General features: G+C 60.3%; 215 protein-coding genes, 1 pseudogene and 1 riboswitch (2 of these 217 only partly in view). Of the genes and pseudogenes, 74 read left to right on the top strand and 142 right to left on the bottom strand.

The window, feature by feature from the left end:
- The 4 genes from accC to B9Z47_RS03670 form a co-directional block, all read right to left on the bottom strand.
- On the bottom strand, positions 1 to 566 hold the 5' end (the start) of the coding sequence (gene accC / locus B9Z47_RS03685) for an acetyl-CoA carboxylase biotin carboxylase subunit (RefSeq protein ID WP_108329841.1). It extends 784 nt beyond the left edge of the window; only the first 566 of its 1350 coding nucleotides appear in the window; its start codon is at positions 564 to 566; its stop codon lies off the left edge, out of view.
- 16 nt (positions 567 to 582) lie between these two features.
- Positions 583 to 1038, bottom strand: a complete 456-nt coding sequence (accB, locus tag B9Z47_RS03680; protein WP_108329840.1) for an acetyl-CoA carboxylase biotin carboxyl carrier protein — start codon at positions 1036 to 1038, stop codon at positions 583 to 585.
- A 139-nt stretch (positions 1039 to 1177) separates the two neighbouring features.
- A complete protein-coding gene (locus tag B9Z47_RS03675) occupies positions 1178 to 1720 on the bottom strand; it encodes a TlpA disulfide reductase family protein (protein WP_233253631.1) in 543 nt (180 codons plus the stop codon).
- Positions 1721 to 1734: 14 nt separating this feature from the next.
- Positions 1735 to 2319 (bottom strand): hypothetical protein, encoded by a 585-nt coding sequence (locus B9Z47_RS03670; RefSeq protein ID WP_369911707.1) that lies wholly within the window; start codon positions 2317 to 2319, stop codon positions 1735 to 1737.
- A gap of 50 nt (positions 2320 to 2369) precedes the next feature.
- Between B9Z47_RS03670 and mpl the strand changes: the two genes are divergently transcribed.
- Positions 2370 to 3740 carry a UDP-N-acetylmuramate:L-alanyl-gamma-D-glutamyl-meso-diaminopimelate ligase gene (gene mpl / locus B9Z47_RS03665; RefSeq protein ID WP_108329837.1) on the top strand — a complete coding sequence of 457 codons (1371 nt, stop codon included), beginning with the start codon at positions 2370 to 2372 and terminating at the stop codon, positions 3738 to 3740.
- Positions 3741 to 3744: 4 nt separating this feature from the next.
- A complete protein-coding gene (locus tag B9Z47_RS03660; protein ID WP_108329836.1) occupies positions 3745 to 4659 on the top strand; it encodes a DMT family transporter in 915 nt (304 codons plus the stop codon).
- A gap of 10 nt (positions 4660 to 4669) precedes the next feature.
- Here B9Z47_RS03660 and B9Z47_RS03655 read toward each other — a convergent pair whose 3' ends face one another.
- The 7 genes from B9Z47_RS03655 to B9Z47_RS03625 all read right to left on the bottom strand — a co-directional run bounded on the left by B9Z47_RS03655 (position 4670) and on the right by B9Z47_RS03625 (position 11075).
- Positions 4670 to 5791 carry a 3-deoxy-7-phosphoheptulonate synthase gene (locus B9Z47_RS03655; protein WP_108329835.1) on the bottom strand — a complete coding sequence of 374 codons (1122 nt, stop codon included), beginning with the start codon at positions 5789 to 5791 and terminating at the stop codon, positions 4670 to 4672.
- Between the two features lie 241 nt (positions 5792 to 6032).
- Complete coding sequence (tldD, locus tag B9Z47_RS03650; protein WP_108330077.1) at positions 6033 to 7493, bottom strand: metalloprotease TldD; 1461 nt, start codon at positions 7491 to 7493, stop codon at positions 6033 to 6035.
- A 71-nt stretch (positions 7494 to 7564) separates the two neighbouring features.
- The gene (gene rodA / locus B9Z47_RS03645; protein WP_108329834.1) at positions 7565 to 8719 is read right to left on the bottom strand and encodes a rod shape-determining protein RodA; all 1155 of its coding nucleotides are present in this window, start codon (positions 8717 to 8719) and stop codon (positions 7565 to 7567) included.
- A 32-nt stretch (positions 8720 to 8751) separates the two neighbouring features.
- The gene (locus B9Z47_RS03640; RefSeq protein WP_108329833.1) at positions 8752 to 9753 is read right to left on the bottom strand and encodes an NAD(P)H-dependent glycerol-3-phosphate dehydrogenase; all 1002 of its coding nucleotides are present in this window, start codon (positions 9751 to 9753) and stop codon (positions 8752 to 8754) included.
- 34 nt (positions 9754 to 9787) lie between these two features.
- Positions 9788 to 10258 (bottom strand): protein-export chaperone SecB, encoded by a 471-nt coding sequence (gene secB / locus B9Z47_RS03635; protein WP_108329832.1) that lies wholly within the window; start codon positions 10256 to 10258, stop codon positions 9788 to 9790.
- Positions 10259 to 10380: 122 nt separating this feature from the next.
- On the bottom strand, positions 10381 to 10641 hold the full coding sequence (gene grxC / locus B9Z47_RS03630) for a glutaredoxin 3 (RefSeq protein ID WP_108329831.1): 261 nt from the start codon (positions 10639 to 10641) through the stop codon (positions 10381 to 10383).
- 32 nt (positions 10642 to 10673) lie between these two features.
- Complete coding sequence (locus B9Z47_RS03625) at positions 10674 to 11075, bottom strand: rhodanese-like domain-containing protein (protein WP_108329830.1); 402 nt, start codon at positions 11073 to 11075, stop codon at positions 10674 to 10676.
- Between the two features lie 114 nt (positions 11076 to 11189).
- On the opposite strand from B9Z47_RS03625, the gene gpmA reads away from it, so the two are divergent.
- The 3 genes from gpmA to B9Z47_RS03610 all read left to right on the top strand — a co-directional run bounded on the left by gpmA (position 11190) and on the right by B9Z47_RS03610 (position 14255).
- Positions 11190 to 11927: a 2,3-diphosphoglycerate-dependent phosphoglycerate mutase gene (gene gpmA / locus B9Z47_RS03620; RefSeq protein ID WP_108329829.1), complete on the top strand. Its 738-nt coding sequence runs from the start codon at positions 11190 to 11192 to the stop codon at positions 11925 to 11927.
- A gap of 99 nt (positions 11928 to 12026) precedes the next feature.
- Entirely contained in the window at positions 12027 to 13475 is a 1449-nt protein-coding gene (locus B9Z47_RS03615) for a S41 family peptidase (protein WP_108329828.1), read from the top strand.
- 24 nt (positions 13476 to 13499) lie between these two features.
- Complete coding sequence (locus B9Z47_RS03610; RefSeq protein ID WP_108329827.1) at positions 13500 to 14255, top strand: molybdopterin-synthase adenylyltransferase MoeB; 756 nt, start codon at positions 13500 to 13502, stop codon at positions 14253 to 14255.
- Between the two features lie 153 nt (positions 14256 to 14408).
- Here the strand turns inward: B9Z47_RS03610 and B9Z47_RS03605 are convergent, their stop codons facing one another.
- Both B9Z47_RS03605 and B9Z47_RS03600 read right to left on the bottom strand, forming a co-directional pair.
- A complete protein-coding gene (locus B9Z47_RS03605; RefSeq protein WP_233253630.1) occupies positions 14409 to 14867 on the bottom strand; it encodes a thermonuclease family protein in 459 nt (152 codons plus the stop codon).
- Positions 14868 to 14911: 44 nt separating this feature from the next.
- Positions 14912 to 15436: a MarR family winged helix-turn-helix transcriptional regulator gene (locus B9Z47_RS03600; RefSeq protein WP_108329826.1), complete on the bottom strand. Its 525-nt coding sequence runs from the start codon at positions 15434 to 15436 to the stop codon at positions 14912 to 14914.
- A gap of 114 nt (positions 15437 to 15550) precedes the next feature.
- Here B9Z47_RS03600 and B9Z47_RS03595 point away from each other — a divergent pair, with 114 nt between their 5' ends.
- From B9Z47_RS03595 to B9Z47_RS03580, 4 genes are all read left to right on the top strand, one after another.
- The gene (locus tag B9Z47_RS03595) at positions 15551 to 16549 is read left to right on the top strand and encodes a tripartite tricarboxylate transporter substrate binding protein (RefSeq protein ID WP_233253629.1); all 999 of its coding nucleotides are present in this window, start codon (positions 15551 to 15553) and stop codon (positions 16547 to 16549) included.
- Between the two features lie 97 nt (positions 16550 to 16646).
- Positions 16647 to 17621: a tripartite tricarboxylate transporter substrate binding protein gene (locus B9Z47_RS03590; protein ID WP_108330074.1), complete on the top strand. Its 975-nt coding sequence runs from the start codon at positions 16647 to 16649 to the stop codon at positions 17619 to 17621.
- Between the two features lie 4 nt (positions 17622 to 17625).
- On the top strand, positions 17626 to 18960 hold the full coding sequence (locus tag B9Z47_RS03585; protein ID WP_108329825.1) for a sulfatase: 1335 nt from the start codon (positions 17626 to 17628) through the stop codon (positions 18958 to 18960).
- 23 nt (positions 18961 to 18983) lie between these two features.
- Complete coding sequence (locus B9Z47_RS03580; protein WP_108329824.1) at positions 18984 to 20669, top strand: SulP family inorganic anion transporter; 1686 nt, start codon at positions 18984 to 18986, stop codon at positions 20667 to 20669.
- Between the two features lie 46 nt (positions 20670 to 20715).
- Here the strand turns inward: B9Z47_RS03580 and B9Z47_RS03575 are convergent, their stop codons facing one another.
- From B9Z47_RS03575 to B9Z47_RS03550, 6 genes are all read right to left on the bottom strand, one after another.
- Positions 20716 to 21468, bottom strand: a complete 753-nt coding sequence (locus B9Z47_RS03575) for a hypothetical protein (RefSeq protein WP_146185749.1) — start codon at positions 21466 to 21468, stop codon at positions 20716 to 20718.
- A gap of 228 nt (positions 21469 to 21696) precedes the next feature.
- On the bottom strand, positions 21697 to 22140 hold the full coding sequence (locus tag B9Z47_RS03570; RefSeq protein WP_108329822.1) for an SRPBCC family protein: 444 nt from the start codon (positions 22138 to 22140) through the stop codon (positions 21697 to 21699).
- A 31-nt stretch (positions 22141 to 22171) separates the two neighbouring features.
- Positions 22172 to 23128, bottom strand: a complete 957-nt coding sequence (locus tag B9Z47_RS03565; RefSeq protein WP_108329821.1) for a putative transporter — start codon at positions 23126 to 23128, stop codon at positions 22172 to 22174.
- Between the two features lie 4 nt (positions 23129 to 23132).
- Complete coding sequence (locus B9Z47_RS03560) at positions 23133 to 23531, bottom strand: cupin domain-containing protein (protein WP_108329820.1); 399 nt, start codon at positions 23529 to 23531, stop codon at positions 23133 to 23135.
- 111 nt (positions 23532 to 23642) lie between these two features.
- Positions 23643 to 24086, bottom strand: a complete 444-nt coding sequence (gene yidD / locus B9Z47_RS19170; RefSeq protein ID WP_108329819.1) for a membrane protein insertion efficiency factor YidD — start codon at positions 24084 to 24086, stop codon at positions 23643 to 23645.
- A gap of 90 nt (positions 24087 to 24176) precedes the next feature.
- Positions 24177 to 24725, bottom strand: a complete 549-nt coding sequence (locus tag B9Z47_RS03550; RefSeq protein ID WP_108329818.1) for a cysteine hydrolase family protein — start codon at positions 24723 to 24725, stop codon at positions 24177 to 24179.
- A 158-nt stretch (positions 24726 to 24883) separates the two neighbouring features.
- Between B9Z47_RS03550 and B9Z47_RS03545 the strand changes: the two genes are divergently transcribed.
- Positions 24884 to 26164, top strand: a complete 1281-nt coding sequence (locus B9Z47_RS03545; protein WP_108329817.1) for a DUF4113 domain-containing protein — start codon at positions 24884 to 24886, stop codon at positions 26162 to 26164.
- A 119-nt stretch (positions 26165 to 26283) separates the two neighbouring features.
- Entirely contained in the window at positions 26284 to 27144 is an 861-nt protein-coding gene (locus B9Z47_RS03540) for a VOC family protein (protein ID WP_108329816.1), read from the top strand.
- A gap of 67 nt (positions 27145 to 27211) precedes the next feature.
- On the opposite strand, the gene B9Z47_RS03535 is transcribed toward B9Z47_RS03540, so the two are convergent.
- The 19 genes and pseudogenes from B9Z47_RS03535 to B9Z47_RS03450 all read right to left on the bottom strand — a co-directional run bounded on the left by B9Z47_RS03535 (position 27212) and on the right by B9Z47_RS03450 (position 45035).
- Positions 27212 to 28201 (bottom strand): tripartite tricarboxylate transporter substrate binding protein, encoded by a 990-nt coding sequence (locus B9Z47_RS03535; RefSeq protein ID WP_108329815.1) that lies wholly within the window; start codon positions 28199 to 28201, stop codon positions 27212 to 27214.
- Between the two features lie 46 nt (positions 28202 to 28247).
- On the bottom strand, positions 28248 to 29162 hold the full coding sequence (locus B9Z47_RS03530) for a LysR family transcriptional regulator (RefSeq protein ID WP_108329814.1): 915 nt from the start codon (positions 29160 to 29162) through the stop codon (positions 28248 to 28250).
- A gap of 67 nt (positions 29163 to 29229) precedes the next feature.
- Entirely contained in the window at positions 29230 to 30210 is a 981-nt protein-coding gene (locus B9Z47_RS03525; protein WP_108329813.1) for a tripartite tricarboxylate transporter substrate binding protein, read from the bottom strand.
- Between the two features lie 11 nt (positions 30211 to 30221).
- On the bottom strand, positions 30222 to 31046 hold the full coding sequence (locus B9Z47_RS03520) for an aspartate dehydrogenase (RefSeq protein ID WP_108329812.1): 825 nt from the start codon (positions 31044 to 31046) through the stop codon (positions 30222 to 30224).
- Positions 31046 to 31648: a 3-hydroxyanthranilate 3,4-dioxygenase gene (locus B9Z47_RS03515; protein WP_108329811.1), complete on the bottom strand. Its 603-nt coding sequence runs from the start codon at positions 31646 to 31648 to the stop codon at positions 31046 to 31048. Before B9Z47_RS03515 ends, B9Z47_RS03520 begins: the two co-directional genes overlap by 1 nt.
- 7 nt (positions 31649 to 31655) lie before the next feature.
- Positions 31656 to 32348 carry a CoxG family protein gene (locus B9Z47_RS19165; RefSeq protein WP_369911706.1) on the bottom strand — a complete coding sequence of 231 codons (693 nt, stop codon included), beginning with the start codon at positions 32346 to 32348 and terminating at the stop codon, positions 31656 to 31658.
- Positions 32340 to 33179, bottom strand: a pseudogene (locus B9Z47_RS19160) (xanthine dehydrogenase family protein subunit M); the annotation flags it as partial. The pseudogene B9Z47_RS19160 and the gene B9Z47_RS19165, both read right to left, overlap by 9 nt.
- Complete coding sequence (locus B9Z47_RS03505; RefSeq protein WP_108330073.1) at positions 33176 to 33673, bottom strand: (2Fe-2S)-binding protein; 498 nt, start codon at positions 33671 to 33673, stop codon at positions 33176 to 33178. The gene B9Z47_RS03505 and the pseudogene B9Z47_RS19160, both read right to left, overlap by 4 nt.
- A gap of 72 nt (positions 33674 to 33745) precedes the next feature.
- Positions 33746 to 34726 carry a dihydrodipicolinate synthase family protein gene (locus B9Z47_RS03500; protein WP_108329810.1) on the bottom strand — a complete coding sequence of 327 codons (981 nt, stop codon included), beginning with the start codon at positions 34724 to 34726 and terminating at the stop codon, positions 33746 to 33748.
- A 40-nt stretch (positions 34727 to 34766) separates the two neighbouring features.
- The gene (locus B9Z47_RS03495) at positions 34767 to 36896 is read right to left on the bottom strand and encodes a xanthine dehydrogenase family protein molybdopterin-binding subunit (RefSeq protein ID WP_108329809.1); all 2130 of its coding nucleotides are present in this window, start codon (positions 36894 to 36896) and stop codon (positions 34767 to 34769) included.
- 128 nt (positions 36897 to 37024) lie between these two features.
- Positions 37025 to 37861 carry a DUF429 domain-containing protein gene (locus B9Z47_RS03490; RefSeq protein WP_108329808.1) on the bottom strand — a complete coding sequence of 279 codons (837 nt, stop codon included), beginning with the start codon at positions 37859 to 37861 and terminating at the stop codon, positions 37025 to 37027.
- A gap of 6 nt (positions 37862 to 37867) precedes the next feature.
- Positions 37868 to 38749, bottom strand: coding sequence for an EamA family transporter (locus B9Z47_RS03485; protein ID WP_108329807.1), 882 nt, complete (start codon positions 38747 to 38749; stop codon positions 37868 to 37870).
- Between the two features lie 45 nt (positions 38750 to 38794).
- Positions 38795 to 39217, bottom strand: a complete 423-nt coding sequence (locus tag B9Z47_RS03480; protein ID WP_108329806.1) for a BLUF domain-containing protein — start codon at positions 39215 to 39217, stop codon at positions 38795 to 38797.
- A 2-nt stretch (positions 39218 to 39219) separates the two neighbouring features.
- Complete coding sequence (gene folE, locus B9Z47_RS03475; protein ID WP_108329805.1) at positions 39220 to 39948, bottom strand: GTP cyclohydrolase I; 729 nt, start codon at positions 39946 to 39948, stop codon at positions 39220 to 39222.
- A 68-nt stretch (positions 39949 to 40016) separates the two neighbouring features.
- Positions 40017 to 41243, bottom strand: a complete 1227-nt coding sequence (gene clsB / locus B9Z47_RS03470) for a cardiolipin synthase ClsB (protein WP_108329804.1) — start codon at positions 41241 to 41243, stop codon at positions 40017 to 40019.
- A 2-nt stretch (positions 41244 to 41245) separates the two neighbouring features.
- A complete protein-coding gene (locus B9Z47_RS03465) occupies positions 41246 to 42001 on the bottom strand; it encodes an endonuclease/exonuclease/phosphatase family protein (RefSeq protein ID WP_108329803.1) in 756 nt (251 codons plus the stop codon).
- Complete coding sequence (gene nudB, locus B9Z47_RS03460) at positions 41998 to 42468, bottom strand: dihydroneopterin triphosphate diphosphatase (protein WP_108329802.1); 471 nt, start codon at positions 42466 to 42468, stop codon at positions 41998 to 42000. Before nudB ends, B9Z47_RS03465 begins: the two co-directional genes overlap by 4 nt.
- 117 nt (positions 42469 to 42585) lie before the next feature.
- Positions 42586 to 44478, bottom strand: coding sequence for a response regulator (locus tag B9Z47_RS03455; protein ID WP_108329801.1), 1893 nt, complete (start codon positions 44476 to 44478; stop codon positions 42586 to 42588).
- Between the two features lie 5 nt (positions 44479 to 44483).
- The gene (locus B9Z47_RS03450) at positions 44484 to 45035 is read right to left on the bottom strand and encodes a molybdopterin-dependent oxidoreductase (RefSeq protein ID WP_233253628.1); all 552 of its coding nucleotides are present in this window, start codon (positions 45033 to 45035) and stop codon (positions 44484 to 44486) included.
- Between the two features lie 159 nt (positions 45036 to 45194).
- On the opposite strand from B9Z47_RS03450, the gene B9Z47_RS03445 reads away from it, so the two are divergent.
- Positions 45195 to 45842, top strand: coding sequence for an ATP-binding cassette domain-containing protein (locus tag B9Z47_RS03445; RefSeq protein ID WP_108330071.1), 648 nt, complete (start codon positions 45195 to 45197; stop codon positions 45840 to 45842).
- Between the two features lie 130 nt (positions 45843 to 45972).
- On the opposite strand, the gene katG is transcribed toward B9Z47_RS03445, so the two are convergent.
- From katG to B9Z47_RS03415, 5 genes are all read right to left on the bottom strand, one after another.
- Complete coding sequence (gene katG, locus B9Z47_RS03440) at positions 45973 to 48147, bottom strand: catalase/peroxidase HPI (RefSeq protein ID WP_108329800.1); 2175 nt, start codon at positions 48145 to 48147, stop codon at positions 45973 to 45975.
- A gap of 233 nt (positions 48148 to 48380) precedes the next feature.
- A complete protein-coding gene (ltrA, locus tag B9Z47_RS03435) occupies positions 48381 to 49766 on the bottom strand; it encodes a group II intron reverse transcriptase/maturase (protein ID WP_199226240.1) in 1386 nt (461 codons plus the stop codon).
- A gap of 464 nt (positions 49767 to 50230) precedes the next feature.
- A complete protein-coding gene (locus tag B9Z47_RS03425) occupies positions 50231 to 51232 on the bottom strand; it encodes an MBL fold metallo-hydrolase (protein ID WP_108329799.1) in 1002 nt (333 codons plus the stop codon).
- A 79-nt stretch (positions 51233 to 51311) separates the two neighbouring features.
- A complete protein-coding gene (locus B9Z47_RS03420; protein WP_108330069.1) occupies positions 51312 to 51950 on the bottom strand; it encodes a TetR/AcrR family transcriptional regulator in 639 nt (212 codons plus the stop codon).
- A gap of 95 nt (positions 51951 to 52045) precedes the next feature.
- Entirely contained in the window at positions 52046 to 52516 is a 471-nt protein-coding gene (locus tag B9Z47_RS03415) for a DUF2917 domain-containing protein (RefSeq protein ID WP_158271611.1), read from the bottom strand.
- A 152-nt stretch (positions 52517 to 52668) separates the two neighbouring features.
- Here B9Z47_RS03415 and B9Z47_RS03410 point away from each other — a divergent pair, with 152 nt between their 5' ends.
- Positions 52669 to 53670, top strand: coding sequence for a LysR substrate-binding domain-containing protein (locus B9Z47_RS03410; protein WP_108329797.1), 1002 nt, complete (start codon positions 52669 to 52671; stop codon positions 53668 to 53670).
- A gap of 27 nt (positions 53671 to 53697) precedes the next feature.
- Here the strand turns inward: B9Z47_RS03410 and B9Z47_RS03405 are convergent, their stop codons facing one another.
- Positions 53698 to 54282, bottom strand: coding sequence for a 5-formyltetrahydrofolate cyclo-ligase (locus B9Z47_RS03405; protein ID WP_108329796.1), 585 nt, complete (start codon positions 54280 to 54282; stop codon positions 53698 to 53700).
- 9 nt (positions 54283 to 54291) lie between these two features.
- Between B9Z47_RS03405 and B9Z47_RS03400 the strand changes: the two genes are divergently transcribed.
- Positions 54292 to 56268, top strand: a complete 1977-nt coding sequence (locus tag B9Z47_RS03400) for a lytic transglycosylase domain-containing protein (protein ID WP_108329795.1) — start codon at positions 54292 to 54294, stop codon at positions 56266 to 56268.
- Between the two features lie 157 nt (positions 56269 to 56425).
- On the opposite strand, the gene B9Z47_RS03395 is transcribed toward B9Z47_RS03400, so the two are convergent.
- Positions 56426 to 56728, bottom strand: coding sequence for a polyhydroxyalkanoic acid system family protein (locus B9Z47_RS03395; RefSeq protein ID WP_108329794.1), 303 nt, complete (start codon positions 56726 to 56728; stop codon positions 56426 to 56428).
- Positions 56721 to 58820, bottom strand: coding sequence for a molybdopterin-dependent oxidoreductase (locus B9Z47_RS03390; RefSeq protein ID WP_233253627.1), 2100 nt, complete (start codon positions 58818 to 58820; stop codon positions 56721 to 56723). The genes B9Z47_RS03395 and B9Z47_RS03390 overlap by 8 nt, the downstream gene beginning before the upstream one ends.
- 192 nt (positions 58821 to 59012) lie before the next feature.
- On the opposite strand from B9Z47_RS03390, the gene B9Z47_RS03385 reads away from it, so the two are divergent.
- The 5 genes from B9Z47_RS03385 (at position 59013) to B9Z47_RS03365 (ending at position 64442) form a co-directional block, all read left to right on the top strand.
- Positions 59013 to 60224, top strand: a complete 1212-nt coding sequence (locus tag B9Z47_RS03385) for a M20 aminoacylase family protein (protein ID WP_108329792.1) — start codon at positions 59013 to 59015, stop codon at positions 60222 to 60224.
- 18 nt (positions 60225 to 60242) lie between these two features.
- Positions 60243 to 61331 (top strand): M14 family metallopeptidase, encoded by a 1089-nt coding sequence (locus B9Z47_RS03380; RefSeq protein WP_108330068.1) that lies wholly within the window; start codon positions 60243 to 60245, stop codon positions 61329 to 61331.
- Complete coding sequence (locus tag B9Z47_RS03375) at positions 61328 to 62287, top strand: complex I NDUFA9 subunit family protein (RefSeq protein WP_108329791.1); 960 nt, start codon at positions 61328 to 61330, stop codon at positions 62285 to 62287. Before B9Z47_RS03380 ends, B9Z47_RS03375 begins: the two co-directional genes overlap by 4 nt.
- A 198-nt stretch (positions 62288 to 62485) precedes the next feature.
- A complete protein-coding gene (locus tag B9Z47_RS03370) occupies positions 62486 to 63169 on the top strand; it encodes a glutathione S-transferase family protein (RefSeq protein WP_108330067.1) in 684 nt (227 codons plus the stop codon).
- A 13-nt stretch (positions 63170 to 63182) separates the two neighbouring features.
- Positions 63183 to 64442 (top strand): multifunctional CCA addition/repair protein, encoded by a 1260-nt coding sequence (locus B9Z47_RS03365; protein ID WP_108329790.1) that lies wholly within the window; start codon positions 63183 to 63185, stop codon positions 64440 to 64442.
- Positions 64443 to 64771: 329 nt separating this feature from the next.
- On the opposite strand, the gene trxC is transcribed toward B9Z47_RS03365, so the two are convergent.
- From trxC to B9Z47_RS03335, 5 genes are all read right to left on the bottom strand, one after another.
- Positions 64772 to 65218, bottom strand: coding sequence for a thioredoxin TrxC (gene trxC / locus B9Z47_RS03355; RefSeq protein WP_108329788.1), 447 nt, complete (start codon positions 65216 to 65218; stop codon positions 64772 to 64774).
- Positions 65219 to 65312: 94 nt separating this feature from the next.
- Complete coding sequence (gene infA, locus B9Z47_RS03350; RefSeq protein ID WP_019426546.1) at positions 65313 to 65573, bottom strand: translation initiation factor IF-1; 261 nt, start codon at positions 65571 to 65573, stop codon at positions 65313 to 65315.
- A gap of 14 nt (positions 65574 to 65587) precedes the next feature.
- A complete protein-coding gene (locus B9Z47_RS03345; protein WP_233253626.1) occupies positions 65588 to 65803 on the bottom strand; it encodes a hypothetical protein in 216 nt (71 codons plus the stop codon).
- A 381-nt stretch (positions 65804 to 66184) separates the two neighbouring features.
- Complete coding sequence (locus tag B9Z47_RS03340; protein ID WP_108329786.1) at positions 66185 to 66379, bottom strand: DUF2905 domain-containing protein; 195 nt, start codon at positions 66377 to 66379, stop codon at positions 66185 to 66187.
- Positions 66380 to 66397: 18 nt separating this feature from the next.
- Complete coding sequence (locus B9Z47_RS03335) at positions 66398 to 67498, bottom strand: class I SAM-dependent methyltransferase (RefSeq protein WP_108329785.1); 1101 nt, start codon at positions 67496 to 67498, stop codon at positions 66398 to 66400.
- Between the two features lie 143 nt (positions 67499 to 67641).
- Here B9Z47_RS03335 and B9Z47_RS03330 point away from each other — a divergent pair, with 143 nt between their 5' ends.
- From B9Z47_RS03330 to B9Z47_RS03305, 6 genes are read left to right on the top strand one after another with little or no spacing between them, the layout of a single operon-like run.
- Complete coding sequence (locus tag B9Z47_RS03330; protein WP_108329784.1) at positions 67642 to 68415, top strand: SDR family oxidoreductase; 774 nt, start codon at positions 67642 to 67644, stop codon at positions 68413 to 68415.
- A complete protein-coding gene (locus B9Z47_RS03325) occupies positions 68412 to 68807 on the top strand; it encodes a dihydroneopterin aldolase (protein WP_108329783.1) in 396 nt (131 codons plus the stop codon). The genes B9Z47_RS03330 and B9Z47_RS03325 overlap by 4 nt, the downstream gene beginning before the upstream one ends.
- Positions 68804 to 69175, top strand: a complete 372-nt coding sequence (locus B9Z47_RS03320; RefSeq protein WP_019426540.1) for a dihydroneopterin aldolase — start codon at positions 68804 to 68806, stop codon at positions 69173 to 69175. The genes B9Z47_RS03325 and B9Z47_RS03320 overlap by 4 nt, the downstream gene beginning before the upstream one ends.
- A gap of 5 nt (positions 69176 to 69180) precedes the next feature.
- The gene (ttcA, locus tag B9Z47_RS03315) at positions 69181 to 70119 is read left to right on the top strand and encodes a tRNA 2-thiocytidine(32) synthetase TtcA (protein ID WP_108329782.1); all 939 of its coding nucleotides are present in this window, start codon (positions 69181 to 69183) and stop codon (positions 70117 to 70119) included.
- Positions 70120 to 70137: 18 nt separating this feature from the next.
- Positions 70138 to 70767, top strand: coding sequence for a DUF4136 domain-containing protein (locus B9Z47_RS03310; protein WP_108329781.1), 630 nt, complete (start codon positions 70138 to 70140; stop codon positions 70765 to 70767).
- Positions 70768 to 70779: 12 nt separating this feature from the next.
- Entirely contained in the window at positions 70780 to 71424 is a 645-nt protein-coding gene (locus tag B9Z47_RS03305) for a histidine phosphatase family protein (protein WP_108329780.1), read from the top strand.
- 111 nt (positions 71425 to 71535) lie between these two features.
- Here the strand turns inward: B9Z47_RS03305 and ruvB are convergent, their stop codons facing one another.
- From ruvB to ruvA, 4 genes are read right to left on the bottom strand one after another with little or no spacing between them, the layout of a single operon-like run.
- Positions 71536 to 72588, bottom strand: a complete 1053-nt coding sequence (gene ruvB / locus B9Z47_RS03300; RefSeq protein WP_108329779.1) for a Holliday junction branch migration DNA helicase RuvB — start codon at positions 72586 to 72588, stop codon at positions 71536 to 71538.
- Positions 72585 to 72950 (bottom strand): type II toxin-antitoxin system PemK/MazF family toxin, encoded by a 366-nt coding sequence (locus B9Z47_RS03295; RefSeq protein ID WP_108329778.1) that lies wholly within the window; start codon positions 72948 to 72950, stop codon positions 72585 to 72587. Before B9Z47_RS03295 ends, ruvB begins: the two co-directional genes overlap by 4 nt.
- Positions 72947 to 73219: a PbsX family transcriptional regulator gene (locus B9Z47_RS03290; protein WP_108329777.1), complete on the bottom strand. Its 273-nt coding sequence runs from the start codon at positions 73217 to 73219 to the stop codon at positions 72947 to 72949. Before B9Z47_RS03290 ends, B9Z47_RS03295 begins: the two co-directional genes overlap by 4 nt.
- 47 nt (positions 73220 to 73266) lie before the next feature.
- On the bottom strand, positions 73267 to 73842 hold the full coding sequence (ruvA, locus tag B9Z47_RS03285; protein ID WP_108329776.1) for a Holliday junction branch migration protein RuvA: 576 nt from the start codon (positions 73840 to 73842) through the stop codon (positions 73267 to 73269).
- 95 nt (positions 73843 to 73937) lie between these two features.
- Between ruvA and B9Z47_RS03280 the strand changes: the two genes are divergently transcribed.
- Together B9Z47_RS03280 and ybeY are read left to right on the top strand one after the other, a co-directional pair.
- Positions 73938 to 74918 (top strand): PhoH family protein, encoded by a 981-nt coding sequence (locus tag B9Z47_RS03280; RefSeq protein ID WP_108330066.1) that lies wholly within the window; start codon positions 73938 to 73940, stop codon positions 74916 to 74918.
- Between the two features lie 94 nt (positions 74919 to 75012).
- On the top strand, positions 75013 to 75468 hold the full coding sequence (gene ybeY, locus B9Z47_RS03275; RefSeq protein ID WP_108329775.1) for an rRNA maturation RNase YbeY: 456 nt from the start codon (positions 75013 to 75015) through the stop codon (positions 75466 to 75468).
- Between the two features lie 400 nt (positions 75469 to 75868).
- Here the strand turns inward: ybeY and dbpA are convergent, their stop codons facing one another.
- From dbpA to tyrS, 4 genes are all read right to left on the bottom strand, one after another.
- Entirely contained in the window at positions 75869 to 77278 is a 1410-nt protein-coding gene (dbpA, locus tag B9Z47_RS03270; protein WP_108329774.1) for an ATP-dependent RNA helicase DbpA, read from the bottom strand.
- Between the two features lie 179 nt (positions 77279 to 77457).
- Entirely contained in the window at positions 77458 to 77907 is a 450-nt protein-coding gene (gene dtd, locus B9Z47_RS03265) for a D-aminoacyl-tRNA deacylase (protein ID WP_108329773.1), read from the bottom strand.
- On the bottom strand, positions 77904 to 78830 hold the full coding sequence (locus tag B9Z47_RS03260) for a cation diffusion facilitator family transporter (protein ID WP_108330065.1): 927 nt from the start codon (positions 78828 to 78830) through the stop codon (positions 77904 to 77906). The genes dtd and B9Z47_RS03260 overlap by 4 nt, the downstream gene beginning before the upstream one ends.
- Positions 78831 to 78879: 49 nt before the next feature.
- On the bottom strand, positions 78880 to 80112 hold the full coding sequence (gene tyrS / locus B9Z47_RS03255; RefSeq protein WP_108329772.1) for a tyrosine--tRNA ligase: 1233 nt from the start codon (positions 80110 to 80112) through the stop codon (positions 78880 to 78882).
- A gap of 141 nt (positions 80113 to 80253) precedes the next feature.
- Between tyrS and B9Z47_RS03250 the strand changes: the two genes are divergently transcribed.
- Positions 80254 to 81720 carry a M23 family metallopeptidase gene (locus B9Z47_RS03250; protein ID WP_108329771.1) on the top strand — a complete coding sequence of 489 codons (1467 nt, stop codon included), beginning with the start codon at positions 80254 to 80256 and terminating at the stop codon, positions 81718 to 81720.
- An 82-nt stretch (positions 81721 to 81802) separates the two neighbouring features.
- Positions 81803 to 82942, top strand: a complete 1140-nt coding sequence (locus B9Z47_RS03245) for an anhydro-N-acetylmuramic acid kinase (protein ID WP_108329770.1) — start codon at positions 81803 to 81805, stop codon at positions 82940 to 82942.
- Positions 82943 to 82975: 33 nt separating this feature from the next.
- Here B9Z47_RS03245 and erpA read toward each other — a convergent pair whose 3' ends face one another.
- From erpA to rplM, 3 genes are all read right to left on the bottom strand, one after another.
- Positions 82976 to 83341 carry an iron-sulfur cluster insertion protein ErpA gene (erpA, locus tag B9Z47_RS03240; protein WP_053172302.1) on the bottom strand — a complete coding sequence of 122 codons (366 nt, stop codon included), beginning with the start codon at positions 83339 to 83341 and terminating at the stop codon, positions 82976 to 82978.
- A 177-nt stretch (positions 83342 to 83518) separates the two neighbouring features.
- Positions 83519 to 83911, bottom strand: coding sequence for a 30S ribosomal protein S9 (gene rpsI, locus B9Z47_RS03235; protein WP_019426472.1), 393 nt, complete (start codon positions 83909 to 83911; stop codon positions 83519 to 83521).
- A gap of 11 nt (positions 83912 to 83922) precedes the next feature.
- A complete protein-coding gene (gene rplM / locus B9Z47_RS03230; RefSeq protein WP_108329769.1) occupies positions 83923 to 84354 on the bottom strand; it encodes a 50S ribosomal protein L13 in 432 nt (143 codons plus the stop codon).
- A 197-nt stretch (positions 84355 to 84551) separates the two neighbouring features.
- Between rplM and B9Z47_RS03225 the strand changes: the two genes are divergently transcribed.
- The 6 genes from B9Z47_RS03225 to B9Z47_RS03200 all read left to right on the top strand — a co-directional run bounded on the left by B9Z47_RS03225 (position 84552) and on the right by B9Z47_RS03200 (position 89381).
- Positions 84552 to 85439 (top strand): 23S rRNA (adenine(2030)-N(6))-methyltransferase RlmJ, encoded by an 888-nt coding sequence (locus tag B9Z47_RS03225; protein ID WP_108329768.1) that lies wholly within the window; start codon positions 84552 to 84554, stop codon positions 85437 to 85439.
- Positions 85440 to 85579: 140 nt separating this feature from the next.
- The gene (gene paaA, locus B9Z47_RS03220; protein WP_108329767.1) at positions 85580 to 86611 is read left to right on the top strand and encodes a 1,2-phenylacetyl-CoA epoxidase subunit PaaA; all 1032 of its coding nucleotides are present in this window, start codon (positions 85580 to 85582) and stop codon (positions 86609 to 86611) included.
- Positions 86608 to 86904: a 1,2-phenylacetyl-CoA epoxidase subunit PaaB gene (paaB, locus tag B9Z47_RS03215; RefSeq protein WP_108329766.1), complete on the top strand. Its 297-nt coding sequence runs from the start codon at positions 86608 to 86610 to the stop codon at positions 86902 to 86904. Before paaA ends, paaB begins: the two co-directional genes overlap by 4 nt.
- 8 nt (positions 86905 to 86912) lie before the next feature.
- Complete coding sequence (gene paaC / locus B9Z47_RS03210; RefSeq protein WP_108330064.1) at positions 86913 to 87695, top strand: 1,2-phenylacetyl-CoA epoxidase subunit PaaC; 783 nt, start codon at positions 86913 to 86915, stop codon at positions 87693 to 87695.
- 9 nt (positions 87696 to 87704) lie between these two features.
- A complete protein-coding gene (paaD, locus tag B9Z47_RS03205) occupies positions 87705 to 88256 on the top strand; it encodes a 1,2-phenylacetyl-CoA epoxidase subunit PaaD (RefSeq protein ID WP_369911705.1) in 552 nt (183 codons plus the stop codon).
- 24 nt (positions 88257 to 88280) lie between these two features.
- The gene (locus B9Z47_RS03200; RefSeq protein ID WP_108329765.1) at positions 88281 to 89381 is read left to right on the top strand and encodes a 2Fe-2S iron-sulfur cluster-binding protein; all 1101 of its coding nucleotides are present in this window, start codon (positions 88281 to 88283) and stop codon (positions 89379 to 89381) included.
- Between the two features lie 178 nt (positions 89382 to 89559).
- Here the strand turns inward: B9Z47_RS03200 and B9Z47_RS03195 are convergent, their stop codons facing one another.
- Entirely contained in the window at positions 89560 to 91398 is a 1839-nt protein-coding gene (locus B9Z47_RS03195; RefSeq protein ID WP_108329764.1) for an ABC transporter ATP-binding protein/permease, read from the bottom strand.
- A 41-nt stretch (positions 91399 to 91439) separates the two neighbouring features.
- On the opposite strand from B9Z47_RS03195, the gene B9Z47_RS03190 reads away from it, so the two are divergent.
- A complete protein-coding gene (locus B9Z47_RS03190) occupies positions 91440 to 91850 on the top strand; it encodes an acyl-CoA thioesterase (RefSeq protein WP_108329763.1) in 411 nt (136 codons plus the stop codon).
- A gap of 30 nt (positions 91851 to 91880) precedes the next feature.
- Here the strand turns inward: B9Z47_RS03190 and B9Z47_RS03185 are convergent, their stop codons facing one another.
- The 10 genes from B9Z47_RS03185 to B9Z47_RS03140 form a co-directional block, all read right to left on the bottom strand.
- Positions 91881 to 92363, bottom strand: coding sequence for a thioesterase family protein (locus B9Z47_RS03185; protein WP_108329762.1), 483 nt, complete (start codon positions 92361 to 92363; stop codon positions 91881 to 91883).
- 117 nt (positions 92364 to 92480) lie between these two features.
- Positions 92481 to 93245 carry an enoyl-CoA hydratase gene (locus tag B9Z47_RS03180; protein WP_108329761.1) on the bottom strand — a complete coding sequence of 255 codons (765 nt, stop codon included), beginning with the start codon at positions 93243 to 93245 and terminating at the stop codon, positions 92481 to 92483.
- Positions 93246 to 93310: 65 nt separating this feature from the next.
- On the bottom strand, positions 93311 to 93751 hold the full coding sequence (locus B9Z47_RS03175; RefSeq protein ID WP_108329760.1) for a DUF2147 domain-containing protein: 441 nt from the start codon (positions 93749 to 93751) through the stop codon (positions 93311 to 93313).
- A gap of 23 nt (positions 93752 to 93774) precedes the next feature.
- Positions 93775 to 95586, bottom strand: coding sequence for an acyl-CoA dehydrogenase C-terminal domain-containing protein (locus B9Z47_RS03170; protein WP_108329759.1), 1812 nt, complete (start codon positions 95584 to 95586; stop codon positions 93775 to 93777).
- A 34-nt stretch (positions 95587 to 95620) separates the two neighbouring features.
- Positions 95621 to 96361, bottom strand: coding sequence for a TetR/AcrR family transcriptional regulator (locus tag B9Z47_RS03165; RefSeq protein ID WP_108329758.1), 741 nt, complete (start codon positions 96359 to 96361; stop codon positions 95621 to 95623).
- A gap of 141 nt (positions 96362 to 96502) precedes the next feature.
- Positions 96503 to 97069 carry a shikimate kinase gene (locus tag B9Z47_RS03160; protein ID WP_108329757.1) on the bottom strand — a complete coding sequence of 189 codons (567 nt, stop codon included), beginning with the start codon at positions 97067 to 97069 and terminating at the stop codon, positions 96503 to 96505.
- A 141-nt stretch (positions 97070 to 97210) separates the two neighbouring features.
- The gene (locus B9Z47_RS03155; protein WP_108329756.1) at positions 97211 to 98653 is read right to left on the bottom strand and encodes a type IV pilus secretin PilQ; all 1443 of its coding nucleotides are present in this window, start codon (positions 98651 to 98653) and stop codon (positions 97211 to 97213) included.
- Positions 98650 to 99678, bottom strand: a complete 1029-nt coding sequence (locus tag B9Z47_RS03150; protein ID WP_146185748.1) for a hypothetical protein — start codon at positions 99676 to 99678, stop codon at positions 98650 to 98652. Before B9Z47_RS03150 ends, B9Z47_RS03155 begins: the two co-directional genes overlap by 4 nt.
- On the bottom strand, positions 99675 to 100352 hold the full coding sequence (locus B9Z47_RS03145) for a hypothetical protein (protein WP_108329754.1): 678 nt from the start codon (positions 100350 to 100352) through the stop codon (positions 99675 to 99677). Before B9Z47_RS03145 ends, B9Z47_RS03150 begins: the two co-directional genes overlap by 4 nt.
- Entirely contained in the window at positions 100352 to 101065 is a 714-nt protein-coding gene (locus tag B9Z47_RS03140; RefSeq protein WP_108329753.1) for a hypothetical protein, read from the bottom strand. The genes B9Z47_RS03145 and B9Z47_RS03140 overlap by 1 nt, the downstream gene beginning before the upstream one ends.
- Before the next feature lie 219 nt (positions 101066 to 101284).
- On the opposite strand from B9Z47_RS03140, the gene B9Z47_RS03135 reads away from it, so the two are divergent.
- On the top strand, positions 101285 to 103672 hold the full coding sequence (locus B9Z47_RS03135) for a penicillin-binding protein 1A (protein ID WP_108329752.1): 2388 nt from the start codon (positions 101285 to 101287) through the stop codon (positions 103670 to 103672).
- A 57-nt stretch (positions 103673 to 103729) separates the two neighbouring features.
- Here B9Z47_RS03135 and cyaY read toward each other — a convergent pair whose 3' ends face one another.
- Complete coding sequence (gene cyaY, locus B9Z47_RS03130) at positions 103730 to 104059, bottom strand: iron donor protein CyaY (protein ID WP_108329751.1); 330 nt, start codon at positions 104057 to 104059, stop codon at positions 103730 to 103732.
- A gap of 12 nt (positions 104060 to 104071) precedes the next feature.
- Between cyaY and B9Z47_RS19155 the strand changes: the two genes are divergently transcribed.
- Positions 104072 to 104290, top strand: coding sequence for a lipoprotein (locus B9Z47_RS19155; RefSeq protein WP_108329750.1), 219 nt, complete (start codon positions 104072 to 104074; stop codon positions 104288 to 104290).
- A 51-nt stretch (positions 104291 to 104341) separates the two neighbouring features.
- Entirely contained in the window at positions 104342 to 105631 is a 1290-nt protein-coding gene (gene lysA / locus B9Z47_RS03120) for a diaminopimelate decarboxylase (protein WP_108329749.1), read from the top strand.
- Positions 105632 to 105641: 10 nt separating this feature from the next.
- Here the strand turns inward: lysA and B9Z47_RS03115 are convergent, their stop codons facing one another.
- The 3 genes from B9Z47_RS03115 to msrP all read right to left on the bottom strand — a co-directional run bounded on the left by B9Z47_RS03115 (position 105642) and on the right by msrP (position 108712).
- A complete protein-coding gene (locus B9Z47_RS03115; protein ID WP_108329748.1) occupies positions 105642 to 106985 on the bottom strand; it encodes a HipA domain-containing protein in 1344 nt (447 codons plus the stop codon).
- A gap of 76 nt (positions 106986 to 107061) precedes the next feature.
- On the bottom strand, positions 107062 to 107670 hold the full coding sequence (locus B9Z47_RS03110) for a sulfite oxidase heme-binding subunit YedZ (protein WP_108329747.1): 609 nt from the start codon (positions 107668 to 107670) through the stop codon (positions 107062 to 107064).
- Positions 107671 to 107716: 46 nt separating this feature from the next.
- Positions 107717 to 108712: a protein-methionine-sulfoxide reductase catalytic subunit MsrP gene (msrP, locus tag B9Z47_RS03105; protein ID WP_108330062.1), complete on the bottom strand. Its 996-nt coding sequence runs from the start codon at positions 108710 to 108712 to the stop codon at positions 107717 to 107719.
- A gap of 207 nt (positions 108713 to 108919) precedes the next feature.
- Between msrP and B9Z47_RS03100 the strand changes: the two genes are divergently transcribed.
- Entirely contained in the window at positions 108920 to 109321 is a 402-nt protein-coding gene (locus B9Z47_RS03100; protein ID WP_108329746.1) for a response regulator transcription factor, read from the top strand.
- Positions 109322 to 109397: 76 nt separating this feature from the next.
- Here B9Z47_RS03100 and ccsB read toward each other — a convergent pair whose 3' ends face one another.
- From ccsB to B9Z47_RS03085, 3 genes are all read right to left on the bottom strand, one after another.
- Positions 109398 to 110708, bottom strand: coding sequence for a c-type cytochrome biogenesis protein CcsB (gene ccsB, locus B9Z47_RS03095; protein ID WP_108329745.1), 1311 nt, complete (start codon positions 110706 to 110708; stop codon positions 109398 to 109400).
- A complete protein-coding gene (locus B9Z47_RS03090) occupies positions 110705 to 112831 on the bottom strand; it encodes a cytochrome c biogenesis protein ResB (RefSeq protein WP_108329744.1) in 2127 nt (708 codons plus the stop codon). Before B9Z47_RS03090 ends, ccsB begins: the two co-directional genes overlap by 4 nt.
- Positions 112832 to 113016: 185 nt before the next feature.
- Positions 113017 to 113649: a cytochrome c gene (locus B9Z47_RS03085; RefSeq protein ID WP_108329743.1), complete on the bottom strand. Its 633-nt coding sequence runs from the start codon at positions 113647 to 113649 to the stop codon at positions 113017 to 113019.
- Positions 113650 to 113736: 87 nt separating this feature from the next.
- On the opposite strand from B9Z47_RS03085, the gene yihA reads away from it, so the two are divergent.
- A complete protein-coding gene (yihA, locus tag B9Z47_RS03080) occupies positions 113737 to 114486 on the top strand; it encodes a ribosome biogenesis GTP-binding protein YihA/YsxC (protein WP_369911655.1) in 750 nt (249 codons plus the stop codon).
- Positions 114487 to 114632: 146 nt separating this feature from the next.
- Positions 114633 to 115586 carry an alpha/beta fold hydrolase gene (locus B9Z47_RS03075; RefSeq protein ID WP_108329741.1) on the top strand — a complete coding sequence of 318 codons (954 nt, stop codon included), beginning with the start codon at positions 114633 to 114635 and terminating at the stop codon, positions 115584 to 115586.
- Here the strand turns inward: B9Z47_RS03075 and B9Z47_RS03070 are convergent.
- Complete coding sequence (locus B9Z47_RS03070) at positions 115580 to 116440, bottom strand: lipid A biosynthesis acyltransferase (RefSeq protein ID WP_233253624.1); 861 nt, start codon at positions 116438 to 116440, stop codon at positions 115580 to 115582. The two genes, B9Z47_RS03075 and B9Z47_RS03070, sit on opposite strands and share 7 nt — an antisense overlap.
- Positions 116440 to 117270, bottom strand: a complete 831-nt coding sequence (locus B9Z47_RS03065; RefSeq protein WP_108329740.1) for a lysophospholipid acyltransferase family protein — start codon at positions 117268 to 117270, stop codon at positions 116440 to 116442. The genes B9Z47_RS03070 and B9Z47_RS03065 overlap by 1 nt, the downstream gene beginning before the upstream one ends.
- A 184-nt stretch (positions 117271 to 117454) precedes the next feature.
- On the opposite strand from B9Z47_RS03065, the gene B9Z47_RS03060 reads away from it, so the two are divergent.
- From B9Z47_RS03060 to groL, 3 genes are all read left to right on the top strand, one after another.
- Positions 117455 to 118030, top strand: a complete 576-nt coding sequence (locus B9Z47_RS03060) for a helix-turn-helix domain-containing protein (protein ID WP_233253623.1) — start codon at positions 117455 to 117457, stop codon at positions 118028 to 118030.
- 153 nt (positions 118031 to 118183) lie between these two features.
- Entirely contained in the window at positions 118184 to 118471 is a 288-nt protein-coding gene (gene groES / locus B9Z47_RS03055; protein ID WP_108285148.1) for a co-chaperone GroES, read from the top strand.
- Between the two features lie 137 nt (positions 118472 to 118608).
- Entirely contained in the window at positions 118609 to 120258 is a 1650-nt protein-coding gene (groL, locus tag B9Z47_RS03050; RefSeq protein ID WP_108329738.1) for a chaperonin GroEL, read from the top strand.
- 134 nt (positions 120259 to 120392) lie between these two features.
- Here the strand turns inward: groL and pgi are convergent, their stop codons facing one another.
- Both pgi and tal read right to left on the bottom strand, forming a co-directional pair.
- A complete protein-coding gene (gene pgi, locus B9Z47_RS03045; protein WP_108329737.1) occupies positions 120393 to 121925 on the bottom strand; it encodes a glucose-6-phosphate isomerase in 1533 nt (510 codons plus the stop codon).
- 2 nt (positions 121926 to 121927) lie between these two features.
- Complete coding sequence (gene tal / locus B9Z47_RS03040) at positions 121928 to 122875, bottom strand: transaldolase (RefSeq protein ID WP_108330060.1); 948 nt, start codon at positions 122873 to 122875, stop codon at positions 121928 to 121930.
- A gap of 194 nt (positions 122876 to 123069) precedes the next feature.
- Between tal and zwf the strand changes: the two genes are divergently transcribed.
- Both zwf and B9Z47_RS03030 read left to right on the top strand, forming a co-directional pair.
- Positions 123070 to 124533, top strand: coding sequence for a glucose-6-phosphate dehydrogenase (gene zwf / locus B9Z47_RS03035; RefSeq protein ID WP_108329736.1), 1464 nt, complete (start codon positions 123070 to 123072; stop codon positions 124531 to 124533).
- A gap of 14 nt (positions 124534 to 124547) precedes the next feature.
- A complete protein-coding gene (locus B9Z47_RS03030) occupies positions 124548 to 125393 on the top strand; it encodes a MurR/RpiR family transcriptional regulator (protein ID WP_108329735.1) in 846 nt (281 codons plus the stop codon).
- A 53-nt stretch (positions 125394 to 125446) separates the two neighbouring features.
- On the opposite strand, the gene B9Z47_RS03025 is transcribed toward B9Z47_RS03030, so the two are convergent.
- Positions 125447 to 126853, bottom strand: a complete 1407-nt coding sequence (locus B9Z47_RS03025) for a sensor histidine kinase (RefSeq protein ID WP_108329734.1) — start codon at positions 126851 to 126853, stop codon at positions 125447 to 125449.
- Between the two features lies 1 nt (position 126854).
- Positions 126855 to 127571 (bottom strand): response regulator transcription factor, encoded by a 717-nt coding sequence (locus B9Z47_RS03020; RefSeq protein WP_233253622.1) that lies wholly within the window; start codon positions 127569 to 127571, stop codon positions 126855 to 126857.
- 110 nt (positions 127572 to 127681) lie between these two features.
- On the opposite strand from B9Z47_RS03020, the gene B9Z47_RS03015 reads away from it, so the two are divergent.
- The 4 genes from B9Z47_RS03015 to B9Z47_RS03000 all read left to right on the top strand — a co-directional run bounded on the left by B9Z47_RS03015 (position 127682) and on the right by B9Z47_RS03000 (position 131916).
- The gene (locus tag B9Z47_RS03015; protein ID WP_108329733.1) at positions 127682 to 128656 is read left to right on the top strand and encodes a tripartite tricarboxylate transporter substrate binding protein; all 975 of its coding nucleotides are present in this window, start codon (positions 127682 to 127684) and stop codon (positions 128654 to 128656) included.
- The gene (locus B9Z47_RS03010; RefSeq protein ID WP_108329732.1) at positions 128653 to 129117 is read left to right on the top strand and encodes a tripartite tricarboxylate transporter TctB family protein; all 465 of its coding nucleotides are present in this window, start codon (positions 128653 to 128655) and stop codon (positions 129115 to 129117) included. The genes B9Z47_RS03015 and B9Z47_RS03010 overlap by 4 nt, the downstream gene beginning before the upstream one ends.
- 224 nt (positions 129118 to 129341) lie before the next feature.
- Positions 129342 to 130838 carry a tripartite tricarboxylate transporter permease gene (locus tag B9Z47_RS03005; protein ID WP_108329731.1) on the top strand — a complete coding sequence of 499 codons (1497 nt, stop codon included), beginning with the start codon at positions 129342 to 129344 and terminating at the stop codon, positions 130836 to 130838.
- A 76-nt stretch (positions 130839 to 130914) separates the two neighbouring features.
- A complete protein-coding gene (locus B9Z47_RS03000) occupies positions 130915 to 131916 on the top strand; it encodes a tripartite tricarboxylate transporter substrate binding protein (protein WP_108329730.1) in 1002 nt (333 codons plus the stop codon).
- A 57-nt stretch (positions 131917 to 131973) separates the two neighbouring features.
- Here the strand turns inward: B9Z47_RS03000 and B9Z47_RS02995 are convergent, their stop codons facing one another.
- From B9Z47_RS02995 to B9Z47_RS02960, 8 genes are all read right to left on the bottom strand, one after another.
- Positions 131974 to 132981 (bottom strand): ABC transporter ATP-binding protein, encoded by a 1008-nt coding sequence (locus B9Z47_RS02995; protein ID WP_108329729.1) that lies wholly within the window; start codon positions 132979 to 132981, stop codon positions 131974 to 131976.
- Positions 132978 to 133946, bottom strand: coding sequence for an ABC transporter ATP-binding protein (locus B9Z47_RS02990; protein WP_108329728.1), 969 nt, complete (start codon positions 133944 to 133946; stop codon positions 132978 to 132980). The genes B9Z47_RS02995 and B9Z47_RS02990 overlap by 4 nt, the downstream gene beginning before the upstream one ends.
- Positions 133943 to 134851 carry an ABC transporter permease gene (locus tag B9Z47_RS02985; protein ID WP_108329727.1) on the bottom strand — a complete coding sequence of 303 codons (909 nt, stop codon included), beginning with the start codon at positions 134849 to 134851 and terminating at the stop codon, positions 133943 to 133945. Before B9Z47_RS02985 ends, B9Z47_RS02990 begins: the two co-directional genes overlap by 4 nt.
- A gap of 3 nt (positions 134852 to 134854) precedes the next feature.
- Positions 134855 to 136435, bottom strand: a complete 1581-nt coding sequence (locus B9Z47_RS02980) for an ABC transporter substrate-binding protein (RefSeq protein WP_108330058.1) — start codon at positions 136433 to 136435, stop codon at positions 134855 to 134857.
- A 44-nt stretch (positions 136436 to 136479) separates the two neighbouring features.
- Positions 136480 to 137715: a M20 aminoacylase family protein gene (locus B9Z47_RS02975; RefSeq protein ID WP_108329726.1), complete on the bottom strand. Its 1236-nt coding sequence runs from the start codon at positions 137713 to 137715 to the stop codon at positions 136480 to 136482.
- A 2-nt stretch (positions 137716 to 137717) separates the two neighbouring features.
- On the bottom strand, positions 137718 to 138698 hold the full coding sequence (locus B9Z47_RS02970) for an ABC transporter permease (protein WP_108329725.1): 981 nt from the start codon (positions 138696 to 138698) through the stop codon (positions 137718 to 137720).
- The gene (locus tag B9Z47_RS02965) at positions 138698 to 140296 is read right to left on the bottom strand and encodes an ABC transporter substrate-binding protein (RefSeq protein WP_108330057.1); all 1599 of its coding nucleotides are present in this window, start codon (positions 140294 to 140296) and stop codon (positions 138698 to 138700) included. Before B9Z47_RS02965 ends, B9Z47_RS02970 begins: the two co-directional genes overlap by 1 nt.
- Positions 140297 to 140419: 123 nt before the next feature.
- Complete coding sequence (locus tag B9Z47_RS02960; protein ID WP_108329724.1) at positions 140420 to 141175, bottom strand: DUF3047 domain-containing protein; 756 nt, start codon at positions 141173 to 141175, stop codon at positions 140420 to 140422.
- A gap of 93 nt (positions 141176 to 141268) precedes the next feature.
- On the opposite strand from B9Z47_RS02960, the gene B9Z47_RS02955 reads away from it, so the two are divergent.
- A complete protein-coding gene (locus tag B9Z47_RS02955) occupies positions 141269 to 142243 on the top strand; it encodes a tripartite tricarboxylate transporter substrate binding protein (RefSeq protein ID WP_108329723.1) in 975 nt (324 codons plus the stop codon).
- A 173-nt stretch (positions 142244 to 142416) separates the two neighbouring features.
- Here the strand turns inward: B9Z47_RS02955 and B9Z47_RS02950 are convergent, their stop codons facing one another.
- Positions 142417 to 143502: a porin gene (locus B9Z47_RS02950; RefSeq protein ID WP_108329722.1), complete on the bottom strand. Its 1086-nt coding sequence runs from the start codon at positions 143500 to 143502 to the stop codon at positions 142417 to 142419.
- 372 nt (positions 143503 to 143874) lie between these two features.
- Between B9Z47_RS02950 and coq7 the strand changes: the two genes are divergently transcribed.
- Positions 143875 to 144498, top strand: a complete 624-nt coding sequence (gene coq7 / locus B9Z47_RS02945; RefSeq protein WP_108329721.1) for a 2-polyprenyl-3-methyl-6-methoxy-1,4-benzoquinone monooxygenase — start codon at positions 143875 to 143877, stop codon at positions 144496 to 144498.
- Between the two features lie 158 nt (positions 144499 to 144656).
- Here coq7 and B9Z47_RS02940 read toward each other — a convergent pair whose 3' ends face one another.
- On the bottom strand, positions 144657 to 145109 hold the full coding sequence (locus tag B9Z47_RS02940; protein WP_108329720.1) for an OsmC family protein: 453 nt from the start codon (positions 145107 to 145109) through the stop codon (positions 144657 to 144659).
- Between the two features lie 578 nt (positions 145110 to 145687).
- Here B9Z47_RS02940 and ilvA point away from each other — a divergent pair.
- Positions 145688 to 147235: a threonine ammonia-lyase, biosynthetic gene (ilvA, locus tag B9Z47_RS02935; RefSeq protein ID WP_108329719.1), complete on the top strand. Its 1548-nt coding sequence runs from the start codon at positions 145688 to 145690 to the stop codon at positions 147233 to 147235.
- Positions 147236 to 147392: 157 nt separating this feature from the next.
- Here ilvA and B9Z47_RS02930 read toward each other — a convergent pair whose 3' ends face one another.
- Complete coding sequence (locus B9Z47_RS02930; protein WP_146185747.1) at positions 147393 to 147842, bottom strand: general secretion pathway protein C; 450 nt, start codon at positions 147840 to 147842, stop codon at positions 147393 to 147395.
- A gap of 21 nt (positions 147843 to 147863) precedes the next feature.
- On the opposite strand from B9Z47_RS02930, the gene gspG reads away from it, so the two are divergent.
- The 13 genes from gspG (at position 147864) to B9Z47_RS02865 (ending at position 160565) form a co-directional block, all read left to right on the top strand.
- Positions 147864 to 148301 carry a type II secretion system major pseudopilin GspG gene (gene gspG / locus B9Z47_RS02925; RefSeq protein ID WP_108330056.1) on the top strand — a complete coding sequence of 146 codons (438 nt, stop codon included), beginning with the start codon at positions 147864 to 147866 and terminating at the stop codon, positions 148299 to 148301.
- The gene (locus B9Z47_RS02920) at positions 148276 to 148773 is read left to right on the top strand and encodes a prepilin-type N-terminal cleavage/methylation domain-containing protein (protein WP_108329717.1); all 498 of its coding nucleotides are present in this window, start codon (positions 148276 to 148278) and stop codon (positions 148771 to 148773) included. Before gspG ends, B9Z47_RS02920 begins: the two co-directional genes overlap by 26 nt.
- The gene (gspI, locus tag B9Z47_RS02915) at positions 148770 to 149204 is read left to right on the top strand and encodes a type II secretion system minor pseudopilin GspI (protein ID WP_233253621.1); all 435 of its coding nucleotides are present in this window, start codon (positions 148770 to 148772) and stop codon (positions 149202 to 149204) included. The genes B9Z47_RS02920 and gspI overlap by 4 nt, the downstream gene beginning before the upstream one ends.
- Positions 149204 to 149980 (top strand): type II secretion system protein J, encoded by a 777-nt coding sequence (locus tag B9Z47_RS02910; RefSeq protein WP_108329716.1) that lies wholly within the window; start codon positions 149204 to 149206, stop codon positions 149978 to 149980. Before gspI ends, B9Z47_RS02910 begins: the two co-directional genes overlap by 1 nt.
- The gene (gspK, locus tag B9Z47_RS02905; RefSeq protein WP_108329715.1) at positions 149977 to 151023 is read left to right on the top strand and encodes a type II secretion system minor pseudopilin GspK; all 1047 of its coding nucleotides are present in this window, start codon (positions 149977 to 149979) and stop codon (positions 151021 to 151023) included. The genes B9Z47_RS02910 and gspK overlap by 4 nt, the downstream gene beginning before the upstream one ends.
- A gap of 7 nt (positions 151024 to 151030) precedes the next feature.
- Entirely contained in the window at positions 151031 to 152293 is a 1263-nt protein-coding gene (gene gspL, locus B9Z47_RS02900; RefSeq protein WP_108329714.1) for a type II secretion system protein GspL, read from the top strand.
- Positions 152290 to 152880 (top strand): type II secretion system protein GspM, encoded by a 591-nt coding sequence (gene gspM, locus B9Z47_RS02895; protein WP_158271609.1) that lies wholly within the window; start codon positions 152290 to 152292, stop codon positions 152878 to 152880. The genes gspL and gspM overlap by 4 nt, the downstream gene beginning before the upstream one ends.
- On the top strand, positions 152877 to 153725 hold the full coding sequence (gene gspN / locus B9Z47_RS02890) for a type II secretion system protein N (RefSeq protein ID WP_108329712.1): 849 nt from the start codon (positions 152877 to 152879) through the stop codon (positions 153723 to 153725). Before gspM ends, gspN begins: the two co-directional genes overlap by 4 nt.
- Positions 153726 to 153799: 74 nt before the next feature.
- Entirely contained in the window at positions 153800 to 155947 is a 2148-nt protein-coding gene (gene gspD / locus B9Z47_RS02885) for a type II secretion system secretin GspD (RefSeq protein WP_108330054.1), read from the top strand.
- A 17-nt stretch (positions 155948 to 155964) separates the two neighbouring features.
- Positions 155965 to 157371, top strand: a complete 1407-nt coding sequence (locus B9Z47_RS02880) for a GspE/PulE family protein (protein ID WP_108330053.1) — start codon at positions 155965 to 155967, stop codon at positions 157369 to 157371.
- Positions 157372 to 157379: 8 nt separating this feature from the next.
- The gene (locus tag B9Z47_RS02875) at positions 157380 to 158363 is read left to right on the top strand and encodes a MipA/OmpV family protein (RefSeq protein WP_108329711.1); all 984 of its coding nucleotides are present in this window, start codon (positions 157380 to 157382) and stop codon (positions 158361 to 158363) included.
- A gap of 9 nt (positions 158364 to 158372) precedes the next feature.
- Positions 158373 to 159611, top strand: coding sequence for a type II secretion system inner membrane protein GspF (gene gspF / locus B9Z47_RS02870; RefSeq protein ID WP_108329710.1), 1239 nt, complete (start codon positions 158373 to 158375; stop codon positions 159609 to 159611).
- Between the two features lie 54 nt (positions 159612 to 159665).
- The gene (locus B9Z47_RS02865) at positions 159666 to 160565 is read left to right on the top strand and encodes a 5'-nucleotidase (protein WP_108329709.1); all 900 of its coding nucleotides are present in this window, start codon (positions 159666 to 159668) and stop codon (positions 160563 to 160565) included.
- A gap of 37 nt (positions 160566 to 160602) precedes the next feature.
- Here B9Z47_RS02865 and B9Z47_RS02860 read toward each other — a convergent pair whose 3' ends face one another.
- From B9Z47_RS02860 to ahcY, 16 genes are all read right to left on the bottom strand, one after another.
- Entirely contained in the window at positions 160603 to 161226 is a 624-nt protein-coding gene (locus B9Z47_RS02860; RefSeq protein WP_233253620.1) for a DUF3299 domain-containing protein, read from the bottom strand.
- 60 nt (positions 161227 to 161286) lie between these two features.
- The gene (locus tag B9Z47_RS02855) at positions 161287 to 162591 is read right to left on the bottom strand and encodes an ABC transporter permease (RefSeq protein ID WP_108329708.1); all 1305 of its coding nucleotides are present in this window, start codon (positions 162589 to 162591) and stop codon (positions 161287 to 161289) included.
- Positions 162588 to 163277 carry an ABC transporter ATP-binding protein gene (locus B9Z47_RS02850; protein WP_108329707.1) on the bottom strand — a complete coding sequence of 230 codons (690 nt, stop codon included), beginning with the start codon at positions 163275 to 163277 and terminating at the stop codon, positions 162588 to 162590. The genes B9Z47_RS02855 and B9Z47_RS02850 overlap by 4 nt, the downstream gene beginning before the upstream one ends.
- A 36-nt stretch (positions 163278 to 163313) precedes the next feature.
- Complete coding sequence (locus tag B9Z47_RS02845) at positions 163314 to 164261, bottom strand: DMT family transporter (RefSeq protein WP_108329706.1); 948 nt, start codon at positions 164259 to 164261, stop codon at positions 163314 to 163316.
- Between the two features lie 291 nt (positions 164262 to 164552).
- Complete coding sequence (htpX, locus tag B9Z47_RS02840) at positions 164553 to 165428, bottom strand: protease HtpX (protein ID WP_108330051.1); 876 nt, start codon at positions 165426 to 165428, stop codon at positions 164553 to 164555.
- A gap of 69 nt (positions 165429 to 165497) precedes the next feature.
- Positions 165498 to 166385 (bottom strand): DUF3025 domain-containing protein, encoded by an 888-nt coding sequence (locus tag B9Z47_RS02835; RefSeq protein WP_369911644.1) that lies wholly within the window; start codon positions 166383 to 166385, stop codon positions 165498 to 165500.
- Positions 166364 to 167401, bottom strand: coding sequence for a dihydroorotase (gene pyrC, locus B9Z47_RS02830; protein WP_108329705.1), 1038 nt, complete (start codon positions 167399 to 167401; stop codon positions 166364 to 166366). Before pyrC ends, B9Z47_RS02835 begins: the two co-directional genes overlap by 22 nt.
- 531 nt (positions 167402 to 167932) lie before the next feature.
- A complete protein-coding gene (locus B9Z47_RS02825; RefSeq protein WP_108329704.1) occupies positions 167933 to 168688 on the bottom strand; it encodes an amino acid ABC transporter ATP-binding protein in 756 nt (251 codons plus the stop codon).
- Positions 168689 to 168701: 13 nt separating this feature from the next.
- A complete protein-coding gene (locus B9Z47_RS02820) occupies positions 168702 to 169805 on the bottom strand; it encodes an amino acid ABC transporter permease (protein WP_233253619.1) in 1104 nt (367 codons plus the stop codon).
- Between the two features lies 1 nt (position 169806).
- Positions 169807 to 171006, bottom strand: coding sequence for an amino acid ABC transporter permease (locus B9Z47_RS02815; protein WP_233253618.1), 1200 nt, complete (start codon positions 171004 to 171006; stop codon positions 169807 to 169809).
- 84 nt (positions 171007 to 171090) lie between these two features.
- On the bottom strand, positions 171091 to 172119 hold the full coding sequence (locus tag B9Z47_RS02810; RefSeq protein ID WP_108329703.1) for an amino acid ABC transporter substrate-binding protein: 1029 nt from the start codon (positions 172117 to 172119) through the stop codon (positions 171091 to 171093).
- A 220-nt stretch (positions 172120 to 172339) separates the two neighbouring features.
- The gene (locus tag B9Z47_RS02805) at positions 172340 to 173275 is read right to left on the bottom strand and encodes a LysR family transcriptional regulator (protein WP_108330047.1); all 936 of its coding nucleotides are present in this window, start codon (positions 173273 to 173275) and stop codon (positions 172340 to 172342) included.
- A 201-nt stretch (positions 173276 to 173476) separates the two neighbouring features.
- Entirely contained in the window at positions 173477 to 174073 is a 597-nt protein-coding gene (locus tag B9Z47_RS02800; protein ID WP_108329702.1) for an OmpW family protein, read from the bottom strand.
- 224 nt (positions 174074 to 174297) lie between these two features.
- Positions 174298 to 175128 carry a methylenetetrahydrofolate reductase [NAD(P)H] gene (gene metF / locus B9Z47_RS02795; RefSeq protein ID WP_108329701.1) on the bottom strand — a complete coding sequence of 277 codons (831 nt, stop codon included), beginning with the start codon at positions 175126 to 175128 and terminating at the stop codon, positions 174298 to 174300.
- Positions 175129 to 175146: 18 nt separating this feature from the next.
- Entirely contained in the window at positions 175147 to 175995 is an 849-nt protein-coding gene (locus tag B9Z47_RS02790; protein ID WP_108329700.1) for a TlyA family RNA methyltransferase, read from the bottom strand.
- A gap of 10 nt (positions 175996 to 176005) precedes the next feature.
- The gene (ahcY, locus tag B9Z47_RS02785; protein WP_108329699.1) at positions 176006 to 177439 is read right to left on the bottom strand and encodes an adenosylhomocysteinase; all 1434 of its coding nucleotides are present in this window, start codon (positions 177437 to 177439) and stop codon (positions 176006 to 176008) included.
- Positions 177440 to 177521: 82 nt separating this feature from the next.
- Positions 177522 to 177618, bottom strand: a riboswitch (S-adenosyl-L-homocysteine riboswitch).
- Between the two features lie 124 nt (positions 177619 to 177742).
- Between ahcY and B9Z47_RS02780 the strand changes: the two genes are divergently transcribed.
- Both B9Z47_RS02780 and B9Z47_RS02775 read left to right on the top strand, forming a co-directional pair.
- The gene (locus tag B9Z47_RS02780; protein ID WP_108329698.1) at positions 177743 to 179371 is read left to right on the top strand and encodes a peptide chain release factor 3; all 1629 of its coding nucleotides are present in this window, start codon (positions 177743 to 177745) and stop codon (positions 179369 to 179371) included.
- Between the two features lie 53 nt (positions 179372 to 179424).
- The gene (locus B9Z47_RS02775; protein ID WP_108329697.1) at positions 179425 to 180213 is read left to right on the top strand and encodes an HAD-IIB family hydrolase; all 789 of its coding nucleotides are present in this window, start codon (positions 179425 to 179427) and stop codon (positions 180211 to 180213) included.
- A 26-nt stretch (positions 180214 to 180239) separates the two neighbouring features.
- On the opposite strand, the gene B9Z47_RS02770 is transcribed toward B9Z47_RS02775, so the two are convergent.
- The 6 genes from B9Z47_RS02770 to B9Z47_RS02745 all read right to left on the bottom strand — a co-directional run bounded on the left by B9Z47_RS02770 (position 180240) and on the right by B9Z47_RS02745 (position 188349).
- A complete protein-coding gene (locus tag B9Z47_RS02770; RefSeq protein ID WP_233253617.1) occupies positions 180240 to 181553 on the bottom strand; it encodes a TolC family outer membrane protein in 1314 nt (437 codons plus the stop codon).
- Positions 181554 to 181558: 5 nt separating this feature from the next.
- Positions 181559 to 182935, bottom strand: a complete 1377-nt coding sequence (locus B9Z47_RS02765) for an HlyD family type I secretion periplasmic adaptor subunit (RefSeq protein WP_108329696.1) — start codon at positions 182933 to 182935, stop codon at positions 181559 to 181561.
- A 22-nt stretch (positions 182936 to 182957) separates the two neighbouring features.
- On the bottom strand, positions 182958 to 184700 hold the full coding sequence (locus tag B9Z47_RS02760) for a type I secretion system permease/ATPase (protein WP_108329695.1): 1743 nt from the start codon (positions 184698 to 184700) through the stop codon (positions 182958 to 182960).
- Positions 184701 to 184708: 8 nt separating this feature from the next.
- Positions 184709 to 186457 carry a type I secretion system permease/ATPase gene (locus tag B9Z47_RS02755; RefSeq protein ID WP_108329694.1) on the bottom strand — a complete coding sequence of 583 codons (1749 nt, stop codon included), beginning with the start codon at positions 186455 to 186457 and terminating at the stop codon, positions 184709 to 184711.
- Positions 186457 to 187077 carry a hypothetical protein gene (locus B9Z47_RS02750; protein WP_199226239.1) on the bottom strand — a complete coding sequence of 207 codons (621 nt, stop codon included), beginning with the start codon at positions 187075 to 187077 and terminating at the stop codon, positions 186457 to 186459. Before B9Z47_RS02750 ends, B9Z47_RS02755 begins: the two co-directional genes overlap by 1 nt.
- 147 nt (positions 187078 to 187224) lie before the next feature.
- Entirely contained in the window at positions 187225 to 188349 is a 1125-nt protein-coding gene (locus B9Z47_RS02745; protein WP_158271608.1) for a site-specific integrase, read from the bottom strand.
- A 219-nt stretch (positions 188350 to 188568) separates the two neighbouring features.
- Between B9Z47_RS02745 and B9Z47_RS02740 the strand changes: the two genes are divergently transcribed.
- The 4 genes from B9Z47_RS02740 (at position 188569) to B9Z47_RS02725 (ending at position 194694) form a co-directional block, all read left to right on the top strand.
- Positions 188569 to 191406, top strand: a complete 2838-nt coding sequence (locus tag B9Z47_RS02740; protein WP_108329692.1) for a hemolysin-type calcium-binding region — start codon at positions 188569 to 188571, stop codon at positions 191404 to 191406.
- Positions 191407 to 191521: 115 nt separating this feature from the next.
- On the top strand, positions 191522 to 191890 hold the full coding sequence (locus B9Z47_RS02735) for a hypothetical protein (protein WP_369911642.1): 369 nt from the start codon (positions 191522 to 191524) through the stop codon (positions 191888 to 191890).
- Between the two features lie 88 nt (positions 191891 to 191978).
- Positions 191979 to 193466, top strand: coding sequence for an IS5 family transposase (locus B9Z47_RS02730; RefSeq protein WP_233253616.1), 1488 nt, complete (start codon positions 191979 to 191981; stop codon positions 193464 to 193466).
- A 31-nt stretch (positions 193467 to 193497) separates the two neighbouring features.
- Positions 193498 to 194694, top strand: a complete 1197-nt coding sequence (locus tag B9Z47_RS02725; RefSeq protein ID WP_233253615.1) for a methyltransferase regulatory domain-containing protein — start codon at positions 193498 to 193500, stop codon at positions 194692 to 194694.
- A gap of 15 nt (positions 194695 to 194709) precedes the next feature.
- Here B9Z47_RS02725 and B9Z47_RS02720 read toward each other — a convergent pair whose 3' ends face one another.
- The 13 genes from B9Z47_RS02720 to B9Z47_RS02660 form a co-directional block, all read right to left on the bottom strand.
- On the bottom strand, positions 194710 to 194949 hold the full coding sequence (locus B9Z47_RS02720) for a hypothetical protein (RefSeq protein WP_108329690.1): 240 nt from the start codon (positions 194947 to 194949) through the stop codon (positions 194710 to 194712).
- Positions 194950 to 195001: 52 nt separating this feature from the next.
- Positions 195002 to 196342: a murein L,D-transpeptidase family protein gene (locus B9Z47_RS02715; protein WP_108329689.1), complete on the bottom strand. Its 1341-nt coding sequence runs from the start codon at positions 196340 to 196342 to the stop codon at positions 195002 to 195004.
- A 4-nt stretch (positions 196343 to 196346) separates the two neighbouring features.
- On the bottom strand, positions 196347 to 197009 hold the full coding sequence (locus tag B9Z47_RS02710) for a nuclear transport factor 2 family protein (RefSeq protein WP_146185746.1): 663 nt from the start codon (positions 197007 to 197009) through the stop codon (positions 196347 to 196349).
- On the bottom strand, positions 197006 to 198127 hold the full coding sequence (locus B9Z47_RS02705; RefSeq protein ID WP_108329687.1) for a tetratricopeptide repeat protein: 1122 nt from the start codon (positions 198125 to 198127) through the stop codon (positions 197006 to 197008). Before B9Z47_RS02705 ends, B9Z47_RS02710 begins: the two co-directional genes overlap by 4 nt.
- Positions 198128 to 198137: 10 nt before the next feature.
- Positions 198138 to 199172 (bottom strand): rod shape-determining protein, encoded by a 1035-nt coding sequence (locus B9Z47_RS02700; RefSeq protein WP_108329686.1) that lies wholly within the window; start codon positions 199170 to 199172, stop codon positions 198138 to 198140.
- A gap of 172 nt (positions 199173 to 199344) precedes the next feature.
- Positions 199345 to 200211 carry a class I SAM-dependent methyltransferase gene (locus B9Z47_RS02695; RefSeq protein ID WP_108329685.1) on the bottom strand — a complete coding sequence of 289 codons (867 nt, stop codon included), beginning with the start codon at positions 200209 to 200211 and terminating at the stop codon, positions 199345 to 199347.
- On the bottom strand, positions 200195 to 202075 hold the full coding sequence (locus tag B9Z47_RS02690; RefSeq protein WP_108329684.1) for a hypothetical protein: 1881 nt from the start codon (positions 202073 to 202075) through the stop codon (positions 200195 to 200197). Before B9Z47_RS02690 ends, B9Z47_RS02695 begins: the two co-directional genes overlap by 17 nt.
- The gene (locus B9Z47_RS02685; RefSeq protein WP_108329683.1) at positions 202076 to 204820 is read right to left on the bottom strand and encodes a S8 family serine peptidase; all 2745 of its coding nucleotides are present in this window, start codon (positions 204818 to 204820) and stop codon (positions 202076 to 202078) included.
- A 226-nt stretch (positions 204821 to 205046) separates the two neighbouring features.
- Entirely contained in the window at positions 205047 to 205661 is a 615-nt protein-coding gene (locus B9Z47_RS02680; RefSeq protein ID WP_108329682.1) for a 2OG-Fe(II) oxygenase family protein, read from the bottom strand.
- Positions 205662 to 205665: 4 nt separating this feature from the next.
- Positions 205666 to 206187 (bottom strand): hypothetical protein, encoded by a 522-nt coding sequence (locus B9Z47_RS18335; RefSeq protein WP_146185745.1) that lies wholly within the window; start codon positions 206185 to 206187, stop codon positions 205666 to 205668.
- A gap of 21 nt (positions 206188 to 206208) precedes the next feature.
- Positions 206209 to 207720 (bottom strand): class I adenylate-forming enzyme family protein, encoded by a 1512-nt coding sequence (locus B9Z47_RS02670; protein ID WP_158271607.1) that lies wholly within the window; start codon positions 207718 to 207720, stop codon positions 206209 to 206211.
- A gap of 24 nt (positions 207721 to 207744) precedes the next feature.
- Entirely contained in the window at positions 207745 to 209223 is a 1479-nt protein-coding gene (locus B9Z47_RS02665; RefSeq protein WP_108329679.1) for a class I adenylate-forming enzyme family protein, read from the bottom strand.
- Positions 209224 to 209294: 71 nt separating this feature from the next.
- Positions 209295 to 212411, bottom strand: a complete 3117-nt coding sequence (locus tag B9Z47_RS02660; protein WP_108329678.1) for a DUF4214 domain-containing protein — start codon at positions 212409 to 212411, stop codon at positions 209295 to 209297.
- 202 nt (positions 212412 to 212613) lie between these two features.
- Here B9Z47_RS02660 and B9Z47_RS02655 point away from each other — a divergent pair, with 202 nt between their 5' ends.
- Positions 212614 to 213330: a Crp/Fnr family transcriptional regulator gene (locus tag B9Z47_RS02655; RefSeq protein ID WP_108329677.1), complete on the top strand. Its 717-nt coding sequence runs from the start codon at positions 212614 to 212616 to the stop codon at positions 213328 to 213330.
- Here B9Z47_RS02655 and B9Z47_RS02650 read toward each other — a convergent pair.
- From B9Z47_RS02650 to B9Z47_RS02605, 10 genes are all read right to left on the bottom strand, one after another.
- Positions 213289 to 214428: a hypothetical protein gene (locus B9Z47_RS02650; RefSeq protein WP_108329676.1), complete on the bottom strand. Its 1140-nt coding sequence runs from the start codon at positions 214426 to 214428 to the stop codon at positions 213289 to 213291. The genes B9Z47_RS02655 and B9Z47_RS02650 overlap by 42 nt on opposite strands.
- Positions 214425 to 216293 (bottom strand): CHASE2 domain-containing protein, encoded by a 1869-nt coding sequence (locus tag B9Z47_RS02645; protein ID WP_108329675.1) that lies wholly within the window; start codon positions 216291 to 216293, stop codon positions 214425 to 214427. The genes B9Z47_RS02650 and B9Z47_RS02645 overlap by 4 nt, the downstream gene beginning before the upstream one ends.
- Positions 216294 to 216391: 98 nt before the next feature.
- A complete protein-coding gene (locus tag B9Z47_RS02640) occupies positions 216392 to 217831 on the bottom strand; it encodes a FecR domain-containing protein (protein ID WP_108329674.1) in 1440 nt (479 codons plus the stop codon).
- Entirely contained in the window at positions 217818 to 218156 is a 339-nt protein-coding gene (locus B9Z47_RS02635) for a hypothetical protein (RefSeq protein ID WP_108329673.1), read from the bottom strand. The genes B9Z47_RS02640 and B9Z47_RS02635 overlap by 14 nt, the downstream gene beginning before the upstream one ends.
- 31 nt (positions 218157 to 218187) lie before the next feature.
- Positions 218188 to 219357: a glycosyltransferase family 4 protein gene (locus B9Z47_RS02630; RefSeq protein WP_108329672.1), complete on the bottom strand. Its 1170-nt coding sequence runs from the start codon at positions 219355 to 219357 to the stop codon at positions 218188 to 218190.
- Positions 219354 to 220493: a glycosyltransferase family 1 protein gene (locus B9Z47_RS02625; protein ID WP_108329671.1), complete on the bottom strand. Its 1140-nt coding sequence runs from the start codon at positions 220491 to 220493 to the stop codon at positions 219354 to 219356. Before B9Z47_RS02625 ends, B9Z47_RS02630 begins: the two co-directional genes overlap by 4 nt.
- Positions 220494 to 221372: a GDP-mannose 4,6-dehydratase gene (locus B9Z47_RS02620; RefSeq protein WP_108329670.1), complete on the bottom strand. Its 879-nt coding sequence runs from the start codon at positions 221370 to 221372 to the stop codon at positions 220494 to 220496.
- Entirely contained in the window at positions 221372 to 222412 is a 1041-nt protein-coding gene (gene gmd / locus B9Z47_RS02615; RefSeq protein WP_108329669.1) for a GDP-mannose 4,6-dehydratase, read from the bottom strand. Before gmd ends, B9Z47_RS02620 begins: the two co-directional genes overlap by 1 nt.
- A gap of 11 nt (positions 222413 to 222423) precedes the next feature.
- On the bottom strand, positions 222424 to 224904 hold the full coding sequence (locus B9Z47_RS02610) for a glycosyltransferase family 1 protein (protein WP_108329668.1): 2481 nt from the start codon (positions 224902 to 224904) through the stop codon (positions 222424 to 222426).
- A gap of 1 nt (position 224905) precedes the next feature.
- Positions 224906 to 226227, bottom strand: partial view of a class I SAM-dependent methyltransferase gene (locus B9Z47_RS02605; protein ID WP_108329667.1) — the 3' portion only. The gene runs 10 nt beyond the window's last position; only the last 1322 of its 1332 coding nucleotides appear in the window; its start codon lies beyond the right edge, outside the window; the stop codon is at positions 224906 to 224908.

Below are 226227 nucleotides of genomic sequence, written 5' to 3'. Positions count from 1 at the left end.
GCTTCGGCCTTGGTCATCTGCACCGCATTGATCAGCGCTGCTTCGGTGTGCACCACGCGCATACCGCGCCCGCCACCACCACCTGCGGCCTTGATGATCACCGGGTAGCCCACGCTCTTGGCAATCCGGCGGATCTGCACCGGGTCATCGGGCAATTCGCCTTCGGAGCCGGGCACGCAAGGCACGCCGGCACGGATCATGGCCTGTTTGGCCGAGACCTTGTCGCCCATGATGCGGATCGACTCGGGCGTGGGGCCAATGAACTGGAAACCGCTTTTCTCGACACGCTCGGCAAAGTCGGCGTTTTCACTCAAAAAGCCGTAACCGGGGTGGATCGCCTCGGCATCGGTCACCTCGGCCGCCGAGATGATGGCGGGCATGTTGAGGTAGCTCAGTGGCGAGGCCGCCGGGCCGATACAGACGGCTTCTTCGGCCAACTTCACGTATTTGGCTTCTTTGTCAGCCTCGGAATACACCATCACGGCCTTCACGCCGAGTTCGCGGCAAGCGCGCTGGATGCGCAAGGCAATCTCACCGCGGTTGGCCACCAGGATTTTCTTGAACATGAAATCCCCGTTCGGTTTATTCGACGATGAACAAAGGCTGGCCGTATTCGGTCGCCTGACCGTTCTCGCACAGGATCTGGGTCACCGTACCGGACTTGTCCGATTCGATCTCGTTGAGGATCTTCATCGCTTCAATGATGCACAGCGTGTCGCCTTCCTTGACAACCGAGCCGATCTGCACAAAAGGCGCAGCACCGGGGCTGGACGAACGGTAGAAAGTGCCCACCATGGGCGACTTGACAGCGTGCCCTGCAGCCGCAGCCGGCGCGGCCGGAACTTCAGCAGCAGGTGCTGCAGCCACAGGCGCTGCCACCATGGGTGCGGCCACAGCAGCTTGCTGCACCATCACCGGCGCAGCCACGCCCATGCTCTTGACAATGCGAACCTTGCCTTCGGCTTCGGTGATCTCCAGTTCAGAGACGTTTGAGTCCGACACCAAGTCGATCAGGGTTTTGAGTTTGCGCAAATCCATAGGTCCTCCATTGCTTGAGCCAACGTAATCGGACGAATTTACACCAATTTTCAGTAAAAACCCTCGAAAAAGGCCTCTTCAAGCCGCAAAGAGTGCAGATTTCAGGCTTGACAAATGTGTTAAAGCAAAACCTTGCGCATCAGGCCCGGGTCGCCCGCCACTGCGCCAGATCGTCTTTGGACAACTGCCCCAGCTTTTGCCGCCAAATGCTGCCATCTGCATTGAAAAACACACTGAAGGGCAACCCACCCGCTGCGTTGCCCAGTGTTTTGGCCAGCTCCGTGCCCCCCAGACCCGCCAGACCGACCGGAAACCCCAGGGGTTGCTTGGCCAGAAAGCGCCTGACCGCGCTCGGCTGGTCAATCGCCAAAGCCACCACCTGGAAGCCATGGGCCTGATGTTCACGCCAAAAGGCGTCAATCAGGGGCAACTCCTCCACACAAGGCGGGCACCAGGTGGCCCAGAAGTTCACCAGCAAAGGCTTGCCCCGGAAATCCGCCATGTTCAAACTGTCGGCTGAAACGGTCTCAAAGCGCTGCGTCCACAAGGCATGGTCAGCACCGGGCAAAGCCGCATGCGGCTCCAGCCGCCACCAGGCCAGACCGGCACCGGTCAAAGCCGCTGCCGCGCCCGCTGCCGTCAGCCACAGTCGCCGGGCTTGTGTTGGAGATTCAGAAGTCATGCGGCGATTGTCTTTCATGCCGCCAGCAGACGCTCCAAGGCGGTCAAATCCCCCCGGGGCGAGCGGCCTTGCGCATCGGGCAACAAGGCCCCGCGCAAATCGTCCAGATCGTAAATGCGCAGGTGCACACCCACATCTTCGTTCAACGGTTTGCAAAAGCTGTGCAAACTGAGCACATCCACCTCGTCGCCGTGCAGACCCTGCACCGTTTGCACCTCGTAGCGCTGGTTCTGGTTGATCAGCGCGATCTCGGCCGACTTGGGGTCGTCGCAAAACAAGGCCAAATCGATGTCGCACAAACGGGTGGCCCAGCCCTGCCAAACCGCACCCCCAAGGTGCGGGCGAAATTCGGCCAGCCGCTGCATCCATACCCGTGCCAATTCACGCAAAGCGAGCAACTCGCCGGGCTGGGTGTCGCTGCAAAACAGCGCAATGTAGTCGCGCACCTCGGCCTCGACCACGTCGTTGGGAGGCAAAGCCGTGCGGCCAGGCAAACCCAACTCTTTCAGGGCCCGGTGCTTGGCCGGACCAAAGGCCAGGCCTTCTTCCACCACCAGACGGGCGGCGGTAGCAGCAATTTCAAGCGCAACATCGTTCATGGGCATGGATTGTGCCCGCGTGCACCGATCTGCCCACCTAAAATCCCCCCATGCATATTCATATTCTGGGCATTTGTGGCACCTTCATGGGTGGTTTGGCAGCACTGGCGCGAGAAGCCGGGCATCGGGTCACAGGCTGTGACGCAGGTGTTTACCCGCCCATGAGTGACCAGCTGCGGGCCCTGGGCATCGACCTGATCGAAGGCTTTGGTGCCGACCAGATGGCACTCCAACCCGATATGTATGTGATCGGCAACGTCGTCAGTCGTTCCCGACTGGCCGACGGCAGTCCGAGATTTCCGCTGATGGAAGCCATTTTGGAAGCCGGTGCGCCCTACACCAGCGGCCCGCAGTGGCTGGCCGAACATGTGCTGCAAGGCCAACATGTGCTGGCGGTGGCGGGCACCCACGGCAAAACCACCACCACCTCGATGCTCACCTGGGTGCTGGAACAGGCCGGGCTGCAACCGGGCTTTCTGGTCGGTGGTGTGCCGCTCAACTTTGGTGTGTCGGCCCGGCTGGGTGGCGGGAAGTATTTCGTGATCGAAGCCGACGAATACGACACCGCCTTCTTCGACAAGCGCAGCAAGTTCGTGCACTACCGCCCGCGCACCGCGATCCTCAACAACCTGGAATTCGACCACGCCGACATCTTTGACGACCTGGCGGCCATCGAGCGCCAGTTCCACCACCTGGTGCGCACCGTGCCCGGCTCGGGCCGCTTGGTGGTCAATGGCCTGGAAGAAAGCCTGACCCGTGTGCTGGGTCAAGGCTGCTGGAGTGAGGTCCGGACTTTCGGCTCGGCCGTGAGCGATTTCGTGGCCGAGGGCGAGCCGTCCAGCTTCAAGGTGCTGCAAGCCGGCAAACCGATGGCCGAGGTGCAATGGTCCATTGGCGGCGTGCACAACCAGCTCAACGCATTGGCCACCATCGCCGCCGCCGAACATGTGGGCGTGGCTCCCGCCGTGGCGGCACAAGCCTTGGCTACTTTTGAAAACGTCAAACGCCGCATGGAAGTGCGCGGCACGGTGAACAAAATTACCGTTTACGACGACTTTGCCCACCACCCCACGGCCATCCGGACCACCGTCAATGGCCTGCGCCGTCAGGTGGGTGATGCCCGCATCCTGGCGATCTTTGAGCCTCGCAGCAACACCATGAAGCTGGGCACCATGAAAGCCCAGCTGCCCTGGAGCCTCGAAGAAGCCGATCTGGCCTTTTGCCATACGGGCGGGTTGGGCTGGGACGCTTCAGCCGTACTCGAGCCCATGGGAAATCGAGCGCAAGTGGGCCGCAACATAGACGAGGTGATTGCACAGGTTCTGGCGAGAGTGCAGCCCGGCGACCACCTGCTGTGCATGAGCAACGGTGGCTTTGGCGGAATTCACGCCAGGCTGCTGGAAGCCTTGACGCTGGCCTGATCTCATGCTTCAAAGCAGCGCCCGCCATCGGCGCATCGGCATCGGTTTGGTCACACTGACCACACTGTGTTTTGCGATGCTGGACACTGCCGCCAAGTGGCTGGTGCTGGCGTTGCCCGTGTTGCAGGTGGTCTGGCTGCGTTTTCTGACGCACTCGCTGTTTTCATTGCTCATCTTCGGCCCGAGCATGGGGCTGAAACTGGTGCGCTGGCACTATCCCAGGCTGCAATTGTTGCGCGGCATGATGTTGGCCACCATGACAGGTCTGAACTTCTGGGCCCTGCAATACCTGCAGTTGGCCGAGACCGGTGCCATGCAGTTTTCGGTGCCGATCCTGATCGCCATACTTTCTGGCTGGCTGCTGGGGGAGAGGCTGGACACCCGCCGCTGGCTGGCCATCGCCACGGGCTTCGTGGGCGTACTCATCATCATCCGGCCAGGCACACAGGCTTTTCATCCGGCCATTTTGCTGTCGGCTGGCAATGCCATTCTGTACGCCTTTTTCAACATGCTCACGCGCCGCCTGGCCGAGCACGAACACCCGGCCACCATGCAACTGGCCTCGGCCATGGTGGCCACGCTGGTGCTCACGCCTTTTGCAATGTGGACTTGGCAAACGCCAAGCAACGGTTGGCAATGGCTGATACTCGCCATCACGGGTCTGAGCGGCGGAGCAGGCCACTATTTTGCGGCGCAAGCGCACCGATTTGCTTCAGCCTCCGTACTGGGACCGTTTCTCTACCAGCAAATCCTCTACATGACGCTGGGCGGTTGGTTGGTCTTTGGCCAAGTGCCCGACCAAGCCGTGCTGCTCGGCGCCTCCGTGGTGGTGAGCAGTGGGCTTTACCTGCTGTGGCGCGAATTCAGCGCCAGCCCGGCAGTGGCTGCGGCTTCGTCAGCCGCACCCCCGCCCGGCTGAACCAGAACCTTCAGCGGTTACGACGCGCCTTGACGGCCTCGGACAATACCTGCAACACATCCAAGCTGTCATCCCAGCCGATGCAGGCGTCCGTGATGCTTTGACCGTAAGTCAATTTCGTCACGTCGTCTTGACCAGGAGAGAACTTCTGGGCACCGTCGACCAAGTGGCTCTCCACCATGATGCCGAACACCTGGCGCGAGCCACCGCTGATCTGCGCGGCAATATCCTTGGCCACATCAATCTGACGCTCGTGCTTTTTGCTGCTGTTGGCATGGCTGCAGTCCACCATCAAGGTGGCGGGCAGCTTGGCGGCTTCCAGTTCCTTGCAGGCTGCGGCCACGCTGTCGGCGTCGTAGTTGGGCGCTTTGCCGCCGCGCAAGATCACATGGCAGTCCTTGTTGCCCTGGGTCTGCACGATGGCGACCTGGCCATTCTTGTGCACCGACAAAAAGTGGTGGCCACGCGCTGCGGCCTGGATCGCATCGGTGGCGATCTTGATATTGCCGTCCGTCCCGTTCTTGAAGCCGATGGGCGCCGACAGGCCCGAAGCCAGCTCGCGGTGCACTTGGCTCTCGGTGGTGCGGGCGCCGATGGCGCCCCAGCTGATCAGGTCGCCGATGTACTGGGGCGAAATCACGTCGAGGAATTCGCTGCCCGCAGGCAGGCCTTGGCGGTTGATTTCGATCAGCAGCTGGCGTGCGATGCGCAGGCCTTCGTCGATGCGGTAGCTTTCATCGAGGTAGGGATCGTTGATCAAGCCCTTCCAGCCCACCGTGGTGCGCGGTTTTTCGAAATACACGCGCATCACGATTTCTAGGCTGTCGGCGTACTTCTCGCGCAGGGGCTTCAAGCGGCGGGCGTAATCAAGCGCCGCAGCCGGGTCGTGGATCGAACAAGGGCCGATGATGACCAACAGTCGGTCATCCTTGCCGTGCACGATGTTGGCGATCGATTGGCGGGTTTGGGAAATCAGGGTTTCGGTGGCCGTGCCGGCGATCGGGAAGAAGCGGATCAAATGTTCTGGAGGCGGGAGCACGGTGATGTCCTTGATGCGTTCGTCGTCGGTCTGGCCTGTGCGATCGGCGGCATTCGGATACCAGCTTTCAGGGGCTGCGGTTTTGGCGTTCATCGTGGACTCCTCAATTGAAAAAAGACAGGTGAAAAAAAACCGCCGGGCTTTGGGGCTCCGGCGGTGTGTATCGAGATGTTCGGGTGCTTATGCGCTCGCCTCTCGTCCGCCGGGGACTGAGAACCAAAAATAAAAAAAGTAAAAAGCGATGCGCGAAGACATGGGATTCAATGTAGCACAGTTGGATGACAGTTCCTGACGGGCCGGTCCGGGGACAAACCCGCAGGCCCGTTTTTCAAGTTCAGGCTGTGCCGCCGACCGTCAAGCCGTCGATGCGCAAGGTCGGCTGACCCACGCCCACCGGCACGCTTTGGCCTTCCTTGCCGCAGGTGCCCACGCCCGAGTCGAGCTTCATGTCGTTGCCGATCATGCTGATTTTCTTGAGTGACTCGGGGCCGCTGCCGATCAGGGTCGCGCCCTTCACGGGGTACTGGATCTTGCCGTTTTCCACCCAGTAAGCCTGGCTGGCCGAGAACACGAACTTGCCGCTGGTGATGTCCACCTGGCCACCCGCAAAGTTGGTGGCGTACAGGCCTTTTTTGATGCTGGCCACGATTTCTTCGGGGCTCTTGTCGCCGCCCAGCATGTAGGTGTTGGTCATGCGCGGCATGGGCACATGGGCGTAGCTTTCGCGGCGGCCATTGCCCGTGGGCTTGACGCCCATGAGGCGGGCGTTCATCGAATCCTGGATGTAGCCGCGCAAAATGCCGTCTTCGATCAGCACGTTCTTTTGGCTGGCGTGGCCTTCGTCGTCCACGTTCAGCGAGCCACGGCGGTCGGCGATGGTGCCGTCGTCGAGCACCGTCACGCCCTTGGCGGCTACGCGCTGGCCGATGCGGCCGCTGAAGGCGCTCGAGCCCTTGCGGTTGAAGTCGCCTTCCAGGCCGTGGCCCACGGCCTCGTGTAGCAGCACGCCGGGCCAGCCATTGCCCAGCACCACCGTCATCTCGCCCGCAGGCGCGGGGCGGGCGTCGAGATTGATGAGCGCGGCCGACACGGCTTCTTGCACGTAGCTCTCAACCATGGCGTCGTCAAAGTAGGCCAAGCCAAAACGGCCACCACCGCCAGCGCTGCCGACTTCGCGGCGGCCGTTTTGTTCGGCGATCACCGTGACCGACAGACGGATCAAAGGGCGCACATCAGCAGCCAATGTGCCGTCAGCGCGGGCCACCATGACCACGTCGTATTCGGTGGCCAAACCCGCCATGACCTGCACCACACGCGGGTCCTTGGCACGGGCCATTTTTTCGACGCGGCCAAGCAAGTTCACCTTGGCCGTGCTGTCCAGAGTGGACATCGGGTCCAGCGAGGGGTAGAGCGAGCGGCTGGCCGACACCTTGCGCGCTGGCACCTTGATGCGCTTGTTTTGCGCAACCGAAGCAATGGAGCGCACCGTCATGGCCGCGTCCATCAAAGAGGCTTCGGAGATGTCGTCTGAATAAGCGAAGGCGGTTTTCTCGCCCGACACCGCCCGCACACCCACGCCCTGGTCGATGCTGAAGCTGCCGGTCTTGACGATGCCCTCTTCCAGGCTCCAGCCTTCGGAGCGGGTGTACTGAAAGTACAAATCGGCGTCATCGACCGCATGGGCCTTGATGGCGTTCAGGGCTTGCGTCAGGTGGGTTTCATCCAGGCCAAAAGGCTCAAGCAAGAGGGCGCGGGCCGTGGCCAGGCGTTCGATGGTGGGTTCGCGTGAAATCATGGAAGGCATTGTAGAGACTGATCAAGTCCCTTGCCGGTGTACTCATTAGCAGGCGGCCAAGGCGATTGGGCTCAGGTTTGCACCAATTGCTTGGACTTGGCGATCGACATGAGGATGCCCAAGGCCAGTCCCAGGGTCACCATGGCCGTGCCGCCGTAGCTGATGAATGGCAAAGGCACACCCACCACAGGCAGGATGCCGCTGACCATGCCCATGTTCACAAAAGCATAAGTGAAGAAGATCATGGCCATGCTGCCGGCCAACAAACGGCTGAAGACGGTAGGGGCCTGCATCGCAATGACCAAGGCTCGGTAAATGAGAAAAAAGAAACAACCCAACAAAACCAGTCCACCTGCCAAGCCAAACTCTTCACCCAAAGCAGCAAAGATGAAATCGGTGGTGCGCTCCGGAATGAACTCCAGATGGGTTTGCGTGCCCTGCATGAAGCCCTTGCCCCAAAACCCGCCCGAGCCAATGGCGATCATGCCCTGGATGATGTGAAAGCCCTTGCCCAAGGGATCACGCGCCGGATCGAGCAAGGTACAGATGCGCTGTCGCTGGTACTCGTGCAAGACATGCCAGTCCACGTCGGGCGCACACAAAGTAGGCTCCATGATGACCAGCACCAAAATGCCCGCCAAGCCCAATGCGAAAGGCGGCAAAATCCAGCGCCATTTGAGTCCTGCAAAAAAAATCACCGCCAAACCGGCTGCCAGCACCAACAAAGCCGTTCCCAGATCGGGTTGCTTCATGATCAAACCGACAGGAATACCCAGAATCAACAATGCCACCGCAAAGTCAAACGGCCTGAGCTGCCCCTCACGCTTTTGGAACCAAGCAGCCAACATCAAGGGCAAGGCAATTTTCAAAATCTCGCTGGGCTGAATCACCACGCCCAGATTGACCCAGCGCCGAGCCCCCTTTTTGGTGATTCCAAAAATGGCCACAGCCACCAGCAGTAAAACGCCCACGGTATAAACCGGGACCGCCCACGCCATCAGTTTGGGCGGTGGGATTTGGGCCACCACGAACATGACGAATCCGGCAATCAACATGTTGCGGCCATGATCAACGAAACGCGTGCCATGGTCAAAACCGGAGGAGTACATGATCAACAAGCCGGCACAAGCCAACATGAACACCGCAAAGGCCAATGGGCCATCAAAGCCCTCAACCAGAAGCCAAAGCCGCTGCAAGACAGTGGGTTTTTGAATCACTGAAGTCATGCCGGCTCGCTGAAGTTTGTCATGGACCGCCATCAAAGCGCCTCACCCCGAGGGCCTCGCCCCATCAGCATCTGCACGGCATCACGGGCACTCAGGCGACCATCGAGCAAGGCCACCACGGCTTGCGTGATCGGCATGTCGATGCCCAGACTTTCGGCACGCAGTAACACGGTTCTGGCGCTGTACACACCTTCTGCCACATGCCCCAAGGAAGCCACCGCCTGATCCAGACTGAGGCCTTGGGCCAGCAGCAGCCCCACCTTGCGGTTGCGACTCAAATCGCCCGTGGCCGTCAACACCAAATCACCCAGACCGGACAAGCCCATGAAGGTGTCACTTTTGGCACCCAAAGCCAAACCCAGGCGTGTCATTTCGGCCAACCCCCGAGTGATCAGGGCTGCCCGGGCATTCAGCCCCAAATCAAGACCATCGCACAAGCCCGTGGCTATGGCCAGCACGTTCTTGACGGCACCGCCCACTTCCACCCCCACGATGTCTTCATTGGCGTAAACACGCAAATGTGGACCATGAAAGGCCGCCACCAAAGCCTCGCGCACAGACGCATGAACACTGGCAGCAACCAAAGCTGTCGGCTGTCTGCGCGCTACTTCCAAGGCAAAACTGGGACCACTCAAAGCGCCCGCTTTCAGGGAAGGGGCCACTTCAGCCTGCACCTCATGGGGCATGCAACCGGTCGCTGACTCAAAACCTTTGCACAACCAGGCCACTGGCGCATGCAAGCCTTGCATGGCCTGCAGCACTGGCCGCAAACCAGCCATGGGGGTGGCAATGATGAAAAGGGATTGGGCCGGGGCGCGGTCCAGAAAGTCGGTCAGTGGACCGCTTGAAATCCGCAAGTGATCAGGCAAGGCAATGCCGGGCAAATAGCGGGTATTTTGCCTTTGCTCGCGCATGGCGGACGCCTGTGCCTCGTCCCGGACATGTAAAACCACATCGTGCTGCGCCGGGTGCTGGCAAGCTGCCAGCGCCATGGCGGTTCCCCAAGCCCCGGCACCAATCAGGTTGATCTGCATCAAAGCATGTCCGATGTCCGACCAAGGCCCGTGTTTATTGAGGCGTGGCCGCCGCTTGCTGGGCTTGCTGCTGTTCGTACATGGCCTGGAAGTTGATCTCGGCCAAATGCACAGGCGGGAAACCGGCGCGGGTGATCACATCGGCCACATTGCCACGCAGATAGGGGTAGACGATTTGCGGGCAAGCGATGCCCATGATGGGACCCATCTGGTCTTCGGGCAAGTTGCGGATTTCGAAAATGCCGCCTTGCTTGCATTCGGCCAGAAAAACGGTTTTCTCGCCGATTTTGGTGTGCACGGTCGCCGTGACACACACCTCAAAAACACCATCGGCCACGGGAGTGGCCTCTACACCCAACTGGATGTCGACGCTGGGTTGCTGCGGGTCGAGCAAGATCGCAGGCGAATTGGGTTGTTCCAGAGAAGCCTCTTTGAGGTACACGCGCTGAATCTGGAAAACCGGCGTTTGAACTTCGTTGTTGGGGGTGACAGCTGTATCGGGCATGAAAAACTCTTATTGAAGTAAAAACCCAGTGGTATTGACCGGGCCAATGGGATGAGACAAAAGGATTATCAATGAAGAACGCCCGCCATCTGTCCAGGCGGGCGGCGTGAAAACCCTGATTTTCAGACCGCTTGCAGCAAAGGCACCAGACCGCCACGGGCATCCAGCGCCACCAAATCATCACAGCCCCCCACATGGGTAGCACCGATGTAGATTTGCGGCACTGTGCGTCGACCGGTGATCTGCATCATGTGGTCACGTTGCGCGGGGTCGGTGTCGATGCGGATTTCCTCAATGTGCTCCACGCCCTTGGCTTTGAGGATTTGCTTGGCACGGATGCAATAGGGACACACGGCGGTGGTGTACATCTTGACGGATTGCATGGAAATTCCTAAAAAAATGAAGGCAAAGCTGATCAGGCTTTTTCGATCGGCATGCTGGCTGCCTGCCAGGCCTTAAGGCCACCCGAGAGCGACTGCACGTTCTCGTATCCCAGTTTGCGTGCGGTGGTTGCGGCACGGGCAGAGCGCGCGCCAACCTGGCACACCATGACCAGCTGCGCCGACTTGTTTTTGACCACTTGGGCCAATTTGTCCTCGAGTTGCCCCAACGGCACGTTTTTGGAGCCAATGACATGGCCATTGGCAAACTCGTCGGGCTCGCACACGTCAATGACGACCGCTTTGTCGCGGTTCATCAACTGCACCATGGTTTGAGGATCGAGACCGCCTCCCTTGGTCAGCACCGGCAAGAGCAAAGCAAAACCCGAAGCCAGCGCAACGGCCAGCAACATCCAGTTGTCGAGGAAAAATTTCACGAATCAGACCCTTGTGAACCCAAAAATACAGCCCTGTGAGCAAGGCGCGAAGCTCCGATTCTAAAATGACGGGCTTATCCCTTGTTTTCAACCCCTTCTGTGGCCACTTTGCCTATGTACAAACTTGTCCTCATTCGCCATGGCGAATCCACCTGGAATTTGGAAAACCGCTTCACCGGCTGGACCGATGTCGACTTGACCCCGACTGGCGTGAGCCAGGCCATGTCGGCAGGCAAATTGCTCAAGGCAGAAGGCTGGGACTTTGACCTGTGCTACACCTCGGTGCTCAAGCGGGCCATCCACACGCTCTGGTACACCCTGGACGAGATGGACCGCACCTGGCTGCCCGTGACCAAGGACTACCGCCTGAACGAACGCCACTATGGCGCACTGCAAGGCCTGAACAAGGCCGACATGGCCAAACAATTCGGTGATGAGCAGGTACTGGTCTGGCGTCGCAGCTACGACACCCCCCCGCCAGCCTTGGAAGCATCCGACACCCGCTGCGAGCGCAGTGACCGCCGTTATCCCCACCCCGACGTCGTGCCGCTGACGGAATGCCTGAAAGACACGGTAGCGCGTGTCATGCCTTGCTGGAACGATGTGATCGCCCCCAGCATCCAAAGTGGCAAACGTGTCCTGATCGCAGCGCATGGCAACTCGATTCGCGCGCTGATCAAGTACCTGGATGGCATTTCCGACGAGGACATCGTGAGCCTGAACATCCCGAATGGCATTCCTCTGGTGTACGAACTCGACGCCCATCTCAAGCCCATCCGCCACTATTACCTGGGCGATGCAGAGGCAGCAGCCAAGGCCGCCGCCGCCGTTGCCAACCAAAGCAAGGCCTGAAACAAGCGAGGCCTTTTCATGAATTTACACGCCAAGCCCCACGCCACGGGGCTTGCGGGTGTATATTGATCTGAATTTCACTGCATACGCACTCGCACAATGGGACACAAACTCAAGATCGTCGGCTGGCTCAGCGTGGGCGCCCTGGCTGGCGCACTGACCACCGTGTCGCTGCAAACCGTGGCCCGCGGCAACATGGCGCCCTTGCCGCTTGAAGAGCTGCAGCAACTGGCGGCCGTTTTTGGCATGGTCAAGAGCGATTATGTAGAGCCCGTGGACGAGAAAAAGCTGATCACCGAAGCCATCTCCGGCATGGTGGCCAGCCTGGACCCACACTCGCAGTATTTCGACAAGAAAAGTTTCAAGGAATTTTCCGAGGGCACCTCGGGCAAATTTGTCGGCGTGGGCATCGAGATCAGCCAGGAAGACGGCCTGGTGAAGGTGGTATCACCCATCGAAGGTTCGCCTGCGGACCGGGCCGGGCTCAAACCGAATGACCTGATCACCAAAATTGACGGCACCGCCGTCAAGGGCCTGACCCTGAACGACGCCGTCAAGCGCATGCGCGGAGAGCCCAAAACCAAGGTCCTGCTCACCATCTTCCGCAAGGACGAAAACCGCACCTTCCCGGTCACCATCATCCGCGAAGAAATCAAGACACAGTCGGTCAAGTCCAAGTTGATCGAGCCCGGTTATGGCTGGATACGCGTGTCCCAGTTCCAGGAACGCACGGTGGAAGACTTTGCCCGCAAGATCGAGGACATGTACAAACAGGAGCCACAACTCAAAGGCTTGGTGCTTGATCTGCGCAACGATCCAGGTGGCCTGCTGGACGCCGCTGTGGCCCTTTCCGCAGCATTCCTGCCAGAAAACGTCACAGTGGTGACCACCAACGGCCAGCTCGAAGAAAGCAAGTTCACTTACAAGGCCTCCCCCCAATTCTGGCGTCGCAACAGCGGCAATGACCCCATCACCCGCATGACGCAGGCAACCGGAGGTGCCCTGAAAAAGGTGCCCTTGGTGGTGCTGGTCAACGAAGGATCGGCTTCGGCCAGCGAAATCGTGGCCGGTGCACTGCAGGACTACAAACGCGCCACCCTCATGGGCAGTCAGACCTTTGGCAAAGGCTCGGTGCAAACCGTGCGCCAACTGGGCCCTGACACCGCCTTGAAAATCACCACCGCACGCTACTACACCCCCAACGGCCGTGCCATACAGGCCAAAGGCATCGTCCCCGAGGTGATGCTCGACGAGACCGAAAATGGCAACGTGTTTGCTGCCCTGCGCACCCGCGAAGCCGACCTGCAAAAACACCTGTCCAATGGCAAGGAAGCCGAAGAGAAAACAGACCCTGCCCGCGAGCAGGCACGAGAAGAGGCCATGAAAAAGCTCGAGGAAGAAGCCAAAAAACCGGCTGCAGAGCGACGCCTGCCCGAATTCGGCTCGGACAAGGACTTCCAGCTGGCCCAAGCCCTCAAACAGCTCAAGGGCCAGCCCGTCAAAGCCAGCACCACCCTGGCAGAACGCAAAGTCGAGAAAAAAGACTGAGGCCACCACGGACCGACTCACTTCATGGATGACGCTCAGCTGCTGCGCTACTCGCGGCACATTTTGCTCAACGAACTGGGCATTGACGGCCAGGAAAGACTGCTCGCCTCCCACGCCCTGATCATTGGCGCAGGTGGCTTGGGTTCGCCGGTCAGCCTGTACTTGGGCAGCGCAGGCGTAGGTCACATCACCGTGGTCGACCACGACCAGGTCGATGCCACCAATTTGCAGCGTCAGATTGCGCACACATTGGACCGGGTAGGCCAGTACAAAGCCGAATCGGTGCGCACCGCCATTGCACACATCAACCCCGACGCGAAAGTGACAGCGGTGACCCAGCGGGCCGACGCCGCCCTGCTGGACACCTTGGTTGCGCAAGCCGACGTGGTGATCGACTGTTGCGACAACTTTGAAACACGCCAAGCCGTGAACTTGGCCTGCGTGATCCACCGCAAACCGCTGGTCTCGGGCGCGGCCATTCGCATGGACGGCCAAGTGTCGGTGTTCGACAGCACGCAAGCCGACGCGCCTTGTTACGCGTGCATCTTCCCGCCCGCGCAACTGCCCGAAGAAACACGCTGCGCCACCATGGGCGTGTTTGCCCCGCTGGTGGGCATCATCGGCACCGTGCAGGCGGCCGAAGCCCTGAAAATTTTGAGTGGCATGGGCAGCCACATGGCCGGGCGTCTGCTCATGCTGGATGGCCGCGAACTGTCCTGGACCGACATCCGCATGCAACGCCATCCAGGCTGTCCCGTTTGCGCGGCGCATCGTCCCTGATGCCGTCACCCAAAAGGATGGCCTCGGACCTGTTCTTTTTGTCGAGGTGGGCTCCGCTCAAAAACCACCTCGGCTGCAAAAGCCTTGCCTGACCGCCGTCAAAGCGCGCACCCACAAAGACAGGGCTAACTGGAGATGCCGCCGCGCTGCGGGTCAGCTTCCGTGGCAACTGCCATGGAATTTTCTGAACACAGCCGGTGACATGGCCGCATCTCGTGCGGCAAACAGTCCCCTGTTTTGTTTTTGGGCCTGCCGCTGCAACCCCGCGTAAGGACCTTTGCCCGTGCGAAAACTGTAGGCCCAGGCCATGCCCGAACGCACCATCTCGGCCCCCAGATCCACCCCGTCCACCGACAAACGTCCAATCTGTCTGCCGTACGAATCCTGGCCGTGATCGACCACCTGAACCGGTTTGCGCAGCGCCAAACGAATCAAGGCTTCACGGGCCTCCTGACCGCCAGGCTGACAGGTCTCGGGCGCGTCCATGCCCTCAATGCGCAACCTGACCGGCTCTTGCTGTCCCTGGCGAACCAGCACCACCGTGTCGCCATCCATGACCCAGCTCACCCAGCCAAACCAGACCTCTGAAGCCTGCGCGGGCCAGGGCCACACGCAAGCGCAAAACCCAAACCACCCCAACCATCGCCATGAAACCATCACGCCCCGTCCTTGCCACGCTGACCCTGACGCCGATTCGCCTTGGGCAAATCAGGGCCCTTCTCGGCCCACAAGGCCTGGGCACAGGCTTGTAAGCGCGCCAAAGCCTCGTCAAAAAGCACCACCTCACCGGGCAACAATGCGCTCAAGATCTGGCTGTTGATGACTTGGACCTGAGGCATCAAAGCTTCGTAGAGTTGTTGGCCCGCGGGCGTGAGCGAGACCAGCGCACTGCGCCGATCATTGGCGGGGATGGTGCGCAGCACCAGCTGCTTTTGCACCAAGGCGCTCAAAGTCCGCGATGTGCGCGCACGGTCACGGTGCATCCGTTCGGCCAGGGCAGACGGCGGCAAACTGCCGTTTTCATAAAGTTGCGCCACCACCGCCCATTCGCGCCGGGTGATGCCGTACCCCCCCTCACACAAACGCACCACCATGGCTCCAGCCACACTGGACAAACGACCCAGCCGGTACAAAAGCAGGTCGTCAATCGATGCCAGACGTTGGGAGGGGGACAGCGTCATCAGGGTTTTCCGGGGGGTTGATTGATTAGATCAATTGTCGGTCAAGGCACTACATTCTGACCCGATTGGTATTTTTTCTACACAGAATCCCCTGAACCCCTTTCGGACATGTTCATGCACCTCACTCACCGCCTCCGCTACAGCCGCCCCCATCGCATCGCACGCCTCGCGCTCGGCTTGGCCGCCCTGACATTGGCCCTGATGCCCCCCACTCTTCAGGCACAAGACAAACCGCCACTGAAAATCATGGTGGGATTCCCGCCCGGCGGCTCGGCCGATGTGCTGGCCCGTTTGGTGGCTGACGCCTTGCGCGAGGACTTTGGTCCCATCATCGTGGACAACAAACCCGGCGCAGGCGGGCGCATCGCGCTGAACGCCGTCAAAGCCGCCAAGCCCGATGGCCAAACCGTGATCGTACTGCCCAGTGGCCCGATGGTGCTCTTTCCTCACGTCTACAAAAAGCTCGACTACGACGCCGTGAAAGATTTCACACCCGTCTCGCAAATCGCACGTTTTCAGTTTGGCGTGGTGTCCGGCCCTGCCAGCAATGTGAAAAACGTGACCGACATGGTGGCCAAAGCCAAAAGCGATCCGGGCAACGCCAGTTATGGCACGCCCGGAGCGGGTACCTTGCCGCACTTCATGGGCGTGTTGATGGAGCAGTCCGCCGGCATCAGCCTCAACCATGTGCCCTTCCAGGGCGGCTCGCCCGCCAACAACGCCCTGCTGGGCGGCCACATCGGCTACAAATTTGACGTGGTTTCCGAAACCGCCGAAATGCACCGTGCAGGCAAGGTCCGCATCATCGCTGTGACCGGCAGCAAACGTGACCCGCAGGTGCCTGAAGTACCCACGCTCAAAGAATCGGGTGTGAACATGGACGCCACGGCCTGGTTTGCCATGTACGGTCCGGCCGGCCTGAAAGCCGATGCGCTCACACGCCTTGAAAAAGCGATGATGAAGATCGCTCGCGACCCGGCCATGAAAGACAAAATGCTCAAGCTCGGTTACGAGCCCATTGGCTCCAGTTCAGCCGATCTGGCAGCAGCCCAAAAAGCCGACCTGACCCGCTGGGAAAAACCCATCAAAGCCACGGGCGTGCAACTGGACTGAACGGGCTACGGTTTGCGCCACCCCATTCATGGCCCAACGCTGCTTTCAGCCCGTTGGCTGCGCTGCAGCGCATCACAAACTGACAAACAAAATCTTCATGAAAATTTCTCGCACACCTTGGCACGCAGCGCTGTGCCTGGGCATTACCGCCTGCACCCTCTCAGTCCCTGCATGGGCCCAAAGCTATCCTGCAAAACCGGTGAAGTTCATCACCAACTTTCCGGCGGGTGGCCCGGCTGACTACCTGGCCCGCACGGTGGGTGAAGCCATCACCACCCAATACAAACAACCCGTGGTGGTGGAAAACAAACCCGGCGCAGGTGGCAACATCGGGGCCGACTTTGTGGCCAAAAGCCCGGCCGATGGTTACACCGTGCTGTTTGGCATCGACACCACCTTCACGGTCAACCCCTACATCTACAAAAACATGGCCTTCAAGCCCACAGACCTGCGGCCCATCATGGTCATGGTCTCTTCGGGCTTGCTGGTGGGGGCGCACCCCAGCACCGGCTTCAAAACACTCAAAGACCTGATCGCCCAAGGCAAGGGCAAGGGCCTGAACTTCAGCAGCGCGGGCAGCGGCAGCCCGGGCCATCTGGCTTCTGAAATTTTCATGGACGCTTCGAACATCAAGATCCAGCATGTGCCCTACAAAGGCAACACCCCAGCCGTGACCGCCGTGCTGGCGGGCGAAGTGGATGCAGGCGTGCTGGCCACACCGGGCATGCTGCCCCATGTGAAGACGGGCAAGATCACCGCACTGGCCGTGACCAGCCGCCAGCGTTCACGCTCGGCACCCGAAATCCCCACCGTGGCCGAACTGGGCCTGAAGGACTTGGAACTCGAAGTGCTCTACGTGGCCATGGTGCCTGCCGCGACGCCCGAGCCGGTGGTGCAGCTGTTGCAAAAATCTTTCACCAACGCCTTGAAGCGCACCGACACGCAGGCCCAGCTGACCGGCATGGATTTGTTTTACGAAGGCCTGACGGGCGCAGACGCCGTCAAACGCCTGGCTGACCAGTCTCAACGCTACGGCCGGGTGGTCAAATCCACCGGCATGAAAGTCGAATAAACCCATGACCAACAACCTACGCCCCAACATCATCTTCATCGTGGCCGACGACCTCGGTTTTGCCGACCTCGGCTGCTACGGTGGCCGCGACGCAAAGTTCGGCAAGGTCTCGCCCGTGCTCGACCAACTGGCCGCAGCCGGCCTCAAGTTCACGCAGGGCTATTCCAACTCGCCCGTGTGCTCGCCCACCCGCTTTGCGCTGATGACCGCCCGCTACCAGTACCGCCTGCGCGGCGGCGCCGACGAACCGATCAACAGCAAAAGCAAAGGCAGCGCTGTTCTGGGCCTGCCGCCCGAGCACCCCACGCTGCCGTCCCTGCTCAAAGCCAGCGGCTACCGCACTGCCCTGATCGGCAAATGGCACCTGGGCTACCCGCCCCACTTCAGCCCCATCAAGTCGGGCTACGAAGAGTTCTTTGGTCCCATGTCGGGCGGCGTGGACTACTTCACCCACGCCAGCAACAACGGCACGCACGACCTCTACACCAACGAAGAAGAAAAGCACGAAGACGGCTACCTGACCGACCTGCTTTCCAACAAGGCGGTGGACTTTGTGAACCGCATGGCGCCTGGCGCCGCGCAAGGCACGCCATTCTTTTTGAGCCTGCACTACACCGCACCGCACTGGCCCTGGGAAACCCGCGAAGACCATGCGCTGGCCCAAGAGGTCAAGGACAACCTGTTCCACCTGCACGGCGGCAACATCCACACCTACCACCGCATGATCCACCACATGGACGAGGGCATTGGCTGGGTGGTGGATGCGCTCAAAAAAACCGGCCAGCTCGACAACACCCTGATCGTCTTCACCAGCGACAACGGCGGCGAGCGTTTCAGCGACAACTGGCCGCTGGTGGGCGGCAAGATGGACCTGACCGAAGGCGGCATCCGCGTGCCGTGGATCGCGCACTGGCCTGCTGTCGTCGCACCGGGCGGCACATCCGCCCAGCACTGCATGACCATGGACTGGTCGGCCACGATGGTGGAGCTGGCCGGTGCAGAGGCTCATGCCGACCACCCGTTTGACGGCGTGTCGCTCGCCCCCCTGCTGCGCAACGCCCAACACCAATTTGAGCGGCCCCTTTACTGGCGCATGAACCACCGGGGCCAGCGCGCCCTGCGCATGGGCGACTACAAATACCTGCGGGTGGACGGCAACGACTATTTGTTCAACATCCCGGCCGACGAGCGCGAGCGCGCCAACATCGCCAAGCGCGAGCCTGAGCGCTTGGACGCGATGCGCGCTGCATGGGAGGCCTGGGACGCCACCGTCCCTGCCATCCCTGAAGATGCGACCGTCAGCCTGGGCTACTCTGTCAAAGACATGCCACAACGCTGAAGCCATCGCAGCTAAGATCGGGCATGGCTTATATAAAAAAATTCCTCACCTTCCGAGACTGGCCCCGCCTGACCGCATCGCTGGCCCGCACCGAGGTGCTGGCCGGCTTGACGGTGGCCTTGGTGATGGTGCCGCAAGCCGTGGCCTATGCCGGCCTGGCCGGCATGCCCCTGGTCACTGGGCTTTATGCCTGCCTGATCCCGGCCCTGCTGGCCGTGCTGTTTGGCAGCGCCAACCGCTTGTCGGTGGGTCCCGCAGCGCTCACCTGTGTGTTGATCGGTGCCTCTCTCACGGGCATGGCCGAGCCGGGCTCTGCCGAATGGGTTTCGCTGGCTGTGTGGCTGTCGCTGCTGTCGGGAGGCATCCAGCTGCTGCTGGGTCTGGGCCATTACGGCTGGCTCATCAACCTGGTCAGCGCCCCGGTGATGATGGGCTTCACACAAGCCGCATCCTTGTTGATCATGGCCTCGCAAGTGCCTGCCTTGCTGGGCGTCAAAGCCTGGAGTTGGGACGTGAGCACCTGGTCCGACTGGCTCACAGGCTGGCCTGCCCTGTTTGGGCTGGGCAGCCTGACCGTGCTGCTCTTGCTGCGCAAATACAAGCCCCGCTGGCCGGGCATCATGCTGGTGATGGGGGTAGCCTCGGCGCTGGGTTATGTCACGGGTTATGCCGAGCACGGCGCCATTGTGGGTCTGTTGCCCTCGGGATTGCCTGGCTTTTACTGGCCGCACTGGCCGGGCCTGGAGATGCTCAACCAGCTGTGGGTGCCCGCCATGGTGATTGCGTTGGTGAGCTTTCTGGAGACCGCCTCCAGCGCCCGCATTGAGTGCCAGCGCGACGGCAAACGCTGGGACGACAGCACCGAACTCTTCAGCCAAGGCCTGGCCAAACTGGCCTCGGCGTTCTCCGGCAGCTTCCCAACCAGCACCTCGTTTTCGCGCTCGGCGCTCATGCTGTACGCAGGGGCGCGCTCAGGCTGGGCGGTGGTAGCGTCCGTCGGCTTTGTGCTGCTGGCCTTGCTGATCCTCATGCCTGCGCTGCAGTTCGTGCCGCGCTCGGTCATGGCGGCCGCCGTCATCGTGGCCGTGCTCAACTTGTTCCAGCCCCGGCAATTTCTGAAACTCTGGCGCATTGACCGTGTGGAAACATTCACGGCCGGTGTGACCTTTGCCATCACATTGGCCACCGCCCCGCGCATTTATTGGGGCGTGATGACCGGCGTGCTGGTGGGCCTGAGCCACTTTTTGCATACGCGGTTGCACCCGCGCATCATCGAAGTGGGCCTGCACCCCGACGGCAGCCTGCGCGATCGGCACCTTTGGAAACTGCCCCCGCTAGCACCCCAGCTCTATGCGCTGCGCATGGACGCCGAGTTGGATTTTGCCGCTGCCAGCGACTTTGACCGCGCCATCGCCGAACACTTGGCCGGACATCCCGAGGTACGTCATGTCTGCCTGTTTGCACAACCCATCAACCGGGTGGACGCCACTGGCGTGGAGACCTTCGGTCAGCTGCACCGCCAACTGGCCAGCCGGGGCATCACCTTGCACATCAGCGGCATCAAGCTGCCGGTGGAAACCGCCTTGCGGCGTGCAGGTGAGCTGACGGATGGGCCGTACCTCAAGATGTACCGCACCGATGCAGAAACCCTCCAGGCACTGCCGCAACTGGTGCCACCGCCCAACGACATTGCAGCCGCCGCCATCTGAGGCGTGTACAAACCTGGCCCGAACAGCGCTGAGGCCCCACACGCGTTCAATTTTTGACCCAAATGGGCAAGGCATGGTTGTTTTGAATTCTGGCCTGCCGAGACTCCAAGGCCTCACGCTCTGAATCCGCCGCCGCTTGGCCCAAAACAGGCACATTGAAGACCTTGAGGTAAGTGGTTCTTTGGGGCCATTCACGTCCCAGAAAAATCTCCATCTGGTCAGGCAAACGCCAGATCACATGGTAGGGACCACTTTCTTCGCGCCCCGTGACACGCAGTGGGCGTCCAAAACGGCCCTCAATGCGTATCTTCACATCCTCCACATGGGCGTTGTCTGAAAAAGTCATGAACGCATAGTCCACCCTGGCCAGCTTTTGCCCTTCCCGGGTGTAGCTGAACTTCAACTGCTGCAAGCCAGGCATCAAATTGAAGGCATCGTAAACATCCTCGCTGATCCCGTCGTCCTCACGCAGGACCGGCAAACCTTGCTTGCGAATGGCCTGCCGCATCTCATCCCGCGTGGCCGTGCTCAGGCGCACCCCGAACATTTGCAACCAGCCCTCAGCCACGGCCTGCGGCTTGGGCTGTGGCGCAGCGGGTTCAGAGGCCGCAGTGACATCGGGTGGCTGGATGGATGTCTCCGAGGGCGCGGTGATCGGCCTCGCCACCTGAACCGGACGCCAATCGGTTTGTGCCACCACTGGCCCGGTGAATGCCAGACCCAGGACACCGCCGAGCACGGCATGCTGCAAACCATGAACAATGGGCGTGCACAGAAGAATGCGTAAAGCAGATTGCATGAGGGAATTGCCATGAAGGTTGAAACGGACTTCAAGTGTACCCATGCAGGTCAAAAATGAAAACCAAAGACATCAAATCAGCCCCATCACGTTCACGCAGCCAACGTCCTTGTCAAACACCGCCCCGCACTTGCCGATCGACCGCCAGCTGTGATGTAGGTTCGGTCGGGCCCTCAGAAAATACCGCCCAATGTCCCTGGGCGGACACCTTGACCGGCTGAGCCAGCTTCAAGTTGGAATGTCGGCCTCCACCAACAAGGTCAGCAATTGCAGCGACTCCTGCCACCCCAGGCAGCAAGCCTCTGGCGGAATCGGATCGGGAATACCCGTTTGCTCGATGTTCACTTCGGTGCCCACCGACACGGTCTTGAAGGTGATGGTGGTCACCATCTCTCCTGGCAAGTTGGCATCGTCAAAACTGTCGGTGTGGCTCAGACGTTCACCCGGCACCCATTCCAGAAACGTGCCGCCAAAACTGTGTGACTGCCCGTTGCCAAGGTGGGTGAACGACATGCGGTAACGCCCACCGACCCGGGCGTCCATCTCATGCACGCGACCGGTAAAGCCGTGCGGTGGCAACCACTTGCACATGGCGTCCGGGTCGATGAAGGCCCGAAAAACACGCTCGGCAGGTGCACGGAAAACGCGCTGGAATTTGACTGTATGTGGCATGAATGGCTCCTTTAAAAATTCATGGTGGCCCTCAGGCCAGCGATTTTTCAAACTCGGTCAGGCGCTTGTGAATCGAGCGCAGTTCGGTGATGTCGGTCCAGCGCTCGATCAGGTAAGAAAAAGCCTCGTTGACTTTGCCAAACGCATTGCTGACCTGCTGGATCACGCCCAGCGTGATCAGCCCGGTGAAGAGCGACGGCCCCATCAGCAGGTAGGGAAAAATCACCATCGACTGGCTGTAGAAATTGCTCCACAGGTGAAAGTAGGCGTAGTGGTTGAACAAGCGAAAGTTGTTCAACCGCACGCCGGTAAACAGGCCCATCACCGTGGGTAAATCCATGCGGCTGCGGTCGTCTTCGGCGTACACAAGATCCTTGCGCAGGGCAGCCTCGGTCTTCTGGTTGTTGTACTCCAGCCCCGGCAGGCGAATGCCCACAAACCACGACAGCACCGTGCCGCCCACCGCCGTGACCAACGCCACCCAAAACAGCGAACCCTCGAACTGCAACCACGCAATCGCCATGCCTTTGGACAGCGCCCACAAAATCGGAATGAACGAAGCCAGTGTGAGCAGCGCACGCACCAGACCCAGCCCCAGGTTTTCGGTCTGGCGGGCAAAGCGCATGCAGTCTTCCTGAATGCGCTGCGAAGCGCCCTCGACCGTCGCGTCGGTGCGCTGCCAGCGCGGCAGGTACACCTCGGTCATGGCCTGACGCCAGCGAAAGGCGTAGTGCGAGGCCAGATACGTCTCCAGGCTGCGCAGCAGCATGTAGGGGAAAGCGATCCACGCAAACTGCAGCATGAAACCCCAGAACTTGTCCAACCCGCCCGCCTGCTCGGGCTTTTGCAGCAGGTCGTAAAACTCGCCATACCAAGTGTTGAGCTTCACGGTCTGCTGCACCGTGATGAACACCAGCGCCACCAACACCAGCAAACCGCCCCAGGCCCACAAGGCCCAACGGCGTGAGAGAAAGAAACTGCGAAACATCGGCTCAAGCCTCTTTCGGGTTCACGTCGTCCACCGTCACGGTCTCGAAGTCAGCTGGCAGCACCACCTCCAGCAACTCCAGATCGTGGCTGTGCCCCAGTTCGCGGTGGCGGATTTCAGGCGGCTGGTGCACGCACGAACCTGCCTCCAGCCGCACCAAGCCTTGGCCTTCGTACTCGAACTCGATCCAGCCCTTGAGCACATAAACCAGCTGAAACTGCGTCTTGTGAAAATGCGGCTGGCTTGAAAAAGCACCCCCCTCGGCAGCACGGATCACGCTGGCCGTGACGCGCCCGCCCGTCGCCGCGTTCATGCCCAAATCGCGGTATTCAAAAAACGAGCGCAGCCCTTTTTCGAACTGCGCGTTCTTGGCGTGGGTGACTGCGAAACCTTGTGTCGTCATCTGCAACTCCTGAGCGGCCAGCGGTGCTGGCTTGAATGGGTTCAGGCTATCGTAACGGCTTGCTTGTGACGATGCAGTCAAGCGTGCCAGCTGGCCTTCTCAGACTAGGCCTCATGATTTGGCGGAGGATGGCTGGCTGTTCTTGGGGTCAGGCTTTTTGTCCTTGTGATGGAAGCCATCGCAACTGAATAAATCAAAAATGCTGCAGGGACAGTTTTTCACAGAGGGCATGGAACACGGGAATCGGTCATGGGCATCCGGCCAAAGACAAGCCCCCTCCATCGGAATATCGCAACCGACGTCACAGACACCCACTTGGGTGTGCAAACGGGGGTGCACTCGCTGCGCATGGTGGCGATGCACCACACCACAAAGATGAGTGCGCTGTCGGATCAAGCCCAGGCCCCGCCACACACCAAACCGACGCACCACGCGGTAACCCAAGGCCGAACAACTCGCTTTGCCCGTGCACACGCGGTAAGCGCACACAAACCCCTTGTGTGGCGAAATGAAGCGCTGGTAACCACGAATGAGCGCCAAAAGTATGTTGCGCATGACTTTTATCCCCGCTTCCCTCTCAGGCCATGGGCCGCACCGATTTGGGCACAACGCTGGCTGACCTCATCTCTTCGGGTCTTCCCGTTTTCATCGTCGGTCACCCCAAAAGCGAACCTGGTTGTGCTCAACGGCTGTGACCTTGGGGCCAAAGCTGGAGATGTTGGTCAGCGTGACGTTGTGGTGCGCAATGACTTGCTGCGGGCCGATGGCTGCATTGCCTGCCGAAGTGTGTGCATCAGACACCAGCACCACCGGGTAACCCAGCGCCAGGGCCTTGCGTATGGTGGTGTCCACGCAAAACTCGGAATGCATGCCGCAAACCACCAAGTCCTGAACGCCCAGGGTTTGCAAAGCCTCATGCAAGTCTGTGCGCAAGAAAGCGTCAGGCGTTGTCTTGCGAATACGCCGATCACCGGCCTGCACCTTCAAGCCTGTCGCCAATTGCCACTCACGGCTGTCATGCGCCAGATAGCCCGCGCTCGACTCGTGCTGAATGAAGAACACCGGCACGCCCGCAGCGCGTGCCCGATGCGTGACCACGTTGATGCGCGCGATCGTGCCGGGGCAGTCATGCGCGGCATCGGGGCCTTCGCACAGGCCTTGTTGTACGTCGATGACCAGAACTGCGGTGTGCATGAACGACCTTTCTTTTGAGCTAAATGGTACTCCTCCTCGTTGATTGAAACCATTGAGGGTCTCCGAGATTGGGGCATTTTTAATGCGTGCTGGATGCTGAACGCCAAGCATCAGACATGCTTAAGAATATACTGTATAAAAATACAGTTATTTAAACCATGCTCCGCTCTCTCTTCATCGACTTCAACAGCTACTTCGCCTCGGTGGAGCAACAGCTCGATCCGGCCCTGCGTGGTCGGCCCGTGGGGGTGGTGCCGGTCATGGCTGATTCGTCGTGCTGCATTGCAGCCAGTTACGAGGCCAAGGCTTTTGGGGTGAAGACGGGGACGCGGGTGTCTGACGCCAAACGCATGTGCCCGGGCATTGCGCTGGTGCTGGCAGACCACGCCAAATATGTGGAGGTGCACCAGCAGGCCGTGGCCGTGGTGGACCGGCTGGCGCAGGTGCGGCAGGTGGTCAGCATTGACGAGATGGAATGCGAGTTGACGGGCCGCTGGCGCGAGCGCGAACGCGCCGTGGCGCTGGCCCAGCAGATCAAGGCCGCGCTGCTGGCCGAGGTGGGCGAGTGCATGCGCACCTCCATTGGCATTGCGCCCAACACACTCTTGGGCAAGCTGGCGTCTGACATGCACAAGCCCGATGGCCTGACGGTGATCGAGCTGCATGAGTTGCCCGTGCGACTGTTTCCCCTCAAGCTCTCGGCCCTGCAAGGCATTGGGCCGCGCATGCGCGAGCGCCTGTCGCGCTGCGGCATCGAGACCATGGCGCAGCTGTATGCCGCGCCGCGTGATTTGCTGCACACGGCCTGGGGCGGTCTGGCAGGCGACGACATGTACGACAGGCTGCGCGGGGTTTGGTACGGGCCACGCGCCACGGTGGCACGGTCGCTGGGGCATTCGCATGTGCTGCCGCCCGATTTGCGCCACCCCGCAGGTGCCCGCGAGGTGCTGCACCGCTTGACGCAAAAGGCGGCCATGCGGCTGCGCAAGCAGGGCTTTTATGCCACGGCCATGCAGGTGTTTGTGCGCTGCGATCACCGCTGGCAACGCGAGTCGGGGGGCGAGCGCTATGTCCATGTGGGCGAGACACAGGACACGGGCTTTTTGCTGCACACGCTGGACCAGTTGTGGTTCAGCGGCTTGCACCAATTGCAAGGCCCCAAGGCGGTGGGCGTGCAGCTGTGCGGCCTGGTGCTGGCGAGTCAGCACACGCCCGATTTGTTTGACGCGCTGGAAGAAGCCCCCTCCGCCCGTGCTGGGCAAACCAGACAAAACCACGAGGTCCACCGCGACCGAGCCCGCCTGATGTCGGCCATGGACGCGCTCAACCGCAAACAGGGCAAGAACGCGGTGTACTTTGCCAGTGCGCACCACGCGCTGGATGCCGCGCCCATGCGCATCGCGTTCAACCGCATCCCTGATCTGGACACGGAGCGCTGACCCGTACGCAAGGCTTGTCGCCGCCCACTGTGCAGGAATATTGAAAAAGCCTGCAGTGTTTTGCGCTTGTTCACCAACATGCCCGCCGATATGCTGGTTTGCACACACTTGGAGACCGCATGATCGAACTTCGTGACATCCATTACGCCCGCATCGGCACCCGGGATCTCGACACGGCAGAACACTTTGCCACCCAGGTCATGGGGCTTGAAAAGGTCGAACGCACAGCAGACCGCCTGTACCTGCGCAGCGATCACAGACACCACACCTTGTGCTACTTCTTGGGTGATCCTTCCGAGCAGATCATCGCCTTTAACTTCACCTCCTGGCAGGCCCTGGATGCTGCTTACGAATACCTGCAAGCGCAGAGCGTGCCTTGCGGCCGGGGCAATGCCGAAGAGGCGGCCGATCGGCATGTGCAGGGCTTCATCTGGTTGCTGGGCCCCACGGGCAACCGCATCGAGCTGCTGGCGCGACCCCACGATTCAGCGCGGCGTTACTTCCCGGCCAGAGACGCGGGCGTGACCGGCTTCGGGCATGTGGGCCTGTGCACCACCGACCCCGTGCGCGACCAGGCTTTTTGGCTGCAGCACTTCAATGCCATGGTCAGTGACTGGATCGGCCCTTGTCCTCTCATGCGCGTGAACCCCTGGCACCACCAGATGGCGTTGTTTCCGTCCACACGCAAAGGTATCCAGCACATCAACTACCAGGTGCAGGATTTCGACGATGTGATGCGCTCGTATTATTTTTTAAAGGACAAAGGCATCAAGATTGTTTTTGGCCCTGGCCGACACGCCACCTCGGGCGGCATCTTTGTTTATTTCGAAGGCCCGGACGGCATGGTCTACGAGTACTCCAACAGCGATCGCAAGATCATCGAAGACCCGGCCAGCTACCGGCCACGCCAGTTTCCCATGCACCCTTCCTCGTTTTGTGTCTGGGGTGCCAAGCCGGACATTGCCGAGTTCAAGGAATAAAGGCTCCCCCCTCAAAAACACAAAGGCCCCTTGGGGCCTTTGTTGTGTGTGCACAGCACAGCGATGGTCAATCAAGCTTGAGTTTCGCCTCGTTGATGATCTTGCCCCAGATCTGGGTTTCTTTCTGGATGTACTGGGCAAACTCGTCGGGCTTCATGTCGAAGCGGTTGTAGCCCAGGGTCTTGTAGCGTTCGGCCACTTCGGGCGCTGCCATGGCCTGGGTGACATCGGCGGCAATTTTGTCGCGCAAGGCTTTGGAACTGCCCTTGGGTGCAAACAGACCAAACCAGGCATTGGCCACAAAGTCCTTGGCCGTGGCAGAGCCCGCCATGCCGGGGGCAGAAGGGTAGTAAGGCGAGGCCTGTGCAGCGCCCACACCGATGAATCGGACACGGCCCGATTTTTCCATCGGGCCAGCGCTGGCCATGCTGCCCAGAGCCCACTGCACCTCGCCAGTGGCCACGGCTGCAAACAGCTGTGGCATTTCCTTGTAAGCCACATGCTGCATCTTGGCGCCCGTGGTGGACTGCAGGCGTAAGGCGCCCAGGTGGCCGGGGCTGCCCTGCCCCCACGAGCCGTAGTTCAGGCTGTCAGGCTTGGCGCGGGCATCCACCAAAACGTCGTCAATGGTCTTGTAGGCACTGTCTTTGCCCACCACCACAAAGAAATCTGTTTGCAGCGTGGGACGGATAGGCTCGAAATCTTTTTGTGGGTCGTAAGGCAGTTTGCTGTACAGATGCACATTGCTGGTCAGCATGCTGCTGTCCAGGTGAACCAGGTCATGCCCGTCAGCCGCTGATCCCCGGAAGGCGTTGATGGCCACAACCCCGTTGCCGCCGGGGCGGTTGTCCACCACCACGGACTGGCCCCACTTTTTGGTCAGTTGCTCGGCAATCATGCGCAGGGACACATCCGGGCCGCTGCCTGCCGATGCCGCCGTGATGATGCGCACCGGCTTGGTCGGCCATGACTGCGCTTGTGCGTGAGCACCGAATACCAAAGCCATGGAAGCCAACAAACCCGTCAGGTGTCGGCGCGAGATGGATTGAGCCTTCATACGTATCTCCAATCAAAAGGGATACAGGTAATCTAGCTTTTTGCTTTCAAGTGCGCATAGGGGTTTGCGCGGCAAATTTTTTGAATCTGTTCAAGAAGGCTTCAGCAGAACTTGGCAATGGTTTGGAAGGTGCATACAAAGTGACCACTTCGCGGATGACCTGGGGGTTGGTCAAGGGTCTGGCCGCGATGCCCTGAACGTCTGCTCTGGCCAGGCTGTAGGCGGGCAACACCGACACGCCCAGCCCCGCACCGATGAGGCCCAAGGCTGTGTGGATGTTGGCCACTTCGTATTCCAGTCGCAATTGGCCTGCCCAGCGCTGCATGGGTTTTTCCAGCAAATTGCGCAGGCCTGTGCCCGGCTTGAGCAAGATCAGCGGAAACTCCACCAGATCGGACCACTCCACACTGTCCATGGCCGCCAGCGCATGGCCTTCGGGACAAGCCACGCACAGCGCATCCTGAAAAATGACTTCGGATTTCAAGTCACGGTTTTCCTGACCGGATGTGCACACGCCGATATCGGCTTGCCCTGAGCGGACCGCTTCGGCCACGTCGGCCACCGGCACGTCCAGCAACTCGACGCGCACCCCGGGAAATTCCAGGCGGAATTGCGAAATGACGGTCGGCATGAGGCTGGCCGCCAGCAAGGGCGAGGTGGCAATTTTGAGCACCTCGCCTTGCTTGAGGTGAGTGGCCTGCAGCAATCTGACCGTGCTGTCGAGCTGGTCCAGCGTGCGCAATGCGGTGGGGAGCAATTCAGAGCCTGCGTCGGTCAGCATCACACGGCGTGTGGTGCGCTCAAAAAGCCGAAGGCCCAGTTCTTCCTCCAGGCTGCGGATCAGCATGGACAGGGCCGAGGTGGTGAGGAACAGTTTTTCGGCCGCCCGCGTCATGCTTTGCTCTTGTGCGACAAAACAAAACGCGCGCAGTTGGCGCAAGGTCAGGTGGGTGTGCAGCATCCGGTTGATTGTCAGGCCATCCGCAGAGCCTGATCAAGTGCATTCACAGGCCGGGTCTCCGGCTGTTTTATTCAGGCTGCATGCCGGTCGCTTTGGCAATGCGGGCGTAACGGCTGGACAAATCGCCAATGCGTTGCTGAGCCGCTGAGCCCGTCAGGCCTTCGTAAAACAGGTCCAAGTTGGCCAGTCGCGCCTGGATGTCAGGCCGCTGGAAGGCTTCGGCCATGGCTTTTTGCAAGGTGTTAACGACCGCATCGGGCGTGGCGGCGGGCACCATGGCCACATACAGCACCTCCAGCTCCAGCCCCTTGAGGCCCAGTTCCGCCACGGTGGGCACGTCGGGTGTCAGTCGGGAGCGTTGACGGCTGGTGACGGCCAGGGCGTTGATCTTGCCTGCCTTGACGTGCGGCAGCATGCCGGGGGTGGCCAGCACACCGGCATCCACTTCACCCGAGAGGATGGCGGTCACGGCCGGGTTGTTGCCTTTGTAGGGCACATGCTGGATTTTGATGTTGGCAGCATCCGTGAAAATTTCAACCGCCAGATGGCCCGGGCTGCCGTTGCCACCGCTGCTGAAGTTGAGCGTCTTGGCTTTGCCTGCGGCCACCAGCTCTTTCAGGGTTTTGATCTGGGTGCCCGGAAAGCTGCCCACCAGCAGGCCGGACGAAGCCATGACCATGACCGGTTTCAGATCGGTGGGCTTGAACGGCAGGCTCTTGTAAATGTGGGGGTTGACAGTGAACGCCGTGTCAATGCCAAACAAGACGGTGTAGCCGTCAGCGGGGCTTTTGGCCACCATGTCCACACCCACATTGCCACCCGCACCGGCCTTGTTGTCCACGATGAAGGTTTGCTTGAGTGCGCTTTGCAGCGCTTCGGCCATCGTGCGGGCCAGGATGTCAGATGGACCGCCCGCAGGAAAGTTGTTGACGATCTTGACCATGCGGGCTGGATAGGCGGGCGTTTGTGCCGCAGCAGGCACCGTGATCCAGAGAGCGGACAAGGCACACAGGCTGCATGACAACCATCGAAACAAGGGGGATTTCATGGATGACTCCTTTAAAAAACGATGCGGTCTGCCGCGTTGCGCACGGCGCGTTCCAGGCTGTAGACGGTGAGTGCCGAGGTTTTCGGGTTGTCGGCCAGCGGCAAGTTTTCCAGCGTCAATTCCATCCGGCCAAAGGCCCCGCGTGCCACCACAGTGTGCACATTGCGCGCCACGCCGGGGTCGGCGATCAGCTCGACCTGCGTGCGGTCCAGGCCCAGGCCCGCCAGCGAAACGGTGGCGGCCACATTGGCGTTCTTGGGAAAGTCTTGCGCCGCCTGGCGTGCAGAGCCCCTGAAAATCACTTGCGGGCTGCTCAGATTTGCCAGATCACACACTTTTTCGGCGGGCGTGCCCGTCCAGCTCATGGGGGGTTTGCGGCCCACATAAGTCACCTCGTCCAGCCCACCCAGGCGGGCTGCGGTCAAGGCGTCAATGCCGCCGATGGCCCCCGACACCAATTGCACCCGTGAGTTCCCTTGGCTGGCGGCCGACTCCAACCTGCTGAGCAAAGCCGGGTCGTGCAAGGCACCGACCGAAGCCATCACGCAGGGAACGCCCGCTTGCAGTGCAGGCACCAAGTGCGCATCGACGGCCGAGTGCCCGGCGCACTCCACCACCAGATCGGGGCGCTGTCCGGGGCTCAAGTCCAGGGCCGCCAACACGCGGGCCTGGGGGGCCAGTTGGGCGGCAGCGCTTTGCAAGGCTTCAGACGGCGATGGCGGCACGACCACCTGGGTCAGCACCAGACGGCTGTCGGTGCCCAGCTGCTTGGCCAGCGCCTGGCCGATCGCGCCGAAGCCGACCATGGCGATGTGGCGTGTGGTGGGCTGCTGCATCAGCGCACCGTCTGCGGAAACTGCGTGGCACAACGCGCATGCCAGCTGCGCCAGTCGCGGCCGGGGTGCACTTCACCGCAATGTGGACAGGTGCGCGTTGCGGCGTCGGAGTCGTAAAAAGCGGCGTAGGCCTTGGGCAAGTCTTCCACGATGCTTTGCAACTGCAATTCACGGCGCACCACCAGACCGCCGCAACCCGCGCAATACCACTCGAAGGCGTCCAGCGCGCCCACCGGGCGGCTGCGCTCCACCACAGTGCACAGGCTGCCGGGCTCGGGGCGCTGGGGCGAGTGGCGGACATGGGCTGGCAACAAGAACACATCGCCTTCGCGCAGCACCACGCGCTCGAACTTGCCGCGATCAGCGATCAGCAGCGAGGCATTGCCCTTGAACTGGTGAAAGTACTCTTCATAAGGGTCGTCGTGGAAATCGGTGCGCTCGTTCGGGCCGCCGACCACGGTGCAGATCAGGTCGGCGTTTTTCCAGATCTGCTGGTTGCCCACGGGCGGCTGCAGGCGCGCCTGGTTGGCGTCGAGCCATTGCTGAAAATTCAGGGGCTGGCTGTGGTGGTCATAAGACACGGGATGCGATGAAGACGACATGACAGGCTCACTTTCTGAGAAAGGAAAAAAAACGTTGAATCCAACTTTGCAGACGGGCCAGTAGGGTCCGCACTGCATGGCCAGCACCGGGTGCTGCAGACGGCGTCTGGCCATCCGGTGCCTGCAGCAAGGCGCTGAAGCGCCGGAAAAACTCTTCGCTGAGCTGGCGCGCACTGGCCTCCACCAGCCGGTTGCCAAACTGAGCCAAACGACCACCCAGCTGCACCTGCACCCACCAATGCAACACGGTGCCGCCATCGGCTGCGGGCTCAAAACGCACTTGGGCCGTGCCCTGGCCGCTGCCCAAGGCACCGGCCTGACCGACAAAGCCCAAGGTCAGCGATTCGGGGGCGCGCAGCTTGCTCAAAGTGACCTCGCTCTTGAAGCGGACCGACAGCGGGCCCAAGCCCACTTTGACGGTGGCTTCGTAGGCCTCGGCGCTGCGCTGCACCAGCGCCTCACAGCCAGGAATGCTGTGCTGAAGAAAAACGGGGTCGAGAATGGCTTGCCAGACCCGTGCAGCAGAGGCCGCCAAATGCTGGCGACCGCCAAAGCCATCGCGTGCCGCAGGCGCTGAAACAGCTTCGGCGGATTGGCCTGTCGAGGGCTCAGTTCCAGACGTGGCTGACAGGGCTTGGGGCTGTGCGCGGCGCATCAGCGGTGCCTTGGGCGGCAAGCGGCTGCCCGAAAGTTCAGCCACACAGCGGCGCAACAACACATGCGCCAGATGGCAACGGTAGGCGGCTGTGGCGTGCATGTCGCCCAGCGCCTCCAAGCCCTCGGCCTGGGCAGATGCCGAAGTCAAGGTCTCCAAAGCCGCCAGATCAAACTGTGCCGACAAAGCCTGCTCGGCCTGGGGCCAACGCACCACACCAAAACCCAAGCCCGTCACCGCCACACGCACGCGCTGGCCCAGCTTGGCCACCGCCACCCCGGTCAGCGCAAAGCGCGACGCAGGCTGCTCGAACTTGATGTATTGAATGCCCGTGGTGGGCGGAAAGCGCACGCCCAAAATCAACTCACCCGCCGTGAGCGCGGTGGTGTACAGGCCCTGAAAATAAGCATCGGCTTCGATCTCGCGCACCGAGGTCACCACCGTGGCACCGGCCGCCAACACGCCCGCAGGCCAGCACGCGGCAGGGTCGTTGTGCGCGAGCGAACCACCGATCGTGCCCATGTTGCGCACCTGCGCATCGGCGATGTGGCCGGCCAGTGCGGCCAGACCGGGCGCAAAGCTGCGAACCACTTCGCTGGCGGCCACACTGGCATGCGTGGCCATGGCGCCGATCCACAAGGTGGTCTGGCCATCGGGGCCGGGTTCAAGGCGAATGTCCCGCAGGCCGGGCACGTCCTGCAAGTCCACCAGAGCGGTCGGGCTGGCCATGCCCAGCTTCATGGCCGCCAGCAAGGATTGCCCTCCGGCCAGCCAGACAGTGCCGCCATCGTCGTCCGGATTTTGTGGCGCAGACGGCTGGATCAGTGCCAGTGCGCTGTCCAGTGTGGCGGGGCGGAAAAAATCAAAGCGGTTCATGACGTGCCTGCCTGGCGCATTGCCACCAAGCCTTCGCAGACGGCCTTCACGATGCCTTCATAACCTGTGCAACGGCACAAATTGCCACCGATGGCCTGGCGCACCCACTGTGGATCGATGGGGTCTTGCGCTGCTTGGGGTTCATCGGCCAAGGCCACAGCCCGCATCAAAAAACCCGGCGTGCAAAAGCCGCACTGCAAGGCGTGGTGCTGGCTGAAGGCCTGCTGCATGGGGTGCAGCTGGTCAGGCGCTTCGGCCAGCCCTTCAACAGTGCGCACCGCACGGCCTTGCACCTGCAAGGCCAGCACATTGCACGACTTGACCGCCCGGCCGTCGACCTGCACCGTGCAGGCACCGCATTGGGCCGTGTCGCAGCCTTGGTGCGTGCCACGCAAGCCCAGCGCATCGCGCAGGCCATCGATCAGCAAGGTTTGCGGTTCAAGCTGCAGCGCATGCAACTGGCCATTGACCTGCAACTGGATGGGACGGCTCATGGGCGCACCCTCGCCACGCACAGCGCGGTGCCGGGTCGTTTGTTCAGACGGGCGGACTGCATGCGCTGTTCCTCAGGCCAGGCGCAAACCGGAACGCTCGAAGGCCTGGCGGGTGGCTTCCAGTTCGGCTTCGGTCATGTTCAGCAAAGGCCGACGCACCTTGCCGCCGTGCTGACCCAGCAAGTCTTGCCAGGCCTTGCCGTGGGCTTGCGGCTTGCCTTTGGGCTTGCTCTCGCGCAGGGCCTGGCGCACAGGCTCCAGGCTGTCACGCACTTGGCGCGCCTCGGCGTGTTGGCCGGCAAAGGCCAGGCGGGTGTATTCGTTCATGCGCTGGTCAACCTTGGTCTGCAGCAAGAACGGCGGGGTGGAGCACAGGTACAGTTTCCAGCCCAGCTCGATGATGTTGTCCAGCCAGTCGTGTTCATCGGGGTTGCTGACGTGGATCTTGTCACCGACCATCTCGGTCAGGCGCTTGTAATTGGCGCGGTCGGTGCTGTACTTGATGGCCACCACGTTGGGCAACTCGGCAATGCGGGCGCACAGCTCGGGGCTCATGGTGTAGCCGCAATCGGGGTGGTTCCACATGGCCAGGCCGATGTCGAGTTTGTCCGACAGGTGGCGGTAGTACTCGTAAATGGTCTCGTCGGTGTCCGCGCCAAAGTGCAGCACCGGGCTGTGCACGATCACGTAGTCGGCACCGATGTTTTGCGAGTGCTGGGCCAGGTCCAGCACCACATCGAGGTTGGTGTCCGAGCACGAGGTGATGATGCCGCAGCGGCCAATGCCACCCCGGTCGCCTGCCGCCTGAGCGGCCTCAACCGACAATTCCATCAAGCGCTTGCGCTCGGGAATCGACATGGAAAAGAACTCGGCCTGCTTGCCCGCAATGAACAAACCGCCCAGCTGAAGGTCCTTGATCCAGTGGTCCAGGTTTGCGCGGTAGGCTTTTTCGTCGATGCGCAGGTCGTCGTCAAACGGGGTCAGGTTGGCGGCCCAAACGCCGACCAGGTGTTCGCGGGCGTATTCCTTGGCTTCTGATTTTTTGTAATCCATGGGGTTCTTTCAAGGTGATGAAGTGAAAAAGTGAGTTGGGTCAAACTTGGCCGTTCATGGCGCGCCAGAACTGCTCTGCCGTCAATGGAAATTGAAGTGGGCATTCGCCCAGGGGCGACAAGGCGTCACGCGCGGCATTCATCAAAGCCGCTGGCACGCCAATGCAGCCCGCCTCGCCCACGCCTTTGGCGCCCAGCAGGTTGTTCGGGCTGGGAATGGCAAAGCTGTGGATGTCGATGGCGGGCATGTCATCGGCACGCGGCACGGCGTAGTCCATCAGCGAGCCGGTGATCAGCTGCCCGGCCTCGTCGTACACCAGCTTTTCAAACATCGCCTGGCCCAGGCCCTGGGCCAGGCCACCGATCAGCTGGCCTTTGGCCAGTTCGGGGTGAACGATGTGGCCCGCGTCGTCGGCCCAGACGATCTGTTCAATGGTCGGGCGGCCCGTGTCGCGGTCCACCGACATGCGGGCGATCACGCAGCCATAGCTCCAGCTTTCTGCAGCCGTGAAGCGGCCCCCGGCCGACAGCGGCAGGGCCTCGCCAGCTGCACGCCGGGCTTTGAGTTCGTTGCAGGCCTGCACGATGGCGCTGCCCGCAATGGCGGTGCTGCGGCTGGCCAACGCGCCCACACCGGGCGGGCACAGCGCCGTATCGCCATAAATCACCGTGACCGCTTCCGGGCTCAGGCCCAGCGCCTGCGCCGCTATGCGCGCATAGGTGGTGCTGTGGCCTTGGCCCTGTGCGGGTGAACCCGTGGCCACGGTGACCGTGCCGTCCTCGTGCCAGTCGACATGGGCCGATTCCCAGCCGGTACCGCAAGGTTCGACATACAGCGCCAGGCCAATCCCCACCACCTCGCCTTGCGCACGCCGCTGTGCCTGCAGCTGGCGCTGGCGTTCGTAGTCAAAGCGTTCGCAGGCCTGCGTCAGGGCGCGCAGGTAGTCGCCGCTGTCAAACACTTCGCCGGTCGGTGTGGTGTAGGGCATGGCCGAAGCTGGCACCAGATTGCGGCGGCGCAATTCAACCGGGTCCATGCCTGCAGCGCGGGCGGTTTGTTCGACCAGCGTTTCCATGAGCAGGGCGGCTTCGGGGCGGCCTGCGCCCCGGTAAATCGTGACCGGCGCGCTGTGGGACAAACCGGCGCTGCCCTGCACGTCCAGCTTGGCCACGCGGTAGGGGCCAGGCAGGATGCGGGCCGCGTTGCGCAAAGGGGCCACCGCCGAAAACGGCAGCCAGGCCCCCACGGTGAAACGCAAATCGGCGCTCAGCGTGTCAAAGCGGCCATCGGCCGACAGGCTCAGGCTTCCCTTGAGCCGAGCGCCCCGGCCGTGCATGCCGGAGGTGAATTCTTCAGAACGGGTGGACTGCCAACGCACGCTGGCCCGTAGCAGCCGGGCGGCCAGCACGATGGCCAGATCTTCCGGACACACCGAGGACTTGGCACCAAAGGCCCCGCCCACATGACCCGAGATGACGCGCACACGCGCCTCTGGCCAAGCCAGGGCCGCCGCGATGTCGGCTTGCGCACGCGAGGGCGATTGCGTGCCCAGCCAGACCGTCAGACTCTCGGGCGAATCGTCGCTGGCATGCACCCACTGGGCCAGCATGCCCCGGGGCTCCATCGACAAGGCCAGCACACGCGGCACATCCAGCTCAACTTCGCAGGTGATGGATGTTGTGGCTGCGGGCTGGAAACGGGCCGCGTCTTCAAACGGGTGCGAGACTTGGGTGACCGACTCGGTGCCTGCAAAGGCGAGCACGGGGGCCAGTGGCTCGATGTCCAGTTGCACCTTCTGCGCTGCGTGTTGGGCCTCGGCCAGCGAACGGGCCACCACCAAGGCCACGGGTTGCCCCACGTAAAAGACCACATCGCGCGCCAGCACGTCCATCTGCGGCGCGTGCGTGATGGGCAGCAAGGGGTTGGGCGGTGGCAAATACACCGCCTGCCCCGATGGGCTGAGCGTGGCAGCGGTCAGGACGGCCACGACGCCCGGTGCACCTTCGGCCCCCTGCGTGTCGATGGCACGCACTCGCCCGTGGGGCATGGGCGAACGCACGAACACGGCGTGCAGGCAGCCCGGTGTCATCACGTCGCCTGTGAAGACGCCGCGCCCGGTGAGCAGCGTGGGATCTTCGCGTCGTAAGGGAGTGAATGTTGTGCTGGGCATGGCGTGGATTGAACCAGCGCCTCAGTCAACAGGCAATCGAATTGTTTTGAAGGATTTTCAAGTTAATTGACACAATCCCCGGCGGCCATCGATCAAACAAACGATCAGACAGACGATCACGTCATCCATCAAGCCGTGATGATCCAGCCTTCGAGCGGGTCACACGGCGGCAAGCCGTATTGCGGGTGCCCGGCTTCGTGCTGGTGTTGCGCCCAGGCCGCTTGCATCAGGCACAAGGTGGCGTCGAGCGCGTCGCCGCTGGCGTCATCGGCCAGGCGGCCCAGCAGCGCGTTGCTGGCCACCAGGCGCAGGCCCAAGCGGGTTTGGCCGCGCTCCAGCGCACCCAGCAATTCGCGCCGGGCCAGCAATCGCTCGGACGTTTGCTTGGCTTTGTCGTCGCTTTTGTAGCTGCGGTTACCCAGCACCTCGCGCGCCAGCAGGCCGGGGTAGGCCTCCAGCGCCACGCGACGGGCATCGCCCGCGTGCAGGCCAGGCAAGTGCACGCCCGCCTGGCGCAACAGAGGGACACCCGCGTGCAGCATGTAGGCCACAGGCGGGTTGACCCATTTCATGGAGGGGCTGGAGCCTGCGGGCTTGTCGGCAACGCGGTGCGCAAACTTGCCACCCACAGGGCGGGCGTTGCAAAACGCTGCAAACTGTTCACGAATGTGGGCGCGCTCCAAGGCGCAGTAATGGTCCATGCAGGCGGCCCAGTCGGTGGGCCAGCCCAGGGTCTCAACCAACTCGCGTGGCAGGCCAAAGGGCAAATCAAAACCGCCCACCCAGTCGGCAGACTGCGCCAGCCATTGGCCAAACGCGTTCAGGGTGTCAAAGGTGTGCAGGGCTTGCAGCTGCACCCTGCCCTGCCGGGCTTGGCCCAGCGCCAGCACGATAGGTTTGCGTTTGGACGGGCTGCTGGAGAAATCGCAGCCGATCAAAGAGGGGGAAGGTTCGAGGTGCTTCATGACCACTCAACCCACGCCCAATGCCATGACGCCTGCGGCGATGAGCACTGCACCTGCGATGCGTGGACCACGGTCTTTCTCGCCCAACAGGTGGCCACCCAACAAGGCGGCAAACAGCATGGACACTTCACGCGCCGGGGCCACATGCGACAGCGGTGCCACCTGCAGGGCATACAGCACCAACACATACGACACGGGACTGAAGATGCCCACGATCAAGGCATAAGGGCGCTGCTGACGCCACAAGCGCGTCACCTCGGCACGGTCGCGCAGCAAGGTGGGCGTCAAAAACACCAAGCGCACCAAATTGCCAAAGTAGTCCACCAAAATGGGCGACATCAGCGCCACCTTGACGGCATAGCCATCGACCACGGTGTAACTGGCAATGAACAGGCCGGTGATGCCGCCATAAAAAATGCCGGTGCGCACACGCGCTTGCTTGTTCGGGTCGTGCGCCGCCTTCCACAGCTCGGGGCCACCCGCAATCAGGAACACGCCCCCGACCACGCCCAGAATGCCCACCAGGCCCAACGCCGAAATTTGTTCACCCAGCAAGGCAATGGCCACCATGGACGACAGCAGCGGCCCCGAGCCTCGCGCCAGCGGATAGACCACCGTGAGGTCGGCCTTGCGGTAGCCGCGCAGCAACACGATGAAATAGGCGATGTGCAGCAAGGCACTGGCCAGCACCAGGCCCCACTCCAGCAGGCCCCAGGCGGGCACCTGCTGCCAGCCCACCCACAGACCCACGGGGGCCCAGAACACCATCAACACCACCGAAGTGAAGGCGACAAAGCGCACATCGCCCCCGGCCTTTTTGGCGGCGATGTTCCAGCTGGCATGGATGAAGCCGGCCAGAATGACCAGGGCAAGCGCACTCAGGGGCATGGGCGTGAAAAAGCCCCTTGCGGGGCTTGGGGGTGAGTGGGCGTTTTAAGCCCGGCCGATGATGGAGGCGGTGGCCATGAGCTCTTCGAGCAGAGCCAGTGAAACTTTGCCCGAGACGCTGTAAGGGTCCAGCTCGGCGCGCTCGGAGTATTTGAGCAAGATATTGGTGTTGACACGGGACGCATCGACCTGGCCCATGGTCCAGCCGCCAAAGCGGCGTTCGGAAATTTCTTCGTAATGCAGCAAGACCACGTCTTTGTGGCGCACGTCTTTCTGAATGTGACCATACAGGTCACTCACGGCATTGCGCCCGCCTTCGATGGCTTGCAAGAAGATGCCACCGCCGTAGCACAGGATGCCGGTGATACCGCTGCTCGGGTTGAATTGACGCGATTGGGCCAAGATCGAATTGATGGTCTCGGGGGTCGAGTCCACCACACGGCTGGCGTAAAGCAGGCGTACCAACATGGTCAGTTCTTTCCAGGAATCAAGGACAAAAATTCACGGCGCAGGTTCGGGTCTTTGAGGAAGGCACCCCGCATGACCGAGTTGATCATCTTGCTGTCCATGTCCTTGACGCCGCGCCAGCCCATGCAGTAATGGCTGGCTTCCATGACGATGGCCAAGCCGTCGGGTTGGGTTTTGCGCTGGATCAGGTCGGCCAATTGCACCACGGCTTCCTCCTGAATCTGGGGGCGACCCATGATCCATTCGGCCAGACGGGCATATTTGGACAAGCCAATCACGTTGGTGTGTTCGTTGGGCAGCACGCCGATCCAGATCTTGCCGATCACGGGGCAAAAGTGGTGGCTGCAGGCGCTGCGCACGGTGATGGGGCCCACGATCATCAGCTCGTTGAGGTGCTCGGCATTGGGGAACTCGGTGATTTCGGGGCCTTCGACGTAGCGGCCCTTGAACACTTCCTTCAAGTACATCTTGGCCACACGGCGAGCGGTGTCGCCGGTGTTGTGGTCGTTCACCGTGTCGATCACCAGGCTGTCGAGTACGCCTTCCATTTTGGCGGAGACTTCGTCCAGCAACTTGTCCAACTCACCGGGCTGAATGAACTCGGCGATGTTGTCGTTGGCGTGGAAGCGTTTGCGGGCGGCCAACACGCGCTCGCGGATTTTCACGGACACAGGTACGCCTTCGTCTTCGGGCGTGGCGGCAGAAGCAGTCATGGCGTCTGGGGCTTTCATTAACATGGGGAAGATACTACCAGCGATTGATCGGCGCACGCCGATCAGGGACATCGGCCTGGGCAGCATCAATACCGGTAACCCGTCAGGAACAGCGCCAGCCGCATCAGACCAAAAGCGATGCGGTCGCGCAGGCGCTGGTGCCAACGCCGCTGACTGTGGACATCCATCACCACCGGGGTGCTTTGCGTCTGAATGACTTGGCTCAGGCGCTGGTGCAGGCGCTGCACGAAAGCCCGGTCGGCCACCACCACATTGGCTTCACGTGCCAGCAGCAAGCTCAAAGGGTCCAGGTTGGACGAGCCCACCGTGGCCCAGGGCCGTTCGTTGTCGGGATCGACCACCGCCACTTTGGCGTGCAAAAAGCTCGCGTCGTACTCAAAAATCTCAACCCCTGCATCGAGCAAGCTGCCATACACCGGACGTGCCGCGTGGTACTGCATAAAGTATTCATAGCGCCCTTGCAGCAGCAGGCGCACCCGCACGCCACGCTGCGCGGCATGCACCAGCGCCTGTCGCAAACGGCGTCCGGGCAGGAAATAGGCGTTCGCTATCACCACCTCGTGGCGGGCAGAGCCAATCGCCTTGAGGTAAGCGCGCTCAATGCGTGCACGGTGCAACAAGTTGTCCCTGAGCAGCAAACCGGCACGGCTGGGGCCAGACAAGCCCTCAGACTCCAAAGTGGCGCGCTGCCAGGGCAAGGACATGCCTGCCGTCCTGAAAAAATGGATGGCTTGGGGAATCTGGCGCATGCGGACTTTTTCGCCCACCTGCAAACGCCACCACAGTTGGGTCATGGCCTCCTGGATGTGCTGCACCAAATCGCCCTGAACACTCACGGCGAAATCCAGACGCGGACGGGTCAGGCGACCATGGTGTGGGTCGTACCAGTCGTCCAGAATGTTGATGCCGCCACAAAATGCGGTGCGTCCATCCACCACACACAGTTTGCGATGCAAGCGACGCCAACGACTGGGAATGAGCAAACCCAAAGCCCCCAAGGGCGAATAAACGCGCCATTCCAGCCCGGCACGGTCAAAACGATCTTGCCACTCGACAGGCAGCTGGCCTGTACCCACCCCATCCACCACCAGCCAGACCCGCACACCACGCAAAGCCGCCCGCTCCAGCGCCTCGGCCACGATGAGGGCGGCACCATGGAAGTCAAAAATATAGGTTTCCAGCAGCACCTGCGAATGCGCCTGTTCCAGTGCCATGACCAGGGACTCGAAATAGGCTTGCCCGCCTTCGATCAGGCGAATCCGATGGCCATCGCGCAGGGCGTTGTGGCGCATGCTCAGCTTTCCCAGGCGAATTCGGCCACCAGCGGCAAATGGTCCGACATGCGTTGCCAGATGCGCCCTGAAGGCACCATCGCATGGATCGGGGTCAGTCCACGGGCATACACATGGTCGAGCTGGTTCAAGGGCAGGCGTGAGGGGTAGGTGGGTGTGGGCTGTTCACGCCACTCCCGAAAACCAGCGTCGGCCATGCGTCGGCCCAAGCCCGTTCCCCAATCGTTGAAGTCGCCGGCCACCAGCACCGGTTCCTGGTCCGGAATGTTTTGTGCCATGTAAGCCAGCAGCCACTGAACCTGTCGCACGCGGCTGGCAGGCACCAGCCCCAGATGGACCACCAGCACGTGCACCACACGGTCCACCACCTGAACCTGCGTGTGCAGCATTCCGCGTTGCTCGAACCGGTGGTCCGAGATGTCGCGGTGCTGGTGCGACAGCACAGGCCAGCGCGAGAGCAAGGCGTTGCCATGCTCGCCATGCCGGGTCACGGCATTGGTGCGGTAGATGGCCTCGTAGCCCTCGGGCGCGAGGTACTCGGCTTGCGGCATCTCGGGCCAATGGCTGAAATAAGCCGCTTCACGGCGGTGCATGCGTCGCACCTCCTGCAGACACACCATGTCGGCATCCAGCTGCTCAACCGCATGGCCCAGGTTATGGATTTCAAGGCGCCTGGCGGGACCAAAGCCCTGCACACCTTTGTGGATGTTGTAAGTGGCCACCCGCAGCACCGGGTGCTCATGACGCTCGGGGGTCATCGTGGCACCGGCCCCATGAAGCGGGGCAGCATCAGGATCGCCTCGGCGTTGGATGGAGAAAAACACTGGTCAGCCGCGGCATGCCATGGCAGCCAGACCGATTCCGTGTGCTCTTGCGGACTCAACACAATCGGCAGGCGCTTGGGCACTTGCAAGCCAAATACCCGTTCCGTGTTGCGACTCACCTCGGGGGCATAGCGCCAGCGCCAAGCCGGATAGATGTCGTACCGGTTTTCCAGTTGCCAATCCTGCAAATGGCAATGCGGGTTTCGGGCATCCAGACCGGTTTCCTCTTGCACCTCACGGGCGGCCGTCTCGGCCCAGCTTTCATCCAGGTGGTCTTTGCTGCCCGTCACCGACTGCCAAGTACCCGAATCAACGCGCCGGATCAACAAAACATCCTGCGCGGGCGTGTAGATCACCACCAGCACCGATTGCGGAATTTTGTAAACAGCGGAGGCGGGCATGGGCAAGGGATGCTCCGGGTAGGGACTCAAGACCGATTCATTGTAGTCAGCCCCTTTGTGGGTGCTTTATGCCAGATCAAACCCGTCAATGACCCACGTCCTCAGGGTCTCAGCACCTCAACCCCGATGCCGACGGGGCAACACTGCCTGAAGCTGATTTTTTTGCAACGGCTTGGACAGGAACGCATTCATGCCCGCGGCCATGGTCTGCTGCACGGCATCGTTCATGACATCGGCCGTCAAGGCCACGATGGGCACCTTGCCGCGCGCGCAAGGCAAGGCCCGAATCTGACGCGCACTGGTCAGACCGTCCATCACCGGCATGTGGATGTCCATCAACACCAGGTCAAAATCGGTTTGACTGGCCAACTCCAGTGCCTGCTGCCCGTTTTCGGCGAAGCTCACTTGGTGGCCCATGCTCTGCAACAGCAGTCCCACCACTTTGCGGTTGACCGGATGGTCCTCGGCCACCAGCACATGCAACGCCTCGTCAGGCCCTGTTGCACCGACTGCATGGGATGCTGCCGTTGACTCGGTCGGCACCGGCACCGCGGGCACCGGCGTCGCCTGCGACACGGCAGCCTCCGAGGGCAGTGATGCCAGCGGCGTGATCAGGTTCAGACTGAACACAGAGCCCTGCCCCTGTGTGCTGCGCGCCGTCAGATCGCCCCCCATGAGGCGCGCCAGCGATCTTGAAATTTCCAGCCCCAAGCCCGAACCCGATTGCTTGCGGGTCAACGAAGCATCGCCCCAATGAAATCGTCCAAACAAACCTTTCTGGGTCGCCTCGGACATGCCCACACCGGTATCGGTCATGTCCATTTGCCAATGCACCGCCTCGCCCTGAACCGCACATCTGACGCACAGCTCGATCTGCCCCTGCTCGGTGTATTTGACCGCGTTGTCCAGTACATTGAACAGGATTTGCCGCAACCGCAGCGGGTCCACCCTCACCCGGCCGGGCGGCCACACATCCCCCGTCAAATGCATTTGCAGGCCTTTTTGGGTGGCCTTCACCGCCATGAAACTGAGCACTTCGCGCAAAAAAACCTGCATGTCGACCGGTTCGGATCGGATCTGGATTTTTCCTGCCTCCAGTGCGGCCACTTCCAGCACATCGTTGAGCACATGCAGCAAATGCGCTGCGCTGCCCTTGGCGGTCTGAACCAGGTCCGACTGCTGCGCGTTGAGGGTGGATTTTTCGAGCAACCCCAGCATGCCCAAGATGCCATTGAAGGGCGTGCGCAATTCGTGGCTCATGTTGGCCAGAAACCGGCTTTTACCCAGGTTGGCGCTTTCTGCCTGTTCCTTGGCCTCTCGCAGCTCGGCGTGCAGCAATGCCTGCGCCCTTTGGGCTTGCGCCTGCCTGCGATCATGCACATACAAACCCGCGGCCCCCACCATCAACCCCACAATCTGGGCCAGCGTCAGCCAAAAAATCCACTGGCTTTGGGTGCGCACCGTCAGCACCTGGTTCTGCACCCATTGGCCCATGACCATGTCAGACGCCGAATTCAAGGCCTGCACATCGGGTGCCATCTGCTGCAACTCCTTCAGCAAGAGCGGCCAAGCGGTGGATGCCCAGTCGCCCTGATCGACCAAAGGCGTTGATCTGGACACCCAGCTGAGCAGGTGCGGTGCCAAAGACGTGTACTCCTCACGGTGGTGCACCCTCACCAAACTCGGGCTGTTCAGCAGCAAATCAACCCGGCTTAGCAAAATGTCGAAACGCAATGCACGCTCTTGTGCCAGATCCGCAGGATGGCCGTCCACACGGGACATGACCGCATCAAAACGCCAAAGCTCGCGCTCCAGATGCGTCGTCATGGCCGTCAGGGAGTCTTCCTGCAAACGGGCTGCAGCCTCCAAGGCCTGGGCTTGTCGCCATTGGACGGTGGTGGCAACCACCAGAGCGAGGATCACCAGGCCCGCGATCAGCGCCAGACCCCAAAAAAATCGGGACGGCGCCCAACCGGCGCGCGCTTGGGGATCTGACTCAGTGGCGGGCATCGGAATCACTCCACCTCAATGGCCTTGAGTTGCCAGACAGAGCGTTCGTAATAAGTCTTGTGCTGCAACTCTTTTTTGCCGTCAAAGTTGTAAATGATGAACAACGGGCCTTTGGTGCGAACCGGAATGGACTGACCATCCATCGTCAAGGCCACGATCAATTCGTGCTGTTCCGCATCCGAGACGGGCAGCTTGACCCGGTAATCATTCAATGCCACGGCCTTGATCTGCTGTCCTCGGGCCTTGACCAACTTCAGCACATCCCTGAGCAACGGCCCTGAAAACGCGACCGGCTTTTGATCCCAAGGGGTTCGTGTGGTGAAACTTTGTTGAGGCAGCGCCTTCAAGGTTGCCATGTCCAGTGCAGCCACCGTGCCCTGGTTGCGCACATCCATCAAGCCGGACACTTGCAACACCACCGAACCTTGAGGCGCCTGCAGCGCCAACGCCGGTCCCCACCCCAGCAGCGCACTCAAAGCAAGCGCCGCCGCCCAGCACCTGTTGCTCGGACTTGTTTTGGCCATGTCAAAGTCGCCAAACCCTTTGAATGTGCGCATGATTGAGTTTCCCGTTATTCATTGATTGAGTTAAAAAGAATTATATTTTTTAATTTAAATCAATAAAAATAATTTGTTTCAATCTGTAAAAGATATTGCCAAATGCACAAGCCAGCCATGTCCCCTGGCAAACCACGGGCAGCTGCTAGCATGCCGGACATGTTGCAACAGACCATCCTCCCCACAAACCAAGACCACCCGCCCGTTCTGGAAGCTTGGGCGCTGAGTGGCGGGCCCGGGGGCCAGGACTTGTTGCGCGACATCACCCTGCAACTGCCCGCAGGCGTGTCCGCATTGACCGGCGACGAAGGCACTGGCAAAACCAGCCTGCTGCGCCTGCTGGCTGGTGACTTGCCTGCCACAGCGGGGCACATGCGTTTGCGGGGTCAACCTTGGCCCATGGGACAGCCGCATCAGGCATCGGTATTCTGGGCCGATTTGCGCCTGCCCTTGCACGACGAAGACACCCCGCTCCAATGCTGGTCCACCTGGCAGCAAACCCTGCCATTGTGGTGCGAAGACATTCAACAGGCCCTGGTGGAAGCCTTGCACATGGCCCCCCACCTGCACAAACGTCTGAACATGCTGTCCACCGGCAGCCGCCGCAAAGTTGGTCTGGTCACCGCCCTGGCCTCGGGCGCGACCGTTACCCTGCTCGATCAGCCGTTTGTTTCGCTGGACCACGCCTCCATCTGCGTGATCAAAGACGTGCTGACCGATGCCGCCGAGCAAACCGAGCGGGCCTGGTTGGTGGCCGACTACGAAGCCCCTACAGACATCCCGCTGGCCTCGTTACTGCAGCTTTGACCCCCCACTGCTCACCCGGCGTGCACGCACACCGCTGCAACGCCGGGCCAAGACGGTCGCGAAATACGCCTGCCCATTCACCCAAAGCGTGTCAAAACAGGCGGCCCTGGCTCCTGCGCGGATTCGTCATTTAAAACCTGTCCGCGTTCATGACCTGGGTCCAGGCGGCCACAAAGTCTCGTGCGAATTTCTCGCGGTTGTCGTCTTGTGCATAGACCTCGGCATACGCCCGCAGCACCGAGTTGGAGCCGAACACGAGATCTACCCGGCTGGCGGTCCACTTGGCCTGGCCTGTCTTGCGGTCGCAAATGTCGTACGAGTTGCGGCCCGTGGGCTTCCACTGGTAGGCCATGTCGGTCAGGGCCACGAAGAAGTCGTTGCTCAAGACCCCCACGCGGTCGGTGAACACGCCGTGCTGGCTGCCACCGTGGTTGGTGCCCAGCACGCGCATGCCGCCGATCAGGGCCGTCATCTTGTGCGCGGTCAGCCCCATGAGTTGGGCCCGGTCGAGCAGCAACTCTTCGGGGCTGACGGCGTAATGTTGCTTGACCCAGTTGCGGAAACCGTCGTGGATCGGTTCGAGCACCGCGAACGATTCGGCATCGGTCATGGCCTCGCTGGCGTCGCCACGCCCGGGCTGGAAGGGCACGGGGATGTCAAAGCCCGCCGCTTGGATGGCTTGCTCCACACCCACATTGCCGGCCAACACAATCACATCGGCCACGCTGGCACCGCTGTCCTTGGCGATGCCTTCGAGGATGCCCAACACTTTGGCCAGACGGGCAGGCTCGTTGCCTTCCCAGTCTTTTTGCGGGGCCAGGCGGATGCGTGCGCCATTGGCACCGCCGCGCTTGTCCGAGCGGCGGAAGGTGCGGGCGCTGTCCCAGGCGGTGGTCACCATCTCGCTCACGCTCAGGCCGCTGGCAGCGATCTTGGCTTTGACCGCAGCCACGTCGTAGTCGGCTTGGCCCAGAGGTACGGGGTCCTGCCAGATCAGGTCTTCTTGCGGCACTTCGGGGCCGATGTAACGCGCTTTGGGTCCCAGGTCGCGGTGGGTCAGCTTGAACCAGGCACGGGCGAACACTCGGGTGAAATATTCGGGATCTTTGTGGAAGCGCTCTGAAATCACGCGGTAGGCCGGGTCCATCTTCATGGCCATGTCGGCGTCGGTCATCATGGGTTGCAGTCGAATCGACGGGTCTTCCACATCGACCGGCATGTCTTCCGGCTTGATGTTGATCGGCTTCCACTGGTGGGCACCTGCAGGGCTCTTGGTCAGCTCCCACTCGTAGTTGAGCAGCAAGTGGAAATAGCCGTTGTCCCACTGCGTGGGGTGCGTGGTCCAAGCGCCTTCGATGCCGCTGGTCACGGTGTCACGGCCCACACTGCGTGTGCTGTGGTTCATCCAGCCCAGGCCTTGCTCATTCACTTCGGCGCCTTCAGGGGCGGGGCCCAGGTTTTGCGCCTGGCCGTTGCCATGGGCTTTGCCCACGGTGTGACCACCGGCCGTCAAGGCCACGGTTTCTTCGTCGTCCATGGCCATGCGGGCAAACGTCAGGCGCACATCGTGTGCGGTTTTGAGCGGATCGGGCTGGCCGTTGACGCCTTCGGGGTTCACATAGATCAAGCCCATTTGCACGGCGGCCAAGGGGTTTTCCAGCGTCTCGCGCTTGTCGCCGTCGTAACGGGTTGAGGCCAACCATTCTTTTTCGGAGCCCCAATAAATGTCTTGCTCGGGGTGCCAGATGTCTTCGCGCCCAAAGGCAAAACCATAGGTCTTCAGACCCATCGATTCATAAGCCACGTTGCCGGCCAGCACGATCAGATCGGCCCAGCTGATGCGGTTGCCATATTTCTTTTTGATGGGCCACAGCAAGCGACGCGCCTTGTCGAGGTTGGCGTTGTCGGGCCAAGAGTTGAGTGGGGCAAAGCGCTGGTTGCCGGTGCCCGCACCGCCACGGCCATCGGCAATGCGGTAAGTGCCTGCCGCATGCCAGGCCATGCGGATCATCAGACCGCCGTAATGCCCCCAGTCGGCGGGCCACCAGTCCTGGCTGTCGGTCATGAGTGCGGTCAGGTCTTTTTTGAGCGCGGGCACATCCAGCTTTTTGACTTCTTCGCGGTAATTGAAGTCTGCCCCCATGGGGTTGGTTTTGGTGTCGTGCTGGTGCAGGATGTCCAGGTTCAACGCCTTGGGCCACCAGGCCATGGTGGCGTTGGCGGAAGTGGTGTTGGTGTTGGTGTTGGTGTTGGCACCGTGCATGACGGGGCATTGGCCTGGGGAGGCGGTGTTCAGGGAGTCCATACAGTGTTCCTTGGCGATGGGTTGAACAAGGCATCAGTGTAGGGAGTTCGGGGTTGTTCCGGGTTGAGTTTTATCTATGAAGCTGATAGCGATCAAGGGCTTGGGCAAAGACGGTGCGCTGACGCACGCTGTGATGCGCCAGACCATCGGCATAGGGGGCCTCCCTGATGGGAGGCACCCCTGCCACACCACCCGGCATGCGGGTCCGCACCGGGCGGTTCGAGCGCTTGAGGTCAGGACAGCCTTGGCACCCCCAGCCGATCAAAGTACGCAATGGTCAGCACTCGCTTGATGGCCCCGTCACTGTTGCGCCACCACCTGTGGCAGTTACCCGCCACTTGGTTCGCTACATCTTCCGAGGCCCCCAGCGCCTTCAACTCCCTATAGATCGCCTTCGGCCTCTTCCAGTGCCTGAGCTGGATCGCTCTCAGCCGATGACGCAACCACTCGTCCAGCCCTCGCCAGACCTTGGGCGTTTGCGCCATCCCGAAGTAGGCCTTCCAGCCCAGCAGGTAGGGCCTCAGCTTTTCCACCACTTGCGCCATGCTGCGCCCACCCGAGCGGCGTGTGAGTTGCCGGATGCGAGCCTTGAAGTTGTCCAGCGGCTTTTCGGCCACCTTGCATTTGACTTCCCGGCCCTTGGCCACCCACAGCGCGTAGCCCAGGAACTTGCGCCCGAAGGCACTTGCCACCGCACTCTTGGCTTCGTTGATCTGAAGCTTCAAGCCCGTGTACAGCTTCCTGAGGTAGGCCATCACCCGCTCGCCAGCTCGTCTGCTGCCCACGTAGACGTTGCAGTCGTCAGCGTAGCGCGCGAAGCTGTAGCCCCTCGCCTCCAACGCCTTGTCCACTTCGTCCAGCAGCACGTTGGCCAGCAGCGGACTGAGTGGCCCGCCTTGCGGCGTGCCCAGATGGCGATCGACCACCACCCCACCATCCATGATCCCGGCGTTCAGATACGCCCGAATCAGCCGGATCACGCCAGCGTCATCGATGCGCCTTTTGAGCCTGTCGATCAGGATGTCGTGGTTGACCCGGTCAAAGAACTTGGCCAGGTCCACGTCCACCACCACGCGCTTGCCCGATTGGACGTATGCCCGTGCGGCCTTGACCGCATCGTGCGCACGCCTGCCCGGTCGAAACCCGTGGCTGTGCTCGCTGAAGGTGGGGTCGATCAGCGGTTGCAGCACTTGCAAGAGGGCTTGCTGAATCAATCGATCTATCACCGTCGGGATGCCCAGCTCGCGCTGGCTGCCGTCCGGTTTGGGAATCAATACCTTGCGTACCGGACTGGGCCGGTAGCTTCCTGCCAGCAGCGCTTGGCGAATGTCTGGCCAGCTTTGGCGCAGCAGTTGGGCAGTTTGCTCGATATCGAGCCCATCCACCCCGGCTGCGCCTTTGTTGGCCTTGACCCGCTTCCACGCTGTTTGCAGGTTCTGTCTCGTCAGCGCCGCCTCCAACAGGCCACCTGTGCCTGCCATCTGCTTTGCTGACCCCGTGCACGGGTGTTCAAGAGGCGGGTCGCAGGCTTCGTCGCTGGCAAGATCGCTCACGGCTTCACCGCTTGCTACGCTTGCCCGCCCGGGTTGCCCCAACATCTGACGCATGGCCTTTGACATCCCCTTGTCCTCGCTCACTCACTCTCGTTCGGTCCTTCGCTCTTGCCTTGTGGCCTCAGCGGCCCCGGCTCCAACTACTACGACCTTTGCTGACTTCTCGCTCCGGCAATGCCGTCTTCCTTTCAGAAACAAGGCGAGATCTCCCCAGGTAAGGGTCGCACACCTTCATCGCACAACCGCCGCATTTACGCCACCTCGCCTTGGTCACAAGAGCTTTGCAGTAATGGGCCTGCTCGCCCTGCTTGGCAACGCCTTCTATGCGGTTCTTGTTCATCGGCTCACGATTTACGCTCCACGCTTCCTTCCCACGCTCGGTCGCCCTCACGCAGTTGCGCTTCACTTTGCTCACTGTGACCAGCTCGCAGCGGGACTTGCACCCGCAGGTGTGCGCCCATGCTGGGCGCACCCAACAAAAAACCCCGCCAGTTGGGTAGCGGGGTTTTGGGTGTGAAAAAGGAAGCGCTTCAGCTTTGCAGCGCCTTCCACATCTCCATGTCGCGCTCGGCAGTCCAGATGCGGGGGTTCTTGATGCCGCTGGCTTCGTCGTAGGCACGGGTCACGTCAAACGGCAGGCAGTGTTCATAAATGAACACATGGCCAAACACCGGGTCCATGCTCTTGCGGGTGTGGGCCATGGCGGCCTTCAGGTCCATCTGGGCGGCCACGGCTTCTTTACCGGCCTGGAACAAGGTGGTCACCCAGCGCTGTGTGTAATCGAGGGCCTTGTTCACGTTGTCGTTGCCCTTCATGGCCTCACCGCGACCGGGCACGATGAACTCTGCCTTCAGATCACGCAGCGCTTCCAGCGTGGCGGGCCACTCTTCGAGTTGGGCGTCGCCCGTGTAAACACCGGCCTCGTACTCGACCAAGTCGCCCGAGAACAGCACTTTTTCTTCTTCCACCCAGGCAATCGTGTCGCCACGGGTGTGGCCGGGGCCTGGATGCCAGATCTGCACCACCACGCCACCCAGGTTGATGCTGAGCTTGCCGGGCACTTCACCCTTCGTGGGATTGCCGCCACCCACCACCATGGTGGGCCAGGTCAGGCCGGGCACGCTGTCAGCACCACGGAACAGGCGCGGGAAACGCTCCATCTCGCTTTTCATGTCCTGTGCGCCGCGCTCTTTGATCAGGTCGAGCGTGCCTTCGCTGGCAATGATCTCGGTCGCGCCTTCGGCGGCGTAGGCGTAAGCGCCCAGCACGCGCACCGCGTGGTAATGGGTCAGCAGCACATATTTGATGGGCAAGTCGCTGACGGTGCGGATTTTCTGGATCAGGTCTTGCGCCATGGCAGGCGTGGCCGTGGCGTCACTGACCATGATGAAACGGTCACCGATGATCACGCCGGAATTGGGATCACCCTCGGCGGTGTAGGCCCAGCAGTGCTGGCTCAATTGCTCGAAGGTGATCTTTTTTTCATCCAGATCGGCCTGGCTGGCGAAGGCTTTGGTGGGGGCTTTGGACATGGAAATCTCTCTGGTCAATGAAGGCTTGAATTTTACCTAAACGAAATGCGTTACGGATTGTTGAATTGCAAAGTCCAGCTCAGGCGGGGCTGCCCAGGCCTTTTTCAAGCATGCCGATCACTTCTTCGGCAAAGGCGGCGTAGCTGATCGGCCCGCCCGGGCGCAGCCAGGTGAAGGTCCAATTGATCATGCCCAACAACATCATGGTCAGCGCCGTCTGGTTGGTCGGGGTCAAGCGTTCGGGGTAGGCGCGCTTCATGAAACGCGTCATGGCGGCCACGATGTCACGCTGGCGATTCAGGATCAGCTCACGCGGCGAAACCAGCGTGGCACCCAGCGCCGGATCGGGTGCATCGCCCAAAAACTGCGTGTCATTGAGCAAGGCCGCGTGCCGGGTGGCCGAGGTTTCGTACTCCTGCAAAAATGCCCGCACCAGTTCGTGCAGCGTGGCACGCTCGTCCAGATTCTTGCGCTGCGCAATCGCCTCGGTCTGCGCAATCAGCGCCAGCAGGCGCTGGGTGTGGCGGTCGAGCAGGTCAAACAGAATCGCTTCTTTGCTCTCGTAATAGTGGTACAGCCGCGCCTTGGACGTACCGCAGGCGGTGGCAATCTCGTTCATGCTGGCCGCGGGGTAGCTGCGCTGCGCAAAGCATTGCGCGGCAATGTCGAGGATCGCGTCGCGCTTGATGTCGTGGGTTGCTGATTTGGGTCGGGCCATGGCGGCATTCTGCCAGCCATGGCCCAAGGCCCCACTCAGTCAGGCACTCAGTCCAGCACTCAGTCGGACACCCGTTCAAGCCACCGGTCAAGCCATTAGACGGGCAAGTCACCTGCAGTCAGCCCGCCCAGCCGGGGGCGAACCACCCCCCGCACCAGCCTGACGCTGGCCGCGCCCACCTGCCCCCAGGCTTGCAGCCATTGCCTGAGCAGTTCCCGCAAGGTGGTATGGGGCATGCGGTGCAGCGCCAGGTCCGGCGGCATTTCGCGCCAGTCAAAGTGCACAGTCTCACCGCTGTGGCGCGCCTCCATGACCAAGCGGGCCCCAGCGGGCACGTCGATGATCTGCCCGGCTTCCAGAAAATGGTCGCCATCGCTTCGGGCCCAGTGGCCCATGGGTTTTTCCCAAGTGATCCATGCCGTGCCTTGCACAATCAGCAACTGGCTGTCTTGACGGGGCAGCAGGCTCATGGCGCGCCGAGGGGACAAGCGCCAGGTGCCTGTCCAGCGGACAGTTTTCAGTTTTTGACAGTCTTGCAAAAAAGTGCACAGTGCGGATTCAGACATCGCCATCTCCAGGGTGATCGCCACGCCGACAAAAGCGTCGGTGCATTCATGATGCAAGCCAAAGCATTCAACGTCCAATGAAAATCCTCGCCGCCATTGATGCGGCAAATGCATGAATCAAAAAGCACTGCACCCGTATCATTGACGCCACCATGCCCCCCTCATCCGCCCCAGCAGCCCGCACCCGTCCGATCTCGATGAGCTACCTGCGGGCGTTCGACGCGGTGGCCAGACACCTGAACTTCCGGGTCGCGGCCGAAGAGCTGGCCCTGACCCAAAGCGCGGTCAGCCGGCAAATCCAGGCGCTGGAGCACGAGGTCGGCACATTGCTGTTTTTGCGGCACACGCGTTCGGTGGAGCTGACCAGCGCAGGCAGCCTGTTGCACCGGTCCGCAAGTGCTTCGCTGGAACGCATCGATTCGGCGGTGCGGCGAATCCGCCAGAGCACCGGCCGCCAAAGCGTGTCCATCACCACTTGGGCCTCTTTTGCCAGCATGTGGCTGATCCCCCGACTGGAAATGTTTCAACGCGAGCACCCGGACATCGACATCCGGATCGACGCCACTGACGCGGCTGTGGACATGAACAACACCGATGTGGATCTGGCTTTGCGCTACGCCACCAGCCAAATCAGCGGCGCTGCCGAGCGCCTGTTTGGCGAACAGCTGACCGTGGTCGCCAGCCCATGGCTGTTGAAATCACAGCCCATCCACAACGTGGCTGATTTGATGCGCTGCACACTGATCGAGGCGGGCGACGCCTACCGCACCCAACACATGCAATGGCTGAGCTGGCAGCGCTGGCTGGACACCTTCAGCCCCCATGCACCGGGCAAAACAGCCGCCCTGTCCCCTGCGCGTTGGCTGTATTTCAACTATGCCCACCAGATCGTGCAGGCCGCACTCACCGGCCAGGGCGTGGCGTTGGCACGCCAGCCCCTGGTGGCAGAGAGCTTGGCCAACGGCGACCTGGTGGAAGTGCTGCCAGAGATGCGCTTGAGCTCACCGCTGGCTTATTGGTTGCTGGTGGCACCCCGCAGCAAGCTGCGTCCCGAAGTGCGCGCCTTTTGCGACTGGCTGCGCCAGCAGGCCGACAACACCCGCTTGGCTACTGGCGATGTGGCTGACCCGGAGACTCTGGCCTCACCCGATTGAAGTGGCCCGACTGAACCCAAGCCGACATCAAACCGGCCAAACCACCCCGTTGTCGTTCAGGATCGCGTCCAGCGGCTCGTCGTGGTCTTCGGGCTCCAGATCGTCCACAAAGCCATGTGTGTAACCCAGTCCCACCGTGAAGGGTTTGGGCTGCAGCGTGGCCAGTGTGCGGTCGTAAAAACCACCGCCATAGCCCAATCGGTAGCCCCCGATGCCGTAACCCACGCAGGGTACAAACAACAAGGTCGGCACGATGACTTCGGTGTCCTTGGGTTTGGGAATGCCGTAGGCGTCTTCCTCCATCGCACAGCCGGGATACCAGGTGTGAAACGTGAGGGTTTTGTGGAGCTTGTTGACCACCGGCAGGCCGATGCGGCGGCGCTGGGGCTCGCCGTTCAACTCACCGTCTTCCTTCCAGCGGTGCAACACCGGCAGCGGGTCAAATTCACCCTTGATGGGCCAATAGGCCCCGATCACGGTATCGGGTCGGTCAAACAGCCAGATGCGCATGACGCGCTGCAAGGCTTCTGCACGTGCCAAGCGGTCGGGCAGGTTCAGCCTTTCTTCAATCAGGGCTTTCCGGAGGGCCTTTTTAGCGTCAGCTTTGTCCATAATCAACCTATGCAATTGACACAGATTCTGACACTGCTTGGGGCCTTGGTCCTGAGTGGCCTCTGCGCGCCCAAGCTTTATGCGCAAAACAAGGGCGACGAGGTGATCCTGGAGATGCACCAGGCCTTCCGCAAAAACGACAAAAACCGCCTGGCGAACTTGCTGCCCCAAGCCCGGGGCCATGTGCTGGAACCCCTGGTCGCCTATTGGGACATGCGCGCGCGCCTGGACATCGCGCCCGAGTCGGAAATTCGAGGTTTCCTGAACAGTTACGCCGGCAGCTACTACGAAGACCGGCTGCGCAACGACTGGTTGCTGCAATTGGGCAAACGCCGCGACTGGGCCACCTTCACCGCCGAATACCCGCGTTACCGCATGCGCGATGACCGCGAATTGCGCTGCTACGCCCTGGCCACCGAGGCCATGAACAGCAAGGCAGACGTGGCCGACGAGGCCAAGCGCCTGTGGTACGCCCTGCGCGAAGCCGATGACGGCTGCACCTACGTGGCCGAGCATTTGCACTCAGGCAAACAGATCAACGGCCTGGATCTGTGGCGCAAGGCCCGCATCGCCATGGACGCGAACCGCCCACGCGCCGCGCAAGCGGCCGTCGACATCGAAGCACCCCGCCTGTCCGAACAAGTGGCGCTGATCCACGCCGACCCGGCCAAATACCTGGACAAGCGCATCATCGCCATCACCAAGAGCCGCAAGGAACTGGCGGTGCTGGCCCTGATCCGGCTGGCCGCCAAAGACCCGGACGAAGCGGCCGATTTGCTGAGCCGGCGCTGGTCCATCCAGCTGAGCGCCGAAGAACGCAACTGGACTTGGGGCGTGATCGGCAAACAGGCCGCGCAAAAACTGCAGGACGAAGCCGCCGGTTACTTTGCCAAAGTGCAAAAAGACAGCGACCTGAACGATGACCTCCTGGCCTGGAAAGTGCGTGCTGCCTTGCGCCAAGGCCAATGGCGTCAGGTCTTGACGGCCACGCAGGCCATGAGCCCCGAATCTCAAAAAGACCCCACCTGGGTCTACTGGCGAGCCCGCGCCTTGATGGCTTCGGTGCCAGACACAACCCAGCGTCAAGAGGCACAAAGCCTGCTGCGCAGCATCGCCAGCGTGCGGGGTTTTTATGAGCAACTGGCACTCGAAGAGCTGGGCCAGCCGATCACCGCCCCTGAGCGCCCCAGCGGCCTGACCCCGCAAGAAAAAGCCGCCGCCCTCATCAACCCCGGCCTGCAGCGCGCCTTGTACGCCATACAGCTGGGCCTGCGCTCCGAAGGCAACCGGGAGTGGAACTACAGCACCAACCTGCACACGCCCGGTGGCATGAACGACCGTGAACTGCTGGCAGCCGCCGATCTGGCTTGCCAAAGGCAGGTGTGGGACCGCTGCATCAACACCAGCGACCGCACCAAAGACGCCATTGACTTTGAGCAACGCTATCCCATGCCTTTGCGCGAGATCGTGGTGCGCCGGGCCAACGAGATCCGGCTGGACCCGGCCTATGTCTATGGCCTGATTCGCCAGGAAAGCCGTTTCGTCATGGACGCCCGCTCGCACGTCGGAGCTTCGGGCTTGATGCAGGTCATGCCTGCCACGGCCAAATGGACGGCCAAGAAAATCGGTTTGACCCACTTCACGCCCGAGCAGATCACCGACCGCGAAGTGAATGTGGCCATTGGCACCGGCTACCTGAAACTGGTGCTGGACGACTTTGAGGGCTCCATGCCCATGGCCACTGCCGCCTACAACGCCGGCCCCGGTCGCCCGCGCAGCTGGCGCAACGGCCCCGTGCTTGAAGCCGCCATCTGGGCCGAGAACATCCCGTTCCAGGAAACGCGTGACTACGTGAAGAAAGTGCTGTCCAACACCACCAACTACGCCGCCATCCTGACGCGCCAGCCGCAATCGCTCAAGGCCCGACTGGGCAACGTGGGGCCACGCAACACCCCGATGGCCGAGGTGAACAAGGATTTGCCTTGAAACTTGCAAGCCAGGGATAACCGGCATTCGCGAGCAGGGGCTGGCTTTCACATCTCAAAACCACCTCGGCCAGCCCTCTTTGGACAGCCGCCCCTGCGGCTGACGGCAAAAGCCACCCCCTCCCCTGCGGGAGGTCGCTCCGGCGGCCGATACGGGTTCAAGCCGAGGGCGCAGGCCCCAGCAAAGCGTCCAGATTGGCCTGGATTTTTTCTTCGATCTTGCCGCTGTAGGCCCCCAGCAAGAAACCCAGTTTCAGCTGCAAGTCGAAACGCGTGTCGGTCACCACCAACTCGCCGCTCACGCCACTGCGGGCAAAGCGCATCCGGTCTTCGGCATCGCCGGACTCGGCCGTGCAGCTCATGCCCCATTCCTGCTCAGCCTGTTCTCGCCAGCGTTCGGCCACAGCGCGCGCGCCGGACAGGCCCAAGGTGTGTTGGCGTTCAATCTTCAGTTCAGGCATGGTGGGCTTTCTGGGCTTGAGGGGCCGTGCGTTGGGCGGCAAATTCGGTGTCCAAAGCCACCTCCACCAGACAGTCATAAAACACGGGCGCTCGGCCCAAATCGGTCAGGTGCTGGCTGGTCAGTTCGTTCACGTTGGTGCCATTCAGGCCCAGCTTGCGCCACCAAATGCCCAGGCCGTTGACCACCCCGGGCCGCGCACGCTGGTTCAATCTTGCTTTGCAGTGGTAGGTGCCCCGGTCGTTGAACACGCGCACCACCGCGCCGTCGGCAATGCCCCGCTGAGCCGCGTCCTCGGGGTGCATTTCCAGCACGGGCTCGGCTTCGATGTCGCGCAGGCTTTGCACGTTGACAAAAGTGGAATTGAGGAAATTGCGCGCAGGCGGCGAAATCATGGCCAGCGGGTAGCGGCCACCGGGCGTGGCCAACTCGTAGTTGGGCAGGTGGTCCGGCAGGCCATCCAGGCCTTGGTCGACCAAGCGTTGGCTGAAAAATTCGCAGCGGCCAGAGGGCGTGGGAAAGCCGCCTTGGGCAAACGGCGCATCGGGCACGGGCAAAGAGGCAAAGCCGTGTGCCAGCAGCTGCTCAAAGTCTTGCGCATCGCCAATGGCACTGCGACACAGGCTTTCATCGCTCTCGGCAAAACACGGGTCGTCAAAACCCATGCGCGCGGCCAAGGCCCGGAAGATGTCGGTGTTGGTGCGTGAACCGCCCACGGGCGCAATCGCCGGACGGTTCAGCAGCACGTCGGTGTGGCCGTAGCTGGTGTGGATGTCCCAGTGCTCCAGCTGCGTGGTGGCGGGCAAGATGAAGTCGGCATAGTCGGCAGTGTCGGTCTGAAAATGCTCCAGCACCACGGTGAACAGGTCTTCGCGGCCAAAGCCCTGCACCACCTTGCCCGACTCGGGGGCCACGGCGACCGGGTTGCTGTTGTAGACGATCAAGGCTTCAATTTTGGGGCCAAATGCGGGCGATGCCGGGCGCAGCAAATCGTCGCCAATGGTGGCCATGTTAATGGTGCGCGGACGCCGCTCGCCCAGCAAGTCGGGCCGCTGCAAAGCCGCCCGCCGCACCGGGAAATGCCCCGAACTGCTGAGCAGCAAGCCGCCCGCCCGGTGTCGCCAGGCCCCAGTGAGGGCAGGCAAACACGCGATCGCCCGCACCGCGTTGCCACCACCGCGCACACGCTGCATGCCGTAATTCAAGCGAATGGCCGCAGGCTGGGTGGTGCCCCAGTCGCGAGCCAGTTGCCGGATTTGCTCAACCGGCACACCGCACACCTCGGCAGCCCGCTCGGGCGACCATTGCAAGGCGCGGGCCTTCAAAGCGTCCCAGCCCAGCGTGTGGCGGTCGATGTAGTCTTGGTCGAGCCAGCCGTGCACGATCAACTCGTGCATGACAGCCAGCGCCAGCGCGGCATCGGTGCCGGGGCGCAGGGCGATGTGTTCGTGGCATTTTTCGGCCGTTTCGCTGCGCCGGGGGTCGATGCACACCAACTTGGCCCCGTTGCGCTTGGCCGCCTGGGCGATGCGCCAAAAGTGCAGGTTGCTGCCAATCGAGTTGCTGCCCCAAATCACGATGAGCTTGGATTCGGCAAAAAACTCGACCTTCATGCCCACCTTGTTGCCCAAGGTCTGCGTCAGGGCTTCGGCCCCGGCCGAGGCGCAAATCGTGCGGTCCAAGAGCGACGCGCCCAGCTGGTGAAAAAACCGCGCTGCGATCGACTCGCTTTGCACCAGGCCCATGGTGCCCGCATAGCTGTAGGGCAAGATGGCCTCGGGGTTGCGAGCCGCGATGGTTTTCAAGCGCGTGGCGATCTCGTCCAGCGCCTGATCCCAACCCACAGGCTCAAACCGCCCCGAACCCTTGGGGCCGATGCGCTTCATGGGTTGCAACACGCGATCCGGATGGTAGGTGCGCTCGGTGTAGCGTGAAACTTTGGTGCACAAGACACCATCGGTCGGCGCATGCGCGGGGTTGCCCTGCACTTTGATGGCGCGGCCGTTTTCCACGGTGGTCACCAAGGCACAGGTGTCAGGGCAATCGTGCGGGCAGGCACCGCGCACGGCGTTGGAGGCATCAATAGAGGTCATGAAGGGCAAAACCAGCTTGGAATGTCCCATTGTCAGGCATCTCCCGGCCATGGCCGCCGGGAAATTTCCAACCATTTGGCCTTGAAACCGTGCCATGCCCGTGAACTCATCAGGGCGAACCCTGATGGCGCATGTCCCCCAAGCGCTCAGGGGGGATGGCACGCCCAAAGAAGTCCCGCTAGACTGTATTGCATGAAACTCATCGACTCCATCCTCACCGACGCGGCCAGCATCGCGGCCATTCGCAAAGACATCCACGCTCACCCCGAGCTGTGCTTTCAGGAAGTGCGCACCGCCGATGTGGTGGCGCAGCAACTGACCGACTGGGGTATCCCCATCCACCGGGGCATGGGCACCACGGGCGTGGTGGGCATCGTGCACGGGCGTGACGGTGGCGCGTGCGGTCGCGGCATTGGTCTGCGCGCCGACATCGACGCACTGCCCATGCAGGAATTCAACACCTTCGCCCACGCCAGCAAGCACCAAGGCAAGATGCACGCCTGCGGCCACGACGGTCACACCGCCATGCTGCTGGCAGCGGCCAAGCACTTTGCCAAACACCGCGACTTTGACGGCACGGTGTATTTGATTTTCCAACCCGCCGAAGAAGGCGGCGGTGGTGCCCGCGAGATGATCAAGGACGGCCTGTTCGACAAGTTCCCGATGCAGGCCGTGTTCGGCATGCACAACTGGCCCGGCGCCCCGGTGGGCACTTTTGCTGTGAGCGCAGGCCCAGTCATGGCGTCCAGCAACGAATTCAAAATCGTCATTCGTGGCAAAGGCAGCCACGCCGCCCTGCCGCACAACGGCATCGACCCGGTGCCCATCGCCTGCCAGATGGTGCAGGGCTTTCAGACCATCATCACCCGCAACAAGAAGCCGGTGGATGCGGGTGTGATCTCGGTCACCATGATCCACGCCGGTGAAGCCACCAACGTGGTGCCAGACGCGTGCGAGCTGCAAGGCACGGTGCGCACGTTCAGCATCGAGGTGCTCGACCTGATCGAGACCCGCATGAAGCAGGTGGCCGAATCGATTTGCACCGCCTTTGACGCACAGTGCGAATTCGAGTTCCACCGCAACTACCCACCCACCATCAACAGCGCCACAGAAGCGGACTTTGCCCGCCAGGTCATGACCGGCATCGTGGGCGCTGACCATGTGGTCAACCAGGAACCCACCATGGGCGCGGAAGATTTCTCGTACATGCTGCAGGCCAAGCCCGGCGCGTATGTGTTCATCAGCAACGGCGATGGCGCGCACCGTGAAATGGGCCACGGCGGCGGCCCTTGCACCTTGCACAACCCGAGCTACGACTTCAACGACGACCTGATTCCACTGGGCGGCACGTATTGGGTGGAGCTGGCCACACAGTGGCTGGCCAACCCGACACAAGCCCAATAATCCTTTTCAGGAATGCACATGTCCGATATCCAGAGCGGTTTTTCAAAAAGCTACGTTGAAGCTCGCCAAAAATTCCTGAACGCCGCACAAGCTGCAGGGCTTTCGGTGGATTCGAACATCCACCCCCTCAAGGGCCGTGATGGCGAAGAAATGGCCATGGATGTGGTGCTGGACGGCGCTGTCGATGCGAAGCGCTTGCTGGTCATCAGCAGCGCTTGCCACGGGGTCGAAGGCTACTGCGGCTCGGGTGTTCAGATCCACGCTTTGCACAACACCACCTGGCGTGACGCCGCCAAAGCCCAAGGCGTGGCCGTGCTCTACATCCACGCGCTCAATCCGCACGGCTTTTCGCATGTGCGGCGCGTGACCCATGAAAACGTGGACATCAACCGCAACTTTCAGGACTTTTCCACCCCCTTGCCAGACAACTCGGCTTACCGCGAAATCCAGCCACTGCTTTTGCCCGAGGTCTGGCCACCCGATGCCACCAATGCTGCCGCCACAGGCCAATACATTGCAGAGCGCGGCATGATGGCTTACCAGTCCGCGATCTCCAAGGGTCAACACGAATTCCCCGAGGGCCTGTTCTTTGGTGGTCAAGCACCCACCTGGAGCAATCTGACGCTGCGCCGGGTCCTGCAAAAGTACGGCCAAAACTGCCAAAAACTGGCTTGGATCGACCTGCACACGGGTCTGGGCCCCAGCGGGGTGGGCGAGCGCATATTCGCCTGCGCCGACGATGCAGCGGCTTATCAGCGCGCCAAAGCCTGGTGGGGCCAGGGCATCACTTCGATTTACGACGGCTCGTCCAGCTCCCCCATGCTCACAGGCCTGATGTGGTTGTCGGCCTATCAGGAATGCCCACAAGCCGAATACACCGGGATCGCCATGGAATATGGCACGCAGCCACCGGACAAGGTCATGTACGCCTTGCGCGGCGACCACTGGTTGCAAGGGCACCCTGAAGCACCCGATGCGCTGCGCCAGCAGATCAAACAAGACCTGATGGATGCGTTTTATGTCGACACCGACGCCTGGCGCACCCAGATCGTGGATCAGGCCATGGATGCGATGCACCAGGCCGTCACGGGTTTGAACACGCCATGAGCACCCCACGCGTTCTGGTGCTGGGCGGCAGCGGCTTTGTCGGCCGCCAAGTCTGCGAACAACTGGCCCGCCTGGGCTGGCACATCACCGTGCCCACCCGCCGCGCTGTCAATGCGGCCGGCGTGCAAAGCCTGCCGGGCCTTGCCGTCATCGAAGCCTCGGTGCACAACGAAGCCGACCTGGTTCGACTGATGACCGGTCACGATGCGGTGGTCAATCTGGTGGCCGTGCTGCACGGCGACGCAGCGCGCTTTGAGCAGGTGCACGTCGACTTGCCCGCCAAGATCGCCCGGGCCATGAAAACAGCCGGCCTGCAACGGTTGGTGCATGTGAGCGCGCTGGGTACCGATGCGCAAGGCCCCTCGATGTACCAGCGCAGCAAAGCACGGGGCGAAGCGGTGCTGAGCAGCGCAAGCCTGGCGCTCACGGTCTTGCGCCCCAGCGTCATCTTTGGTGCCGAAGACAAATTCCTGAACCTGTTTGCCGATCTGCAAGCCGTGGCGCCCTTTGTCCCCCTGGCGGGCAGCGGCACGCGCTTTCAGCCCGTGTGGGTGGGCGATGTGGCACGTGCCGTGGTGGCTTGCCTGCAACAGCCGGACACCATTGGCCAGACCTACGAGCTGTGCGGCCCTGACGTGCTGACGCTGGGCGAGCTGGTCAAGCTCGCAGGCCAGTGGGCCGGCGTGAACCACGGCCATGGCCGCCCGGTGATCGGCTTGCCGATGTGGATGGGCTGGCTGCAGGCCCTGGCGATGGAAATGGCCCCGGGCGAGCCGCTGATGAGCCGGGACAACCTGGCCTCCATGAAGGTGGACAACATCGCCACTGGCCAGTGGCCTGGTTTGCAGGCGCTGGGCATTGCACCCGCTTCAGCTTCGGGCCTGGCCCCCACCTACCTGGGGCACCGCGGACCCCGCAGTCGCCTCAACGGCTGGCGCACCCAAGCAGGCCGCTGATCTACCCTGCCCAACCGTCTCTTGGCGACGCAGCCGATCCAACGCGCCGTTGACACCCGCCATGTCGGGCCATCAAAAGCGCGACATGCGGCAGATCCTCGCAACGAAGACAACGCTTTTGACAGGTTGCAGCGGTTCAGTAGCCAGCCCAATCAAGCGAGGGTCGTTACCATGGAGGGCTGATCCATGGGAGAAAAAATGATCCAGCTCTACATCGCCAACAAAAATTACTCGTCCTGGTCCATGCGCCCCTGGGTGCTGCTGCGCCAGGCGGGCATCGACTTTGAAGAGGTCTACGTCCGCTTTGACAGCTTTGCGCCCGACTCGCAGTTCAAGGCCATGCTCAAAGACGTCAACCCGGTCGGCAAAGTGCCTGTGCTGGTGCACGGCGGTCTGGCGGTGTGGGACACCCTGGCCATCGCCGAATACGTGGCCGAGCAGTTCCCCGACAAACAGCTCTGGCCACAAGACCGCTCCGCCCGTGCGCGTGCCCGCAGCATCTGCGCAGAAATGCACAGCGGCTTCACGGGCCTGCGCAGTGCCTGCCCGATGAACATCGAGGCGCACCTGCCCGACGTCGGCGCACTGGCCCTGCGCGACAAACCTGCCGTGCGCGCCGATTTGGAACGCATCTGCAGCCTTTGGAGCGGCCTGCTCAAAGAACACGGCGGCCCCATGCTGTTTGGCCACTTCACCGTGGCCGACGCCTACTTTGCTCCGGTCGTCATGCGCCTGAAAACCTATGCCCTGCCTGTGCCAGCCGATGTGGCGGCCTACATGGACCGTGTCTGCGCCCTGCCCGGCGTGAAGGCCTGGATCGACGACGCTTTGGCCGAAAAAGACTTCATCGACTTTGAAGAGCCTTTCCGGGTGGCTCGCTGAATAAAGCGCTGAAATGAACGTATTTGTCGTCGGCGGTGCGGTGCGCGATGCCTTGATGGGGCTGCCCGTCAATGACCGCGACTGGGTGGTGGTGGGCAGCACGCCCGAAGCCATGACCGCGCAAGGCTATGTGCCCGTGGGCAAGGACTTTCCGGTCTTTCTGCACCCGCAGACTCGCGAGGAATACGCCCTGGCCCGCACCGAGCGCAAGACGGCGCGAGGCTACAAAGGCTTTGCGGTGCAAGCCGCGCCCGATGTCACGCTCGAAGAAGACCTGGCCCGGCGTGACCTCACGGTGAACGCCATGGCCGTGCCCGAAGCGCTGGCGCACCAGCCACCCAGCGCCTGGGCGGGCCACATCGTCGACCCCTATGACGGCCAACGCGACCTGCAAACCAAGGTGCTGCGCCACGTGACCGAGGCCTTTGCCGAAGACCCCGTGCGCATCCTGCGGCTGGCCCGTTTTGCGGCGCGCTTTGCCGACTTTTCTGTGGCCGATGAAACGATGGCCTTGATGCGCCAGATGGTGGAGGACGGCGAGGTGGACCACTTGGTGCCCGAGCGCGTCTGGCAAGAACTGGCCCGCGGACTGATGAGCTCCAAACCCTCGCGCATGTTCGAGGTGCAGCGCGCATGCGGCGCGCTCAAAGTGCTGCTGCCCGAGCTGGACCGCCTCTGGGGCGTGCCCCAGCGGGCCGAATACCACCCCGAGGTGGACACGGGCGTGCACATGATGCTGGTGATGGACATGGCCGCCCGCCTGAACACGCCGCTTTCGGTGCGTGTGGCCTGCCTGATGCACGACCTAGGCAAAGGCACGACCCCCGCCGACGTGTTGCCCCGGCACATCGGCCACGAAGGCCGCAGCGTCAAACTTTTGCAAAAGGTGTGCGAACGCCTGCGCGTACCCACCGATGGCAAGGAACTGGCCGAAGTCGTGGCGCGTGAGCACGGCAACATCCACCGCAGCGCCGAACTGGGACCTGAGGCCTTGATGCGTTTGCTCGACCGTTGTGACGCCATTCGGCAACCCGAGCGCTTTGCTCGGGTGCTGCAAGCCTGTGAATGCGATGCGCGGGGACGGCTGGGGTTTGAAGGGGCTGCTTACCCACAGGCCGAACGTTTGTTGGAAGCCCAACGCCTTGTTTTGGGCGTCAAAACAGCCGAAATTGCCGCGCTGGCTCAGCAAGAAGGTTTGAAAGGGCCAGACATAGGCCAACGAATATTTAAAGCTAGAGCCCGCGCCTTGGCAGACATAGATTCGAACCCCTGATGAAATGGCTTGTGCGTATCTGGCTCAGCGTCAACGTCTTGGTGCTGGCTCAAGCCATACTGGCTCAACAAACGCCGTCCAGTGGCGGTGAGTTGTCCGTGATGATGTATTTGCTGAATATGCCCTCGTCCATCTTGACAGGCATAGGCCTGAATACTTTGGGTCCGATCAACAACCCATCTCACGCTATCCACATGTTGTTGATTTGGATGCCATTTTTCACTCTGGGCACCATTCAATGGCTATTGCTGGGATGGCTGATCCGAAAAATCTCAAGGTCGTAGTAACGCCCTCAGATCTGAGACCTCACCGTCGGTCCCGAACACACCTCAAAGGTGCGAACGCGTCCAGTCGGCGATGTCCTGCGCCGTGCGGAAAGCGCCAGCCTGACGGGCAACTTCCTTGCCGCCCACAAACAGGGCGAGTGTGGGGATGCTGCGGATGTTGAAACGGGCGGCGATGGCCTGCGCGTCTTCGGTGTTGAGTTTGGCCACCCGCACTTGGGGCTCCAAAAGGCCGGCGGCCTGCTCATAAGCCGGGGCCATCATGCGGCACGGGCCGCACCAGGGTGCCCAGAAATCCACGAGCACAGGCACTTGGCTGCGGCCAATGTGCTTGTCAAAGCTGGCCTGATCGAGCGCCAGCGGATGACCAACAAAAAGTGTTTTGTGGCATTGCCCGCAATCGGGAGCGTTGTGCATATCGGCCACACGCACCCGGTTGGTGGTGTGGCAATGTGGACAAACAATGTGCAAGGCGTCGGCTGAAGCGCTCATGAGTTCCCCTGTGTTGAAAACCACTTGGGGATCATGCTCGGCGATTCAAGAGCCTTGCGTGTTGACTCAGGTCAACGCAAAGGACCGGACAGAATCAACGAGCGGGTGGACGGCGCGGTGCCATCGGGGCACGGCCAGCCAGGTGACGGAAACTGATGCGACCTTTGCTCAGGTCATAAGGCGACAACTCCAGCGTCACGCGGTCACCCGCCAAAATGCGGATGTGGTTTTTGCGCATCTTGCCCGCAGAGTAGGCGATCAATTGGTGGCCGTTGTCCAGCGTCACGCGAAAACGCGTGTCGGGCAACACTTCGTTGACCACGCCCATCAGTTCAATCAGTTCTTCTTTAGCCATTTAAAACGTCTTTCTCAAAGCAGGATCGGTTTGGAGGTCTGGCGCTCGACCCACAGCATGCCTTCATCGAGGGCATATTGGCTGGCGGCGGCAGGTGTTGCAAATTCGGGCACAAAGCGCATCACGCGATCAGTGCTGGCGCTGCCGCGGCCACTGGCCACGGACACTTGAGCGCCAAATGCGCCATTGGGCAAAGCCCTGGAGCACGGCTGAATTCGGAATTTTCCCATGGAGATGGGTTGGTGTGAACAATATGAAAGAGTCATGTATTTTAACGAAGGGGGTCGAACCGCTTTTTTCGGCCCTCTTGGGGGCTGTGCAGCGGCACGGGTCTTGGCATGTCCTGCTGCCAAAAAAGCGCCCCCATACGCAGACCGCAAGGCCTGCCCAACAACAGCACCGTGCAGAGGTGCGTCAAAAAGGAAGCAAAAAATCGTCTGGGCCCAGCTCTTAAAAAGCATGGCGGGCGATGAGCACAGTGGAGGACAAGACTGGCATCCCTCTGCCGGGATGCGCTATCGGCTCAGAAAGAGCGAGATGGGCATAAGTCGCCAATGGCGTGACGCACTGTAACACGTTCACGGTTTTGGTGCTTTTGCAAGCTTTCCAACTCACAACCACCGGGCCACCGCTGCCGCCACCATGCTCAACAGCAAGGTGCTGGTGATGGGGATGAAAAACTCGCGCCCAAACAAGCGGAAGCGAAAGTCACCCGGCAAGCGCCCGAACCCCAGCTTTTGCAGCCAGGGCTGCAGACCACTGAAAATGATCAGGGCCAGAAACACCACGATGAGCCAACGCAACATAGCCTGCCTTGATGCCGTTTACAGGCGGTGCGAGCGGTCGCCCCGGGCAAAGCCCTGGGCCGACCAGTCGGTGGAAGTGGAAAAACCGATCACCTTGAACAGCTCGCCCATTTCATGCTCGTTGATGAGGCGTTGGGCCTGGCTGCGTTCGGCCAAAGAGGCCTCAGCCATGCGCTCAGCCAGTCCCAGGTTCAACAAAAACCAGGCCTGGCTGGTGTAACCCAGCACATTCAGCCCGGCGTTTTGCGCCGCCAGCGCCATGCCGGTGAAGTTCACATGCGCAGTGATGTCTTTTTGGCCCACCGCCACCAGCGGGTCGGCATCGGCCTGGTGCAGCTGGTGGCACATGACGGTGCCCATGTGGCGCTGGGGGTGAAAGTATTCGCCTTCGGGAAAGCCATAATCCAGAAAAAACGCTGCCCCGCCCCGGCCCGCTTGCAAGCGCTCGGCCAGGCTGGCGATGAACGCTTCGGCCTGCGGGTGATTCTCGGTCAGGTAATCGTGCTCGCCTTCAATGTCCACGGGCGGGCGCAGTTCGGTGGGGTGGTCTTGCCAAGCAAAACCCTCACCCGCACTGACCACCCCGCGCTCGTGCCAGACGCCCAGGGTGCGCTGCAACAGCTGCACCGGCATGGCGTCCAGCACCTCGTTGCCCACCACCACGCCCTCGATGGCGTCGGGCCAGGCGTCCAGCCAGCGGACTTTGTCGGCATGCTTAAGCAAGGTGTCGGCCTGACGGGTCCGCAAAGTGCCCGACAAATCGATGATGGTGTAACGGCGCACGGCATCGCCCAGGCTGTCCAGCAGCTGCAAGGCCAAAGCGCCCGTGCCTGCGCCAAACTCCCACACCTCGTCGGTGCCCGTGGCCTTGAGCGCCTGAAGCACCTGCACCGCCACGGTGTGGCCAAACAAAGGGGACAAGCCCGGTGCGGTCACGAAATCGCTGCCCGAAGACGGCATGGCCCCGAACTTTTGCAAGGCGTTGGTGTAGTAACCCAGCCCCGGCTCGTACAGCGCCATGGCCATGAAACGGTCAAAACCCAGCCAGCCACCGGCCTGGGCGATGGCCTGGTGGATGCGCTGGGTCAGCTCGGAGGGGATGAAATGCTCGGTTGTCACCCTGCGATTGTCACCCAAGGGGTGCCAGGGTCTTGCGCAACCGCATAAGCCCCACGCCGGGCATCCCCGATAATTGCGCCTTTGTGTCGCTGCGAATCCTGCCCGGACCCGCGCAACGGCGCGTTACCTGCTCATCCCCCTACATGAAACAAGTTCTGGTCACCGGAGGCGCTCACCGCCTGGGCGCAGAGATCGTTCGCCAATTTGCGGCGGCGGGCTGGCGCGTGTGGTGCCATTACCAACGCTCAGCGGCTGCGGCGCAGGCCTTGCAGGCCGAGCTGCAGTCGCTGGGCGCCAACGTTGAACTGGTGCAAGCCGACCTGGCGCAAAGTGCCGAGGTCGAGCGCATGGTGGCTCACATCACGCAGGCCAACGGGCCGCTCGATTGCCTGGTGAACAACGCCTCGCTCTTCGAGCCGGACGAGGGCACTGACATGGACCTGCCCGGCGCGCGTCTGCAACTCGAAGTGAATTTGATCGCACCCATGCTGCTGGCCTCGCTGATGGCACGGCAAGCTGCGCCCGAAGCCCTGCCCGGCCAGCGAAGCGTGGTCCACATCCTGGACCAGAAGGTGTTCAACCTGAATCCGGACTATTTTTCGTACACCGTGTCAAAACTGGCGCTGGAGCGCGCCGTGGCCTTGCAGGCCCAAGCCCTGGCCCCCTTGCGCGTGTGCGGCGTGGCTCCGGGCCTGATGTTTTTGAGCGGCCCGCAAACCCAAGACAACTTTGACCGTGCCAGCCGGGTAAACCTGTTGCGCCAGCCGATCGACCCGGCGCAGGTGGCCGCCACCTGCCTGTTTCTGGCGCAAAACCTCTGCATCACAGGCACCACGGTGTGTGTAGACAACGGCCAGCATCTGGTGCCGCTTGAGCGCGATGTGATGTTTCTGGCCGACCCCAAGGACGCACCATGAGCGATATTCTCAGTCAACTGGCACTGAATTGCCGCCGCCTGTTTTTGCGCAACCACACAGTAGACGTGCGCATCGGCGCGCACGACTTTGAAAAGCTTGGCCCCCAGCGCATCGTCTTCAATGTGGAGCTGTTCGTGCCCTACAGCGCGTCCACCCCCACGCAGGACGACCTGACCGAGGTGGTGGACTACGACTTCATCCGCGAGGTAATTGCCCGCCGTGTAGCCCAGGGCCACATCGTGCTGCAAGAGACTTTGTGCGACGACCTGATGCGCGAGCTGATCGCGCACCCGCAGGTGCAGGCGGTGCGCCTGTCCACCTGCAAACCCGACGTGTACCCGGACTGCGAAGCGGTTGGGGTTGAAATTTTCCAAATCAAACCCGCGCCATGAAAACACCCGCAGGACACCAAACCCTGGAGCTGACCGGTTTGCGCTTTGACGCGAATCTGGGCATTCTGGAACACGAAAAAACAGACCCGCAGCCGATCCAGGTGGACGCAGAGCTGAACCTGGGCACGCAGCCCCTGCTGCCCAGCGACGACGACATCCATTCGGTACTGGATTACCGCAAAGTGCGCAAAATCATCATCGATGAATGCACGGCCGAGCACATCAACCTGTTGGAGACTTTGATCGGCAAAGTCTCGAACCGCCTGATGCAGTTGCCCGGCGTGCTGGGCGTGCGCGTCAAGATTGCCAAACTTGAAATTTTTGAAGACTGCGAAGTGGCCATTCGCATGGAAACCGGACAGTGGTAAACCTCATGAACACAGACACAGCAGCAGACAACGCCTGGGTACAAGCACAAGCCGAATCAGAGGCTGCCAAAGCCATCAAAATCGAGCGCGAAACCCACAAACTCGAAAAACGCCTGTGCCGCCAAATGGGCCAAGCGATCAGCGACTTCAACCTGATCGAAGCGGGCGACCGCATCATGGTTTGCATGTCGGGCGGCAAAGACAGCTACGGCATGCTGGACATCCTGCTCAAGATGAAGGCCCGCGCCCCGGTGGACTTCGAGCTGGTGGCGGTCAACCTGGACCAAAAGCAGCCCGGCTTCCCGGACCACATCCTGCCCGCTTACCTGAAAGAGCTGGGGGTGGAGTTCCACATCGAGACGCAAGACACCTATTCGATCGTGAAGGACAAGATCCCCGAAGGCAAGACCATGTGCAGCCTGTGCTCGCGCCTGCGCCGGGGCATTTTGTACCGCGTGGCGCGCGAGTTGAAGTGCAACAAGCTGGCGCTCGGCCACCACCGCGACGACATGCTGCAAACCTTCTTCTTGAACATGTTCTTTGGCGGCAAGCTCAAAGGCATGCCCCCGAAACTGGTCAGCGACAACGGCGAGTTCATGGTGATCCGCCCGCTGGCCTATGTGGCCGAAACCGACCTGATCCGTTGGGCAGAGCACCGACAGTTCCCCATCATCCCGTGCACCCTGTGTGGCAGCCAGGAAAACCTGCAACGCCTGCAAGTGGGCAACATGCTGCGCGAGTGGCAAAAGAAGCACCCCGGCCGCATTGAAAACATGTTTGCCGCCTTGCAAAACGTGGTGCCCTCGCATTTGATGGACGCCAAGCTGCACGGCTTCAAGGACCTGAAGATCACAGGCATCGAATCGGATGACGGCGACAAGGCGTTTGACGAGGAAGAGTTCAAGGAGCCCTCTTTGCCAGGGATTCAGGTCATCTCGATGTAATTCTCAAGGAGACAGGTCATGCGCACAGCAACTCGGCAGCTCACGCGGTGGTTTTCGATGGCCTTGGCCGCACTGGCCTTGACCGTTTTGACGGGCTGCGCCTCCATGCGCTTGATCGACAGCGATGTCGTGTCCGTGGCGGCAGTGCCGCCGGGCATGAGCTTGCAAGGCGCCAAATACCGTTTTGAACGCCTGCCGTCACAGGTCAACAACCCCGAAGCCGGGCTGGCCGAGCAGCAAGCGCAAGCCGCCATGACGGCGGTGGGCTTGGTACGCGACGACGCCGCAGCCAGCCTGAGCGTGATGGTGGGCTTCAGCGGCACGCAGTACCTGGCAGACCCTTGGGGCCGCCCCATCGGGCCAGGCTGGACGCCTTATGGCAGTGTGGCCATCGGATCAGGCTTTGGCTCGCACATCGGCCTGGGTGTCGGTATGCGCTTTCCGCCGCCCACGCATTACCGTCGCGAAGTCAGCGTCGTCATGCGCGACCTGAAATCAGGCCAAGTGGTCTACGAAACCCGCGCCAGCCACACCGGCCCTTGGAACGACAGCGTGCCAATTTTTGCCACCCTGTTCCAGGCCGCGCTGGCCAACTTCCCCAACCCGCCCGAAGGCCTGCGCCGGGTCAACATCGAACTGCCGCGCTGAAACAAGGACTTCATGGAACCGACCCGCATTCTGGCGATTCGCCACGGAGAAACCGCCTGGAACGTGGACACACGCCTGCAAGGCCATCTGGACATACCGCTCAACGAGGTGGGCCTGCGCCAAGCCCAGCATTTGGCCAAGGCTTTGGTCCAAGGGGATGCCATCGATGCGATTTACGCCAGCGACCTGTCTCGCGCCCACACCACGGCCCAGGCGGTTGCGCAGCTTGTCGGTCAAAGCGTGACCACACATGTCGGTCTGCGCGAGCGTCACTTTGGTGCGTTCCAGGGGCGCACCTTTGCCGAGATCGAAGTCGAGTTGCCCGAGCACGCCTGGCACTGGCGCAAACGCACGCCAGACTGGACGCCGCCTGACGGCGGTGAATCTCTGATCGCGTTGCGTGAACGGATTGTGGCCACCGTGGACGAGCTGGCAGCCCGGCACCCTGGCCAGCAAATCGTGATGGTGGCCCATGGCGGCGTGCTGGACATCCTGTACCGCGCTGCCACCCGTCTGGATTTGCAGGCCCCGCGCACCTGGCAACTGACCAACACCGCCGTCAACCGCCTGCTGTGGACGCCGCAAGGGCTGTCGCTGGTGGGCTGGGGGGACACCTCGCACCTGGAGGCGCTGGGCCAAGACGAGACGACGACCTGAACAAGCTGAATTTGCAGACGCTCGCAGCTTGTGAGCGAATCGGTCGTTGAGGTTACCCAAGCATTCGCGAGCAGGGGCTCGCTCCCACAAAAAACAAAACAGCTTCCGTCTTTACATCCGTTCGCCAAACGACTTGGGCGGCGTGACGCCCAAATGCTTGAACGCGGCCAAGGTGGCCATGCGCCCCCGTGGTGTGCGCTGCAAATAACCTTGCTGAATCAAATACGGCTCGATCACGTCTTCGATGGTGTCGCGCTCCTCACCGATGCTGGCCGCAATGTTGTCCAGACCGACCGGGCCACCATCAAAGCGGTGGATCACGGCTTCGAGCAGTTTGCGGTCCATCAGGTCGAAGCCTTCGGGGTCCACATCGAGCATGACCAGGGCTTTTTGGGCGATCCCCTTGTGGATGGTGCCGTCGCCTTTGACATCGGCGTAGTCGCGCACCCGGCGCAGCAGGCGGTTGGCGATGCGTGGCGTGCCGCGTGAGCGGCGGGCGATCTCGAACGAGCCTTCCGGGTCAATCGGCGCTTTGAGCAAACCGGCGCTGCGGGTCACGATGCGGGTCAACTCTTCGGGGGTGTAGAACTCTAGGCGCGACACGATGCCAAAACGGTCGCGCAGCGGGTTGGTGAGCATGCCCGCACGGGTGGTCGCCCCCACCAGGGTGAAGGGTTGCAAGTCAAGTTTGATGCTGCGCGCCGCCGGGCCCTCGCCGATCATGATGTCGATCTGGTAGTCCTCGAGCGCGGGGTACAAAATCTCTTCGACCACGGGCGACAGGCGGTGGATTTCGTCAATGAAGAGCACATCGTTGCGCTCCAGATTGGTCAAAAGCGCTGCCAGGTCCTTGGGCTTTTCAAGCACCGGGCCACTGGTCTGGCGCAGGTTCACACCTAATTCGGCCGCAATGATGTGACTGAGCGTGGTCTTGCCCAAACCAGGCGGGCCGAAGAGCAGCACATGGTCCAAGGGCTCCTCGCGCATCTTGGCCGCGCTGATGAAAATCTCCAGCTGCTCGCGCACCTTGACCTGCCCCACGTATTCATCAAGCAGCTTGGGGCGCAAGGCGCGTTCAATGGCTTCTTCTTGATGGGACACGGGGGCCGCTGAAATGACCCGGGGTTCGGGCTGCGGGGCAAAGTCGTCGGTGCGAATGCTCATGGGGTCACCAATTCAAGAATGTCATTGAGCTCAAGGCGCGCTGCCTGAAAGATCGTATCGCTGACCCGCTTCCAAGGGTGCGGCGTGGCACCACGCTGTCGCCAGTCAAAGCTCTTGGGCTGGTTGCAGATGATGTAGCTCGGTTGTTTGGCCGTTTTGCTGTTGTCGATCGCAAACGGATTGGTGGCGTTGTAAGCGGCCGTGGACATGGGAAAGCAGATCACGATCGAGGTTTTGTCGTTGAAGGCCTTCGGTGACAACACCAACATGGGGTGCATGTCGCGCATTTCGCGGCCCACCTGCGGGTTGAAGTTGATCCAGATGATGTCTTGCCGCTCGGGCACCCAAACAGTCCGGCTCACTTGGCGCGGCCCGCATCAGCCCCGAACTCAGCCCCCTGGGGCGCATCCTGCATGACTTCGCCGCCATGCACCAAAGGATCAAATGCGGCCAGCTTGTCTTGCAAACTGGGCCGTTGGGGCACCGCACGCAGCTCCAGACAGCCTTTGGCCACCACCGTGGCCTGCAAAGGCGTGCCGGGGGTGATGCCCAGCGACTGCATCAACTCACGGCTGAGCCGGATGCCGTGGCTGTTGCCCCAGGTGGAAATGGTCAAGGCAGTGGTTTTCATAACGCCAAGTATATCCAGCGTATAGCCAGAACGCCAGCCCGATGGTCTTATTTGGTCAGCGCCTTGAGCGCCAGCTTGATGCCGTCGCTCACGCCCACATCGGCGGGCAGCAGTTTCAGGGCGGCGGCGGCTTCTTTGTCGTTGTAGCCCAGCGCCAGCAGGGCTTGCTGGATGTCGCCGTGGGCGTCACCCGCGTGCTGGCTGAACAGGCCGCCGATGTCGCCGCCCAGCTTGCCTTTGAGCTCCAGCAGCAAACGCTCGGCGGTCTTTTTGCCGATGCCCGGCACCTTGACCAGCCGCCCGACTGCTTGCGTGGTGATGGCCTGCGCCAGATCGGACACGCTCATGCCCGACAGCACGCTGAGCGCAGTACGGGGGCCGACGCCGGAAATCTTGATGAGCTGGCGAAAGGCTTCGCGCTCGCTCAAGGTGGCAAAACCGTAGAGGATTTGCGCGTCTTCGCGCACCACAAAGTGCGTGACCAGACTGACTTTTTCGCCGGTGGCAGGCAAGTTGTAAAACGTGCTCATGGGCACATTGACTTCGTAGCCCACGCCATGGCAGTCCACGATCACCTCAGGTGGGTTTTTGTCGCTCAGGATGCCGGTGAGTTTGCCAATCATGGAAGGAAGCCCTTGGGTTGCGCGGTATAGAGGAAAATCAGGGCTCCACGGCCTGCAACAAACCGGTCGAAACCACAACGAACAGGATTATCCACTTGATCGTCAGACACACCTTCACGCCGCACAACAACACCCGCTTGTCGCACCTGTGCGGCCCCATGGACGCCCATCTGCGCACCATCGAGGCGGGCTTGCAAGTGAGCATTGCGCACCGCCATGAGCAGTTCAAGGTGGATGGCCCCAAGGCCGTGGCCGTGCGGGCCATGGAAATTTTGCAGGCGATTTATGAACGCGCTGACCGCCCGATTGCGCCCGACATGGTGCAGCTCATGCTGGTGGGCGACAGCGCGGGCGAAGAAGCAGACCTGCCCAGTTTGCAAACCCGCCGCACCGACCTGAAGGCCCGCACGCCGGTGCAGGCCGCGTATTTGGAGAACATCGCCAGCCACGACATCACCTTCGGCATCGGGCCTGCAGGCACCGGCAAGACCTATCTGGCCGTGGCCTGCGCGGTGGATGCGCTGGAGCGCTCCAGCGTGCAGCGCATCGTGCTGACGCGCCCGGCGGTCGAAGCCGGTGAGCGGCTGGGTTTTTTGCCGGGCGACCTGTCGCAAAAGGTCGACCCGTATTTGCGCCCGCTGTACGACGCGCTGTACGACCTGATGGGCTACGACAAGGTGCAGAAAGCTTTTGAGCGCAACGCCATCGAGATCGCGCCGCTGGCCTTCATGCGCGGGCGCACGCTGAACAACGCGTTTGTGATCCTGGACGAGGCACAAAACACCAGCACCGAGCAAATGAAGATGTTCTTGACCCGCATCGGCTTTGGGGCCAAGGCAGTGGTCACGGGTGACGTGAGCCAAATCGACTTGCCCAAAGGGCAACTGAGTGGACTGATCGATGCAGAGCGGGTGCTCAAACGTGTCAAGGGCATCGCCTTCACGCGGTTCAGCAGCGCCGACGTGGTGCGACACCCGCTGGTGGCCCGCATCGTGGACGCTTACGATGCGCAAGGCAGCGCCGCGCTGCGCGCGGGCGTGACGACCCGCCGCAAGCCTTTGCCCACCGACGATTGAAGCGCGGCATTCTCTTCAGTTTGCACACCGCCTTCACCCGATTGACGAACCAGGCCGCACGCCACCCCTTTCTCGCTTGACACCGAATCCACACATGGCTCTCAAACAACTCCAACTGTCGCTGCAATTCGGTGACATTCCCTACGCAGCCCGCCACCGCGCCGCCCTGCCCCGCCACGCGGTCGCCCGAGCCATCCGCCACGCGCTGGTCGATGATGCCGAAATCACGGTGCGGATCGTGGGCGAAGAAGAAGGCCGGGAACTGAATAAGAGTTACCGCAAAAAGGACTACGCCACCAACGTACTGACCTTCGACTATGCGCAAGAACCCGTGGTGATGGCGGACCTGGTGCTGTGCGCACCGGTGGTCGCGCGCGAAGCCAAGGAGCAAGGCAAGACGCTGGCCGCGCACTACGCGCATTTGCTGGTGCACGGTGCTTTGCACGCCCAGGGCTGGGACCACGAGACCAGCGAAGCCGACGCCGAGGAGATGGAGGCCTATGAGGTGGCCATTTTGGCGGGGTTGGGGTTGAAGAACCCTTACCTCTAATTTTTGCTGGCGAGGTTCGCTTGGGCTTGTGAGGCCTCGGATGGTTTGAGGTGCGGGGGCCTCGAATGGTTTGAGCGGGGGAGGCCTCGAATGGGGTGGGGCCGGGTTCCTCATGACGGGGTACCGTAAATCGTCACCCGGCCCCACCCCATTCGAGGCCGTGGTTTTTTTATGACCTGCCGAGTATCAAAACACCGTCGGACCTGAAGGTGCCGACCTACAGATTGGCCAAGCCAGGTCACAAACAACGCTCACAAAATACGCCAAAACCACCACTCAGGTGAGTGAGGGGATGCGGCGGGTGACGATTTTCGGTACCCCGTCATGAGGAACCCGCCGCATCCCCTCACTCACCGGCCAAGCGAAAGGCACAAGCATCGCAAACGAAAAACCTCCAGCGTTAGAGCAACCGCACCTTCACACTCTTGCCCTTGATCTTGCCGTGTGACAACTGCGCCTCGACCTTTTTGGCCAGCGCTGCCTGCACCGCCACATAGGTCGAAAACTCGTTCACATTGATCTTGCCGACCTGCTCCCGAGTCAAGCCGCATTCTCCGGCCAGCGCGCCCATCACGTCACCGGCACGGATTTTTTCCTTGCGCCCGCCCACGATTTGCAACGTGCGCATGGGGGGCTGCAGCGGCCCGCCAGCGGCAGGTGTCAGACCGGAAATCGGCTCCCACTTCGATTCGCGGCCCTGCATCACCTCGATCTTGCCGACCGCGCCCATCTCGTCCATGCTGGCCAGCGTTAGCGCCAGACCTTCGGCATCGCCCCGGCCCGTGCGGCCAATGCGGTGGATGTGGATTTCCGGGTCTGGCGTCACGTCCACGTTGATCACGGCTTCCAGGCCTTCCACGTCCAGCCCGCGCGAAGCCACATCGGTGGCCACCAACACCGAGCAACTGCGGTTGGAAAATTGCACCAACACCTGGTCGCGCTCGCGCTGCTCCAGCTCGCCAAACAGCGCCAATGCACTGTAGCCCTGCGCCTGCAGCACCGCCACCAAGTCGCGGCACTGCTGCTTGGTGTTGCAAAACGCGAGCGTGCGCTCGGGCCGGAAATGCGCCAGCAGTTTGGACACCACATCCAGGCGCTGGCTTTCGCTCACTTCGTAATAAATTTGCCGGATTTTGTGCGCGCTGTGCTGCGCCTCCACTTTCACGGTTTGCGGTGCGCGCATGAACTGCGCCGCCAACTTGGCGATGCCTTCGGGGTAAGTGGCCGAAAACAGCAGGGTCTGGCGGTCTTTGGCGCACTGGCGCACCACCTTGGCGATGTCGTCGAAAAAGCCCATGTCCAGCATGCGGTCGGCCTCGTCCAGCACCAGCGTGTTCACGCCCGCCAAGCTGAGCGAGCCACGCTCCAGGTGGTCCAGAATGCGGCCGGGCGTGCCCACCACCACATCGGCACCGTGCTCCAGGCTCACCGTCTGGCCGCGCAGGGCCACGCCACCACACAGGGTAACGACTTTCACGTTCTGGCGGGCGCGGGCCAGGCGCCTGATTTCTTGCGTGACCTGGTCGGCCAACTCGCGGGTGGGGCACAAGATGACCGCCTGAATGGCGGCACTGGGTGAACCAGCGCTTTGCAAGCGTTCGATCAGGGGCAGGCCAAAAGCGGCGGTCTTGCCACTGCCGGTGCTGGCCTGGGCAATCAGGTCTTGCCCGGCCAGGGTCAGCGGCAAGCTGGCCGCCTGGATCGGCGTCATCTGGGTGTAGCCCAGTTGTTCGAGGTTTTGGAGGGTGGCGGGTGCCAGCTGAAGCTGGTCAAAGCGAGCCGATGTCGCGTCTTGGGGTTTTGCAATCATGCAGCGATTATCGGCGGCGAAGATGTTGGTTGCTCGCCAACATGCGTGTCCCCTTCCTGGCCGGCGGCTTCAGCCAGGCCGTAGATCTGTACCGAAGCGGTCATTGTCGGAGCTGAAGCTCCGACCTACACGACGCGTTTGACGGCACCAAGAGCAAACCGTCTGTCGGTCGCTTCAGCTCAAATGACCAAGCTCATGCGCATTGGTATGGTGATCGGCCCGTCATTGACCAGCGACACCTTCATGTCGGCCGCAAACTGGCCCGTCTGCACCACCGGGTGCGCCGCTCGGGCCTGGGCCACAAAGTGCTCATACAAACGTCGACCGTCTTCGGGAGCAGCCGCCTGGGTGAAGCTCGGGCGGTTACCGCCGGCCACATCGGCGGCCAAGGTGAACTGACTGACCACGAGCAAGCCACCGCCCACATCCTGCACGCTCAGGTTCATCTTCCCTGCGGCATCGCTGAAGATGCGCAGTTTCAGAATTTTCGCCAACATCTTGTCTGCCAGCGCATCGGTGTCGCCTTTTTCGGCGCACAGCAGCACCAGCAAGCCCGCGCCGATTTGCCCGATCACATCGCCCTCGACCCGCACGCTGGCCTCGCTGACCCGCTGCAACACGGCCATCATTTCAAATCCCTGGGGTCGTCAAAATGCGCTTCCACATCGCTGGGCAAGAGCTGGATGGTGGCGCGCAAACCGGGCACCTCGCTCATCAGCGCCTGCTCCACGCTCGCACGCAAGGCGGCCGCCCGCCCCAAGGTCCAACTGGCGGGCATGTGCATGTGCACATCCACAAAGCGGCGTTGGCCAGCCTTGCGGGTGTTCAGATGGTCAAAACGGATGATCTCTGTGTCGCCACGCTGGTGCGCAAAACCATCCAGAACTTTTTGCACATCGGCCAAAACCTCGGGCTCCAGCGCCTCGTCCATCAGGCCCTGCGAAGAGCGCCAGACAAGGCTCCAGCCTTCTTTCAGAATATTCAAAGCCACGCCGATGGCCACCACGGCATCCAGCCACAACCAGCCCGTGGCGCTGACCAACGCAATGCCCACCACCACGCCAGCAGATGTCCAGACGTCGGTCACCAGGTGCCGGGCATCGGCTTCCAGCGCCAGCGAGCGGTGCTGCCGCGCAGCGCGAAACATCAGCCAGGCCAGCAAACCGTTCAGCGCCGAACTGCCCACCGACAAGACCAGACCCCAGCCGACCTGCTCGATCGGTTGAGGATCGAACAAGCGCCCCAGCGCCACCCAGATGATGCCCAAGGCGGCCACCAAAATGAGGATGCCTTCAAAGCCAGAAGAGAAATACTCGGCCTTGTGGTGGCCGTAGGGGTGATCGTCGTCGGCCGGGCGTGCCGCAATGGTGACCATCATCAAGCCGAACACCGCACTGGCCAGGTTGACCAGCGACTCCATCGCGTCCGACAGCAAGCCCACCGAATCGGTCAGCCACCAGGCCCCGGTTTTGAGCGCAATGGTGACCAAGGCCACCGCCACCGAAGCCCACAGCATGCGCGTGGGTGTCATCCAGGAATCAAGATTTTTCATGGGTTCAGGATACTCCCGGCGCATGACGAGTCCGTATGACAGCCCCCGTTCAAGCCAATGTCACCTTGGCAAACTTGCGCTTGCCTACTTGCACCACGTAGGTGCCCGCTTCGAGTTTCAGGCCCTTGTCGCTGACCACGCTGGAGTCCACGCGCACACCACCGCCGTCGATCAGGCGACCGGCTTCAGTTGTTGAGGGGGCCAAGCCGGCCGATTTGAGCAAGGCACCAATGCCCATGGGCGCACCCGCCAGGTTGACCTCGGGGATGTCATCGGGCACGCCACCCTTGCTGCGGTTGATGAAATCCTGCTCGGCCGCATCGGCCGCGGCTGCGCTGTGAAAGCGCGCCGTGATCTCTTTGGCCAGCATGACTTTGGCGTCTTTGGGGTTGCGGCCGCCCTCGACTTCTTTTTTCAGGGCCTCGATCTCAGCCATCGACTTGAACGACAACAAGGTGTACCAGCGCCACATCAACGTGTCCGAAATGCTCAACACTTTGGCGAACATGGTGTTGGGCTCTTCGCTGATGCCGATGTAATTGTTTTTCGACTTCGACATCTTGTCCACACCATCCAAGCCTTCGAGCAGCGGCATGGTCAGGATGCATTGCGGCTCCTGGCCGTATTCGGCCTGCAGGTGACGCCCCATCAGCAGGTTGAACTTTTGGTCGGTCCCCCCCAACTCCAGGTCGCTCTTGAGCGCCACCGAATCGTAGCCTTGCATGAGCGGGTAGAGAAACTCGTGCACGGAAATCGGTGTGCCGGCCTTGAAGCGGTCATGGAAATCGTTGCGCTCCATCATGCGCGCCACCGTGTACTTGGCCGCCAGTTGAATCATGCCCATCGAGCCCAATGGCAGCGACCACTCGCTGTTGTAGCGGATCTCGGTCTTGGACGGGTCCAGAACCAGACTGGCTTGCTTGTAATAAGTCTCGGCGTTGAGCTTGATCTGTTCAGGCGTCAGTGGCGGACGGGTGTTGTTGCGGCCCGAGGGGTCGCCGATCAAGCTGGTGAAATCGCCAATCAGGAAAATCACTTGGTGACCCAGGTCCTGCAACTGACGCATCTTGTTGAGCACCACGGTGTGACCGATGTGGATGTCGGGCGCTGTAGGGTCCAGACCCAGCTTGATGCGCAAGGGCACACCCGTGGCTTCGGACTTGGCGATTTTTTGCAGCCAGTCTTCTTTGGGGATCAACTCTTCACATCCGCGCAATGTGATTTCTAAAGTATTCATTACCGTATCGGTGATCGGGAATTTTGTAACAAGCGCTTGATTCATAAGGGTTTTTTCCAAGTTCAAAGAGGTATAGACCGATACAATTGGTAACTATTGCCAGCTGTTCATTTTAGGACGGCTTGATTGTTCTTCTCGCAGCCTTTGCCTCCAAATGGCAGAGGTTCCGCGAAACACCCCAAATTAATGTCCATCATTTCTTTCATTCAGTCCAAGCTGATGTCTTTGCTCATGGGCTTCATGTTCCTGTGCACGGCTGTCCTCGGGACCCTCTTGCTGATCACGCAACGCGCCCTTGACTGGCTAGATGGTCAACACCCACAGGTCAATCACTGGGTTCAAGCGTCTTCGTCTTGGCTCATGCGTCACCCGAAAACCATCAGCGCCACACTGGCATCTCTGCTGTTGGCGGGTGCGGGCGGGGCTTTCGCCATTGCCAACCTGGGTCCGGACATCGCCGATCAACCCGTTGTCAGCATTGCCACGCCCGTCGAAATTAACCACCTCGAGTCGCAAGCCAAAGCACTGGATCTGATCGAGATGCAATTGACGCGCACCGACAGTACACGCTCTGCGGATACACCCGAAAGCCTGTTGCGTCGCCTGGGTCTTGTAGACCCCGAATCTGCGGCCTTTCTGCGCAAGCACCCCTTGGCCAAGTTGGCCTTGCAGCAAGCCGGACGTGCGGTATCTGCCGAAGCCGATAACCAATTGCAGTTGCGCACCCTCACTGTTCGCTGGCTGAAAAGCGAGAACGACGCGTTCTTCCAACGTTTGGTGATCAAGCGCACGGACAAGGGGCTGCAGGCAGCACTCGAAACCTCCCCCATGAACACCAGCATCCGGGTGACCGGGGGCACGGTATCACGCTCTTTGTACGATGCTGCCGATGAAGCGCGCTTGCCCGATGCGGTCATCAATCAGCTGGCCCAAATTTTTTCCAACCAAATCGACTTTCACCGCACCTTGCGCAAAGGTGCACGTTTTTCTGTGGTTTACGAAGTCCTTGAAGCCGACGGTGAGCCTCTGCGCACAGGTCGTGTTCTGAGTGCCGAATTCAACAACGACAACCAACAATATGAGGCTGTCTGGTTTCAGGAACCAGGCCAAAAGGGCAACTACTACGACATGGAAGGCAAGAGCCTCAGCCGAGCCTATTTGGCTGCACCCGTGGCGTTCTCGCGCAAAACCAGCGGTTTCAGCATGCGCCTGCACCCTATTTTCCAGACCATGCGGGCACACCAAGGCGTTGACTATGCAGCCCCCACTGGAACACCCGCCCAAACAGTAGGTGACGGTGTCATCGAGTTTGCAGGTGTGCAGGGGGGATTTGGCAACATGGTGATCGTGAACCATGGCGGCAATCACAGCACCGTGTATGCCCACCTCAGCCGCATCCAGGTGCGCAAAGGACAAACCGTTCAAAAAGGACAAGTGGTGGGGGCGGTCGGTTCAACCGGTTGGTCGACAGGACCGCACCTGCACTTTGAATTCCGCGTGAACGGCGCTCACGTCGACCCCCAAAAAATCATCCAGCAGGCACAAAGCGATCCCATCAGCCCTGCAGCCAAAGCCCGCTTCAACTCCATGGTGGCACAAGCCAGAACCAAACTGCAAGCTGCTGCGCAGATGCGCGAGAGCAGCATCCAATAAAACGGGCCGCAAGGCCCTTTTTTGATGCGATCATTCAGCCATCGCGGTGCCGGCCCATTCTGGCACCTGGAGCACTCACCCAATGACCACGCAAAAATACATCGGCCTGATGTCTGGCACATCTCTTGATGGTGTGGACGGCGTGTTGGCTGGTATCGACCCCCATGGCTCATTGAAAGTCATGGCTCACGCCTTCGTCCCATTTACAGCATCTTTTCAAGCACAGTTGCTGGAACTGAACCAAAGCGGGCCAGATGAACTTCACCGCGGCGCATTGGCAAGCAACGCCATTGCACGACATTACGCCCAAGTGGTTCATGATTTGCTCGCGCAGACCCACACCAACGCACAACAAATCACCGCCATTGGCGCGCATGGACAGACGGTGCGCCACCGACCACTGGAATTTGATGGCGATGTCCTGCTTGAACAGGCCCCCGTGGGCTACACAGTCCAGTTGATCAATCCGTCTTTGCTCGCCGAACTGACCGGCATTGATGTGGTGGCGGACTTCCGCAACCGCGACCTCGCCGCCGGTGGTCAGGGTGCCCCCCTGGTGCCAGCCTTTCACCAAGGCGTTTTTGCGAGAGCTGGCGCGTGCGTGGGGGTACTGAACATCGGCGGTATTTCCAACCTCAGCGTCCTTGGTGCTAATGGCGCGGTTATGGGCTGGGACTGTGGCCCCGGGAATGCCTTGATGGATTTTTGGTGCAGCAGCCACATCGGCACCCCCTTTGATCGAGATGGTGCATGGGCCGCCCAAGGCCTGGTCGATCTGAATTTACTGAACAATCTGCTGACTGAAGATTTTTTACATCGGTCTCCACCGAAGAGCACTGGGCGCGATCTGTTCAACATCACCTGGCTGCGTCAGCACCTCAACGCACATGCGCACCTTGCGCCACAAGATGTGCAAGCCACACTGACCGAGTTCACCGCTTTAGCATGTGCGCACGACGTCAAATCACACGCCTGCGACGCCGAGGAGCTGATTGTTTGCGGCGGTGGCGCACTGAACAGCCACCTCATGCGCCGCTTGGCAGTCCATTTGCCAGACTTGAAAGTAACCACTAGCGATCACAGGGGTCTGCCCCCCCTTCACGTGGAGGCGGCTGCTTTCGCCTGGCTGGCTTTCAAAACCATACGGCGTGAAACGGCAAGCCTGCCAAGCGTCACGGGCGCCAGAGGCGCCCGTGTACTGGGGGCCATCTACCCCCGCTGAGGTGAGCTGAGGTCAGCTCACCTGCCTGAGTCATCAGGCAGAAAAAGAGGAGCCGCAGCCGCAAGTCGATGTGGCATTCGGGTTCTTAATCACGAACTGCGCACCTTGCAGGTCTTCCTTGTAATCGATCTCGGCCCCAATCAGGTACTGGTAGCTCATCGCATCGATCAACAGAGACACGCCGTTTTTGCTCATGGTCGTGTCGTCTTCGTTGGTGATTTCGTCAAACGTGAAACCGTACTGGAATCCCGAGCAACCGCCACCTTGCACAAATACGCGCAGTTTCAGATCAGGGTTGCCTTCTTCGGCAATCAGGTCAGCCACTTTGGCGGCCGCGCTGTCAGTGAAGACAATCGGGGCAGGCATTTCGGTCTGGATATTTTCAGCAACAGCGCTCATGGTGTTTCTCCGGGTTCAATGCCAAATAGTATAGCGCGCTGGTCGGGAATTACGACCTCTGCCGGGCAGTAACGCTACTGGGCTTGTGGGCATTTCACAGCCAAACACCCCAGCACCAAAGCAAAAAAGCCGCCACGGCGAACCGGTGCGGCTTTTTGACGAAGCAGAAAAAGCGGATTAACGCTTGGAGAACTGCTTGCGGCGGCGAGCGGAGTGCAAGCCGACCTTTTTACGTTCCACTTCACGGGCGTCACGGGTGACAAAACCAGCTTGGCTCAGCACGGGCTTGAGCGATGCGTCGTAGTCAATCAGGGCGCGGGTGATGCCGTGGCGCGAAGCGCCGGCTTGACCGGATTCGCCACCGCCGTGCACGTTGATCATGATGTCGAAAGTTTCGGCATGGTTGGTCAACATGAGGGGTTGCTTGGCGATCATGATCGAAGTCTCGCGGCCGAAGTAGGCTTGGATGTCCTTGCCGTTGACCGTGATCTTGCCAGTGCCTTTTTTCAGAAACACGCGGGCGACGCTGGATTTGCGACGGCCTGTGCCATTGTTCCATTCACCAATCATCTCAAGGCTCCTTAGATGTCCAGCACTTTAGGCTGTTGGGCGGTGTGTGGGTGCTCAGCGCCACCATACACCTTGAGTTTCTTGATCATGGCGTAACCGAGTGGGCCCTTGGGCAACATGCCCTTGACGGCCTTCTCGAGTGCGCGGCCAGGGTGCTTGGCTTGCATGTCGCGGAAGTTGGTTGCAGTGATACCGCCGGGGTAGCCCGAGTGACGGTAATACACTTTGTCGATGGTCTTGGTGCCCGTCACTTTGAGCTGGGCAGCATTGATGATGACGATGAAGTCACCGGTGTCGACGTGAGGCGTGTAAATGGCCTTGTGTTTGCCGCGCAAACGGAGAGCAACTTCGCTGGCTACTCGTCCGAGGACCTTGTTGGTCGCGTCAATCACAAACCACTCGTGCACGACCTCAGCGGGTTTTGCGCTGAAAGTTGTTGTCATGAGTTTTCTCTTTGAAAGAAAGGTTTGGCGGGTCCTTTTCCACGGTCGGTGCGCCTCTGTTGGGAGCCTCTTAGGTGGGAATTTGCCTGTACCTTGCGGCAGTCAGCGTCTTCGCCGCGGGACCACTGAATCGCTGCGAAGCCTTCTATTATACGAAAAATCAAGGACTTGCGGGCGTTATTGGTTACCATCAAGGGATGTTCAGTTACCGACACGCTTTTCACGCTGGCAACCATGCGGATGTGCTCAAACACATCACTTTGCTCGCCACCATGCGCCACCTCATGCAAAAAGAGGCCGGCATCACCCTCATTGACACCCATGCCGGGGCCGGTTTGTACCGCCTGGACGGCGATTACTCCCAAAAAGGGGCAGAAGCCGAAGACGGCCTGTTCAAGCTCTTGGGCGCTGCAGAAAAGCTCGATGCCCTGCCCGAGCCGGTGCAGGACTACCTGGAACAAATTGCCAGCTTCAACCCCAATGGGCAGGCCAAGATCTACCCCGGATCGCCCTTTTTGATGCACAAACTCATGCGCCACGAGTCGCGAGACCGCTTGCGCCTGTTTGAGTTGCACCCGACCGACAGCAAATCCCTGATGTCCAACATCGCCCAGCTGGATGCCGGTCGCACCATCACCGTGAGCCGCGAAGACGGTTTTGAAGCCCTCAAAAAACTGCTGCCCCCACCAGCATCGGCCACAGGCTCCAAGCGGGCGATGGTGCTGATTGACCCCAGCTACGAAATCAAATCCGATTACGCCAAGGTCGCCAATGTCATTCAGGAATACCTGAAACGCTTTTCCACCGGCACGTACCTGGTCTGGTACCCGATCATTCCGCGCCCCGAAGCACATGATTTGCCAAAACGCCTGCGCACCTTGGCCAACCAATCTCAAAAGCCTTGGCTCAATGCGACCTTGGCCATTGGCCGAGGCCCTGATGACGTAGGCGGTCTGGTGGCCAGCGGCATGTTTGTCATCAACCCGCCCTTCACCCTCAAAGACCAGATCCGCAAGGCGCTGGATGTGGTGGGCCCCGCCCTGGCTCGCGGCACAGGCAAAAGCTGGCAAGTCGAGTCGTCCTGAAGCGGCATGAACCGAAGGCAGACAGCTCAGGGAAAGTCCCATGGCTGACACCTTCAAATTAACCGACCGATCGGTCGGTTAATTGATATACTGGCACCCGCGCCGCGATCATCCCATCCTGACTGGCGCAGGAGAAGCCCATGTACACGCAATCTTTCAGCGTCCCGGACGGTTCCGAAGACGCCAAGTCGGCCGGTCTGAAGGCCGTTCCCAAAGCCCTGAGCGTGCAAGACGCCGCCTTGCAGGCCCAATTTGACGCTCGCATCGATGCCGATGGCCGCATCGAGCCCCGCGAGTGGATGCCAGAGGCCTACCGCAAGACCCTGGTACGCCAGATCAGCCAACACGCCCACAGCGAAATCGTCGGCATGCTGCCCGAAGGCAACTGGATCAGCCGCGCCCCCAGCTTGAAGCGCAAAGCCATCCTCATCGCCAAAGTGCAAGACGAAGGCGGCCACGGCCTGTACCTGTACAGCGCCGCCGAAACCCTGGGCACCAGCCGCGACCAGATGCTCCATGCTCTGCACACCGGCAAGGCCAAATACAGCTCCATCTTCAACTACCCCACCCTCAACTGGGCCGATGTGGGCGTGGTCGGCTGGCTGGTCGATGGCGCGGCCATCATGAACCAGGTGCCCCTGTGCCGCTGCTCGTATGGCCCCTATGCCCGCGCCATGGTGCGTGTGTGCAAAGAAGAGAGCTTCCACCAGCGCCAAGGCTACGAAGCCCTGCTGGTCATGATGCAAGGCACCGCCGAACAAAAAGCCATGGTGCAGGACGCTGTGAACCGCTGGTGGTGGAAGTGCTTGGCCATGTTCGGGCCGCCTGACGCCGACAGCCCCAACAGCGCGCAAGGCATGCGCTGGGGGATCAAGCGCATCAGCAACGATGACCTGCGTCAAAAATTTGTGGACGCCACCGTGCCACAAGCCAAGGTACTGGGCGTGACCTTGCCCGACCCCGACCTGAAATGGAACGAAGCCCGTCAAGCGCACGACTACGGTCAGATCGACTGGGACGAGTTCTGGTCCACCGTCAACGGCAACGGCCCTTGCAACAAGGAGCGCCTGGGTGCCCGTGTCAAGGCCTGGAACGATGGCGCCTGGGTGCGCGAAGCGGCGCTGGCCCACGCCCAAAAACAACAGCAACGTCAAATGAAGGAAGCAGCATGAGCACCGCCGCATTGAAAGAATGGCCTCTGTGGGAGGTTTTTGTCCGCAGCAAGCAAGGCCTGGAACACAAGCATTGCGGCAGCCTGCACGCATCGGATTCCGAGCACGCCCTTCAAATGGCGCGCGATGTGTACACGCGTCGCCAGGAAGGCGTGAGCATCTGGGTGGTGCCCTCGGCCAGCATCTCGGCCAGTGAGCCTAACGACAAACCCGAATTTTTCGACCCGGCCAGCGACAAGGTGTACCGTCACCCAACGTTTTACGTGATCCCCGAAGAAGTGGGTCACATGTGAGCGCGACCATGAATGCACCCATTGACTATTTGCTGCACCTCGCCGACAACGCGCTGATCCTCGGCCAGCGCAACGCCGAATGGTGTGGCCACGGCCCCATCCTCGAAGAGGACATCGCGCTGTCCAACAACAGCCTCGACCTGATCGGTCAAGCCCGCATGCTCTACCAGCACGCAGCCGAACTGCACGGTGGCGGCGCCACCGAAGACACGTTGGCGTATTTCCGCGACGTGCCTGACTTCAAAAACTACACCCTGTGCGAACTGCCGCACTTGCCACTGATGGCTGCGACCTCAGCAGGCGACCGAGACTTTGCCACCACGATCGTGCGCAACTTTTTGTACAGCAGCCTGATGGTGCTGGTTTGGGACCAGTTGCAAAACTCCAAGGACGCGCAATTGGCCGCGATTGCCGCCAAGTCGCTCAAGGAAGTGCGCTACCACCTGCGCCACTCGCGTGACTGGCTGGTGCGCATGGGCGATGGCACCGCCGAGTCGCACACCAAGGCGCAGGCCGCGCTCGACCAATTCATGTCCTACACGCAAGAGTTCTGGACCACCAGCCCCGCAGAAGCTGCGGCGCTGGCCAACGGCACCGGCATCGACATGGCGGCCCTGCAAAACGACTGGAACCAGATCGTGGACGAAGCCTTGAAGGAAGCCACACTCCAGCGCCCCGCCGCAGGCGGCTTTGTGCCCACGGGCAAGCAAGGCATCCACTCGGAGCATCTGGGTTTTGTCCTGGCAGAAATGCAAAGCCTGGCCCGGGCTCACCCCGAAGCGACCTGGTAATTCATGCCAATGACCCCGGCCTCCTCTTTGTCCTCTGCTGCTTCCACCCGGACAGCCGATGTGGCCCGCGCTTGGGACCTGCTCGACGCACTGACCGATCCGGAAATTCCGGTCGTCACACTGCGCGAGCTGGGCATTCTGCGCGATGTGCGTGAAGGCACCGCAGGACTGGAAGTGGTCATCACCCCGACCTACAGCGGATGCCCGGCCATGGGCCAGATCGAGGACGACGTGAAAGCCCTGCTTGAAGCCAACGGCCTGCAAGGCCGTGTGGTCACGCAACTGGCCCCGGCCTGGACCACCGACTGGATGACCGAAGCCGCCAAGGACAAATTGCGCGCCTACGGCATCGCCCCACCTCACGCCTGCGCCAGAGAAAAACCGGGCGCGTCCAGCGTGGTGCAGTTTGCGGCGCGCAGCGCCAAACCCGAGGTGGTGAACTGCCCGCAATGCGGCTCGGCCAACACCACCGAGACCTCCCATTTCGGCTCGACCGCCTGCAAGGCCCTTTACCGGTGCCTGGCCTGCATGGAGCCTTTCGATTACTTCAAACCTTACTGAGCTGCCTTGCCGCAGTGAAGCACCATGTCAACCCGATTTCATGACCTCCCGATAACACGCATGAGCCCCGAAGCGGCAGGCGCTGTGGCGATCACCTTGAACGTGCCTGCCGATCTGCGCAGCAGCTTTGACTTTCAGCCGGGCCAGTTCCTGACCTTGCGCGCCGACATCAACGGCGCTGACGTGCGCCGCAGCTACTCCATCAGCTCGGCCCGGAGCCAACTGCAAAAGCAAGGCGTGCTCGAAGTGGGCATCCGCCCTGTCGAGGGTGGCGTGTTCTCCAACTGGGCCGCCACCCAACTCAAGGCCGGCGACACCTTGCGCGTGATGCCGCCCGATGGCCGCTTTGTGGTGCAGCGCCCCCGCGCCATCCACCGGGTGGGCTTTGCCGCAGGCTCGGGCATCACGCCCATCCTGTCCATCCTGTCCAGCACCCTCGAAGAACAGCCCGAGAGCAAATTCACCTTGGTCTACGGCAACCGCCGCATGGACAGCGTCATGTTCAACGAAGCGCTGCAAGACCTGAAAGACCGCTACCCCGACCGCCTGACGCTGATCCACATCCTGTCACGCCAAGCGCAAGAAGTGCCCTTGCTGGAAGGTCGCATCGACGCCGCCAAAGTTCAGGCCATCATCGACGCATTTTTGCCTGTGGGCAGCATGGACGAAGTGTTCATTTGCGGGCCAGAGGCCATGATCGAAGCCACCGAGCAGGCGCTGCTGAGCGCTGGCGTGAAAGGCGAACGCATCCGCACCGAGCGCTTCAGCTCACCCACACTGGATGCGCTGCCGCCCGAAGCGCGTGCCCAGGCCGTACTGGGTCACCCGGCCGTACGCGAGCAAGGTGAAGTGCAACTCACCGTGGTGCTGGACGGCAAACCTTACGACATGCCGATGAACCGGAACGAAAAAATCCTCGACATCGCCTTGTCACTGGGCCTGGACCTGCCCTACTCGTGCAAAGCCGGGGTCTGCTGCACCTGCCGCTGCAAAGTGGTGGAAGGCACGACCGAGATGGAGAAAAACTTCACCCTCGAAAAGCCCGAAGTCGAGCAAGGCTTCATCCTGTCTTGCCAGGCACGCCCCACCAGCAATCGGGTGGTGGTGAGCTTCGACGAACGCTGACCCCCCCCCGCAGCGGGCCCGCCATGGTCGCTGCGCGAAAAGATGTTTATCGGACTGAAGGTCGACCTGCGAGAGGGCATTTGTCGGAGGCTTCAACCCCGACATGCAGCCCGAGTCGAAGCCGCCAACGTCGGACCTGAAGGTCCGACCTACAACACCGGGCACAAGCCCACCTTGTTCACTCGCCCGACTGCTGCAGCGCCCACATGCTGGCGTAACGCCCTTGCATGGCCAGCAAGGCGGCATGGTTGCCGCGCTCGATGATTTGCCCGGCGTCCATCACCAGAATTTCGTGCGCATCGACCACCGTGGACAAGCGGTGCGCAATCACCAGGGTCGTCTTGTTTTGCGCCACGCTGGCCAGCTCGGCCTGGATGGCGCGTTCGTTGGCCGAGTCCAGCGCCGAGGTGGCTTCGTCAAACACCAGAATCGGCGGGTCTTTGAGCAAGGTGCGGGCGATGGCCACACGCTGCTTTTCACCGCCCGACAACTTCAAGCCCCGCTCACCCACCGAGGTTTGGTAGCCCTTGGGCGTGGACGCGATGAAGTCGTGGATGCGGGCCGCCCGCGCCGCGCCTTCGATCTCGGCCTGACTGGCCCCGGGTCGGCCATAAGCGATGTTGTAGGCCACGCTGTCGTTGAACAGCACCGTGTCTTGCGGCACGATGCCCAAGGCTTGGCGCACACTGGTTTGCGTGACTTGGCGGATGTCTTGCCCTGCAATGCGGATAAAGCCATGCTGCACGTCGTAAAAGCGGAACATCAAACGCGCGAGCGTGGACTTGCCCGAACCCGAAGGGCCGACCACCGCCACGGTTTTACCCGCAGGAATCGTGAAGCTGATGTCTTTGAGGATCGGGCGGTCGCTCTCGTAGGCGAACGACACGCGGTCAAACACCACATCGGGGGCACCCTGCAAGGCCAGCGCGGGTGCGCCGGGCGCATCGGCCACTTCGCGCTCGCGGTCCATCAGCACAAACATCTTGTCCAGATCGGTCAGGCTTTGCTTGATCTCGCGGTAAAGCACACCCAAAAAATTGAGCGGAATGTAGAGCTGGATCATGAAGGCGTTGATCATGACCAGGTCACCCAAGGTCATGCGCCCGGCCACCACCCCCTCGGTGGCACGCCAGAGCATGGCCACCAGGGCCGCAGCGATGATGAGCTGCTGCCCGGTGTTGAGCACCGACAAGGTGGTCTGCGCCTTGAGCCGGGCCACGCGCAGGCGCTCCAGGCTCTCGTCGTAACGGCCCGCTTCAAAGACCTCGTTGCCAAAGTATTTGACGGTCTCGTAATTCAACAGCGAATCGATGGCACGGGTGTGCGCGGCCGAGTCAAACTCGTTGGCCTGTTTGCGAAACTGCGTACGCCACTCGGTGATGCGCACCGTGAAAAAGATGTACAGCGCCAGCGCCAGCAGCGTGATGCCTGCGAACCAGACATCGAACTTGACGGCCAAAATCGTCAGCACCAGGCCCACCTCGATCAGGGTCGGGATGATGCTGTAGAGCGAATAGGAAATCAGCGACTCGATGCCGCGCACGCCGCGCTCGATGTCGCGGGTCATGCCACCCGTCTGCCTGGCCAAATGAAAGCGCAGGCTCAGGGCATGCAGGTGCTCGAAGGTCTGCAGGGCAATGCTGCGCGATGCGCCCTGCGTGGCTTTGGCAAACACCAGTTCGCGCAATTCGGTGAAAGCCGAGGTCAGCAAGCGCAAAGCGCCATAGCCCACCAGCAGCGCCACCGGCACCACCAGCACCGCTTGCGGGTCGCCGGGCTTGAGGCTCATGGCGTCCACCAGCTCCTTGAGCAGCAAAGGCACGCTCACGTTGGCCAGCTTGGCACCCACCATCAGGGTGAGGGCAATGACCACACGCCACTTGTATTGCCACAAATAGGGCAAGAGGCGCGACAGGGTTTTCCAGTCGCCACCCGCAGGCGGGGCGGCCGCAACGCCGGGCGCAGTGCCTGGGGCGTGGGGAGAAACAGGGGCAGCAGGTTCGCCGTGGTGGCGCATAAGGGACAATCCGGTTTTGATGTTAACCACCGATTGTGCCCATGTCTGACGCCCCCCACCCGAACACCGTGGCTTTGCCCACCGACCAGGAGCTGGTGCTCAAGGTCATTCCCATGCCCGCCGATTGCAATGCCAGCGGCGACATCTTTGGCGGCTGGGTCATGGCCCAAGTGGACTTGGCTGGAGCCGTCTTGCCCGCGCGGCGCGTGCGCGGCCGCATGGCGACGGTGGCGGTGAACGAGTTCATCTTCAAACAGGCCGTGAAGGTGGGCGACATCCTGTCGTTTTTCTCACGCATCGTGCGCGTAGGCCGCACCTCGGTCACCGTCAAGGTCGAGGTGTTCGCCGAGCGCTTTCAGTTGCAAGGCCAATACATCAAGGTCACCGAGGCGCACCTGACCTATGTGGCCGTGGATGACCAAGGCAAACCGAGGTTGGTGCCCGCCGAATGATGGGCGGGCTCTGACCGCAAGCTCAGGCGGTCAGGACACGATGTAAGCCGCAGCGCCGGTGGACATCAGGGTGCCGTCCGGGCCGCAAAACTCCATGCGGGACGATCCCACCCGCGAGCCCACGCGCAGGGCGTTGGCGGTGATGGTGAAGTGCTCGCCAATGCCCGGACGCAAATAGTCCACCCGCAAATCGATGGTGCCCAGCTTGGCAAAGCGCTCCAGGCGCTTGGCCGGCGTTTCGTCCATGTGCTTGGCAGCCAAGGCCGCCATCACGGCCGCGCTGCCGATGGCATCGAGCACCGCGCTGATGACGCCGCCATGAATGCGGTTGTAGGCAAAGTGCCCCACCAACTCCGGCCGCATGTCGATGCGGGCCTCCACGCCCTCGGGTGTGACCTTGACCAGTTTCAGGCCGAGCGTCTTGTTGAAGACGATTTTTTCTTCGTAGATCTGGCGAAAACCCTCGATGTATTCGGGTTCAAGAACGACGGGGGCGGTTGGGCGATGGGGCATCTGGTAATTTTATCGATGGCCGGACAACGCCAGACTCAGCGAGTGCCGACGCAGAGAGGTGTGTCGATGCTTGAAGACCCCAACACATGCACGCAAGCCGCCCATTGAAATCAAGGCTTACAGCTTTGAAAAATCCGGCTTGCGTTTTTCCATGAAGGCACCAAAGGCTTCCTTGGCGGCAGGCTCTTGCAGCATGCGGCCAAAGCTGGCGCCTTCTTCGGCCATTTTTTGCAGCACGGCTTGGGTGTCGCTGCCCTTCATCAAACGCTTGGTTTCAATGAGTGACGACAGCGGCTTGGCGGCCAGTTTTCGGGCTTGCGCCTGGGCATAACCGTTGACTTCGGTCGGCGGCACCACGCGGTTGACCAAACCCACTTCCTGCGCAGCTTCGGCAAAGAAAGGCTCGCCCATGAGCAAGGCTTCTGCGGCACGGTGGTAACCAAACATGCGCGGCACCAGCAAGCTGGACGCCGCTTCTGGGCACAGGCCCAGGTTCACAAAAGGCATGGAAAACGCCGCGTTGTCACCCGCGTACACCAAGTCGCAATGGAACAGCATGGTGGTGCCGATGCCCACCGCAGGCCCGGCCACCGCGGCGAGCAGCGGTTTTTCAAAGGCTGCGATGTTGCGCAAAAAGCGGAACACGGGCGAGTCTTGCGTGCTGGGCGGCTTGTTCAGAAAGTCGCCAATGTCATTGCCCGCGCTGAAGATGCTCTCGTGCCCCTGGAACACCACCACCTTGACGGCGGCGTCGGTGGCCGCTTGCGCCACCGCATCGGCCATGGCCGCGTACATGGATGAGGTGATGGAGTTTTTCTTGTCCAGGCGGTTGAAGGTGATGGTCATCACCCCCGCGTCGATGTGGGTCAGGATGTCAGACATGGTGGCCTCGTCTCAAAAATAAAAAAGGCCGCCCCAAAGGGCGGCGGCTGTGAATGGGAACAGGTTCAGGGGGCCTTGACCCACAACTGGTTACGCCAGAAAGGACCGAGAAAACCGCGCACTTGCAGTTTCGTGCCCCCCTCAATGGGTGTCAGTCGCACGCGATACAGCTTGCCCTCTTCAGGATCAAGGATCTCGCCACCTTCCCAGTACTCGTTGCCCGAAGACTTTTTGACACCCCGGATGATTTCCATCCCCAGAATGGCCTGATCCTTGCGGTCATCGGTACATTTTTCACATGTGGCTGCAGGGGGAGCCCCCTTGCGCAAAATTTGGCTGACTTTGCCGCGCAATACGCCGCCCGCGTCTTCAATGGTGACCACACTTCTGGTTTCACCGGTTTTGTCATCAATGGTGTGCCAGCGGCCCACGGGGCTGTTGGCTTGGGCAGCCATCGCCAGTAAGCTGGCCATGAGCATCGTGCTCATTCGAAGGGTGTTTTTCATGGTGGAACTCCTTGAGTGGCAAATCATGCCAGAGCGGCGTCGGTGTCCATCAGCACATCGCTGCCCGCACGGATGCGGCGCATCAGGCTCGAAGTCTCGGGCATCAAGCGGGTGAAGTAAAAACGCGCCGTCTGCAGCTTGGCCTGGTAGAACGGATCGGGGCGCTGCGCCTCTTCTTCGGCCTCGGCCAGTTTTTTGAGCGCGATCTGCGCCGAGCGGGCCCAGAAGTAACCCAACACCAGATGGCCCACCACACGCAGGTAGTCCACCGCGGCTGCGCCCACCTCGTCGGCGTTGCTCATGGCCTTCATGCCGACTTCGCCTGTCAGTTGCGTGAGTTTTTGACCCAAATCGGCCAGAGGCTTGATGAACTCGCCCATGGCTTCGTTGGCCATTTCAGCCTTGACCAGTTTTTCGATCTGTTTGCCGAACTTTTGCAGCGATGCGCCCTGGTTGCCCAGCACCTTGCGGCCCAGCAGGTCCAGCGACTGGATGGTGTTGGTGCCTTCATAGATCATGTTGATGCGGGCATCGCGCACGAACTGCTCCATGCCCCACTCCTTGATGTAGCCGTGACCACCAAAGACTTGCTGGCAAGCCGAGGTGGCCTCCCAGGCGTTGTCGGTGGTGAAGGCCTTGACGATGGGCGTGAGCAAAGCCACCAGCTCGGCCGCTTCGGCGCGCACCGCTTCGTCGGGGTGGTTCACTTCCTTGTCGAGCAACAAAGCGCAGTAGCAAGCCAGTGCGCGGCCTCCTTCGGCATAGGCCTTGGCGGTCATCAGCATGCGGCGCACATCGGGGTGAACGATGATCGGATCGGCCGGTTTTCCGGGGGCCTTGACCCCGGTGAGCGAGCGCATCTGCACACGGTCTTTGGCATAGGCCAATGCATTTTGGTAGGCCACCTCGGTCAAACCGAGCGACTGGTTGCCCACGCCCAAGCGAGCAGCGTTCATCATCACGAACATCGCGGCCAGCCCTTTGTTGGGTTGGCCCACCAGGGTCCCCACGGCTTCGTCCAAAACCATCTGGCAGGTGGCATTGCCGTGGATGCCCATCTTGTGCTCGATGCCGCCGCAGTAAATGCCGTTGCGCTCGCCCATGCTGCCGTCAGCCGCCACCTTGAACTTGGGCACCAGGAACAGGCTGATGCCTTTGCTGCCGGGCGGCGCATCGGGCAAACGGGCCAGCACCAGGTGCACGATGTTGGCGGCCAGGTCGTGCTCGCCCGCGCTGATGAAAATCTTTTGCCCCGTGATGCGGTAAGTGCCATCGGCCTGCGGTTCGGCCTTGGTGCGCAGCAGGCCCAGGTCGGTGCCGCAGTGCGGCTCAGTCAGGCACATGGTGCCAGTCCATTCGCCACTGGTCAGCTTGGGCAGATACAAGGCTTTTTGTTCGGGCGTGCCGTGTGCATGCAAGGCTTCATAAGCGCCGTGCGACAGGCCGGGGTACATGGTCCAGGCCTGGTTGGACGAGTTGAGCATTTCGTAAAAGCACTGGTTGACCACAAAAGGCAGGCCCTGGCCGCCAAACTCGGGGTCGCAGCTCAGCGATGGCCAGCCCCCGGCCACGTACTGCTGATAGGCGGCCTTGAAGCCATCAGGGGCTTTGACCTCGTGTGTGTCGCGGTTGAGCGTGCAGCCCTGGGTGTCGCCCGAGATGTTGAGGGGAAAGACCACCTCGGACGCGAACTTGCCACCTTCTTCGAGCACCGCATTGATGGTGTCGGCATCGGTCTCGGCGTGCTTGGGCAAGGCCTTGAATTCATCGCTCACGCTGAGCAGCTCATGCAAAACAAACTGCATGTCGCGAAGGGGTGGGTTGTAGATGGGCATGTCGGCTCCTGAATCAAAAAAGTAAAATTGAAAATCACTTAGACGCCGTTGGACGTCGGGTCTTGGACGCCTGTCGAGCAGGCGCAGTCAAAGAGACCGGGCTTGCTGATGGTGCGCAGGGTAGCGCCGCGTAACGGGCCAGAATGTGTGCAAAGCCACGACGGGCACGCTGAGCCGCATCGGGGTTGCGCAAAAAACGTGCTTCGTAATGCAAGGCCAAAATGAGCCCGTGGATTTCAAAGGCAATCTGGTGCGCATCGGCCTCGCGGCTGAGTTGACCTTCGGCCTGGGCCAGCTCCACAGCCCGTCGCAAAGCGGTTTGCCAGGTGGCCACCGACGAAGCCAATGCGTCGCGCACAGGGCCGCTGCGGTCATCAAACTCCACCGCCCCACTGATGTAAATGCAACCCGAATCGATTTCGGCCGAAGTCTGCACCATCCAGTTGTCAAACAAGGCCTGCAGGCGCGGGACACCACGGGGTTTTTGCATGGCCGCGTAAAACACTTCGGCTTCAAATCGGTCATGGTATTCACGGATGACCGAAATTTGCAGCTCTTCACGTGAGCCAAAGTGCGCGAAAACACCCGACTTGCTCATGCCCGTGACCTCGGCCACAGCCCCGATCGACAAACCTTCCAGACCGATCTGGGACGCAAGCCCCAGCGCAGCATCGATGATGATCGCCTTGGTTTGCTGGCCCTTGATCAGCACACGGCGGCCCGCCTCAGAAGGAGGCGTGCCTTCGTTTTTACGGGGCAATTTGGAATCGGTCATGGCGCAACAAAAAAGAACGGTCGTTCTATTTTGCACCAAATTGCTGGCAAAGACGCTCTGCCCCGCTCGAATCAGGGTAAATCAGGGGGGCAGCCAGCGCGGCACACCAAGGCGACGGATCGAACCAGGTCAACGGCCTGTTCAGGGCTGCGCTTGAGGCCCCGACAACGCCGCGGCAGGTAGCACTGTGGTGGGCAAGTGGCCTGCCAGTTCCAGTTGCATGAGGATCATGTTGACCAAGGTGGCCACGGAGGGACGCCCCGTCTCGATGACAAAATGGGCCGCCTCGCGGTAAAGCGGATCGCGTGCCTCGAATAAGGCACGCAGACGACTCAAGGGGTCGTCCACCTGCAACAAAGGACGTGCCGTGTCGTGCCGCACCCGGCGAAACACGTCTTCCGGGCTGGAACGCAGATAAATCACATGCCCGCGTTCACGCAAATGACGGCGATTGGCTTCGCGCAAGACCGAGCCACCGCCTGTGGCGATCACGCCTTGATGGTTCCGGGTCAGATCGTCCAACACCTCTTGTTCGACATCACGAAAACTGTCCTCGCCCTCGCGCGCGAAAAACTCCCTGATCGAACAACCCAGACGGTGCTCGATCACATGGTCAGAATCGACAAAAGGCACCCCCAACCGGCGCGCCAATTGCCTGCCAATGGTGGTTTTGCCTGAGCCCGGAAGGCCCACAAAAATGATGCTCAAGGAAATCTCGCACTGAAAAAATCGGCGACGGCCTGGGATTCGGGCCTGCCGTTCGAAGTTTGCAAGTGTATTCGACCCCACACGGTTGCCGCCCCTGTGTGGTGAAACCCTCGTGGCTCGGGCCAAACCAGCTGCAGCGGCTCAAGGCGGCATGGCCGCCGGACCATCGGCCATCACCCGGGGGGTGAGGAAAATCAACAATTCGCTCTTGCGCTGCGCTTGGTCACGGTTCTTGAACAACCAGCCCAGGCCGGGCACATCCCCCAGGCCGGGCACCTTGGCCTCGTTGTTGCGGTCGGTTTCTTCGTAAATACCGCCCAGCACCACCGTACCGCCGTCCTCCACCCGCACCTGGGTTTTGACATGCTTGGTATTGATCGCGTAACCAGCAGGCGTGATCTGCCCCACACTGTCACGGTTGACGTCCACCTCCAGCACCACCGACCCATCGGGGGTAATTTGCGGCGTGACCTCCAATTTCAGGTTGGCCTTGCGGAACGTGATGGACGTCGCGCCACTGGCCGACGCGGTCTGATAAGGCAACTCGGTGCCTTGCTCGATCAGGGCTTTGGTCTGATCGGCGGTGACCACTCTGGGCCGCGAAACCACCGTGCCCCGACCATCGGCCTCCAGCGCTGATATCTCCACATTGATGAAACGGTCGGCAGCCGCATTGAACAAGGACACCGCAAAGCTGGCGGGTGTGTTGAGCGTCTGCCCTGCCGAACCCGCTGGAAAATTAACTTGGTTCCCTGTCACAACCCCGGCTGCAGTGACGGCGTTGCTCGCCCCCAAGGCCAGGGTATTGGCCCGGTTGTTCATGCGCAACGGCACCTGCATGCCCGTTCCCAGCCGCACCCCGAGCGACTGCCCAAACTGGTCATCGGCCTCCACGATGCGCGCCTCGATCAAGACCTGCCTGACCGGCACATCCAGTTGCGCCAGCAGTTTTTGAACATCGGCCAAACGGGCGGGCAGATCGGAAATGAAAAGCTGGTTGGTGCGTGGCTCAGCCATCACACTGCCCCTGCTGCTGAGCCAGCGACCAGCCCCTGAACTGCCAGCCACACCGCCTTGCAATCGCTGCGCCACCTCGCCAGCTCGCGCGTATTGCAAGCGCATGGTCAGCATCTGCAAAGGGCTGACCGCCTCCAGCGCCGCCTGTGCGTCCAGTTGCTTTTTCTCACGCAATGCCCACTCCTCTTGTGGTGCCACCCACAACACGCGTCCGTCCTGCCGCGAAGCCAAACCCTTGGACTGCAAGACAATCTGCAAGGCCTGCGGCCAGGGCACATCGGTCAGGCGCACCGTCACGGCCCCGCTGACACTGTCGGTGGCCACCAGGTTCAACCCTGTGAAATCGGCAAACACCTGCAGCAAGGTTCTGATGTCGATGTTCTGGAAATTCAGGCTGATGGGTTTGAACCCATGGGACACACTGGCCTCCAGGACAGGCGCGACCGTCTGAGGTTGAGGTTGAGGTTGAGGTTGAGTCTGCGCCCATGACGGTAGCCCGCAACCCATGAGGGCCATGACGCCCATGCAAGTGCGCCAAATCACCACAGATGAGGTCATGGACTTCATGGCTGCACCTTTGCAAAAGTCAAAATTTCCAAGGCCCCTTGCCCAGCACGCAAACTGATCCTGTCGGCCTCGATGCGCTCAACCGTGTGCCCCTCACGGGTGACCCTTTGGCCCTGTCGTGCGCGCACCCAATGCGGCCCCGCCAACAAAATGGCTTGTCGATCTTGTGCGTCCTGCCAAATGCCTGCCAAACGAACATGGGCCATAGGCCAATCATGGGGATCGGCCCGGAACACTTCTTCGCTTTCCACCAATGCAGCCTGTGGCGGCGGCGGCCTCCAGCGTGACGACATGACACCCGCGGGGGATGCAAACGCGGATGCAGACGCGAAAACGCGGTCAGCATCAGAGCCGCCTTGCGCCGAGCGCACTCTTTGGCGCACAGGCCACGGCGTCATTTCGTGCGCCCCCCACCCGCTAGAGGCACTGTCGGCCGATGCATCGCGCAACCACACCCGCAGCACCACCTCCAGGTCCACGCCCGTGTCTCGCGGTGTGATGCGCAAACGTTCAATGGACCACACCGGGCCACTGGCACTCATGGCAGCCCAAGCGTCCACCCAATCGTCGAAGCGGGCTTGCAGATGGACCGCAATGGCCTGACTGGCCAAAGGTGCCGCCAAGGAATCAGGCACAGGTCGCAAGGACAAAAGCCGGACATCGTGTCGAGCCAAAATCTGTTGCAAACGGGGCCAGATCAGCGGCTGCTGATCGTGAGTGGGCAACAACGCCAATGACACAGGCGAGGCCTTTGCCAAGTGTGCGCCCTCTTTCATGGCCACCTGGGCTTGCAAAGGTGGCAATTTGGCGCGCAAATCCTCCACGGTATCTTCTGTTTGCCAAAAAGCCTGCACCACATCGTCATGAGCCCACCCCATCCAGACCACGCCCAGAGCAAAGCCGGCCATGGCAAAACCCCAACGCTGCACAAGCGACCGTATTTTGTCCCGGCTGAACGCCGACCACTTGTCCACACCAGGGGCACTGGGTGGCCTGTGAAAAAACGAGTGCATATCGAAGGTCATGGTGATCCCTTGCGGCCTGGCGCGGGCTGATCCGCTTGAGCTGCTGGCGCGCGCCATGGGCCGATTAAAGGCCAGGCACCTTGCCAGACAAACTCCAAACCAGCCGTTTGAGGCAGGTGATCGGCGGCGTCGCCGGGTCTCACCTCAGACAAGACCAGACTGCGCAAAGTCAAAACAGGTGCCCCGAGCTGAGCCGGGCTCACATCACCACGACTGGATGCCTCCATCAAAGCGCGAGACACTCGCTGACGCGCCCCGTCCATGCGCTCAAGGTCAGGTGCCACGCCCTGCAACTCGAACTTGTCGGGGTCCATTTGCAAACTCAAAAAGCGCGCCGAACTGAGATTCGGCTCTTGCAACAAAGCCCGGTGTAAAACCTGCCAGATCGCTTGCTGCTGACTGACCTGGCTCAAATGCAGCGCTTGCTGATCCCATTTTTTCTGCAGCGCTTGTTGTTTGTGGTGGGTCTGCTGCTGCAGCGTGATGTCGTCCAACCGCTTTTGCAAGCGAGCTCGGTCTTGCTGCATGTCTGCCAAGGCCTGTTGTCCCCATTGCAAAAGCCCCCACGCACTGGCCAACCCCACCACCAAGCCAGCCAAAGAGGTCTGCCACCGGTGACGGCTTTTGCGTTGCCTAGCCAATGCCGGGTATTGCAGAAAATTGAAAGGACGCATCAAAGCCACGCTTTCAAAGCCAAGCCTGAAGCCACCAAACGTGGGCCAGCAGAGGACTTCATAGCTTGCTCGAGGGCGAAATCAGGACCAAAGCGGCCCAGCAAGGCGTCGTCCGAATCGTCGGGCACCGATCCAGCCGGCAACTGAAATTGCCAATCTTGCGTGGGCTGGGTCAGCAAACTGACCAGTCCTCCCTGCAGATGCTGCGCCGCCCTTTGCGCGGCATGCCATGCGGGCTCTACACTGGCGATTTGCCAATGGGCGGCCTTGGCAGATGCTGTCAACTGGTCGATCTGACTCTGGGCGCAGCCGACCCAATGCTGACGCCTCACACCCTCTTTGGAAAAGGCTTCCGGTTGAAAATCAAAATGAACCTCTTGGGGGCCAAGCCCCAACATTTGAGCGACCTCCAACTGCACCTCGCTGGCCAAGGCGTCTTGTGACCATTGCGCCGGCAACTCCAGTGCGCCAAAAACCATTTGATCTGCCGACAATGACACATGAAGCCGTCGCGACGAACGACCTGCACGGGCGTCCACTTGGCTCAAGCCTGCACTGAAGCCCGGCTCGGCCGAGTGCTCTTCGGCGTGGTCAATTTTCAGATTGGTGTGAACCTTCACGCCTTGGGCTTTGTGCATCACCAGGCCAACCAAAGCCCAAGCCGCGCCATCATGGGCCAACCCCCAAGAATGGCGCAGGGGACGGCTTGTCATTCGTTGCCAAAACCGAGACCAGCCTTGCATGTATTGCCCCCTGTTCAACGTCCTCAACGGCTTGCCGTGTCAGGTTTTGTAACATGAATTTCGCGTTTCAACAAACTTTTAATACCACTTAAGTTATTGATTCCTGTTTTTTAAACACGGCCAGCCAGAGCAAGATTTTTATAATGTCTGGCGTCCGGCAATCCGCTGGTCGCCTTCAAGACCCGCCTTATGCCCTCCAAAGACAACGCCTCGGACGCCTCTCATTCAACCCGCCAAAGCCCCAGGTCTTCGCTCCTTGGCAGGCGGTTGACTCAGTTGTTGTTGTGGGCTTTGGGCCTTGTTGCCGCGGGCCTGGTGGTGCTGCTGATGGTGGTGGCTGTCGCGATGGTGATGGCTTACCCCAACCTGCCCGACATCTCTGACCTGGCCGACTACAAACCCAAGCTGCCTTTGCGGGTGTACACCGCAGATGGACAATTGATGGGGGAATTCGGCGAAGAACGCCGCAACCTCACCCCCATCAAGGACATCCCTCAAGTTTTGAAAGACGCCATTCTGGCCATCGAAGACAACCGCTTTTATCAGCACGGTGGCGTGGATTACGTGGGCATTTTGCGCGCGGGCGTGGCGAATATCGGGCGAATGAAAAGTCAAGGTGCGTCCACCATCACGATGCAGGTGGCACGCAATGTCTACCTGTCCTCAGAAAAAACCTACACCCGAAAAATCTATGAGATCTTGCTGACCTACAAACTCGAGCACATGCTGAGCAAAGACCAGATTCTGGAGATCTACATGAACCAGATCTTTCTGGGCAACCGGGCTTACGGTTTTGCCTCGGCAGCAGAAACCTACTTTGGCAAACCCCTGAAAGAAATCACCATCGCTGAAGCGGCCATGCTGGCAGGTTTGCCCAAAGCGCCATCCTCCTACAACCCCATCAGCAACCCCAAACGCGCACGCTCTCGGCAACTGCACATCATTGAGCGCATGGAAGAAAACGGCTACATCACAGCCCAGCAAGCTGCCCAAGCCAAAGCGGAGCCCCTTCGTCTGCGCTCCTCTGCCGACCGGAAAACCCTGCATGCCGAATACGTGGCCGAAACTGTACGGCAAATGGTCTTTGCCCAATACGGCCAAGAAACCTACACCCGTGGCTTGAATGTTTACACCACCATCCAGTCCCAGGAGCAAGCTGCAGCCTACCGTGCACTGCGGCAAGGCCTGATGGACTTTGAACGACGCCAAATTTACCGCGGCCCTGAACAGTTCATCGATTTGCCCTCTGACCCCAAGAAAATCGATGAAGCCATTGACGATGCACTGGACGACCATCCCGACAACGGGGATGTCATGGCTGCCGTGGTGCTGGAAGCCTCCCTCAAGAAAGTGGTCGCCATCCGTCAAAACGGCGAGCAACTGACCATCACCGGAGAAGGCCTGAAGCCTGTCCAATCGGGCTTGGCAGACAAAGCCCCTTCGGCCAAACAGATCCGAAGAGGCGCGGTGATCCGCGTGGTTCAAATGCCCAAAGGTGGCTGGGAAATCACACAACTGCCCGAGGTCGAAGGGGCCTTGGTCGCCATCACCCCTCAATCAGGTGCCATCCGGGCTTTGGTCGGGGGTTTTGACTTTGCCAAGAACAAGTTCAACCATGTGACCCAGGCTTGGCGTCAGCCCGGCTCCAGCTTCAAACCGTTCATTTACTCTGCGGCTCTGGAAAAAGGCTTCACCCCATCGACCATCGTGAACGATGCGCCCTTGTTTTTTGACGGTGGTGTCACAGGCGGCCAACCCTGGGAACCTAAAAACTATGACGGCAGCTTTGATGGCCCAATGAGTCTGCGCAAAGGCTTGGCCAAATCCAAAAACATGGTGTCCATTCGGGTGTTGCAATCTGTGGGGGCCCGCAATGCACAGGAATGGATCACGCGGTTTGGTTTCGATGCAGACAAACACCCGCCCTATCTGACCATGGCACTCGGCGCAGGTTCGGTGACCGTGATGCAAATGGCCACGGGCTACTCGGTCTTTGCCAATGGTGGCTATCGGGTTCAACCGCATTTGATCAACCGCATCGCTGACTACAAAGACCGGATTCTGGTCGACACCCCCGCGCCGTCACACCCAGAGGAAGCGCAGCGCACCATCCCCGCACGCAATGCTTATTTGATGACCAGTTTATTGCAGGAGGTGACACGCTCGGGCACGGCAGCACGCGCCCAAGCGACGCTTCAACGCCCCGACGTCTATGGCAAAACGGGCACCACCAACGATGCCATGGACGCTTGGTTTGCCGGTTACCAACCCAACCTGGCGGCTGTGGTGTGGATCGGTTACGACACGCCACGCAAACTTGGTGATCGCGAAACCGGCGGAGGCTTGAGCCTGCCGGTCTGGATCAAATTCATGGAAACCGCCTTGCGGGGGCTGCCCGTATCGGAGCCTGCCGTTGCAGAAGGCTTGGTGAACATCGGCGGTGAATGGATTTACGATGAATTCGCACGAGGGGGCGGCATCCACTCGCTGGGCACCCCCTCAGAAAGCAACAAGGCACCAGAAAACCTGCCACCCGCTGAAGAGCGCAGCCGCATTCTTGATTTGTTCAAAAATTAAAGCCCTGCACGCCACATGCAGGGCTTTAAGCCTTTGACTAGCCCTGCGCTGCGTCCGTCAAGAATTGAACAACAACGCTTGCCCTGACTGTTCAGATGCATAGCGAGACAGACTCTCCCAAAACTCACCCTGCCCCTTGGTGTCAACCCAGCGCTGGCCATCAAACTTGTAATGAAAGCCACCACAGCGTGCGGCCAGCCACACTTCGTGCAGGGGTTTTTGCAAGTTGATCACGATCTGGCTTCGGTTGGGAAAAGTCAAGGTCACCATGCCCCCAACCCGCTGGTTGTCGATATCGGCATCGGTGTGATCATTCAAGTGATCGCAGCGCGTCTCGACGCCCGCCAACAGGCGCTCGGCTTGGTCCATGAATTCAAGGTCGGTCATTACAATCACTGCATGTTGAAGTTAACAAGGATTCTAGTCACCGCACATGCCCTTGTGGCGGGTGCGGCCGTATTGACCGCTTGCGGGCAGCGGGGGCCTCTCGTCCTACCCAACACGCCCGCATCAGCGGGGCGAGCCACCTTGCCTGAAGCACTGAACCCCTTTCACCCCTCACCGATAGAACCGCAGCCCGCCACGAAAACAAGGCCCGACCCCACCAGGGTGCCGTGATTCCTGTTTCTGAACTGCCACCCCTTTGCCTGCTTTAAACCTCCCCCGCCCATGACCGCATCGCTCAACGCCACCCTGCCCGGCCAACCCCACATCGCTTATGCAGGCGATCAACTCATGGTGGAGGGCGTGCGCCTGTCTGACCTGGCGCGTGAACACGGCACGCCCCTGTTCGTGTATTCCAAAGCCGCCATGTTGTCGGCACTGGCCGCCTACCAACGCGGCTTTGCCGGGCGCAAGGCCCAAATTTGCTACGCCATGAAAGCCAACTCCACCCTGGCCGTGCTGCAGGTCTTTGCCGATGCCGGTTGTGGTTTTGACACCGTCTCAGGTGGCGAACTGGCCCGCGTGCTGGCGGCAGGCGCTGACCCGGCCAAAGTTATTTTTTCAGGTGTGGGTAAAACACGCGCCGAGATGAAGCAGGCGCTGCAAGTGGGCATTGGCTGCTTCAACGTGGAAAGCGAAGCCGAACTCGATGTGCTCAGCGAAGTGGCGGTCAGCTTGAATCTGAAAGCACCGGTCAGCTTGCGCGTTAACCCCAATGTGGACGCGAAGACCCACCCCTACATCTCGACGGGCCTCAAAGGCAACAAATTCGGCATTGCCCACGAAGATGCCTTGCGCGCCTACCGCCATGCGGCCAGCCTAAAGGGCCTGAAGGTCGTGGGTATCGACTGCCACATTGGCTCGCAAATCACAGAAACCACGCCCTATCTGGACGCCATGGACCGCGTGCTGGATTTGGTAGGTGAGATTGAGGCAGCAGGCATCCCGATTCAACACATCGACTTTGGCGGCGGCTTGGGCATCAACTACAACGGCGACACACCGCCCGAAGCCGATGCGCTGTGGGCACAGTTGCTGGCCAAGCTGGATGCACGCGGCTACGGCCAGCGCCAGATCATGATTGAGCCAGGCCGCTCACTGGTGGGCAATGCCGGCGTGTGCCTGACCGAGGTGCTGTATCTGAAGCCCGGTGAGCAAAAGAACTTTTGCATCGTCGACGCCGCCATGAACGACCTGCCCCGCCCGGCCATGTACCAGGCGTTTCACCAAATCGTGCCGGTCACCCCCCGCACGAGTGAAGGTACTGGCGAGGTGTACGACATCGTGGGCCCCGTGTGCGAGAGCGGCGACTGGATCGGCCGCGACCGCCAGTTGCTGGTGCAAGCCGGTGACGTGCTCGCCGTCCTGTCAGCAGGTGCCTACTGCATGAGCATGGCCAGCAACTACAACACCCGAGGCCGCGCCGCCGAAATTTTGGTAGACGGCACAAACGCCCACCTGATCCGTCAGCGCGAATCGGCGTTTGACACCTTTGCGCTGGAACAGCTGGTCTGATCTGGCTGCATCACAGCCCGGCAAACCGGGTTTTCAAACGCTGTGCATTGACTTCGCATACCGACTGCAACGCCGGACCCAGTGTGCGCATGGCCGCAGCACGCTGCCAGTAATCCACGGCCCAGTCACGCACTGCATCGGCCTGAGCGGCGAAACCCGCCAAAACCGGGGGCTGGCGCAAGGGGTCAGCGTCCAGACTGCCGCTGTGGATGCTGGGGCGCCACATCATGGGCAGCATGTCGTAGATCGGGGTCACTTCAAAATGGGGGCGGGCCACGTTGTCCACGAAAAATGACAGGTTGCCAAAGTGCATGTCGGTGTTGCCGATGAACTGCCCAAACAGAAAAGCCTGCGCCGCAGTGTCCACGCCTTGCGGACTCAGCAAGGCTTGCCCCAGTAGCGCACGGCAGGTGCCCACCCAGTGCTGGCGCGGCGCACGGACAAAGTGGTCGTGCACGGCCGCAGCGGCCACCAGATGGCGGTAGCCAAACAGCGCACTGCGGTCAAACCGCCTCGACAGCAAAAAAGTGCGTGTGGCCGTTTCCACCATCCGGGTGTCGGCACAGGCCACACCATGACCCTGCAACACATCCAAAGCCAATTTTTCAAGGTGCAACAAGGCGTGCCAGCGCTCACCAAAGGGCGTACCGCGGGGCGGGCTGAACTTGACGATCCAGCGTGTACCGTCGGGTTCCCGCAGCAAAAACTTCGGCTGTTCACCCGCCGCCGATGATCCTGCGGGCAAGCTGATGCCTGCCTGCGCCGCCAACTGATCACACGCATCGGCCAGAGATGGCGCCTCGCTGCGCACAGCGTCGGGCACCGACAGGGCGGGGCCGTCCACCCCGAATGCACCGCTCGGGTCGCGCACATGGTTAACCACAAAGTAGAGCAGCTGCGCCAATGACCAGCGCTCGGGATCGGCCGGAAAGTCCGGCCGCAAACGGGCCAGTTCACGGCCCAAAAAGCCCTGAGGCTGCAGCGGCGTCAGAAACCAGGGCAAGCCGCCTTGCGTCAACCACTCGTGCGGGCCACTGCGCACATGCACCCTGTCACCGCTCAGGTAAGTCAACTCACCAAAGTGCTGCGGCACCCCGTCAGGCCCGTCGCACAGCAGCGCGTGACGGGCCGGCAAGCCTTGAATGCTTTGTGTCAGTGCATAGCGCGAGCTGCGTGCAGCCCCCAGGCGGTGCACCGCCCCGTTCGGCTGCCCCAGCCCCAAAGCCTTGAGTGCCAGCGAAATGCTGGGCTGGCTCTTGCCTGTGGCCACCTGCAATTGGGCAGCGGTCAGCTCCGGCGTCCTCGCCAGCAACTGGTGCAAAGCCGTTTGAAGGGGTAAAGAAGCATCATTCATTAATAGATACTTTAACCCAAACCCTTGTCAAAAAACAATATTTTCAAATATAAAGGGGTTATCGTTGATAGATAAATCAACGTTTTGACCAACGCCTGAGCGTTCGCCAGACCCGCCAACCGAGCAAGCCCGCCAGCACGCCCGCATAGACCAGCACCTCGGCAAAGTTCTGTTTGCCCGAGCGCATCCACCAAAAGTGCAGCACGGCGAGCCCGGCCACCGCATAAACACCCCGGTGCAGCATTTGCCAGCGCCGCCCACCCAGCCAGCGCATGGCGCGGTTGAAGGATGTGGCCGCCAGCGCCAGCAAGATCACGAAGGCGGTGAAGCCCACCAGAATGAACGGGCGTTTGGCGATGTCTTGGGCCATGTCGGCCCACTCCAGCCCCATGTCAAAGACCGCGTAACACAGCAGGTGCAGCCCCGCGTAGCCAAACACCAGCAAACCCAGCATGCGCCGAAAACGTGCCAGCTCAGGCCAGCCGAGCGCGGTGCGCAGCGGCGTCACGGCCAGCACCACGCACAGGGCGCGCAGCGTCCAGTCGCCGGTGGCGCGGATCAGGGTTTCGGCGGGGTTGGCCCCCAACTGGTCTTGCAGCGTTTGCAGGACCAGCCAGGCCAGGGGCGTGAGGCCCAGCACCAGCAGCGCCCACCAGGCGGCGGGGTGCCGCAGCCACGCCCTCATGCGGGCAAGGCTGCGGCGAGCGAAGCCCAAACAAAGCCAGGTCGCATCAGAAAAACTTCTTCAAATCCATGCCCGCATACAGCTGACCGACTTGCGGCTCGTAGCCGTTGAACATCAGCGTTTTGCGCTTTTTGGCCAGCAGGCCGTCTTCGCCTATGCGCCGCTCGGTGGCCTGGCTCCAGCGGGGGTGGTCCACCAGCGGGTTGACGTTGGAATAAAAGCCGTATTCCTGCGGCGCGGCTTTTTCCCAAGACGACACGGGTTGCTTGTCGGTGAAGCGAATTTTCACCAGCGTCTTGGCGCTCTTGAAGCCGTATTTCCACGGCACCACCAAGCGCAGCGGTGCGCCGTTTTGTTTGGGCATGACTTCGCCGTACATGCCAAAGGCCAGCAAAGTGAGCGGGTGCATGGCTTCGTCCAGGCGCAGGCCCTCGACATAGGGCCAATCCAGCGCGCCGCCGCGCACGCCGGGCATGGTCTTGCGGTCGGCCTGCGTGACAAATTCAACATACTTTGCCCCGGGCAGCGGCTCCACCTTGCGGATCAGCTCGGCCAGCGAATAGCCGACCCACGGGATCACCATCGACCAGCCTTCCACACAGCGCAAGCGGTAAATGCGCTCTTCCATGGCGCTGAGCTTCATCAGGTCTTCCAGGCCGTAGTTGCCGGGCTTTTTCACCAGGCCTTCAATGGCCACCGACCAGGGCTGGGTTTGCAGGGTGTGGGCGTAGCGCGCGGGGTCGGACTTGTCGGTGCCGAACTCGTAGAAGTTGTTGTAGGTGGTGGCGTCTTTGTAGGCAGTCGGTTTTTCCATCGTTGTGGCACCGACCACGCTGGATTTGCCGCCCGCCAACACGGGCAATTGCCCGGGCCGCGCCATTTGTGCACGGGCATCGCGCATGCCCCAGGCCGTCAACGCAAGACCCGCAGAACCTGCGGCCATGCCACGAATGATGTCGCGTCGCGATTGGTAAACGGACTGCGAAGTGATGTCGCTGGCCACCGGCTGCCCAATGCCGGAATTTGAAGTGGTGATGATCATGAACCGTTCCGTGCAGAATTTCTGTCGGATCATTGTCAACTTTTCAGATCTTTTGTGCCCAAACACACCACAACAGCCCCAGCAAGCCCTTGCAAATTGATCTGGCACAAGGAAAATATACCCCCATAACCAAGAGGGTTAATGATTTTCGCGTTTAAATCTTGATCTCGTTAAAATCGACTTTTGATCTCATTTTTATAGCTTTATATGGATGCCCAAGACTTTATCGAGGTCGTTGATGACGATGAAGACGTGCGTCGCATGCTGGTGATGGTTTTGGAGTCCTATGGTTTCAAGGTGCGCACCCACGACGGCGCTCAGGCTTATCTTGCTTGCGAAAAGTCCAAGGAAAGGCGGGTGATGCTGCTGGACGTCCGCATGCCCAAGATGACCGGGGTCGAATTGCAGTCGCATCTGGTCAAGACAGGGGACGACATACCGGTGATTTTCATGAGCGGAGAAAGCCTGCCGCACGAAACCTTGGCGGCCCAACAATCAAACGCCATCACTTTTTTGTGGAAACCTTTCAGAACCACTGAATTGCTCGATGCGATCGCCAGCGGATTCCGCCAATACGATGCACGCGCAGGTTCACCGCCGGCGCTTTGATCAAGCCCCATTTCACGCAGGCCCCGAAATTTCCTGAGCGCGTACGGCCAGGCGCCAGTGTCTGACGCCTGCCCCATTACAACGTGCCGTAGCTGTGCAAGCCGCTCAAAAACATGTTGACCCCCAGGAAGGCAAAGGTCGTCACCGCCAACCCCATCAAGGCCCACCAAGCGGCCACCGTGCCACGCAAACCCTTCATCAAGCGCATGTGCAGCCATGATGCGTAGTTGAGCCACACAATCAGGGCCCAGGTTTCTTTCGGGTCCCAGCTCCAGTAGCCCCCCCAGGCCTCGGCTGCCCACAGGGCACCCAGCACCGTGGCGATGGTGAAGAAAGCAAAGCCCACGGCGATGGATTTGTACATCACATCGTCCAGGATTTCAAAAGAGGGCAAGCGCTCTGCAATGCGACGGCGAGCACCCAAAATGCCCGCCACAATCAGCGCCGAAATCCCGAAATACACCATCCAGTAGCTGCCGCCACCCTCGGTCGGCGACTTGCGGAACACGACAGGCTCGAAACAGAGGACGATGCCCAGCAACCACAAAGGCGCCAGCTTGTACCAGCGTGTCTCCGTGGCCTGCTGCTTGATCAGGTAAGCAAACGCCACCATGGCCGCCAGCGCAAAGGTGCCGTAGCCGATGAAGTTGGCCGGCACGTGAAGCTTCATCCACCAGCTTTTCAACGCAGGCACCAGTGGCTGGATTTCATGCGCCTCGCGCACCAAGGTGTACCAGAGCAAAAAGCCCACGGCCGCACTGACCACCAGCATCACAAAAGCGCCCAGGGCCCGGGTCTTGTACTGCGCTTCGTAGTACAGGTAAAACACAGCGGTCATCCAGCAGAACATGACGAAAACTTCGTACAGATTGCTGACCGGGATGTGCCCGATGTCCGGGCCGATCTGGTGGCTCTCGTACCAGCGCACCAATGTGCCGATCAAGGCCAGGCCCACGCCCACCCAAGCCATGCGCGACCCCAGAGACTCCAGGGCATCGCCCTGTCCACGCACAAACATGCCCAACCAGTAAAAGGTGGTGCTGATGAAAAACACCATGCTCATCCACAAGATGGCGGACTGGCTGGACAGGAAATACTTGAGGAAGAACACCTGCTCGGCTCGTGCCAGATCACCCTGGTACGAAAAAATGGCGAACAGGGACAAGCCCGTCACCACCAACATCAAGGTTCGCAAAGGTTGCCAAAACCAGGCCAGCCAGACCACGGCGGGCAAGCTGCCCACCAATATGGCTTGCTCGTACACGTCCATCGCGTGCTGATAGCGGGTGAACGCAAACACCGTACCCAGCAGTGCCAGCAAGGCAAAGCCCCAGTCCAGCGCCGTGCGGCTTGAAAAATAACCCGGATTCAAAGTCACTGTCGTCATTTGGCGTTCTCGGAGCGGCCCAGCAAACGGGCAGTCAGTTGATTAAATTCACGGTCCACATCCATCGTCTTGCGGTTGGACGACATGGCCATGGTGGCGTGGCTGCCGTCTGCCTGGGGCGAGAGCCACACCCACAGACGACGCTCGCGCACATAGAGCATCGCAAAAACACCCAGGATCAGGAAAAAGCAGCCCAGATAAACCACATTCTGGCCCGGGGCTCTGGCCACCTGGAACACGCTGGCCTGCACCTGCTTGAAATCCTTGAGCAGGAAGGTCATGGGCGCGGGGTAAAAAGGCGCATCGCTCAAAGCCAGCAAGGCTTGCGACATGAAGCCCGACTGCTTGTCCTGAGGCAAGGGTTTGACCCCCGCCTGCTCACGCGCCACCGCGTCCAGCTCCAGCAAGGCCCCATTCAGGATGCGCACAAACATCTCACCCGCACGAGGGCGCTCCGCCTCGGGCACATTGGCTTCCAGAAAATCGGCCAACGCCTGCAAACCCGCCACTTTTTTGTCCTTGACCGACTCCAGTCCGGCAAAGAGCCCCAGTGCGCGAGCGGCTGAATCGGCCAATTGCTGGGTCAGCTCGGGGCGTTTGGGGTCAACCGCCTGTCGCGCATAACGCTGCACGGCACGCTCACGCAAAGCGGGGGTGTCCAGCGCGGCACGCAGACGGACAAAGCCCGCCAGCTCGCCGTTTTCATCGGCAGGTGGGCGCAGGTAGCGGTAAGGCTCGCTGGGGGTCTCGCGCATGCCCAGCAAAAACACCGGCACGCCATCGCCCGCATCGACAGGCAACATGTAGTTGTTGTATTCACGGGCCTGACCTGCTGCGTCGCGCAGCTTGTAGCTCACGCTGGGGCCCACGTTGCGCAGCACTTTGGTTTTGCTGGTCTTGTGGCCCGAGCCCAGGCGCTGGTCGATGGCACTGCCCAAATCCACCTTGCGCACATCCACGCCCTGGCCATTGGGACCTTCGCTGCCCGACATGTTCTCGACGTTGATGACGCGCAAGCCGGTGAACTCCAGGGTCATCTTGTCGGCCCCGTTGGTCAGCTCGGTGCTGCCACCCACCGTGCCATCCACCACAAAAGCCTGGGTTGCCGCCGTCATGGGCATGGCCTGCAGCTGCACACTGGAGCCACCATCGTCAAAACTGGACTGGTAAATCTCGATGCCCTTGAAACTGGCCGGGTGGTTCACCTCCACACGGGCTTCTTTTTTCTCGCCTGTGGCCTTGTCGTGGATGATGATGTCGCTGGCAAACAGCTTGGGCATGCCGGTCGAGTAGTACTCGACGATGAATTTTTTCAGCTCGATGACAAAGGGCAGTTCCTGCAACAAGATGCCGTTGGACTGGTTCAGGATGGCCGTGCCCGACGCCGTGCCTTCAGCCACCATCAGGTTGCCGCGAAAGGCCGGGTTGCGCTCGGACAAACGGTGCTGTTCGGGCACATCGGCGATCATGCCGCCGCCGTTGTAGATCGCCTTGCCCCCAAACCACATCTGGGCACGCACCATCAAGTCACCATCGAGCAAACCACCCACACAGACCAGCACAATGGCCGAGTGCGCGGCGATGTAACCCAGCTTGTTGGCCGCGCCCGTCTTGGCCGCCAGCATCCAGCCTTGGCCAGCGGCGGTGTCGCGCGACTGCAAACGCACCTTCCAGCCCCCTGTGGCCAGCAACTGACCCAAGCGCTGTGCGGCCGCTTCAGGGGTCTCGGTCAGATGACCTTCGGCCTTGTTGTGAAAAGCCTTCAAGCTTTGCTCGCGGATGTTTTCCTTGTAGGTTTTCAGGTCCGACAGAATCTTGGGCGTGTTGCGCGCAATGCACAAACTGGTGCTGACCACCAAAAACGCCAGGATCAGCAGGAACCACCAGGCGCTGTACACGGCGTTGAGCTTCAAGGTCGAGAACACCTCTGCCCAAAACGGCCCGAACTGGTTGATGTAGTTGTTGACGGGCTCGTTTTGCTTGAGCACCGTGCCGATCACCGACGCGATGCAAATGATGGTCAGCAGGGAAATCGCAAACCGCATCGACGACAACAACTCCATCACCGCCTGTCCGCGGGGCGCGCCGCGCTCGGATTCTGGGCTGGAAGCAACAGTCGTCATGGGGTAGTCAAAAAGAGGCGGACAAACAAAAAGCGGGGCAGTGCCCGCCAGAAACAAACAAGGCCGGAAAACCGGCCTGGGGTGTCATGTGCTGGCCGGGCCTTCAATTGTGCCGGAGCCAACGGGCCTGTTGCTTAAAACCCCCTGAAGCCAGAGGGCAAACGCAAGGCAGGCCAGTCTCAAATTCAACGAAGACCAGCGATGTAGTCCGCCACCGCCTTGATTTCACGGTCATTCATCTTGGCCGCAACTTGCGTCATTTGCAGGTTGTTCTTGCGTACGCCTTCACGGAACGACACCAACTGAGCAGCGGTGTATTCAGCGTGCTGACCCGACAAACGGGGGTATTGCGAAGGCATGCCTGCACCATTGGGAGAGTGGCAGCTGGCGCAAGCGGCAATCTGGCGATCTGGAATGCCACCACGGTAAATGCGCTCACCCATGGCCACGGTGTCTTTTTCCTTGGCAAAGCCAGGCTTAGCTTGCTTGGACGCCAGCCAGTAGCTGATGTTGCGCATGTCGTCGTCACTCAAGGCGGCCACCATGCCGCTCATCACAGCGTTGGCACGTTTGCCGGACTTGAATTCAGCCAATTGCTTCATCAGGTATTCGGGGTGCTGCTGGGCCAGCTTGGGGTTGACCGGCGTGCCGGAATTGCCGTCTGCAGCGTGGCAGGCCACACAAGCTTGTGTGTAAATGGCCTCGCCTTTGGCCAGGTCGGGCTTGGCCGGTTGGGCCGCAGGGCCTGCAGCCAGGGCAGAGCCTGCCAGCAAAGCGGCCGACAGGGCGGAGATCAGGAAAGAATTAATCGACTTCATGGCGTGATCCAGGAGTTGGCGCAAAACCCAGTGATTCTACAATGCGTACTGCGTCAGTTTCCTGACGCCCCAAGGCCCCCCTGATTTATGACCGTCCATTCGCCCGCATCCCCTCCGGCCCCCAAGCCTCAAGCCCCTGCTCAGGCTGCTCCCGCCGTGACCCCCATGGGCTGGATGCACACCGCCCGCTTCTTGACCACCGCCGCGCAACTGCACCACTTGCCCGCGATGGACACCCCCGAAATCGCCTTTGTGGGCCGCTCCAATGCGGGAAAGTCCACTTGCATCAACACCCTGACGCAAAAAAAGCAACTGGCCTTTGCCTCCAAAAAACCTGGCCGCACCCAGCACATCAACCTGTTCGCTTTAGGCAAGCAAGGCATCACCGACGCCGTGTTGGCCGACTTGCCCGGCTACGGCTACGCGGCAGTGGCCAAGATGGACAAGCTGCGCTGGCAGCAGGTCATGGCCAACTACCTGGTCAGCCGCGAGAACCTGACCGGCATCGTCATGATGTGCGACCCGCGCCACGGCCTGACGGAACTCGACGACATCCTGCTGGAAGTGATCCGCCCCCGGGTCGAAGAAGGCCTGAAGTTTTTGATCATCCTGACCAAGGCCGACAAACTCACCCGTGCCGAGCAGGCCAAAGCCCTGTCGATTGCGCGACTGCAAGCCGGCGGCGGCGAAGTGAAACTCTTCTCAGCCCTGAAAAAACAAGGCGTGGACGAGGTGGCCAAGCTGCTCTGGGACTGGACGCACCCGGCCGAAGGCGCAGCCCCTGCTCCGGTGCCTGCCGAGCCACCTGAAGCAGAACCCGAAGCCCTGGACGAGTGAGTCCAAGCTGCTGGCCATGCGAGCGCTTGGGGTCTGGTGGCCCGGTTTTTGAGCAGGTCGGCGGCTTCAGCCCCGACATGGGCCTGTGCCAAAGCTGACGTTTGTCGGAGCCTAAGCTCCGACAAGGAACCTGAGGGAGTCCCCACATGATCGAGACCTGGCAACAAGACCTGCCCCATGGCATCACCTTAAGCTGCCGCGCTTGTGGCGAGCCGGGCCGCCCCGTACTGATGTTCCTGCACGGCTTCCCCGAAGCCGCCTGGGTATGGGACCCTTTGCTGGTCCACTTTTCAAAACCCGAAAACGGCGGCTACCGCTGCGTGGCCCCCCATTTGCGTGGCTATGAACGGTCCAGCGCCCCAGAAGACGTCAAGGCCTACCGGGCCAAGTACCTGGTGCAGGACATCGTGGCCCTGATCGCGTTGGAGTCAGGCCAAGCACCACTGGCCGCTTTGGTGGCCCATGACTGGGGCGGCGCAGTGGCCTGGAGCCTGGCCAACCAACACCCCGAACGGCTGCGCCAGTTGGTCATCGTCAACTCCCCCCACCCTGGCCCCTTCCTCAAGGCATTGCAAAGCCACCCGGAGCAACAAGCTGCCAGCGCCTACATGAACTTTCTGGTTCAGCCCGATGCCGCAGCGCAACTGGCCGCCAACGACTTTGAGCGGCTGTTGGGTTTTCTGGACGGGCACGACAGCGCACTGCCCTCGCTCACGCAGCCACAAGCTGCGCACGCGCATGAACCCGCCCGCTGGCTCACCCCCGAACTCAAAGAACGCTACCGCCAGGTCTGGCGGCACGGCCTGCAAGGCGGGCTCAACTATTACCGAGCCTCGCCCCTGCGCCCCGCCACAGCGCAAGACCCGGGGGCATCGGTGGTTCAAATTCCGCCAGAAGCCTTGCACATCAGTGTGCCCACGCTGGTGCTCTGGGCGCAAGACGACATCGCTTTGTTGCCCTGCCTGACCGAAGGCCTGGCGCAGCATGTGCCTGATTTGAAACTCGTGCCCATTGCCAAAGCCAGCCACTGGGTGGTGCATGAAAAACCCGGGCGCGTGATCCGCGAAATCACCCGTTTTCTGACGCCCCCAGGTCAGTAAACGCCCGGCTCACCCTCGGGTCGAGTCTTGAAGCGCTTGTGTACCCAGTAATACTGCTCGGGCATGGTGGCGATCAGGGCTTGCAGCTCACGGTTCATGCGCTCGGTATCGGCCTGCACATCTTCCGAAGGAAAGTGGGTCCACACCGGTCCGATCTCCACGCTGTAGCCCGACGGCGTCATGCGGGTGGCCACGGTGACCACCTGGGCGCGCCCCAGGCGTGAAAAGCGTGACAACGAAGGCACCGTGGCAGCCTGCACCCCGAAAAAAGGCACAAACAAGGACTCCTGCGGCCCAAAATCCATGTCGGGCAGCAAATACAACTTATCGCCCTTGCGCAAGCCCGAGACGATGGGTTTGACCCCCCCGTGCCGGTAATACAGCGCCACGGCCCCGGAGCGGTTGCGCCCGTCACGCACCCAATCGTCCAGCGACGGGCTGCTTTGCGGCACATAAATGCTGGCCATCTGCACCCCGCCCAGCATGGTGAGTGCCGTGCCGCCAGCGTCCAGGCCCACAAAATGCGGTGCCAGCATGACGACCGCCGAATCACCTTGCAAAGGCGTGACATCGCCCACCAGCTGCAAGCGGCGGCGCAGCTGTGCAGGCGAGCCATGCCAGAGCCACGACCGGTCCAGCAGGGATTGCATCACCCCCACCATGTGCCGACGCGTCATGCGCTGGCGCTCGGACTCGGACAAATCAGGAAAGCACAGGCTCAAGTTGACCTGCACGATGTGCCTGCGGCTGTGCGCCAGCGCGTACAACACATGGCCCAACACCCAGCCCAGCCCCCTCACCCAAGCCAGCGGCCAAGGTGCCAGCAAACGCATGAAAACAATCAGCGGATGCATCAGGACTCCCGGCGCGGCTGTTTATAGCGGGCATAACCCCACAAATACTGCTGCGGGCACTGGCGGATGGTCTGCTCCATCGCCTGGTTGATCTGGACCACGGCGGTGTCCAGATCACCCGACAGTGCATGGCACAGCGCCCGGGTGTGCAGTCGATAACCCCGACCCCTGGGCAGACGCTCGCCCCAGATCAGCACCACACGCGCACCGGTCTGCAAGGCCAGTCGGGCCGCCAAGGTCATGGTGTAAGCCGGTTTGCCGAAAAACGGGGCCCATTGGCCCATGCCTTCGGGCGGCACTTGATCCGGCAGCAAGCCCACCGCGTGTCCGGCACGCAAGGCCTTGATCATCTGGCGCACCCCGGCCAACGTGGTGGGTACTGCCTCCAGACCTGGGCGGTTGCGCGCCAATGTCATCACCTCAGCCAGCGCGCTCTGACGCGCTGGACGGTACAGCACGGTCAGCGGGCCATGCACGGCCCCAAAGCGCAAGGCCAGCGCCTGCGCGGTGATCTCAAAGCACCCCATGTGCGGCGTCAAAAACAACACGCCCTGACCTGCGGCATAAGCCTCGGCGGCTGCGCTGTCATGGGCCCATTCAATGGGCGGTGGGGTGCCCAGCCACAGGCGTGGCAGCTCGGCCGACATGCAACCGGCTTGCCCGATGGCGCCGGCGACATCGCCCCAGCCCAGGCCCGCCTGGCGGACGTTGTCCAGAAAACGGCGGCGGTAAGTGCCCGACAGCAGCCAGGCCAGCCAGCCGCCAAGCCAGCCAATGGCGTGCAAAGCCCACAAGGGCCAATGGGAGAAGAAACGAAACCAACTGAGCATAGGGCGTGATTTTGCCTTGAACGGCCACCGCCCCGCCGCCTCTTGATCACGCTGGACAGCTACCGGTTTTCAACGGGACCGCTACCCATTCAGACAGAGTCACCCAGCGCAGACTGCCGCCTAACATCCAAAGACCCCCAAACATTCCAATCCATCCAGCATGTCCATTCCCGCCGCAACCCCCATGAAAAACAACCAGATTTCACAAACCTATGTCAGCACCAGCCAAGCCGCCAAAATGCTGGGGCTGTCGGTGGGCACGGTACAACGGATGGTTCAAAACGGCGTCTTCAAAGCCTTTGTCACCCACGGCGGGCACCGCCGGATTTTGTCCGAGTCACTCCAGGACTATTGCAAAGGACAGGGCTTCCTGCCCCACCCGGCGCAAGCTCCTGCAGAGCTGCTCTGCATCTTGCATGACAGTGCGCACCTGTCGCAGGCGCTGAGCACACTGGCCCAATGGGCACACGTCACGGTGATGACCCATCCGCTGGACTTGATGGAAATTGCCCAGGACGTCCGTGTTTTTTTCATCGACGCACGCATTCCGTGGCTGCACACCTCAACGGTGCATTTGCAAAATGCCCGCATGCAACACGCGCACATCGTGCTGTACAACAGTGCCAGTCTGCCGACCAATAGCCCGCTGAATCAGGCCGAACACCTCAGTATGTTTGAAGGGGACATCAGCACCGATCTGGTTTACGGCTATTGGCTTTGCACGCAGCACGCCCAGGAGACTCAGGCCCGGCATCATTGACCCGGGTAAACCCTAGGACCTTGAAACGTTCACAAATGCCCTTATCATTAGCACTCGATGGAGTTGAGTGCTAACAACACCCTTCCTCAGATTTCAGCGGCACCCTTGCCGCGCTTTTGTTTTTCAACCCTTGTTTCAAATCCAGGAGATTCCATGAAACTGCGTCCTTTGGGCGATCGCGTGATCGTCAAGCGTATCGAAAGCGAAACCAAAACAGCTTCCGGCATCGTCATCCCCGATTCCGCTGCTGAAAAGCCCGATCAAGGCGAAGTCCTGGCCGTCGGCCCAGGCAAGACAAACGACAAAGGCGAGACCAAAGCCCTGAGCGTCAAAGTCGGCGACCGCGTGTTGTTCGGCAAGTACAGCGGCCAGACCGTCAAGGTCGAAGGCGACGAGCTGTTGGTCATGAAAGAAGAAGACCTGTTCGCAGTGGTCGAATGATGCTGGGGTTGCGCGTTCAGCATTGAGCGTTGAGCGCACCCTGGTTTTTCCCGTATTACCCCTTAACAAGTTCCCGTTGGTCTGATCTTCTTTGTACACACAACGCTGATCGCTCAACGCATAACCGGAGAATTCAAATGGCAGCAAAAGACGTAATTTTCGGCGGCGAAGCCCGCGCACGCATGGTTGAAGGCGTGAACATTTTGGCCAACGCGGTCAAAGTGACTCTGGGCCCTAAGGGCCGCAACGTGGTTCTGGAGCGCTCTTTCGGCGCCCCCACCGTGACCAAGGACGGTGTGTCCGTGGCCAAGGAAATCGAACTCAAAGACAAACTGCAAAACATGGGCGCGCAGATGGTCAAGGAAGTGGCTTCCAAGACTTCTGACAACGCGGGTGATGGCACCACAACTGCCACCGTGTTGGCTCAAGCCATCGTGCGCGAAGGCATGAAGTACGTGGCCGCTGGCATGAACCCCATGGACCTGAAGCGCGGCATCGACAAAGCAGTGACTGCTTTGATCGAAGAGCTGAAGAAGGCCACCAAGGCCACCACCACCAGCAAAGAAATCGCCCAAGTCGGCTCGATCTCTGCTAACTCTGACACCAGCATCGGCGAAATCATCGCCAACGCCATGGACAAAGTGGGCAAAGAAGGCGTGATCACTGTGGAAGACGGCAAGAGCCTGAACAACGAACTCGACGTCGTTGAAGGCATGCAGTTCGACCGCGGCTACCTGTCGCCTTACTTCATCAACAACCCAGAAAAGCAAGCCGCTCTGTTGGACAACCCCTTCGTGTTGTTGTTTGACAAGAAGATCAGCAACATCCGCGATCTGCTGCCCACACTGGAAGCCGTTGCCAAAGCTGGCCGTCCTTTGTTGATCATTGCCGAAGAAGTCGAAGGCGAAGCCTTGGCGACTTTGGTGGTGAACACCATCCGTGGCATCTTGAAGGTTGTCGCAGTCAAGGCTCCAGGCTTTGGTGACCGTCGCAAAGCCATGTTGGAAGACATCGCCATCTTGACCGGCGGCAAAGTGATCGCCGAAGAAGTCGGCTTGACACTCGAAAAAGTGACATTGGCTGACCTCGGCCAAGCCAAGCGCATCGAAGTGGGCAAAGAAAACACCATCATCATCGACGGCGCTGGTGCAGCGATCGACATCGAAGCCCGCGTCAAGCAAGTGCGTGTGCAAATCGAAGAAGCCACTTCTGACTACGATCGCGAAAAGCTGCAAGAGCGCGTGGCCAAGTTGGCTGGCGGTGTGGCCGTGATCAAGGTCGGCGCTGCCACCGAAGTCGAAATGAAAGAGAAAAAAGCCCGCGTTGAAGACGCCCTGCACGCCACCCGCGCTGCTGTGGAAGAAGGCATCGTGGCTGGCGGCGGCGTGGCTTTGCTGCGTGCTCGTCAGATGGCTGGTGTTATCAAAGGCGACAACGCTGACCAAGACGCCGGCATCAAACTGGTGCTCAAGGCCATCGAAGCGCCTCTGCGCGAGATCGTGTACAACGCCGGCGGCGAGCCATCGGTGGTGGTGAACGCGGTGTTGGCCGGCACAGGCAACTACGGCTTCAACGCCGCCAACGACACCTACGGCGACATGATCGAAATGGGTATCCTGGACCCCACCAAAGTGACACGCACTGCTTTGCAAAACGCAGCGTCCGTGGCCTCTTTGATGCTGACCACAGAGTGCATGGTTTCGGAAGCTCCGAAAGACGACGCCCCCATGGGCGGCGGCATGCCTGACATGGGCGGCATGGGTGGTATGGGCGGCATGGGCATGTAATTGCCCGGCTGTCTGGACTGAGGGTTTGCGCCCTCACCCGGCTCAAAACAAAGCCCCGCAAGGTTCACGCCTTGCGGGGCTTTTTTCATGCGACAGGCATGATCTCAGCGCGGTCGGTCGCGTGGCATCACGAATCAGCGTATGCGCGCAAGCAAGGCAGCGGTCGAGCCGTCCAGCCCGGCCACATCGCCCGAGACGATGCGCGCATGGATGTCCTTGGCCAGCACCTTGCCCAACTCCACACCCCATTGGTCAAAGCTGTTGATGCCCCACACCGAGCCGCTGACAAACACGCGGTGTTCCTGCAAGGCGATCAGCGCCCCCAGGCTGGCGGGCGTCAGTTCATCGAGCAGCAGGAAGGTGCTGGGCCGGTTGCCGGTGAAGTGCTTGTGACCGCCTTGGTCGGCCTTACCCAGCATGAGCGCCTGCGCCTGCGCGATCACGTTGGCCAGCAGCAGCTCGTGGTGGTCTTTCAGGCTGTGCGTGGGCTTTTTGACGGCGATGAACTCCAGCGGCACCACGTCCGTGCCCTGGTGCAGCATCTGAAAGTACGCATGCTGGCCGTTGGTGCCAGGCTCGCCCCACAGCACCGGCGAGGTGCCGTACGGCAGGGCCTGGCCATTGCGGTCCACCCGCTTGCCGTTGCTCTCCATCTCCAGTTGCTGCAAATACGCGGGCACCCGGCGCAAGGCGCTGTGGTACGGCGCAATCGAGCGGCTGGTGTAGTTCAAAAAGTTGCGGTACCAGACATCGAGCAAGCCCAGACGCACCGGCAGGTTGGCTTCGAGCGGCGCGATCTGAAAGTACTGGTCCATCGCGTGCGCCCCCGCCAGCAGGTCATTGAAGCCCTGCGCCCCGATGGCGATCGCCACCGGCAGGCCAATGGCCGACCACATCGAATAACGCCCGCCCACCCAGTCCCAAAAACCGAAGGTGGTGGTGATGCCGAACTCGGCGGCTGCGGCCACGTTGGTGGTCAGCGCCGCAAAGTGACGCGCCACATCGGTGCCGCCTTGCGCCTGAAACCACTGCAAAGCCGAACGGGCGTTGGTCATGGTCTCGATGGTGGTGAAGGTTTTGGAGGCGATCAAAAACAGGGTGTTCTCGGCTTTCAGACCCTTGAGCACCGACGCCAGCTCGTGGCCATCCACATTCGACACGAAATGGAAACGCTTGCCCGGGATCACAAAATCCTGCAAAGCCAGCACCGCCATTTGCGGCCCCAAATCGGAGCCACCGATGCCGATGTTGACCACGTCGGTGATCTGCGCATCGGCCCGGATGGTTTCGGCATAAGCCAGCATGGGTTTGAGCGTGCCATGCACCAGGGCCAGCGGCTCGGCCAGATCGCCACCCAGTGAGCCCTCGGGTTGGCGCAGCAGCCAGTGCATCACGGCGCGGCCCTCGGTGTGGTTGATGGCCTCGCCCCGGAACATCGCGTCGCGGTGCGATGCCAGTCCGGTCTGACGCGCCAGCTCCTGCAACAAGGCTTCGGTGGCGGCGTCCACATGGTTCTTCGACAAGTCGGCAAACACATGCGGCGCTTGCAGGCTCAGCGTATCGGCACGCTGCACATCGGCGGCAAAGGCCGTGCGCAAATCAAAACCGGCAAAACTTTGCGCATGGTGTTGCAGGTTTTTCCAAGCGGGGGTCAGGTCGCAACGCATGCTCAGGCTTTCTGCATCAGGTCTTCGAGCTTGACCGCGTCAGCGCAGAAAGCGCGGATGCCTTCGGCCAGCTTTTCGGTGGCCATGGCATCTTCGTTGAGCGCCAGGCGGAACGCCGCTTCGTCATAGGCGACGGCAGGCAGGTCCATTTTTTGGGCTGCAGCCGCGTCCAGCGCCAAACCCAAAGGCGCGTCGGTGGCGGCCAGCTGCGCCAGCAACTCGGGGCTGATGGTCAGCAAATCGCAGCCCGCCAGCGCGGTGATCTGGCCGATGTTGCGAAACGACGCGCCCATGACTTCGGTGGCAATGCCGTGCTTTTTGTAGTGGTTGAAGATGGCACGCACCGACTGCACACCCGGGTCATTGGCCCCGGCCTTGGCGGCTTCGTCCCAGGCGCTGCCTGCGGTTTTTTTGTACCAGTCGTAAATGCGACCCACAAAGGGCGAGATGAGTTGCACCTTGGCTTGGCCGCAGGCCACCGCCTGGCAAAACGCAAACAGCAGCGTCAGGTTGCAGCGGATGCCCTCGCGCTCCAGCTCGGCCGCGGCCTGGATGCCTTCCCAGGTCGAGGCAATCTTGATCAACACGCGCTCACGCTGGATGCCCTGCGCTTCATACAGCGCCATGATGCGGCGCGCCCGCGCCACGGTGGCGGCGGTGTCAAAGCTCAGGCGGGCGTCCACTTCGGTGGACACGCGGCCAGGAATCGTCTGGAGGATTTCGCAGCCAAAACGCACCAGCAGGTGGTCCATCACCACGTCCAGCGGTTGCCCCCGGTGGGCGGCCACGGTCTCGGCCAGCAGGGGGGCGTATTCGGGCTTTTGCACCGCTTTGAGGATCAGCGAGGGGTTGGTGGTCGCGTCTTGCGGCTGGAATTGGGCCAGCTGTTTGAAGTCACCGGTGTCTGCGACCACGGTGGTGAATTGCTTGAGGGCGTCGAGTTGGTTCATGGTGTTGGAAGTCTTGTGTACGGATCGGTCTTGGATGGCCTGATTCTTGGAGCAATCGCCACGACCACCCATACCAAAGAATCTGTTTTTCACCCGGATTGAACCTGCGTGAGAAAAAAATTGGCCCTTCAGTTGAATTATCCATGAAACAAAGTTACATTACAAAGCAATTTTTTACGTAACTCAAGAACATCATGGCTTTTGATCTTGTTTTCTTTGGCGGCACAGGCGATCTGGTCTGGCGCAAACTCATGCCCGCGCTGTTTCAGGCCTTTCGCCACGACACCCTGCCTGAAGGCGGCCGCATCATCGGCGTGGGCCGTGATGATCTGAGCGACGAACAGTATCGGCAGCAAATTCAGGCCCGCTTTGAGCAAGTCGAAGGTGACAAACGGCCCAAGCCCGAGGAATTTGCCCGCTTTGCCGCCATGCTCTGCTATGTACGCATGGACCTGTCCCAGGCGCCAGCGTATGCCGCCCTGTCCGCCCGGCTGGCCGAGCGCGAAACCGACACCGTGGTGATGTACCTGTCCACCGCACCCAGTCTGTTCACCACCGTCTGCGAGCAACTGGCCGCTCATGGCATGAACACACCCAAGACCCGCATCGTGCTGGAAAAACCGCTGGGCCACGACCTGGCCTCCAACCGCGCCATCAACCAGGCGGTGGGCCAAGTGTTCAAAGAGCAGCAGATCTTCCGCATCGACCACTACCTGGGCAAACCGTCGGTGCAAAACCTGTTTGCGATGCGCTTTGGCAACGCCCTGTTCGAGCCCCTGTGGCGGCGCGAGCACATCGCCAACATCCAGATCACCATGTCCGAAGAGCTGGGTGTGGAAAAGCGCGGCGGGTTCTACGAAACCACCGGGGCCCTGCGCGACATGGTGCAAAACCACGCCCTGCAGCTGCTGTGCGCCATCGCCATGGAGCCACCCATCAATGCCCACGCCGACGCCATCCGCGACGAAAAGCTCAAGGTGCTGCGCGCCTTGAAGCGCTGGACGCCCGAGACCCTGAGCCAGCACGTCATCCGTGGGCAGTACAACGCGGGCAACGTTGAAGGCCGGGCCGTGCCCGCCTACCGGGAGGAGCCCGGCGTCAGGCCCGACAGCAGCACCGAGACCTTTGTGGCGCTGCGCACCGAAATCGCCAACTGGCGTTGGGCCGGGGTGCCGTTTTACATCCGCACCGGCAAGCGCATGGCTTCGCGTGAGGCGCACATCCAGATCAATTTCCGCCCGACACCCCACGAAATTTTCAAAAGCCCGGTGGGCCAGGTCAACAAACTGGTGATCCACCTGCAGCCCAAGGACGGACTGGAACTGCACCTGTTCGCCCAAGGCCAAAGCAAGCGCGGCCAGGGCAGCACCGGCGCCACCCTGAGCCCGGTGCACCTGGACCTGGACTTTGACAAACGCTTTGGCAGCGAGCGCGTGGGCGCGTACGAGCGATTGCTGCTCGATGTGCTCGATGGCCGGCTGAACCTGTTCGTGCGCAGCGACGAGCAAGAAGAAGCCTGGCGTTGGGTCGAGCCGATCCTGCAACACTGGACCAGCGACACCACCGGCCCGCGCCCCTATGCCGCAGGCACTTGGGGCCCCAGCGCGTCCAGTGCCATGATTGCGCGTGACGGCTTTTGCTGGTCCGAAGAAATTTAAACCGGAGACTCTCCATGCTCGATCGAATCAAAGCCTCCCTGCCCTCCCTGGCCCCGGCCGAGCAACGCGTGGGCAAGCTCGTGCTGGCCGACCCCCGGGCTTTTGCCAACTTGCCGGTCACCGAACTGGCCGACCGTTCGCATGTGAGCAAGCCCACCGTGGTGCGCTTTTGCCGCAGCATGGGCTACGACGGCTTGTCGGACTTCAAACTCAAACTGGCCGGCAGCGTGAGCGAGGGTGTGCCCTTCATCCACCGCAGCGTGGACGTGGACGACAAGACCAACGACATCGCGGTGAAAGTCATCGACAACACCGTGGCCGCGTTTTTGAAGTACCGCAACGACGCCAGCTCGTTTGCGCTGGAGCATGCCGCGCAAGCGCTGGCGGCCACCCAAAAAACCAACCGCCGCATCGAGTTTTATGGCGTGGGCAACTCCGGCATCGTGGCGCAAGACGCGCAGCACAAATTCTTTCGCCTGGGCGTGAACGCCATCGCCTACAGCGACGGCCACATGCAGGTCATGAGCGCCTCCATGCTCAAGCCAGGCGACTGCGCGGTGATCATCTCCAACTCGGGGCGCACCCGCGACCTGATGGACGCCTGCGACATCGCCAAAAAGCAAGGTGCCACAACAATCGTCATCACCGCCAGTGGCTCGCCGCTGGCCAGCGCCGGGCACATCCACCTGACGGCCGACCACCCCGAGGGCTACGACAAATACAGCCCCATGGTCTCGCGATTGCTGCACCTCTTGATCATCGACATCTTGGCCACCACGGTGGCGCTGCGCATCGGCGAGGAACTGCAACCGACCCTGCGTGACATGAAAAACAACCTGCGCAGCAAGCGTTACACCTGAAGGCGGATGGCATCTTCACCGCCAGACAACCGGCTTGTGCAGCCGACGGCAGGTCATGTCCAGCACAGGCGGATGGTGGTCCCGCAGCCATCGCGCAGGGGACTGCGCACACTCACCACGGCACCATGCTGGCTGGCAATTTCTTGCACGATGGCCAGACCCAGACCACTGCCGCTCACGCCTGAGGGCGCGGCGCGGTAAAAACGCTCGAACACATGGGCCTGGTGCTCGGCTGCGATGCCTGGGCCATCGTCTTGCACCTCCACCCAAGTCGGCCCCACGCGCACCGTGATGTGCGCACCCGGTGCGCTGTGGTGAATCGCGTTGTCAATCAGGTTGCTCAGCGCTTCGTGCAGCAACACGTCCACGCCCTGCACTGCGCAATGCGTGACTTGCGCCTCCAACCCCAGGTCTTGGCCACACTGGTGGGCACGCATCAAATGCTCCTGCGTGACTTGTCTGGCCAAGGCCACCAGATCGACCGTTTGTGGGCTGTGCATTTCGCGGGCATGCTCCACCCGCGTCATGGCCAAGAGTTGCTCGGTCAGGCGCACGGCGTCATCGGTGGTTTGCCGGGCCGCTTGCAGCAAGGCCTGCGCTTGCGCCGGTTCGGCGTTGCGCTGTGCCAGCGTGAGCTGGGTCTTGAGCACGGTCAAAGGCGTGCGCAACTGGTGTGCGGCGTTGTCCAGAAAGCGTTTGCGGATGTCAACCAAGTGCCCCAGGCGGTCCAGGTAACTGTTGAGCGTCTCGATCAGGGGCCTCAATTCGCGTGGCAAATCCGGCGGCTGGATGGGTGAAAAGTCATCGTCCGCCTTGTGGGCCAGTTGCTGGCGAAACGCCTCCAGAGGGCGAATGCCGCGCTGCACCCCCCAGACCACCAAAACGGCAGCGGCCAGCAGCAACAGACCCTGACTGCCCAAGGTGTCCCACAAAATGTGCTGGATCAGTTGCTGGCGCGCCTCCATGGTTTCGGCAACGGTGATCTGGATCAGGGAATCGTCCAGGCCGCTCTCGTCCATGACGTGGGTCAGCTGCGCCAGGCGCACCGGCTGATTCAGGTACACCCCGTCGTCAAACTGCACCAATGCGAAATACTTCACCGTGGGCTGGGGATGTGCAGGCACATCGGGCAACGCCGCCACCCCGGCCAACCACAGGCCAGCGGGGGTGGTGACCTTGTAGAACAGGCGTGAGCCGGTGTGGTTTTCAAACAGGTAACCCGCCGCCTTCATCACATCCAGCTGAACCCGGCCATCGCGCCACGCCAGCTCTTCGGCCAGGGTGCGGGCAGCCAGATACAGGGAACGGTCGTACGCCTCATTGGCCGCTTGCACCGCGTTGCCATAGCCCACCCAGGCGTTGATGCCGATCAGCGCGGCCAGCGGCAACAAAATCCAGCTGAGCAGGCGCCTGCGCAAAGACGCGACAGCCCGGTGCTCGCGCAGTGGCGGCGGGGCCATGTCAGGGCCGCCCCGACGGCCGGGTCAGCATGTAGCCCATGCCGCGAAACGTGGTGATCACCACTTGTGCCGGTGAACCCGCTGCGGCCTCGGCCGATTCGAGTTTTTTGCGCAAGCGGTAAATCAGGACCTCCACCGCATCCAGCCCGGTGGCCTCGTCGGCAAACACATCGGCATGCAACTGCTCTTTGCTGACGGTACGCTCAGGCGACTCCAAAAGTACCCGCAATGCAGCCGCTTCGCGTTTGGTCAGCGCCAGCCATTGGCCATGCAGCTGAACCGACCCGTTTTCAGCAGACATCTCCAAAGGCCCCCAACGCAATGCCGTGGATTTCACGCGGCCCTGGCGGCGCAGCAAAACCTGCAAGCGGGCTTCGAGTTCACTCAGGTCAAAGGGTTTGGGCAAATAATCGTCCGCCCCCATGTTGAGCCCCAGCACCCGGTCGGGCACGCTCGCACGGGCCGTCAGGATCAGCACCGGCACCGCGTCCCCCCTTGCACGCAAGGCCTGCAAGACGCTCAGGCCATCTTGCCCGGGCAACTGCAAATCGAGCAACACCGCATCAAAACCGTGCCCGGGCTGCAAGCATCGGTCGGCCTCCAGGCCGTCGGCGGCAAAACTGACCGCCATGCCGCCTTGGCGCAAGGCCTTGCCCAGCCACAGCGCAATGTCTGGCGTGTCCTCGACCAGCAGGATCCGGGGCTTTAGGGTATTCACTGAACAGAATTGACAGGTGATTGACAGCTTGGGGCTGCGCCCAACATCAGAATGCGGTCATGGCCCGATAAACGGGCAACCGTGTTTTTATTTTCACACAGGAGACCTGCATGTCCATTTCCAAACGCGACTTCCTGGCCCTCGGCGCTGCCGCTGGTGCTTCGTTCACCCTGCCCGCCTGGGCCCAGGCCAAACCCCTGGTCGCCAGCATCAACATGTTCGTACCCGCAGCCCCCGGTGGCGGCTGGGACGGCACAGCCCGCGCCATCGAGCGCGCCGCCAAGGCCGCAGGCCTGGTGGGCAATATGCAGTTTGAAAACGTCGGCGGCGCAGGCGGCATGGTGGGTCTGCCCCGCTTCGTGAACCAACGCAAGGGCCAGGGCAACACGCTCATGGTGGGCGGCTCGGTCATGATCGGTGCGGGCATTGCCAACAAGAGCCCCGTGACCATCAAGGACGTGACCCCGATTGCCCGCCTGACCGAAGAAGCTGGTGTGATCGTGGTGCCCGCCAACGGCAAGATCAAGACCTGGAAAGAACTCGAAGCCGCCATCAAGGCCAACCCCAAGGCCGTGTCGGTCGCAGGCGGCAGCGCAGGCGGCACCGACCACCTGATTTTGGGCATGCTGATCAAAGCCTTGGGCAAGAACCCCCGCGAAGCCGCTTACGTGGCCTTTGCTGGCGGCGGCCCTGCCAACGCGGCCATTTTGGGTGGCCAGGTCAGCGCAGGCATTTCGGGCTACTCCGAATTCGAAGAACAAATCAAAGCTGGCCGCATGATCCCGCTGGCCGTGTCCGGCAAGCGCCGCATTCCCGGCGTGAACGTGCCCACCCTGACCGAGTTGGGTGTGAACGTGACCGAGTCCAACTGGCGCGGCGTGTTCGCGCCCCCCGGGATTTCGGCCGCGCAGCGCGAAGCCATGATCGACTTCATGACCAAGCTCAACACTTCGGCCCCATGGCGTCAGGAGTTGGAAACACGCAAGTGGACCGACGCCTTCATGACCGAGCGTCCCTTTGAGCGCGACCTGGCCAAGGACATCGAAGAAAAAGTCGTCCTCATGAAAGAGCTGGGCCTGGCATGACGCCGTTTCGCGTTGCCCTCTTGCTGGCCACCCTGTGCGGGGTGGCCGCTTGGCAGGTCACGGTCATTCCTGAATCCATGATGCAGATGACCGTGGGCCCCGTGCTGGCCCCGGGCGTGATCGTGGCTGCGCTCAGCGTTTTTGCCGTCTTGTACGGTGTGAGCGCCTGGCGCGGTCGCCAAACCGACGAAAGCCACGCACCGGACCAGTCGCCTCTGCCCGGTGCCAATGCCCGCGTGCTCAGCTTGCTGGGCGGCGGCGCGGCCTTCATCGCACTGGTCATTCCACTGGGATTTGTCATTCCCGGCACTTTGTGCGGCATGGGCGTGGCCCGTGCTTTTGATGCCCCACTGGGCATCAAGTCGGCACTGGTTTGCGCTGCGATTGCCAGCACCTTCTGGTTCGTGTTTGCCCAACTGCTGGGCGTAGGTTTGGGCCCTGCACTGCCTTGGTGGATTTGACGCCGGTCAGAACTGCTGCACCGCCGATGGGCCGCGAGCCACCTTTGCTTGTCGAAGCGCCCCTCTGGGCGATGGTTTTCAAAGCGTGCGCCAAGTCCAACGCGCTTGGGGTGAGGCCCCACAGGAAGGACTAGCGCTTTTGTGCGCTCAACTTCACGCCCACGCTCAACGCTCAACGCTCAACGCCCAACGCCCAACGCAAAACGTTTTAAATCGGATTCACCATGCAATCTTTCAACGCCCTGATGGAGGGCTTCGGCAACGCCCTGCAACCCGTCACCCTGATGTGGGGCTTCGTCGGCTGCTTCATCGGCACCTTGGTGGGCGTCTTGCCCGGTATTGGCCCGGCGCTGACCATCGCCTTGCTGCTGCCCCTGACTTACCACGTCCCCGCCACGAGCATGTTCGTCATGTTCGCGGGCATCTATTACGGCGCGGCCTATGGCGGCTCGACCACATCCATCTTGCTCAACACCCCGGGTGAATCATCGGCGGTGGTCACGGCGCTGGAGGGCAACAAAATGGCCCGGCGCGGTCGCGCGGGTCAGGCCCTGGCCACAGCGGCCATTGGCAGTTTTGTGGCGGGCACCATCGGCACCCTGGCGCTGACCTTTGTCGCCCCCTTGGTGGTCGATGCCGCACTGGCTTTTGGTCCCGCCGAATATTTCAGCCTGATGGTGCTGTCGGTGGTGGCGGTGTCAGCGGTACTGGGCAACTCCATGCTGCGCGGCCTGATCGCCCTGAGCCTGGGGCTGTTGCTGGGCATGGTCGGTGTCGATTTGCAAACCGGACAGGCCCGGTTCACCTTTGGCCGCCCCGAACTGCTCGATGGCATTGAAGTCACCGTAGCGGCCGTAGGCCTGTTTGCGGTGGGCGAAGCGCTTTACCTGGCCTGGCAAGGCCGTGAGGCCAAAGCGGGCGAGGTCATGAACATGTCCGGCAGCCTGTGGTTAAGCAAGCAAGACTGGGCGCGCTCGTGGAAAGCCTGGTTCCGGGGGGCCTTCTTCGGCTTCCCGATCGGGGCCATGCCTGCAGGCGGGGCCGAACTGCCCACTTTGCTGTCTTATTACACCGAGAAAAAACTCTCCAAACACCCTGAAGAATTCGGCCACGGTGCCATCGAAGGCGTGGCAGGCCCCGAAGCCGCCAACAACGCTGCAGCGGCGGGCGTGCTGATGCCGCTGCTGACGCTGGGCATCCCCACATCCGCCACCGCAGCCATCATGCTGTCGGCGTTTGAAGGCTACGGCATCCAGACCGGCCCGCAACTCTTCAGCCAGCAAGGCAGCCTGGTGTGGACGCTGATCGCCAGTCTCTACATCGGCAACGTGATCTTGTTGGTCCTCAATTTGCCGCTGGTGAGCCTCTGGGTCAAGCTGCTCAAGATCCCGCCACCCTGGCTGTATGCCGGCATCATCGTCATCTCCACGGCAGGTGTTTATGGCGCAGGCAACTCGGTGTTCAACGTCGGCCTGCTTTTCGTATTCGGCCTGCTGGGCTACACCATGCGGCGCTTTGACTTTCCGGCTGCCCCCCTGATCGTGGGCCTGATCCTGGCCCCTTTGGGTGAACAGTCCATGCGCCAGGCCCTCACCATCAGCCAAGGCGAATGGTCCACCTTCTTCACACGACCCCTGTCGGGCAGCTTGATGGCGGTGGCGGCGCTGTTGCTGGTGGCTCCGACGCTCTGGCGACTATTTCGCTCACCTGGCCGCCGCTGATCCGGAAAAACCCTCTGGGTTGTCGCCCCGGTTTCTGTTGTGATCAGGCTTTCCAATTTTTGTGCATTGTTTTGTCATGAACGAATCCGATTTCCCAACGATCCAAAGACGTGACTACCTCAAATGGATGGGTGCCGCCGGTCTTGCGGCCAGCGGCCTGTCCAGCCACGCGCAATCGGCCTGGCCCAACAAGCCCATCCGCTGGATCGTCCCCTTCGCACCCGGCGGCACCTCCAGCATCGTGGCGCGCACCATCGCCACCGAGCTGACCAAACAAATGGGCGTGTCCTTCATCATCGACAACAAAGGCGGCGGTGGCGGCGTGCCGGCCATGCAAGAGGCCATGCGCTTGCCTGCCGATGGTTACACCATCGTCATGAGTCACATTGGCCTGATGGCGGTCAACCCCCTGATCTACCCCGACAGCGGTTACGACGTGAACAAGGACTTCATGCCCGTGACTTTGCTGTCGCGCGTGCCCAGCTTGTTTGTGGTGCACAAGGATGTGCCTGCCACCGATCTGAAATCGCTGATCGCCTACGTCAAGTCACGCCCCGGTCAACTGAACTACGCCTCTGCAGGCAACGCCAGTGCAGGCCACCTGGCCATGGAGGCCCTGAAACTGGCCTCCGGCATGTTTGTCACCCACATTCCCTACCGGGGCACGGGCCCTGCATTGAACGACGTGCTGGCCGGACGCATTCAACTGTTCTCAGCGGGCACCCCCGCCTTGCTGCCCCACATCAAAAGTGGTGCGCTGCGCTGTCTCGCGGTGGGCACGCCAGAGCGGATTTCCGTCTTGCCCGATGTGCCGACCGTGGCGGAATTGGGCTTCAAGGATTTTGAAACCGTGCAGTGGTACGGCATCACGGCCCGGGCAGGCACGCCGCAGGACATCGTCATCAAGCTGCAGCAGGAATGTGCCAAGGCCATGAAGTCACCCGAAGTCATCGCCAAGTACGCGGCCGAAAGCGCCATCGCAGGCGGCGGCCCACCCAGCGAATACGGCGCATTCATCGCCCGCGAACAAGCCCGCTGGAAGGACGTGGTCATCAAAGGCCAGATCAAACCGGGTTGAGCAGCGGCCGGGCAAGGCCTGACGCTGATGCAGGTCGTGCCCGATGGGATCTGCCCCTCACACCACCGCGTGACAAGCGATCTTGATGCCTTTGAAGTCACGCAGGGCTGGTCGCTCGGCCTTGCAGATGTCCGTGGCTTGTGGGCAACGCGGATGAAAAGTGCAGCCTGTGGGCGGATTCAGCGGGTTGGGTACTTCGCCTTGCACCGGCGTGCGAGCACGGCCGGTGTCGTGCATCTTCGGAATCGCGTCCAGCAGCATCTTGGTGTAGGGGTGCTGTGGGTTCGAAAACAGCGTGTGCTTGTCGGCCAATTCCACCAGACGGCCCAAGTACATCACGCCCACCTGGTCACTCACATGTCGCACCACGGCCAGGTTGTGGCTGATGAACAAATACGTCAGGCCCCGCTCGCGCTGCAGGTCTTTCATGATGTTGAGCACCTGCGCCTGCACGCTCACGTCCAGCGCCGAAGTCGGCTCGTCACACACCAAAAACTCCGGCGCGGTGGCCAAGGCACGGGCAATCGAGATGCGCTGGCGCTGCCCGCCTGAGAACTGGTGCGGGTACTTGACCATGTCGAGCGGCGACAAGCCGACCGACTTGAGCAACTCGGCCACGCGGGCTTTGAGCTCTTCGGCATCGCTGATCAAGCCGTGCTCTTTGAGCGGCTCGCCAATGATGTTGTCCACCGTCCAGCGCGGGTTCAGGCTGGCATAGGGGTCCTGAAAAATCATCTGGATGCGCTGGCGCATGGCCTTGGCTTCGTTCGATTTGAAGGCGGCGTGCGCGTCTTGGCCGTCGAAGGTCAGGCCCCCGCGTGTGGGCTCGTACAGGCCCACCAGCAGGCGGGCCACAGTGCTTTTGCCGCAACCGGACTCGCCCACCAAGGCCAGGGTTTTGCCGCGCTCGATTTCAAAGCTCACGCCATCGACGGCGTTGAGCATCTGGCGCGGCTTGCGCTCGATCACGCGGTTCAGCCAGGGAGCCGAGACATCAAAGGTTTTGGCCAGGTCGTGCGCGACGACCAACGACTGCGTCTTGGCGTTCGTGATGTTGTCGCTCATGCCGCGCTCCCGTCGTGCAGCCAACAGGCGGCCTGGTTGGCCCCGGCCTGGACCAATTCAGGGCGCTCTTGCCTGCAGCGGTCAAAGGCTTTGGGGCATCGCGGGTTGAAGGCGCAGCCTTGCGGAATGGCGTTCAGGCGCGGCATGGCGCCGTCAATTTGGTTCAGGCGTTCGCGGTCACTGTCCATGTCGGGGATCGAGGCCATCAGGCCTGCGGTGTAAGGGTGGGCCGGGTGGTTGATGACCTGGTGCACCGGGCCGATTTCGGCCACGCGCCCGGCGTACAACACGGCCACGCGGTCACAGGTCTCGGCGATCACGCCCATGTCGTGCGTGATGAGCATGACGGCAGCGCCCCGGTCTTTGCAGACCTTTTTGAGCAAGCTGATGATCTGCGCCTGAATGGATACATCGAGCGCGGTGGTCGGCTCGTCGGCCACAATCAGTTGCGGCTCGGCGGCCAGGGCCAAGGCGATCACCACACGCTGGCGCATGCCGCCCGAGAACTGGTGCGGGTAGTGGTCGATGCGCTCTTCGGCGGCCGAAATACCAGTGTCCTTGAGCAACTGGATCGCGCGTTGTCGCGCCTCCTGCGGCGTCACGGGCAGGTGGGCCAGAATGGTTTCGGTCAGTTGCCGCCCGATGGAGTACAGCGGGTTGAGCGAAGTCAGCGGGTCCTGAAAAATTGCGCCAATTTTGCGGCCCCGGATGTGACGCATCTCGTCGTTGTTCAGGTGGTCAATGCGCTGGCCTTCCAACAAGATTTGCCCACTGGCCACTCGGCCTGGCGGCTCCAGCAGGCCAATGATGGCCGCGCCCGTGAGCGACTTGCCTGCGCCCGACTCACCCACCACGCCCAGAATTTCACCGGGGGCGATGTCGAAAGAAATATCGTCCAGCGCACGCAGCGTGCCGTGGCGGCTGGGGAATTCCACCACCAGGTTATTGACTTGTAAAAGACTCATCGCAATCTCGGATTCAGCGCGTCGCGCAACCAATCACCCAGCAAGTTGACCGACAAGGCGATCAGCACCAGCATCAAGCCCGGAAAGATCGTGATCCACCACTCGCCCGAGAACAAATAATCGTTGCCCACGCGAATGAGCGTGCCCAGCGATGGCGAAGTAGGCGGTGCGCCCACACCCAGAAACGACAACGTCGCCTCGGTGATGATGGCCGTGGCCACCTGGATGGTGGCCAGCACCATGACCGGGCCCATGACGTTGGGCAGCACATGCTTGAACATGATGCGCAAAGGAGCAACACCCGTCACGCGGGCAGCTTGCACGTATTCTTTGTTGCGCTCGACCAGCGTGGTGCCGCGCACCGTGCGTGCGTATTGCACCCAGCCGGTGAGGGAGATCGACAAGATCAACACGCCAAAAGCCAGCGACTCGTGCGCGTTGGGGAACAGGGCACGCCCCACGCCCGCGATCAACAGCGCCACCAAAATGGCAGGAAAAGACAGCATCACATCGCACAGGCGCATGAGCAAGGCGTCAATCCAGCCGCCTTTGAAACCCGCCAGCAAACCCAGGCCCACGCCCACGACCACCGACAAGACCACCGAGGCCAGACCCACCACCAAAGAGATGCGCGAGCCGTAGATCAGGGCCGACAAAATGTCACGCCCCTGATCGTCGGTGCCCAGCAGGAACTTGGTCGTGCCGCCCTCCATCCAGGCCGGAGGCAAGCGGGCGTCACTCAGCTCCAGCGTGGCCAGATCAAACGGGTTGGTGGGCGAGACCCAGCCGGCAAAGACCGAACAAAAAAGACAAACGAAGGCGATGGCAGCTGCCGCCATCGCCGTGGGCGATTGGCGGAAGCTGTAACCGACATCGCTGTTCAGCCAGCGTTTCAATGCGTTCATGGATTACTTCACTGTGATGAATTTCCAAGCCATGCCGTTGTCCGGAAACTGCACCAACTCGATGTTTTTCTTGGCCGCCCAGTTCAACGCTTGCTGGTGCAACGGCAGATGGCCCACGTCGTCCTGGTGGATCTTCATGGCTTCACGGATCATTTCGTTGCGTTTTTTCTGGTCGGTCTCGGAAGCCACCTTGTCGGTCAACTCGTCGACCTTGGGGTTGCTGTAAGCGCCCAGGTTGAACTGACCACGACCGCCTTCACCGGGGGTGGACAAGATGGGGTACATCACGTTGTGGGCATCCACCGTGCTGGCTGTCCAGCCCAGCATGTAAAAGCTGGTGTTGCGGCTCAGGATCTTGGGGAAGTAAGTGCCCTTGGTCTCGGCTTCGAGGTTGATCTTCACGCCCACTTTGGCCAAGTTGGCGGCCACGGCCTGGCAAATCTCGGCATCGTTGACATAACGGTCGTTCGGGCAGTTCATCTTGACTTCGAAGCCGTTGGGGTAACCCGCTTCGGCCAGCAGTTTCTTGGAGGCTTCAACGTCATAGGGCAAACGCTTGGCCAGATCTGCCGGGAAGCCATTGACTTGCGGGGGGTACATCAATGCCAGGGGGGTGGCGGCACCGCGCATCACGCGGCTCTTGATGGTCTCGATGTCAATCGCCTGGTAAAACGCCTTACGAACACGGATGTCTTTGAAGGGGTTCTTGCCCTTCACGTTCGAGAACAGCAACTCGTCACGTTTTTGGTCCATGCCCAAAAAGATGGCACGCAGCTCAGGGCCTTGCAAAACCTTGAGCTTGTCGTTGGCCTTCAGGCGGTCCACGTCTTGGACTGGCACGGGCTCCATCACATCGAGTTCACCCGACATCATGGCCGCCACGCGGGTGGCGTCATTGCCAATCACGCTGTAGATGACTTCTTCCACGTTGCCGGGGATCTTGCCCCAGTAATTGCCATTGCGCGTGAACGTGGTCCGTACGCTGGGCTGACGCTCACGCACACGGAAAGGGCCGGTGCCGTTGGCGCGGAAAGACGCTGCGTTTTCAATGCCTTTGCGGCGATCCACCGGCTTGGTGGCCTGGTTGTCTTCGCACCACTTCTTGCTCATGATGGCCCAGTGCGTGATCAGCTCGGGGACGATGGGGAACGGGGCAGTGGTGATGATGTCAATGGTGTGGTCGTTGATCTTTTTGATCTCTTTGAACTGGCCCACATAGCTCTTCATGTCCGAGCCGTCGCCTTTGGCACGCTCGTAGCTGAAGATCACATCGTCCGCGGTGAAGGGCGTGCCGTCATGGAACTTGACGCCTTTGCGCAGCTCAAAGCGCCACACGGTGGGCGAAGTTTGCTTCCAACTGGTGGCCAGCAAAGGTGTGAGTTTGTAGTTGGCGTCGCGTGAGACCAAGGTCTCGTACACGTTTTCGACCACCGAAATTTGCAAGGACTCGTTGAGCGAGTGCGGGTCCATGGACAGAGCATCGCCTTGGTTGCCCACGCGCAAGGTCACGGCTGAGGCCGAGACCATTGACAAGGCCAACGCAGCAGCCAAAGTGGCCACGAGAGGATTGAGTTTGAAAGCCATGGAGTTCTCCTTGTTGAATGAATGAACGAAACCGAAAGCGCGCCTCATACCGCGAAGGGTAGCGCCTGCTCCACCAAACTGGCGTGCAAAGCCGCGCCCAGCGGCAAGATCTCGTCGTTGAAATCGTAGCGACTGTTGTGCAGCGGGTGCGGGCCGGGGCCGTGCGGCAGGCCTTGTCCAATGCGGATGTACGCGCCAGGCACCGCCTGCAACATGAAAGAAAAGTCTTCCCCGCCCATGCTGGGCAGCATGTTGCGCCAAACCTTGTCTTCCCCCACCAAAGCCGCTGCCACGTCGCAGGCAAACTGCGCCTCGGCCACGGTGTTCACGGTGGCGGGGTAAGTGCGTTCGTACTTCAGCTCGGCCGACGCGCCAAAGCCTTGCGCAATGCCCGTACACAAGGACCGCAGACGCTCTTCGATCTGGTCTTGCACGCTCTCGCTGTAGGTGCGCACGGTGCCCACCAAGGTGACTTCACCGGGGATCACGCTCATGGCCCCCGGGTTACCGCCTTGCATCGAGCAAATGCTGACCACCGCTTGGTCAAATGCCGACAGGTTGCGGGCCACCACGCTTTGCGCGGCGGTGATGATGTGGCCAGCCACCAGCACCGGGTCAATCGCCTGGTGGGGGCGAGCACCGTGACCGCCTTTGCCGCGAATGTGGATCTCGATCCGGTCCACCGCCGCCTGCATGGGGCCGGGGGTGATGCCGATCACGCCCAGTGGTGTCTCGGGTGAGTTGTGCTGGGCGTAAACCTGCTCGCACGGGAAGCGCTCAAACAAGCCGTCTTGCATCATGGCGCGAGCACCCGCATAACCCTCTTCGCCGGGCTGAAAAATCAGCACGGCTGTGCCGTCAAAGCGGCGGGTTTCGGCCAAGTATCGGGCCGCGCCCATCAACATGGCGGTGTGGCCGTCGTGGCCGCAGCCGTGCATCAGGCCGGGCGTGCCAGATTTCCAGGTGCACTCGTTGAACTCGGTCAGCGGCAGCGCATCCATGTCGGCGCGCAGACCGATCATGCGGCCCGGGTTGCTGGCCGAACGACCTTGGCCGTGCACCAAGGCCACCACGCCGGTTTTGCCGATGCCGGTGTGGATGCTGTCGACACCGCAGACCTTGAGCATCTCGGCCACACGCGCCGAGGTGTAAACCTCTTCAAAGCCCAGCTCGGGGTTGGCGTGCAGATCACGCCTGAAGGCCGTCAACTCCGGGTGGAACTGGGCGATGCGTGCAAACGCCGCGCCCCGCCCCAACACTGATTGCAAAGAAGCGCCCATGCTCAGTGCCCCCCGGGCTTGCCCACGCGCAGGCGCGGATCGACCACAAAGTACAACAAGTCCACGATCAGGTTGATGACCACAAAAATCAGCGCGATCAGGCACAAATAAGCCGCCATGACCGGGATGTCTGCGAACGTGACGGCCTGAATGAACAGCAAGCCCATGCCGGGCCACTGGAACACCGTCTCGGTGATGATGGCAAACGCGATCAAGCCGCCCAGCTGCAACCCGGTGATGGTGAGCACCGGCACCAGCGTGTTCTTGAGCGCATGACCAAAGTGGATGGCGCGGTTGGACAGACCGCGGGCACGGGCGAACTTGATGTAGTCGGTGCGCAGCACCTCCAGCATCTCGGCCCGCACCAGGCGCATGATCAGCGTGAGCTGAAAAATCGCCAGCGTGACGGCCGGCAGCACGATGTGATGCCACCCCTTGGCCGTCATCAAACCACTGGACCACCAGCCCATTTGCACCACGTCACCCCGGCCAAAGCTGGGGAACCAGCCGAGCATCACGGCAAACACCAAGATCAACAAAATGCCGATCAGGAAGGTGGGCAGCGACACGCCCAGCAGCGACACCGTCATGATGAGTTGGCTGGCCCAAGTGCCCCGACGCAAAGCGGCGTAGACCCCCATCGGGATGCCAATGACCAGCGCCAAGGTGGCCGCCACCAGCGCCAGCTCCAAGGTGGCGGGCAGTCGCTCGGCGATCAAGCGCGAGACCTTGGCCCCCTGACGCAGGCTCAGGCCAAACTCGCCTTGCACCGCATTAGACAGAAAGTGCCAGAACTGCACAAAAAACGGCTGGTCTAGACCCAGATCGGCACGCAGCATGTCGATCTGTTCTTTGGTGGCGTCTTGCCCCAGCAAAAACACCACCGGATCGCCCACATACTGGAACAGCAAAAACGCGATGAAAGCGACCGTGACCATGACGACCACGGCCTGGATCAGCCGCTGCAAGATGAAAGCGAGCATCAGTTGACCTTGATCAGCGACCAGTCGAGGCGGTTGTCAGGGCGATGCACCACGTCCACATTCTTCTTCATGGCCCAAGGAATCACCTGGTTGTGCAGCGGGATGTGCGCCACGGTGTCGTTTTGCAACTGCAAGCCTTCGGTCAGCAAGCGGTTGCGCACGGGCAAATCGGTCTCGGTTTTCACACGGTCCACGATGTAGTCCATGCGGGTGTTGCTGTAGCGGCCCACGTTGTAATTGCCGTCACCGCCCGTGCCCACTGAGCGCGTCAGGGACTGCAAACTGTAAAGCGCATCAAAAGTCGGCACACCCCAGCCCAGCATGTAGATGCTGGCTTCATAACGCTGGATCATCGGGAAATAGGTCACCAGTGGCAGGGTGCGCAGCTTGGCTTTCACACCCACCTTGGCCCACATGGCGGTGATGGCCTGGCAGATTTCTTCGTCGTTGATGTAGCGGTTGTTGGGGCAAGCAAAGTCCACCTCAAAGCCGTTGAGGTAGCCCGCCTCGGCCAGCAGCTTTTTGGAGGCGTCTTGCGAATAAGGGAAGCGCGTGTCCACAGCCTTGGTCCAGCCATTGACCTGCGGCGCCACCAAGGCACCTGTGTTTTGCGACAAGCCGCGCATGGTGACGCGCTGGATGGTATCCATGTCGATCGCCTGGTACAAGGCCTTGCGCACCTTCACGTCCTTGAGCGGGTTCTTGCCCTTGACACTGGAGCCCGGCAACTCTTCGCGATGCTGGTCCATACCCAGGAAAATGGTGCGGTTTTCAATCCCGTCGATCACTTTCAGATTGGGGTTGTTGCGCATGCGGCCCAGGTCTTGGGGACTCGGATCGAGCACAAAGTCGATCTCGCCCGACAGCAAGGCGGCGGCACGCGTGGCCTCGTTCTTGATGGGGGTGTAGATGATTTCGGTCACATTGCTGGGCACTTCAGACCAGCCCCACCAGTTGGGATTTTTCACCAACACCAGCTTTTGGTCAGGCTGCCACTCTTTGACCATGTAGGCGCCGCTGCCCATGGCGTTGCGGTGGGCAAAGTTTTCATCTTTGGTTTTGCCATCCTTGGGCTCAACCGACTTGTTCTTTTCAGCCCAGGCCTTGCTCATGATGCGCAGCTCGGTCAGCTGGTTCAGCAGCACCGGGTTGGGGCCGCTCAAAACGATGTCCACCGTGTTGGCATCGACCTTCACGATGCGGCTGAAACCCTGGGTGTAGACGTTGAAGTTGGAGGTCTTGGCACGGGCACGCTCCAGAGAAAACACCACGTCATCGGCCGTCAGGGCCGTGCCATCGCTGAACTTGACGCCTTTGCGCAAATTGAAACGGTATTGCGTGGCCGACATTTCTCTCCAGGACGTGGCCAGCTTGGGCTCGACCTTGAAGGTTTTGCTGTTGTAGTACACCAGCGAGTCAAAAATAGAGGCATGCACCCCATTGCCCAAGGCGTTGTTTTGCGAATGGATGTCGAGCGTGGGAATGTCGCTGGCGCTGGACCATTTGAACGGCTTGGCCTGCGCTGCGGCCGAAGTCAACCAGCCAGCCAAAGCCAAGGACACGGCCAAAGCCGTGGGCAACACAGTTTGCATACTCATTTTTTTCATCAAAACACCTCGGTGACAACAGTGGAGCAAACTGTGACTATGCAACATTTGGGCCCGTCACAGACAGAGGGAATTCCCCCAAACCGGTTGTCGCGCACAGGACTGGTGCACACCTCAATCCAGGCGGATGTCGCCATACCAGGCCCGCACCTGGCTGCGGGTGTTGTCAGAGTCGGTCATGATCGCAATGCCCAGCAAGGCACCAGGCGCTTCGCCAAATGCTTTTTCAAAATCTGCCCGGACATCGCGCTGGTACGACAGCCACTGCTTGAGCCGTTGCGCCCCCGACTCCACCACCAGTTTGCGCACACGGTCGGTGCGCGGATTGACGATGACCGCCCCCACCGGGCGGTGGTTGGCCCAGACGTACATCAAGGTGGCATAAGGCAGCGGCTCCCCGGTCAGGGCTTCGGTCAGGTCGCTGAGCATGGCATTTTTGGCGGAAAAACGGCTGCGGTCTCCCTCAAAAGCCAAAATCAAACGCACGGGAGAATCCTCTCGGTCTGCTTCGGTCATGTCCGCTTGCGCCATCAGATTGTCCACTTGCCAGTCAAATTGCAGTCGCCCCAGCTGATCGGGCGGAATGTGCACGCGCTGGCGCAAGTAGCTGGCCGACGATTGCGCATGGGCACTCAGGGCCTCGCGCTGGCCGTGCTTTTCCAGACTGAAGGCGGTGCGAACCTTGCCGGGCAAGGTCACCGCCTCCCATTTCACTTTGTCCTTGGGACTGAAATGCAGGGGGCCCTTCTCCAAAGTCAACACTGCCGCAGCAGGCGGCTTGTCTGGAACGCCGAGGCTTGCGCAGCCAGACAACACGATCAGCCAACAAAAGCACCCGGCAACACGCGTCCACGCGCAAGAAAAAATCATGAATGACCTTTCAACTCCGATGCAAGACAATGGGGCCTCTACAACCCTGTGAATTTTCACCCTTTTCCGATTCGTTCTTCAGGAAATCTTCTCATGTTCAACCGTCGCCATTTGCTCCAGACCCTGGCCCTGAGCGCCGCCCCCGCAAGCTGGGCACAAGCCCCATCGGGTTTCCCGTCAAAACCTCTGAAAATTGTCGTGCCCTTTGGGCCTGGTGGTGTCGCCGACCTGACGGCGCGCGCGGTGGCACAAAAACTTTCCGTCTCTTTGGGTCAACCGGTGGTGATTGACAACCGCCCTGGCGCAGGCGGCATCGTGGCCGCCGAGATGGTGGCCAAGGCCGAACCGGATGGCCACAGTTTGCTGCTCATGTCCAACGGCACCGCCGTCAGCGCCGGGCTGTTCAAGGCCCTGCCTTTCAACCCGCGTACCGACTTCGCCCCCATCTCCTTGCTGGGCCTTTTTGACATCGCCATCGTAGTGCCCGAGTCATCGCCCTACAAAAGCCTGACCGAACTGGTCAGCTTTGGCCGTGCCAACCCGGGCAAGTTGAACATCGGCACCATCAACATCGGCAGCACCCAGCATCTGGCCGGCGAACTGTTTCGCACGCAGGCCAACCTGATCGCCCAAATCATCCCTTACAACGGCACCCCTGCGGTGATCAACGCCTTGCGCGGCGGGCAGGTCGATGCGGTGGTAGAGATTCTCGGGCCGCTCAAACCCCAGATCAACGCCAAGGCGGTTCGGCTGCTCGGCGTCATGGGGGCCAACCGCCCCAAAGACATGCCCCAAATTCCGGTGGTGCGCGAACTGTCTGGTCTGAGCAACTTCAATGTCTCATCCTGGAACGCCCTGGCCGCCCCCGCCAAGACACCCAAGAACGTTGTCGATCGCCTGCAAACCGAACTTGCCAAAATTCTGGCAGAACCCGAAATGGTTCAACGCCTGGCCGGCTTCAACGTGCAGGCCCAATCGAGCACCCCCGGGCAATTGGCCCAATTGCTGGACAGCGACATCAAGCGCTGGACAGAGGTGATCCAGAAAGCGGGCATTCCGCAGCAATAAGCCTTTGTTTCGTTGACCCGAGCGCCCCGTACAAGCCCATCACGTCACATCGACCGGGCCCGGGGCTGATGCCCCTGGCACCCTGTCGGTTTTGGGCGTACAACAAAAAACCCACCGTGTTGCCACGGTGGGTTTTTGACTTTTAACTCAAGCTTGCTTGCGCAAGCCGGAAATTAGAAGGAGTGAGCAATACCCACGTCGAATGAACGCAGTGTGGTGTTGTCTTTGCCGTCAGCAGCAGTGCCGGTGTTGTTCTTGCGTGTTTGCGAAGCGATGTCGCTGTACAAGAAAGTGCGCTTGCTCAGGTCGTACTTGACGCCGATACCGAACTTGGTGTCGTCTTGTTGACCAGCAGCACCGTTGCCGTTCCAGCCGCTGTAGCCCACGCGCAGGGTAGCAGCGCCGAATGGCACAGTAGCGCCGACAGTCCAGTTCTTGATTTCGCCGTCAGCAGCGACAGGGCCTGTGGCGCCGTTGCCGGAGTTCACAGCAGAAGCTGGAGCAGCGAAGGTACCAGCAGCAGCGCGCTCAGCGGCTGAACCACCTTCGACCAATGCGTAGCTGGCGAACAACTTGGCCATGCCCAGGTTGTAGTTACCATAGACTTGAGTGATGGTGTCGTTGGCGCGGTTGCGCTCGTTGCCCAGACCCACAACCAGAGGACCGTTGGCGTAAGTGGCGTTGATCGACTGGTGAGTCTTGGAAGCCACACCGGCAGTCACGACTTTTTTAGGCGACATGCTGGCCGACAGTGTCAGGCCACCGAAGCTGGGGGATGTGTACCACACGCCCTGGTCGATACGGCCTTCGCCACCAGCGGCGTAGTCGGTTGCGAAACCAGCAGCGTACACGCTACCGGCCACGGTGGTCACGCCCCATGGGTCAGAGTTGCCGCCGTTAGGCAATTGCAATGCGGTCAGGCCACGGCCCAACATGACGGTACCGAAACCACCGGTCAAACCGACGCGTGTCTCACCTTGGAACAAAGGACGTGTATTGCCGCCTTCAGTGGTGCCCGATGTAGGGTCGAAACGCATTTGTGCATTGGCCAGAGCCTTCAGGCCACCGCCCAGGTCTTCGGTCACGCCGAAAGCCACGCGGTTGTTGTTGCCTGCAGTCACGGAATTCTTGGCGGCACCAACAGCGGCCTTGTTCACGTTCTTGAAGCCGACGTCCAAAACGCCAGACAAAGTCACGGTAGATTGAGCGAAAGCACCAGTGGCGGCCAAAGCAGCCAGAGCAATCAGAGATTTTTTCATTGCAAGTTTCTCCAAGGTTAAAAGGGCCCGAATCAGTTGGATGAACACCACCCTTGTGACCCCAAGCCAACCTCCCAATCAGGAAGTTGATGCTATTCCACCAGACGCACCAGACTTCGCCAAGACATTCGGGAAAGAAAAGGGCTTTTCGTTGCAACGATGCAACACACCCCGGGACTTACCCTTGAAGCGCGTCACCTGCGCTTTGTGAAGACTCATTTTCCCCATGAATTCAAACACTTTTTGGTGTGTTTTAAATTGCCACTTCCTCATAAGTTGCACTGCTGAACAGCCACGCCGGACATTCCCCCCACAAAAGGGTGAATCCAGCCTCCTCCGTGTCCGACGCGTCATCTTGATTAAACTGCCTGCATGATGAATGCCCTGATATTGGCTGCCGACAGCGCCTTGCGCACGCTGTGGGCCGAGCCTCGCGCCAGCCGCCCCAACCCAGCCGCATCGGTGGCGGAGTTGGCGCTTGACGACGCGGGCCGTCGCCAGTCTGCAGCGCTGATGCGCATCAACCATGTGGGTGAAGTCTGTGCGCAGGCGCTGTACACCGGACAGGCTTTGGCGTGCCGTGACCCGGCTTTGCGCGCCCAACTGGCTGCGGCCAGCCGTGAAGAAACTGACCATCTGGCCTGGACGCGGCAGCGGCTGCATGAACTCAATGACCGGCCGTCGCTGCTCAATCCTGTTTGGTATGCCGGTGCGTTTGCCATCGGTTTGGCGGCGGGCAAACTGGGTGGGGATCAAGTCAGCTTGGGTTTCGTGGTCGAGACCGAACGCCAGGTCGAGGCGCACCTTCAAAGCCACATGGACTTGCTGCCTGCAGCCGACACGGCTTCCCGTGCGATCGTGGCGCAAATGAAGGCCGACGAAATGGCCCACGCCCAAATGGCGCAAAAAGCCGGTGCGGTGGAATTACCTGCCCCAGTCAAAACCTTGATGACATGGGCCGCCAAGGTGATGACGACCGTGGCGCACCGGATTTGAAATGCGGTACAGCACTGGCCACGGACAGAGACGAGGTTACTGAATGGCACGGCTCGGGCTGCGGCCAGCACGCCACCCGGCCACCCAAGGCCTAGATCCGGGCAGCGCTCTTGCGACCATTCCGATCAGGCAAGAACCTCCATCCGAAGGTCTTGAATTCAGTTCACATCTACCAACTCAAAACTGGTGGTGATCTCGGCAGATTTGCCCAACATGATGCTCGCTGAGCAGTATTTGTCGTGGCTCATGGCAATCGCCCGTTCGACCGCACTGGCAGACACGCCTTTGCCGGTGACCGTGAAGTGCATGTTGATCTTGGTGAAGACTTTGGGGTCCACCTCGGCGCGCTCGCTGCTGAGCTGGACACTGCAGCCACGCACGTCATGGCGACCTCGCTTGAGGATGAGCACCACGTCATAGGCCGTGCAGCCGCCTGTGCCCGCCAAAAGCATTTCCATGGGGCGGGGTGCCAGATTTTGGCCACCGTTTTCAGGTTTAGCGGCATCGGGCGCGCCATCCATGGCGACCATGTGGCCCGAACCGGTTTCCGCCAAAAAACCCATGCCGGAGCGGGTACCGGCCGCGCCTGTCCAGGTGACTTTGCATTCCATGGCTGTTGTCCTTCCAATTAAAGAGATGCCTGTTGATCAATCGTTGACATGCTGTCGATGTTACCCAAGCGCTCCTCACTTTGCGGCAAAGCTTCAGGCGCGAACCGTTGAGCGTTGAGCGTTGAGCGTTGAGCGTTGAGCGTTGGGCGTTGGGCGTTGGGCGTTGGGCGTTGGGCGTTGGGCGTTGGGCGTTGGGCGTTGGGCGTTGGGCGTTGGGCGTTGGGCGTTGAGCGTTGAGCGTTGAGCGTTGAGCGTGGGACGTGGGGCGAGGGGTTTGGGCGTGTCCTGAAAGCGTCCGCATTTGCAGGGGCAACCGGGGTGACGCCAGAACCTGCGGCCAAAAGTCTCGCACGGCTTTTGCGGTTTTTTTCATTTTGAAACACATCGCGTGCTGCAACGCAACAAAAACACCTTTACAATTGCGAACAAGCGTGCTTTTTTGGTGCGCACCGTTTGTCTCCTCCACCCTCTGAAAAGGTGGATTTGCCCCAAGCCGCAAGGTTTGGGGCATTTTTTTTGCCCGTTATCATCCAAGTCACCCTTTTTAGGCGATGCGGCTTGCACGCGTCGCGCCGGACATGACCACCCCACACCTCAAACCCGCCGACTACCTGATCAAGATCCTGAACGCCAAGGTCTATGACGTGGCCACCGAATCCGCCCTGGAGACGGCCCAGAACCTGTCGCGCCGCTTGGGCAACCAGGTGCTGCTCAAGCGCGAAGACCAACAACCCGTGCACAGCTTCAAGCTGCGCGGGGCTTACAACAAGATGGCACACCTGACGCCCGAGCAGCTGAAAAAAGGCGTGATCTGCGCCTCGGCAGGCAACCATGCGCAAGGCGTGGCCCTGAGCGCCAGCCGCCTGGGCACCCGCGCCGTGATCGTCATGCCCACCACCACGCCACAGGTCAAGATCGATGCGGTCAAAGGTCTGGGCGGTGAGGTGGCACTGTTTGGCGACAGCTATTCCGACGCCTACAACCACGCCCTGAGCCTGCAGAAAAAACAGGGCCTGACTTTTGTCCACCCGTTCGACGATCCGGAGGTGATCGCAGGCCAAGGCACGATCGCCATGGAAATGCTACGCCAGCACCAAGGGCCGCTGGATGCGGTGTTTGTGGCCATTGGCGGCGGCGGCCTCATCAGCGGCGTGGCCAATTACATCAAGGCGGTGCGCCCCGGCGTCAAAGTCATCGGTGTGCAGATGAACGACTCGGACGCCATGATCCAGTCGGTCAACGCCAAAAAGCGCGTGACGCTGCCCGACGTGGGCCTGTTTTCGGATGGCACGGCCGTCAAACTGGTGGGCGAAGAGACCTTCCGGGTGTCGCGCCAGCTGGTGGACGAATTCATGACGGTGGACACCGATGCGGTGTGCGCGGCCATCAAGGACGTTTTTGTGGACACCCGCTCCATCGTGGAACCTGCGGGGGCCTTGGCTGTGGCGGCCATCAAGCAGTATGTGGCGGCACACAAATGCAAGGGCCAGACCTTTGCGGCCATTTTGTGCGGTGCCAACATGAACTTTGACCGGCTGCGCTTTGTGGCTGAACGCGCCGATGTGGGCGAGGAAAAGGAAGCCCTGTTTGCCGTGACCATTCCGGAAGAGCGCGGCAGCTTCAAGCGCTTTCTGGAGCTGATCGGCAGCCTGCCCGGGGGGCCGCGCAATGTGACCGAGTTCAACTACCGCATGAGCGACTCGGATCAGGCCCATGTGTTCCTGGGTCTGAGCACCCACGGCAAAGGCGAAAGCAGCAAGATCACGGCCAAATTCAACAAACACCAGTTCAAGGCGATTGATCTGACGCACGACGAACTGGCCAAGGAGCACATCCGCCACATGGTGGGCGGGCACTCGGCGCTGTCGCAGGACGAACGCCTGCTGCGCTTCGAGTTCCCCGAGCGCCCCGGTGCCTTGCTCAAATTCTTGAGCCTGATGCGCCCGGGCTGGAACATCAGCCTGTTCCATTACCGCAACCAGGGTGCCGACTACGGCCGCATTCTGGTGGGCCTGCAGGTGCCGCCCAAAGACGACAAGGCCTTTGACAAGTTTTTGCAGGCGCTGGGATACCCCTATGCGGAAGAAACAGACAACCCGGTTTACCGCCTGTTTTTGCGTGGCTGAACCGGCGGCTGCGTGGGCATGGGATCCGCGCAGCGCTTGCACATTCAGGCCTTAGAAAGGACTGCCATCCTGTTTTCTGGGCTGGCACCCACGCTGTAAAAAAACGGGTAAAAATATTTTTACCCGTCATGACCTCGGAATCAACCGGCAAAAACGATCAGCGAGGTTCCGTTTCGGGCAAATCCAGAACCAATTGCGCACCGGACGACTTCAACTTCGCCTGTCTGCGGGTCAAGGACAGAAGTGTCCAGCCTTCATGCACCGTTTGGCCCACACGGTAGGGCCGAGGGGGGAGGCCATCCACGGCAATCAGTGCGCTGCCTTGTCCGGAGGACGAGGCCAAAACGCCCAGCAATTTGAACTGGTTGTTGACTGGGGAAACCCGAATCACTGCCGCATGACCCAAGGCAAGCGCCACAAAGGAGGTCGAGGGCCCCCGAGACTCGGCGGCAGCCACCGACACCGCTTGTACCGGGCGTGTCTGCGACGCTGTCAATTGAACGCCCCAATAAAAAACACTGGCAGCAACACCGGCCCACACCGCTGCCGTGAGTGCGCCAGGCCACCAGGTTTTGTACATTTGCGAAGACAAGGGACTCAAGGACATCCTCAGATTATGATCGAAGCCATGCAAACCCAAGCCTTATCCCAAGCCCGCCGCCAACGCGGCTTTACCTTGATCGAACTCATGGTGGTGCTGGCCATCATTGGCGTGCTGGCCGCGCTCATCGTGCCCAATGTGCTCGGTCGTGCCGACGACGCCCGCATCACCGCCGCCCGCACGGATGTGGGCAATCTGATGCAGGCGCTCAAGCTGTACAAACTGGACAACCAGCGCTTTCCGAGCAGTGCACAAGGCCTGAACGCCCTCATCCTCAAACCCACCACCGAACCCGTGCCCGGCAACTGGAAGCCGTATTTGGACAAATTGCCCAACGACCCTTGGGGACGCCCTTATCAGTACATGAACCCCGGCATCAAGGGCGAAGTGGACGTGCTGTCCTTTGGCGCTGACGGTCAAGCCGGCGGTGAGGGCAACAATGCGGACATCGGCAGCTGGCAATAAACGTTGCAGCGGCCAAGCCCGGGGCTTCACCTTGCTGGAGCTGCTGGTGGTGGTGGCCCTGATCGCGGTGGCCACGGCTGGCGTGGGCTTTTCTTTGAGGGACAGCGCCGACAGCGCCCTGGAACGTGATGCCGAACGGTTGGCCGCGCTGCTGGAAACAGGTCGCGCCCAAGCCCGTGCCAACGGTCTGCCCGTGGTCTGGCGACCCGTCGAAAGCGCAGGAAACGCTGGGGCGCAAAGCTTTGTTTTTGATGGCCTGCCACCGCCGGGCCTGCCCAGCGCCTGGCTGGCCGAGACCACGCGAGCCACGCCCGGCTTGGCCATCACGCTGGGGCCCGAGCCCCTGATCGAGCCCCAATCGGTGGCCCTGTCCAGCCTGCAGTCGCCTGACAAAACCTTGTGGGTGGTGAGTGATGGCCTGCGGCCTTTTCGGGTGCAAAACCAGCGCGCACCAGCGGAGCGGGCACCATGACAAATTGCAGACACACCGTCAGGTCATGCCTGAACACGCGCCAGCGGCCATGGCTTTCGCCCAGGGTCGGCCGCCACGCACAGGCAGCGGGCTTCACCCTGATCGAAGTGCTGGTGGCCTTGGGCATCACGGCGGTCGCGCTCATGGCGGGGCTGCAGGCCACCGGCTCGCTCAGCCGCAATGCCGAACGCCAGACCGTGAGCATGCTGGGTCAGATCTGCGCCGACAACGAACTCATCGCCCTGCGCCTGCGCAGACAGTTGCCGGACACCGGCAACAACACCGTGGAATGCACCCAGGCCGGGCGTTTGCTGCAAGTGGAGTTGTCGGTGCGCCCCACGCCCAACCCCAACTTCAGGCGTGTCGATGCGCGGGTGCTGGACCAAGGCGAGTACGTGCTGCAAGTGTCCACCGTGATGGGGCGCAACTGATGGCTCGCCTCATTGTGACCCCCGGTCCATCGCCTGCACGCCTGGCAACCGGCGGCCCCCCACCACCACGCGGCTTCACCCTGATCGAGGTGCTGGTGGCCATCAGCGTGATGGCCTTGATGAGCCTGATGGCCTGGCGCGGACTCGATGGCATGTTGCGCACGCAAAGCAGTCTGCAAAGTCGATCCGACGAAATCCGCACCCTGCAAGCAGGCTTGGCGCAATGGCAGACCGACCTGGACCAATTGGCCGAATTGCCCGGCACACCCAGCTGGGGCTGGGATGGCCGGGTGCTGCGCCTGACACGCCGCACCGCCGAGGCACCGGCCACTGCGCCGCAAACCATGGCCTTGCCCAGTGTGCGCGTGGTCGCCTGGACTTGGCGCAGCGATCCGGGACGGCCTGGCGGTGGCGACTGGCAGCGCTGGCAATCGGCCCCCTTGACGCAACGGCAGGACTGGCAAACTGCCTGGGCTCTGGCACAGCAATGGGGCCAGACGCCCGATGACAACACCCGCGCCGGACACATCCAGATTCACCCCTTGTCTGGCTGGCAATTGTTTGTGCACCGGGGCGGCAGCTGGACCCACCCCTTGTCCAGCGACGCGGTGACCAGCGGCCCACCCGCGCCCGGCAACGAGGCCCCTTCCCAGACGCAAAGCGGCACCACACCCGATGGCGTGCGCCTGATGCTGACGCTGCCCCCCGGCCCCGCAGGCTCAGGCACACTGAGCCTGGACTGGGTCCGACCCACCTTGTCTGGCACACCCTCATGAAGCCGGTCGCCCACACCAGGCCCCTTGGGCTTCGCGCGTTGCGCGAGCGCTCAGCCTGGCCACAACGGGGGGCCGCATTGCTCACCGCCATGCTCACCGTGGCCCTGGTCGCCACACTGGCCAGTGCCGCGCTGTGGCAGCAATGGCGGCAAGTGGAGATCGAGATGGCCGAGCGCGGACGCAGCCAGACCGCCTGGATGATGACGGGCGCGCTCGACTGGACGCGGCTGATCCTGCGCGAAGACGCGATTTCTGCGCAAGGCGCGGGTGCCGACCACTTGGGCGAGCCCTGGGCCTTGCCCGTGCAAGAGTCCAAACTGTCCACCTTTTTGTCCCAGGACCAGCAATGGCGCGAGGGCGATGCCGAAGTCTTCTTGTCGGGCCAGATCACCGACGCACAGTCACGCATGAACGTGATGAACCTGATCGAAGATGGGCAGGTGTCAGCGGCCGCACTGGCCCGCTTTGCGGCCTTGTTTGAGCGACTCAACCTGCCCCTGGGCGAGCTGCAAAACATGGCGCGGCAACTGCAATCCGTACGCCAAACCGCCACGCAAGCCACGGCAGCCGACAACGCGACCACCGCTTCAGGCCCAACCAGCGCAGACCTGCCCTTGATGCCCCAGCAAACCACCCAACTGGTCTGGCTCGGTCTGAGCCCCCGCACACTGGCGGCCTTGCGGGCGCACATCACCGTGCTGCCCGAGGCCACGCCTGTGAACCTGAACACCGCATCGGCCGAAGTGCTGTCGGCCAGCGTGCCGGGCCTGAGCCTGGCCTCGGCTCGTCAAGCCATTGAGCAGCGCCAGCGCGGCCACTGGGCCAGCCTGAACGCCGCCCAGCAAGCGCTGGGCCCGGCCGGACGCCTGCTCGATGAAAAACAGCACAGCGTACAAAGCCGCTACTTTGAAGTGCTGGGGCGCATGCGCATCGACAACGTGGTCCAGCAAGAAACAGCCCTGGTGCGGCGCGAAGGCAACCAAGTGCGCATGTTGTGGCGGGTCAAAAGCCCCCAGCACAGTCACACTGCCCCTCTACAATGATCCGCACATGCGCACCCTGATCATCCAACTGCCACCGGGCTTGCCCAGCCCCACAGGGGCTTACCCCCATGCGCTGGTCCCGGCCGATGGCGCCGACCGTCCTTTGGCCCTGCAATGGGCTGCCGCCAGCTTGCTGCCCGCAGCCGACCGACAAACCGAAACCGTGGCCCTGGTGCCTGCCGTCGCGCTGTCCTGGCACCGGGTGGACCTGCCCCCCGGTCTGCACAAACAACCGGCCCGCTTGCAGGCAGCCTTGCAAGGTCTGCTGGAAGACCGGCTGCTCGACGAGCCCGGCCAATTGCACCTGGCACTTCAGCCTGGGTGGAAAGACACACCGCGCCCCTGGGTGGCCGTGTGCGACCGAGCCTGGCTGACCGCCCACCTGCAAGCCCTGGAGCAAGCGGGCCTGACGGTGCACCGCATCGTGCCCGAACTGTCGCCGCCCACCGCCAACGACAGCCCCTTGCAAGTGACCGCACTGGGCGATGCCGACACCGGCTGGCTGTGGGTATGCCACCCCGAGCGCGGGGTCTGGGGCCAGCCCCTGCAAGCCTTGCGCGCCACGGACGCACAAGCGGCCACGGGCCTGTCTGCACAGGAACGCCAAAACGCCCTCATCCAGTCCGAACCCGGTGCGGTGGCCCTGACCACCGAATGGATGGGGACCGCTGCGCGGCTGATGCCCCCCGCACGGCACTGGCTGGCGGCCATCGCCACCGACTGGGATCTGGGGCAATTTGAACTGCGCGCCAACGCCCGCATGCGCCAATTCAAAAACTGGCAACGCGGTGCCAGCCACTTATGGCACAGCCCCGCCTGGCGTCCGGTACGCTGGGGTTTGTGGTGCCTGCTGGCCAGCCAATTGATCGGGCTGAACGCCTGGGCCTGGAAAACCCGCGCCGACTGGCAAACCCAGCAAAACAGCTGGGCCCTGATGCTGCGCGAAACCTTTCCGCAAACCCAGGTCGTGGTCGATGCCCCCTTGCAAATGGCCCAACAGGTCGAACGGCTGCGCCAGACCTCGGGCCAACTCGGTGCGGGCGACCTGGAACCGATGCTGGCCGCCTTGGGCCAAGCCATGCCACCCGGGCTGACTGCCCCGCGCCAATGGACCTACCAACCGGGCCAATTGCGGCTGCAAAATTTCAACCCTGACGCCACCGCACAAGAGACTCTGCAACAAAGCCTGACGGCCAGTGGTTACCAATGGCGCGCCGAAGGCGATGCCTGGTTGATCCGCTTGCCGCCCGCCGCCGAGGTCAAACCATGAACACCCCATTGACATGGTGCCAAGCGCTGGCCCCGCTCCAACAAGCCTGGAAACAACGCAGCCCGCGCGAGCAACGGCTGCTCGGTGGGTGTGCCGTGCTGGTGCTGCTGGCCAGCGTGTGGAGCCTGGCTCTGGCACCGGCGCTGCGCACCTGGCAAGAAGCCCCGGAACGGCAGGCCCGCCTGGATGCCCAAAGCCAGAGCATGCGGCAACTCCAGGCCCAGGCCATCGACCTGCAAAAACCCCGTGCAGTCCCCCGCAACGAGGCGGCCCTGTGGCTGGAGAAAAATCTGGCCGAATTGGGACCGAACGCCAAAATCAGCCTGCAAGGCGAACGCGCCACCCTGAGCCTGGAAGCCGCCCCCGCCGACGCCCTGGCCCTCTGGCTCAGCCAGGCACGCGAAAGCGCACAGGCCTTGCCCCTGCAAGCCCAATTGCAACAAAACACCGCGTCAGCGCCACAAGGTGCCAACGGATCCGCCAAAAACCGGACCACACCTGGCCCAACCGCAGCGAGCGTGGCACCACCGGCCACCGCTGGCGAGACCGTGTTGTGGCGCGGCAGCTTGGTGCTGCGTCTGCCATGAACACCACACCACACGCCTTGCGCCACGCGCCGCAACGACGACAGCAGGACGCGCGGGGTGCCGCGCCACGTCCGACCTGGTGGCACGCCTGCGCGGGGGCCTTGCTCGGCTTGTGCATCGCCTTGCTCATCTGGGCTCCCGCAAGGTGGTTGGCCTGGGGCGTGGCACAAGCCAGTCAGGGACACGTGCAATGGCTCAACCCCCGGGGCACCGTGTGGGCCGGGTCCGCCCAAATGGTGCTCAGCGGCGGCAGCGGCAGCCGTGACCAACAAGCCCTGCCGGGTCGCCTGCACTGGACGCTGGCCCCCCACTGGACGGGCCTGCAGCTGAGCTGGCGAGCCGACTGCTGCATGGACGCGCCGACCCAACTGAACGTGCAACTGGGCTGGAACACCTTGCAAGTGCAAGCGGACGACCACCGCTCGCAGTGGCCCGCCGCCTTGCTCAGCGGCCTCGGTGCGCCCTGGAACACGCTGCAAGCCGAAGGCCAATTGCAGTGGCGCAGCGAAGCGCTGCAACTGCACTGGGCACAAGGCCGCCTGCAAATGAAAGGCCTGGCCGAACTGACTGTGCTGGACCTGTCATCGCGGCTGAGCCCTCTCAAACCCGTGGGCAGCTACCGCATTCAACTGTCGGGCACGCCCGAAGGCACCCCCACCCCCCGCCTGGAACTGAGCACACAGCAAGGCCCCTTGATGCTGTCGGGGCAAGGCCAATGGGTGGGCGCACGCCTGCGCTTCACGGGTGAAGCCAGTGCGCAAGAAGGTCACGAAGCCGCTTTGGCCAATTTGCTGAACATCCTGGGCCGCCGTCAAGGCGCGCGCAGCCTGCTGTCCCTGGGATGAACCCGACTCCACCGTTTGACGCCATGCACACCCTGAACGCCCCCCTTTCGATTGCCCCACCAACCACTTTCTGCATGACCCCCTTTTGCGGGTCTTGGCGTGCGTTGGCGCTGGCCTGCCTGACCGCACTGAGTCCCCTGGCACAGGCACAGTCCAACCCGGGCGCGGCCCCAGCGCCTCACCCGAACACCTCGAAAACCCTGCGCAAAGAGCCCGTCACACTCAACTTTGTGAACGCCGAAATCGACGCGGTAGCCCGGACCTTGGCCACCTTGTCGGGCTACAACGTGGTGGTCGACCCCCGCGTCAAGGGCACCATGTCCTTGTCCAGCAACCTGCCGGTGCCCCCGGCCCAGGCACTGCGCCTGTTTGCCGCACAACTGCGCACGCAAGGCTTTGCCATGGTGGAATCTGCCGGGCTGTACACGGTGGTGCCCGAGGCCGAAGCCAAACTGCAAAGCAGCGCGGTGTCTGCCGGTGGTCAGGGTGCGGGCAGCGGACAAATCGTCACCCAAATCTTCAAGCTCAACCACGAAAACGCCAACAACCTGGTGCCGGTGCTGCGCCCGCTGATCAGCCCCAACAACACCATCAACGTCAATCCGGGCACCAACGCCTTGGTGATCACCGACTACAGCGACAACCTGCAGCGCCTGGGCCGCATCGTGGCCGCGCTGGACGTGGCCAATGCCACCGGTGTGGAGGTCATTCGCCTGAAACACGGCATCGCAGGCGACCTGGCCCCCATGGTGCAACGCCTGATCGATTCGGGCGCAGCAGCCGGGGCCCCGGCTGCACAGGGCCAGTCGGACACCTCATTCAAAACCACCGTGCTGTCCGAAGTGCGCACCAACGCCCTGATCGTTCGGGCGGCCAACCCGGCTCGCGTGGCCCTGGTGCGCAGCCTGGTGGAGCAACTGGACCAACCCAGCGCAACCGGTGCGGGGGCGGCCAGCGGCAACATCCATGTGGTGTACCTGAAGAACGCGGACGCCACCAAACTCGCCACCACCTTGCGCGCCGCCATCGCCGGTGACGTGCGCAGCAGCGCGGGTGCCCCCATCAGCACCCTCAGCACGCCCACAGCAGGCAGTGGCGGGACAGCCGGGGCCAGCACGGCATCGGCCCAGCCTGCCACCGGCGGCCAGATCCAGGCCGATCCCGCCACCAACGCCCTGATCATCACCGCGCCCGAGCCGCAATACCGCCAGCTTCGCAGCGTCATCGACATGCTCGATCAGCGCCGCGCCCAGGTGTTTGTGGAAAGTCTGATCGCTGAAGTCAGCGCCGACAAAGCGGCCGAGTTTGGCGTTCAGTGGATGAGCGGTACCGGCACCAATGGCAGCACCGTGGGCCTGCTGGGCACCAACTTTGCAGTGGGCGGCACCAATCTGCTGGCCTTGGCGGCCAACGCCGCCACCGGCAGCTACGCCGCCTCCACCGGTCTGAACGTGGCCTTGGGACAGCAACGCAACGGGGCGCTGGCCCTGGGCGCGCTGGCCCGTTTTCTGCAATCGAATGGCGACGCCAACGTGCTTTCCACGCCCAATTTGCTGACGCTGGACAACGAAGAAGCCAAGATCGTGATCGGCCAAAACGTGCCCTTCATCACCGGTCAGTACACCGCCAACAACAGCAACACCGGCGCAGTCAACCCGTTCCAGACCATCGAGCGCAAAGACGTGGGCCTGACGCTCAAGGTCAAGCCCCAGATCAGCGAAAACGGCACGGTGAAGATGCAAATTTTCCAGGAAGTCAGCAGCATCGACACCAAAAGCGCGTCCACCGCTGGCCCGATCACCAACAAGCGCTCCATCGAAACCCATGTGCTGGTCGACGACGGCTCCATCGTGGTGCTGGGCGGCCTGCTGCAAGACGACACCAACAACAGCCAGGAAAAAGTGCCCGGCCTGGGCGACATCCCATTCTTTGGCAACCTGTTCAAGGCCGAGGTCCGCAACCGCAAGAAAACCAACTTGATGGTGTTCCTGCGCCCGGTGGTGGTGCGCGATGGCGCGGCCACCGAAGCCTTGTCGCTTGGCCGTTATGAACAAATGCGACTGAACCAGCAAGGCTTCCAGCCACCAGCCACAGGCCCCTTGCCCGTCACCGGCTCGGCGGTCTTGCCTTCATGGAGCAGCGCAGGCAAACCGGGTACCAGCCCCACCAGCCCCACTGGCACGGCCACAACACCTGCCGCAGCCCCCGCTCGCCAGCCCTGAACCCCGACAGGCTCCCCATGCGTTACCCCTTGCCCTATGTTTTTGCACGGACCCACCGCTTGCTGCTGGAAGACGATGGCCACCGCCTGAACCTGAGCCTGTGCGAAGACAGCGACCGCTCGGCTCTGTCCGAAGTCACGCGCAAATACGCGGCGCAAGGCTTGCAGATGCAGCACAGCGCCCCCGCCGACTTGGCGCAACGCATCCACCAGGCTTATTCGGGCGGGCAAGCCAACAGCGCCTCCACGGCCGCTGCCGTGGTCAGCGAAGTCGAGTCCGAAGCCGACCTCTCGCGCATGATGCAGGACCTGCCTGCGGTCGAAGACCTGCTGGAAGCCAGCGACGACGCGCCCATCATCCGCATGCTCAACGCCCTGCTCACCCAGGCCGCACGCGACGGGGCCAGCGACATCCACATCGAGCCGTATGAACGCCATTCGAGTGTGCGTTTCCGCATCGACGGCACCCTGCGCGAAGTTGTACAACCGAACCGGGCGCTGCATGCCGCATTGATTTCGCGCCTGAAAATCATGGCCGAACTCGACATTGCCGAAAAACGACTGCCGCAAGACGGCCGCATCAGCCTGCGCCTGGGCAGCCGTGCGGTCGATGTGCGCGTGTCCACCCTGCCCAGCGCCCATGGCGAGCGCGCCGTGCTGCGCTTGCTGGACAAAAGCGAAGCGCGCCTCACGCTCGAAGCCGTGGGCATGCAAGGCCATGTGTTGCAGCAGGTGGACCACCTGATCGGCCAGCCGCACGGCATCTTGCTGGTCACCGGTCCCACCGGCTCGGGCAAAACCACCAGCCTGTATGCCGCCTTGCAGCGGCTGGACGCCACGCGCAACAACATCATGACGGTGGAAGACCCCATCGAATACGAGCTGCCGGGCGTGGGCCAGACCCAGGTCAACGCCAAAATCGACCTGACGTTTGCCAAGGCCCTGCGCGCCATCTTGCGGCAAGACCCGGACGTGATCATGATCGGTGAGATCCGCGATTTTGAAACCGCGCAGATCGCCATCCAGGCCTCGCTGACCGGCCACCTGGTGCTGGCCACGCTGCACACCAACGACGCAGCCAGCGCCGTCAACCGCCTGATCGACATGGGCGTGGAGCCGTTCTTGCTCAGCTCGTCACTCTTGGGCGTGCTGGCCCAGCGCCTGGTGCGCAAGCGCTGCACCGCCTGCCACGGCGCAGGCTGCGAGGCCTGCGGCCACACCGGCTATGCCGGGCGCACCGGGGTGTTTGAGCTGCTGGTGGCCAGTGACGAGATCCGCGCCCAGATCCACAACCGCGCCGCCGAAGCCGAGCTGCGCGCCACCGCCCTGGCCCAAGGCATGGTGCTGATGCGCGACGACGGCCAGCGGCTGGTCAATGCGGGCATCACCAGCGCCGAAGAGCTGCTGCGCGTGACGCGCGACTGAAACGCCCCATGACCCCTAGCGCCCCCACCCCTGCCCCGCATTTGATGCAGACCTGGCACGCCGCCAGGCCATGGCGCTTCGCCGGGCCATGGCGCGCCGCCGCATGGCCCCTTCGCCGCGCCTCACCCCTCGGCTTAGGCTGGCTTGGGCGGGTGCTGGTGTTGTCAATTTGCGCGATGGGCACGGGGATGTCGCAGGCACAAGACACGACCGGCACCACAAACATAACCAACACAGCTGAGCCTGCCACCGAGAGCGCCTTGCCCGATCCGACCGCTGCGCCGCAGGCACCAGACACCGCCCACACATGGCGCTACACGGTGGGGATGAAACTCAAAACGCGGGATCTGGCCGACGCCCGAACCACCCTGGCACTGCGTCCGGTGTTGGGTTTGCGCTACGGCCGCTGGCGTTTTGGCCATGCCACGGGCGACGAATGGCTGCAATTCAGCGGCTACCGTCAGGAAGCCAATCTGGCCTACCAATGGCGCGATGACCAACGGCTCAAGGCGGACCTGTCCTTGCGTGTGCAAAACCTGCAGGACAACAGCAGCTTTGACGGTTTTTCTTCCGGCAAAAACACCTTGCGCGGCCGCATCGGCGTGAATTACCGGCTGAACCAGCGCTGGTTCATGGGCACGGACATCACCCAGGACCTGATGGGCCGGGGCGACGGCACCACCTTGTCGGTGGGGGCATCGTATGGCCTGCCGCTGAGCGAGCGCAGCGCACTCAACCTCAGTGGCGGCGTGAACTGGGCCACGGCCGACCATTGGGCCACCCAACTGCGGTTGCTGCCGCCACCCGAAAATGGCTGGCACGCCGGCCTCGGCTCGGTGGGCCTGGGACTCAGTTACCGCTACGCCATCACGCCCCAGTGGGCCTGGTTTGGCACCCTGGGCACCTCTCGCCACCTGGGCCAGGTCCAACAAGTCAGCCCCAGCACCCTGAGCTGGAGCGGCCAAATCGGCGTTCTTTACTTCAGCCGCTGAGTCCCACCCATGCCCGCCTACCGTTTTGAAGCCCTGCAAACCGATGGTGCCCTGCGCAAGGGCACCGTGGAAGCCGACAGCCAAAAGACTGCCCGCAGCCAGCTGCGCGCGCAATCGCTGGTGCCGCTGGTGGTGGAAGCCATCGCGACAGGTTCGGCCAGCGAAGCCGCCAGCGCCCAACCCTGGTGGCAGCGCCCCATTGGCGGCGGCCGCGCTTTCAGCACAAGCCAACGCGCGGTGTGGACGCGGCAACTGGCAGGCCTGGTGGGCAGCGGCTTGCCCATCGAACGTGCTCTGGCCGCCCTGACCGAAGAGGCCGAAGACGACCGGCAGCGCCACCTGATGGCCGCCATTCGCGCCGAGGTCAATTCGGGCAGCACCCTGGGCCGGGCCTTGGCGGAATTTCCGCGCGAGTTTCCCGCCATCGACCGGGCCGTGATCGCCGCTGGCGAGCAAAGCGGTCACCTGTCGGATGTGCTGAACCAGCTGGCCAATGACCTGGAAGACCAGCAACTGCTGCGCTCCAAGCTGCTGTCGGCTTCGCTGTACCCGGCCATCGTGAGTCTGGTGGCGTTGGCCATTGTGATTTTTCTGGTCACCTCGGTGGTGCCCCAGGTGGCCGGGGTCTTTGCGGGCACCAAGCGGTCCTTGCCGGGCCTGACGGTCGCCATGCTGGCCATCAGCGACTTCGTGCGCAGCTGGGGCTGGCTGATGCTGTTGTTGCTGATCGGGGTCGTCGTGGCCTTCCGCCTGGCCATGCGCCAGGCCGCCCTGCGCCTGCGTTTTGACGCCGCCTGGCTGCGCCTGCCCCTGATCGGCCGCCTGGCCCGGGGCTACAACAGCGCCCGCTTCGCGTCCACGCTGGCCATGCTCACGGCCGCTGGCGTGCCCATCCTCAAGGCGCTGCAAGCCGCGGCCGACACCTTGTCCAACCAGGCTTTGCGGGCCGACGCACTGGAAGCCCTGGTGCGCGTGCGCGAGGGCGCGCCGCTGGGCACCGCGCTGGCGCAAAACGCACGCTTTCCGGGCCTGCTGGCCATGTTTGCCCGCCTGGGCGAACAGACCGGCCAGCTGCCGGTCATGCTGCAGCGGGCGGCACAGCAGCTGTCCAGCGAAGTGCAGCGCCGCGCCATGGCGCTGGCCACCGTGCTGGAGCCCTTGCTGATCGTGGCCATGGGCGGCATGGTCATGCTGATCGTGCTGGCGGTGCTGATGCCCATCATGCAGTTGAACCAGTGGGTCAAATGAGCCGGCATCGACACCGACCCGTCTGGGTCCGAACATTGAACGAAGGAGCCCGGCATGCCCGCATCGCTTGAAGGACAGTTGGTGGTGGCGATCTCGTCGCGCGCGCTGTTCGACTTCGAAGAAGAAAACCAGGTGTTCGAGCAAGGTGACGACCGCGCCTACATGAAGCTGCAGCTGAGCCGCCTGGAAGCGCCCGCCAAACCGGGCGTGGCGTTTTCGCTGGTGCGCAAGCTGCTGGCCTTCAACGACGCCGACACCCAGCGTGTCGAGGTGGTGATCCTCTCGCGCAACGACCCGGTCTCGGGCATGCGGGTGTTCCGCTCGGCTCAGCATTACGGTCTGCCCATCCAGCGCGGCAGCTTCACACGCGGGCAGCCGCCGTGGCGCTATCTGCGGCCGCTCAACGCCAACCTGTTTTTGTCCACCCATTTGTCGGACGTGCGTGCCGCGCTCGATGCCGGTGTGCCTGCGGCGCAGGTCTACCCGCATTCGGCGCTGGCCTCTGAGGCGCACCCCCACGAGGTGCGCATTGCCTTTGACGGCGACGCGGTGCTGTTTTCAGACGAGGCCGAGCGCGTGTTTCAGGCCGAGGGCCTGTCGGCGTTTCAAAAGCACGAAAGCGACAAGGCGGCGCAACCCCTGCTGGCCGGACCTTTCAAGCCAGTGCTGCAAGCGCTGCACCAGTTGCAGCAGGCGGGCACCCCGGCCATGCGCATCCGCACCGCGCTGGTCACCGCCCGCAGCGCCCCGGCGCACGAGCGCGCCATTCGCACCCTGATGGACTGGAACATCGAGGTGGACGAAGCCATGTTCCTGGGCGGCCTGCCCAAAGGCGAGTTCCTGCGCGAGTTCGAGCCTGATTTCTTCTTTGACGACCAGACCGGCCACATCGAATCGGCGGCGCGCCATGTGCCCTCGGGGCATGTGGCGTCGGGGGTGAGCAACACCGACTGAAACCTCGGCGAGCTGGGGCCACGCCCTCAGTCTGCGCTTACTTTTTCTCCGAATAAGGCGTCACCAACCTGGCGTCCATGCGGTAACCGGCCACGCCCATGTGCGAATCGGTCTTGGTCGCACTCAAGGCCCCCGTGATCCAGACCGTGTCCATTGAACGAAAACGCTTGACGGGCTTGTCCAGCAGAACATGCACGATCTGGTTGGCCGGCGGCGGCGGCGAGTGCACGCAGGCACCAAAGTACGGCACCAACAAAAACTCCTTGATGCCCTCCGGCAAGTCTTCCAGCGGCACCAGATACCCGGGCAGCCGCACGCTTTGCCCCAGCATGGCGGGGTTAACGGGCGCGTTATCCCACATCTGGCGCATTTTTTTCAGCGCCTCTTCGGCCTTGGGGTCGTTGTCCTTGAGCTTGTCCAGGTTCAAGGCCTTGAGGTCTTTGTAAGGGTCCCAGCCCGTGGGTATCAACTGCTCCCAGCCGATGGTGCGCGCCGGCCCCGGCGCGCCGGCCCCGGCTGGCGCGGCTTCGGCCGCCAAAGCGGGCTGCACCTGCGGCACCAGTTCGCGCGCCGTCTCGCGCGCACTTTGCGCTGAGGCGCACACCGCCCACAAGCCACCCAGCAGCACGCCCACCGTCCAACATGTCCGCATTTTGTTCATGCTTTCTCTCCCGTTCCCTGTTGTCATTCAACCCCCATTTTCAAGCCACCCCCAGGCAGCTCACACGCGCGGCGACAAACCATCGGCCAAAGACAGGCGATAAGCCCGCCAGGCCGGCCCCAGGCTGGCCAACAGGCCCGCCAGCAACACCGCCAACATCAAGGCCAACTGCGAAGGCAGCACACCGCCGATCTGCAAGCGGATGCCGAGCGCACTTTGCAGCCAAGCCGCAGCCAGCCCCATGCCCGCTTGCGCCAGCAGCACCCCCAGCAAAACCCCGGCCCCCGTGACCCACAGGCCTTCCAGGGTGAGCAAGCCCAGCACATGGCGCGGCGCGGCCCCCACGGCACGCAGCACGGCCAGTTCGCGGCGGCGCTCGTTCAGGCCCGCCAGCACCACCGCCATGAGCGAGACCACACTCACCAGCGCCACCAGCGCCGACACCGCGAGCAAGGCGTTCTCCCCCATGCCCAGCACCGACCACAACTCGCCCAACGCCACACCGGGCATCACGCCCATCAAGGCTTCGGCCTCGTACTGGTTCACGAAACGCTGCACATTGAACACCGCAGCCCGGCTTTTCAGGCCCACCAGGGCGGCCGTGACGGCATCGGGCTCCAGATTGAATTTGCGGGCCTGCTCGGCCGGGATTTTCCCGCCCGGCATGGGCGTGCCCGCCACCCAGTCAAGGTGCAGGGCTTGCAGCGCTTGCAAGCTCACATGCACCGTGCGGTCCACCGGGGTGCCGGTCGGGGCCAAAATGCCCACCACCTTGAACGGTTTGTCGGCATGCTCGTCCACCGCTGGCCCATCTTGGTGATCTGGGTCGTGGTCATGTTCGTGCAGGCCATGGCCCAGCGTGATGTTTTGACCCAGGCCATAGCCCATCTTGCGCGCCACCTCGGCCCCGATCACGGCTTCGTACAAGCCGTCGAGGGTGCCCGCAAACGCCCCACCCAGCTGCCACGCCAGCGGCTGTTTGTCGCCATAGGCAAAGTGCTGAAAGTACGCGGGCGTGGTGCCCAGCACCGGAAAAGCGCGGTGCGAATCGCCCAAGCTCAAAGGCACGACCCAAGACACTGAGCGGTGCTGCGACAAGGCGCGCACGCTGTCCATGGACATGCTTTGCGGCACGCTGCCGATGTGAAACACCGAAAACAGCATCAGCTGCACCGGGCTGCTGCGCGCGCCGACGATCAGGTCAACCCCGCTGACCGATTGCGAAAAACTGGTGCGGAGGTCGTGGCGCAAACGCTCCAGCGTCCACAGCAAGGCGGTGGCCAGCGACAGCGACACCACCACCCAGACCAGGGTGCTGCGCCGGTTCCAGGCGCTGCGACGGGCCATGCTCAAAAGGCTGTTCATGCGTGTGCCCCCACTTGTTGCATGGCGGGCAAAGACCATTGCACATCAAAACGCGCGGCCTGCTGTTCGTCATGGCTCACGCACACCAAGGTGCTGCCCGCGTCGCGTGCGGCCTGCAACAACACATCCATGAAGTCGTGGCGCAAGGCCGCGTCGAGCGCCGAGGTGGGTTCATCGGCCAGGATCAATTCGGGCTGCCCCATCAAGGCCCGGGCTGCGGCCACGCGCTGCTGCTGCCCCACCGACAAGGCGTCGGCACGGCGCGTCCACAACTCGGCAGACAAACCCATGCGTTGCAACCACTTCTGCGCCGAAGCCTCGGTCCCGCCCGCGTTCTGGCAACGCCCATGCCGCAAGGCCGAAAAGCGGCAAGGCAGGGTCACGTTGTCCAGCACACTCAGGTAGGGCAACAAATTGAACTGCTGAAAAATCACGCCCACATGGTCGGCGCGAAAGCGGTCGCGCTGACCGGGCTTCAAAGCCGCCCAGTCTTGCCCCAGCAAGGACACACGGCCCTGTTGCGGTGACAGCACACCCGCCAGCAGCCCCAGCAAAGTGCTCTTACCGCAGCCGCTGGGGCCATGTAAAAAAACGGTTTGGCCGGCGGCCAAATGCAAGCGGCCCAAGGCCAATGTGTCAGCGCCTCCCCGGGTCCATGCAAAGCGCAATGGCTCGATGTCGATCACGAAGCTCTCCCTGTGTTGACGCGGCAATATACCCCGTCAATCGGACACCGTGATCTTTCTCCTGCTTTCGCGATGGGCAATCCACACCGTGGCCCACAAAATGACAAAAGCCCCCAGCCAGGTGGATTGACTGGGCACATCGCCAAACACCAGCCAGCCCAACAACGACGCCCAGACCAAGTCCAGGAATCTCAGCGACTGGGTGGCCGAAATGTCGGCCATGGCAAAGGCGCGCGTCAGGCAATAGTGGGCCAAGGTGCCCAACAGGCCGGTGGCCGCAAAGCCCAGCCACTGCATGGGGGTCGGCGTTTGCCAATGCGGCAAGGCCATGGGCAGGCTGAGCACCGTCACGGTGAGGGCCTGCCACAGCACGATCACACCGGGTTTTTCGTAGCGCGTCAGGGCTTTGGTGATCAAAAAGGACGCGGCAAAGACCGGCGACGAGGCCAGCATGACCAGGTTGTACCAACCGCCCTCGCCCGACATCTTGGGCAAGACCACCACCAAGACACCGGCAAAGCCGATGATGGCGGCGATCCAGCGGTCTTTGCGCATGGGTTCGCCCAGAAACCAGGCCGCACCGATCATGATGAAAATCGGGCCAGTGAAACCGATGGCCGTCATGTCGGCCAGCGGAATTTTGGGCAAGGCGGTGAACCACAGAATCAGGCCCAGCGTGTGCACCCCGCCGCGCCAGAACTGGCCCACCATGTTGACCGGCATGTAGGCGCGCCAGCCATCGCGGTAAATCCAGGGCAGGATGACCAGCAAGCCAAACAGGTAACGCAAAAACTGGGACTGGTAGACGTCCAGGTGCAGGGTCAGCTCGCGGGCAATGGTGTTGAGCAAGGAAAACATCACGCCACCCAAGACCATCCAGACCATGCCGCGCACGGTCGCGGGCCAGGCGTCAAAGGTGCGCATGCCTTTGCGGTGCGCAAGCGACCACCGACGTAGCGGGGTAAAAGGTTTGCGCGGCTTCATGCGGCTGCGCTGGGCAAAATTTGAATCACCCTTTCATCTTAGGGGGAAAAGCTGGGTATGCCGGTCGCCTGGGTTACGGGGTGCCGCAGGTCACAAACCCCGCCCCCTTGCGCAACTCGCTTGGCGGACACGGACTTGCACGGCACAACGGCATGGCGCCATGCGGTTGCGCCATGGCGCGACGTGCGCCGCAGCCCAAATAAAAGGCACCAACATTTGGAGCCTTCACTGAGCGCGGACTGGACGCTGACCGGGCCTTCACTGAGCGCTCACGGGGAGTTCACTGAGCGTTCATTGCGCGCTGTTTTGCAGCGCCGCAATGCGCTCTTCAATCGGTGGATGGGTGCTGAACAGTTGCCCAATGCCACCGGCAATGCCCATGGCCGCCATGCTCTTGGGGAGCTCTGCCGTGTGCACGCCGCCCAGACGGGCCAGGGCGTTGATCATGGGCTGCTTGCGGCCCATCAGCTTGGCCGCACCCGCGTCGGCGCGGAACTCGCGCTGGCGGCTGAACCAGGCCACGATAATGGCTGCCAGAAAGCCCAGCAAAATGTCCATCACGATGGTGGTCACCATGTAGCCGATGCCGGGACCCGAGCTTTCCTCGTCGTTGCGGCGCAGGAAACTGTCCACCGCATAACCGACCACGCGGGAAATGAACACCACAAAAGTATTCATGACACCCTGGATCAAGGTCATGGTCACCATGTCGCCGTTGGCGATGTGGGCCACTTCGTGACCGATGACGGCCTCGACTTCTTCATGCGTCATGTTCTGCAGCAAACCGGTGGACACGGCCACCAAAGCCGAGTCGCGGAAAGCACCGGTGGCAAAGGCGTTGGGGTCGCCTTCGAAAATGCCCACCTCGGGCATGCCAATGCCGGCCTTGTCGGCGAACTTGCGCACGGTCTCAACAATCCAGGCCTCATCGGCGTTGGCGGGCTGCTCGATCACGCGCACGCCCGAAGACATCTTGGCGATCCACTTGCTCATGAGCAGGGAAATGATGGCACCACCAAAACCCATGATCAGCGCAAAGCCCAGCAAGGCCCCCAGGTTCAGGCCGTTGGCAGTCAAAAAGCGGTTAACGCCCAGCAAATTGGCCACGATGCCCAACACCACCACCACGGCCAGGTTGGTCAGTACAAACAGAAAAATACGTTTCATGAAGTGTTTCTCTTTCAGCCCGAAAGGCGCGGGCACGCGATGCGAATGGTAGGGGCTCAGGCCCCAAAATCAAGGGGACGGGATGATTTCCGGATTGGCGTACGGTTTTCCCGTGGGCATTTTGGCCCGCCGTGGCCTGAAAACACCCGTGTCCTGGTAAAAACATGGCTCTTCATTGGCCGACCACCAGCCGGGCACGCCCAAAATGGGCAAGGGGCTGAACGGCTTGCCTGACAGCTTGTCTGCCGTCAGGTCCTCGGCCAGCCAGGTGTCGATCTGATCATGCGGCACATCGCCAGGCACGCGCCACAAATGCACCGTGATCGACTTGTAGGGCTGCACGGCTTTTTCCAGGGCGGCATGTCCAAAGGTCCACAGACGTGTGTGCGCCCACTCACTGCGCAGGCCGACAAAGGCATCCATCCAGCGGTGCTCGGTCAGCGCGGCCCACAAAGCCTCCGATGGCTGGATCAACAAGGCGTTTTCATCGAACACCGTGGCGGCATCGCGCACCGCACCGCGCACCTGCCCCACCCCGGCCCGGGCAATTTCTCGGGCTTGCAACTGGTTCAGGCGCTTCTTGGCCTGCGGAAAGTGCATCCAGCACAGCGCGTTGAAAAAGTCGTGTAAACCCTCGCGGGTCGGCACTTGAGCCGTGGCAAAAATGAAGTCTTCATAGGCTTGGCCTTCAGGCAAGTCGGCTTGCGGCACAAAACGCACGGGGGCCAGGCCCACCTCGTTCAATGACTGGGGCTGCAGGCCGCCTTCTGCGATTTTTTGTGCCACAGGCTCACCCAAGCCACGCCAGTCGGCCAACCACGGCGCCGACCAATCGATGTCCGGCACGCCAGGCTGCACCTCGCCAAGACTGCGGACGCCCCGGCAGACGACCTTCGAGGCGGCGACCTGACGGCCCGGCTGACTCGCGCTCAGACTCAGCCCGTCACCAAACGCCACGGCAGGCTTTCGCCCGAACGCAGGGGCTTGAGTTCGGCTTCGCCAAAGGCAAAGCTCTCGGCAGGCGTCCAGCTTTCCCGGCGCAGCGTGATGCGGCCTGTGTTGCGCGGCAGGCCGTAAAAGTCGGCCCCATTGAAGCTGGCAAAGCCTTCCAGCTGGTCCAGAGCGCCCGCTTGCTCGAAGGCCTCGGCGTACATCTCGATGGCCGCGTGCGCGGTGTAGCAGCCAGCGCAACCGGTGGCGTGCTCTTTCAGGTGCGCGGGGTGCGGCGCGCTGTCGGTGCCCAAAAAGAAGCGGGCGTTGCCACTGGTGGCCGCCTGCACCAGCGCCAACCGGTGCGTTTCGCGCTTGAGCACGGGCAGGCAGTAATAGTGCGGGCGGATGCCGCCGGTGAAGATGGCGTTGCGGTTGTACAGCAGGTGGTGCGCGGTGATGGTCGCGCCCAAGTTCGCATCGCCTTGTGCCACGTACTGCGCGGCTTCTTTCGTGGTGATGTGCTCCATCACGATTTTCAGGCCCGGAAAGTCGCGGCGCAGCGGGATCAGTTGCTGCTCGATGAAGACGGCTTCGCGGTCGAAAAGGTCGATGTCTTGCGAGGTGACTTCGCCGTGCACCAGCAGCAGCACGCCTTCGCGCTGCATGGCTTCGAGAACGGGGTAGATTTTGCGCAAGTCGGTCACGCCCGCGTCGCTGTTGGTGGTGGCACCGGCCGGATAGAGCTTGCAGGCCACCACGCCAGCGGCCTTGGCCCGGGCAATCTCGGCCGGGTTCAGGTTGTCGGTCAGGTACAGCGTCATCAAAGGCTCGAACGCCATGCCTTGGGGCACGGCGGCCAGGATGCGGCTCTTGTAAGCCAGTGCCTGCTCGGCGGTGGTGACCGGCGGCTTGAGGTTGGGCATGATGATGGCGCGGCCGAACTGGGCGGCGGTGTGCGGCACCACCACATTCAGTGCAGCACCGTCGCGCACATGCAGGTGCCAGTCATCGGGGCGGGTAAGGGTGATTTCTTGGGTCATGAACGTATTGTCTCAAACCTGTGAACAGGTGCGTTGGGTTCCCGTTGCTGGAACTAGAGGTGGGGTCACGGGCTGGGGCTCATACTCGCAAGCTCGCCAAATCGCCCCAACCCGTGACCCCGCCTTTGGTGCGAGCGGCAGCGGGACACTGACAGAAGAAGATGGCTGGCCACCCCACCGAAAAAGACCTAAGGAACTGGAGAGGGTGAAAGCGTCGGGGCGAGCGAAGCAACGCCCCGTCACTCCCCTGCCGTTCTGGCAGGGCTGAGCAGCGGGCGGATCAGGGCGGGTGCTTGTTTGAGCGAAGCGAGTTTGCACCCGACCCCGCCCAATGCGAGCAGCGCAAGGAACCCGAAGGGCCCTGACTGCGGCTCGCTTTTCTTTGCTGACTTTCTTTGGCGAAGCAAAGAAAGTGAGTGCGCCGCCGGGCGCAATCCCGGCCAAGGACGCTCAAAAAACTCAACATTTAATCGGGATCTGACCCCAATTAAACTGCCCCGCATCGGTTTGTAGGCGCAGCAGAAAACGTCTTCAATGTCCCAAGATCTTGGACAAGAAGTCCTGTGCCCGATCGGTTTGCGGCGAATCAAAGAACTGCTGAGGCGGGGCTTGTTCAACCACCTGGCCTTGGTCCATGAAGATCACACGGTCTGCCACCGCTTTGGCAAAGCCCATCTCGTGCGTCACGCACAACATGGTCATGCCCTGGCTGGTCAACTCGATCATCACGTCCAGCACTTCCTTGATCATCTCGGGGTCGAGCGCCGAGGTCGGCTCATCGAACAGCATGATCTTGGGCGTGAGGCACAGCGCGCGGGCAATGGCCACGCGCTGCTGCTGACCGCCCGACAACTGCAGCGGGTATTTGCCAGCGTGCTCGGCAATGCGCACACGCTCCAGTTGCACCATGGCCCGGTCAATGGCTTCCTTGCGCGGCATCTTGGCCACCCAGGTGGGCGACAAAATCAGGTTTTCCAGCACCGTCAGGTGCGGAAACAGGTTGAACTGCTGGAACACCATGCCGACTTCGCGGCGCACCTTGTCTATGCCCTTGAGGTCGTCGCCCAGCACGGTGCCATCGACCGTGAGGGTGCCTTCCTGGTATTCCTCCAGGGCGTTGATGCAGCGGATCAGCGTGGATTTGCCCGAGCCCGAAGGCCCGCAAATGACCACTTTTTCGCCTTTGGCGAATTGCAAGTTGACGTCGCGCAACACGTGGTAGCCATTGCTGGCATACCACTTGTTCACGCCTTTGAACTCGATGAGGGGGGTAGCGTTGGGGGTCATGAGGTTCTTTCGTTCAGCGGACTTTGCTCACCGCGGTGCGCTGCTCAATCCACAGGCTGTAGCGCGACATGGCAAAGCAGAACGCGAAATAGATGAAGGTGATGAAGAGGTAGGCTTCGATCTTGAAGGGACGCCAGTCGGCATCCGAGTTGAGCGCCAGGCCCAGAGCCCCGGTCAACTCGTACAACGAGACAATGGTCACCAGCGAGGTGTCCTTGAACAGGCCAATGAACGTGTTCATGATGGACGGCACCACCGTGGTCAGCGCCTGGGGCAGCACGATCATGCGCTGGGTCTGCCAGTAAGTCAGGCCCAACGTGGCCGCTGCTTCGGTCTGGCCCTTGGGCAAGGCCTGCAAACCGCCACGGATCACCTCGGCCATGTAGGCGCCTGAAAACAGCGTGATGCCCACCACCACGCGCAGCAGCACGTCGATCTTGACGCCCTCAGGCATGAACAGCGGCAGCATGAACGAGGCCATGAACAACACCGTGATCAGCGGCACGCCACGCACCAGCTCCACGTACAGCGTGCACAAGGTCTTGATGGCGGGCATGTTGGAGCGCCGACCCAGCGCCACAAAGATGGCCAGGGGAAAAGCCAGCGTCATGGAAATCACCGTGAGCATGACCGTGAGCGGAAAGCCGCCCCACTGGTCGGTGTCGACCGACGTCAGGCCAAAGAACCCACCTTTCATCAGAACAAAATACACCGCCAACATGACGGCCCACATGAGGGGCAAGGCCTTGTTCCAGAAACGCGGCATGCAACTGAGCACGACCACCCCGAGCATCAACGCCGTGGCGATCACCGGACGCCAGTGTTCGGTTTCGGGATAGCGGCCCATCACGATCAGGCGACCTTTTTCGGCGATCACCCCCCAGCAGGCACCGGCTCCGCGCGCGTCGTTGCAGGCCTGCAAGTTGGCACCCAGCACGGCTTGCCAAACGGCCCAGTCCATGGCGCTGGCCACAGCCCACAGGCCCAGCGCCAGCAAGGCCAGCGACATGGCACTGTTGCCCGGACTGGCAAACAAGTGGGTACGCAACCAGGCCAGAGGGCCTGCGCTGCGGCCTGGCATGGGCCGGGCGTCGGTAGATTTGAAAACAGTGGTCATGTCAGCGCTCCTGGATGGCGGCACTGGCATTCAACCAGTTCATGAGGGCCGAGGTGATGAGGGACAGTGTCAGGTAGACCAGCATGACAATCGACAGCGCCTCGATGGCGCGGCCTGTCTGGTTGAGCGTGGTGTTGGCGATCGACACCAGCTCCGGATACCCGATGGCCACGGCCAAAGACGAGTTCTTGGTCAGGTTCAGGTACTGGCTGGTCAAGGGCGGAATGATCACGCGCAAAGCCTGTGGCAACACGACCAGACGCATCGACTGGGTTTTGTTCAAGCCCAATGAGGCCGCCGCTTCGTGCTGCCCCAGCGAGACCGAGGCAATGCCAGAGCGCACCACTTCGGCAATGAAGGCAGCGGTGTAGAACACCAGCCCGCACAACAGGGCCATGAACTCGGGACTGAACACGCCGCCATCTTCAATCTGGAAATCACCCACTTTGGGCAGATTCCATTGCGACGGGGCACCACCGGCCAGCCAGCCCAACACAGCCAGCGCCAGCGTGACCCCCAAGGTCACGCCCCACACCGGCCGCACTTGACCTGTCAGGTCAAAGTGGGCCCGGGCACGGCGGCGGTAAAACAAGCCGAAAGCCACGCCCAAGACCACGCCGAACAAAGCCAGCATCTGCCCTGTTTGCCACACCGGCCAGGGAAAGGACAAACCATTTTTGCTCAGGTAGAAATGGCCCGCTTGCCAGGCCTTGTCAAAATCCGGCAGGGTTTCGGTGAACACCAGGTACCAGATCAGCAACTGCAGGTACACCGGCACGTTGCGAAAAAACTCGACATAGCCGTAACAAATTTTGCGCACCAAAAAGTTGGCCGAAAACCGCCCCACCCCCACCAGCACACCGACCAGGGTGGCCAAGGCGATGCCGATCAGCGCCACCTTGAGGGTGTTGAGCATGCCGATCGCAAAAGCCACCAGATAAGTGCTGTTGGGTTCGTAGGCGATGAGTGTCTCGCTGATGTCAAAGCCAAACGGCTGGAGCAAGAAGTCATAGCCGCTTTGAATGCCGCGCAGGCGCATGTTGGTGAGCGTGTTGCGCACCAACAGGCCCACCAAAGCCACTGCAGAAAGGATGGCGACGATCTGGTAGATGACCGAACGCCCTTCGCGGCTTCGCCACGAGATGGATCGGCTTTTCTTGCCGGGCAAGGGCCTGGCCTCGATCATGGAAAAATGGGACATGTGCAGGGCCTGAAAAAGACACGGGGTGGCAAAAGATACGCCCCGTGAAGGGGCGTATCCAAAGCCGTCAAGTGAGGCAGAAAATCAACGCAGTGGCGAGGCGTACATCAAGCCGCCCTTGTTCCACTGGTTGTTCAAACCACGAGGCAAATTGATGGCGGTCTTGGGGCCGACGTTGCGCTCGAACTTCTCACCGTAATTGCCGGTCGTCTTGATGGCGCGGGCCAACCACTCCTTGTCCAAGCCCAGGTGCTTGCCCAGGTCTTCGGTAGCACCCAGCAAACGGCCGACTTGCGGGTTGTCGCTGGTCTTCATCTGGTCCACATTGGCCTGGGTGATGCCGTACTCTTCCGCTTCGATCAAGCCAGACAGCACCCACTTGTTGATGGCAAACCACTCGTCATCACCACGGCGCACCATCGGGCCCAGGGGTTCTTTGGAGATCAGGTCGGGCAAGATGACGTGGGCTGCAGGGTCTTTGGCTTCCTTGGCGCGCACCGAGGCCAGGCCCGATGCGTCGGTGGTGTAAGCCTGGCAACGGCCAGAGAAATAAGCGCCGGTGGCGGCTTCCACTTTTTCAAACACCACAGGCTTGAGGTTCAGTTTGTTGGCGCGGGAGAAGTCGGTCAGGTTCTTCTCGGTGGTGGTGCCGGACTGCACGCACACGGTGGCACCCTTGAGTTGCTTGGCACTGGTGATCTTGCCTTTGGGCACCATGAAGCCTTGGCCGTCGTAATAATTGGCACCAACGAAGTGCAGGCCCAGTGAACCATCGCGGTTCAGGGTGTTGGTGGTGTTGCGGGCCAGCACGTCCACTTCGCCGGACTGCAATGCGGTAAAGCGTTGCTGCGCAGTCAAGGGGACGTATTTCACTTTGGAGGCATCGCTGAGCACGGCGGCCGCCAGGGCTCGGCAGTGGTCCACATCCAGGCCAGACCAGTTGCCGCTGGAGTCAGCGGCCGAAAAACCAGCCAAACCGGTGTTGACACCGCAAACGATCTGTCCGCGCTGCTTGATCTGGTCGAGGGTTTTGCCTGCCATGGCAGAGGTGCCCACCATCAGGCCGATGGTGGCCAGTGCAGCACCGCACAAAATACGTGAACGAGTTTTCATTTTCAGTCCTTTTTAGATCGATTGAGCAGCTTGTCGCCACACGATGAATTAGAAGCCAGTTTGAGCGGCACTTTGCCTAGGATGTTCCCTAGCCCAAAACCCCGCCACGTGCAGGTCTTTGGAATGGGCAAGGGAGCCAGGTCATGCCGTGCACCGTTCGGGGTCATCCCTGCGCAGGCCTCCACCTGCAAGCACAAAGCATACCCGAGTCAGGGTGGCATCACCCACTGACGGGTTTGGCCTGCTGCAGGTGTGTCCACAGCAAGGCCGCCTGCGAGGTCTTGTCTGCGCTGGGCTGATGCCGCGCGCGGTAGGCGCGCACCTCCATGGTGAGCGACAAGGACGGCCCATCGGGCCATTGCGCCCGCATCAAAGCCCCGGACTGAAGCTCTTTGCGCACCGCACTTTCAGGTAAAAATGCCAGCCCATGGCCCTGCACCGCCATGACCTTCAGGCCTTCGGCCATGTCGGTTTCGTACACACGGTCCAGGTGAATCGGCGTGCCGGCCTGTTTCAAAATCCAGTCGCTCACGCCCCCCAGGTAAGCCCCGGGGGCATAGCCCAGATAGGGCAAAGGGCGCGCCGCGGTGCCGGGCAACACCCAAGTGGGCTGCGAGGGCGGTGCAGGTCTGACATAGGGGGCCACTTGCTCATGGCCGAGGACGACCATGTCGTAACGCTCGGCATCGAGCTGCAAGGGCTGCGACGGGTGGTGGTAGGCGATCAGCACATCGCATCCGCCTTCGACCAGCCGCATGGCCGCATCGTGCACATTGAGCGCGATCAACCGGCTTTTGATCGGACCAAAGCTGTCCTGCAAATCGGCCATCCAGAACGGGAAAAAAGTAAACGCCAGGGTATGCGGCACTGCAAACTCGATGAAGTCCTGCCCGGCTGCGCTGTGCCCCCGCAGCATGGCCCGAGCGTTTTGCAAGGACTGCAACAACTCCAGAGCTTGCGCGTACAGAGTTTCTCCCGCGGGCGTCAACGTGGTGGGGTAAGAGCTGCGGTCCACCAAATCCGCTCCGGCCCAAGCTTCCAGCGACTGAATCCGCCGGGAAAACGCCGGCTGCGTCACATGGCGCAGTTGCGCCGAACGGCTGAAACTGCGGGTCTCAGCCAGACTAACAAAATCTTCCAGCCATTTGGTTTCCATGGCCGCATTATTGACCGCCCCAGCAGGGCCGAGCGATGCAGCCAGCATCGCACGCCAACCAGTACTCCCAAGGCCTCCCCGGCTTGGTGTGAGGCCAAGTCAGATTTTTTCGCAGACCTCACGCTGTGGCGCGACAAGGGATAAGGGACATGGCCTTGCAAGCCTCATCCCCCACCGCGCGCAGCAAGGGCGCTGATGCGGTCAGAACCGGTAACCCAAACCCACCGCGTACAGCAAAGGATCAACCTTGAGACGGCCCACGCTGCTGCCCGCCGAATACACATCGGTGCGGATGTACGCCTTCTTCACGTCCAGGTTGATCGACCAGTTCTTGTCCAGCGCAATGTCTGCGCCCACCTGAAATGCCGCGCCCCAGCTGTGGCTGTCCAAAGACACGCCGGCTGGCAAAGACACGTCGCTGAAGTGGGTGTAGTTCACACCGGCACCGACATAGGGCTTGAAGCCAGACAAATCGGTGAAGTGGTACTGCAAGAGCAAGCTCGGCGGCAAATGCTTGAACGAACCGATGTCTGCACCGCTGGCGTAAACCGTCTGCTTTTGTGGCGTGGTCAACACCAGTTCGGCCGCCAGGTTCTTGCTCATGAAATACGTGACATCGACTTCACCGAAAGTCTTGTTGTTGATGGACAGGTTCAAAGGCGTGGAGTCCTTGTCCACACTGTCCAAGTGCACAGCACGCACGCGCAACATCCAAGGGCTTTCACCCGAGGCCTGCGCCATGGCACCGGTCACGGAACCTGCGGCCAACAAAGCCGCGATCAAGATGTGTTTTTTCATTTTTGACTTTCCTTGTGAACGAGAGAAACGCCTCTCTCAAGTTCATTGGACGCCCGGCCAGCAGGCCCTCATTTGAGCCAAGTCAAAACGTACCCGCGCCCTCCGATGGGACGGCACGGTGTTTGCGCAGAATCAACAAACCATGTCTCTTTGACGCACACTGTGAGACAGCGCACTGACCACAGCAGCCCCAAGAGCCAACTGGACAAGGCCACGACTTGATGTCACAAGCGATGCGCAATCTCCAGCGTGGCCGCGCTTTGGTTCATGGTGTAAAAATGAATGGCAGGCACACCGCCGTTGATCAGCTGTTCGCACAGGTCCGACACCACGTCCAGACCAAAGGCTTTGATTGAGGCGATGTCGTCGCCGTAGGCCTGCAAACGCAACCGGATCCAGCGCGGAATCTCGGCCCCGCACGCGTCCGAAAAACGCAGCAACTGTGACGAACTGGTGATGGGCATGATGCCCGGCACGACAGGCACATCCACGCCCAGCTTGTAGGCGTCGTCCACAAAGCGGAAATACGCGTCGCTGTTGTAAAAGTATTGCGTGATGGCCGAATTGGCTCCGGCTTTGACCTTGGTGGCAAAGGCCTGCAAATCGGCTTCGGGTGACTTGGCCTGCGGGTGGATCTCGGGATAAGCCGCCACTTCGATGTGGAAGTCGTCACCGGTCTCCGCCCGGATGAAAGCCACCAGATCGCTGGCGTAGTGGAACTCGCCGCCCGCGCCATAGCCGCTGGGCAAGTCGCCGCGCAAAGCCACCAGGCGCTGCACGCCCATGGCCTTGAGCGTGGCCAGCTCGGCACGCACCGAGGCTTTGGTCGCGCCAATGCACGAAAAGTGCGAGGCCGCCGGCACGCCTTCGGCCAGGATCGCGCCCACAGTGGCAAAGGTCCCTTCTTGCGTCGAGCCCCCTGCGCCATACGTCACCGAGCAGAACTCGGGCTTCAAGCCATAGAGCGCTTGACGAACGCCACGCAGCTTTTCTGCACCCTCAGGCGTTTTGGGTGGAAAAAATTCCAGGCTGATCGGCAGCTTCAAACCAGACATCACGTCACCTTCAAAAATTCAATAGTCGTTGGCCTTGGCATAGGCCTTGGCGGCCAGATCGGCCTCGTGGGCTTCACGCGCTTTTTCGCGTGCGGGCAGCACCGCTGCCGGGTCAGGCCAGCAGGCCTGCACAAAAAATTCGCGGTTGCCATCGCCCCCCTCAATCGGGCTGTCCAGCCAGGCCGTCACCTGCATGCCCAAATCGGTCAAAGCCGTGCGAACGCGGTTTTCGATGAAAGGGTAATGGCTGTCGTCTTTGACGATGCCGCCCTTGCCCACCTGGCCCGGCTGCAATTCAAACTGGGGTTTCACCAGCATCAGCAGCTGCCCCGTGGGCTTGAGCAAATGCACCACGCCCGGCAGCACCAAGGTGAGCGAGATGAAAGACACATCGCCCACCACTAGGTCAAAGCCCTCCAGCGCCTCGGGAATGCGCTCGTCGCCGGGCTCCAGCTCGCGGGCGTTCACGCCTTCGATGCAGACCACACGTTCGTCTTCGCGAATGCGCGGATGCACCTGGGCGTGGCCCACGTCAATGCCCACCACCTCGGCCGCGCCGTGCTGCAGCAAACAATCTGTGAAGCCACCTGTACTCTGGCCCACATCCAGACAGCGCAAGCCGTCCACCTGCACGCCCGTGGCCTTCAAGGCCCCTTCAAGCTTGAGGCCACCGCGTGAGACGTAGCGCGACTCGGCATCGTCGAGCAACTGCAGAGCAGCGCCCTCGGGCACTTCGTCGCGGTTTTTCACCACCGCACGCCAACTCCCGTCGGGCAACTGCCACTGCACGCCCCCGGCGATCAGTCGCTGAGCCTGGGAGCGGGATGCGGCCAAGCCGCGTTCGACGAGAAGTTGATCAATGCGCATGCGGTGAATTTCAGTAACGGTAGGTATTGGCCTTGTAAGGGCCGTTTTTGGACACGCCGATGTAAGCGGCTTGCTCGTCCGTGAGTTCGGTCAGCTGAGCGCCGACTTTCTTCAGGTGCAGGCGGGCCACTTTTTCGTCCAAGTGCTTGGGCAACACATAGACCTTGCCGGACTCGTACTGGTCTTGCTTGGTGAACAGCTCGATCTGGGCGATGGTCTGGTTGGCAAAGCTGGACGACATCACGAAGCTGGGGTGGCCGGTGGCGCAACCCAGGTTCACCAAGCGGCCTTTGGCCAGCAGGGTGATCTTCTTGCCATCGGGGAAGATGACGTGGTCGACTTGGGGCTTGATCTCGTCCCACTGCAGCTTTTCCAGCGAAGCGACGTCGATTTCGTTGTCGAAGTGGCCGATGTTGCAAACGATGGCTTCGTCTTTCATAGCGGCCATGTGCTCGTAGCGAATCACATTCTTATTGCCGGTGGCCGACACGAAGATGTCGCACTTGTCGGCGGCGTATTCCATGGTCACGACTTTGTAGCCTTCCATCGCGGCTTGCAGGGCGTTGATCGGGTCAATTTCGGTCACCCACACTTGGGCGCTCAAGGCGCGCAGGGCTTGGGCAGAGCCCTTGCCCACGTCGCCGTAACCGGCCACACAAGCCACTTTGCCCGCGATCATCACGTCGGTGGCACGCTTGATGGAGTCCACCAAAGATTCGCGGCAGCCGTACAGGTTGTCGAACTTGCTCTTGGTCACCGAGTCGTTCACGTTGATGGCGCGGAACATCAGGCTGCCCTTGGCGGCCATTTCGTTCAGGCGCAACACGCCGGTGGTGGTCTCTTCGGTCACGCCAATGATGTGCGCGCCCTTGCGGCTGTACCAGGTCGGGTCCACGGCCAACTTGGCCTTGATGGCGTTGAACAGGCAGGTCTCTTCTTCGCTGGTGGGGTTGGCGATCAGGCTGGCGTCTTTTTCAGCGCGCTTGCCCAGGTGCATCAACAGCGTGGCATCACCACCGTCATCCAGGATCATGTTGGGGCCTTCGCCTTCGGTGCCTGCCGCGCCGAAGTCAAAAATGCGATGCGTGTAATCCCAGTAGTCGGCCAAAGTTTCGCCCTTGATGGCGAACACAGGTGTGCCCTTGGCGGCGATGGCCGCAGCGGCGTGGTCTTGGGTCGAGAAGATGTTGCAAGACGCCCAGCGCACATGGGCACCCAGGGCTTGCAAGGTCTCGATCAACACGGCCGTCTGGATGGTCATGTGCAGCGAACCGGTAATGCGCGCGCCCTTCAGGGGCTGGGCCTTGGCGAACTCTTCGCGAATGGCCATCAGGCCGGGCATTTCGGTTTCGGCGATCTTGATCTCTTTGCGGCCCCAGTCGGCCAGGCCGATGTCGGCGATGACGCAATCGGCGTTGAGGGCGGTGTTCAAACGTGCATTCATTTTTCAGCTCCAAAGCAAATGTGAAGAAGCCACACGCATGGGTGAAAGCACTGGATGGGAAAAACAGGCTCACCGCACGTCGAGTGGATGAGCGTCGTTGCTGTTGAAGTGTTCCGAGCCTCACGCCCCGCTGCCAGCTTTGTTCAAAGCCAGGGGGCGCTGCAACGCTCCTCGGAAGTTGGCGATTATACGAACAACCGACTGCACTGCATGCCCTGCCGGTAAAATCATCGCTTTTGCCAGCCCGCCCGGGCGTGGCCACGACAGGCGCGTTTTGCCGCTTGCACGACCTCAGGACCCCTTGTGACCTACGCCCACGAAACCCGGCGCCGCCGGACTTTTGCCATCATTTCCCACCCCGACGCGGGTAAAACCACGCTGACCGAAAAGCTGCTGCTGTTCTCGGGCGCGATCCAGATCGCCGGCTCGGTCAAGGCCCGCAAGGCCTCGCGCCATGCGACGTCGGACTGGATGGAAATCGAAAAGCAGCGTGGCATTTCGGTGGCTTCGTCGGTCATGCAGATGCTGTACCGCGACCACGTCATCAACCTGCTTGACACCCCCGGCCACAAAGACTTCTCGGAAGACACCTACCGCGTGCTGACTGCCGTGGACTCGGCGCTGATGGTGATCGACGCGGCCAACGGCGTGGAGGCCCAGACCCGCCGCCTGATCGAAGTGTGCCGTCAGCGCGACACGCCCATCATCACCTTTGTGAACAAGATGGACCGCGAAGTGCGCGACCCGCTCGACATCCTCGATGAAGTCGAGCGCGAGCTGGGCATGCCCTGCGTGCCCATGACCTGGCCTGTGGGCCAAGGCAAGAGCTTTGGCGGCATCATCAACCTGCGCACCCAGGCCATGACGGTATTCGACTCTGGCAGTGAGCGACTGCCGCAAGACTTTGAAACCATTCCGCTCACCGAGCAAGCCCAGCTGTCCGAGCGCTTTGGCCTGGAATGGCAAACCGCGATGGACAGCATGGAGCTGGCCACTGGCGCATCGCCCGCCTTTGACGAAGCGGCCTTCTTGGCGGGCAAGCAAACGCCGGTGTTCTTTGGCTCCGGCGTGAACAACTTCGGTGTGATGGAAGTGCTCGACGCCTTGGTGGATCTCGCCCCCGCACCCAAGCCCCGCACCAGCAACCTGCTGGTCAACAAGCAGCCCGTGGTCAAAGAAATCCAGCCCGAAGACAGCGCGTTCTCGGGCGTGGTGTTCAAGGTGCAGGCCAACATGGACGCCAACCACCGCGACCGCATCGCGTTCGTGCGCATGGCCTCGGGCAAATACACCCCCGGCATGAAACTCAAGGTGCAGCGCACCGGCAAAGAGCTGCGGCCCACCAGCGTGGTCACCTTCCTATCGCAACGGCGTGAAGCGGTGGACGAAGCCTACGCGGGCGACATCATCGGTTTCACCACCCACGGCGGTGTGCAGCTGGGCGACACCATCACCGACGGTGCCAACCTGCAATTCACCGGCCTGCCCTTCTTCGCGCCCGAACTCTTCATGACCGTGATCCTGAAGAACCCGCTGCGCACCAAACAACTGCAAACCGGCCTGGACCAACTCGGCGAAGAAGGCGCGATCCAGGTCTTCAAACCCGAAATCGGCGGCCCCATGCTGCTCGGCGCGGTGGGTCAGCTGCAGTTTGAGGTGGTGCAGCACCGCCTCAAAGCCGAATACGACTGCGACGTGCGCCTCGAAGGCTGCCAGTACACCGGTGCCCGCTGGATCACCGCCGACACCCCGGCTGAGCTGCGCGAGTTCACCAACGCCTACCCGCAGCGCATGTCGCTCGACGCGGCAGGCACGCTGGCTTACTTGTGCACCAGCCCGTATGACGTGCGACTGGCGCAAGAGCGCTTTCCCAAGATCCACTTCCACCCACTGCGCGAGCACGCGGGGCTGGCCTTGGGATCGGCTGGATAAATTTGAAAAATAATTGGGATCTGACCCCAATTGATTCAAAGCGACTTTCACTGATGCAACCCGTCTCCAGCTGGCAGGTTCCCCGCGCCATCGTCGGCGTCTTCACCGACATCGACGACACGCTGACCACCGACGGGGCCATCACGCCCGATGCCTTGCAGGCGCTGGCCGATCTGAAAGCGGCGGGGCTGCATGTGGTGCCGATCACCGGCAGGCCTGTGGGCTGGAGCGAGCCGTTTGCGGCCCGCTGGCCGGTGGATGCGATCGTGGCGGAAAACGGTGCGGTGGGGCTGCAACACATGCCCGGTCAGGGCCTGCGCAAGCTGTACCAGCAAGACGCCGACACACGCACTGCCCACTTCGCCCGCATGCAACAGGTGCTGACCCACATCGAGCGCACAGTGCCAGGCGCTGGCCGTTCGCAAGACAGCGCAGGCCGCGAGACCGACATCGCGATTGACCACGGCGAATTCACCCACTTGGCGCAAACCGCCATCAATGAGGTGGTGCGCCTCATGCAGGCCGAAGGCATGACCGCCACCGTCAGCAGCATCCACATCAACGGCTGGTTTGGCCAGCACAGCAAGCTGACCGGGGCGCGCTGGATCGTGCGCGAACTGTGGGGGCGCGATCTGGATGCCGAGATCGACCGCTGGGTCTATGTGGGCGATTCGACCAACGACCAGGTGATGTTTGCGCACTTTGCGCACAGCGTGGGCGTGGCCAACATTCGCCGCTTTGAGGCGCAACTGACACACCCGCCGCGCTACATCACATCGGCTGAACGAGGGGCCGGATTTTCAGAACTGGCCAAGCATTTGCTGGGCCAACGCCAAATCTGAACAGCAGCAAAAACCTGGCGCTCAGTTCACGGCGCAAATGCCGCGTTGATTTCCTCCACAGCGGCCAAGGGGTCTTCTCCGCTGAGCGAGTACAGGCGCAAGCGCGACATCAGGTAGCTGTAGCGTGCCTGAATCAGGTCACGGCTGGCCGTGGCCAGTTGTTGCTCGGCGTTCAACACATCCAGCTGACTGCGCACCCCGGCGCGCACCGACTTGAGCGTGGAGTCCAACAACTGCTCATTGGACTTGAGGGCTTGCTCCAGCGCACGGATTTTCAGCACGCCCTCGGTCACGCCACGGTATTCACGGTGCACGCGCAAGCCCAGGTCACGGCGCAAAGCCTCCAGCGCTTCTTGTTGGCGCAGCTTGTCAGCGGCGGCCTGGCGTTCCAGAGAGCTGACATACCCGCCTTGGTACAAGGGAATCGTCAACTGAAAACCAATGGCCTTGTTCTCAAAACGCGAGTTCAGGCGCGTGACGTTTTCACTGCCACTGTCGGACCATTGCAGCACCGCATCCAGGGTGGGCGCGTGACCGGCCCGAGCTTTCTGGATCTCTTTGGTGGCCGCCTGCAAGCGCGCCTCCAGGGCCTTGACTTCGGGGCTTTGGGCCAAAGCCTTTTCAATCCAGCCATTCAGGTCGTGCGCCAGGGTGGGCATGGCCTGCAAACCCGTGGGCTTGAGCAGGTTCAACTGGGCCACCGGCTGGTTCAGCAAAATTTCCAACTGGCGGCGTGTGTAATCCTCGTTTTGGCGAGCCTCCAGCTCCTGCGCCAGCGCCATGTCCAGACGGGCTTTGGCCTCGTCAATGTCGGTCCGGGTGCCTGTGCCCGCCACCAGCGCCTTTTGGGCGGCCGCCAACACGGTCTGGTACTGCTGCTTTTGCACCAGAACCAGCTTCAGCTGCTCGGCACTGAGCAAGGCTTCCAGGTAAGCCGCGCCCACCCGCACCGTCAGGTTTTGCAATTCACGCTCGAACGTGGCCTCGGCCTCGGTCACCACATCCTGGGCCTGCTTGTACTGAAAGAAGCGCTGCAGGTTGAACAGCGGCTGACGCAAAGACAAAGTCTTGTTGTCGCTGAAATAGTCTTCCTTGGTGACTGTCGATGTGGTGGTCTGCAGCTGATTGCTGTTGCGCGCCACGTTGGCCGACACGCTGGGCAGCAGCTGGGACTTGGCTTGCGGCAAACGCTCACGCCCCACATCCAGCGCCGCACGCGCAGAGCGAATGGTGGCATCTTGCTCCAGCGCCGTTTTGTAGGCGTCCAGCAAGCTCATGGCCTGCACGCTCCAGGCCGAGCTGGCCAAGGCCAAGCCCAGCAGGGTGGTTTTGATCGGCATGGCCATCATTCCTCCTTCATGGCGCCGGCCATGCGCTTGAGCAAGGGGTTCAGCAAATATTTCAGCATCGACCGCTCACCCGTCTTGATCACGATCTCGGCCGGCATGCCTGGCTGCAATTGACGTGCGCCGAGGGTCTTTTTGCCTTCGGGCGTGACCTGCAAGCGCGCCAGGAAGTGCGACACCTGCGGGTTTTGGGGGTCGGTGACCAAGTCGCCCGAAATCGACAGCACCTTGCCCTCCACCACCAACTGGGGCGAGTGGGCAAAGGTGTTGAAGCGAATGTCCGCCAGCAAACCCACCGAAATCTTGTCGATCAAATGCGGGGCAATGTGCGCCTCCAGCAACAGGTCCTGCTCTTGTGGCACCACGTCCATCAATTTTTGTCCGGGCTGCACCACGGCACCCACCGTCTGCACGGCCAGGCCCATGACATGACCTGCTGCGGGCGAACGGATGTCGACGCGCTGCAGATCCTGCTTTTGCGCCACATATTTTTCAGCATCGGCCTGCACCTCGCGTGCCACATCGGCCAGTTGGGTTTCCACTTCCTTGCGGTACTCGGACTGGCGCGCCAGCATGCGCTGGTTCAGCTCGGCCATGGAACTGGTCGCCCGCAACACGGCACCCGACAACTCGGCGATCGATGCCTGCGTATCGGCCTGCATGCGTTCGAGCTCCGATTGACGGTTGCGCGGGGCATAACCATCCTTGACCAATTCGCGGATATTGGCCAATTCATCCTTGACCAGCAGCAACTGCTTTTGCCGCTCCAGCAAAACCTCCTGAGACGCCTCGCGCTGTGCTTTCAAACCCTTCACGCTTTCTTGCATGCTCTGCAACTCGGCCTTCAAGGCCTGCTTGCGCGATTCAAACAACTGACGCTGGTTGTTCACCTGCGCCAGAATCTCCGGGTCGCTCATGGCCTCCAGCACTTCGGGTTGGAAGGTGATTTTGGCCAAACCCTGCTGCTCGGCCTGCAAACGGCTTTGCATGGCGCTCAGCCCCACATAACGCTGGCGCACCGACTCAAAGTTGGCCCGGCTCACCGCCGAATCCAGTCGCATCAACACCTGGTCGGCCTTGACTTCGTCGCCCTCGCGCACCAGCACCTCCTTGACGATACCGCCCGACAAGTGCTGCACCGCCTTGCGTTTGGTGTCAATGGCCACGGTGCCCATGCTGGGCACACCCTCGTCCAGAGGTGCCAAACTGGCCCACAGCAAAAACCCGCCAAAGCCCAAACCCAGCACCCACAAGCCCTTGCGGGCAATGCCCCGCGTGTCGGCCGAAGCGCGCAAAGCGTTCTCGTCGCTCGAACGGGCGACCTGCGCATCTTCCACCTGCGCGCCCAACTGCTTGGATAATTTTTGATTCGACATCACCAGACCTCTAGAAAAATGTTTAAGCCGACTGTGCAGCCGACGGGGCAGACGCCGCCGCCAGGGCCGCCGCTTCTTTTTGTTTTTTGAGCGCTTCCAGCACGCCATCGCGCGGGCCGCTGGCCACCAGCTTGCCGTCTTGCAAGATCACCACACGGTCCGCCACGGCCAGCACACCGGGTCGGTGGCTGATCAGCACCACATTGGCCCCTTTGCTCTTGAGCAACTGCATGGCACCCACCAAGGCTTTTTCGCCCTCATCGTCCAGATTGGCGTTGGGCTCATCCAGCACCACCAGCGAAGGCTCACCGTACAAGGCTCGCGCCAGTCCAATACGCTGACGTTGCCCGCCTGACAAGAACGCCCCCGCCTGCCCCATCGGCGTGTCATAGCCCTTAGGAAACCGCAAAATCATCTGGTGCAAACCAGCCGCCTGAGCCGCCGCGATCACCGCCTCGGAATTGACCTCACCAATGCGCGCAATGTTTTCAGCCACGGTGCCATCAAACAACTCGATGTCCTGCGGCAGATAACCCACATACGGCCCCAGGCTCTCGCGCGTCCAGTCGGTGATGGGCGTGCCATCCAGCAGCACACGACCGCTTTGCGGCAAATGGCCAATGCCCATCATGGCGCGCGCCAGGGTGGACTTGCCCGAGCCCGACGGGCCCAGGACCACCGTCACCGTGCCCGGCAAGGTTGTGAAACTCACATCGTCCAGCACCGGCTTGTCACGCCCCGGCAAACTCACCACCACATGCTCCAGCGTCAACTGCCCCAAGGGTCTGGCGTTCAAGACTTCGGTGCGGCCAGCAGGCGTCAGTTTGAGCAAGACACGCAAGCGCTCAAACGCATCCTTGGTCGTCAAGAAACTGGGCCAGGTGGACACCAGCAAATCGATGGGCGCCAGCGCACGGGTCATCAGCACGTTGGCCGCGATCATGGCACCAGGGCTGATCTCGCCCACCACCACCAGCCAGGCCCCCGCCCCCAGACTGAGCGACTGCTGGGCATAACGCACAAACTTGCTCAGCGCCGTCAAGCCACCGGTCTGCTGCTGCGCATTGCCCGCCAGCAACAAAGTCTTGTGCTGCTTGTCTTGCCAACGACGGTACAAGCCATCGAGCATGCCCATGGACACCAGCACATCCACATTGCGCAGCTTGGAACTCAAAAACCCCTGCGTCTCGGCCTGCGAACGGCTGGAAATCAGCTGCGCCTCTTTGCTCTGGCGGTGGCCAAACCAGGCGATGCTGCCCTGCACCACCGCGAACACCAGCGCCACCACACCCAGCCAAGGGTGCAGCAAAAACAGCACCCCGATGTAGATCGGCACCCAAGGGCTGTCAAAAAAGGCAAAGATGCCGTTGCCCGTCAAGAACTGGCGCACCGCCGTCAGGTCCGAAAACGCTTTGGCCGGCGACGAATCGCCGGGGTTCAGGTACGCCAAAAACGTGCCATTGAACACCTTTTGGCTGAGCAACTGATCGAGCCGAACGCCCGTGCGCACCAGCAAAATCGAGCGCGCCCACTCAGAAAACGCCATCACCCCGAACAGGAACAGACAAATCAAGGACACCACCAACAGCGTCGTCTGGCTCTGACTGAGCATGACCCGGTCATACACCTGCAGCATGTAAAGCGTAGGTGTGAGCATCAGCAGGTTGACCACCATGCTGAACACCCCCACCACGGCAAACTCGCGGCGCAATTGCCACAACACCGAAGACAACTCGTCGCGCAAGATCACGTTTTTGTTTTTCATGTTCAACCTCAAGCCCCTTGCACTGCAGGCACAGCGGCCTGGCCACCCGCCTGACCCGCAACTTGCGCGCTCGGGCCGCCACGCAACTTTTGCATCACCTCGGCCGTGCTGCCAAACAGCTGCTGAGCGCCATCACGCAGCACCAACATGCGGTCCGACACTGCCAGCACGCTGGTGCGGTGGGTGATGACCACAAATGACGTGCCCTGCGCTTTGAGCGAGGCAATCGCCTGGTTCAAGGCCGCATCGCCCGCCTCGTCCAAACTGGAGTTCGGTTCGTCCAGCACCACAAACACCGGGTCGCCATACAAGGCTCGGGCCAATGCCACGCGCTGGCGTTGACCACCCGACAACAAACCGCCGTCGCGCCCCACCGGCGTTTGGTAGCCCTGTGGCAAGGCCAAAATGAATTCATGCAAGCCCACACGCTGCGCGGCAGCCTCAACACGGGCCATGTCCACTTCGCCAAAACGGGCGATGTTTTCGGCCAGCGTGCCTTCCAGCAACTCCACGCCCTGTGGCAGATAGCCCAGGTACGGGCCCAGCTCGGTCTTGTCCCAAACGTGCACGTCCACGCCATCCAAGCGCACTTTGCCCGCCATCGGGTGCCAAATGCCCATGAGCAACTTGGCCAGCGACGTTTTGCCCGAAGCCGAAGGCCCCACCACCGCCAGCACCTCGCCCGGGGGTAACTCAAAACGCAAGCCACTCAGCACCGCAAAGTTTTGCCCGGGCGGCGAAGCCGTCAGGTTCTCCACAGTCAAATGGCCTTTGGGCGCGGGCAGCGGCATGTTTTGTGGGCGCTCAGGCACCTCGGCCAACAAGGCATCCAGTCGCTGCCAGGCCCCGCCCACGTTCACGATGGCGCTCCACTGCTGCACGATCTGTGTCAGAGGTGCCAACAAACGACCGCCCAGCACCGAGGCAATGATCATCATGGCCGAGCCGCCATTGAGTTCGTTGCGCAGCAAAAACAACGCCCCCAGACCCAACAGCACCGAACCCATCAACTGCTGCAACAACTTGGACACCGCGTTCAGCCCACCTGCGGCCTCCGAGGCCTTGGCCTGGAAGGCCAAAAACGTGTCCTGACGTTTTTGCCAATGCCCACGCACCGATGCCACCATGCCCATGGACTCCATCACCTGCGCATTGCGCAGCGAAGCCTCGGCATAGCTTTGTGCCATCTGCGAGCGGCGCTGAGCCTCCAGCAAAGGCTCACGCGAGGCGCTTTGCAGCATCCACGCCACCGTGGTCTGGGCCGCCGCGCCAAACACGGCGGCAAAGCCCAGCCAAGGGTTGATCGCAAAAATCAACACCAGTGACACCACGGCCATGGGCAACTCAAAAAACGCCGACAAAGCCGGGTTGTAAAAGAACTCGCGCACTGAGCGAAAATCGTTTTGCGCGTCCATGGCACCGGTCATGTTCTTCGTGCGCAAACCGTCGAACATGGCGTTGTACACCCGCTGCGACATCTTCAGCTCCAGCTGTATGCCCACGCCCCACAACATACGGGTGCGCATTTTCTCCAGCACCTCCATCACCGCATAAGCGCCCAGCGCCACCAGCGTCAACGACGCCAACGTCATCAAGTTGCGGCTGTTGACCACGCGGTCATACACCTCCAGCATGTAGACCGTGGACGTGAAACCCAGCAAACCAATGACCAGGCTCAGCAGCAACGCCGTTCGCCAAACTGGTTTGAATTGGGACAGAGCCAACTTGAGCTCTGAGGGGGGGGAATTGGGCTTCATCAAGCAACCTCTACAGAAACGTAATCCGGAATCAGGGGGCCCTGCACTTCAGGCTCGGGCACATCCTGCGTTTGTTCAGTGGTGTTTTCGGTTGGCCCAGACTCCAGCCAGAACGACAACACAAACACCCCGTCTGTGCCACGGCTGAGCACTATTTCGCGCAGCTTGCCTTGCTCAAACAAGGCCCGCTGCTCGGCAGGCAAAGTCAGCTCAAACTGCATGCGCCCGTCCAGCGTGAACAAGGACAACTTGTCCGCCTTCAGGCTCAGTGTGTGGCGGTCAAAGTACACCGGGCACGTGTCGGCAAAGCGCAGAACCGGCAGCGCACGGTCGCCCATTTTCTGCACATTGAAAGCGCTGGCCGGGCTCTGAAACACCAGCCTGGCCGTGCGGGAAACCGCATAAATCGCGTTGCACACCATTTGCGAACCCAGCGCCGGGTGCTGCTCGCGCAAGCTGCGGTAATGTAAGTGGTGCAAGGCCACCCGGTTCCACACCCGCGTGCGGGACACCTCGGGCGCCAGCTGGTTGCAAACTTGTGCGAACACCTTTTGCAAAGCCATCAAACGCTCATATTGAGCGGCTGAGGCCTTGAGCGGAATGCGCAGAACTTTATTCATATAGGAAGAGTATACCGCTTCCTATATGAATTTTTTACCCAACAGGGTAAATCTCACCACTTTAGATGAAATTGATAGAAATTTACAAAATAATTGATTTTCACTTCAAATGCGCAGGGTCCCCCGCCAAGAGCCCGCTGCCCGTGCTCAACCCACCACCTGCACCATCTCCACCGCCTCAAACAGTCGATCCCGGCTCAGGTGCGCATAACGGCTGGTGGTGCGGATGTCGGCGTGGCCCAGCAGCTCTTGCACCTCGTACAGGCTGCGCCCGGCATTGACCAAAAACGAGGCAAAGCTGTGCCGCAGGTCATGCACCCGCAAATCGGGCAAACCAGCGCGGATGCGGGCCGCATCCCAGCTGTAAAAGAAAGACACATAAGGCAAGCCCGTGGCCGGGTTGGCAAAAATGTGGCGGCAGGCCAGGTCGCCGCTGTCGGCCACCGTGCTGTTCATGCCCCCGGCCATGCCCGCCAGGCGCTTGAGCGACTCCAGCAACTGCAGCGCCCCGGTGGACAGCGGAATATGCCGGATCTTGCCCGACTTGGTCTTGGGAATGCGCCACGACTTGCGCTCCCAATCCACATCGGCCCACTTGGCATCCAGCACCTCGCGCTTGCGCGCCCCGGTGTACAGCAAGAACAACACGATATAGGGCAGCATCTCGCTTTCGCTCTCGCGCACGGCGGCCAACAGGCGCGAGGTCTGCTCCGTCGTCAAAAAGCGCTCGATCTTGTTGTCATCCAACAGGTTTTTAACTTCCTTGACCGGATTGGTCTCCACGCCCGGCACCTTCCAGCGCACCGCCAGCGTGTAGCCATAGCGCAGCAGCACCAGTGCCCGGTTGCAAGTGCCCGGCGCGTAGCCACCGGCCTTCATCTGCTCCACAAACACCGCCACATCGGGCGGCGTGAGGCTGCCCATGTGCTTGCTGCCCAGCTTGGGCAACAAATGGTTGCGCATCATCGAGTCGTCGGTGTCCCAGCTGCGCTTGTAGCTCTTGATATAGGGCAGGTACTTTTCTGTGAAGAAAGCCTCAATGGTCGGCCCCAGCACATGCACTGGCTCGGCCATCGGGTTGGTGCCCGCCTTGGCCTTGCGCAGCAACTCGCGTGCGCCCATGCGGGCCTCGTCCAGCGTCATCAGCGAGGCATCGCCCAGAGTGACCACCCGCAGCTTTTTGTCGAAGCGGTAGCGCACCCGAAAACTCTTGCGCCCACTGGCCAGCACGTCGACATAAAAGCCGCGCAACTCGGGGTCAAACACCTCCATGTGTGCCCGACCCGGGTCACATTTCAAATGGAGAACAAATTCATTCGTAAGTATGTTTTTTGGCATGATCATATTATTTTAAACACTTCATTTAATGTGAAAAACAATACTTTTGTATATTTTGTCGTTGAACGACGAATATCGTCGTTGGGAAAACGTTTTTATTTTACAAGATAATTTTCTTGTTTAAAAACAATAACTTAGAATATACAGTATTTCATGCTCACTACTGGTCTGGACAGCCTGACAGGCACCGACGGTGACGACGTTTTCGTCGGTGGCGTGGACGTTGGCGGCTCCACGGTCAACACGCTGAGCGCACTTGATGCCGTCAATGGCGGCGCAGGCAAGGACACACTGAAGATTGGTTTCGCGGCAGGCACCATTGAGTTGCCTAGCCTTACCAGCGTTGAAGTCATTGAAGTTCAGGGCGCAGGCGATGTCACCGTTGCATCTACGCCAGCAGACGTGACCAATTTGAATGTGACTCAAGCTCAGAAAGTCGACTTGACAGCCAGCGCCACTACAGCTGTTGCTGTATCGGGTGCGACTGACAACATCAAAGTTACAGGTGGCTCGACTGTAGCCGTGGCTTCTGCGACAGCTGCTAAAACTGTCACCGTGGCAGACAGTAAAGGCGCTGTGACAGTGACTGCGACCAACGGCGCAGGCGACATCAAGGTTGACGGCGGTACAGATGTAACAGTGACTTCTGGCGGTGCTGCTGCTGGCAAGATCGACATTGGTCAAGTTGGCCCAACTACAGCGCCCACAGGCGCGATCACTGTCGCATCGACAGGTGCTGCCTACGTTGCTGCTACAAAAGCCGAACTGGGTGCAATCAACATCAAAGGCGGAACCACAGTCAGCGTGACTCAAACTGCAACTTCCGACGCCACAGCCGCAGCAAAAGATACAGCTGCTGAAGCCGTTACCCAAGGCGCAGTGACCGTTAATGGCGGTGACAAAACCACGACCGTAACCGTCAAACAAGACGCTGCTGCAACCGCTGCAAACGCTGTCGTCGCTGTTGCCGGTGTTAAGCAAGTGGATACAGTCACTTTTGCCGATGCCGCAGCTGGCGCAGTCATTGCCGTTGGTGGCTTGACTTTCACGACAGCCAAGGCGCTGACAGCCGCTGAAGTGGCCGCCGCTTTTGCCAACCTGAGCGCAGACGCAGTGCACGGCTCTGCCTCAACCTCCAAAGGCATCTACTCCGGTACATTCGGTGCTTACAGCACAGGTGCTGTGACCACCACAGGCAGCGTGATCACTGTTGATGCGACTGCAAAAAATGCAGCAGCAGCTGCTGCAAAGATCGCCACGACAGGCCCAACGTCAGACATTAAAACTCCTGGTGCCGCCGCTACTGAAGCAGTAGCAGGCAAGATGGGAGTTATCGGCGGTGTAGTTGTTGTAGACGGCGCAGAGATCACCACCGTGTCGCTTGATGGTTACGGTGCAGCCTCAACTGTCACCTCCAACAAACTGGCCAGCCTGAGCTTGGCCAACAGCGCTGCAGATTTGGTCGTTGCCAACACCAAAGCCACCACGCTGGCCTTGGCTGTGAACAACTTGGGCGCTGCAAGCACGCTGGATCTTGGTGCGACTTACACCACACTGAACATCACTGCCGATGGCAAAGACTCTGCTCTTGAGTTGACTGCAGCCGGTGTGAAAGCAGTGACTTTGGCCGGTACAAAAGCGGTCGACTTCAAAGCTTCAGTTTTGGCCGCCGTTGAAACACTGACCGTGACCGGCGCTGCTGGCGCAACTTTTGATGCCACGGGTTCTACGACATTGAAGTCTGTGGACACCACCGGCACAACCGGTGCTGTCACCGCCACGATTGATGCATCCAAAGCCACCTACACCGGTGGTGCAGGTGTAGACACCGTCACCTTGACTGCCTCAAGCGTGACCAAAGCTGTGAGCACTGGCGCTGGCAACGACACTGTTGAGTTGGCTGCAGGTACGACAGCACTGACCGCCGCCGTGTCCGGTGGCGACGGCACTGACGAGTTGGTGATGGTCGCAGCCGATGCAAAAGATGCATCTGCAGCAGCCACTTTTGAAGCCAAGATCGACGGTTTCGAAATCCTTGCATTGGGCAATGTGGGTGCTGCAACTGCAGTCAACCTGGACAACTTGGACGACATCAACCACGTCATCACAACAGGCGGCACCAAAGACTTGACGCTTGACAAAATGCTGAACAACGCGACTGTCGAGTTGTTGGGTGCCAATACCGATCCTGCCGGCGTGACCATCAAGCTGAAGGACGCAACAGGTACCACCGATGTGGTGAATTTGGTGGCTGACGCCGCCGAATCAGCCAACGTGACCATCGGAAAAGTGACAGTCGCTGGCGTTGAAACCATCAACCTGTCGGCCATGTCGACTAAATTTGTGGACACCTTGACCCTGACCGCCGCCGCTGCAACCACAGTGAACGTAACAGGCAAGGGTAACGTCAATTTGGACCTGACTGGTTCGACCAAAGTCACCTTGGTGGACGGCTCTGCCGCCACTGGCAAATTGGTCGTGGCAACTGTCGGTACTGCAGCAACCACAGTTAAAGGTGGTTCCGGTGATGACACTTTGACAGCCATGGGCGAAGGCGACACTTTGCTGGGTGGTGCAGGCGCTGACACACTGAAAGTCATGGATAACCTGGTCACTTTGACCGGTGGTGCGGGTGCAGACACATTCGACGTGAGCAATGTGACCGCCAACGTGAACAGCTACGCCACAATCACCGACCTGACCGCAGGCGACCTGATCAAGTTCAGCGCTGCCGCTGCTGACTTCCTGGTTTCTAAAGTGGTACTGGCTTCTACGGCCGTCTTCCAGGATTACGCGAACGCTGCCATCAATTCGACAGACGCTGGTGATGTGTCTTGGTTCCAGTTAGGCGGCAACACTTACGTTCTGGAAAACGTGTCCAATGCGGCCTCGTTCAACAACGCCAGCGACATCATCGTCAAAATCACTGGCACAGTTGATTTGAGCACAGCAGCGTTCAGCTCCAGTGCAGACACATTGCTGATCGCCTGATCACGCTTTCATCCGGCCCAAGCCACTTTGATGGCAAGGGCCTGTAATGAAACCTTCAAACCCCATCCCTCACAAGGGGGTGGGGTTTTTTTATAACACCACAAAAGGACACCCCATGAGCGACTGGACCGCTGGCTATGTGGCCGACATTGGCTACACCTATGGCTACTACACCGAACTGAACCCGCAGCGCGTGAAGCTGGCTTTTTTGAACCAAGGCCTTGTTTTCCCTGAAGTGGGCACGGCCTGTGAATTGGGTTTTGGCCAAGGCGTGTCGGCCAATTTGCACGCAGCGGCGTCGGTCACGCAGTGGCACGGCACCGACTTCAACCCCGCGCAGGCCGGGTTTGCGCAATCGCTGGCGGCGGTGTCCGGCAATGGCGCGCGTTTGTTTGACGAAGCCTTTGCCGAATTTGCCCAGCGCAGCGATTTGCCCGAGTTTGACTACATTGTCGTCCCTGATAAACCCCTGAAACCCGCATGAATGCTAGCTTTCAGGGTCATTCCCAATGTTCAAAACTCCCACATTGATATTCAATGGAGGCTGTTTTCTGGGAGTTTTTGAGGCCCATATGTCCATCACCGCCGATTTCTTTCGCAACCGCCTCGATCAAATGATCGATCTGCGTCATCCATTGGCCGTTTTGGCCAACCGCATGCCTTGGCAAGAAATCGAAGCTTCTCTTGCCCACCTCTTTGCCCGCCAAGTGCGCGCTGGCAAGAAGATCGAAGATTCGGACTTGTTTGGCGCAACCGAAGTGATTGCCGGTGCTGGCGTCTCCAAAGCCGGTCGCCCGCGTTTGCCCACCCGCCTGATGGTCGCCCTGCTGTACCTCAAACACGCCTTCAACGAAAGCGATGAAGACCTCATCCAGCGCTGGGGCGAGACACCCACTTGGCAGTACTTTTCTGGCAACGAATACTTTGAGCACCGCTGGCCTTGCGACCCGACTCAACTGGTCAAGTTCCGCAAACTGCTGGGCGAAGAAGGTGTCGAGGAACTCCTGGCCCGCACGGTAGAGGTTGCCGTCACCCTGAAGCTCATTGCCAAGAAAGAGCTCAGTCAAATCATTGTCGACTCCACTGTTCAAGAAAAAGCCATCGCTCATCCCACAGATAGCAAGTTGTTGGAGACCGCTCGCGTCAAACTGGTTGAAGCGGCCAAGGCCGAGGGCATCGAGCTCAAGCAAACCTACGCCAAAGAAGGCCAACTGCTGGGCTACAAGGCTGGGCGCTACGCCCATGCCCGTCAGTTCAAACGCATGCGCAAGGCCATCAAACGCCAAGCCACCATCGTGGGCCGATTGCACCGCGAGATCGCACGCAAGATGACGACCTTGAGCCAAGCCGTTCAAGACGCTTTGGGCGTGAGCATCAACAAAGCCAAAAGGCTGATCGCCCAGTCGCGCAGCAAAAAGGCGCAAGACAAACAACCCAAGCTGTACAGCTGGCACGCCCCGGAAGTGGAGTGCATCTCCAAAGGCAAGAGCCGCAACCCGTATGAGTTTGGTGTGAAAGTGGGCATTGCCACCACACTCCAAGGCACTTTGATCGTGGGTGCCAGAGCCTTCCCTGGCAATCCTTATGACGGGCACACGCTCAATGAGCAAGTGGAGCAAGTGGAGCAAGCCAGCATCCTGATGCAAGCCCTGGACACCAAGCCGAACAAGGCGATCGTTGACCTGGGCTACCGGGGGGTGGACAAAGCCAACACAGACATTGATATCAAGCACCGGGGCAAATTCAAAAGTCTGACGGATGAAGACAAAAAAGATCTCAAGCGCCGACAAGCCATCGAGCCCATCATTGGACACTTGAAAGCAGATCACCGAATGAACCGGTGCCACCTGAAAGGGTCACTGGGCGACAGTTTGCACGCGGTGTTGTGCGCAGCCGGTTACAACATTCGGTGGCTGCTGCGCATGATCGTAAAAAAGGGCATCAGCCTTTTTTTACGCCTGCTTTTGTCCACCGGTTTGGGAGAGTTGGGCCACCGATTGCGGCAGTTTTTTATGGGTCCCTCGGTCAAGTCCGGATCAATGAGCTTGACCCTAGCCTGAAAGTGAATTTTTCAGGGGTGACTACATTGGGTTGCATGGCATCTGGAGCTGGATCAGCGACACCAACCGCCAAGTGATCGTGGACTTTTTGCGCAGCAAGCTCAAGGTGGGCGGTGTGCTTTACATCAGCTACAACACCTTGCCCGGCTGGGCCACATTTGCCCCCATGCGCCACCTGATGACCGAGCACGCACAGGTGCTGGGCTCTGAAGGCGGTGGCATTGTCAACCGCATCAATGGCGCGATGGATTTTGCCGAGAAGTTGTTGGCCACCAACCCAGCTTACAGCCGCGCCAACCCGCTGGTGGGCGACCGGCTGACCAAGATGCAGGCGCACAGCCGCGATTACCTGGCGCACGAGTACTTCAACCGCGACTGGCACCCCATGCACTTTGCCACCATGGCCGAGTGGCTGGAAGGGGCCAAGGTGCAGTTTGCTTGCTCGGCCAATTACCTTGATCACATTGATGTGATCAACCTGAGCCCGGAGCAGCAGATTTTTTTGAAAGACATTCCGGATGCGATGTTTCGCGAAACGACGCGGGATTTCATGGTGAACCAGCAGTTTCGCAAGGACTATTGGGTCAAGGGGGCGCGCCAACTCAACACGCTGGACCAGACCGATGCGATGCGCGCTCAGAAGGTGATCTTGACCAGCCCTCGCGCCGATGTATCGCTCAAGCTGCAAGGCGCTGTGGGTGAGGTGAGCCTGAGCGAGGGCGTTTATGGCCCGATTCTGGATGCACTGGCCAGTCACCAACCCATGACGCTGGGGCAGTTGGAGCAGGCCACGCAGGACAAGGGCGTGAGCCTGGCGCAGATCATGCAGGCGGCCATGGTGCTGACGGGCGCAGGGCATTTGGCTTTGGTGCAGGCCGATGCCGTGGTGCAGGCAGCCAAACCCAAAACCGACAAGATCAACGCCCACATCATGCACAAGTCTCGCGGCAGCAACGAGGTGAGTTACCTGGCCAGCCCGGTGACGGGTGGCGGGGTGACGGTGAACCGGTTTCAGCAGCTGTTTTTGATGGCCATGGGGCAGGGCCTGAAGGAGCCTGCGCAGTGGGCGGCCTTTGTGTGGGACATCTTGAACCAGCAGTCGCAAAAACTGGTGAAGGGCGGCGAAACCATCGAGTCAGACGAGGGCAACTTAGCCGAATTGAGCGCCCAAGCCGCAGAGTTTCAGGTCAAGGTCTTGCCCGTGCTGAAAGCCCTGCACATCGCATAAACGCAGGCGCGGCCCTCACAGCAGCCACAGCACGTTGTCCGCCACCATGCTGGCAGAGGCCACGCCCACGATCTCAATGAAAGGCCCTTGAACGCAGGCCGTGTGCAAATAGGTGCCGGGTGCCAGCTCCGTCCAGCCCATGACCTCGGCTTCTATCTCTTGCAGCTCACGCCAAAAGTCGGCCTCAACCTCGGCAAGGTTGGGATTGGCGGTTTCCTGTGCGGCTGCCAGCGTGCGTAGGTTGGTGATGGGCATATCGGTTGATGGGTGAGCGAGGCAAGATGCGGTCAAATGGAAAAGTTCGGGTTCACGGTGCACTTGGCCGGTTGACTTGCTGCCATTGATCGCCCTGCATTATCCAATAGGTATGCAGCCGGTGTTTTGACGCGCTGGAGGCGGGCGGGTCATAGCTGACCACGGCCACGGTTTGTTGCTGGTCTTTCCATTGGAACGCGGACACCATGTGCCATGCCTCTCCCCCATCGCGCAGGTCTGCAGGTTGAGGCCAAGGTGGTTGGCTACTGCGTTTTACAGGTGTGACCAGAGACTTGGTTTGATCACCCGACGCAAGGGCCGTCACCGTATGCCAGTTCAATTGTTCAGCGATGATGACAGGGGTTTCTGGCGGGATGCCCAACTGCACCAAGCGTGTCATGTCGTCATTGGCCAGCACCACGCAGCCATCGGTGGATGTGGGCGCACGTGCGTACTGGCTACTGGCAGAGCCATGCAGCCAGATGCCTGAACCGGTGCGTTTTTGCCACTTGTCGATGGGACTGGGATAGTCCAGCGTCAACGCGCCCGAGCCGTACAAATCGGGCAGCATGGGGTCGGTCAAATGCTTCTGTACAAAATAAACACCTACGGGTGTTTTGCCGTCGCCTTCACGCCATTTGCCAGTGCCGCTGTTGCCCACAGACACATACGCATCAAAGATGACCAGAGGGACAGCATCAGGGAGGGCATCGGTCTGCCGGGCCAGCACATAAAGGCGGGACTTATGCGCATCGACAAGCACCACATGGTTGATTTTGGAAGACAGGTAACGCAAGGGTTCAGGCTGTTTGCCAGCCAAAGCTTCCTTGCCGGCATGACGGGTGCGCCTTTGGGCTTCGATTTGGAGTTCGCTCAGGCGGCGCTGTGATTCGGGGTTTTTCCAAACCATGTCGATGTCGCTGGGCCTTGGCGCCATGGTGGCCGTCAAGTCCGCGAGCAACAGGTTTCCAAGCTGAAAATTCGGATATCTGTAGGCCATGTCTTCGGCCACCTTCAAAGCTTGTGCGTAATGGCCCTGTTGCAACAAGCGGGAACTTTGCAAAAACAAACTTTCGCCGCTGTCAGACAAGGTGCGTGGTTTGGCTGCGACTTTAGGCGGCACCGGGGCACCGTCTTCTGCAAATGACCGGGTCAATGGCTTCAGGTCCTCGGGCTCGAATTCGTGAACGGTCTGCCATGGAACGCCTAAAGACGCTGGCCTCACAAGGCTGCCGGTGAATTGTGCGGACTTGGCAGACACATTCAGGCCGTCCAGCCGAAACGCCCCAAATGCGAGCAGGCTCAACAAGGCGGCGATGAGCATCATTTGCCCTGTTCCGCTTGAGATGCCCAGCTGCAACAACAGCCGTTGAAGCCGAGTGATGAGCGACATGCCTTTAGTCCGTGGCTTCACGCTTGATCAACCAGCGCCCTTCTCGGAACACCCATTGCATGGTTTTCCTGTCGGTGATCTCGGTGCGCTCGTCAGCATAAATTTGGGTGAATTTCACGGTTGCGGACAACCCTTGCTGGTCGATTTGCACGTCCCGGATCGCATGTTGAATTTTTTGTTTACCCAGGATGCGAGCAGAACGCATTTGCGCCCAGTCGCGGTGGCTCATGCGCTGCGGCGTCAAGAAGTCGGCCGCGTACATGCCCAGATAAGTCGGCACATCCTGCGCACGCCAAGCCGTGCTCCATTGGTCCAATGCCGTCTTGAGTGCAGCCGTTGTGTCGCCTGTGGACGGAAGGCTGCCTTGCACGACCGGCGACGTTTGCCCAAGCTCGGTTTTGAGGGCGGCAATTGCCGGTGCTGGCGCCGACTCAGGTTGAATGTTTGGGTCCGGCTTGCCAGAAGTTTCCGTTGGTTGCATAGGCGGACTTGAAGTCATAAGAACAGCCCCGGCAGAGTCAGAAGGCAGCGTCCACCATGCCAGTACCTCGTGGCGTTTGACCTTCCAGGCAACGACAGCCAGGATGAAGATCAAGATCGGGCTTGCCCACAAGAGGAGCCGATAACTCAGCCGCGTACGTTTGACGAAAAGGGGTCTTGAACTCATGGTGTTTGGCCAATCACAGTCTCGCGAACGATCCTCCAGTGACCGTCTTCGAATGCGAATTCCAGTCTTTTGCGGTTACTGGAAAGCAAGTTGTCCGATTCGTAGGTTTGGGTCAAGCGCACGGTGATGTTCGGGCCCTTCTTTTCAAAAGTGACGTTGCTGACAGCCACCCGAATGAACTGTCGACCCGCAATGCGGGCCGTTCGCTCGGCCTTCCAGTCCGCGTGGGCGACTCCTTTACCAGGCGTGAACCGTGATGAGTACGCACCAAAGTAAGACGACAAGTTTTTGTCACTCCAGGCTTTGGCCCAGGCCTCAACAGCCTGTTGAACCTGGACTTGGCTCTCGTCAAATTTGACTTCTGGCGATATCGACGCAGGCGAGGTCGGCTTGACTGAAAGCATTGCACCGGCTGCACCGGCTGCAGCGGGTGCAGGCGTGGTGGCCAGACGGGGCGGCAGCACCGGCTGTACGGGCGCTGTGGCTGTAACAGGCGCAGATGATGGGGACTGCACAGGCACCTTAGTCCCGGACTGACTGGCCGCCTTGATGTCCTGTCTAGCGGTACTGGCCAGCAAAACGCTTGACGTGGCCGCCAAAAAACTCAGCTTGGCCTGCGGTTCACGCACAGGCACTTCCATTTGCAAGGCACGTGAATACGCTTTACGGGACAAATCTGCCTGCAAATTCAGAATATTTTGGTGAACCGTCCAAAGCGCAGGCACACGGCGCAAACCGTTGTCAAACCACTGCTTGGCTTCTTCGTGACGCCCCAGACTGGCATGCAGCACGCCCAGGTTGTTGTAGGCCTCGACCATGTCAGGGTGTAACTTGACCAATGCAGTGAAACAACCAATAGCCTGTGGCACCTGCTTTTGGTTGGCTTGCACCACGCACTGCAAAAATTGCCATTCGGGGTCAGGTCGTTGCTGCAGTTGGATGGCGATGGCACTGGCGGCTTCAGGCAAGCGGTTCGCTTTGATGAGTGCCCGAATTTCCACCAGCGTGAACTTAGGTGGCAAGGGCTGTGCTGCAGGTACATTCATGTTGGCCAGACTGCACAAAGGCAGCCAAGTCAACAATGCGAACAGCATCTTGGGCATCTTCAAGCCGTGCATGACACACCTGTCAACTGAACAGTCTGGCCGATTCGTCCAGACGCTCCAAGGTCATGCCGCAACCCCGGGCCACACAAGTCAAGGGGTCCTCCGCGATCAAAACGGGCACGCCCGTTTCTTCCGACAGCAACAGATCCAGCCCCCGCAACAAAGCACCGCCGCCCGTCAGGACCATGCCCTTGTTGGCGATGTCGACACCCAACTCCGGGGGCGTGTTCTCCAGCCCGATTTTGACCGCCTCCACAATCTGCCCCAGCGTATCACTCAAAGCCTCCAAAATCTCTTGGCTGCGAATCGTGAAGCTGCTGGGCACCCCTTTGGCAATGTTGCGCCCACGCACCCCCATCTCCAAAACCTGCTTGGTCGGAAAGGCCACGCCTACCGTCTTCTTGATCAGTTCTGCCGTATGGTCACCAATCAACATCCCGTAGTTGCGGCGCACATAACTGATGATGGCCTCATCAAACTTGTCCCCCCCCACGCGGATACTGTCTTTGTACACCATGCCACCCAACGAGATGATGCCCACCTCGGTGGTCCCCCCGCCAATGTCAACCACCATGGAGCCAGAAGCTTCGGTCACGGGCAAACCGGCACCGATAGCGGCGGCCATGGCTTCTTCGATCAGATAAACCTCTTTGGCACCTGCCGCAAGTGCCGACTCGCGAATAGCACGTCGCTCTACCTGGGTGGAGCCGCAAGGCACGCAAACCACAATGCGAGGACTTGCCCGGAACAAGCTGCTCCTGGGGTGAACCATGCGAATGAACTCTTTGAGCATGAGTTCTGTGAGTGCGAAGTCGGCTATTACCCCGTCCTTCATCGGCCTGACCGCTTGCATGTTGTCCGGCACCTTGCCAAGCATGGCTTTGGCCTGTTTGCCCACGGCCTGCAGGGTTTTCTTACCCGTTGCGCCGCCCTCGTAGCGAATGGCCACCACCGAAGGCTCTTCCAGCACAAGGCCTTTCCCTCGGACATAGATCAGCGTGTTGGCCGTCCCCAGATCAATGGCAATGTCTTTTGATTGAAAAAATCCTAAAAACATTGAATCAAAAGACGAAGTTTGCGTTTTTGTGAGAATTCATGTTTTTAATTGTATCTTGAACGATCAATCGTTCAAAAACACAGATTTTTCTAGAACACAACGCGAAGCGATGGAGGGTTAACAATCGAAAATCGCGAATTCAAGGTCGGCCTCAGTCCATGTGACCTTAAAACTATGCAGGACAAACAACATAGGCCCAACCTTTGCTGCGCACATCTGTAAATTGACCGCCCACGTTGTAACTGTTGCCGTACCCAAGCGGAATCAGCGCTTGGACCTTGAGTCCGACCGCATCGAAGTCATTGGCCAACGTTTCCTGGGTGGTGAATTGACTGACTTGGTGCCTGCGATGCTGAAAGTAGTCGTGAACCAACGAATGAAATGATGCTGACGAAACCGGCAAATGGATGGATTGTGAAGTCAGTTGATCAATCACAAAGCTAGCCATTTCATGTGGACCGCGCTGCTGTGAATGGGGGTTAATTGCATTTGACTGACTTGAAGAAATTCTGACCGTCAGTAAAACGCGACCATTTGAGTTCAATTTTTTGGCCAAAGCTGCCAATAATGTGCGCCGTTCATCAGAAGGGATAAAAGGTAAAACAGAATGCCCAATGATGAGGTCATACTTGGATGACAAGTCAATGCTCAGCAAATTCGCATGAAGACCGTACAAATCCAGTCCGTGAATTTGGGCATATGTCTGACAGGCCATCACAGGTGTCATGCAACGGTCCAAAACTGTCAGTCGCGCAGGATGTTTGAGCTTGACACACACTCTATGGACCAAGGCCGTGACCCCACTGTCGGCACTGCCTGCAAGCAAAATTTGGGTGCGGCCTTGCTGCAAAAGATCCTCAAGGATGGGCTGCAGAAAAGGTTCATCGGCTTCCACGCCACCGACTGCCCCGGCGATACGCAAATAAGGCCAAATGGCATGGTAGGTGCAGCACTCGTCACAATGCTGCTGAGCCAATTGAAACTGGGATCGCGCCAGCTCAAGCAGGTTTTCACGGGGGATGTCAGGCGTTTTCAACATGGACTTTCACAGTGGTGTGGTGGTGGCGCAGGATGTGGATGGCTGTCGCCAGAATGGCCTGGTCCGCTGGCTTGAAAAAGGCTTTTCCGGCCACTGTGATGTCATCCCACGCTGCCAGAGGTGTGCCGTACTGAATGATTTCTTGGGGACTCATCAAACAATCGACACGCGAGACGTCCGGTCTCATGAGCAGCGCTTGTGCAGCAGCAAATCCATACACAAAACCTTTTGTGACAGGTTTGCCAGACACCCAAAGACCGGCAATGTCTGAAACACCATGTCCCCAATTCGCCTCCAAAAATGGCTGTCGGACTACAGTCCGGGCATCTTCACGATCAGGAACGATGATCAGCCTCGCAGGAATCGACCACCCCTGTGGGAAAAAGTCTTGCAGGATGTGCACGTAAGCCTCGGGATCAGATCCAACCCCCAATTGAGGCATCGAGTTGACCTCACAAACAAGAGAAGGGGTGTCGCGCCATGAGTTGGAAATGTCATGGATGATCAAATCGATACCAGCAAAATCCAGGCCCAGCAAATCCGCAATAGTGATGGACAATGCCACATTGTCCGGGTGCACATGCGCCATCGGAATTCGCTCGTTGCGTCCGCCCGCATTGATGTTGTCGCGGCGCCGCAACCTCAGATAACGGCCTTTTTCCAGAACATGCTCGGGCGTCAATTGATCTTGAATGAGCAAGTCCATGGCCTCGTCGTCCAGTGCCAGAAGCGGGCGATCCTGTCGGCGCTGGAGTCGAGAATTTCCAAGCTTTTGCGGCTCGGCAAGCAGCAAGGCGCGAATGCTTGAGTGGCCATCGCCAACCACCCCGCCTGCGATGCGCTTGCTCACACGCACAATCTTGCGATTGAACACACTGATGCGGTGCGTGAATCCCGGACAGTGACGCTCGACAAGAATACGGTCTGAATGTTGGTGCGCGATGTCAAAAGCACGCCGTACCGCAGACGCACTCCTCAAGTCTGCACTCACGCCAACACCACGCTCAAGATTTTCAGGCTTGACGACAACGGGAAACCCGAGCCTTGCAGCGGCCATTTCCGCCTCTTCGGCGGAATGGACAGACTCATGGATTGCACCCGGCAAACCACAGGTTTTAAGAACATGTGCAGTCAGTTTTTTACTGCTCGCAATTTGGACGCCAATGGCCGATGTGGCGTGGCTCTGCGTGCTTTGCAACCATTTCGATCGTTCGCCCATGCCCAGCACCAACATGCCGGCAGGCATGTTGAAGCACGGTATGCCCAACTTCAAAGCCGCACTGCGAATGCTTTCATTGTTGATGCTTTTGGGGAGTTGGCTTTGCAAGCCCATTGCCAATTCCTGCTTCGCACGAATGACTGGCTCAGGGCTTGTGTCCTTGGACCAAGGTTGTCGAACCAGCCACTGAATGACATGCATGGTGATGCGGAAGTGCGGCGCTGGCATGATCGCCTGAAACCGCAGCCAGGTGTTTTCATCCTTTGATCGACGAAGCTCTGAGACATGGGTGTGCGTGTCCAACGCCAGACCCAGCTCTTGCTGCAAACTGACAACGGTCTGAAGAAAAAAATTCACCAGATCGCGCGGTGTTGTTGACAAGGACTGTTCGTGCGTGACAGCGGGTGTGAAAAACCGTGACAGAAAAAAACGGACTTGATCGAGCTGATGCGCATCGACATGACGCACCATGACCAGTCCACGTAGCCCGGGCTGCCGCAAACCATGAGACATGCCAGGCCGCATCGTCCAGCGCTCAGCAATGCGCAATACGGAGCCTATCGAATGAAAGCCCTCATTTGAGCCAACATTCGATGTGGAGGGGTTTTGCGCCATGGTGGAGTCAAGATTAAACAACGATGGCATTCAGGTGATCAAGAAGTCCGTGCTGCTCAGCGATGGCATACCTGTCAGCGTTGCAAAAAGTATCGGGAGTGTTTTGCCCGAACCATCGCCATCGTAATAAAGCTTGCCCGCTGTTGTGTCGTAGATGATGTAGTCGTTGGCGTCTTTGGCCAATGCGTTCATGCCTTGGACGAAGCTCGAAGCTGGCAGCACACCTGCGTTACGCAATGCTTTGAACGTTGCATTTTCCAGCTGGATCTGGTCCACGCCCGAAGTGAAATCGGCTATCAAATCTGTGTTGGTGGCGGCATTGAGCGCGCTCTCAAATCTGAATATGTCCTTGCCATCCCCACCATGGAGCGAATCGTTGCCCAGGCCGCCAATGAGCATGTCATCGCCTGCATGACCATTCAGCACATCGTGACCGGCCAGGCCCGAAAGTCGGTCTTTGCCACCTCCACCTTCGAGTAAATTAGCCAGCGAATTGCCATTGCCTGTGAACGCCGCAAGGCCCGTGTAAGACAGGTTTTCAACTTCATTGCCCAGGGTGTAGCTGGCAAGCGTTGTACTCAAGGAATCGATACCTTCGTTACCGAATTCAATCACCACATCGCGGCGACTGTCGATGACATAAACATCATCACCCTGGCCACCGCGCATGGTGTCGTTGTCCGCGCCACCGTCAAGGATGTCGTTGCCTGCGTTGCCTTGCAGTGTGTCGTTGCCGGCCAGGCCCATCAGCACATCATCGCCTGCGGTGCCGCTGAGGTTGTCTGCCCCCGTGGTACCTGTGACTGGAGGCGGAACAGGCGGTTCTGGTTCGGTTTGTGCAGACAGATCTGCCATCAAAACATCATCGAATTTCAACCATTCAAAGCCATATAACCAGTCGGTGGATCCGCTGTCACGATGAAACACGGTCGTCATGCCATCTAAGCTGGTGACCTCGTAATCCATCACCGAGCCCCAAAAGCCAGCCGTATCTGTGCCCGCATCACCATACAGTGTGTCGTTGCCACGCATGCCGTAAAGGAGGTTGTTGTTGGTGTTACCGCGTATCGTGTCGTTCCCATCGCCGCCGATCGCGTTCTCAATCCAGCTTGTGTTGTCGATCCGAAGGAAGGCCGTGCCACCAGCCAAAGAGGATAGACCTGGACGTAAATCAAGTTGCAAATTGCGGTACATGGCTGAAGCATTGATCCAGTCCTCGCCCCCATCGGTATCTTTCAGGGCAATGCGCCCTGCTTGTCCGTTTTGCGTGAGCAAGTAAAGCACCTCGTCCGTGTAGTGATACACATCATCGACTGCAGCGGCTGTGCCATAGCCCGTGAGGGTCACCGTTTGCAGTGTCCCGCTGTCGCGCCGCACCGCATCGCGAATGTCCAGTGTCCATTTGCCCGTTGCCAATTCGCCGCGCAGACCATCCAGGCCAAAGGTATAAGTCAGGCCGTAGTCCGATGTGGAACTCAGTCCAGTCGTTCCGTCGTACAAGGACATTCTGGTGCCGCTTGGCGAAACCAGGCTGATGCGCAAGTCGGTCAAGTCCGTGTGTTTGAGGGATAGGGTAAGGCTGACATGCTCCAACTCCAGATTGCTCGCGACAGAAAAAGCGTAGCTGAGGGTGTTGAGGTCGGCAATCGCCCGGTTGATTGTCAAGGCCCCAGTGGTCACGCTCATTTCGTTGGACGTGGTGCTCGCTACGGGATAAAGGATGCGCCAGACTTCGGCCATGCGTACCGCATTGAAGGCGTTGACCATGCCGTAGCCATAGTCTTCGCTGTAGTGCAATCCACCCCCGTTCCAGTTCTTGGCACCGCTCCACTTCCAAAAATTATTTTCGTTACCAGAAGCGCCGCCATAGATACTGCCGGTGCCCGTGGCGGAATAGGCCAGTATGTTTTGCACATCACGCCAGCCAAGACCTGCGTTGGCATCCAACATCAATGCAATCACCCCGGCCGTGACAGGACCAGAGGCCGAGGTGCCGCCAAATTGGTCGGTGTAGTCACCGTTCAGCAATCCGTCATAGCCTGCATTGCTGCCTAACAAATCGGTGGTGACCGCACCTGCAGACGCTGAAATCAGCACATGCGCTCCATAAGTGGAATACCAAGCTGCATTGCCACTGGCGTCAAGTGCCGCCACGGTCACCGTGTGACGCGATGCATCCAGCGCATCGCCATTGCCATCGACATTGTCATTGCCGGCAGACTTCACGTTGATGGTGCCTAAGCCAGCACGTCCGCTGACTGACGCTGCTGCAAACTTGGACACATCTTCGTAAGCATAAAAACTGGGAAAGCCCCCGTAACTGTGGTTGGTCACGTCAAACTGCCCCAAACTGTCGAGAGTGGTCAGGTAGCGCGACCATGCGTTGTTGATGTCATCGGCCCCCCCGAAAATGCGCACTGGAGTCACGCGCGCATCAAAGGCGACACCCACGCCGCCCTGGCCATTATGGGCAGCGGCAATCAAACCAGCAACGGCTGTACCGTGGCCATCCTCCGTGGTCATAGGCAATCCGGTGTTGAGTTGACCGCTCACAGTCACGCGCTTTGTTGCATCAAAGTTGGCGTTCAGATCCCAATGCGAAACCTGTACACCATCATCCCAGATGCCCACGGCCACACCCACCCCAGTGGTGTCACGCCACACACGCTCGATGCCTTGCGTGCTCAGACCCGCACGAAACCCCAGCTGCCCGATTTGACTGAAGTGCCATTGCGAGCTGTACAGCACGTCGGTGGGGCGGAAAGTATTGGTCATGTTTCACTACTGAATTAGATATCATTGAATTGGTGTCTTGGCAGCTGCGGAATCGGTCATCCCTCGCTCCAAATGTCACTTGGTGTGTAGTCATCCTGATATTCCGAAACCATGACATATCCAAGTAATACACTTGGGTCAGTTTTCAAACGGCGCCAACAGTTGAACCAATCGATTGTCATGAGCTCATTCAAGCTTTTGAATCGTGAAAATTCTGAATGGAGCGTCATCCTTGACTGCCCTTCCTGACGAAACGAACATTAAAAGCAATCGATATACGCTCATCTTGCTCCTGATTGGGATACACCCAATGCATCAGGTAAGAGGGAAAGATGTAAAACAGTCCAGCCTTAGGCTTGCGCTGAACTTTGTTCGAAAAAGCAGCCGTATTTGACAAACCAGAAACAGCAATATTGGTTCTGGGATCCAGGAATTCAAGTACGCCACTGCTTCCTATCGGAGTAGGCGGAACCTGTACGTAATAGCAACCGGACCACACATAACCCGGATGGTCATGCGGCACATTGAAAGCGCCGGTTGAATTGACATTAATCCAACCCTCGACCAGCATGTCCACATTATCCAAACCATAGTCGGGCGCTAGCTTTTGGGTGGCCGCCTTGACGCCAGTCATCAAGGCCACTGCGAGTTTCTTAAATGAGGGTTCTTCACGCTTGAAGAAATCATTTTCAGAATGCCACCCCTTCTGGTTGCTGCGCTGCAAGCCTTGCGAAGTCGCGCGTAGCGCCTGGATGTCATTGATCAAGGCGACATTAAGAGAATCCGCATCTTTGACATGGAATGTAAAGACCGGCGTTGAGAAAAGATGATCGAGTTTCATGGGATCAGTGCCATTTTGTTTCGCCTCCCTCCGGTCTCCGTCCGACGTTCAGCATCCATTGCGGCCAAGCAGCCAGGGGCCACTGCGCCGCTTTGAATTGACCCAACACAATGGCCATCCATTGACGGGTCAGAGTAGAACTGAAGGTCAGCGTCGCCAGGATTTTTTGCTGTCCATCCTTGAAAACCAGCCGCACACCTTTGCCGCCACGCTGCACATCCACCGACTCCACAAGGGATTCGGTGGATGTGCCTTCGGGCTGTACAGGCGGCTGGGGTTTCAGTGCCTGGGCGGCACGCTCCTGTTCAAAGGTTTGTTCGTGCTGCACTCGCGGACTAGGCTTTGACGCTGCCTGTGAATCCTGCGCCTGGCTCTCGAGCCACCGGCACAAAGGTCCGATGATCCGATTGGCCAGACGCTGCGTCAGCCATAAGGTGACGACCCCACGGTCCTCGTTCTCTCCAATTAGCCGAATCCTGTCTTCGCGTTCGACATAGCGCGTGGTCAGGCGCTGTAAGTCACTCATGGCTGAGTCTGGTCATTCGCATCAATGCACCGTTTGCCCGTGTTCTTGGTCAGCAGGTGCTGGCTCGCTGAAAGCGACGCTGAGGAACTTGTGGCCAGCCGCCAACTTCTGCGCCAGAGCACGGACGGGTTTGCCGTTCGCATTGCGCGGCAGATCATTGACATACAACACGCCAGCGACCCGTTGGTGTCTGGGCAAGCCGCTCATCGCGCTCGCAATATCGGCTCGCAGTTGTTGGGAACTGGAGCCTTTAACTGGAACGATGAGCGCGGCCAGCTTGTCCTTGCCCTCGAAGCTGCCCTTGAAGGTCAGTGCTTCGGCAACACTTTCGCAGGCAGTCAGCGCATCGTCGATGATGTGCGGGTCGACTTTCGTACCACCAATGTTGAGCACATCATTGGCACGCCCCGTGACGTACAACAGTCCGGATTCGTCGAAGTAGCCCGTATCACCGGAGTAAAACCAGCCGTTCTTGAAGCATTCCTGCGTCGCCGTTGGGTTATTGGCGTACTGCTGCACCATGATGTTATTGCGGACACGAATCAGCCCAACTGTCTTCGGCATCTGAACGTTCCCAGTGGTATCGACAACCTCCACTTCGTTGCCCTCGAGAACTCTGCCGACGCAACGCAAGTTGTCCTCGGCAGAACGGATCACATTGCGGGCAATACCGCCGACTTCAGTTCCGCCGTAGAAATTGTGGATGATTTCGAAGCGCTCAAGAATCTGCTGTGCAAACACCTTGGACAGGGTGGCGCCTGCTACGTGGGCAATCGGCAGCTTGCCTTCCACATCTGCCGGAATGCTCTTGAGGTAGCTGGCGTACTGGCTGGGTGAGCCAAAGAGCTTTTGGACGTTTTTCTGGCGCAGGAAAGCAAAATTTCGGCTCATCACCAACGTACCCTGCAAGGCCAGGGTACGCAGGTTGTAGGACAACCACGGCCCACTGAGCGGCGGGAACAGGTTACACGTGATCACTGGGTCAAAGTCGTGCGTGAGCTTGCCCTTCTTGTTGCGGGCCCAGTAGTTGGCGTAACTCAGGTTCATCATCTTCGGCGTGCCCGTGGTGCCTGAAGTCACGGCCATGTACCAAGTACTCTCCAAGGGTGCTCGACCACGGATGTCTGCGGCATGGAGCTTGACAAGTTCAGGATCACGGTGGCGGCTCCAAGTGTGCAACTTGAAACGTGGATCCAGACCTTCTGTGGGTTTAGCGTCCTCTTTGCTTGATGCGACGACATGCGTCACGCCCATGGCCACCAAGGCTTCTTTTCGGTCGCGTCCGGGGAAGGTCATCCAACGCGCACCGATCAAACCTATAGCCAAGACGGCCACCAGCGCATCGATTGGATGCTTCAGTGCCAATCCAACTCCCGTGCCGGCGGTGATTCCTGCCTCACGCAGATGGGCAGCTGCAACCACCACTTCTAACCGTAAAGCTTTGTACGTCAGATCGCCGCTTTCGGTCGTCACAGCGACCTTGTCTGGAAATACATCTGCGGTTTCCAAAAGGTCAATGGTCAAGTTTTTCACAAAATTTCCTTTTAGTAATTTAATTCAATTCAGCTTCTCAGCAGCGCTAGTACTGCTTTGCATAAGCTCTAGCAAACGATCGCGATTAATCTTCCCCGATCCGGTCCGCGGCAACTTTTCAATAAAAACCATTTGATCCGGCGCATAACGCTCACCCAATGCTTGCTTGATATGGGTTTTGCTCTCTTTTGCAGAATTGCTTGATTGGTCGATAACCACAAACAAGATCAATTTCTCTACACCGATCTGCTCAATCTTGATCCAGGCATTTTCCTTGATATACGGCAGTTGCGTTAAGAACTTCTCAAGCATGTCAAGGTCAAATTTGACACCTTTTCTGTTGACGATACGACTGACTCTGACGCCTACAAATAAGAAGCCTTTTTCGTCAACGCAACCTAAATCTCCAGTGCTGAACCAGCCACCGTGGAAAAATCTGCGATCATATTCCGGAGCATTCCAGTAATGACTCACCATGCCCGGCACCTTGAATGACAAAATTCCGACTTTGCCTTTTGGCAATGCTGCATAGGTTTCTGGATCTAATGCATCGCATTGCACGCCGGGCAACAACTTACCAGCATAGCTCCATGCTTTGTCCATTTTTTCGAATCGGTTGACTGAAAGCATCCCGGTTTCGGAGGAACCGTAATCAGACATGAGAATGGCATTGAAGTGATTGACACTCCCGGTCACCGTAGCTTCGTCGGGCTTGCCTCCGGCGAGAAAAATCACGGGTTTTGACTCATTTGGCGTGTAATGACGCTCTGAAGCAGCCTGAACCACGCCTGCCCAGATATGTGGCGAGGACAGCACGTAGTTGGGGCTGGCGTTCTCCAAGGTTCTGAGCAGTTCCGCCCCCCCGTTGCCACCGGGAATGATCAAAGCACCACCTCTTGCCAGAACATACAGAACGTAGGTCATCGTAACTTCCGCATCCAAGCCCATCATCAGCAACAGACTCTGTCCAGGCTGGATCGGCATCACCAGAGATCGTTGTCGCAAGCGTTGCGTCTGCTCTTCGTGGCTGATGGCTACGGCTTTTGGCGTCCCTGTTGTACCTGATGAATGGCTGATGCGAAACAGGCCTGCTTCGTCAAACAGTTTCACGGACTCAACCGCCGGTGGATTGGCGAGAGCTTCAGCGTTAGGGAAATCCAAATGAGTAGCATCATCTTTTGGATCAGAGTTTGCCAGCCTCCCGATCACGAATCGGCAATGCCCAGTCATCTTTTGTTCAAGATGCGGCAATTTGGGGAGGGGCATCGAAACCGCGCCCAGCGCAGCAATGGCCAGCGTAGTGATGATGTATTGGTCATGGCCCAGTGTCGCCAAACCGACCAGGTCGCCTCGCTTGACACCCGCCTGCACCAAGTGCTGAACCATGGACATGACCAGTGACTGTAGTGCTCCGCGCTTCATAACGTGGCCATGTTCATCCATCAAGGCGGGCAGTTCGACCCAATGGGGTTCCACATGGTTTAGGCAAGTCGCAACGTTCATTTCTTCTCCTGCATAAAAAAAGGCCCGCACGGTGTGCGGGCCTCTCACCTCAAAGAGGCATTTCAGTCAACTCAGACCGCTGCGATCCAATCAACCCAATTACCCTCATAACCGGCGTCTTCCATGCCAGCCGTACCGACGATCTTGATCAGCAGATCGTTAGAGGACATGGTGTCCGCAGTCACGCCTTGCTCCACGTCGTTGTAGAGGTAGGTGTCGCCTTTGTACTGGAACACGAAGGCATCGACGGCAGTGTCAGTTGCCAAGTTCTGCAGGATCGTGGCCAGCGTGGAGCCCACCAAATCGGCTTCGGCAACCAGTGTGAAATCTTCACCGCCTGCGTAGACGTAGTCGTTCTCGAAGTCGAAGCCGGTGATGGTGTCCATGTTGCCACGGTTGGAGCCGTAAACGGTGTTGTTATCGCCATCGGTGATGTAACCGATTCCGATGTAGTCAACAGCATCGCCCAGCTGAATCGACTCGACCACCGATGCGTTTTCGGTGTAGTAGTAGAAGTCAGAGTCCCAGCCACTATCGGATGTCAGGCCCGTTGCATCCATGCCGGTGGCGTTGATGGTGGCCAGCGCAGCGCCGTCGTAGTTTGAGATACTGGCGTACGAAGCGCCTTCACCATTCACGGTGACCGAGGTCAAGTTGGCAAAGTTATCGTCTTGCGCATACAAATAAACTTCAGCATAGCCGTCACCAGAGGTGAAGCCACCGTCCAGATTGAGGGTCAAGGTAGCGACATCACCGCTGACTTCAACTTCTGCACCTTGCTCGTCATCTTCAACGCTGTTGTTGCTGATGCTGAGGGTTGCGTTGTCGCCGTATATTTCCCAATCGGTGTGGGTATAGCCACCATTGACTGGCGTGATGTGCTCTGCGTTGATGTCAGCCACATCGGCACCGGCGACATCGTAACCCTGAGCGGTCACGTTGACCGCACCACCGCCGTTGCCATCGTACCAGTCGAACTGGGTGCTGACGGTTTGAGTTGACAACACATTGGTGAACACCACTGGACCTTCGTCGTTGTAGTCGTTGTAACCATTCAACACGAAGCGGGTGAAATTGGCCAGCTTGGAAGCGTCAATTTCGACCGGATCAAGGCCATCGGAATAATTATTGACAACATCATCGTACTGGGTCAGAACCAGGGTCTCAAAGTTGGTGAAGTCTTCCGTCAGACGGATGTAGGACTCTTCAGTTTGGAAGCCTTCCATCAACACCATCAGGGTGTCAGTGCCAGCACCACCGTCAACCTTGGTGATTTCAGGCGCGAAATCGGTCAGCAGCATGTCGGAACCATCAAAGGTGTCATTGTCTGTGCCCAGCTCGACGGTGAGCGTGCCGCTCTGCGGCAAGACATTGTCGAACACCACGGTGTCGGAGCCAGCGCCGGTAACGATGGTCAGATCATTGGGCACGCCTTCAGCATCCCAGGTCACGGTGTCATCGCCAGAGCCAGTAGTGATCGAAGCAATGTCTTGTTGATCCGTGTAGACGTTCAGGTCAGACGTGCTGGCGCTGGCATCGATGACAGCTGCCACATCGACATCGACAGAATCCAAGTAGAGATCAACTGCACCTGCAGTGTCGATGTCGATGTTGACTTGGGCGGCGTTGTAGGTCCACAAGCTCAGCGACTCAATCGTGCTGGAAGTCACATTGATGGTGTCGAGGGCATTGCCTTCGGAGCCGTCCTGGTACAAGTCGAAGTCGTTAGCGCTCACGGTGCCATCGAACACGATGTTGGCAACGGTTGCGCCCTTTTTCATGTACACATCGCCGTTCACATCTTCGCCTGTCAACACCAGAGTCTGGTCGCCAGTCAATTCGATGGTGTCGACATATTCACCGTCGTGCGTCAACGTGAGCATGCCACCGAAGAACGATGCATCGATTTGGCCGTCGTTGTCGAGGTTTTCGAGGTTATCACGAGCGTCCTGAGCAACGTTAAGCACATATCCAGCTTCGTTACGCACATCTTCAGCATCGTACAACGCATCGTAAGCGGTTTCGTACGCATCTTCGTACCGATTGATGACGCCGACGATTGCAGCTCGAATCCCATCCCAAGTTACATAACCGGCTGTACCAGCCACAATCGCTGCATCGTAAGCCTCGTTATCGGCTAAGGAATTATAGACATCGCCGGCATAAGTCGTCAGATACCACAGCAACTCAGTAACGTATTCATCACCACCATCCCACACAAAATACTGATTGAACTCATAGAGAACTTCTTGAGCTGCATCCACGTCGTAAGCCGCCTGGTAGACAACATCGTAAGCAGCATCGACACCAGCATCCGCAGCATCGACACCAGCTTGCGCAGCATCAACATCAGCGTATGCAGCAACCAGTTCCGCGTTATAGCCACCGATATTGTCTGCGCCAGTGATGTTCACCAGCTCAATGTTTGTGAACGAACCGACCAGCTCGTTGTTGTGGTCGACGGTAGCTGTCCAGTTCAGAGTGTCGGTACCTGCGCCGCCGTCAATGACGTCATCAGCGCCGACCACGGTTACTGCGTTGGTTGTGTTTGAACCGCCCACGCCCACACCGTCCCACACCTTAATGGTGTTACGTTCACCTGCACCAGTGAATTGATCCACACCGGCAGTGAGCATGAAAGTCTGGCCAGCGTTGGCACCATGGGTACCAGCATCAACCACACCAGCCACGGAAGCGTCCAGTGCAGCAGCCTTGGTGGCTGCTGTCAGGGTGGCTGGATCAGATGTCACGGATGCCAAGAAGGCGCGTGCTGGTGCAATGGCGTCGGCACCGGCATAACCCAGAATTTCGGGTGTGGTGTCCACAGCGGCAGTGAAGGCAGCGCTAGCGGCCAGTTTGTTGGCGACAGCGGTAACGTCGCTGTTTTGTGCGTTGCTCAGAATCACCATGGCAGCAGCAGCCAATGTCAGCTCGCCGCTTTGGATCTTGGTGGCCCAGTGCAGCAAGCCTGCTGGCTCGGCATCACGGTTGAACAGGTTGTTGTAGATCGTGTTGATCTGCTCCAACAGCGGCATGCTGCCAAAGAATTCTTGCGATTCTGGCGAAGCGCTGAACGAGGCAATGACTTGGGCTTCGCTGACGTTAGCGAAGGTGATCAGACCGGATGCGTCTGCAGGACGGCCGAAATAGGCCAAATATGCTTTTTGCAAAAATGTGGTGCTAGCCATGAGAGCTCCTTGTGGATAGTAAAAATCGATTTCAACAACACGCCTGCTCAACCGGGTTTTATCCACAGTCAACCGCACGTTGCTTCTTCGAATATACCAGAAGGCCGCCTTTTACATGTGACGCACATCACATCTGTGCGATACTTTTGACCTTGTTGGTCATTTACAACATTGATTTTCCTCATTCAAGCAACTTTGCCTCATGCATGCACACTTAAGATTCAGAAATTGCCCTCTTTTCAAGGACATAGCAGATTCTGTTTTGGTAAAACTTGAAGAAAATTCACGTTGGAAAAGCCTGCAAACGGATGATGTGGTGTGCCGAAAGGGCGATCCTTCGGATGGTCTTTACATTTTGATCACGGGCCAATTGTTGGTGTATGACCTGCTTCACAACGGGCAGGAGGTGAGCTTGAGTTCCATTGCACCCGGCGCTTTTTTTGGCGAACTGAGCGTGATTGACCAATTGCCTCGCACGGCGTTCATCAAGGCAACACAGCCGAGTTTGGTGGGCTGCCTACCTTTGGCGGTTGCGCAGTCCCTCTTTTACACCCAACCTGTGGTGGCCCAACGCTTGATGACGCATTTGGTGGGAAAGGTGCGCGAGATGACGATTCAGCGGGTTTTGTTGAGTTTGCCGCAGGCTTTTCAGCGGGTGTGTGCTTGGTTGACGCATAGCCAGATCAGGACGCCAGAAGGCGGCTGGCTGGTGCGCGATGTACCTAAGCAACAAGATTTGGCCAATATGCTGAACACGAGCCGCGAGACGGTGTCGCGGTCTTTGGCTCGTTTGATGCGGGATGGGGTGATTGCCAAGGGGCCACAGGGTTTGTGGGTGTTGCAGCCCCAAATTTTGGTGCAGTTGGCCCACGAGGATTCATTGCCATTGCTGAATCCAGCCGGCCACAAGTCCGTTTGAGGTGTGCGCATACAACGGGATGTTGTCTTTGGCGTTTTTGTGCTGAAGCTCCATGAAAACACGACTCCGCCCCTCCAAACGCAGGTGGTACGCCAGCGAAAGTTGCGTGGTTTGGTTCTCTCTGCGGTGGTCGACCAGCCCGGGGGAAAAGTCATTGGCGGTGGTCCAGCGAACTTGACTCCATTGGGCTTGAAATTGCCCCTTGCCCCACGGGTGTTGCACGGCAACTTGCCAACTTTGCCCTTGACGGTGCCCGCCCGCCCGCTGTTGGTGTGACTGGTCATACAGCAGGCCTGCACCCAGGGTGGTGATGCCTTGCTGGCCCCAGCGTATGTAGCGGGTAGCGCCCAGGCTGTGGATGCGAGCGTCTTGCGTGGTGTCGGTGCTGTGATCGATCTGCTGCATTTGCGCCTGGAGCACCCAGGGTTGGCGGGGGTTACCCAGTGTGCTTTGCCAGTCTAACGAGGGCGTACGCCGGTAAGGGCTGCTGCTCAACCACGACTGTGACCAGCCAAACTGCACGGCCGAATCGATGCCCATGGGCTTGAGTGCATAACGTGCCGTCAGGCTCATGCCTGTGGTGTTGAGTGGGCTGTAATTGTGGATTTGTTTGTGCCCTACGTCGGCTCGCAGCACCCAGCCGTTGCCCGTGCTGCGTTGGTATGTGGCCGTGGCAGCCGTGTGCATTGCACTGGCGGGTTTGTAATCGCTATCGAGCAGCAATGTGATGGGTTTAAGGACGGTGCCCAAGGTGATGGTATTGGCATTGATGCCTTGGTTGACGTTGTCGTCATAGCCCATGGTCAACGCCAGTTCAGTGTAGTTTTTGGGGCTTTGGACGAGACGAGGCTTGCACCCGTTTTGCACAATTTGATCCAGCAAGGCCTGTATTTCTGGCGGGGGCTGAAGTTGCTGCAGTATGGCTTGGCGGATGGCCTTGGCGAGCTCTGCATCGCCAGCTTGGCAGTGCTGCAAAACGATGTCGACCAACTCTTCGGCGTAAGCTGCGTCCGGGTTGGCCTTGGCTTCGCTGCCCATGAGCAGCCCCATGGCAACCAGCAAGGCACCAAAGCGAAGATGGGGCTGCTGGGTGCTCATGGTGAGGCAAGCCGCGCTGACGAGGTCGTCGCAACAGGCGCAGCAGGTGTGCCCGGCATTGGAGCATCGCCGCCCTCGGGATTGCTCTGCAGGGCGTTTATGGGTGCATAAACGGCTTTTGGTCGCACGGTTGCACCCCACTGCAGGTCAGCTACTTTGACAAGCTTCACATCTGTCATGTGAACGGCGGCATCTTCGCCCACCAGGATGTCGTGGGGATGGTGTTTAGCGGCCGCCTGAATTTTGCTGGCACTGTTGATGCAGGTGCCCACGGCGGTATAAGTGCTTCTGAAGGGTGTACCCAAGTCGCCGACAAGGGCTTGTCCTGACTCGATGCCAATGCGAAGCCGCGCAGCGGGCAAGCCTTGGGCCATCCGTTGCAGGTTCCAGGCATGCACGGCATCGACCATTTCGAGTGCAGCTTGAAGGGCTTGGTTTTCAGGCTGGGGCGTATCCAGTGGCGCACCCCAAAATGCCACAAGTCCGTCACCGGTGTATTTGTCCAGCGTACCTTGGTGTGTCAAAAGGGGCTCTGTGATGCACTGCAAAAAGCCCCTGGTCAGGTCAGCCGTTTCTTGCAGCGAGCCACTGGCGGTCAGACCCGAGTAGTTTTGCATGTCGGCCGACAGCACGGTGATGCGCGTGTGTCTGGGAGTCAACGGTTTGTCCAAGCCTTGCTGCAACATTTTGTCGAGTACTGAGGGTGCCACATAAGTGGCAAAAGTACTGAGCAGTTGTTTGCGGTCTTTTTGGGTGAGCCACCAAGCCAAGGGGATCATCAAAAGCACCGCCAAATAAGCGAGGATGGGCGCACTGACTGAAAAACTTTGTTGCCAGGTGATAAGCACGCTGGCCAGCCCCAGCCAGGTCAATGTGAGCGCTGCACCTATGGGCAGCAAGAGCCAGGCACGCCAGCGGGCCATGGCCCAAGCCAGGAGGGCAAGAGTTGAAAGCGTCCAGAGCACAGCAATGGCACGGGCGCTGGGATGCGTGCTGTCAGGGCCTTGTTCGACTTGGTCCAACCAGGTGCTTAGGGCTTGGGCATGCACCATGACCCCCGGCACGCTGCTAGCCAAGGGAATGGAGACTGTGTCATTGAGCCCCAGCGCCGAAGAGCCAATCAGGACCCATTTGCCGCGCAAGCGTTCCTTGTTGACTTGTTGCAACAAAATCTGTGATGCGGGGATGACGGTGTAGGCATCGAGGTGTTTGCTGTAAGGCACCTCCCAGTGTTGGTCTTGGCCGGATGCGACCAGTGAATGTAACAATCGGGGCAATGAAGCAGCGGTTTGGGTGTCGCAGGCCAACATGGCCAGACCCAGGCTGAGTTGCGGGGCTTGCCCCCATGTGACAACGGTGTTGAGTCTGCGCACTGCGCCATCTGTGTCAATGATGCTGCTGATGTTGCCTGCACAGCGGGCCTGCGACAAGCCTGCGTGGTTGGCCAAGTGGCCCTGGGCCTGTGGCCAGTTACCTGGTATAGGCGGCGTGGTGCCGATGGGTACCCCGCTGACAATGGCTTGCTCGCGTTGGTTCATGTCAAAGACTTGCGCCATCACGACTGGCGCAAACTGCGCCAAGGCTTGCAGACGCATATCTCCGACCGGATCTGCAGGAGCAGGAAACACCACATCCAGCCCTATCATCCGAACGCCATGCTCAGTCACCAAGTCTTCAATCAATTGGGCCATTTGACTTCTGGGCCAGGGCCAAGGGCCCACCATGTTCAGGCTGTTTTCATCGATGTCGATGACCACCATGCGCGTTTCAGACCGGGTGTCGACGATGCTACGACGAATAGCGTCTTTGATGGCATGTTCAAAGGGTGAGAACAGTCCGTTCGGCTGATGACGCCATTGCAGCATGCAGGCCAGAAGACCTGTGACGCAAAAGAGGAGGGACCAAACCAGATATTTGTGGGCAACTGGCAGTCGTCGCAAGTTGATCAACGCCTTCTCACGCCTTATCGATTCCAGTGCGTTGCGCCAGAAATGTCAAGTCCGTTGGTTCCTGGCTGACGATAAATGTAAGAGGCCTGACCTGCCCCTTCTCCGCCCACCAGGCCTTGAACCGTAGTGGGTGACACAAACAAATCTGAGCGCAAGATACCACCAGGCTCAACCTTGCCGGCCGCACCGATTTGCAGCATTTGACCCAGTGCCTCCAGCTTGAGGTCGGTCTGGAAGCGCTGTTTGCCGAAATCAATGCGCAAACTCCCATCCAGCACCCTCGTGCTTTCTGCTTTGCCGGTTTGCGGGTTGATGACAATCCCATCGTGCTCTGTGAGTTTGAAATTGCCCGTTCCGGTTTCAGGCAGTGTGGTCTGCATGCCGGGTTTACTGGCCAATATGTAGTACGAATTAATGGCAGCTACTTCACGCCCATTGAGTAAGTTAGCCACGATTTGGTCACGCTCGGCGTTGGTAGCCAATCCGCCCCATCGCCCCCAGACGGCCAGTGGTGGTGGCACCGGCACAACTTGTGCAGCCTGCATCTGAGTCACCGCTTCAGCATTCAATTGGGCTGCCATTTTTTCCACACGGTTCTCAATTTTCAACGCCAGCATGCCATTGGTTGCGGAGCCAGATTTGTCTTCTTTGGCGCTGGGCTCGTTGATCAAGGCAGGGCTGTTTTGATCGGGCCCAACTTTGCCATTGAGCGGGATCAACTGAGGTTGCTTTTCGCCCGACTTGAGCTGCAAAAATCCAGGGCCGGAACTGGCAAATAATTCTGTAGCGCTGCGCCCTTCGCAGGGACCCAAAGCCTCTTTTTGACAGTTGCTCCCAAATGCACTCATGACTACACCACCCGCACGAACAGCCACTTCGGTCACTTCAGGCTGCGACCAGACTGTGAAGTCAGTGCCGCGAACGCCAATCGCCGCCAAGGGGGTGTTGAAACGAAACTGATCCTTGGCCGCCTGGGAGCCCCGGCCTGAAACGTATCGACTCAAACCGTTGTGCAGGGTGTATTTAATTTGTGATTGTTCAGGTTTGACTGCGTCATAGCGCCACAGATCAATGCTGAGTGTGGAGGCAGGACGCACCACCAACAATGCACCATCGGCCATGCGCGTATAAACGTAGGCGTCAGCGGCTGTGACCAGTTTGTCGCCTTGCCGCACAATCATGTCTTTGGTGATCTCTTGTTCGGGTCCATTCAAAGTGTGCTTGCTGGCTTTGCCCACCACAAACATAACACGCCCTGCTGCATCGGTTTGCGCCAGAACGGCAGCATGCCAAAGCAGACCCAACATGACCAAACAAAGCGCAAATAGCCCCTTGGACCATTGCAAAACAAGCAACGTGGCGGCTTGACAGTTGATTAAGGCCTTTTTCATAGCAGTCTGATTATGACTGAATGTTGCCGCAACGTAAGGGTTTGCCAATTTATGCCCAGACATGCAACAAAGCCAGCACACAGCCCGCACCCAAGCTGTTGGCCACAGCGTCACGCCAACAAAACCGGTGTTGAATCGTGAGGTGTTGTGCCCCCTCGGTCAGCAAGCCTAGCCCTACGATCATCAGCCATATGGTGGCCAAGTTTAAGCTTGGCCAAGCACCGTGAGCCATACCGGCAAGTGCCCCAAATGCAAAAAAGTGCGCTATCTTGTCGTTTTGATGCACCCAGCGCGGAATTACACTGTGTCCTACCAACATGCCCCACAGCACGGTGATGAGTGCAGCGAACCACATGATCTGAAAGATGGTTTCTGAGTTTTTCGCCAAGGTGGTGATCTCTGGGTGAACCAATGGGCTTTTATCCTGGGTCTATTTGGCTTTGTTTTTGGAACGCTGCGTATTGGCTATCAACCATATTCACAAATTCTTGCCTGAATTTGGACTTCGCGAATCTACTTGCATTATTTTGGCAATTTTTAGATTTCAGACTTGAGGCTAGAGTATCAAAGCGCACAACTGCGTCCATGATGGCCTCGGCGGTTTGCTCCTCAAAAAACAATCCGGTGGCTTCTTTGGCGTTTCCAAGCTGACTGTCGGCAGCACGTATGGTTTCTCGGGCGGCCCCCTTGCCGTAAGCAATGACCGGTGTGCCGCAGGCTTGGGCTTCGACGGGGGCGATGCCAAAGTCTTCTTCGGCCGCAAACACGAAGGCTTTAGCGCGTTGCAGATGGTCTTTGAGGCTATCTGCGCTTTGGCGTCCGATCAGTTGCACGTTGGGGCCTGCTTCGGCTTGACATTTAGCCATATCGGGTCCATCACCAATAACGATGAGCTGTTTGTCAGGCATGCGACTAAAGGCTTCTACGATGAGCGCGACTTTTTTGTAAGGCACCATGCGTGAGGCTGTGAGATAAAAGTTGTCCTTGGCCCCGCCCTCGGGCAGGGGCACAAAAAAGTCTGTGTCCACGGGGGGGTAAATGACCTGGGCTTCGCGTCGGTAACTTTTGGTAATGCGCCGCGCGATGTAGTGCGAAATAGCGATGAAATGGTCCACCCCATTGGCGGTGCGCACGTCCCAAAGCCGTATTTTGTGCAGCATCCAGCGCACCAGCCCGCCTTTGATGCCTCGGTCGAGCCCGGATTCTTGGAGGTATTGGTGCTGTAGGTCCCACGCGTAGCGAATGGGGGTGTAACACATGCACAGGTGCAGTTGGTCAGGCGAGATGAGAATGCCTTTGGCCACGGCATGCGAGCTGCTGATGACGAGGTCGTAGCCGGACACATCGAGCTGCTCTATGGCCAGGGGCATGAGGGGCAGGTAGTTGCGGTAGTGCTTGCCTGCACCGGGCAAGCTCTGGATGAAGGTGGTAGTGACTTTTTTACCTTGCAAGAAGTCTCGCTCGTGGCTGGGCACGAAGTCGACCACGCTGAACAGGTCAGCCTGGGGGTAGCACAGCAGCATTTGTTCGAGCACCCGCTCGGAGCCGCCGTAGTTGACGAGCCAGTCGTGGACGATGGCGATTTTCATGCGATAGCGGCGCGGTAAACGCTCAGTGTTTCGCGGGCGCACTGGTCCCAGCTGAATTGGCGGCTTCGGATCAACGCTCGGCTTGAATAAGCCTGGCGAAGGTCGGGGGCTTGAGACAGGGTCAGCATGGCTTGGGTGAGTTGATCCACGTTGCCGGGGTCAATCAGCAGGCCGCTGTCGCCAACCACTTCTGGGATAGACGAGACATTGGAGGCAATGACCGGGACGCCACAAGCCATCGCCTCGAGAGGCGGCAGTCCAAAGCCTTCGTAGACCGAGGGGTAAACAAGGGCACAAGCTCCCGCCGTGACTTTTGTGAGGTCTTCGCGGGCGAGGTAGCCAAGTTGCTTGATTTCGCCAGCAGCCAACAAGGGCGCGATTTGCTTTTCGAGCTGGCTGGCGTTCCAACCTTTCATACCAACTAGCACCAAGGGGTGCTGCTGTCGCAGGGATTTTGGCATCGCCATGAAGGCTTGCAGGGCGTGCTGCAGGTTTTTACGCGGCTCCAGTGTGCCCACTGCCAACAGGTATCGTCCATGGATCAAGCCCAGTCGGCTCAAGGTAGCTTGGGTCTGCTGTGAAGTATGGGGCTGGTATTGCACCTCTACCCCGAGGTGTACCGGGTGAATAATGTGGGGCGATATGCCGAACACATCGATCAGCTCTTGCTTGACAAAATGCGAGTCCGTCAGGATTCGACATGCCCGGCGCAGGCCGGGCTCAAAGTATTGGTCCATGGCACGGACGCGCTCTTTGGGTTGCATGTGCGGATAGCGTATCCAGGACAAGTCGTGCACGGTGATGACACTGGGACCATCGAATTCATATGCCAAAAAATTTGGCTCGTGGTAGAGGTCAGGTTTAATGCTGACCACGCCTTTTGAAAAGTATTTTTGTTGCACGATTCTGGCGTGCTGGTAGCTGTTGGGCACCCATTTTTTGATCCAACCTTTCCAGCGGTTGGCCATACGGGGCAGGGGTTGCTGCCTGGTTTCTTGGCTCCAGCTGGTGGCATAGAACTTATGCACTTGCACTTGTGTTTGCGCATCCAGGCCTTGTAGCAGTTGCTTGGCGTATTGCCCAATGCCAGTCAAGGGTGACAGCAACGGAACCGCGTTGAAGGCAACCTTGATCATTCAGCAGAGGACCTTGGCTTGCGCGGCACTGAGCATGTTTTGCAAAGTTTGCGCGAGAGCAGGCTGTGTCCGGGTGATGCCTTTGCCCGCCAGCAAACGCTGCAATTGGTTGGAGCTGCCACACAAGCGGTGCACTTCACTGGCACGCACAAATGCGGGGTTGACCCGCACCTGGATTTGATGGCCCGTGAGTTGGCTCAGCGTATCAATGACTTGCTGCAAAGTGTAGGTGGTGCCAGTGCAGATGTTGTAAGTCTGCCCGCTTTGGCCGTACGCCAGAAGGGCAAGGTAATCTTCGCAGACCATGCGCACATCATTGAATTCGCGCTCGACATGCAGGTTGCCTAACTCAATGGTGGGAGCCTTTCGGGTGAAGTGGTCCACCAGTTTGGGGATGAGGAATTGGCCGCCCTGCCCGGCTCCGGTGTAGTTAAAGGGACGGGTGATGACGATGGGCAACTGATCCGCCAGTGTGAGCGCCATGTGTTCCATGGCAAGTTTACTGGCAGCGTAATGGTTGACGGGTGCAGGCGTTTGGTCTTCAGTGATGGGAGATGAGTCGCAATTGCCGTAGATGTTGGCGCTGCTGGCCACAAGTACTTTGGCTGGTGGTCGCGCCAACACAGCCAAGGCACGGAGCAGGTTCATGGTTCCCACCACATTGACGGCATAGAAGGCTGCCTCATCGGCGCTGCCTACAAAACTGATGGCAGCCAAGTGCACCACGGCATCAGGTTGGGTTTGGCACACCTGTTGGGCCACGGCAGCTTTGTCGGTCAGATTGGCTGTCAAGGCTGTGATCTGGTGCCCAGCATTTTGCGCAGCTTCGGCAAAGTGACGGCCTGTAAAACCGTCTGCTCCGGTCAGAAGAATGTGCATCAGAAAGAGAACCCGGTTTGATTGCGGCGCAAGTCAGCTTCGACCATCATTTGACACAGTTGCTCTAGCGTGGTGCTGGGAGACCAGCCGAGTTTGGCTTTGGCTTTGGCTGGGTCGCCAATGAGCAACTCGACTTCCGCCGGACGGTAAAACTTGGGGTTGATGCGCATGACGATTTTGCCCGTGGCGACATCGGTGGCGGTTTCGTTTTCTTCTCGGCCCTGAAAGTCCACGTCAATACCAGCACCCTTGAACGCCATGCGCACGAAGTCGCGCACGGTCTCGGTGCGATTGGTGGCCAGCACGAAGGTATCAGGTTCATCGGCTTGCAGCATGCGCCACATGCCTTCCACGTACTCTTTGGCAAAGCCCCAGTCACGCTTGGCGTCCAGATTGCCCAGCTCCAAGCAGTCGAGTTGGCCGAGTTTGATCTTGGCCACACTGTCGGTTATTTTGCGGGTGACAAATTCACGGCCACGCAGCGGGCTTTCGTGGTTGAACAGGATACCGCTGGAGCCAAAGATGCCGTAGCTTTCGCGGTAGTTGATGGTCATCCAGTGGGCGTAAAGCTTGGCTACACCGTAGGGGCTGCGGGGGTAAAAAGGTGTCTCCTCAATCTGTGGAATGGCTTGAACTTTGCCAAACATTTCGGATGTGCTAGCTTGGTAAAAGCGGATTTTGGGGTTGACCAGGCGAATGGCTTCTAGCAGATTGAGTGCGCCAATGCCGGTGATTTGTGCCGTGGCGCTGGGCTGCTCGAAACTGACGCCCACAAAACTTTGTGCCGCGAGGTTGTAGATTTCGTCGGGCTGCACTTTTTGGACCAGTGCGATGCTTGTACCCAGGTCGGTCAAATCGTATTCGACCAAATGCAAATTGGGGTGATTGTGAACACCCAGCTCTTGCAGCCTCCAGAAGTTGACTGAACTGGTGCGGCGGTAAGTACCGTAGACGATATAACCTTTTTCAAGCAGAAGTTGCGTCAGGTAAGCGCCGTCTTGGCCGGTAATGCCTGTGATGATGGTTTTTTTTATGTTCATTTTTTATGGACTCAGTTCAGTTTCATGTTTTTGATTAATTGCTCAGCTGACTCTCTCCAAGTCAGCCATCGCATGTTTTCGGTACTTGGTTGTCGCTTTTGCTCATAAAGTGCAAGCCAGGCCAAAACTGCATCTGCCAAATGTTCAGGAGCCAAGCCTCGAAAATAGTACGCACTGTCCGAGGCCACTTCTCTGAAGACAGGCAGGTCACGGGCGATCAGGTCCAGACCGTGTTGTGCTGCTTCGATCAATGGCAGGCCAAAGCCTTCGCCCTCACTTGCAGCAATCAGACCATCGCATGCCTCGTATAACTTTTCCAAGTATTCATCACTGATGCCCTCAAGCCAATGCAAACGGTGATGCTTTTCAGGATGCTTACTGAGTTTATCTACCAGTGTGTCAACCAACCATCCACGCTTACCCACGATGACCAAGTTGATATCTAAACCTTTATCCCACAGCAATTCAAATGCTGCCAAGGTTTGCGCGTAACCTTTGCGGGGCTCTACGGTACCCACCATCAGGAAGCTGATTCTGTCTTTCAAGGCCGATAAAGTGTCGCCGGCAGACTTTGGTACGCCTTGACTAGGCAGGCTGCTGCCGACATCTGCACCCAAATGGAAATGACATAAAGCAGGTCCACCATCACGGCGTCGAAGTGGATGGTTCAAGAACCATTGAGCAGTATCTTCCGCTACAGCCTGGGAAATGCAGACCAAATCCGTTGCAACTTCGCCAATGTTTCTCAACCATGTCAGAAAGAGTGTGCCGTTCTCTGGCGTCCACCATTGAGGTTGCTGTGCGAGCAAGATGTCGTAAACCACATACGCAACACGCAATCCGCGATGCCGCAAATTTTGATGCAAATGATGGGTTTGCTTACTCAGGTGCATGTTCAAGTCGAGCGAGAGGTAGACGTCGTCTTGAAAGAAATCGACTGTCGCATCGCCAACCCCAGTGGTTTGCGAGAATCTTTCCTCACAAAACGCATTGGCGTACCGGTATGCACCGTGTTCAAAGTAGATGGGCTGGACAACCATGTGGCCCATGTCCTGTTTGAACAACTCACTGACCAAACTTCTCACGACCCGTTGTATCCCAGACTTGGCATCAGACTGGACCAATGTCGAAATGTCTAACAGTAATTGGCGTCGAGGGCCACCTTGATTGAAAGCAATGGCTCTGGCGACTTCTTTCAAAGCCGCAGGGCTTGGCTTGGTGTCTATAGCTGTTTGCGCGAGTGCTTTGAGCAGGTCTGTTTTGCAGCTGTGCACAGGGGGGGCTTCCAGGTGCAAGCGTTCTAACGCTTGAATCGCTGTTTTGGCGCTTTGATCCCAACTGAATTGATGGACGTGAGATGCACCATGGCTGCGCAAACGCTGCAGGAATACCTCATCGGTCAGCGCACGTGCCATTGTTTGCGCCATGGATGCAGTTGACTCCGGATCAAACAAAGCCTCGCTCAAGCCAATCACTTCCGGCAAAGATGTGGTCCCGGACCCCACAACTGGAGCACCACAGGCCATGGCCTCTAATGCAGGCAACCCAAAGCCTTCATGAAGAGAGGGAAAAACGAAGAGTTGAGTCAGTGCGTACAGCGCAATCAATTCCTCGTCATCAACGTACCCCGTTAAAACAAGTTCATCATCGCGCAAGCCATGCAGCTTCGCCATGGCGTTTAATTCAGCGCGTTGCGATGGGCTAAGTTTGCTGACGATGACGAGCTGATGTTCAGCTCTTAAGTTTTCAGCCAATTGGCTGTATGCGCTAATTAACCGATCGAAGTTTTTCCTAGGATCAAAGCCACCTGGCGCATAAAGAACCATTTTCCTGTGGATTTTAAATTTGGCAAGAATCGCTTGGATTTTTTCAGCGTTTAATGACGGCGGCTTGAATTCTGGACCAATTGCGGTCGATATATTGACCACTTTTTCTGGGTCGAGTTGAAGGTGATCAATCCCCTCTTTCCGTGATGAATCCGAAATAGCTAAGAGCAAATCGGCTTGTTTGATCCACTTTAATTTTCGGTTGTAATAGACTTTCAGATCTGCATCAAGCAAGTACTGATCAGCATGTATCAAAGGGATAAGATCGTAGAGCACTGCGGCAGTTTTGAAGGACTTTGCATGAAGCCCAATAGACGTGACAGCATGGGCCCAATGCCCTTCAAAAACACTGGTCAAAATCACCACATCAGGCTTCAATGACGCCAAAAAATCTTCGCGAATAATTTCAGCCGACAGGTTTGACCAACTCTCCACGTTTTGAAGCAAGGGTATATCAAATACCCGTATATGGTCTGACTTTAAAATGCTGTTGAAAGCAGCACGAATACCATCAATGCTATCCGTCAACTGGCCATTTAACGCCAAATAAACCTCATGCTGGCCTGCATGACGAACGATTGCTTGCGCGAGGGAGAGCGAATAGCGTCCTATGCCACGAAACCGACTTTCTGTTTGCGCGCCTTGCATGTCAATGACGATACGCATCTCAGTTTCGACCTTTCTGGATGTTGCCAATCTCTCGCAGGAGATCGTCATGAATTTTTTGAGAGCACGGCGACAACGACACGTCGCGCAACACCATCAAGCCTTCGATATCTGTCGTTGTTAAGATGCTGAGCTCAGGACTGAGCGTGTGGCTCACTTTCTTCAGATGCTGATATATGCCGACCTTCTGACTAAGCCTCACCAGCAAGCGCCGGAGTCTTGGTTTTTGCTCAATCAACCCTATGCTTTTTCGAACGATTTTTTTGCCCAAGGCTTTTGTTCGATGCGTCAAACCCTCTTGGCGCAAACGCTTCAATTGACTCTCAAACCAACGGAATGGAGCGGTGATGCGCCACGTGTAATGGTGTTGAACCTCTTGCAGTCTGTGTTCTAAATTTTGAGCATGTGAGTGCAATGATTCGGCAGTAGATTGTGCATGCTGAGATACAAGCTCTGCTTGCTGCGCTTTTAGTTCTGCTTGCTGCGCTTTTAGTTCTGCATGTTTCGCAAAATTTTGGGCCTGCAGAGAATTTTCAAAAGCTTGTTGCGCTAGAACTTCAAAATGTTTGAGTTGGAGTTCCAATTGTTCGAACCGAGTGTCCCAACGCCTTAGCAGGAGTGCAAGATCTAGCCCGTAATCAGCATTAAATGCGTATTCAGTTAGCGCCAAAATGGGTTCATCTGCATTTTTTTGAGCCACTACTGCGAAGTCAGGGCTGACGCCCGAAAAAACCTCTTGGAGATTGACATTGCTCTTGAACAGCAACTCTTTGGACTCTTGCAATCGGACTGTTTTAACCCGAAAAAACCCTGCATGCTCTGCCACAAAACTCAACAGCAAAGGTGGAACGGGTCTTTGATGGCTTGGGTCCACATAAAAATTCGATGTAGCAACTACGATGTTTTCCGGATTGGGGGTCTCCATGATCAAAAGGCCACCGGGCAGGAGCACGCGCATGGCTTGCTTCACCAATTCTTGCAATTGGTCAAATGCAATGTGTTCTACGACATGAAAAGCAGAAACTACTGCCTGGCTTTGGTCTGGCAGTTTCTGAAGATGAACAATAGCATCCCCCAATTGCGCATCAAGACCCAATTGGTGACAAGCTTGCAGCATGCCTTCGTCCAGATCCACACCTTGGGCTTGATAGCCAATTTCGGTCATCAACTCCAGCCACTCACCTCGGCCGCACCCCAAATCCACCGCTTGTGCTCGAGGGTAAGTCTCCAGCAATGGCTTCACGAATGACGTGTACACGCGCAGCCGGTCCTTGATCGTTTGACGCCCCCCCCTGTGACGGTCCTCAAATGCGCGATAAAACG

This window comes from Limnohabitans sp. 2KL-1 (assembly GCF_003063435.1).
Lineage (GTDB): Bacteria > Pseudomonadota > Gammaproteobacteria > Burkholderiales > Burkholderiaceae_C > Limnohabitans_A.
This window is presented reverse-complemented; position numbering and strand designations above follow the sequence as displayed.

What these genes read in the sequence shown, in the direction of transcription:
- accB (WP_108329840.1), bottom strand. Translation starts at nt 1,038, where the DNA reads ATGGATTTGCGCAAACTCAAAACCCTGATCGACTTGGTGTCGGACTCA.
- B9Z47_RS03675 (WP_233253631.1), bottom strand. Translation starts at nt 1,720, where the DNA reads ATGACTTCTGAATCTCCAACACAAGCCCGGCGACTGTGGCTGACGGCA.
- B9Z47_RS03670 (WP_369911707.1), bottom strand. Translation starts at nt 2,319, where the DNA reads ATGAACGATGTTGCGCTTGAAATTGCTGCTACCGCCGCCCGTCTGGTG.
- mpl (WP_108329837.1), top strand. Translation starts at nt 2,370, where the DNA reads ATGCATATTCATATTCTGGGCATTTGTGGCACCTTCATGGGTGGTTTG.
- B9Z47_RS03660 (WP_108329836.1), top strand. Translation starts at nt 3,745, where the DNA reads ATGCTTCAAAGCAGCGCCCGCCATCGGCGCATCGGCATCGGTTTGGTC.
- B9Z47_RS03655 (WP_108329835.1), bottom strand. Translation starts at nt 5,791, where the DNA reads ATGAACGCCAAAACCGCAGCCCCTGAAAGCTGGTATCCGAATGCCGCC.
- tldD (WP_108330077.1), bottom strand. Translation starts at nt 7,493, where the DNA reads ATGATTTCACGCGAACCCACCATCGAACGCCTGGCCACGGCCCGCGCC.
- rodA (WP_108329834.1), bottom strand. Translation starts at nt 8,719, where the DNA reads ATGACTTCAGTGATTCAAAAACCCACTGTCTTGCAGCGGCTTTGGCTT.
- B9Z47_RS03640 (WP_108329833.1), bottom strand. Translation starts at nt 9,753, where the DNA reads ATGCAGATCAACCTGATTGGTGCCGGGGCTTGGGGAACCGCCATGGCG.
- secB (WP_108329832.1), bottom strand. Translation starts at nt 10,258, where the DNA reads ATGCCCGATACAGCTGTCACCCCCAACAACGAAGTTCAAACGCCGGTT.
- grxC (WP_108329831.1), bottom strand. Translation starts at nt 10,641, where the DNA reads ATGCAATCCGTCAAGATGTACACCACCGCCGTGTGTCCCTATTGCATC.
- gpmA (WP_108329829.1), top strand. Translation starts at nt 11,190, where the DNA reads ATGTACAAACTTGTCCTCATTCGCCATGGCGAATCCACCTGGAATTTG.
- B9Z47_RS03615 (WP_108329828.1), top strand. Translation starts at nt 12,027, where the DNA reads ATGGGACACAAACTCAAGATCGTCGGCTGGCTCAGCGTGGGCGCCCTG.
- B9Z47_RS03610 (WP_108329827.1), top strand. Translation starts at nt 13,500, where the DNA reads ATGGATGACGCTCAGCTGCTGCGCTACTCGCGGCACATTTTGCTCAAC.
- B9Z47_RS03600 (WP_108329826.1), bottom strand. Translation starts at nt 15,436, where the DNA reads ATGACGCTGTCCCCCTCCCAACGTCTGGCATCGATTGACGACCTGCTT.
- B9Z47_RS03595 (WP_233253629.1), top strand. Translation starts at nt 15,551, where the DNA reads ATGCACCTCACTCACCGCCTCCGCTACAGCCGCCCCCATCGCATCGCA.
- B9Z47_RS03590 (WP_108330074.1), top strand. Translation starts at nt 16,647, where the DNA reads ATGAAAATTTCTCGCACACCTTGGCACGCAGCGCTGTGCCTGGGCATT.
- B9Z47_RS03585 (WP_108329825.1), top strand. Translation starts at nt 17,626, where the DNA reads ATGACCAACAACCTACGCCCCAACATCATCTTCATCGTGGCCGACGAC.
- B9Z47_RS03580 (WP_108329824.1), top strand. Translation starts at nt 18,984, where the DNA reads ATGGCTTATATAAAAAAATTCCTCACCTTCCGAGACTGGCCCCGCCTG.
- B9Z47_RS03575 (WP_146185749.1), bottom strand. Translation starts at nt 21,468, where the DNA reads ATGCAATCTGCTTTACGCATTCTTCTGTGCACGCCCATTGTTCATGGT.
- B9Z47_RS03570 (WP_108329822.1), bottom strand. Translation starts at nt 22,140, where the DNA reads ATGCCACATACAGTCAAATTCCAGCGCGTTTTCCGTGCACCTGCCGAG.
- B9Z47_RS03565 (WP_108329821.1), bottom strand. Translation starts at nt 23,128, where the DNA reads ATGTTTCGCAGTTTCTTTCTCTCACGCCGTTGGGCCTTGTGGGCCTGG.
- B9Z47_RS03560 (WP_108329820.1), bottom strand. Translation starts at nt 23,531, where the DNA reads ATGACGACACAAGGTTTCGCAGTCACCCACGCCAAGAACGCGCAGTTC.
- yidD (WP_108329819.1), bottom strand. Translation starts at nt 24,086, where the DNA reads ATGCGCAACATACTTTTGGCGCTCATTCGTGGTTACCAGCGCTTCATT.
- B9Z47_RS03550 (WP_108329818.1), bottom strand. Translation starts at nt 24,725, where the DNA reads ATGCACACCGCAGTTCTGGTCATCGACGTACAACAAGGCCTGTGCGAA.
- B9Z47_RS03545 (WP_108329817.1), top strand. Translation starts at nt 24,884, where the DNA reads ATGCTCCGCTCTCTCTTCATCGACTTCAACAGCTACTTCGCCTCGGTG.
- B9Z47_RS03540 (WP_108329816.1), top strand. Translation starts at nt 26,284, where the DNA reads ATGATCGAACTTCGTGACATCCATTACGCCCGCATCGGCACCCGGGAT.
- B9Z47_RS03535 (WP_108329815.1), bottom strand. Translation starts at nt 28,201, where the DNA reads ATGAAGGCTCAATCCATCTCGCGCCGACACCTGACGGGTTTGTTGGCT.
- B9Z47_RS03530 (WP_108329814.1), bottom strand. Translation starts at nt 29,162, where the DNA reads ATGCTGCACACCCACCTGACCTTGCGCCAACTGCGCGCGTTTTGTTTT.
- B9Z47_RS03525 (WP_108329813.1), bottom strand. Translation starts at nt 30,210, where the DNA reads ATGAAATCCCCCTTGTTTCGATGGTTGTCATGCAGCCTGTGTGCCTTG.
- B9Z47_RS03520 (WP_108329812.1), bottom strand. Translation starts at nt 31,046, where the DNA reads ATGCAGCAGCCCACCACACGCCACATCGCCATGGTCGGCTTCGGCGCG.
- B9Z47_RS03515 (WP_108329811.1), bottom strand. Translation starts at nt 31,648, where the DNA reads ATGTCGTCTTCATCGCATCCCGTGTCTTATGACCACCACAGCCAGCCC.
- B9Z47_RS03505 (WP_108330073.1), bottom strand. Translation starts at nt 33,673, where the DNA reads ATGAGCCGTCCCATCCAGTTGCAGGTCAATGGCCAGTTGCATGCGCTG.
- B9Z47_RS03500 (WP_108329810.1), bottom strand. Translation starts at nt 34,726, where the DNA reads ATGGATTACAAAAAATCAGAAGCCAAGGAATACGCCCGCGAACACCTG.
- B9Z47_RS03495 (WP_108329809.1), bottom strand. Translation starts at nt 36,896, where the DNA reads ATGCCCAGCACAACATTCACTCCCTTACGACGCGAAGATCCCACGCTG.
- B9Z47_RS03490 (WP_108329808.1), bottom strand. Translation starts at nt 37,861, where the DNA reads ATGAAGCACCTCGAACCTTCCCCCTCTTTGATCGGCTGCGATTTCTCC.
- B9Z47_RS03485 (WP_108329807.1), bottom strand. Translation starts at nt 38,749, where the DNA reads ATGCCCCTGAGTGCGCTTGCCCTGGTCATTCTGGCCGGCTTCATCCAT.
- B9Z47_RS03480 (WP_108329806.1), bottom strand. Translation starts at nt 39,217, where the DNA reads ATGTTGGTACGCCTGCTTTACGCCAGCCGTGTGGTGGACTCGACCCCC.
- folE (WP_108329805.1), bottom strand. Translation starts at nt 39,948, where the DNA reads ATGAAAGCCCCAGACGCCATGACTGCTTCTGCCGCCACGCCCGAAGAC.
- clsB (WP_108329804.1), bottom strand. Translation starts at nt 41,243, where the DNA reads ATGCGCCACAACGCCCTGCGCGATGGCCATCGGATTCGCCTGATCGAA.
- B9Z47_RS03465 (WP_108329803.1), bottom strand. Translation starts at nt 42,001, where the DNA reads ATGACCCCCGAGCGTCATGAGCACCCGGTGCTGCGGGTGGCCACTTAC.
- nudB (WP_108329802.1), bottom strand. Translation starts at nt 42,468, where the DNA reads ATGCCCGCCTCCGCTGTTTACAAAATTCCGCAATCGGTGCTGGTGGTG.
- B9Z47_RS03455 (WP_108329801.1), bottom strand. Translation starts at nt 44,478, where the DNA reads ATGCCCGCCACTGAGTCAGATCCCCAAGCGCGCGCCGGTTGGGCGCCG.
- B9Z47_RS03450 (WP_233253628.1), bottom strand. Translation starts at nt 45,035, where the DNA reads ATGCGCACATTCAAAGGGTTTGGCGACTTTGACATGGCCAAAACAAGT.
- B9Z47_RS03445 (WP_108330071.1), top strand. Translation starts at nt 45,195, where the DNA reads ATGTTGCAACAGACCATCCTCCCCACAAACCAAGACCACCCGCCCGTT.
- katG (WP_108329800.1), bottom strand. Translation starts at nt 48,147, where the DNA reads ATGGACTCCCTGAACACCGCCTCCCCAGGCCAATGCCCCGTCATGCAC.
- ltrA (WP_199226240.1), bottom strand. Translation starts at nt 49,766, where the DNA reads ATGTCAAAGGCCATGCGTCAGATGTTGGGGCAACCCGGGCGGGCAAGC.
- B9Z47_RS03425 (WP_108329799.1), bottom strand. Translation starts at nt 51,232, where the DNA reads ATGTCCAAAGCCCCCACCAAAGCCTTCGCCAGCCAGGCCGATCTGGAT.
- B9Z47_RS03420 (WP_108330069.1), bottom strand. Translation starts at nt 51,950, where the DNA reads ATGGCCCGACCCAAATCAGCAACCCACGACATCAAGCGCGACGCGATC.
- B9Z47_RS03415 (WP_158271611.1), bottom strand. Translation starts at nt 52,516, where the DNA reads ATGTCTGAATCCGCACTGTGCACTTTTTTGCAAGACTGTCAAAAACTG.
- B9Z47_RS03410 (WP_108329797.1), top strand. Translation starts at nt 52,669, where the DNA reads ATGCCCCCCTCATCCGCCCCAGCAGCCCGCACCCGTCCGATCTCGATG.
- B9Z47_RS03405 (WP_108329796.1), bottom strand. Translation starts at nt 54,282, where the DNA reads ATGGACAAAGCTGACGCTAAAAAGGCCCTCCGGAAAGCCCTGATTGAA.
- B9Z47_RS03400 (WP_108329795.1), top strand. Translation starts at nt 54,292, where the DNA reads ATGCAATTGACACAGATTCTGACACTGCTTGGGGCCTTGGTCCTGAGT.
- B9Z47_RS03395 (WP_108329794.1), bottom strand. Translation starts at nt 56,728, where the DNA reads ATGCCTGAACTGAAGATTGAACGCCAACACACCTTGGGCCTGTCCGGC.
- B9Z47_RS03390 (WP_233253627.1), bottom strand. Translation starts at nt 58,820, where the DNA reads ATGACCTCTATTGATGCCTCCAACGCCGTGCGCGGTGCCTGCCCGCAC.
- B9Z47_RS03385 (WP_108329792.1), top strand. Translation starts at nt 59,013, where the DNA reads ATGAAACTCATCGACTCCATCCTCACCGACGCGGCCAGCATCGCGGCC.
- B9Z47_RS03380 (WP_108330068.1), top strand. Translation starts at nt 60,243, where the DNA reads ATGTCCGATATCCAGAGCGGTTTTTCAAAAAGCTACGTTGAAGCTCGC.
- B9Z47_RS03375 (WP_108329791.1), top strand. Translation starts at nt 61,328, where the DNA reads ATGAGCACCCCACGCGTTCTGGTGCTGGGCGGCAGCGGCTTTGTCGGC.
- B9Z47_RS03370 (WP_108330067.1), top strand. Translation starts at nt 62,486, where the DNA reads ATGATCCAGCTCTACATCGCCAACAAAAATTACTCGTCCTGGTCCATG.
- B9Z47_RS03365 (WP_108329790.1), top strand. Translation starts at nt 63,183, where the DNA reads ATGAACGTATTTGTCGTCGGCGGTGCGGTGCGCGATGCCTTGATGGGG.
- trxC (WP_108329788.1), bottom strand. Translation starts at nt 65,218, where the DNA reads ATGAGCGCTTCAGCCGACGCCTTGCACATTGTTTGTCCACATTGCCAC.
- infA (WP_019426546.1), bottom strand. Translation starts at nt 65,573, where the DNA reads ATGGCTAAAGAAGAACTGATTGAACTGATGGGCGTGGTCAACGAAGTG.
- B9Z47_RS03345 (WP_233253626.1), bottom strand. Translation starts at nt 65,803, where the DNA reads ATGGGAAAATTCCGAATTCAGCCGTGCTCCAGGGCTTTGCCCAATGGC.
- B9Z47_RS03340 (WP_108329786.1), bottom strand. Translation starts at nt 66,379, where the DNA reads ATGTTGCGTTGGCTCATCGTGGTGTTTCTGGCCCTGATCATTTTCAGT.
- B9Z47_RS03330 (WP_108329784.1), top strand. Translation starts at nt 67,642, where the DNA reads ATGAAACAAGTTCTGGTCACCGGAGGCGCTCACCGCCTGGGCGCAGAG.
- B9Z47_RS03325 (WP_108329783.1), top strand. Translation starts at nt 68,412, where the DNA reads ATGAGCGATATTCTCAGTCAACTGGCACTGAATTGCCGCCGCCTGTTT.
- B9Z47_RS03320 (WP_019426540.1), top strand. Translation starts at nt 68,804, where the DNA reads ATGAAAACACCCGCAGGACACCAAACCCTGGAGCTGACCGGTTTGCGC.
- ttcA (WP_108329782.1), top strand. Translation starts at nt 69,181, where the DNA reads ATGAACACAGACACAGCAGCAGACAACGCCTGGGTACAAGCACAAGCC.
- B9Z47_RS03310 (WP_108329781.1), top strand. Translation starts at nt 70,138, where the DNA reads ATGCGCACAGCAACTCGGCAGCTCACGCGGTGGTTTTCGATGGCCTTG.
- B9Z47_RS03305 (WP_108329780.1), top strand. Translation starts at nt 70,780, where the DNA reads ATGGAACCGACCCGCATTCTGGCGATTCGCCACGGAGAAACCGCCTGG.
- ruvB (WP_108329779.1), bottom strand. Translation starts at nt 72,588, where the DNA reads ATGAGCATTCGCACCGACGACTTTGCCCCGCAGCCCGAACCCCGGGTC.
- B9Z47_RS03290 (WP_108329777.1), bottom strand. Translation starts at nt 73,219, where the DNA reads ATGAAAACCACTGCCTTGACCATTTCCACCTGGGGCAACAGCCACGGC.
- ruvA (WP_108329776.1), bottom strand. Translation starts at nt 73,842, where the DNA reads ATGATTGGCAAACTCACCGGCATCCTGAGCGACAAAAACCCACCTGAG.
- ybeY (WP_108329775.1), top strand. Translation starts at nt 75,013, where the DNA reads ATGGCTCTCAAACAACTCCAACTGTCGCTGCAATTCGGTGACATTCCC.
- dbpA (WP_108329774.1), bottom strand. Translation starts at nt 77,278, where the DNA reads ATGATTGCAAAACCCCAAGACGCGACATCGGCTCGCTTTGACCAGCTT.
- dtd (WP_108329773.1), bottom strand. Translation starts at nt 77,907, where the DNA reads ATGATGGCCGTGTTGCAGCGGGTCAGCGAGGCCAGCGTGCGGGTCGAG.
- B9Z47_RS03260 (WP_108330065.1), bottom strand. Translation starts at nt 78,830, where the DNA reads ATGAAAAATCTTGATTCCTGGATGACACCCACGCGCATGCTGTGGGCT.
- tyrS (WP_108329772.1), bottom strand. Translation starts at nt 80,112, where the DNA reads ATGAATCAAGCGCTTGTTACAAAATTCCCGATCACCGATACGGTAATG.
- B9Z47_RS03250 (WP_108329771.1), top strand. Translation starts at nt 80,254, where the DNA reads ATGTCCATCATTTCTTTCATTCAGTCCAAGCTGATGTCTTTGCTCATG.
- B9Z47_RS03245 (WP_108329770.1), top strand. Translation starts at nt 81,803, where the DNA reads ATGACCACGCAAAAATACATCGGCCTGATGTCTGGCACATCTCTTGAT.
- erpA (WP_053172302.1), bottom strand. Translation starts at nt 83,341, where the DNA reads ATGAGCGCTGTTGCTGAAAATATCCAGACCGAAATGCCTGCCCCGATT.
- rpsI (WP_019426472.1), bottom strand. Translation starts at nt 83,911, where the DNA reads ATGATTGGTGAATGGAACAATGGCACAGGCCGTCGCAAATCCAGCGTC.
- rplM (WP_108329769.1), bottom strand. Translation starts at nt 84,354, where the DNA reads ATGACAACAACTTTCAGCGCAAAACCCGCTGAGGTCGTGCACGAGTGG.
- B9Z47_RS03225 (WP_108329768.1), top strand. Translation starts at nt 84,552, where the DNA reads ATGTTCAGTTACCGACACGCTTTTCACGCTGGCAACCATGCGGATGTG.
- paaA (WP_108329767.1), top strand. Translation starts at nt 85,580, where the DNA reads ATGTACACGCAATCTTTCAGCGTCCCGGACGGTTCCGAAGACGCCAAG.
- paaB (WP_108329766.1), top strand. Translation starts at nt 86,608, where the DNA reads ATGAGCACCGCCGCATTGAAAGAATGGCCTCTGTGGGAGGTTTTTGTC.
- paaC (WP_108330064.1), top strand. Translation starts at nt 86,913, where the DNA reads ATGAATGCACCCATTGACTATTTGCTGCACCTCGCCGACAACGCGCTG.
- paaD (WP_369911705.1), top strand. Translation starts at nt 87,705, where the DNA reads ATGACCCCGGCCTCCTCTTTGTCCTCTGCTGCTTCCACCCGGACAGCC.
- B9Z47_RS03200 (WP_108329765.1), top strand. Translation starts at nt 88,281, where the DNA reads ATGTCAACCCGATTTCATGACCTCCCGATAACACGCATGAGCCCCGAA.
- B9Z47_RS03195 (WP_108329764.1), bottom strand. Translation starts at nt 91,398, where the DNA reads ATGCGCCACCACGGCGAACCTGCTGCCCCTGTTTCTCCCCACGCCCCA.
- B9Z47_RS03190 (WP_108329763.1), top strand. Translation starts at nt 91,440, where the DNA reads ATGTCTGACGCCCCCCACCCGAACACCGTGGCTTTGCCCACCGACCAG.
- B9Z47_RS03185 (WP_108329762.1), bottom strand. Translation starts at nt 92,363, where the DNA reads ATGCCCCATCGCCCAACCGCCCCCGTCGTTCTTGAACCCGAATACATC.
- B9Z47_RS03180 (WP_108329761.1), bottom strand. Translation starts at nt 93,245, where the DNA reads ATGTCTGACATCCTGACCCACATCGACGCGGGGGTGATGACCATCACC.
- B9Z47_RS03175 (WP_108329760.1), bottom strand. Translation starts at nt 93,751, where the DNA reads ATGAAAAACACCCTTCGAATGAGCACGATGCTCATGGCCAGCTTACTG.
- B9Z47_RS03170 (WP_108329759.1), bottom strand. Translation starts at nt 95,586, where the DNA reads ATGCCCATCTACAACCCACCCCTTCGCGACATGCAGTTTGTTTTGCAT.
- B9Z47_RS03165 (WP_108329758.1), bottom strand. Translation starts at nt 96,361, where the DNA reads ATGACCGATTCCAAATTGCCCCGTAAAAACGAAGGCACGCCTCCTTCT.
- B9Z47_RS03155 (WP_108329756.1), bottom strand. Translation starts at nt 98,653, where the DNA reads ATGAAGTCCATGACCTCATCTGTGGTGATTTGGCGCACTTGCATGGGC.
- B9Z47_RS03150 (WP_146185748.1), bottom strand. Translation starts at nt 99,678, where the DNA reads ATGACCTTCGATATGCACTCGTTTTTTCACAGGCCACCCAGTGCCCCT.
- B9Z47_RS03145 (WP_108329754.1), bottom strand. Translation starts at nt 100,352, where the DNA reads ATGCGTCCTTTCAATTTTCTGCAATACCCGGCATTGGCTAGGCAACGC.
- B9Z47_RS03140 (WP_108329753.1), bottom strand. Translation starts at nt 101,065, where the DNA reads ATGACAAGCCGTCCCCTGCGCCATTCTTGGGGGTTGGCCCATGATGGC.
- B9Z47_RS03135 (WP_108329752.1), top strand. Translation starts at nt 101,285, where the DNA reads ATGCCCTCCAAAGACAACGCCTCGGACGCCTCTCATTCAACCCGCCAA.
- cyaY (WP_108329751.1), bottom strand. Translation starts at nt 104,059, where the DNA reads ATGACCGACCTTGAATTCATGGACCAAGCCGAGCGCCTGTTGGCGGGC.
- B9Z47_RS19155 (WP_108329750.1), top strand. Translation starts at nt 104,072, where the DNA reads ATGTTGAAGTTAACAAGGATTCTAGTCACCGCACATGCCCTTGTGGCG.
- lysA (WP_108329749.1), top strand. Translation starts at nt 104,342, where the DNA reads ATGACCGCATCGCTCAACGCCACCCTGCCCGGCCAACCCCACATCGCT.
- B9Z47_RS03115 (WP_108329748.1), bottom strand. Translation starts at nt 106,985, where the DNA reads ATGAATGATGCTTCTTTACCCCTTCAAACGGCTTTGCACCAGTTGCTG.
- B9Z47_RS03110 (WP_108329747.1), bottom strand. Translation starts at nt 107,670, where the DNA reads ATGAGGGCGTGGCTGCGGCACCCCGCCGCCTGGTGGGCGCTGCTGGTG.
- msrP (WP_108330062.1), bottom strand. Translation starts at nt 108,712, where the DNA reads ATGATCATCACCACTTCAAATTCCGGCATTGGGCAGCCGGTGGCCAGC.
- B9Z47_RS03100 (WP_108329746.1), top strand. Translation starts at nt 108,920, where the DNA reads ATGGATGCCCAAGACTTTATCGAGGTCGTTGATGACGATGAAGACGTG.
- ccsB (WP_108329745.1), bottom strand. Translation starts at nt 110,708, where the DNA reads ATGACGACAGTGACTTTGAATCCGGGTTATTTTTCAAGCCGCACGGCG.
- B9Z47_RS03090 (WP_108329744.1), bottom strand. Translation starts at nt 112,831, where the DNA reads ATGACGACTGTTGCTTCCAGCCCAGAATCCGAGCGCGGCGCGCCCCGC.
- B9Z47_RS03085 (WP_108329743.1), bottom strand. Translation starts at nt 113,649, where the DNA reads ATGAAGTCGATTAATTCTTTCCTGATCTCCGCCCTGTCGGCCGCTTTG.
- yihA (WP_369911655.1), top strand. Translation starts at nt 113,737, where the DNA reads ATGACCGTCCATTCGCCCGCATCCCCTCCGGCCCCCAAGCCTCAAGCC.
- B9Z47_RS03075 (WP_108329741.1), top strand. Translation starts at nt 114,633, where the DNA reads ATGATCGAGACCTGGCAACAAGACCTGCCCCATGGCATCACCTTAAGC.
- B9Z47_RS03070 (WP_233253624.1), bottom strand. Translation starts at nt 116,440, where the DNA reads ATGCATCCGCTGATTGTTTTCATGCGTTTGCTGGCACCTTGGCCGCTG.
- B9Z47_RS03065 (WP_108329740.1), bottom strand. Translation starts at nt 117,270, where the DNA reads ATGCTCAGTTGGTTTCGTTTCTTCTCCCATTGGCCCTTGTGGGCTTTG.
- B9Z47_RS03060 (WP_233253623.1), top strand. Translation starts at nt 117,455, where the DNA reads ATGAAAAACAACCAGATTTCACAAACCTATGTCAGCACCAGCCAAGCC.
- groES (WP_108285148.1), top strand. Translation starts at nt 118,184, where the DNA reads ATGAAACTGCGTCCTTTGGGCGATCGCGTGATCGTCAAGCGTATCGAA.
- groL (WP_108329738.1), top strand. Translation starts at nt 118,609, where the DNA reads ATGGCAGCAAAAGACGTAATTTTCGGCGGCGAAGCCCGCGCACGCATG.
- pgi (WP_108329737.1), bottom strand. Translation starts at nt 121,925, where the DNA reads ATGCGTTGCGACCTGACCCCCGCTTGGAAAAACCTGCAACACCATGCG.
- tal (WP_108330060.1), bottom strand. Translation starts at nt 122,875, where the DNA reads ATGAACCAACTCGACGCCCTCAAGCAATTCACCACCGTGGTCGCAGAC.
- zwf (WP_108329736.1), top strand. Translation starts at nt 123,070, where the DNA reads ATGGCTTTTGATCTTGTTTTCTTTGGCGGCACAGGCGATCTGGTCTGG.
- B9Z47_RS03030 (WP_108329735.1), top strand. Translation starts at nt 124,548, where the DNA reads ATGCTCGATCGAATCAAAGCCTCCCTGCCCTCCCTGGCCCCGGCCGAG.
- B9Z47_RS03025 (WP_108329734.1), bottom strand. Translation starts at nt 126,853, where the DNA reads ATGGCCCCGCCGCCACTGCGCGAGCACCGGGCTGTCGCGTCTTTGCGC.
- B9Z47_RS03015 (WP_108329733.1), top strand. Translation starts at nt 127,682, where the DNA reads ATGTCCATTTCCAAACGCGACTTCCTGGCCCTCGGCGCTGCCGCTGGT.
- B9Z47_RS03010 (WP_108329732.1), top strand. Translation starts at nt 128,653, where the DNA reads ATGACGCCGTTTCGCGTTGCCCTCTTGCTGGCCACCCTGTGCGGGGTG.
- B9Z47_RS03005 (WP_108329731.1), top strand. Translation starts at nt 129,342, where the DNA reads ATGCAATCTTTCAACGCCCTGATGGAGGGCTTCGGCAACGCCCTGCAA.
- B9Z47_RS03000 (WP_108329730.1), top strand. Translation starts at nt 130,915, where the DNA reads ATGAACGAATCCGATTTCCCAACGATCCAAAGACGTGACTACCTCAAA.
- B9Z47_RS02995 (WP_108329729.1), bottom strand. Translation starts at nt 132,981, where the DNA reads ATGAGCGACAACATCACGAACGCCAAGACGCAGTCGTTGGTCGTCGCG.
- B9Z47_RS02990 (WP_108329728.1), bottom strand. Translation starts at nt 133,946, where the DNA reads ATGAGTCTTTTACAAGTCAATAACCTGGTGGTGGAATTCCCCAGCCGC.
- B9Z47_RS02985 (WP_108329727.1), bottom strand. Translation starts at nt 134,851, where the DNA reads ATGAACGCATTGAAACGCTGGCTGAACAGCGATGTCGGTTACAGCTTC.
- B9Z47_RS02980 (WP_108330058.1), bottom strand. Translation starts at nt 136,435, where the DNA reads ATGGCTTTCAAACTCAATCCTCTCGTGGCCACTTTGGCTGCTGCGTTG.
- B9Z47_RS02975 (WP_108329726.1), bottom strand. Translation starts at nt 137,715, where the DNA reads ATGGGCGCTTCTTTGCAATCAGTGTTGGGGCGGGGCGCGGCGTTTGCA.
- B9Z47_RS02970 (WP_108329725.1), bottom strand. Translation starts at nt 138,698, where the DNA reads ATGCTCGCTTTCATCTTGCAGCGGCTGATCCAGGCCGTGGTCGTCATG.
- B9Z47_RS02965 (WP_108330057.1), bottom strand. Translation starts at nt 140,296, where the DNA reads ATGAGTATGCAAACTGTGTTGCCCACGGCTTTGGCCGTGTCCTTGGCT.
- B9Z47_RS02960 (WP_108329724.1), bottom strand. Translation starts at nt 141,175, where the DNA reads ATGATTTTTTCTTGCGCGTGGACGCGTGTTGCCGGGTGCTTTTGTTGG.
- B9Z47_RS02955 (WP_108329723.1), top strand. Translation starts at nt 141,269, where the DNA reads ATGTTCAACCGTCGCCATTTGCTCCAGACCCTGGCCCTGAGCGCCGCC.
- B9Z47_RS02950 (WP_108329722.1), bottom strand. Translation starts at nt 143,502, where the DNA reads ATGAAAAAATCTCTGATTGCTCTGGCTGCTTTGGCCGCCACTGGTGCT.
- coq7 (WP_108329721.1), top strand. Translation starts at nt 143,875, where the DNA reads ATGATGAATGCCCTGATATTGGCTGCCGACAGCGCCTTGCGCACGCTG.
- B9Z47_RS02940 (WP_108329720.1), bottom strand. Translation starts at nt 145,109, where the DNA reads ATGGAATGCAAAGTCACCTGGACAGGCGCGGCCGGTACCCGCTCCGGC.
- ilvA (WP_108329719.1), top strand. Translation starts at nt 145,688, where the DNA reads ATGACCACCCCACACCTCAAACCCGCCGACTACCTGATCAAGATCCTG.
- B9Z47_RS02930 (WP_146185747.1), bottom strand. Translation starts at nt 147,842, where the DNA reads ATGTCCTTGAGTCCCTTGTCTTCGCAAATGTACAAAACCTGGTGGCCT.
- gspG (WP_108330056.1), top strand. Translation starts at nt 147,864, where the DNA reads ATGCAAACCCAAGCCTTATCCCAAGCCCGCCGCCAACGCGGCTTTACC.
- B9Z47_RS02920 (WP_108329717.1), top strand. Translation starts at nt 148,276, where the DNA reads ATGCGGACATCGGCAGCTGGCAATAAACGTTGCAGCGGCCAAGCCCGG.
- gspI (WP_233253621.1), top strand. Translation starts at nt 148,770, where the DNA reads ATGACAAATTGCAGACACACCGTCAGGTCATGCCTGAACACGCGCCAG.
- B9Z47_RS02910 (WP_108329716.1), top strand. Translation starts at nt 149,204, where the DNA reads ATGGCTCGCCTCATTGTGACCCCCGGTCCATCGCCTGCACGCCTGGCA.
- gspK (WP_108329715.1), top strand. Translation starts at nt 149,977, where the DNA reads ATGAAGCCGGTCGCCCACACCAGGCCCCTTGGGCTTCGCGCGTTGCGC.
- gspL (WP_108329714.1), top strand. Translation starts at nt 151,031, where the DNA reads ATGCGCACCCTGATCATCCAACTGCCACCGGGCTTGCCCAGCCCCACA.
- gspM (WP_158271609.1), top strand. Translation starts at nt 152,290, where the DNA reads ATGAACACCCCATTGACATGGTGCCAAGCGCTGGCCCCGCTCCAACAA.
- gspN (WP_108329712.1), top strand. Translation starts at nt 152,877, where the DNA reads ATGAACACCACACCACACGCCTTGCGCCACGCGCCGCAACGACGACAG.
- gspD (WP_108330054.1), top strand. Translation starts at nt 153,800, where the DNA reads ATGACCCCCTTTTGCGGGTCTTGGCGTGCGTTGGCGCTGGCCTGCCTG.
- B9Z47_RS02880 (WP_108330053.1), top strand. Translation starts at nt 155,965, where the DNA reads ATGCGTTACCCCTTGCCCTATGTTTTTGCACGGACCCACCGCTTGCTG.
- B9Z47_RS02875 (WP_108329711.1), top strand. Translation starts at nt 157,380, where the DNA reads ATGACCCCTAGCGCCCCCACCCCTGCCCCGCATTTGATGCAGACCTGG.
- gspF (WP_108329710.1), top strand. Translation starts at nt 158,373, where the DNA reads ATGCCCGCCTACCGTTTTGAAGCCCTGCAAACCGATGGTGCCCTGCGC.
- B9Z47_RS02865 (WP_108329709.1), top strand. Translation starts at nt 159,666, where the DNA reads ATGCCCGCATCGCTTGAAGGACAGTTGGTGGTGGCGATCTCGTCGCGC.
- B9Z47_RS02860 (WP_233253620.1), bottom strand. Translation starts at nt 161,226, where the DNA reads ATGAACAAAATGCGGACATGTTGGACGGTGGGCGTGCTGCTGGGTGGC.
- B9Z47_RS02855 (WP_108329708.1), bottom strand. Translation starts at nt 162,591, where the DNA reads ATGAACAGCCTTTTGAGCATGGCCCGTCGCAGCGCCTGGAACCGGCGC.
- B9Z47_RS02845 (WP_108329706.1), bottom strand. Translation starts at nt 164,261, where the DNA reads ATGAAGCCGCGCAAACCTTTTACCCCGCTACGTCGGTGGTCGCTTGCG.
- htpX (WP_108330051.1), bottom strand. Translation starts at nt 165,428, where the DNA reads ATGAAACGTATTTTTCTGTTTGTACTGACCAACCTGGCCGTGGTGGTG.
- pyrC (WP_108329705.1), bottom strand. Translation starts at nt 167,401, where the DNA reads ATGACCCAAGAAATCACCCTTACCCGCCCCGATGACTGGCACCTGCAT.
- B9Z47_RS02825 (WP_108329704.1), bottom strand. Translation starts at nt 168,688, where the DNA reads ATGACCCCCAACGCTACCCCCCTCATCGAGTTCAAAGGCGTGAACAAG.
- B9Z47_RS02820 (WP_233253619.1), bottom strand. Translation starts at nt 169,805, where the DNA reads ATGACCACTGTTTTCAAATCTACCGACGCCCGGCCCATGCCAGGCCGC.
- B9Z47_RS02815 (WP_233253618.1), bottom strand. Translation starts at nt 171,006, where the DNA reads ATGTCCCATTTTTCCATGATCGAGGCCAGGCCCTTGCCCGGCAAGAAA.
- B9Z47_RS02810 (WP_108329703.1), bottom strand. Translation starts at nt 172,119, where the DNA reads ATGAAAACTCGTTCACGTATTTTGTGCGGTGCTGCACTGGCCACCATC.
- B9Z47_RS02805 (WP_108330047.1), bottom strand. Translation starts at nt 173,275, where the DNA reads ATGGAAACCAAATGGCTGGAAGATTTTGTTAGTCTGGCTGAGACCCGC.
- B9Z47_RS02800 (WP_108329702.1), bottom strand. Translation starts at nt 174,073, where the DNA reads ATGAAAAAACACATCTTGATCGCGGCTTTGTTGGCCGCAGGTTCCGTG.
- metF (WP_108329701.1), bottom strand. Translation starts at nt 175,128, where the DNA reads ATGTCTGGTTTGAAGCTGCCGATCAGCCTGGAATTTTTTCCACCCAAA.
- B9Z47_RS02790 (WP_108329700.1), bottom strand. Translation starts at nt 175,995, where the DNA reads ATGCGCATTGATCAACTTCTCGTCGAACGCGGCTTGGCCGCATCCCGC.
- ahcY (WP_108329699.1), bottom strand. Translation starts at nt 177,439, where the DNA reads ATGAATGCACGTTTGAACACCGCCCTCAACGCCGATTGCGTCATCGCC.
- B9Z47_RS02775 (WP_108329697.1), top strand. Translation starts at nt 179,425, where the DNA reads ATGCAACCCGTCTCCAGCTGGCAGGTTCCCCGCGCCATCGTCGGCGTC.
- B9Z47_RS02770 (WP_233253617.1), bottom strand. Translation starts at nt 181,553, where the DNA reads ATGCCGATCAAAACCACCCTGCTGGGCTTGGCCTTGGCCAGCTCGGCC.
- B9Z47_RS02765 (WP_108329696.1), bottom strand. Translation starts at nt 182,935, where the DNA reads ATGTCGAATCAAAAATTATCCAAGCAGTTGGGCGCGCAGGTGGAAGAT.
- B9Z47_RS02760 (WP_108329695.1), bottom strand. Translation starts at nt 184,700, where the DNA reads ATGAAAAACAAAAACGTGATCTTGCGCGACGAGTTGTCTTCGGTGTTG.
- B9Z47_RS02755 (WP_108329694.1), bottom strand. Translation starts at nt 186,457, where the DNA reads ATGAAGCCCAATTCCCCCCCCTCAGAGCTCAAGTTGGCTCTGTCCCAA.
- B9Z47_RS02750 (WP_199226239.1), bottom strand. Translation starts at nt 187,077, where the DNA reads ATGAATAAAGTTCTGCGCATTCCGCTCAAGGCCTCAGCCGCTCAATAT.
- B9Z47_RS02745 (WP_158271608.1), bottom strand. Translation starts at nt 188,349, where the DNA reads ATGGAGGTGTTTGACCCCGAGTTGCGCGGCTTTTATGTCGACGTGCTG.
- B9Z47_RS02740 (WP_108329692.1), top strand. Translation starts at nt 188,569, where the DNA reads ATGCTCACTACTGGTCTGGACAGCCTGACAGGCACCGACGGTGACGAC.
- B9Z47_RS02735 (WP_369911642.1), top strand. Translation starts at nt 191,522, where the DNA reads ATGAGCGACTGGACCGCTGGCTATGTGGCCGACATTGGCTACACCTAT.
- B9Z47_RS02730 (WP_233253616.1), top strand. Translation starts at nt 191,979, where the DNA reads ATGTCCATCACCGCCGATTTCTTTCGCAACCGCCTCGATCAAATGATC.
- B9Z47_RS02720 (WP_108329690.1), bottom strand. Translation starts at nt 194,949, where the DNA reads ATGCCCATCACCAACCTACGCACGCTGGCAGCCGCACAGGAAACCGCC.
- B9Z47_RS02715 (WP_108329689.1), bottom strand. Translation starts at nt 196,342, where the DNA reads ATGTCGCTCATCACTCGGCTTCAACGGCTGTTGTTGCAGCTGGGCATC.
- B9Z47_RS02710 (WP_146185746.1), bottom strand. Translation starts at nt 197,009, where the DNA reads ATGAGTTCAAGACCCCTTTTCGTCAAACGTACGCGGCTGAGTTATCGG.
- B9Z47_RS02705 (WP_108329687.1), bottom strand. Translation starts at nt 198,127, where the DNA reads ATGCACGGCTTGAAGATGCCCAAGATGCTGTTCGCATTGTTGACTTGG.
- B9Z47_RS02700 (WP_108329686.1), bottom strand. Translation starts at nt 199,172, where the DNA reads ATGTTTTTAGGATTTTTTCAATCAAAAGACATTGCCATTGATCTGGGG.
- B9Z47_RS02695 (WP_108329685.1), bottom strand. Translation starts at nt 200,211, where the DNA reads ATGTTGAAAACGCCTGACATCCCCCGTGAAAACCTGCTTGAGCTGGCG.
- B9Z47_RS02690 (WP_108329684.1), bottom strand. Translation starts at nt 202,075, where the DNA reads ATGCCATCGTTGTTTAATCTTGACTCCACCATGGCGCAAAACCCCTCC.
- B9Z47_RS02685 (WP_108329683.1), bottom strand. Translation starts at nt 204,820, where the DNA reads ATGACCAATACTTTCCGCCCCACCGACGTGCTGTACAGCTCGCAATGG.
- B9Z47_RS02680 (WP_108329682.1), bottom strand. Translation starts at nt 205,661, where the DNA reads ATGAAACTCGATCATCTTTTCTCAACGCCGGTCTTTACATTCCATGTC.
- B9Z47_RS18335 (WP_146185745.1), bottom strand. Translation starts at nt 206,187, where the DNA reads ATGAGTGACTTACAGCGCCTGACCACGCGCTATGTCGAACGCGAAGAC.
- B9Z47_RS02665 (WP_108329679.1), bottom strand. Translation starts at nt 209,223, where the DNA reads ATGAACGTTGCGACTTGCCTAAACCATGTGGAACCCCATTGGGTCGAA.
- B9Z47_RS02660 (WP_108329678.1), bottom strand. Translation starts at nt 212,411, where the DNA reads ATGGCTAGCACCACATTTTTGCAAAAAGCATATTTGGCCTATTTCGGC.
- B9Z47_RS02655 (WP_108329677.1), top strand. Translation starts at nt 212,614, where the DNA reads ATGCATGCACACTTAAGATTCAGAAATTGCCCTCTTTTCAAGGACATA.
- B9Z47_RS02650 (WP_108329676.1), bottom strand. Translation starts at nt 214,428, where the DNA reads ATGAGCACCCAGCAGCCCCATCTTCGCTTTGGTGCCTTGCTGGTTGCC.
- B9Z47_RS02645 (WP_108329675.1), bottom strand. Translation starts at nt 216,293, where the DNA reads ATGCTGCAATGGCGTCATCAGCCGAACGGACTGTTCTCACCCTTTGAA.
- B9Z47_RS02640 (WP_108329674.1), bottom strand. Translation starts at nt 217,831, where the DNA reads ATGTCTGGGCATAAATTGGCAAACCCTTACGTTGCGGCAACATTCAGT.
- B9Z47_RS02630 (WP_108329672.1), bottom strand. Translation starts at nt 219,357, where the DNA reads ATGAAAATCGCCATCGTCCACGACTGGCTCGTCAACTACGGCGGCTCC.
- B9Z47_RS02625 (WP_108329671.1), bottom strand. Translation starts at nt 220,493, where the DNA reads ATGATCAAGGTTGCCTTCAACGCGGTTCCGTTGCTGTCACCCTTGACT.
- B9Z47_RS02620 (WP_108329670.1), bottom strand. Translation starts at nt 221,372, where the DNA reads ATGCACATTCTTCTGACCGGAGCAGACGGTTTTACAGGCCGTCACTTT.
- gmd (WP_108329669.1), bottom strand. Translation starts at nt 222,412, where the DNA reads ATGAACATAAAAAAAACCATCATCACAGGCATTACCGGCCAAGACGGC.
- B9Z47_RS02610 (WP_108329668.1), bottom strand. Translation starts at nt 224,904, where the DNA reads ATGCGTATCGTCATTGACATGCAAGGCGCGCAAACAGAAAGTCGGTTT.